The sequence below is a fragment of the Nocardioides sp. YR527 genome, from assembly GCF_900101045.1.
Classification (GTDB): domain Bacteria; phylum Actinomycetota; class Actinomycetes; order Propionibacteriales; family Nocardioidaceae; genus Nocardioides.
On record NZ_FNFN01000002.1, the window covers coordinates 629138 to 855956 of the forward strand.

The 226819-nt window shown below is 69.0% G+C and carries 218 protein-coding genes and 3 tRNA genes (2 of these 221 cut by a window edge); 108 read left to right on the forward strand and 113 right to left on the reverse strand.

The window, feature by feature from the left end; genetic code table 11:
- Both BLT25_RS07355 and BLT25_RS07360 read right to left on the reverse strand, forming a co-directional pair.
- Positions 1-1106 carry the 5' portion of a glycosyltransferase gene (locus BLT25_RS07355; RefSeq protein ID WP_091043757.1) on the reverse strand. Its footprint begins 94 nt before the window's first position, so the window shows 1106 of its 1200 coding nt (coding positions 1-1106); the start codon lies at positions 1104-1106; its stop codon lies off the left edge, out of view.
- On the reverse strand, positions 1103-3025 hold the full coding sequence (locus tag BLT25_RS07360) for an ArnT family glycosyltransferase (RefSeq protein WP_256328494.1): 1923 nt from the start codon (positions 3023-3025) through the stop codon (positions 1103-1105). Before BLT25_RS07360 ends, BLT25_RS07355 begins: the two co-directional genes overlap by 4 nt.
- Positions 3026-3760: 735 nt before the next feature.
- On the opposite strand from BLT25_RS07360, the gene BLT25_RS07365 reads away from it, so the two are divergent.
- The 4 genes from BLT25_RS07365 to BLT25_RS07380 all read left to right on the forward strand — a co-directional run bounded on the left by BLT25_RS07365 (position 3761) and on the right by BLT25_RS07380 (position 8817).
- A complete protein-coding gene (locus BLT25_RS07365) occupies positions 3761-5035 on the forward strand; it encodes an HNH endonuclease signature motif containing protein (RefSeq protein WP_091043759.1) in 1275 nt (424 codons plus the stop codon).
- A gap of 497 nt (positions 5036-5532) precedes the next feature.
- A complete protein-coding gene (locus tag BLT25_RS07370; protein WP_091043762.1) occupies positions 5533-6876 on the forward strand; it encodes an FAD-dependent oxidoreductase in 1344 nt (447 codons plus the stop codon).
- Between the two features lie 120 nt (positions 6877-6996).
- Positions 6997-7743 (forward strand): Clp protease N-terminal domain-containing protein, encoded by a 747-nt coding sequence (locus BLT25_RS07375; protein WP_091043764.1) that lies wholly within the window; start codon positions 6997-6999, stop codon positions 7741-7743.
- A gap of 75 nt (positions 7744-7818) precedes the next feature.
- Entirely contained in the window at positions 7819-8817 is a 999-nt protein-coding gene (locus BLT25_RS07380) for a hypothetical protein (protein WP_091043767.1), read from the forward strand.
- Positions 8818-8874: 57 nt separating this feature from the next.
- On the opposite strand, the gene BLT25_RS07385 is transcribed toward BLT25_RS07380, so the two are convergent.
- From BLT25_RS07385 to BLT25_RS07405, 5 genes are all read right to left on the reverse strand, one after another.
- Positions 8875-9768, reverse strand: coding sequence for a dioxygenase family protein (locus tag BLT25_RS07385; RefSeq protein WP_091043769.1), 894 nt, complete (start codon positions 9766-9768; stop codon positions 8875-8877).
- Positions 9768-10811: a maleylacetate reductase gene (locus BLT25_RS07390; RefSeq protein ID WP_256328495.1), complete on the reverse strand. Its 1044-nt coding sequence runs from the start codon at positions 10809-10811 to the stop codon at positions 9768-9770. Before BLT25_RS07390 ends, BLT25_RS07385 begins: the two co-directional genes overlap by 1 nt.
- A gap of 36 nt (positions 10812-10847) precedes the next feature.
- The gene (locus BLT25_RS07395) at positions 10848-12638 is read right to left on the reverse strand and encodes an FAD-dependent oxidoreductase (protein WP_091043773.1); all 1791 of its coding nucleotides are present in this window, start codon (positions 12636-12638) and stop codon (positions 10848-10850) included.
- A 119-nt stretch (positions 12639-12757) separates the two neighbouring features.
- Positions 12758-16252, reverse strand: coding sequence for an ATP-binding protein (locus BLT25_RS07400; protein ID WP_091043775.1), 3495 nt, complete (start codon positions 16250-16252; stop codon positions 12758-12760).
- A gap of 100 nt (positions 16253-16352) precedes the next feature.
- Positions 16353-17204: an alpha/beta fold hydrolase gene (locus tag BLT25_RS07405; RefSeq protein ID WP_176883678.1), complete on the reverse strand. Its 852-nt coding sequence runs from the start codon at positions 17202-17204 to the stop codon at positions 16353-16355.
- Positions 17205-17325: 121 nt separating this feature from the next.
- On the opposite strand from BLT25_RS07405, the gene BLT25_RS07410 reads away from it, so the two are divergent.
- Together BLT25_RS07410 and BLT25_RS07415 are read left to right on the forward strand one after the other, a co-directional pair.
- Complete coding sequence (locus BLT25_RS07410) at positions 17326-17784, forward strand: nuclear transport factor 2 family protein (RefSeq protein WP_091043777.1); 459 nt, start codon at positions 17326-17328, stop codon at positions 17782-17784.
- A gap of 26 nt (positions 17785-17810) precedes the next feature.
- Positions 17811-19040: an epoxide hydrolase family protein gene (locus BLT25_RS07415; protein WP_091043780.1), complete on the forward strand. Its 1230-nt coding sequence runs from the start codon at positions 17811-17813 to the stop codon at positions 19038-19040.
- 56 nt (positions 19041-19096) lie between these two features.
- Here the strand turns inward: BLT25_RS07415 and BLT25_RS07420 are convergent, their stop codons facing one another.
- Genes BLT25_RS07420 through BLT25_RS07425 form a run of 3 tightly spaced genes read right to left on the reverse strand, consistent with a single transcriptional unit; the run spans position 19097 to position 20695 of the window.
- On the reverse strand, positions 19097-20128 hold the full coding sequence (locus tag BLT25_RS07420; protein WP_091043781.1) for an alpha/beta fold hydrolase: 1032 nt from the start codon (positions 20126-20128) through the stop codon (positions 19097-19099).
- Positions 20121-20273, reverse strand: coding sequence for a hypothetical protein (locus BLT25_RS29775; RefSeq protein ID WP_176883679.1), 153 nt, complete (start codon positions 20271-20273; stop codon positions 20121-20123). The genes BLT25_RS07420 and BLT25_RS29775 overlap by 8 nt, the downstream gene beginning before the upstream one ends.
- Complete coding sequence (locus BLT25_RS07425; RefSeq protein WP_091043784.1) at positions 20270-20695, reverse strand: Ohr family peroxiredoxin; 426 nt, start codon at positions 20693-20695, stop codon at positions 20270-20272. Before BLT25_RS07425 ends, BLT25_RS29775 begins: the two co-directional genes overlap by 4 nt.
- Positions 20696-20878: 183 nt before the next feature.
- On the opposite strand from BLT25_RS07425, the gene BLT25_RS07430 reads away from it, so the two are divergent.
- Together BLT25_RS07430 and BLT25_RS07435 are read left to right on the forward strand one after the other, a co-directional pair.
- Entirely contained in the window at positions 20879-21313 is a 435-nt protein-coding gene (locus BLT25_RS07430) for a VOC family protein (RefSeq protein ID WP_091044356.1), read from the forward strand.
- A gap of 9 nt (positions 21314-21322) precedes the next feature.
- The gene (locus BLT25_RS07435; RefSeq protein ID WP_091043785.1) at positions 21323-24040 is read left to right on the forward strand and encodes an AAA family ATPase; all 2718 of its coding nucleotides are present in this window, start codon (positions 21323-21325) and stop codon (positions 24038-24040) included.
- Here the strand turns inward: BLT25_RS07435 and BLT25_RS07440 are convergent.
- From BLT25_RS07440 to BLT25_RS07470, 7 genes are all read right to left on the reverse strand, one after another.
- Positions 24026-24619, reverse strand: coding sequence for a TetR/AcrR family transcriptional regulator (locus BLT25_RS07440; RefSeq protein ID WP_091043788.1), 594 nt, complete (start codon positions 24617-24619; stop codon positions 24026-24028). The two genes, BLT25_RS07435 and BLT25_RS07440, sit on opposite strands and share 15 nt — an antisense overlap.
- A 40-nt stretch (positions 24620-24659) precedes the next feature.
- Entirely contained in the window at positions 24660-25724 is a 1065-nt protein-coding gene (locus BLT25_RS07445) for a branched-chain amino acid ABC transporter permease (protein ID WP_091043790.1), read from the reverse strand.
- Positions 25721-26587: a branched-chain amino acid ABC transporter permease gene (locus BLT25_RS07450; protein WP_091043793.1), complete on the reverse strand. Its 867-nt coding sequence runs from the start codon at positions 26585-26587 to the stop codon at positions 25721-25723. Before BLT25_RS07450 ends, BLT25_RS07445 begins: the two co-directional genes overlap by 4 nt.
- Positions 26587-27315 carry an ABC transporter ATP-binding protein gene (locus BLT25_RS07455; protein ID WP_176883680.1) on the reverse strand — a complete coding sequence of 243 codons (729 nt, stop codon included), beginning with the start codon at positions 27313-27315 and terminating at the stop codon, positions 26587-26589. The genes BLT25_RS07450 and BLT25_RS07455 overlap by 1 nt, the downstream gene beginning before the upstream one ends.
- A 328-nt stretch (positions 27316-27643) precedes the next feature.
- Positions 27644-28423, reverse strand: a complete 780-nt coding sequence (locus BLT25_RS07460; protein ID WP_176883682.1) for an ABC transporter ATP-binding protein — start codon at positions 28421-28423, stop codon at positions 27644-27646.
- Positions 28420-29712, reverse strand: coding sequence for an ABC transporter substrate-binding protein (locus BLT25_RS07465; protein WP_091043796.1), 1293 nt, complete (start codon positions 29710-29712; stop codon positions 28420-28422). Before BLT25_RS07465 ends, BLT25_RS07460 begins: the two co-directional genes overlap by 4 nt.
- 169 nt (positions 29713-29881) lie before the next feature.
- Positions 29882-30856, reverse strand: coding sequence for a helix-turn-helix domain-containing protein (locus BLT25_RS07470; RefSeq protein WP_091043798.1), 975 nt, complete (start codon positions 30854-30856; stop codon positions 29882-29884).
- Positions 30857-30992: 136 nt separating this feature from the next.
- On the opposite strand from BLT25_RS07470, the gene BLT25_RS07475 reads away from it, so the two are divergent.
- Positions 30993-31523 (forward strand): Dps family protein, encoded by a 531-nt coding sequence (locus tag BLT25_RS07475; protein ID WP_091043801.1) that lies wholly within the window; start codon positions 30993-30995, stop codon positions 31521-31523.
- Between the two features lie 64 nt (positions 31524-31587).
- Here the strand turns inward: BLT25_RS07475 and BLT25_RS07480 are convergent, their stop codons facing one another.
- The 4 genes from BLT25_RS07480 to BLT25_RS30320 form a co-directional block, all read right to left on the reverse strand.
- On the reverse strand, positions 31588-32853 hold the full coding sequence (locus BLT25_RS07480) for an NAD(P)/FAD-dependent oxidoreductase (protein ID WP_091043804.1): 1266 nt from the start codon (positions 32851-32853) through the stop codon (positions 31588-31590).
- Positions 32850-33197: a non-heme iron oxygenase ferredoxin subunit gene (locus BLT25_RS07485; protein ID WP_091043807.1), complete on the reverse strand. Its 348-nt coding sequence runs from the start codon at positions 33195-33197 to the stop codon at positions 32850-32852. Before BLT25_RS07485 ends, BLT25_RS07480 begins: the two co-directional genes overlap by 4 nt.
- A gap of 81 nt (positions 33198-33278) precedes the next feature.
- A complete protein-coding gene (locus tag BLT25_RS07490) occupies positions 33279-34157 on the reverse strand; it encodes an alpha/beta hydrolase family protein (protein ID WP_256328496.1) in 879 nt (292 codons plus the stop codon).
- 194 nt (positions 34158-34351) lie between these two features.
- Positions 34352-35521 carry a glycoside hydrolase family 19 protein gene (locus BLT25_RS30320; protein ID WP_256328497.1) on the reverse strand — a complete coding sequence of 390 codons (1170 nt, stop codon included), beginning with the start codon at positions 35519-35521 and terminating at the stop codon, positions 34352-34354.
- A 163-nt stretch (positions 35522-35684) separates the two neighbouring features.
- Here BLT25_RS30320 and BLT25_RS07500 point away from each other — a divergent pair, with 163 nt between their 5' ends.
- The 3 genes from BLT25_RS07500 (at position 35685) to BLT25_RS07510 (ending at position 38883) form a co-directional block, all read left to right on the forward strand.
- Positions 35685-36845, forward strand: a complete 1161-nt coding sequence (locus BLT25_RS07500; protein WP_091043813.1) for an ROK family transcriptional regulator — start codon at positions 35685-35687, stop codon at positions 36843-36845.
- Between the two features lie 74 nt (positions 36846-36919).
- The gene (locus BLT25_RS07505) at positions 36920-37330 is read left to right on the forward strand and encodes a hypothetical protein (protein ID WP_091043816.1); all 411 of its coding nucleotides are present in this window, start codon (positions 36920-36922) and stop codon (positions 37328-37330) included.
- Positions 37327-38883 (forward strand): multicopper oxidase family protein, encoded by a 1557-nt coding sequence (locus BLT25_RS07510; RefSeq protein ID WP_091043818.1) that lies wholly within the window; start codon positions 37327-37329, stop codon positions 38881-38883. Before BLT25_RS07505 ends, BLT25_RS07510 begins: the two co-directional genes overlap by 4 nt.
- A gap of 16 nt (positions 38884-38899) precedes the next feature.
- Here the strand turns inward: BLT25_RS07510 and BLT25_RS07515 are convergent, their stop codons facing one another.
- Positions 38900-39265 carry a DoxX family protein gene (locus tag BLT25_RS07515; RefSeq protein ID WP_091043821.1) on the reverse strand — a complete coding sequence of 122 codons (366 nt, stop codon included), beginning with the start codon at positions 39263-39265 and terminating at the stop codon, positions 38900-38902.
- Between the two features lie 190 nt (positions 39266-39455).
- On the opposite strand from BLT25_RS07515, the gene BLT25_RS07520 reads away from it, so the two are divergent.
- A complete protein-coding gene (locus BLT25_RS07520) occupies positions 39456-39833 on the forward strand; it encodes a winged helix-turn-helix transcriptional regulator (RefSeq protein ID WP_091043823.1) in 378 nt (125 codons plus the stop codon).
- Here the strand turns inward: BLT25_RS07520 and BLT25_RS07525 are convergent, their stop codons facing one another.
- The 4 genes from BLT25_RS07525 to BLT25_RS07540 all read right to left on the reverse strand — a co-directional run bounded on the left by BLT25_RS07525 (position 39834) and on the right by BLT25_RS07540 (position 45059).
- Positions 39834-41537, reverse strand: coding sequence for a cation:proton antiporter (locus tag BLT25_RS07525; RefSeq protein ID WP_091043826.1), 1704 nt, complete (start codon positions 41535-41537; stop codon positions 39834-39836).
- A gap of 32 nt (positions 41538-41569) precedes the next feature.
- Positions 41570-43840 (reverse strand): heavy metal translocating P-type ATPase, encoded by a 2271-nt coding sequence (locus BLT25_RS07530; protein WP_091043829.1) that lies wholly within the window; start codon positions 43838-43840, stop codon positions 41570-41572.
- A gap of 72 nt (positions 43841-43912) precedes the next feature.
- A complete protein-coding gene (locus BLT25_RS07535; RefSeq protein ID WP_091043831.1) occupies positions 43913-44119 on the reverse strand; it encodes a heavy-metal-associated domain-containing protein in 207 nt (68 codons plus the stop codon).
- Positions 44120-44162: 43 nt separating this feature from the next.
- Positions 44163-45059: a hypothetical protein gene (locus BLT25_RS07540; protein ID WP_091043834.1), complete on the reverse strand. Its 897-nt coding sequence runs from the start codon at positions 45057-45059 to the stop codon at positions 44163-44165.
- Between the two features lie 142 nt (positions 45060-45201).
- Between BLT25_RS07540 and BLT25_RS07545 the strand changes: the two genes are divergently transcribed.
- From BLT25_RS07545 to BLT25_RS07555, 3 genes are all read left to right on the forward strand, one after another.
- Complete coding sequence (locus BLT25_RS07545; protein ID WP_143033666.1) at positions 45202-48291, forward strand: AfsR/SARP family transcriptional regulator; 3090 nt, start codon at positions 45202-45204, stop codon at positions 48289-48291.
- Positions 48292-48349: 58 nt separating this feature from the next.
- Complete coding sequence (locus tag BLT25_RS07550; protein ID WP_091043840.1) at positions 48350-49792, forward strand: MFS transporter; 1443 nt, start codon at positions 48350-48352, stop codon at positions 49790-49792.
- Between the two features lie 62 nt (positions 49793-49854).
- A complete protein-coding gene (locus tag BLT25_RS07555; RefSeq protein ID WP_091043843.1) occupies positions 49855-50076 on the forward strand; it encodes a heavy-metal-associated domain-containing protein in 222 nt (73 codons plus the stop codon).
- Between the two features lie 89 nt (positions 50077-50165).
- On the opposite strand, the gene BLT25_RS30325 is transcribed toward BLT25_RS07555, so the two are convergent.
- The 5 genes from BLT25_RS30325 to BLT25_RS07575 are packed head-to-tail and all read right to left on the reverse strand — an operon-like array spanning position 50166 to position 54450.
- Positions 50166-50288 (reverse strand): hypothetical protein, encoded by a 123-nt coding sequence (locus tag BLT25_RS30325; RefSeq protein ID WP_256328499.1) that lies wholly within the window; start codon positions 50286-50288, stop codon positions 50166-50168.
- Positions 50289-50312: 24 nt separating this feature from the next.
- Positions 50313-50591 (reverse strand): hypothetical protein, encoded by a 279-nt coding sequence (locus BLT25_RS07560; RefSeq protein WP_091043845.1) that lies wholly within the window; start codon positions 50589-50591, stop codon positions 50313-50315.
- 1 nt (position 50592) lies between these two features.
- Positions 50593-52542 (reverse strand): acetate--CoA ligase, encoded by a 1950-nt coding sequence (gene acs / locus BLT25_RS07565; protein ID WP_091043847.1) that lies wholly within the window; start codon positions 52540-52542, stop codon positions 50593-50595.
- Positions 52517-52927 (reverse strand): DUF779 domain-containing protein, encoded by a 411-nt coding sequence (locus BLT25_RS07570; protein WP_091043850.1) that lies wholly within the window; start codon positions 52925-52927, stop codon positions 52517-52519. The genes acs and BLT25_RS07570 overlap by 26 nt, the downstream gene beginning before the upstream one ends.
- Positions 52927-54450, reverse strand: coding sequence for an acetaldehyde dehydrogenase ExaC (locus BLT25_RS07575; protein WP_091043852.1), 1524 nt, complete (start codon positions 54448-54450; stop codon positions 52927-52929). The genes BLT25_RS07570 and BLT25_RS07575 overlap by 1 nt, the downstream gene beginning before the upstream one ends.
- Before the next feature lie 167 nt (positions 54451-54617).
- Between BLT25_RS07575 and BLT25_RS07580 the strand changes: the two genes are divergently transcribed.
- From BLT25_RS07580 to BLT25_RS07595, 4 genes are read left to right on the forward strand one after another with little or no spacing between them, the layout of a single operon-like run.
- Positions 54618-55829 (forward strand): helix-turn-helix domain-containing protein, encoded by a 1212-nt coding sequence (locus BLT25_RS07580; protein WP_091043855.1) that lies wholly within the window; start codon positions 54618-54620, stop codon positions 55827-55829.
- 1 nt (position 55830) lies between these two features.
- Positions 55831-57069: an iron-containing alcohol dehydrogenase gene (locus tag BLT25_RS07585; protein ID WP_091043856.1), complete on the forward strand. Its 1239-nt coding sequence runs from the start codon at positions 55831-55833 to the stop codon at positions 57067-57069.
- Positions 57070-57076: 7 nt separating this feature from the next.
- Positions 57077-58444, forward strand: a complete 1368-nt coding sequence (locus BLT25_RS07590; RefSeq protein WP_091043859.1) for a MadS family sensor histidine kinase — start codon at positions 57077-57079, stop codon at positions 58442-58444.
- Positions 58445-58463: 19 nt separating this feature from the next.
- Positions 58464-59147, forward strand: coding sequence for a MadR family response regulator transcription factor (locus tag BLT25_RS07595; RefSeq protein ID WP_091043862.1), 684 nt, complete (start codon positions 58464-58466; stop codon positions 59145-59147).
- A 17-nt stretch (positions 59148-59164) separates the two neighbouring features.
- On the opposite strand, the gene BLT25_RS07600 is transcribed toward BLT25_RS07595, so the two are convergent.
- The 12 genes from BLT25_RS07600 to BLT25_RS07655 all read right to left on the reverse strand — a co-directional run bounded on the left by BLT25_RS07600 (position 59165) and on the right by BLT25_RS07655 (position 70921).
- Positions 59165-59770: an acetate uptake transporter gene (locus BLT25_RS07600; RefSeq protein ID WP_091043864.1), complete on the reverse strand. Its 606-nt coding sequence runs from the start codon at positions 59768-59770 to the stop codon at positions 59165-59167.
- 241 nt (positions 59771-60011) lie between these two features.
- Positions 60012-60932: a mycofactocin oligosaccharide methyltransferase MftM gene (gene mftM / locus BLT25_RS07605; protein WP_091043866.1), complete on the reverse strand. Its 921-nt coding sequence runs from the start codon at positions 60930-60932 to the stop codon at positions 60012-60014.
- On the reverse strand, positions 60929-62446 hold the full coding sequence (locus BLT25_RS07610; protein WP_091043868.1) for a VWA domain-containing protein: 1518 nt from the start codon (positions 62444-62446) through the stop codon (positions 60929-60931). Before BLT25_RS07610 ends, mftM begins: the two co-directional genes overlap by 4 nt.
- A 19-nt stretch (positions 62447-62465) precedes the next feature.
- Positions 62466-63647, reverse strand: a complete 1182-nt coding sequence (locus BLT25_RS07615; protein WP_091043870.1) for an AAA family ATPase — start codon at positions 63645-63647, stop codon at positions 62466-62468.
- A gap of 86 nt (positions 63648-63733) precedes the next feature.
- Positions 63734-65026, reverse strand: coding sequence for an NDMA-dependent methanol dehydrogenase (mdo, locus tag BLT25_RS07620; RefSeq protein WP_091043873.1), 1293 nt, complete (start codon positions 65024-65026; stop codon positions 63734-63736).
- Positions 65027-65128: 102 nt separating this feature from the next.
- The gene (mftF, locus tag BLT25_RS07625) at positions 65129-66535 is read right to left on the reverse strand and encodes a mycofactocin biosynthesis glycosyltransferase MftF (RefSeq protein WP_091043874.1); all 1407 of its coding nucleotides are present in this window, start codon (positions 66533-66535) and stop codon (positions 65129-65131) included.
- Entirely contained in the window at positions 66532-67227 is a 696-nt protein-coding gene (mftE, locus tag BLT25_RS07630) for a mycofactocin biosynthesis peptidyl-dipeptidase MftE (RefSeq protein ID WP_091043877.1), read from the reverse strand. Before mftE ends, mftF begins: the two co-directional genes overlap by 4 nt.
- Positions 67211-68413 (reverse strand): pre-mycofactocin synthase MftD, encoded by a 1203-nt coding sequence (mftD, locus tag BLT25_RS07635; RefSeq protein WP_091043878.1) that lies wholly within the window; start codon positions 68411-68413, stop codon positions 67211-67213. The genes mftE and mftD overlap by 17 nt, the downstream gene beginning before the upstream one ends.
- The gene (gene mftC / locus BLT25_RS07640) at positions 68410-69642 is read right to left on the reverse strand and encodes a mycofactocin radical SAM maturase (RefSeq protein WP_091043881.1); all 1233 of its coding nucleotides are present in this window, start codon (positions 69640-69642) and stop codon (positions 68410-68412) included. The genes mftD and mftC overlap by 4 nt, the downstream gene beginning before the upstream one ends.
- A complete protein-coding gene (mftB, locus tag BLT25_RS07645) occupies positions 69639-69923 on the reverse strand; it encodes a mycofactocin biosynthesis chaperone MftB (protein ID WP_091043883.1) in 285 nt (94 codons plus the stop codon). The genes mftC and mftB overlap by 4 nt, the downstream gene beginning before the upstream one ends.
- Positions 69923-70015: a mycofactocin precursor MftA gene (gene mftA / locus BLT25_RS07650; protein WP_091043886.1), complete on the reverse strand. Its 93-nt coding sequence runs from the start codon at positions 70013-70015 to the stop codon at positions 69923-69925. Before mftA ends, mftB begins: the two co-directional genes overlap by 1 nt.
- A 102-nt stretch (positions 70016-70117) precedes the next feature.
- Positions 70118-70921: an alpha/beta hydrolase gene (locus BLT25_RS07655; protein WP_091043888.1), complete on the reverse strand. Its 804-nt coding sequence runs from the start codon at positions 70919-70921 to the stop codon at positions 70118-70120.
- Between the two features lie 31 nt (positions 70922-70952).
- On the opposite strand from BLT25_RS07655, the gene BLT25_RS07660 reads away from it, so the two are divergent.
- Positions 70953-71528, forward strand: a complete 576-nt coding sequence (locus tag BLT25_RS07660) for a PadR family transcriptional regulator (protein WP_256328500.1) — start codon at positions 70953-70955, stop codon at positions 71526-71528.
- On the opposite strand, the gene BLT25_RS07665 is transcribed toward BLT25_RS07660, so the two are convergent.
- The 4 genes from BLT25_RS07665 to BLT25_RS07680 form a co-directional block, all read right to left on the reverse strand.
- Positions 71529-72137 (reverse strand): MBL fold metallo-hydrolase, encoded by a 609-nt coding sequence (locus tag BLT25_RS07665; protein WP_091043892.1) that lies wholly within the window; start codon positions 72135-72137, stop codon positions 71529-71531.
- Positions 72137-73237, reverse strand: a complete 1101-nt coding sequence (locus tag BLT25_RS07670) for an S-(hydroxymethyl)mycothiol dehydrogenase (protein ID WP_091043895.1) — start codon at positions 73235-73237, stop codon at positions 72137-72139. Before BLT25_RS07670 ends, BLT25_RS07665 begins: the two co-directional genes overlap by 1 nt.
- 107 nt (positions 73238-73344) lie before the next feature.
- Complete coding sequence (locus BLT25_RS07675) at positions 73345-74367, reverse strand: FAD-binding oxidoreductase (RefSeq protein WP_091043897.1); 1023 nt, start codon at positions 74365-74367, stop codon at positions 73345-73347.
- 3 nt (positions 74368-74370) lie between these two features.
- The gene (locus BLT25_RS07680) at positions 74371-75603 is read right to left on the reverse strand and encodes a cytochrome P450 (protein WP_091043900.1); all 1233 of its coding nucleotides are present in this window, start codon (positions 75601-75603) and stop codon (positions 74371-74373) included.
- 140 nt (positions 75604-75743) lie between these two features.
- Between BLT25_RS07680 and BLT25_RS07685 the strand changes: the two genes are divergently transcribed.
- The gene (locus tag BLT25_RS07685; RefSeq protein WP_091043903.1) at positions 75744-76679 is read left to right on the forward strand and encodes a helix-turn-helix transcriptional regulator; all 936 of its coding nucleotides are present in this window, start codon (positions 75744-75746) and stop codon (positions 76677-76679) included.
- 14 nt (positions 76680-76693) lie between these two features.
- Here BLT25_RS07685 and BLT25_RS07690 read toward each other — a convergent pair whose 3' ends face one another.
- From BLT25_RS07690 to BLT25_RS07730, 9 genes are all read right to left on the reverse strand, one after another.
- Positions 76694-77233 carry a TetR/AcrR family transcriptional regulator gene (locus BLT25_RS07690; RefSeq protein WP_091043905.1) on the reverse strand — a complete coding sequence of 180 codons (540 nt, stop codon included), beginning with the start codon at positions 77231-77233 and terminating at the stop codon, positions 76694-76696.
- Positions 77230-78423 carry a cytochrome P450 gene (locus BLT25_RS07695; RefSeq protein WP_091043907.1) on the reverse strand — a complete coding sequence of 398 codons (1194 nt, stop codon included), beginning with the start codon at positions 78421-78423 and terminating at the stop codon, positions 77230-77232. Before BLT25_RS07695 ends, BLT25_RS07690 begins: the two co-directional genes overlap by 4 nt.
- Before the next feature lie 32 nt (positions 78424-78455).
- Positions 78456-78908 (reverse strand): cupin domain-containing protein, encoded by a 453-nt coding sequence (locus BLT25_RS07700; protein WP_091043909.1) that lies wholly within the window; start codon positions 78906-78908, stop codon positions 78456-78458.
- Positions 78909-78974: 66 nt separating this feature from the next.
- Positions 78975-80162 (reverse strand): helix-turn-helix transcriptional regulator, encoded by a 1188-nt coding sequence (locus BLT25_RS07705; RefSeq protein WP_091043911.1) that lies wholly within the window; start codon positions 80160-80162, stop codon positions 78975-78977.
- A 15-nt stretch (positions 80163-80177) separates the two neighbouring features.
- A complete protein-coding gene (locus BLT25_RS07710) occupies positions 80178-81527 on the reverse strand; it encodes an AAA family ATPase (RefSeq protein WP_091043913.1) in 1350 nt (449 codons plus the stop codon).
- 60 nt (positions 81528-81587) lie between these two features.
- Entirely contained in the window at positions 81588-83759 is a 2172-nt protein-coding gene (locus BLT25_RS07715; protein ID WP_218131260.1) for a hypothetical protein, read from the reverse strand.
- Between the two features lie 200 nt (positions 83760-83959).
- Positions 83960-84331: a DoxX family protein gene (locus BLT25_RS07720; protein WP_091043916.1), complete on the reverse strand. Its 372-nt coding sequence runs from the start codon at positions 84329-84331 to the stop codon at positions 83960-83962.
- 74 nt (positions 84332-84405) lie between these two features.
- Positions 84406-86778, reverse strand: a complete 2373-nt coding sequence (locus BLT25_RS07725) for an arylsulfatase (RefSeq protein ID WP_091043918.1) — start codon at positions 86776-86778, stop codon at positions 84406-84408.
- A 147-nt stretch (positions 86779-86925) separates the two neighbouring features.
- A tRNA-Leu gene (locus tag BLT25_RS07730) sits at positions 86926-87012 on the reverse strand.
- Between the two features lie 245 nt (positions 87013-87257).
- Between BLT25_RS07730 and BLT25_RS07735 the strand changes: the two genes are divergently transcribed.
- From BLT25_RS07735 to pknB, 7 genes are read left to right on the forward strand one after another with little or no spacing between them, the layout of a single operon-like run.
- The gene (locus BLT25_RS07735; RefSeq protein ID WP_091043921.1) at positions 87258-87965 is read left to right on the forward strand and encodes an FhaA domain-containing protein; all 708 of its coding nucleotides are present in this window, start codon (positions 87258-87260) and stop codon (positions 87963-87965) included.
- Complete coding sequence (locus BLT25_RS07740) at positions 87962-88447, forward strand: FHA domain-containing protein FhaB/FipA (protein WP_091043923.1); 486 nt, start codon at positions 87962-87964, stop codon at positions 88445-88447. The genes BLT25_RS07735 and BLT25_RS07740 overlap by 4 nt, the downstream gene beginning before the upstream one ends.
- A complete protein-coding gene (locus tag BLT25_RS07745; RefSeq protein ID WP_091043925.1) occupies positions 88444-89778 on the forward strand; it encodes a PP2C family protein-serine/threonine phosphatase in 1335 nt (444 codons plus the stop codon). Before BLT25_RS07740 ends, BLT25_RS07745 begins: the two co-directional genes overlap by 4 nt.
- Before the next feature lie 23 nt (positions 89779-89801).
- Positions 89802-91205, forward strand: coding sequence for an FtsW/RodA/SpoVE family cell cycle protein (locus tag BLT25_RS07750; protein WP_256328501.1), 1404 nt, complete (start codon positions 89802-89804; stop codon positions 91203-91205).
- The gene (locus BLT25_RS07755; RefSeq protein ID WP_091043930.1) at positions 91202-92668 is read left to right on the forward strand and encodes a peptidoglycan D,D-transpeptidase FtsI family protein; all 1467 of its coding nucleotides are present in this window, start codon (positions 91202-91204) and stop codon (positions 92666-92668) included. Before BLT25_RS07750 ends, BLT25_RS07755 begins: the two co-directional genes overlap by 4 nt.
- The gene (locus BLT25_RS07760) at positions 92665-94209 is read left to right on the forward strand and encodes a serine/threonine-protein kinase (RefSeq protein WP_091043931.1); all 1545 of its coding nucleotides are present in this window, start codon (positions 92665-92667) and stop codon (positions 94207-94209) included. The genes BLT25_RS07755 and BLT25_RS07760 overlap by 4 nt, the downstream gene beginning before the upstream one ends.
- A complete protein-coding gene (pknB, locus tag BLT25_RS07765; RefSeq protein WP_091043934.1) occupies positions 94202-96010 on the forward strand; it encodes a Stk1 family PASTA domain-containing Ser/Thr kinase in 1809 nt (602 codons plus the stop codon). The genes BLT25_RS07760 and pknB overlap by 8 nt, the downstream gene beginning before the upstream one ends.
- A 26-nt stretch (positions 96011-96036) precedes the next feature.
- Here the strand turns inward: pknB and BLT25_RS07770 are convergent, their stop codons facing one another.
- Positions 96037-96825, reverse strand: coding sequence for a DUF881 domain-containing protein (locus BLT25_RS07770; RefSeq protein ID WP_091043937.1), 789 nt, complete (start codon positions 96823-96825; stop codon positions 96037-96039).
- 44 nt (positions 96826-96869) lie between these two features.
- Between BLT25_RS07770 and BLT25_RS07775 the strand changes: the two genes are divergently transcribed.
- Positions 96870-97331 (forward strand): cell division protein CrgA, encoded by a 462-nt coding sequence (locus BLT25_RS07775; RefSeq protein WP_091043938.1) that lies wholly within the window; start codon positions 96870-96872, stop codon positions 97329-97331.
- Positions 97332-97475: 144 nt separating this feature from the next.
- Here the strand turns inward: BLT25_RS07775 and BLT25_RS07780 are convergent, their stop codons facing one another.
- The 6 genes from BLT25_RS07780 to BLT25_RS07805 form a co-directional block, all read right to left on the reverse strand.
- Positions 97476-98282 carry a rhomboid family intramembrane serine protease gene (locus tag BLT25_RS07780; RefSeq protein WP_091043941.1) on the reverse strand — a complete coding sequence of 269 codons (807 nt, stop codon included), beginning with the start codon at positions 98280-98282 and terminating at the stop codon, positions 97476-97478.
- Between the two features lie 105 nt (positions 98283-98387).
- Entirely contained in the window at positions 98388-98897 is a 510-nt protein-coding gene (locus tag BLT25_RS07785) for a peptidylprolyl isomerase (protein ID WP_091044367.1), read from the reverse strand.
- Positions 98898-98967: 70 nt separating this feature from the next.
- Positions 98968-99339 carry a DUF3817 domain-containing protein gene (locus BLT25_RS07790; RefSeq protein ID WP_218131261.1) on the reverse strand — a complete coding sequence of 124 codons (372 nt, stop codon included), beginning with the start codon at positions 99337-99339 and terminating at the stop codon, positions 98968-98970.
- Positions 99336-100202, reverse strand: coding sequence for an SURF1 family protein (locus BLT25_RS07795; RefSeq protein WP_091043943.1), 867 nt, complete (start codon positions 100200-100202; stop codon positions 99336-99338). The genes BLT25_RS07790 and BLT25_RS07795 overlap by 4 nt, the downstream gene beginning before the upstream one ends.
- Positions 100203-100225: 23 nt before the next feature.
- Positions 100226-101128, reverse strand: a complete 903-nt coding sequence (locus BLT25_RS07800) for a hypothetical protein (protein WP_143033668.1) — start codon at positions 101126-101128, stop codon at positions 100226-100228.
- Positions 101129-101223: 95 nt separating this feature from the next.
- Positions 101224-102228, reverse strand: a complete 1005-nt coding sequence (locus BLT25_RS07805; protein ID WP_143033669.1) for a TauD/TfdA family dioxygenase — start codon at positions 102226-102228, stop codon at positions 101224-101226.
- 320 nt (positions 102229-102548) lie between these two features.
- Here BLT25_RS07805 and BLT25_RS07810 point away from each other — a divergent pair, with 320 nt between their 5' ends.
- A complete protein-coding gene (locus tag BLT25_RS07810; RefSeq protein WP_143033670.1) occupies positions 102549-102920 on the forward strand; it encodes a hypothetical protein in 372 nt (123 codons plus the stop codon).
- A gap of 3 nt (positions 102921-102923) precedes the next feature.
- Here BLT25_RS07810 and BLT25_RS07815 read toward each other — a convergent pair whose 3' ends face one another.
- A complete protein-coding gene (locus tag BLT25_RS07815) occupies positions 102924-103325 on the reverse strand; it encodes a MarR family winged helix-turn-helix transcriptional regulator (protein WP_176883684.1) in 402 nt (133 codons plus the stop codon).
- A 189-nt stretch (positions 103326-103514) separates the two neighbouring features.
- Here BLT25_RS07815 and BLT25_RS07820 point away from each other — a divergent pair, with 189 nt between their 5' ends.
- The 4 genes from BLT25_RS07820 to BLT25_RS07835 are packed head-to-tail and all read left to right on the forward strand — an operon-like array spanning position 103515 to position 105417.
- Complete coding sequence (locus tag BLT25_RS07820) at positions 103515-103913, forward strand: DUF1304 family protein (RefSeq protein ID WP_091043955.1); 399 nt, start codon at positions 103515-103517, stop codon at positions 103911-103913.
- A gap of 36 nt (positions 103914-103949) precedes the next feature.
- A complete protein-coding gene (locus BLT25_RS07825; protein WP_091043956.1) occupies positions 103950-104417 on the forward strand; it encodes a hypothetical protein in 468 nt (155 codons plus the stop codon).
- A 49-nt stretch (positions 104418-104466) separates the two neighbouring features.
- Positions 104467-104799 (forward strand): ArsR/SmtB family transcription factor, encoded by a 333-nt coding sequence (locus tag BLT25_RS07830; RefSeq protein WP_091043958.1) that lies wholly within the window; start codon positions 104467-104469, stop codon positions 104797-104799.
- Between the two features lie 3 nt (positions 104800-104802).
- Entirely contained in the window at positions 104803-105417 is a 615-nt protein-coding gene (locus BLT25_RS07835) for an SRPBCC domain-containing protein (RefSeq protein WP_091043960.1), read from the forward strand.
- Here the strand turns inward: BLT25_RS07835 and BLT25_RS07840 are convergent.
- The 3 genes from BLT25_RS07840 to BLT25_RS07850 are packed head-to-tail and all read right to left on the reverse strand — an operon-like array spanning position 105390 to position 108909.
- A complete protein-coding gene (locus BLT25_RS07840) occupies positions 105390-106724 on the reverse strand; it encodes an MFS transporter (protein WP_091043963.1) in 1335 nt (444 codons plus the stop codon). The genes BLT25_RS07835 and BLT25_RS07840 overlap by 28 nt on opposite strands.
- Entirely contained in the window at positions 106721-107560 is an 840-nt protein-coding gene (locus tag BLT25_RS07845) for an SDR family NAD(P)-dependent oxidoreductase (RefSeq protein WP_091043965.1), read from the reverse strand. The genes BLT25_RS07840 and BLT25_RS07845 overlap by 4 nt, the downstream gene beginning before the upstream one ends.
- Positions 107557-108909, reverse strand: a complete 1353-nt coding sequence (locus BLT25_RS07850) for a flavin-containing monooxygenase (RefSeq protein WP_091043967.1) — start codon at positions 108907-108909, stop codon at positions 107557-107559. The genes BLT25_RS07845 and BLT25_RS07850 overlap by 4 nt, the downstream gene beginning before the upstream one ends.
- A 111-nt stretch (positions 108910-109020) precedes the next feature.
- Between BLT25_RS07850 and BLT25_RS07855 the strand changes: the two genes are divergently transcribed.
- Positions 109021-109662: a TetR/AcrR family transcriptional regulator gene (locus BLT25_RS07855; RefSeq protein WP_091043970.1), complete on the forward strand. Its 642-nt coding sequence runs from the start codon at positions 109021-109023 to the stop codon at positions 109660-109662.
- A gap of 19 nt (positions 109663-109681) precedes the next feature.
- On the opposite strand, the gene BLT25_RS07860 is transcribed toward BLT25_RS07855, so the two are convergent.
- A complete protein-coding gene (locus tag BLT25_RS07860; RefSeq protein WP_256328502.1) occupies positions 109682-110455 on the reverse strand; it encodes a protein phosphatase 2C domain-containing protein in 774 nt (257 codons plus the stop codon).
- Positions 110456-111281: 826 nt separating this feature from the next.
- Between BLT25_RS07860 and BLT25_RS07865 the strand changes: the two genes are divergently transcribed.
- The 3 genes from BLT25_RS07865 (at position 111282) to BLT25_RS29455 (ending at position 113266) form a co-directional block, all read left to right on the forward strand.
- Entirely contained in the window at positions 111282-111491 is a 210-nt protein-coding gene (locus BLT25_RS07865; protein ID WP_143033671.1) for a hypothetical protein, read from the forward strand.
- Between the two features lie 336 nt (positions 111492-111827).
- Entirely contained in the window at positions 111828-112619 is a 792-nt protein-coding gene (locus BLT25_RS29450) for a hypothetical protein (protein WP_143033672.1), read from the forward strand.
- Positions 112620-112792: 173 nt separating this feature from the next.
- Positions 112793-113266, forward strand: coding sequence for a hypothetical protein (locus BLT25_RS29455; protein WP_143033673.1), 474 nt, complete (start codon positions 112793-112795; stop codon positions 113264-113266).
- A gap of 487 nt (positions 113267-113753) precedes the next feature.
- On the opposite strand, the gene BLT25_RS29785 is transcribed toward BLT25_RS29455, so the two are convergent.
- From BLT25_RS29785 to BLT25_RS07875, 3 genes are all read right to left on the reverse strand, one after another.
- Positions 113754-113924 carry a hypothetical protein gene (locus tag BLT25_RS29785; protein WP_176883686.1) on the reverse strand — a complete coding sequence of 57 codons (171 nt, stop codon included), beginning with the start codon at positions 113922-113924 and terminating at the stop codon, positions 113754-113756.
- A 102-nt stretch (positions 113925-114026) separates the two neighbouring features.
- Positions 114027-114686 (reverse strand): YdcF family protein, encoded by a 660-nt coding sequence (locus tag BLT25_RS07870; protein WP_091043975.1) that lies wholly within the window; start codon positions 114684-114686, stop codon positions 114027-114029.
- 5 nt (positions 114687-114691) lie between these two features.
- Positions 114692-115459, reverse strand: coding sequence for a GntR family transcriptional regulator (locus tag BLT25_RS07875; RefSeq protein ID WP_091043978.1), 768 nt, complete (start codon positions 115457-115459; stop codon positions 114692-114694).
- A gap of 162 nt (positions 115460-115621) precedes the next feature.
- Here BLT25_RS07875 and BLT25_RS07880 point away from each other — a divergent pair, with 162 nt between their 5' ends.
- From BLT25_RS07880 to xerC, 14 genes are all read left to right on the forward strand, one after another.
- Complete coding sequence (locus BLT25_RS07880; protein WP_091043981.1) at positions 115622-116065, forward strand: plasmid replication, integration and excision activator; 444 nt, start codon at positions 115622-115624, stop codon at positions 116063-116065.
- Positions 116065-116427: a hypothetical protein gene (locus BLT25_RS07885; protein ID WP_091043983.1), complete on the forward strand. Its 363-nt coding sequence runs from the start codon at positions 116065-116067 to the stop codon at positions 116425-116427. The genes BLT25_RS07880 and BLT25_RS07885 overlap by 1 nt, the downstream gene beginning before the upstream one ends.
- Positions 116424-116600, forward strand: a complete 177-nt coding sequence (locus tag BLT25_RS29790; protein ID WP_176883688.1) for a hypothetical protein — start codon at positions 116424-116426, stop codon at positions 116598-116600. The genes BLT25_RS07885 and BLT25_RS29790 overlap by 4 nt, the downstream gene beginning before the upstream one ends.
- 133 nt (positions 116601-116733) lie before the next feature.
- The gene (locus tag BLT25_RS07890) at positions 116734-117015 is read left to right on the forward strand and encodes a hypothetical protein (protein ID WP_091043985.1); all 282 of its coding nucleotides are present in this window, start codon (positions 116734-116736) and stop codon (positions 117013-117015) included.
- Positions 117015-117308 carry a hypothetical protein gene (locus BLT25_RS07895; RefSeq protein ID WP_091043987.1) on the forward strand — a complete coding sequence of 98 codons (294 nt, stop codon included), beginning with the start codon at positions 117015-117017 and terminating at the stop codon, positions 117306-117308. The genes BLT25_RS07890 and BLT25_RS07895 overlap by 1 nt, the downstream gene beginning before the upstream one ends.
- Positions 117308-117604: a hypothetical protein gene (locus tag BLT25_RS07900; protein ID WP_143033675.1), complete on the forward strand. Its 297-nt coding sequence runs from the start codon at positions 117308-117310 to the stop codon at positions 117602-117604. Before BLT25_RS07895 ends, BLT25_RS07900 begins: the two co-directional genes overlap by 1 nt.
- The gene (locus BLT25_RS07905) at positions 117604-117903 is read left to right on the forward strand and encodes a hypothetical protein (protein WP_091043993.1); all 300 of its coding nucleotides are present in this window, start codon (positions 117604-117606) and stop codon (positions 117901-117903) included. Before BLT25_RS07900 ends, BLT25_RS07905 begins: the two co-directional genes overlap by 1 nt.
- A complete protein-coding gene (locus BLT25_RS07910) occupies positions 117903-118184 on the forward strand; it encodes a hypothetical protein (RefSeq protein WP_143033676.1) in 282 nt (93 codons plus the stop codon). The genes BLT25_RS07905 and BLT25_RS07910 overlap by 1 nt, the downstream gene beginning before the upstream one ends.
- On the forward strand, positions 118184-119920 hold the full coding sequence (locus tag BLT25_RS07915) for an FtsK/SpoIIIE domain-containing protein (RefSeq protein WP_091043998.1): 1737 nt from the start codon (positions 118184-118186) through the stop codon (positions 119918-119920). The genes BLT25_RS07910 and BLT25_RS07915 overlap by 1 nt, the downstream gene beginning before the upstream one ends.
- Complete coding sequence (locus BLT25_RS07920) at positions 119917-120186, forward strand: WhiB family transcriptional regulator (protein WP_091044001.1); 270 nt, start codon at positions 119917-119919, stop codon at positions 120184-120186. The genes BLT25_RS07915 and BLT25_RS07920 overlap by 4 nt, the downstream gene beginning before the upstream one ends.
- Positions 120183-120395, forward strand: a complete 213-nt coding sequence (locus BLT25_RS07925) for a hypothetical protein (RefSeq protein ID WP_091044004.1) — start codon at positions 120183-120185, stop codon at positions 120393-120395. The genes BLT25_RS07920 and BLT25_RS07925 overlap by 4 nt, the downstream gene beginning before the upstream one ends.
- A gap of 62 nt (positions 120396-120457) precedes the next feature.
- The gene (locus tag BLT25_RS07930; protein ID WP_143033677.1) at positions 120458-121990 is read left to right on the forward strand and encodes a replication initiator; all 1533 of its coding nucleotides are present in this window, start codon (positions 120458-120460) and stop codon (positions 121988-121990) included.
- On the forward strand, positions 121990-122187 hold the full coding sequence (locus BLT25_RS07935) for a helix-turn-helix domain-containing protein (protein ID WP_091044009.1): 198 nt from the start codon (positions 121990-121992) through the stop codon (positions 122185-122187). Before BLT25_RS07930 ends, BLT25_RS07935 begins: the two co-directional genes overlap by 1 nt.
- Positions 122184-123398 carry a site-specific integrase gene (gene xerC, locus BLT25_RS07940; protein WP_091044010.1) on the forward strand — a complete coding sequence of 405 codons (1215 nt, stop codon included), beginning with the start codon at positions 122184-122186 and terminating at the stop codon, positions 123396-123398. Before BLT25_RS07935 ends, xerC begins: the two co-directional genes overlap by 4 nt.
- A gap of 80 nt (positions 123399-123478) precedes the next feature.
- Here xerC and BLT25_RS07945 read toward each other — a convergent pair.
- The 3 genes from BLT25_RS07945 to BLT25_RS07950 all read right to left on the reverse strand — a co-directional run bounded on the left by BLT25_RS07945 (position 123479) and on the right by BLT25_RS07950 (position 124716).
- Positions 123479-123551 (reverse strand) — tRNA-Ala (locus BLT25_RS07945).
- 17 nt (positions 123552-123568) lie between these two features.
- Complete coding sequence (locus tag BLT25_RS30135; RefSeq protein ID WP_218131262.1) at positions 123569-123688, reverse strand: DLW-39 family protein; 120 nt, start codon at positions 123686-123688, stop codon at positions 123569-123571.
- Positions 123689-123768: 80 nt separating this feature from the next.
- Positions 123769-124716 (reverse strand): hypothetical protein, encoded by a 948-nt coding sequence (locus BLT25_RS07950; protein ID WP_091044013.1) that lies wholly within the window; start codon positions 124714-124716, stop codon positions 123769-123771.
- A gap of 72 nt (positions 124717-124788) precedes the next feature.
- On the opposite strand from BLT25_RS07950, the gene BLT25_RS07955 reads away from it, so the two are divergent.
- From BLT25_RS07955 to BLT25_RS07965, 3 genes are all read left to right on the forward strand, one after another.
- A complete protein-coding gene (locus BLT25_RS07955) occupies positions 124789-125748 on the forward strand; it encodes an MBL fold metallo-hydrolase (RefSeq protein ID WP_091044015.1) in 960 nt (319 codons plus the stop codon).
- 120 nt (positions 125749-125868) lie between these two features.
- Complete coding sequence (locus tag BLT25_RS07960; protein WP_091044374.1) at positions 125869-126801, forward strand: ABC transporter ATP-binding protein; 933 nt, start codon at positions 125869-125871, stop codon at positions 126799-126801.
- Positions 126798-128423: an ABC transporter permease gene (locus BLT25_RS07965; RefSeq protein WP_091044017.1), complete on the forward strand. Its 1626-nt coding sequence runs from the start codon at positions 126798-126800 to the stop codon at positions 128421-128423. The genes BLT25_RS07960 and BLT25_RS07965 overlap by 4 nt, the downstream gene beginning before the upstream one ends.
- 62 nt (positions 128424-128485) lie before the next feature.
- Here the strand turns inward: BLT25_RS07965 and BLT25_RS07970 are convergent.
- Positions 128486-128559: transfer RNA gene (locus tag BLT25_RS07970), tRNA-Ile, on the reverse strand.
- A gap of 153 nt (positions 128560-128712) precedes the next feature.
- On the opposite strand from BLT25_RS07970, the gene BLT25_RS07975 reads away from it, so the two are divergent.
- Positions 128713-129696 (forward strand): type IV toxin-antitoxin system AbiEi family antitoxin domain-containing protein, encoded by a 984-nt coding sequence (locus tag BLT25_RS07975; RefSeq protein WP_218131264.1) that lies wholly within the window; start codon positions 128713-128715, stop codon positions 129694-129696.
- A 63-nt stretch (positions 129697-129759) separates the two neighbouring features.
- Here the strand turns inward: BLT25_RS07975 and BLT25_RS07980 are convergent, their stop codons facing one another.
- The 5 genes from BLT25_RS07980 to recF form a co-directional block, all read right to left on the reverse strand.
- Positions 129760-130317, reverse strand: coding sequence for a DUF3566 domain-containing protein (locus BLT25_RS07980; RefSeq protein WP_091044020.1), 558 nt, complete (start codon positions 130315-130317; stop codon positions 129760-129762).
- Positions 130317-133016 (reverse strand): DNA gyrase subunit A, encoded by a 2700-nt coding sequence (gene gyrA, locus BLT25_RS07985; protein WP_091044021.1) that lies wholly within the window; start codon positions 133014-133016, stop codon positions 130317-130319. Before gyrA ends, BLT25_RS07980 begins: the two co-directional genes overlap by 1 nt.
- Before the next feature lie 43 nt (positions 133017-133059).
- Entirely contained in the window at positions 133060-135123 is a 2064-nt protein-coding gene (gyrB, locus tag BLT25_RS07990) for a DNA topoisomerase (ATP-hydrolyzing) subunit B (RefSeq protein WP_091044024.1), read from the reverse strand.
- 344 nt (positions 135124-135467) lie between these two features.
- Positions 135468-136043 carry a DciA family protein gene (locus BLT25_RS07995; protein WP_091044025.1) on the reverse strand — a complete coding sequence of 192 codons (576 nt, stop codon included), beginning with the start codon at positions 136041-136043 and terminating at the stop codon, positions 135468-135470.
- Complete coding sequence (gene recF, locus BLT25_RS08000; protein ID WP_091044028.1) at positions 136036-137193, reverse strand: DNA replication/repair protein RecF; 1158 nt, start codon at positions 137191-137193, stop codon at positions 136036-136038. The genes BLT25_RS07995 and recF overlap by 8 nt, the downstream gene beginning before the upstream one ends.
- A 29-nt stretch (positions 137194-137222) precedes the next feature.
- On the opposite strand from recF, the gene BLT25_RS08005 reads away from it, so the two are divergent.
- Positions 137223-137645, forward strand: coding sequence for an NINE protein (locus BLT25_RS08005; protein WP_091044030.1), 423 nt, complete (start codon positions 137223-137225; stop codon positions 137643-137645).
- 22 nt (positions 137646-137667) lie between these two features.
- On the forward strand, positions 137668-138066 hold the full coding sequence (locus BLT25_RS08010; protein ID WP_218131265.1) for a DUF2752 domain-containing protein: 399 nt from the start codon (positions 137668-137670) through the stop codon (positions 138064-138066).
- A gap of 39 nt (positions 138067-138105) precedes the next feature.
- Here the strand turns inward: BLT25_RS08010 and gnd are convergent, their stop codons facing one another.
- From gnd to dnaA, 3 genes are all read right to left on the reverse strand, one after another.
- Complete coding sequence (gnd, locus tag BLT25_RS08015) at positions 138106-139014, reverse strand: phosphogluconate dehydrogenase (NAD(+)-dependent, decarboxylating) (protein WP_371113325.1); 909 nt, start codon at positions 139012-139014, stop codon at positions 138106-138108.
- Between the two features lie 87 nt (positions 139015-139101).
- On the reverse strand, positions 139102-140241 hold the full coding sequence (gene dnaN / locus BLT25_RS08020; RefSeq protein WP_091044038.1) for a DNA polymerase III subunit beta: 1140 nt from the start codon (positions 140239-140241) through the stop codon (positions 139102-139104).
- Positions 140242-140849: 608 nt separating this feature from the next.
- A complete protein-coding gene (dnaA, locus tag BLT25_RS08025) occupies positions 140850-142595 on the reverse strand; it encodes a chromosomal replication initiator protein DnaA (RefSeq protein WP_091044041.1) in 1746 nt (581 codons plus the stop codon).
- A 545-nt stretch (positions 142596-143140) separates the two neighbouring features.
- On the opposite strand from dnaA, the gene rpmH reads away from it, so the two are divergent.
- The 5 genes from rpmH to BLT25_RS08050 are packed head-to-tail and all read left to right on the forward strand — an operon-like array spanning position 143141 to position 145492.
- Entirely contained in the window at positions 143141-143278 is a 138-nt protein-coding gene (gene rpmH, locus BLT25_RS08030) for a 50S ribosomal protein L34 (protein WP_091044043.1), read from the forward strand.
- Between the two features lie 25 nt (positions 143279-143303).
- Positions 143304-143657, forward strand: a complete 354-nt coding sequence (rnpA, locus tag BLT25_RS08035; protein ID WP_091044045.1) for a ribonuclease P protein component — start codon at positions 143304-143306, stop codon at positions 143655-143657.
- Positions 143654-143980 carry a membrane protein insertion efficiency factor YidD gene (yidD, locus tag BLT25_RS08040; RefSeq protein WP_091044048.1) on the forward strand — a complete coding sequence of 109 codons (327 nt, stop codon included), beginning with the start codon at positions 143654-143656 and terminating at the stop codon, positions 143978-143980. Before rnpA ends, yidD begins: the two co-directional genes overlap by 4 nt.
- A 4-nt stretch (positions 143981-143984) precedes the next feature.
- Positions 143985-144974, forward strand: coding sequence for a membrane protein insertase YidC (gene yidC, locus BLT25_RS08045; RefSeq protein ID WP_091044050.1), 990 nt, complete (start codon positions 143985-143987; stop codon positions 144972-144974).
- 11 nt (positions 144975-144985) lie between these two features.
- Positions 144986-145492 (forward strand): Jag family protein, encoded by a 507-nt coding sequence (locus BLT25_RS08050; RefSeq protein ID WP_091044052.1) that lies wholly within the window; start codon positions 144986-144988, stop codon positions 145490-145492.
- 87 nt (positions 145493-145579) lie between these two features.
- Here BLT25_RS08050 and BLT25_RS08055 read toward each other — a convergent pair whose 3' ends face one another.
- Together BLT25_RS08055 and BLT25_RS08065 are read right to left on the reverse strand one after the other, a co-directional pair.
- Positions 145580-146335: a L,D-transpeptidase family protein gene (locus BLT25_RS08055; RefSeq protein ID WP_256328503.1), complete on the reverse strand. Its 756-nt coding sequence runs from the start codon at positions 146333-146335 to the stop codon at positions 145580-145582.
- A gap of 646 nt (positions 146336-146981) precedes the next feature.
- Complete coding sequence (locus BLT25_RS08065; RefSeq protein WP_091044056.1) at positions 146982-147272, reverse strand: GIY-YIG nuclease family protein; 291 nt, start codon at positions 147270-147272, stop codon at positions 146982-146984.
- Positions 147273-147610: 338 nt separating this feature from the next.
- On the opposite strand from BLT25_RS08065, the gene rsmG reads away from it, so the two are divergent.
- The 3 genes from rsmG to BLT25_RS08080 all read left to right on the forward strand — a co-directional run bounded on the left by rsmG (position 147611) and on the right by BLT25_RS08080 (position 150740).
- The gene (rsmG, locus tag BLT25_RS08070) at positions 147611-148351 is read left to right on the forward strand and encodes a 16S rRNA (guanine(527)-N(7))-methyltransferase RsmG (protein ID WP_256328504.1); all 741 of its coding nucleotides are present in this window, start codon (positions 147611-147613) and stop codon (positions 148349-148351) included.
- An 88-nt stretch (positions 148352-148439) separates the two neighbouring features.
- Positions 148440-149432, forward strand: a complete 993-nt coding sequence (locus tag BLT25_RS08075) for a ParA family protein (RefSeq protein WP_091044060.1) — start codon at positions 148440-148442, stop codon at positions 149430-149432.
- Between the two features lie 267 nt (positions 149433-149699).
- Positions 149700-150740, forward strand: a complete 1041-nt coding sequence (locus BLT25_RS08080; RefSeq protein WP_091044062.1) for a ParB/RepB/Spo0J family partition protein — start codon at positions 149700-149702, stop codon at positions 150738-150740.
- Between the two features lie 250 nt (positions 150741-150990).
- On the opposite strand, the gene BLT25_RS08085 is transcribed toward BLT25_RS08080, so the two are convergent.
- On the reverse strand, positions 150991-152307 hold the full coding sequence (locus BLT25_RS08085; RefSeq protein ID WP_091044065.1) for an aminotransferase-like domain-containing protein: 1317 nt from the start codon (positions 152305-152307) through the stop codon (positions 150991-150993).
- A gap of 67 nt (positions 152308-152374) precedes the next feature.
- Here BLT25_RS08085 and BLT25_RS08090 point away from each other — a divergent pair, with 67 nt between their 5' ends.
- Positions 152375-153031: a GNAT family N-acetyltransferase gene (locus tag BLT25_RS08090; protein ID WP_091044066.1), complete on the forward strand. Its 657-nt coding sequence runs from the start codon at positions 152375-152377 to the stop codon at positions 153029-153031.
- 255 nt (positions 153032-153286) lie between these two features.
- Here the strand turns inward: BLT25_RS08090 and trxA are convergent, their stop codons facing one another.
- From trxA to BLT25_RS29795, 5 genes are all read right to left on the reverse strand, one after another.
- On the reverse strand, positions 153287-153616 hold the full coding sequence (gene trxA, locus BLT25_RS08095) for a thioredoxin (RefSeq protein ID WP_091044069.1): 330 nt from the start codon (positions 153614-153616) through the stop codon (positions 153287-153289).
- A gap of 122 nt (positions 153617-153738) precedes the next feature.
- On the reverse strand, positions 153739-154713 hold the full coding sequence (gene trxB / locus BLT25_RS08100; protein ID WP_091044070.1) for a thioredoxin-disulfide reductase: 975 nt from the start codon (positions 154711-154713) through the stop codon (positions 153739-153741).
- A 94-nt stretch (positions 154714-154807) separates the two neighbouring features.
- Positions 154808-156550, reverse strand: a complete 1743-nt coding sequence (locus BLT25_RS08105; protein ID WP_091044073.1) for a protein kinase family protein — start codon at positions 156548-156550, stop codon at positions 154808-154810.
- A 55-nt stretch (positions 156551-156605) separates the two neighbouring features.
- Positions 156606-158243, reverse strand: a complete 1638-nt coding sequence (gene murJ, locus BLT25_RS08110) for a murein biosynthesis integral membrane protein MurJ (RefSeq protein ID WP_091044075.1) — start codon at positions 158241-158243, stop codon at positions 156606-156608.
- An 89-nt stretch (positions 158244-158332) separates the two neighbouring features.
- Positions 158333-160525, reverse strand: a complete 2193-nt coding sequence (locus BLT25_RS29795; protein ID WP_176883690.1) for a DUF6049 family protein — start codon at positions 160523-160525, stop codon at positions 158333-158335.
- Between the two features lie 74 nt (positions 160526-160599).
- Between BLT25_RS29795 and BLT25_RS08120 the strand changes: the two genes are divergently transcribed.
- The 3 genes from BLT25_RS08120 to BLT25_RS08130 all read left to right on the forward strand — a co-directional run bounded on the left by BLT25_RS08120 (position 160600) and on the right by BLT25_RS08130 (position 165318).
- Complete coding sequence (locus BLT25_RS08120; protein ID WP_256328513.1) at positions 160600-162024, forward strand: CCA tRNA nucleotidyltransferase; 1425 nt, start codon at positions 160600-160602, stop codon at positions 162022-162024.
- Positions 162025-162262: 238 nt separating this feature from the next.
- Positions 162263-164791: a hypothetical protein gene (locus tag BLT25_RS08125; protein ID WP_371113328.1), complete on the forward strand. Its 2529-nt coding sequence runs from the start codon at positions 162263-162265 to the stop codon at positions 164789-164791.
- Positions 164792-164862: 71 nt separating this feature from the next.
- A complete protein-coding gene (locus tag BLT25_RS08130; RefSeq protein WP_091044083.1) occupies positions 164863-165318 on the forward strand; it encodes an SRPBCC family protein in 456 nt (151 codons plus the stop codon).
- Between the two features lie 102 nt (positions 165319-165420).
- Here BLT25_RS08130 and BLT25_RS08135 read toward each other — a convergent pair whose 3' ends face one another.
- Positions 165421-166707, reverse strand: a complete 1287-nt coding sequence (locus tag BLT25_RS08135) for a helix-turn-helix domain-containing protein (RefSeq protein ID WP_091044086.1) — start codon at positions 166705-166707, stop codon at positions 165421-165423.
- A gap of 150 nt (positions 166708-166857) precedes the next feature.
- Between BLT25_RS08135 and BLT25_RS08140 the strand changes: the two genes are divergently transcribed.
- Genes BLT25_RS08140 through BLT25_RS08150 form a run of 3 tightly spaced genes read left to right on the forward strand, consistent with a single transcriptional unit; the run spans position 166858 to position 169876 of the window.
- Positions 166858-167952 (forward strand): efflux RND transporter periplasmic adaptor subunit, encoded by a 1095-nt coding sequence (locus BLT25_RS08140; protein WP_091044088.1) that lies wholly within the window; start codon positions 166858-166860, stop codon positions 167950-167952.
- The gene (locus BLT25_RS08145; RefSeq protein ID WP_176883694.1) at positions 167949-168656 is read left to right on the forward strand and encodes an ABC transporter ATP-binding protein; all 708 of its coding nucleotides are present in this window, start codon (positions 167949-167951) and stop codon (positions 168654-168656) included. Before BLT25_RS08140 ends, BLT25_RS08145 begins: the two co-directional genes overlap by 4 nt.
- Positions 168653-169876: an ABC transporter permease gene (locus BLT25_RS08150; RefSeq protein WP_091044090.1), complete on the forward strand. Its 1224-nt coding sequence runs from the start codon at positions 168653-168655 to the stop codon at positions 169874-169876. The genes BLT25_RS08145 and BLT25_RS08150 overlap by 4 nt, the downstream gene beginning before the upstream one ends.
- A gap of 63 nt (positions 169877-169939) precedes the next feature.
- On the opposite strand, the gene BLT25_RS08155 is transcribed toward BLT25_RS08150, so the two are convergent.
- Both BLT25_RS08155 and BLT25_RS08160 read right to left on the reverse strand, forming a co-directional pair.
- Positions 169940-171022, reverse strand: coding sequence for an inositol-3-phosphate synthase (locus BLT25_RS08155; RefSeq protein ID WP_091044093.1), 1083 nt, complete (start codon positions 171020-171022; stop codon positions 169940-169942).
- A gap of 45 nt (positions 171023-171067) precedes the next feature.
- A complete protein-coding gene (locus BLT25_RS08160) occupies positions 171068-171721 on the reverse strand; it encodes a PadR family transcriptional regulator (RefSeq protein WP_091044095.1) in 654 nt (217 codons plus the stop codon).
- Between the two features lie 548 nt (positions 171722-172269).
- Here BLT25_RS08160 and BLT25_RS08165 point away from each other — a divergent pair.
- Together BLT25_RS08165 and BLT25_RS08170 are read left to right on the forward strand one after the other, a co-directional pair.
- The gene (locus BLT25_RS08165; protein ID WP_091044098.1) at positions 172270-174810 is read left to right on the forward strand and encodes a transglycosylase domain-containing protein; all 2541 of its coding nucleotides are present in this window, start codon (positions 172270-172272) and stop codon (positions 174808-174810) included.
- Between the two features lie 12 nt (positions 174811-174822).
- A complete protein-coding gene (locus BLT25_RS08170) occupies positions 174823-176259 on the forward strand; it encodes a glycosyltransferase family 87 protein (protein ID WP_091044100.1) in 1437 nt (478 codons plus the stop codon).
- Here BLT25_RS08170 and BLT25_RS08175 read toward each other — a convergent pair.
- Both BLT25_RS08175 and BLT25_RS08180 read right to left on the reverse strand, forming a co-directional pair.
- Positions 176217-177269 carry an alanine racemase gene (locus BLT25_RS08175; RefSeq protein ID WP_091044102.1) on the reverse strand — a complete coding sequence of 351 codons (1053 nt, stop codon included), beginning with the start codon at positions 177267-177269 and terminating at the stop codon, positions 176217-176219. The two genes, BLT25_RS08170 and BLT25_RS08175, sit on opposite strands and share 43 nt — an antisense overlap.
- Before the next feature lie 7 nt (positions 177270-177276).
- The gene (locus tag BLT25_RS08180; protein ID WP_143033680.1) at positions 177277-178440 is read right to left on the reverse strand and encodes a lipid II:glycine glycyltransferase FemX; all 1164 of its coding nucleotides are present in this window, start codon (positions 178438-178440) and stop codon (positions 177277-177279) included.
- A 290-nt stretch (positions 178441-178730) separates the two neighbouring features.
- Between BLT25_RS08180 and BLT25_RS08185 the strand changes: the two genes are divergently transcribed.
- The 4 genes from BLT25_RS08185 to BLT25_RS08200 all read left to right on the forward strand — a co-directional run bounded on the left by BLT25_RS08185 (position 178731) and on the right by BLT25_RS08200 (position 183855).
- On the forward strand, positions 178731-179330 hold the full coding sequence (locus BLT25_RS08185; RefSeq protein ID WP_091044385.1) for an RNA polymerase sigma factor: 600 nt from the start codon (positions 178731-178733) through the stop codon (positions 179328-179330).
- Positions 179330-179842, forward strand: a complete 513-nt coding sequence (locus tag BLT25_RS08190; protein WP_091044104.1) for a hypothetical protein — start codon at positions 179330-179332, stop codon at positions 179840-179842. Before BLT25_RS08185 ends, BLT25_RS08190 begins: the two co-directional genes overlap by 1 nt.
- Positions 179843-179912: 70 nt before the next feature.
- Positions 179913-181409: a S8/S53 family peptidase gene (locus BLT25_RS08195; protein ID WP_176883696.1), complete on the forward strand. Its 1497-nt coding sequence runs from the start codon at positions 179913-179915 to the stop codon at positions 181407-181409.
- Positions 181410-181962: 553 nt separating this feature from the next.
- Positions 181963-183855 carry a CHAT domain-containing protein gene (locus BLT25_RS08200; RefSeq protein ID WP_143033681.1) on the forward strand — a complete coding sequence of 631 codons (1893 nt, stop codon included), beginning with the start codon at positions 181963-181965 and terminating at the stop codon, positions 183853-183855.
- Positions 183856-184070: 215 nt separating this feature from the next.
- Here BLT25_RS08200 and BLT25_RS08205 read toward each other — a convergent pair whose 3' ends face one another.
- The 3 genes from BLT25_RS08205 to BLT25_RS08215 all read right to left on the reverse strand — a co-directional run bounded on the left by BLT25_RS08205 (position 184071) and on the right by BLT25_RS08215 (position 188097).
- Positions 184071-184691 carry a DUF5317 family protein gene (locus BLT25_RS08205; RefSeq protein ID WP_143033682.1) on the reverse strand — a complete coding sequence of 207 codons (621 nt, stop codon included), beginning with the start codon at positions 184689-184691 and terminating at the stop codon, positions 184071-184073.
- Between the two features lie 368 nt (positions 184692-185059).
- Positions 185060-187099 (reverse strand): acyltransferase family protein, encoded by a 2040-nt coding sequence (locus BLT25_RS08210; RefSeq protein WP_091044113.1) that lies wholly within the window; start codon positions 187097-187099, stop codon positions 185060-185062.
- A gap of 203 nt (positions 187100-187302) precedes the next feature.
- Positions 187303-188097 carry a deoxyribonuclease IV gene (locus tag BLT25_RS08215; protein ID WP_091044116.1) on the reverse strand — a complete coding sequence of 265 codons (795 nt, stop codon included), beginning with the start codon at positions 188095-188097 and terminating at the stop codon, positions 187303-187305.
- A 72-nt stretch (positions 188098-188169) separates the two neighbouring features.
- On the opposite strand from BLT25_RS08215, the gene BLT25_RS08220 reads away from it, so the two are divergent.
- From BLT25_RS08220 to rplI, 7 genes are all read left to right on the forward strand, one after another.
- Positions 188170-188490: a metal-sensitive transcriptional regulator gene (locus BLT25_RS08220; RefSeq protein WP_045550265.1), complete on the forward strand. Its 321-nt coding sequence runs from the start codon at positions 188170-188172 to the stop codon at positions 188488-188490.
- Positions 188491-188523: 33 nt separating this feature from the next.
- Complete coding sequence (locus BLT25_RS08225) at positions 188524-188727, forward strand: heavy-metal-associated domain-containing protein (RefSeq protein WP_091044118.1); 204 nt, start codon at positions 188524-188526, stop codon at positions 188725-188727.
- Between the two features lie 5 nt (positions 188728-188732).
- Positions 188733-191957 (forward strand): heavy metal translocating P-type ATPase, encoded by a 3225-nt coding sequence (locus BLT25_RS08230; RefSeq protein WP_091044121.1) that lies wholly within the window; start codon positions 188733-188735, stop codon positions 191955-191957.
- 104 nt (positions 191958-192061) lie between these two features.
- Positions 192062-192349: a 30S ribosomal protein S6 gene (gene rpsF / locus BLT25_RS08235; RefSeq protein WP_091044123.1), complete on the forward strand. Its 288-nt coding sequence runs from the start codon at positions 192062-192064 to the stop codon at positions 192347-192349.
- A gap of 107 nt (positions 192350-192456) precedes the next feature.
- A complete protein-coding gene (locus BLT25_RS08240) occupies positions 192457-193053 on the forward strand; it encodes a single-stranded DNA-binding protein (protein WP_091044125.1) in 597 nt (198 codons plus the stop codon).
- 71 nt (positions 193054-193124) lie between these two features.
- Positions 193125-193361, forward strand: coding sequence for a 30S ribosomal protein S18 (rpsR, locus tag BLT25_RS08245; RefSeq protein WP_008355445.1), 237 nt, complete (start codon positions 193125-193127; stop codon positions 193359-193361).
- 11 nt (positions 193362-193372) lie between these two features.
- Entirely contained in the window at positions 193373-193825 is a 453-nt protein-coding gene (gene rplI, locus BLT25_RS08250) for a 50S ribosomal protein L9 (protein WP_091044128.1), read from the forward strand.
- Between the two features lie 126 nt (positions 193826-193951).
- Here the strand turns inward: rplI and BLT25_RS08255 are convergent, their stop codons facing one another.
- Positions 193952-194527 carry a DinB family protein gene (locus tag BLT25_RS08255; protein ID WP_091044131.1) on the reverse strand — a complete coding sequence of 192 codons (576 nt, stop codon included), beginning with the start codon at positions 194525-194527 and terminating at the stop codon, positions 193952-193954.
- 148 nt (positions 194528-194675) lie between these two features.
- On the opposite strand from BLT25_RS08255, the gene BLT25_RS08260 reads away from it, so the two are divergent.
- Entirely contained in the window at positions 194676-195002 is a 327-nt protein-coding gene (locus tag BLT25_RS08260) for a helix-turn-helix domain-containing protein (RefSeq protein WP_091044134.1), read from the forward strand.
- 114 nt (positions 195003-195116) lie between these two features.
- The gene (locus tag BLT25_RS08265) at positions 195117-195788 is read left to right on the forward strand and encodes a hypothetical protein (protein WP_143033683.1); all 672 of its coding nucleotides are present in this window, start codon (positions 195117-195119) and stop codon (positions 195786-195788) included.
- A 40-nt stretch (positions 195789-195828) separates the two neighbouring features.
- Here BLT25_RS08265 and BLT25_RS08270 read toward each other — a convergent pair whose 3' ends face one another.
- Positions 195829-197184 carry an MATE family efflux transporter gene (locus tag BLT25_RS08270; RefSeq protein WP_091044139.1) on the reverse strand — a complete coding sequence of 452 codons (1356 nt, stop codon included), beginning with the start codon at positions 197182-197184 and terminating at the stop codon, positions 195829-195831.
- Positions 197185-197795: 611 nt separating this feature from the next.
- Between BLT25_RS08270 and dnaB the strand changes: the two genes are divergently transcribed.
- Both dnaB and BLT25_RS08280 read left to right on the forward strand, forming a co-directional pair.
- Positions 197796-200219 carry a replicative DNA helicase gene (gene dnaB / locus BLT25_RS08275; RefSeq protein WP_218131284.1) on the forward strand — a complete coding sequence of 808 codons (2424 nt, stop codon included), beginning with the start codon at positions 197796-197798 and terminating at the stop codon, positions 200217-200219.
- Positions 200220-200297: 78 nt separating this feature from the next.
- Positions 200298-201044, forward strand: coding sequence for a GNAT family N-acetyltransferase (locus tag BLT25_RS08280; RefSeq protein ID WP_091044143.1), 747 nt, complete (start codon positions 200298-200300; stop codon positions 201042-201044).
- Positions 201045-201084: 40 nt separating this feature from the next.
- On the opposite strand, the gene BLT25_RS08285 is transcribed toward BLT25_RS08280, so the two are convergent.
- On the reverse strand, positions 201085-204114 hold the full coding sequence (locus tag BLT25_RS08285) for a 3-keto-alpha-glucoside-1,2-lyase-like domain-containing protein (RefSeq protein ID WP_091044145.1): 3030 nt from the start codon (positions 204112-204114) through the stop codon (positions 201085-201087).
- Between the two features lie 154 nt (positions 204115-204268).
- Positions 204269-204871 carry a TetR/AcrR family transcriptional regulator gene (locus BLT25_RS08290; protein WP_091044147.1) on the reverse strand — a complete coding sequence of 201 codons (603 nt, stop codon included), beginning with the start codon at positions 204869-204871 and terminating at the stop codon, positions 204269-204271.
- 81 nt (positions 204872-204952) lie between these two features.
- Here BLT25_RS08290 and BLT25_RS08295 point away from each other — a divergent pair, with 81 nt between their 5' ends.
- Positions 204953-205432: a DnaJ family domain-containing protein gene (locus BLT25_RS08295; RefSeq protein ID WP_256328505.1), complete on the forward strand. Its 480-nt coding sequence runs from the start codon at positions 204953-204955 to the stop codon at positions 205430-205432.
- A gap of 14 nt (positions 205433-205446) precedes the next feature.
- On the forward strand, positions 205447-205794 hold the full coding sequence (locus tag BLT25_RS08300) for a hypothetical protein (protein ID WP_091044152.1): 348 nt from the start codon (positions 205447-205449) through the stop codon (positions 205792-205794).
- Here the strand turns inward: BLT25_RS08300 and BLT25_RS08305 are convergent.
- Together BLT25_RS08305 and BLT25_RS08310 are read right to left on the reverse strand one after the other, a co-directional pair.
- Positions 205791-206231: an iron chaperone gene (locus BLT25_RS08305; RefSeq protein WP_091044155.1), complete on the reverse strand. Its 441-nt coding sequence runs from the start codon at positions 206229-206231 to the stop codon at positions 205791-205793. The genes BLT25_RS08300 and BLT25_RS08305 overlap by 4 nt on opposite strands.
- Positions 206232-206305: 74 nt before the next feature.
- Positions 206306-206983, reverse strand: a complete 678-nt coding sequence (locus BLT25_RS08310; RefSeq protein WP_091044157.1) for a TetR/AcrR family transcriptional regulator — start codon at positions 206981-206983, stop codon at positions 206306-206308.
- A 104-nt stretch (positions 206984-207087) separates the two neighbouring features.
- Between BLT25_RS08310 and BLT25_RS08315 the strand changes: the two genes are divergently transcribed.
- The 4 genes from BLT25_RS08315 to BLT25_RS08330 are packed head-to-tail and all read left to right on the forward strand — an operon-like array spanning position 207088 to position 211561.
- Positions 207088-208245, forward strand: coding sequence for an acyl-CoA dehydrogenase family protein (locus tag BLT25_RS08315; protein WP_176883699.1), 1158 nt, complete (start codon positions 207088-207090; stop codon positions 208243-208245).
- Between the two features lie 13 nt (positions 208246-208258).
- Positions 208259-209233 (forward strand): AurF N-oxygenase family protein, encoded by a 975-nt coding sequence (locus tag BLT25_RS08320; protein WP_091044160.1) that lies wholly within the window; start codon positions 208259-208261, stop codon positions 209231-209233.
- Positions 209220-210044: an alpha/beta fold hydrolase gene (locus tag BLT25_RS08325; protein WP_143033684.1), complete on the forward strand. Its 825-nt coding sequence runs from the start codon at positions 209220-209222 to the stop codon at positions 210042-210044. The genes BLT25_RS08320 and BLT25_RS08325 overlap by 14 nt, the downstream gene beginning before the upstream one ends.
- Positions 210041-211561 (forward strand): flavin-containing monooxygenase, encoded by a 1521-nt coding sequence (locus BLT25_RS08330; protein WP_091044166.1) that lies wholly within the window; start codon positions 210041-210043, stop codon positions 211559-211561. Before BLT25_RS08325 ends, BLT25_RS08330 begins: the two co-directional genes overlap by 4 nt.
- Here the strand turns inward: BLT25_RS08330 and BLT25_RS08335 are convergent.
- Positions 211558-212439, reverse strand: a complete 882-nt coding sequence (locus BLT25_RS08335) for an ATP-grasp domain-containing protein (protein ID WP_091044167.1) — start codon at positions 212437-212439, stop codon at positions 211558-211560. The two genes, BLT25_RS08330 and BLT25_RS08335, sit on opposite strands and share 4 nt — an antisense overlap.
- A 32-nt stretch (positions 212440-212471) precedes the next feature.
- Positions 212472-213110, reverse strand: a complete 639-nt coding sequence (locus BLT25_RS08340; protein ID WP_091044169.1) for a class I SAM-dependent methyltransferase — start codon at positions 213108-213110, stop codon at positions 212472-212474.
- 151 nt (positions 213111-213261) lie between these two features.
- Here BLT25_RS08340 and BLT25_RS08345 point away from each other — a divergent pair, with 151 nt between their 5' ends.
- Positions 213262-213969 carry a CPBP family intramembrane glutamic endopeptidase gene (locus BLT25_RS08345; protein WP_091044171.1) on the forward strand — a complete coding sequence of 236 codons (708 nt, stop codon included), beginning with the start codon at positions 213262-213264 and terminating at the stop codon, positions 213967-213969.
- 7 nt (positions 213970-213976) lie between these two features.
- Here the strand turns inward: BLT25_RS08345 and BLT25_RS08350 are convergent, their stop codons facing one another.
- Together BLT25_RS08350 and BLT25_RS08355 are read right to left on the reverse strand one after the other, a co-directional pair.
- Positions 213977-214888: an NAD(P)H-binding protein gene (locus BLT25_RS08350; protein ID WP_091044174.1), complete on the reverse strand. Its 912-nt coding sequence runs from the start codon at positions 214886-214888 to the stop codon at positions 213977-213979.
- A 66-nt stretch (positions 214889-214954) separates the two neighbouring features.
- Positions 214955-215341: a pyridoxamine 5'-phosphate oxidase gene (locus BLT25_RS08355; RefSeq protein ID WP_091044176.1), complete on the reverse strand. Its 387-nt coding sequence runs from the start codon at positions 215339-215341 to the stop codon at positions 214955-214957.
- A 58-nt stretch (positions 215342-215399) separates the two neighbouring features.
- On the opposite strand from BLT25_RS08355, the gene BLT25_RS08360 reads away from it, so the two are divergent.
- Together BLT25_RS08360 and BLT25_RS08365 are read left to right on the forward strand one after the other, a co-directional pair.
- The gene (locus tag BLT25_RS08360) at positions 215400-216320 is read left to right on the forward strand and encodes a patatin-like phospholipase family protein (RefSeq protein ID WP_256328506.1); all 921 of its coding nucleotides are present in this window, start codon (positions 215400-215402) and stop codon (positions 216318-216320) included.
- Between the two features lie 28 nt (positions 216321-216348).
- Positions 216349-217125 (forward strand): pentapeptide repeat-containing protein, encoded by a 777-nt coding sequence (locus tag BLT25_RS08365; RefSeq protein ID WP_091044179.1) that lies wholly within the window; start codon positions 216349-216351, stop codon positions 217123-217125.
- A gap of 13 nt (positions 217126-217138) precedes the next feature.
- On the opposite strand, the gene BLT25_RS08370 is transcribed toward BLT25_RS08365, so the two are convergent.
- Positions 217139-218185: an NAD(P)-dependent alcohol dehydrogenase gene (locus tag BLT25_RS08370; RefSeq protein WP_091044180.1), complete on the reverse strand. Its 1047-nt coding sequence runs from the start codon at positions 218183-218185 to the stop codon at positions 217139-217141.
- 34 nt (positions 218186-218219) lie between these two features.
- The gene (locus BLT25_RS08375) at positions 218220-218678 is read right to left on the reverse strand and encodes a MerR family transcriptional regulator (protein ID WP_091044183.1); all 459 of its coding nucleotides are present in this window, start codon (positions 218676-218678) and stop codon (positions 218220-218222) included.
- 104 nt (positions 218679-218782) lie between these two features.
- Between BLT25_RS08375 and BLT25_RS08380 the strand changes: the two genes are divergently transcribed.
- Positions 218783-219172, forward strand: a complete 390-nt coding sequence (locus BLT25_RS08380; RefSeq protein ID WP_091044185.1) for a DUF1801 domain-containing protein — start codon at positions 218783-218785, stop codon at positions 219170-219172.
- A gap of 7 nt (positions 219173-219179) precedes the next feature.
- On the opposite strand, the gene BLT25_RS08385 is transcribed toward BLT25_RS08380, so the two are convergent.
- Complete coding sequence (locus BLT25_RS08385) at positions 219180-219839, reverse strand: LysE family translocator (protein WP_176883701.1); 660 nt, start codon at positions 219837-219839, stop codon at positions 219180-219182.
- A gap of 105 nt (positions 219840-219944) precedes the next feature.
- On the opposite strand from BLT25_RS08385, the gene BLT25_RS08390 reads away from it, so the two are divergent.
- From BLT25_RS08390 to BLT25_RS08405, 4 genes are all read left to right on the forward strand, one after another.
- Positions 219945-220361 carry an Lrp/AsnC family transcriptional regulator gene (locus BLT25_RS08390; protein WP_371113326.1) on the forward strand — a complete coding sequence of 139 codons (417 nt, stop codon included), beginning with the start codon at positions 219945-219947 and terminating at the stop codon, positions 220359-220361.
- Positions 220362-220442: 81 nt separating this feature from the next.
- Positions 220443-221240 (forward strand): ABC transporter ATP-binding protein, encoded by a 798-nt coding sequence (locus BLT25_RS08395; RefSeq protein ID WP_091044193.1) that lies wholly within the window; start codon positions 220443-220445, stop codon positions 221238-221240.
- On the forward strand, positions 221237-222001 hold the full coding sequence (locus BLT25_RS08400; RefSeq protein ID WP_091044196.1) for an ABC transporter permease: 765 nt from the start codon (positions 221237-221239) through the stop codon (positions 221999-222001). The genes BLT25_RS08395 and BLT25_RS08400 overlap by 4 nt, the downstream gene beginning before the upstream one ends.
- Before the next feature lie 53 nt (positions 222002-222054).
- Positions 222055-222828 (forward strand): MerR family transcriptional regulator, encoded by a 774-nt coding sequence (locus BLT25_RS08405; RefSeq protein ID WP_091044200.1) that lies wholly within the window; start codon positions 222055-222057, stop codon positions 222826-222828.
- On the opposite strand, the gene BLT25_RS08410 is transcribed toward BLT25_RS08405, so the two are convergent.
- Positions 222818-223837: an AraC family transcriptional regulator gene (locus BLT25_RS08410; protein ID WP_091044202.1), complete on the reverse strand. Its 1020-nt coding sequence runs from the start codon at positions 223835-223837 to the stop codon at positions 222818-222820. The genes BLT25_RS08405 and BLT25_RS08410 overlap by 11 nt on opposite strands.
- Before the next feature lie 113 nt (positions 223838-223950).
- On the opposite strand from BLT25_RS08410, the gene BLT25_RS08415 reads away from it, so the two are divergent.
- From BLT25_RS08415 to BLT25_RS08425, 3 genes are all read left to right on the forward strand, one after another.
- Positions 223951-224925 (forward strand): quinone oxidoreductase family protein, encoded by a 975-nt coding sequence (locus BLT25_RS08415; protein ID WP_091044205.1) that lies wholly within the window; start codon positions 223951-223953, stop codon positions 224923-224925.
- Between the two features lie 119 nt (positions 224926-225044).
- Complete coding sequence (locus tag BLT25_RS08420) at positions 225045-225947, forward strand: TauD/TfdA dioxygenase family protein (protein WP_091044207.1); 903 nt, start codon at positions 225045-225047, stop codon at positions 225945-225947.
- Positions 225948-225993: 46 nt separating this feature from the next.
- Positions 225994-226819 carry the 5' portion of a beta-keto acid cleavage family enzyme gene (locus tag BLT25_RS08425; protein WP_091044210.1) on the forward strand. Its footprint extends 227 nt past the window's final position, so the window shows 826 of its 1053 coding nt (coding positions 1-826); the start codon lies at positions 225994-225996; its stop codon lies beyond the right edge, outside the window.

Consider the following 226819-nt stretch of genomic DNA (forward strand, 5'->3'; position numbering starts at 1 on the left):
CGGGCCGGGGTGGGCGCGGCGAGGTGGAGGAGCGCGAGCGATCCCGAGGTCAGCGCGAGCCCGACCCCGAAGGCGGCCAGCCCGGCCACGTGATGCTTGACCGCGCCCTGCCGCACGGTGATCCCGAAGGTCAGCCGGCGGTTGGCCGCGGTGTTGGCGACCGCGGTCACCAGGAGCGCGACCAGATTCGCCGCCTGCGCGCCGACGGTGGTGCGGAGCAGGACGTAGAGGAGCAGGTACACCAGCGTGCTCAACACCCCGATCGCGCCGAACCGGATCACCTGAGCCGCCAGGCTCGGGCTCCGGACGGGCCCGGGAGGGCGTACGCCGCTGAGGTCGATCCGGCCGCTGACCAGCCCGAACAGCAGTCTCCTGATGCCGGCCAGGTCCTCCTTGACGGTCTTGACGATGTCCACGCGCGAGTCCGGGTCGTCGACCCAGTCCACCGGCACCTCGTGCACGCGCAGCCCGGCCTCGGAGGCCAGGACGAGCAGCTCGGTGTCGAAGAACCAGCTGTCGTCCTCGACCAGCGGGAGCAGCTTCTCGGCCACGTCACGGCGGATCGCCTTGAAGCCGCACTGCGCGTCGGTGAACTCCGCGGAGAGGACCCCGCGCAGCAGCAGGTTGTAGCCCTTGGACAGGAAGTCCCGCTTCGGGCCCCGCTCGATCCGGCTGCCGCGGGCCAGGCGCGACCCGATCGCGACATCGGAGTGGCCCGACAGCAGCGGGGCGAGCAGTGGTGGCAGGGCACGCAGATCGGTGGAGAGATCGACGTCCATGTAGCCGACCACCTCCGCCCGTGACGTGGACCAGGCCGCTTTGAGCGCTCTTCCCCGGCCCTTCTCGTCGAGATGGATCGCACGGACCCGGGTGATCTCGGTCGCGAGCCGCTCCGCGATCTCCCAGGTGCCGTCGATACTGGCGTTGTCGGCGATCGTGATCGTCGTGGAGTAGGGCAAGGTGCGCAGGTAGCCGTCGAGGTGGCGTACGGACTCCTCCAGGCCCTTCTCCTCGTTGTGGACCGGGATCACCAGGTCGATCGCCGTCAGCAGCCGCTTCTCGTCGACCACCCACATCCCGCTGGAGAGTGCCGTCCCCGCGGTCATTCCGCCTCCTCGGTCAGGTCGTAGACCGTGGAGCTGCCGATCGTGGTCTGGGTGAAGTTCTCCGTCACCCAGGCGCTGATCTCGGAGGCGCTGGAGGTCTCGTCGCTGCTGTCTCCTGCGCCTCTCATGCCGCCCATCCCGCCGCCGGCGATGAAGTAGTGGATCTCGCCGTTGGCGACGTACTCCTGGAACTGCTCGAGCGTGATGCTGTTCGAGGTGCCGTTGAAGCCGCCGATCGCCATCACGGCCTCGCCGGTCTCGAGCTGGAGGCCGGCCGCGGTCTGGGAGCCGATCGTCGCGGCCACCCAGGTGTAGTTGCCGGCGTTGGTGCTCACCGCCTCGGCGAGCTCCTCGTCGACCTCGCCGCCGCCCATCATTCCGCCGCGGCCACCGCCGGGACCCCCACCGTTGCCGCCACCGTTGCCGCCGGGCATCTGCGGGGTCTGGCCAGTGGTGCCGCCTGTGGTTCCGCCGGGCATCTGGCCGGTCGGCGGGGTGCCGTTCTGGGCCTGACCGCCGGGACCACCGCCGGCACCACCGGGACGACCACCGCCCATTCCGCCCATGCCGCCGCCCTCGTACGGCCCGGCCGTCACGATCGAGCCGGTGTGAGCGGTCCCGATCGTCTGGATCGCGTACGCAGCGGGCCCGACACCCAGAGTGACGGCTGCCGCCGCGAGGACCGCCCCTGCGGCTCGGCGGGTGAGCCTGTCCGCGAAGACGAAGGCGGCGGCAACGCCGAGGCCGATGATCAGGACGGGCCAGCGCAGCGCCTCGTACGGCTGCTCGCCCGACTGCCCGAGCAGCACCCAGCCCCACACGGCGCTGCCGGCCATCGCGACCGCCAGGGTGATCCGGGCGAAGAGGCCGTCGCGGTCACGCCACATGATCACGGCACCGACGACCGCGGTGATCGCGATCCACGGGGCCAACGCGACCACGTAGTAGTCGTGGTAGATGCCCTCCATGAAGGAGAAGACCAGGCCGGTGACGAGCATCGTGGCCCCGCTGAGCATCAGGGCGGCACGGGTCAGGTCCGTACGCGGCGCCCCGCGCAGCGCGATCAGGCCGGTGACGAGGAAGAGCAGCGCAGTGGGGAGCAGCCAGGAGACCATCCCGCCGGAGACACCCTGGAAGAGGCGCAGGATCCCGGCGGCGCTGGAGAACCCAGCGTTGCCGAGGCCACCGTAGTCGCCGCCGTTGAGCCGGCCGACGCCGTTGTAGCCGAGGGTCAGCTCGAGGAGCGAGTTGCCGGTCGAGCCGTCGATGTAGGGGCGCCAGGACTCCGGGATGAACTCGACGATCGCGATGTACCAACCGGCACTCACGACCATCGCGACGAAGCAGGCGATGCCGTGGGTCATCCTCCTGCCGAACGAGCCCTTGCCCGCGATCAGGTAGACGACCGCGATCGCCGGGATGATCAGGAACGCCTGCAGCATCTTGGTCAGGAACCCGAAACCGAGCAACGCACCGGCCAGCACCATCCACCGCGCCTTGCCGGTCTCGATCGCCTTGAGCGTCGAGAACCCGGCACCCACCAGCAGCAGGAGCAGCAGTGCGTCCGGGTTGTTGAACCGGAACATCAGCGCCGCCGCCGGGGTCAGCGCCGTGAACGCTCCCGCCGCAATCGCCGCCTGCCACGGCGCGACCTTCTTCACCATCGCGTGGACGAGGCCGACCGTGGCCACGCCCATCAGTGCCTGCGGGACCAGGATGCTCCACGAGGACAGACCGAAGAGGCGTACGGACAGGCCCATCACCCACAGCGACGCCGGCGGCTTGTCGACCGTGATCGAGCTGCTCGCATCGAGCGCCCCGAAGAACCACGCCTTCCAGCTCTCACCGCCGGCCTGTGCGGCGGCAGAGTAATACTGATTGGCATATCCGGACTCGGACAGCGTCCACAGGTACGCCACGGCTGTGAGAGTCAGCAGAATAATCAGGGACGCGCGTTCCGGGCGCCATCGTGGTTTCGCCGCCGGCGGTGTCGGCTCTGGCGCCGATCTCGCCGTGGGAGGGTCGAAGAGTTGGGTCATGCTGACCACGGTCGAGCGCGGGTCTGTGGGAGCCTTTCGTTGAGGCTGTGAGCGTCCTATGTGGTTCGCTTCACATCTCGCTGCCTCTCGCTGCCCCTCGCTGGTCGAGCCCTCGCTGGTCGAGCCGCCCGCCCCGCTGGTCGAGCCGCGAGCGCCAGCGAGCGTGTCGAGACCAACACGGTCGGGTTCCGGGTCTGGTCGTGGTGTTTCGACCTTGTTGAGTTCGTTCTGGCGGTCGTCGGGGACTGTTTCTTCGGGGGACCGTGGGCCGCCGACCCTTTCTGGAGGGTGTTCTCGATCTGGTCCGGCGTCAAGGACGCCCTGCGGGCGCCGGCTTCGCCGGCCGCTTCGCGGTCCTGGACTCCGGACCAGATCGAGAAAAGACTTGGCTGGCTATCGGGGCGGCGGCCCGGGTGTGGCGCAGCGGAATCCTGCTGGAACAGTGGGGCTTGTAGGGGTGGGGGGTGGCCCTTCGGGCCACTTACCATCCACAGAAGCGAGGCCGTTCGCTCACCGCGAAAATAGCCTCTGACCTGCACCTATAGGTGGCTAGGTATCCCCTCGCGGGCGTAGAATCAGACCCATCACGACACGCCTCTGAGGGGAGGGATCACGATGAGTCTGGACCGCGACGTCGACCACTGGGGCAGCCACCCCGGCGATGCGATCGACACTGCTCTCGCCGCCATCGAGTCCTCCCTCCACGACCTGCTCGCCAGCGACCCCGCCTATTGGCGGACCTCGACCAAGAAGGACCTGCTGGCCCGCCTGGAGACGATCCAGACCCAGCAGGCCGCGTTGAAGCTCCGGGTGCTCGCGTCATCTGGTGATATCGCCGAAGAGACCGGCGACAAGGACGCCTCCGCCTGGATGCGCGCCGAGCTCTTGGTCGACAAGGCCGTGGCCCGGTCGCAGATCAAACTCGCCACCAAGATCGCCACGTACGAGCTCGTCGCCGACAGTCTCGCGGCCGGTGTCGTCTCCCCGGACAAGGCCCGCGTGATCACGACGGCCCTGGACAAGATCGAGGCCGACCCGGTCGCCAGCGCCGAAGACTTGGTCTTGGCCGAGAAGCTGCTGGTCGACTACGCCACCCGGCTGACCGCCAGCGAGCTGGCGATCGTGGGCCGGAAGATCCTGGCCGAGATCGACCCGGCCCGGTTCGAAGACGCTGAAGCCCAAGCCCTCCTCGCCGAGGAAGAACGCGCCCAGCAGAAGACCGCGCTGCGGGTGTGGGACAACCACGACGGGACCGTCGGGTTCGACGGGGTGCTGCCGGTCTCGGTCGGGATGCGGCTCAAGCGGCTGGTCGAGGCCTACGCCCAACCCCGCAAACAACAGCTCGTCGAGAAGGGCGCGCCGCTGCCGCCCTGGGAGCGGTTGATGGGCCAAGGGTTCGCCCGCCTGTTGGAGACCCTCGACCCCGCAGCGCTGCCCCGCCACGGCGGCGACGCCACCACCCTCAACGTGGTGATCTCCCTGGAGGAGCTCCGCAAGGACCTCGGCACCGCGACCCTGGGCTACGACGAGACCAACGGGACCACCATCACCGCCGCGGAGGCCCGGCGGATGGCGTGTAACGCGACCATCATTCCCTGGGTGCTCGGCAGCGAGGGTGAGGTCCTTGACGCCGGCCGGGCCAGCAGGTTCTTCCAGCCGATCCAGCGCAAGGCACTCCGGCTGCAGGCCAAGTGCTGCCAAGCCGAAGGGTGTGACATGCCACCCGAATGGTGCGACGCCCACCACCTCGACCCCTGGGCCGCCGGCGGCACGACCAACCTCAAAGACGCGGCTCTGCTCTGCCTCCATCATCACCGCCTGGCCCACACCCCGGCCTACACCCATGAACGCCTACCGGACGGCACCATCCGATTCACCCGCCGCCCCTAACCAGCCGGGTCAGAAATCGCTCCGCCGGGTGTCGGCCGAGCTGGCACCCCAACCGTCGACCGGCCTCCGCGTCCCCGGGGAACGCTTCGGGTCAGTGGCGAGTTCGTGACCCGGCCAGCATTGAACCGACCCCAGCAATGCGCCAGTGACCTTGTGAACCATTCACAAGGTCACGCCCACTGCCGTAGGCACACAAGGCGCCGGGCTGCTCGCGCACGACCAGCCCACGACCCAAGCCCATGCCCACCCGAATCCGCTGCGCCACACTCTCGCCGAAACGAAGAAACGGCCACGTCCGCGCGGCCCGAAGAACAAGATCCGACGCGCCGTACGTGTCCGAGATCACGTTCCCAGACATACCCAAGACAAGAACACATTCTAGGATTGAGCGTGAAACCCACGCATGGCCGCGTAACCACCTGGTGGAACGGATTCGGAGGGTTACACGACCCCCTTTAGGCTTGCCTTAGTACATCCACGGAAGGTTGAACTCCCTTATGCGTGACATCCGCGTTGCGATCGTCGGTGCCGGCCCGGCCGGCATCTACGCTGCCGACATCCTCACGAAGGAGCACCCTGGTGCGCGCGTCGACGTCATCGAGCGCCTGCCTGCTCCCTACGGCCTGGTTCGCTACGGCGTGGCTCCTGACCACCCGCGAATCAAGGAGATCATCAAGGCTCTGAAGCGCGTCCTGAACCAGGACAGCATCCGCTTCATCGGCAACGTCGACTTCGGCACCGACCTCAAGCTCGACGACCTGCACCGGTTCTACGACGCCGTCATCTTCGCCACCGGCGCGATGGCCGACCGTGAGCTCGACATTCCGGGGATCGACCTGCCCCAGTCCTACGGCGCGGCCGACTTCGTCAGCTGGTACGCCGGACACCCCGACGTCTCGCGGGAGTGGCCCCTCGACGCCGAGGAGGTCGCCGTCCTCGGCGCCGGAAACGTCGCGCTCGACGTCGCCCGCATGCTGGCCAAGCCCGCCGACGAGCAGCTGGTCACCGAGGTGTCCGACAACGTCTACCAGGGCCTGAAGAAGAACCCGGCCAAGACGATCCACGTCTACGCCCGCCGCGGCCCGGCGCACATCAAGTTCAGCCCGATGGAGCTGCGCGAGCTCTCGCACTCCCCCTCGGTCGACGTCGTCGTCGAGGAGGAGGGCTTCGAGATCGACGAGGCCGGCGAGAAGGCGATCCAGAGCCACAAGGCGACCAAGCTCGTGGCCGACATCCTCCTGAAGTACATGGAGGCGCCCGCCGGCGACAAGCCCCACAAGATCGTCATCCACATGATGCAGAACCCCGTCGAGATCCTCGGCGAGGACGGCCAGGTGGTCGCACTGCGCAGCGAGAAGACCGAATACAACGGCGACGGCACCGTCACCGGCACCGGCGAGTTCACCGACACCCCGGTCCAGGCCGTCTACCGCGCCGTCGGCTACCTCTCCGAGGCCCTCCCCGATGTGCCCTTCGACGGCGAGAACGGCGTCATCCCCAACGCCGGCGGCCGGGTGCTCGACCTCAACGGCGAGCACATCAACGGCACGTACGTCACCGGGTGGGTCAAGCGCGGACCGGTCGGCCTCATCGGTCACACCAAGTCCGACGCCAAGGAGACCATCGACAACCTCCTCCACGACCTCGACAAGCTCAAGCCCGCCGAGCACGGCTCGCCCGCGGCGGTCCTCGAGCACCTGTCCGGCAAGGGCGTCGAGTTCACCACCATCGAGGGCTGGGAGAGGCTCGACAACCACGAGCGCTCGCTCGGCGAGGCCCAGGGCCGCGAGCGGATCAAGGTCGTCCCCCGCGACGAGATGATCCAGATCTCCAACGCCTGACGCACCACGTACGCAGGGCCGGTCATCCACACGGATGACCGGCCCTGCGTCTATTACTGCCCGGGCGCGAGGCGTCAACCAATGGTTGACGCCTCGCGCTCGTCAACCTAGAGTTGACGCATGACGACTCCCCGCGATGCAGACCCTGCCCTCAAGGCCGTGCGCCTCGACACCCTGATCGACTCGATCAAGAAGGCTCGGCACGAGCCCCTGGACCAGCTGGCCGACGCGATGGTGGTCGGCGAGCACCTGGGCGAGGTGGCCGACCATCTGATCGGGCACTTCGTGGACCAGGCCCGCCGCTCCGGGGCGTCCTGGACCGAGATCGGCACCCGGATGGGGGTGACGAAGCAGGCCGCCCAGAAGAAGTACGTCCCCAAGGCCGGTGACCAGTCGCTCGACCCGCAAGCCGGGTTCGCGAAGTTCACCCCGCGTGCGCGGACGGTGGTCGTCGCCGCCCAGGGGGAGGCACGGAAGGCCGCGAACGCGGAGACCGGCGTACCTCACCTGGTGCTCGGCCTCCTCGCCGAGCCGGAGGGCGTCGCGGGCCACGCGATCAGGGCCCAGGACGTGACCCTCGACGCCGTGCGCGCGGCGGCGACGGCCGCCACCCCGGCCCCTTACGGCGAGGTCGGCGAGATGATCCCGTTCACGGCCGACGCCAAGAAGGTGCTGGAGCTGACCTTCCGCGAGGCCCTGCGGCTCGAGCACTCCTACGTCGGCACGGAGCACATCCTGCTCGCCCTCCTCGAGCACGAGGACGGCGCCGGGATCCTCCATGAGGCCGGGATCGAGAAGGCGAGCACCGAGCAGAGCATCACCTCCATCCTCGACTCGCTCAAGGTCGACTTCGACCCGGGTACCTGATCTGAGGGACCCCCGGCCCGAGCGAGCCGTGCGTGCCGGGGGTTTCGATACCTTCCGAGGACCTGGAGGTACCCCATGCCACGCTGTATCGGCCGACTCGTCCTCGGCCTCGTCCTGGCCGTCGCCGTCCTCAACGTGCCTGCCGCGGTGACGGCACCGGCGGCGGAGGCGGCCTGTCGGCCGACGCTCAAGTCGCTGACCCTCGCCAGGAGCACCGTGACCGGAGGCTCCTCGACCACCGCCACGATCCGGCTCAGCTGCCGGACTCCCAGGCGCGCCAAGGTGCAGCTGTGGGCCAGCACCGGCATCCGGGTCCCGGCGTACGTCTATGTCGCCGGTGGCCGGAGCACGCGCGCAGTCACCGTCCGGACCTCACCCACGACGGTGCGCAGCAGCGGCCGGGTCAAAGCGGTCTACAAGCAGGTCGTACGCCGCGCGACACTCGTCCGCACAGCCACCCCGTGCTACCCGACGCCGGTGCCGACGACCGTGGCCCTGCCCGCCTACGTCCATGCCGGGCAGAAGGCCACCGGGACCGTCACGCTCGACTGCGTCGCCAAGACGTCCCTGGCGGTGAGTCTCACCTCGAGCTCGTCCTGGGTCACGGTCCCGGGCACGCTCACGATCCAGGCCGGGCGGCGTACGGCGTCCTTCACCGCGGTCACGAAGGGGCCCGCCACCGGCACCTTGCCCGCGTTCAACGTGACGATCAAGGCGACCCGGAACCGGAAGAGCGCCACCCGGGTGATGCAGGTCAGGCCGGAGATCCGATCGTTCCGGGCCGGGGACCGGTTCACGGTGAACGAGCCGATCCTGACGCCCGACGAGACCGAGGGGAACGAGGGCTGGTTCAGCGGCACCCTTCGGATCACCCTGGACCATCCGGCACCACCGGGCGGGCTCGACGTGAAGGGCGCGGTCGTTCCCGAGGGCAAGACCTGGACCGACGTACCGATCCATCTCGACTCGTATCCGCCCGACTCCCGGGTGACCGACCACCTCACGATCACGGACTCCGCCGGCAACGTCCTGCTCCACGAGGACTTCACCTACATCGTCCATCGGGCCCCGTGAGGGGGTCCCTGACGTGCCCGGGCAACACCCCTGTGGCCGAAGCACGCCAGGGACGTATCAGGCCCCCATGGGCGCGAGGACGATGTCGAACCGCACCTTCGACCAGGTGCCGTCGACGACCCGTCCGTCCGGCGTCGGCGTCCCGGCGGGCTGCTGCTCGAACCGCTTGATCAGCGACTCCTTGACCCCGAAGACGGTGTCCTTCCAGCCGATCGGGTCGCCCTCGGGGAAGATGTGGGTGACCAGCGTGCGGCAGCCCTCGTGGGTGACCATGAAGTGCAGGTGCGAGGCGCGCAGCGGCGAGCGCCCGACCGCGGCCAGCATCTTGCCGACGGGGCCGTCGTCGGGGATCGGGTACGGCGTGGGCGTCAGCCCCCAGAACCGGTAGCCACCCTCGGCGTCGGTGAACAGGTGCGCCCGGGCCGCCCTCGCGCCCGCGTCGCGCTGGACGTCGTAGAGCCCGTCCTCGTCGGCCTCCCAGACCTCGATCCTCGCCCCGACCAGCGGCTTTCCGTCGGTGCCGGTGACCGTCCCGGTGACCCAGCACGGCTCCCCCGGGGCCCCGAAGGCCATGTCCCCACCCAGCTCGATCCCTGGGGAGTCCTCCACGAAGAAGGGCCCGAAGACCGTGGCCTCGGTCGCGTCGGCGTACGCCTGGTTGTTGATGTTGATCGTCTGCATCGAGGCGCCGAGGGTGTCGGAGAGGAGGATGAACTCCTGGCGTACGTCGTCGGTGATGTGGCCGGCCGCGGTCAGGAACTCGATGGCGGCGCCCCACTCCTCCTCGGTGAGGCGTACGTCGCGGATGAAGGCGTGCAGGTGTCGGGTCAGCGAGACCATGACCTCCTTCAGGCGCGGGTCCTCGCAGGCGTCGAAGGACGCGACCACGGTGTCGACCAGGGTCTGCTCGACCGCCTGCTGCTCCGGCGATACGCCGACTACGTCGCTCATCAGCTCTCCTCTCCCACCCACGCCGCGGTCAGCAGCGCGGTCAGGTTCTCCTCGGTGACCGGGGTCGGGTTGTTGTCGGGGATGGCGGCCATGATCGGGGCGACCGCCCTGGCGATGCCGTCCTCGGGCATGCCGTAGTCCTTGAGCGCCTTCGGCACCGAGAGCGCCGTGCGCAGCGCGTCGAGCCCGGCCACGGCGCTCGGCGCCCCGAAGGCAGCCGCGATCCGTGCCTCCGCCTCGGGGGCGGCCGGCGCGTTGAAGGCGAGCACGTGCGGGAGCACGACCGCATGGGTCTGGGCGTGCGGCAGGTTGAACATGCCGCCGAGCACGTGGCAGATCTTGTGGTGCATCCCCGAGCCGGCGGACGTGAACGAGACCGCCGCCAGGTAGGCGCCGTAGAGAGTCTGCTCGATCCCCTCGATGTTCGCGGAGTCAGCGGCGACCAGCGGCAGTCCGGTGGCGAGCCCTCGGATGCCCTCGGCGGCGTTGACCCGGTCGATGGGGTCCACCCGCGGACCCCACATCGCGTCGATGCAGTGAGCGAGCGCGTTCAGGCCGCTGGCGACGGTCATCTCGCCGGGCAGCGTGGTCAGCAGCGAGGCGTCGTAGACGACCGACCTCGGCAGCACGCGTGCGTCGATCCCGGTCGTCTTGGTCTCCCCCGAGGTCAGGCCCCAGACGTTGGTCGCCTCGGACCCGGCGTACGTCGTCGGGACCGCCACGATCGGCAGCCCCGTGGTGAGCGCGACGGCCTTGGCCAGGCCGGTGGTCGAGCCGCCGCCGACGCACACCAGCGCGTCGACCGCGGCCTCGGCAGCCCGGTCCCGAGCCCGCTCGGCGACCTCGACCGGGACGTGCATCACGACCTCGTCGTGGCGCAGCGCGACCGGGACGAGATCGGTCACCCGGGTGGCGAGCTCGGCCTCGCGCGCACCGGCGACGACCATCACTCGCCGAGCCCCGAGAGCCTCGATCTCGGCTGCCACCGCAGCGGCCGCCTCGCCGGTGGCGAAGCGGACCCGCTGCGGCAGCGATTCATGCATGAACTTCATGAGATTCCCCCCGCTCAGCCGGAACGATCAGGCCTTGCCCAGCAGCGTCGCGACCGCCTCGCCCAGCACGGCGCCGGGGTCGTCGGGAAGCGACATGGAGCGCCAGGCGACGTGCTTGTCGGGACGGACCAGGATCGCGCCCGACTCCTCGACCTCGCGAAGCTTGGCCCAGTCGAAGTAGAGGTCGGTCACCTCGCGGCCGGGGCCGATGACGACGGTCTGGAGCGGGATCCCGAACTTCGTCCGGGCCGCGTCCGCCGCCTCCGACCACGCCTCGCCGGCGACGCCGGTGATCAGCGTCCACTGCGTGTAGGGGGCGAGGTCGAGCATCGCGTGCTTCTCGACGTTGTCGCCGACCCAGGCGTGCGGCAGGTGGGCGCCCGGCGAGGTCGACATCCGGTGGTAGAGGTCCTCGTCGTCGGTCGGCGCAGGCCGGGTGCCGTCGGAGACGATCGCGTCGGACTCGTAGAACTGGCCGAGCTCGACGCCGTGGGCGTTGAACTCGTAGTTCTTGCGCTCCATCGCGGTGACCAGGGCGGCCCGCTTGGCGGCACCCTCGGGGGTGTTCGCCTTGCGCTCCTCGATGGCGGCCGCCATCTCCTCGCCCTCGAGACCGACGACACCGAGCGCCTCGAAGAGCTCACCGAACTCGCGCGCGGACTGGTTGGCGCGGGTGACGATGCGCTTGGCGACCGGGGCGCGCTCGGTGGAGTAGGACTCCAGCAGCGACGGCTCGGCGTAGCCCTGGACCACGGCGGCGAGCTTCCAGGCCAGGTTGTAGGAGTCCTGGATGGACGTGTTCGAGCCGAGACCGTTCGACGGCGGGTGCCGGTGGATGGCGTCGCCGGCGCAGAAGACGCGCCCCTTCTGGGCGTGGGTCGCGTACATCTCGTTCACGCCCCACAGCGAGTAGCCGGTCACGTCCGGCTCCAGGTCGGGCATCCCGAGCAGGTCGCGGATGACCTTGACCGCGTACTCCTCGGTCAGCTCCGGCGGCGGCTGGTTGATGTCGTAGCCCCACACGATCAGCCACTCGTCCCACGGGCGGACCATGCGGACCAGGCCGGTGCCGATGCCGCCGACGTTCGAGCCCGGCTGGATGACCCAGTAGAGGACGGAGGGGCGGTGGTCGACGAGCTCGGAGAGGTCGGCCTTGAAGGTGATGTTCATCGACCCGGCGATGTCCATCGCGCCTTCGAGCGGCAGGTCGATGTCGGCGCCGACCTGGGTGCGGGCGCCGTCGGCGCCGATGAGGAACTTCGACCGGATCTTGTACTCGTGGCCGGTCAGCCGGTCGCGGGCGATCGTGGTGACGCCCTCGTCGTCCTGGGTGTGGCTGAGGTACTCGGTGGAGAACCGCGTCTGGGTGCCGCGCTCGGTCGCGTTGCGGACCAGGATCGGCTCGAGGTACGTCTGCGGGATGTCGACGGTCAGGCACGGCGAGGCGAGCTGGTAGTCGGCCTCACGGTCGGGGCGGGTGCCCCAGGTGCGGATCCGGCCGATCTCCTCGCCGGCGATGCTCGTGCAGAAGACGGTGTCACCGACGAGCTCGTGCGGCGTCGCGTCGGCCAGCACCTGCTCCTCGATGCCCAGGTCGCGGAAGATCTCCATCGCGCGCTGGTTGGTGATGTGTGCGCGCGGGGTGTTCGCGGTCCAGCGGTACTTCGTGATCATGATGTTGTCGACACCGAGCTCGCTCAGGAAGAGCGCGGCGGACGCGCCGGCCGGGCCGGATCCGACGACGAGGACGTCGGTGGTCACGACATCCTCGGTCTCGGGGACCTCGGTCTCTTTCTGGCCGTCGTCGAAGACTGGCATGTTCTCACCTTTCTGAGACCGCGGCGGGGTGTGGGATCGCAGTCTCGAAGGCGAGTCTTACCGGCCCGATCGGGCCACTTCAAAGGTGGGGTCGCGGGTTGGCGGAAATGCGTACGCGACTAGCGCATCGCCGGCTTATCCACGTCGCGCGCGGTCAGGGCCACCACCGCTCGCTCGATGGGCTCGGCGCCCATCTCCCGGGCCAGTTGAAGGGCATGCTCAACCATGGTGTCCGTCTGGCTGGACTGCCCCGTCCTCACTGTCGCCTCGGCGCAGCGCCACGAAGCGACGGCCTCTTCCCAACCCCAATGGGCGCTGATGCAACGGTCGAGGGCGGCGTGCCAGAGATCGACCTCGTCGTCGCTTCGACGACAACGAGCCGATTCTGCCTCGAACAGCGTCCGCAGCTCGGGTTGGGCTGCGAACGGATCCCAGGGAAGCAACTCTGCTTCCTCGATCAGCCTGTCGAGCAGGCGTTGCCCGCGACCTGTCGACCCGGTTCCCGAGGAGTCGACCGACGCCAGATCCGCAGCGGCCCACGCACCCAACCGCAGCAGGTCGGCGGCCGTGTCTGGATCGCTGTGGTCGAGTTGGAGATGGTCGAGGACCATCTGTCCTGCCTGCTCGGGTCTGTCATGGCTAATCAAGTGCTCCGCTCGGGCTCTTGCGCCCAGCAGGCCGACCATGGATAGGAAGTCCGGGATCAGTTCCTCGGCGCGGTGCAGGTGCTGGTCCGCTTCGTCGAGTCTCCCCAGCCGGCAAGCGAGGACACAGGCCGTCAGCCTGGCGGCCACACCGGTGCTCTTGGCGAGCCGAGCGGCCAGAATCTCCCGGAGCGAGTCGCGTGCTCCGGCCAGATCCCCTTCGCACAGGGCGGCGTCTGCAGCGATGATGGCGATCCAGGCTCCAGGGACCGGTGATCCGCGGGCGGCGACATCGCCGTAGGCCGACTGTGCCACGCGTCGAGTTTCCCCCGGCCATTGTGTGAAGGTCGTCAGCGCCCACCCGGTCTGGCCGAGCAAGCCGGGGTCGCCGATGGACAGCGCCAGTTCGTGCGCCCGCTCGGCGTCGCCCCGCTGTGACTCGTGGTACGTCGCGCGGCCGCTGCCGAACACTGCAAACGTCTGGGCTTGGAGGGCGACGGCTTGCGCAAGGTCCGTACCGCACCGGATGGCGGCCGCGAGCGCCTGCTCGGCGTGTTCAGCGGCCGCTGGCAGTCCTCGCCAAGATTCGGTCCCGGACAGGAGGCTCAGAGCCCGCACGTATTCCACGCTGTCAGGGAATGCCGACGCCAGGTCGACCGCCTCGCGGACTTCGACCATGGGCCGTTCCGAGCTGTGTCCGGAATGGAACTCCGCGTCGCACCACAGGCACAGGATCTTCGAAGCCAGGAGGGGGTGCGTGGTTCGATCAACGAGCACGCGGGCGCGGGCGAGCCAGTCATACTCCGCATCGAAGTCGCCCGTCAATGCGGCCACCTCCGCCGCACGGGTGAGCAGGAGGACGTCATCGCCGACAGCCCGCCGGGTCGGTTCACCGGCCCTCGGCAGGAGCTCGATGACGCGCCTCAGGTGGGTCAGCTGCTCGGGGAAGACGCGCAATTGCTCCGCCAGCCCGGCCGCCGCCAGCGAGCAACGGACCGCCTCATCGACGGCACCCGCCCGTTCGTGGTGCAGAGCGAGGTCTCCCCAGCGGCGCATCTCCCCGGCCCGCGAGCCACTGGGCGTGGTCAAGGTGCCGGCGATCGCCGCATGCAACGGAGCGGCCTGCCCGGGGAGGAAGGTGTCGTAGAGGACTTCGGCCACCAGCGGATGACGGAACCAGTAGCGGTCATCGCGGTCGACTGTGACCACTCCAGCGGCGGTCGCTTGCACCAGGCACCGGGACAGGTCCTGGCTGTCGAGTGCGATCAGGCCGGCCATGACGGCGTACTCGTCGAACGTCAGCGGTCGGCCGGCGACCGAGAGCAGTCGTGCGACCTCTTGGGCGTCCTGGCCGAGCCGGCGCCACGCGGCCAGCAGTGCATCCGCCAGGACGTCGGGGAGGGCCTCCGCAACGGCTTCACTTCCCACGTCGAGGTCCTGCGCCAGCAGCTCGGTGAAGTACGCATTGCCCAAGGACCGGCTGTAGACCGCCTCCAGCAGTTTCAGGCTCGGCGTGGCGCCGAGCAGCACCTTCAACTGCTGCTCCGTCTCCTCGACCGTCAGGCGGCGGAGCCGCAGTTCCCGGACTCCGGAGAATCTGCGAATGTCGGCCAGCCACCCGTGCAGTCGATGGCTCGGATCGAGCTCCTCGTCGCGGACCGTCGCCATGACTACGAGGTCCTGGGCATCGAAGCCTGCGATCAGGTACCCCAACAGATCCAGCGACGAGACGTCTGCCCACTGCAGGTCGTCGATCACGAGCAGAACGGGGCCGTGGGCCGCCAGCCGTACCAGGCCACGCGCCATCTCCGGAAGGAGGCGTTGGGACTCCTCGCCTGCCGCCCAAACGAGCGAGGGGAGGACCGAGTCCAGCCGTGGCGCCGCGGCCAGGAGGTCAGCTCGGGCTGTCGTCGATGCATTCGCCAACCAGGCTTCCAGGGCCATCGCGAACGGGGCGTACGGCGACGAGGCAGCGCCGAAGCGCGTACACCGGCCCCACAACACGTCGTACCCGAGATCCCGCGCCGTGTCGGCTGCCTCCATGATCAGCCGAGTCTTCCCGACGCCGGCCTCGCCATGGACGATCACGGCGCCCGGGGAGCCGTCGACCCCTCGTCTCAGCAGCTCCCCCAGTACCTGCATCTCCTCCGCTCTTCCGGCCAGCCGACGGTCCGGGGGCGCCCCGGGACTGTGCGGGGCGGTCCGCGGCGCCCGTGGCCGGGGGGTCACGGTGACGGCAGCAGCCTTGAGGTCCGTGTCGTGGTTGAGGATGGCGGCTTCGAGCCTCAGCACCTCCTCGCCCGGGTCCAGCCCGAGCTGGTCGGACAGGAGGGCACGCAGGCGACGCAGCGCCTGCAGGGCCTCCGCCTGCCGATCGCTGCGATACAGGGCGAGGGCCAGCTGCGCCCATCGGTGCTCGCGCATCGGCGCAGCGTCAACCATCGATCGTGCGCGAGGGACGATCTCGCGATGGCGGCCGGCGCGAAGCTCACCTTCGATCAGCAGCTCCTCGGCGTCTTGTCGCAGCTCTTCGAGGCGCGCTGCCTCCTGCCGGCCCCGATCCCAGTCCTCGAGCTCGGGGTAGGCAGACCCCCGCCACAGACCCAACGCTGACCCGAGCAGGTCGCGCGCCGCAGCCCAGTCATCCTCGACGAGCGCCCGAGCCTGCTTCAGCAGCTCCTCGAACCGCTGGGAGTCCAGGGTCCCGGCCGGCACCGTCAGTCGATACCCGTTGGGCACGGTCCCGATCGCGTCCGCTCCCAGCAGGCTGCGCAGGCGCGACACGCAGCCCTGGATGTTCTTGGCAAATGAAGCCGGCGGTCGATCCCCCCAGAGAATGTCGGCAAGGCGGTCGACGCTGAAGGCCTCACCCGGTGCCGTGGTCAGGGCGGCCAAGACCAACCGGTCACGGCCACCGACCCGACGCTGGTCGCCGTGCACGCTCAGTGGACCGAGCACCGCGATCTCCACGTCACAACTGTCGACCGCGTCAGAGCGAGCGTCAAGCCGGCTCGGTCGGCACCTTGAGGAGTGGTCTGACCGAGAGCGGCGGCTACGAGCGGGGCGACAACTAGCGCGAGAGCCAGTCGAGAACCGCCTTGATGGTCGAGTCCGGCTTCCGGGCCCACTTGAAGTGGTCGATGCCGGGTTCGTCCAGGTGCACGCGGGCGACCTCGAGCCCCGGCATCCGGCGGTGGATCTCGTCGACCGTCTCGCTGGGTGCCAGCCAGTCGCCCTCGATGGACACGATCAGCGCGGGCTTCTCCAGGGCGCGCATCAGCGGCGTGACGTCGCGGGACGGGCTGCCGAGGCGGAGGCGCCCGGTGCGGGCGTACCGGGCCCACTCCCTCATCAGGGTGCGGGCCTCGCGGCCGGCGAACTTGAGCTGCTTGCCGGGGAAGTGGCCGACGACGCGACCGACCAGGCCCATCGCCTGGCTGGCGACCAGGAATCCCGGGCCGTAGTTGCGCCAGTAGGGCGTCTGCGAGGCGACATAGATCAGGCCGGCGACCCGGTCGGGGTGCAGTGCCGCGTAGGCGCTGGCGGCCTGGCCGCCGAGGCTGTGCCCGAGGACGTACGTCGCCCCGGCCGAGGCCGGGATCAGCTCGCCGATGCGGTCGACGGCGGCGGCGATGTCGTCGACGAGGTCGGCGTAGCCGAAGTCGTAGGACCAGCCAGCGACGCGCCCGCCGAGCTCCTCATGGCCACGCTGCTCCATCCGGCCGACGTTCATCCCCGCCTCCGCGAAGGCCACGATCAGCTTGTCGTAGTAGCCCGCCGGCATGCCCATCGCGGGCACGACCAGCAGCGTCGGCGCCTCGGGGTCCGCCGCACGGACCACGGTCAGCGTGAAGCTGGTGCCCTCGGGGCGCTCGATGCCGTACGCCTCAGGGGTGGTCGTGGGGGACGAAGTCTCAGTCACCCGGGCAATGTTACCCGCCAGTAAGGCGAGGGGTTCACTTCGTCGAGATTCTGGACTTGTGGGTCCAAATTTCGCGGAGCATCCTGTTTGGACCAAGTAGTCCACACAGGAAAGGAATCTCATGGAGACCCTCGAGCGACTCGGCATCACCGAGGACGTACGCCGCCTGATGGCCCGCTACGTCCGCTACGCCGACCACCAGCGCTGGCAGGACCTGGCGAACCTGTTCACCGAGGACGGCACCTTCACCCCGCACAAGCCGGACGGATCGGTCTGGCTGCACATGAACGGTCGCGAGGAGATCGTCGCGACCGTCGGCGCCAGCGGCGGCCCCGGCGTCACCCTGATCCACCACCTGTTCTCCGACGAGATCGACGTCGACTCCGCGACGAGCGCGCACGGCGTCTTCGCGATGGAGGACATCGTCACCCGGCCCGAGGACGCCGATGTGTCCGAGGCCATCCCGTTCCGCCGCATGCACGGGTTCGGCCACTACCACGCCCGGTTCGTCAGGACCGACGGCTCCTGGCGGATCGCCGAGCTGACCCAGACCCGCGTCCGGCTCGACTTCTTCAACTGACCTTCACCCAGAAAGCAGGAAACATCATGACCAAGCCCACCGAGCTCAGCCCCTTCAAGATCGACATCGCCCAGGACGCCCTGGACGACCTCCGGGACCGCCTGAGGCGGACCCGCTTCTTCGACGACCTCGACAACGAGGAGGGCTACTACGGGATCAGCACCGCGTACCTCGAGCCGCTCGTCGAGTACTGGGCCGACGGCTTCGACTGGCGCGCCCAGGAGGAGCGGCTCAACACCTACGACCGCTACCAGGTCGAGATCGACGGCACTCCCGTGCACTTCGTCCACGCACGCGGCAAGGGACCGAACCCGGTCCCGCTGATCATCCACCACGGCTGGCCGTGGCCCGGCGAGTTCAGCTACCAGCTCATCGAGCCGTTGACCGACCCGGCCGCCCACGGCGGCGACCCGGCGCTGTCGTTCGACGTGATCATCCCGGACCTCCCCGGCTTCGGCTTCTCCACGCCCGTCGGCCGCGGCGATCTGAACTACTGGAAGATCGCCGACATCATGCACGAGCTGATGACCGGGGTGCTCGGCTACGAGAAGTACGCGGTGGCCGGCTCCGACTACGGCGCCCTCGTCACGAGCGCGCTGGGCCACAAGTACGCCGAGAGCATCATCGGCCTGCACTACGGCCATGATCTCGTCCCCGGGATGTTCGAGAACGAGCGGTTCTGGGACCTGACCGACGGTGCCAAGGTCCCCGAGGATGCCTCGGAGGAGTGGCGGACCGGGTGGACGTACTTCGTCGACACGTACGCCTCGCACGTCGCCGCGCACATGCTGGACGGCTCGACGCTGACGCACGGCCTCAACGACTCCCCGATCGGGATGCTGGCCTGGCTGCTGAAGCGCTGGAAGGCCTGGAGCGACAAGCGGGGCGACTTCGAGGAGGCGTTCCCGCGGGACTTCATCCTCACCCAGGCGACCATCTTCTGGGTGACGCAGTCGATCGGCACCTCGATCCGGATGTACCGCAACGCGGAGCGCTACCGGTTCGTGCCCTCCCACGACCGTCAGCCGGTCGTGGAGCCGCCGGCCGGGTTCACGTTCCTGCTCGGCGACGCGTACCCGCCGGCCATCGACACCGTCGAGGACCGGATCGCCGCCTTCGAGAACGGTCCGACGCGCGGGATGTTCAACGTGGTCAACGTCAACGCCCACCTGAAGGGTGGCCACTTCGTCCACTACGAGAACCCGGAGGCCTTCGCCGCCGACCTGCAGGAGACCTTCCGCCGGATCCTCGGCTGACCTGACAACGCGAGCCGCCCCGATCCGTGAGGATCGGGGCGGCCTCGTCGCGCGACTCAGAGGGAGTCGGCGTCCATCACGGCGCGGGCGAACTCCATCGGCGCCTCCTGCGGCACGTTGTGGCCGATGCCGACCAGCGTGCGGTGGTCGTAGGGGCCGGTGAAGTGGTCGCGGTAGCCGGCACCGTCGCCGGCGGGCGTGAACGGGTCCTTCTCGCCGTCGAGGGTGATGGTCGGGACCGAGATCGACGGCCCGGCCGCGAGCCTGCGCTCGAGGGCGTCGTAGCGTCGGTCGCCGTCGGCCAGGCCCAGCCGCCAGCGGTAGTTGTGGAGCACGATGTCGGCGTAGTCCGGGTTGCCGAACGCCTGGGCCGAGCGCTGGAAGGTCGCCTCGTCGAAGGCCCAGGTGGGCGAGTTGAAGCGCCAGACGAGGCGGCCGAGGTCGACGCGGTAGGTCTCGTTCGCGAGGCCCTGGGCACCGCGTTCAGTAGCGAAGTAGTACTGGTACCACCACGCCCACTCCGCGGCCGGCGGAAGCGGCTTCTTCTGGGTCTCGCGGTTGGTGATGAGGTAGCCCGTCACGGAGACGAGCGCCTTGACCCGCTCCGGCCACAGCGCGGCGATGATGTCGGCCGTGCGCGACCCCCAGTCGTAGCCGGCGAGCACCGCCTGCTCGATCCCGAGGGCGTCCATCAGGTCGAGGATGTCGAGGGCGACCCGGGACTGCTGGGCGTTGCGGAACGTCCGGGTCGAGAGGAAGGTCGTGCTGCCGTGCCCACGCAGGTGCGGCACGATCGCGCGGTAGCCCTGGGCGGCCAGAATCGACGCCACGTCGGCGAAGCTGTGGATGTCGTACGGCCAGCCGTGCAGCAGGACGACCGGCTGTCCGTCGCGCGGGCCCAGGTCGACGTACCCGACGCTGAGCTCGCCGGCCTCGATCTGCAGAACGTCCTCGAACGACGTGCTCTCCGGGGTGCGCGGACGTCTCCGGGGCGCTTGGCCTGCGGCCGGGCCTCCTCCGGCCGCGATCAGCGCCGTCGTGCCGGCGGCCAGACCGACCGCCTTGGTGAAGCTCCGTCGGTCAAGCATGGAAGTCCCTCTCTGCGTGGATGGTGATCGGATACGGGAGCCACGGGCCGGCCCAGCCGAGCGCGGTGGTCGCGGCGAGCAGCAGGACGTCGGCCGCCCGGGCCAGTGCGTCGACCGACCCGGGCTGGGTGTCGCTCGAGGTCACTTGGCTCGCGCGATGATCTCGACCGGGACGTTGCCGGTGATGGCCTTCGAGTACGGGCAGGTCTGGTGGGCCCTCTCGGCAAGGCGCTGGATGGTCTCCTCGTCGACCCCGCCGGCCACCACCTCGAGCTTCGCGGTGAGGAAGAAGCCCTTCGTCTCGTCGTGGTTGAGGGTGACGTCGGCGGTGATCTCGATGCCGTCCAGGCGGATCTTCTCGGCTCCCGCCGCGAGCCGGAGAGCGCCCATGAAGCAGCCCGACCAGCCGGCCGCGAAGAGCTGCTCGGGGTTGGTGCCGCCGCCGGCGCCGCCCAGCTCGGTGGGGGTCGCGAGGACCTGGTCGATGGCCCCGTCGTTCGACGCGATGTGGCCGCCGTTGCGTCCCTCGCCGGTGGTGGTGACGGTGCCGGTGTAGCTGAGTGCCATGGTGATGTTCTCCTGTGGTGAGGTGTCTTTCTCGACGCCCTGACTCTCTCGGGAGACCCACTGGCCGGACACCAGGGAAGGACACTGGCGAACCCACGGGTCACCCACCGGTGTCCCGGGCCCACGCATCACCAGTGGCTCGACCGCGGGCGAGTCGTCCGTCCGATGGGCCACAGTGCCGACATGGACTACAGACTCGAGCTGCTCGTGCTTCCGGTCTCCGACGTCGACCGGGCCAAGGCCTTCTACCACCGGATCGGCTTCCGGGAGGAGGCCGACTACATCGACGACGGCTTCCGCGTCGTACAGCTGACCCCGCCAGGCTCCCCGACCTCCATCATCATCGGGCGCGGGATCACGGGTGCCGAGCCGGGCTCGGTGCAGAACCTCCACCTCGTCGTCACCGACATCGAGCGGGCCCGGCGCGATCTGCTCGACCGCGGTGTCGAGGTCAGCGAGATCTTCCACGACGCCGGCGGGGTGTTCCCCCACGCCGGGACCGCCCACCGGCTGGCCGGGCTGAGCCCCGGCCGGAGGTCGTACGCCTCGTTCGCCTCGTTCGCCGATCCGGACGGCAACGGCTTCCTGCTCCAGGAGGTGAGCGAGCGCGCGTCATAATGGCAGACGATGAGCACGGAGAATTCCGCCCTGCGTGGGCGGCGTACGGAGCGGGACGCCCTTGACCGGATCGTGCGGGACATCGGCGGCGGGCAGAGCCGGGTGCTCGTGGTCCGCGGCGAGGCCGGTGCCGGCAAGACCGCACTGCTCGACTACCTGAGCGATCGCGCCACGACGGGCCGGGTCATCCGGGCCGCGGGCGTCGAGCTCGAGTCGGAGATCGCGTACGCCGGTCTGCAGCAGCTCTGCGCGCCGCTCATGCCGCACATCGACCGGTTGGCCGAGCCGCAGCGCGCCGCGCTCGCGACGGCGTTCGGCCTCAGCGCCGGCGAACCGCCCGAGGCGCTGATCGTCGGGCTGGCCGTGCTCGGCCTGATGGCGGAGTCCGCCTCCGAGAACCCACTCGTCTGCGTCGTCGACGACGCCCAGTGGCTGGACCGGATGTCGGAGGTGATCCTGACCTTCGTCGCCCGACGCCTCGACTCTGAGTCGGTGGCGCTCGTCTTCGGTGCGCGCACGCCCGGTGACGAGCAGCTGCTCAGTGGTCTGCCCGAGCTGCGGGTCACCGGTCTGGCGGACGCCGACGCGCGCATCCTGCTCGAGTCGGCGCTGCACGGCCCGGTGGACGCCCGGGTTCAGGACCGGATCATCGCCGAGACGCGGGGCAACCCGCTCGCCCTGCTCGAGCTGCCCCGCGGACTGACCCGAGCCGAGCTCGACTTCGGGTTCGGTGGGCAGAGCTCCACCCCGCTCACCAGCCGGATGGAGGACGGCTTCGCCCGGCGCATCGCCGCGCTGCCGGCCGCCACTCGGACGCTGGTGCTCGCGGCCGCGGTCGAGCCGGTGGGCGACCTCCCCCTGCTGCTGCGGACGCTCGAACGTCTCGAGATCGGCATCGACGCCGCCGCCCCGGCGGAGGACGCCGGCCTGCTGGAGATCGGGACGACGGTGCGCTTCCGGCATCCGCTGGTCCGCTCCGCGAGCCGACGCGAAGCCGACGCCTCCGCGCTCCGCTCGGTCCATGCCGCGCTGGCGGCGGCGACCGACCCCGAGGTCGACCCGGACCGTCGCGCCTGGCACCGCGCGCATGCGGCGCTGGGACCGGACCAGGAGGTGGCCGACGAGCTGGAGCGATCCGCCGACCGGGCCCTCGCCCGCGGCGGGCGGGCGGCTGCCGCGGCCTTCCTCGAGCGGGCGGCCGAGCTCACCCCGGACGCGTCCACGCGGGCAGGTCGGATGCTCGCCGCGGCCGAGGCGCTCTTCGCGTGCGGTGCGCTCACCGACGTACCCGGTGTGCTCTCGGCGGCCGAGCTCGGCCCGCTCGACCTGGTCCAGCGGGCCCGGGTGGAGCGGCTTCGGGCCAAGGTCACCTTCGCGGTCGACGCCGGCGTCGGCGCGGTGCCGGCGCTGCTCGAGGCCGCCCACCGGCTCGAGACCCTCGACCCGAGCGCCGCGCGCGAGACGTACCTCGCAGCGATCGCGGCGGGCGTGAACGCCGGCCGGTACGGCGCCGACGAGCTGCGCCGGGCGGCGGAGGCCGCCCGCGGCGTACCTGCCGGTGAGGAGCCGGCCGGACTGCTGCTCACCGCGCTCACGACCTGGGTCCTCGACGGCCATGCCGCCTCGGTGCCGCTGGTCACCCGAGCCCTGGCCGCGGTCGGACCCGAGAACGACGTCGACCTGGCCTGGTTGTGCGCGATCCTCGTGCACGAGGTGTGGGACGACGCCGACTACCAGGCCCGGACCGAGCGGACCCTCGCGTACGCCCGTGAGACCGGCATCCGCTCGCTGCTGCCCTACGCGCTGTCCTCCCGTGCGATGGCGCTGATCCACGCCGGTCGCTTCGCCGACGCCGCGGACCTGGTCGCCGAGGCCGAGGCCATCGGTGGGGCCACCGGCTCCTCGCCGCGATCGGCCACCGCCGTCATCCTGGCCGCGTCCCGCGGTCAGGAGGCGTCGGCGCTGGACCAGATCGACGCCCTCGGTCGTGAGGCCGAGGAGGGCAGTCTCGGCTGGCTGCTGGCCGTCACCGGATTCAGCCGGGCGACGCTGCTCAACGGCCTCGGCCGCTACGCCGAGGCGCTCGAAGCGGCCGACCGAGCCGCCGAGCACGGTGACGTCGCGGTCCTGCAGTGGACGCTTCAGGAGCTGGTCGAAGCCGCGTCTCGTACGGGCGATCTCGCCCGGGCCACCAAGGCACGCGACCGGCTCGCCGAGCGGACCCGCTCCGTCGACGCCCCGTGGGCACGCGGCGTCCAGGCCCTGGTCGACGCGTTGGTCGCTCCCGGTGCGGAGGCGGAGGCCCTCTACCTCGAGGCGATCGAGCAGCTCGACGGGTCGTGGATGACCTGGATCCTCGCCCGGGCGCGGCTGCTCTTCGGGGAGTGGCTGCGCCGGGAGAACCGTCCCGCCGATGCGCGGCAGGTGCTGCGTACGGCCTACGACGCCTTCGCCGCGATGGGCGCGGAGGCCTTCGCCGACCGGGCGGAACGGGAGCTCGCCGCGGCCGGCGAGAGCCTTCCCCGACGGACCGGAGCCGTCCAGGAGGGCCTCACCCCGCAGGAGTCCCAGATCGCTCGCGCGGCGGCCGCGGGGCGCACCAACCCGGAGATCGCGGCCGTGCTGTTCCTCAGCCCGCGCACCGTGGAGTGGCACCTGCGCAAGATCTACACGAAGCTCGGGATCGCCTCCCGGCGCGAGCTGGCTGGAGCCTTAGGCGGGCGATGACTCACGCAGGTGGGTGATGAGGAGCGCCAGGATCGCCTCGAGGTGGTCGGTCCTGCCCGTCACCTGCAGCACCGAGACACCGCCCTGGATGCCGGCGATGATCGCGGCCGACGTACGTCGCGCGTCGAGCTCGGCGCTCACGGAGCCGTTCGCCTGCATCGTCTCGATGCCGACACGCACATGGTCCTGCCACTGGCGGATCAACGTGGTCGAGACCTCGGCGGCCCCGGGGACGCTGCCCACCTGGTTCATCAGCGCCGCCAGCGGGCAGTTGGGACCCTGCGCCTTGTAGCGCGCGAGGACAGCCCTGCGCCAGCGGTCCCAGGCAGCCCACGAGTCGAGCTCGCCGAGGTACGGCTGCTGGTCGTCGATCACCCGGGCGGCCTCCAGACGGGCGACCTCGAGGAACAGCTCCTCCTTGCCACCCGGGAAGTAGTGGAAGATCTGGCTCTTGCTCGTCCGGGTGGCCGCGCGGATGTCGTCCAACGTCGCATTTCCGGGGTCGGTGCTGCGGAGGTAGGTCGACGCACCCTCGAGAAGCCGCTGGCGCGTGGCCATGCCCTTGGTCGTGAACGCCATCCGCCGAGCCTACCTCGAAACCGGACCGATCAGTCCAAAATCACTCGAAATCCACAGACTTGGCCACTTGTGGAGAACCCTGTGGATAAACCTGGTGACCGACCGGGAAGACCTCGTAGCGCCCCCGCGCCGCCAGCCCCCACAGCCCTTTCGGTGCGAGCAGCACCACGGCGATCGCGACCGCGCCGAGCGCGATGAGATACCAGGTGCCGTACGAGTCGAGCAGCTGCTGCAGCGCGAAGAAGATCACCGCTCCCAGGATCGGGCCCTCGATCGTTCCTAGCCCGCCGATGACCACGATGAAGATCATGAAGGCGGTGTACTGGACCGAGAACATCGAGTCGGGTGAGACCCGCAGGCCGTTGACCGCGATCAGGGCACCGGCCAGGCCGGCGCCGCCGGAGGCGGCGACGTAGACGAGGCGCTGCGAGCGCCGCACCGCGACGCCGAGGGAGGCCGCGGCCACCGAGTCGTCACGGATCGCGGTGAGGCCGAGGCCGACGCGCGAGCGCATCAGGGCGTACGTCGCGAGCACGACGAGCACGGCCAGCGCGAGCGCCAGGTAGTAGACGGTCGCGATCCGGGTCACCCGGTCGACGCCCTGGAAGGCGGTGAGCGAGAGGCCGGAGCCGCCACCGAAGCCCGGGAGCTCCTGGGTGACCAGCTTGAAGACCTCGGCCACCACCCAGGTGCCGATCGCGAAATAGCCTCCGACCAGCCGGAACAGCAGGAACGACGTCGGGATCGCAAGCAGTGCACAGACCACACCGGCGGCCACCACAGCCACCGGGATCGGCAGCCCGACGACGTCGGCGAGCTTGATCACTCCATAGCCGCCGGCGCCGATGTAGGCCTGCTGTCCGATCGAGACCAGGCCGCCGTAGCCGGCCATCAGGTTCCAGGTCGTGCCGAGGATGATCAGCGCGAAGAGGGTGACCAGGTTGGTCACGTCGCCCGGGCTGAACACGAACCACGGCGCCGCGGCCAGGAACACCACGATCGCGGCGAGGACCCCGCCGCCGGCGAGCGAGGGCCAGCCGCCGCGTACGACCTTCAGGTCTCGTGTGGCGAGGTCTTGTCTGGCGAGGGATGTCGTGGAGCTCATGCGACGACCGCCTTCGGGAGCAGGCCCTGGGGCCGGAACAGGAGTACGACCAGGAAGACCAGGTGGCCGGCGAGGACGCCGTAGGCCGGGTCGATCTGGGCGCCGACGGTCTGCGCGACGCCGAGCACGAGGCCGCCGAGGAGCGTGCCCCACAGCGAGCCGAGCCCACCGATGATGACCGCCTCGAAGGCGAAGATCAGGACCAGATCCCCGTACGTCGGACTGAACTGCGTCGACATGCCGAGGAAGACTCCGGCCAGGGCGACGGTGCCGATGGCGATCGCGGTGGCCAGGGCGTACATGTGCCTCTCGTCGATCCCCATCAGCGTGGCCGCCTCGGGGTCGTCCTTGGTCGCGCGCATGGCGCGGCCGATGCGGGTGTGGGAGAGGTAGAGCTGCAGGCCGACGATGACGGCGACCGCCACCACGAGCGTGATCAGCGAGAAGACGCCGATACGTAGGTCGCCCAGCTCCACCGACGAGGTCGACAGGTCGCCGATCGAGATCTTGCGGGAGTCGGCGGTGAAGATCTCCTGGAGCAGGTTGGCGCCGATGACCGCCAGGCCGAACGAGACCAGCAGCGGCGACAGCTCGCCGTGGCGCAGCGCCTTGTTGAACAGGCCGCGCTGGATCGCGTAGCCGACCGCGGCGAGCACGGGGATCACGATGGCGATGGTGAGGAACGACGGCATCCCGGTCAGCTGGACGAGCCAGAACGCCAGATAGGCGGAGGCGACCGCGAGGACGCCGTGGGCGAGGTTGACGATCCGCATCACGCCGAAGATGAGGCTCAGACCGCAGGCGAGGAGTGCGTACTGCCCGCCGAGCAGGAGTCCTTGGAGGACCGCGTTGATCCAGTCCATCAGCCGGCCTCCCTTCCTTCCGAGGCATCGACCCCGAAGTACGCCGCCTGGACCTGCTCCCGGGTGACCTCGGCCGCGGCGCCCTCGAGGACGGTCCGGCCCTCGAGGAGGCACTGCACCCGGTCGGCGACCGTGAGTGCCTGGGTGAGGTCCTGCTCGACCACGAGCACCGTCGTCCCCTTCTCCGCGATGGTGGGAAGCGCTCGGTAGATGTCGGCGATCACGACCGGGGCGAGGCCGAGCGAGACCTCGTCGAGCAGGAGCAGCTTCGGGTTGGACATCAGCGCCCGGCCGATGGCGGTCGCCTGCTGCTCGCCGCCGGAGAGGTGGGCTCCGCGGCGCGTCCTCAGCTCCTCGAGCAGCGGGAACGCGTCGTAGACGGTCCGGAGGTTCCAGGGGCCGGGCCGGCGTCCGTGCGCGCCGACCTTGAGGTTCTCCTCGACGGTGAGCGAGGCGAAGATCCGGCGTCCTTCCGGCGTGAGCGCGATGCCCTCGCGTACCCGTCGGTGGGCGGGGGTGTGGGAGACGTTGTGGCCGTCGAAGCGGATCTGGCCGGCGCTCGGCCGGAGCAGGCCGGCGATGGTCTTCAGCAGCGTGGACTTGCCGGCGCCGTTGGCGCCGATCACCGCCAGTGTCTCGCCTTCGGCGACGGTGAGGGTGATGCCGTGCAGGGCACGGAAGTCGCCGTAGGCGACGTCGATCGCGTCGACCTCGAGCAGGGTGGTCATCGGCCTTCCTCGGATGCTGACCGAGGTAACTCGGTGAACGGGTGCTTGCTTCGTGGAACTCCGCACGGGGAGTGCGCGCCGACCGAGGTACCTCGGTGAGCATTCACCAAGGCGCCCCGGGATGTTGACCGAGGTAACTCGGTGAACGCGTGCTTGCTTCGTGGAACTCCGCACGGGGAGTGCGCGCCGACCGAGGTACCTCGGTGAGCATTCACCAGGGCGCCCCGGGATGCTGACCGAGGTAACTCGGTGAACGCGTGCTTGCTTCGTGGAACTCCGCACGGGGAGTAACCGCCGACCGGGGTACCTCGGTGAGCACTCGCCGGGCTCACTGGTCCTCCAGGTCGGGGGAGCCGAGATAGACGGCGGCGACGGCGTCGCTCGCCATCACCTCGCGTGGGTCGCCGGTGGCGACGACGTCGCCCTGCGCCAGGCACATCAACCGGTCCACGACCTGCAACAACGCGTGCACGATGTGCTCGATCCAGACGACTCCGGTGCCGTTGTCGCGGATCGCCGAGATGGTCTCGATCAGGGCGGGCAGCTCGTGCTCGGTGAGACCGCCGGCGATCTCGTCGAGGAGCAGCAGCCGCGGCTGGGTGGCCAGCGCGCGGGCGAGCTCGAGCCGCTTGCGGTCGAGCAGCCGCAGCGAGCCGGCGGGGGTGTTGGCCAGGCGGGTCAGGTCGGCCGTCTCCAGCGCCTCCCATGCCTGCGCGGCTGCCTCGCGACGACGCTTGCCCGCACCGAAGGTGGACCCGACCAGCACGTTCTCGAAGACGGTGAGCCCCTCGAAGGGGCGGGGGATCTGGAACGTACGCCCGATCCCGAGGGCCGTGCGGCGGGCCGCCGGCATCCGGGTGACGTCGGTGCCGTCGAAGCGGATGGTGCCCGCGTCGACCGGGAGCGTGCCGGTCACCAGGTTGAGCAGCGTGGACTTGCCGGCGCCGTTGGGGCCGACGATGCCTAGCGCCTCGCCCGCGGCCACGTGGAAGGAGACCGAGCGGGCGGTGACGACCTGGCCGAACGCCTTGGCCAGGCCTTCGGCCTCCAGCAGCGCGCCGGCGGGCGCGCTGCTGGAGGCGTCGAGCGTTGGTTGAACAGAGGTCACTTGAGCGCCTCGGGCTCGCCCCCGAGAGGTACGTCGGGAGCCAGCGAGTTCTGCACGACGACCAGCTCGAACGGGTGCTCCCCGCCCTCGACCTGGCGCCACTGACCGCCCGCGAGCGAGGTCTTGGCGACGTACGGCGGGACGTTCGCGTCCTTGCCCCAGGCGACGTCACCGACGACCGTGGAGACCTCGAGGCCGGAGAGGGCCTTGGTGATCGCGTCGGCGTCGGTCGAGCCGGCCTCGGTCACGGCCGCGGTCGCGACCTCGAAGAGCGCGTGCGCGAAGCCGAGCGGCTGGGTCCACTGCTTGCCGGTCTTCTCCTCGTACGCATCCGCCAGCTCCTGCGCGGACTGGCCGGTCAGCGAGGACTTGTAGGGCGCGGTCGGGGTCCACCACACCTCGGTGGAGAGGTTGTGGGCGATCGGGCCCAGCGCCTCGACGGAGGACGGGAACAGGAGCGCCTTGCCGATGGTCGCGACCTTCGGGTTGTAGCCCTGCTGCTTGGCCTGCTGCCAGAACGTGGTGAAGTCCGGCGGGATCGGGACGCCGACCAGGACGTCGTGACCCTTGAAGGCGCTGATCTGGGCGGAGAAGTCCTTGGTGCCGTTGGGGTAGTTGCCCGGGTTGTCGATCTTGACCCCGGACGCCTCGGTCAGCGCCGGGAAGTTGGCGCCCCAGGCCTCGCCGTCGGGATCCTTCGGGAACAGGCCGCCGGCCTTCTTGTTGTTGGGGACCTTGCCCCAGATGTCGGCGTAGACCGTCGCGACGTCCTCCAGGCCCCAGAAGAAGTGGTAGCTGTACTTCAGGTCGGCCGGCTTGTCGCCGCTGCGGATCGCGAAGGGCTGCCACGGGGCGACCGTGGTGATGCACGGGATCGAGTTGGCCTCGCACTGCTCCGAGACCGGGTTGACGATGTCGGGCGTCGAGGAGGCGACGATGATGTCGGCGCCGTCCTTGTTGATCAGGTCGCCGGCCACCGTCCCGGCCTTCGTGGTGTCGCTCTGCGCGTCGCGCACCACGATCTCGACGTCCAGCTCCTTGTCGCCCGCCTTGACCGGGTGGTCCTTGAAGTAGGCCTCCATCTCGTCGACGACGAAGCTGTTCGCCTCGCCGAAGGGCGCCGAGGAGCCCGTCTCGGTCGAGACGAACCCGATGGTGAGCGTGTCCTCGCCGCCACCGCTTTCGTCGTCGATGCCGCCCGACCCGCAGGCCGTCAAGGTCAGCGCCATCGCTGCGACACCGGCGGCGGCCATGCTCAGGCCGCGTCCGGTGGTGAGTCCGTTGCGCACGTACGTCTCCTTAGAGAGTGTGGGGTGTTCGAGAGTGTCGTCCGCCACCGCCCCTACAGGTGGGAAGCAGGGTCTGGTTGGCGGAAAATCGCATGGAAGACCTATCGGACTTTGGTGGACTTGTCACCCTTTCGCGCCGAGAAGTGAGTTGTGACGTACGAAACTCGGGTCAGGCGCGGGCGGCGCGGCGTACGTCTCCGGCGGCGACGCCGAAGCGCTTGCGGAAGGCCTGGGAGAAGTACGAGGCCGAGGTGAAGCCGCACTTCTCGGCGACGTCGACGGTGCGGATCGCCGGGTCCGAGCCGGTGGCGAGCATCGTGTAGGCGAGCTCGAGGCGGCGGCCGAGGATGTGACGGGGGACGCTGGTGCCGGCGTCGGCGAAGAGCCGGGAGAGGTGGCGTTCGGAGATGCCGGCGCCCGCGGCGACGTTGGTGGCGGAGAGGCCGGGGTCGGCGAGATGGTCCTCGATGAACGCCTTCGCCGCGGCCCGGTGGGCAGTGGCCAGGGAGACCTTCCCGGCAGTGGCGATCACCGAGATCAGGTCGAGAACGGCACCCTCGTCGGCGGGCACGGGATCGTGGGGCCGCAGGGCGCGGCCGACCATCTGCACGAGGGCTCGGCCGTGCGGGTCCTGGTCGCGGCCGGCGTCGAGGACGAGCGGCTCCGGCATCGACGTGATTCCGGTACGAGCCGCGAAGGCGTCCACCGGGACCTTGACCGCGAGCTCCTCGAGGCCGTGCCCGAAGCCCCGCAGGAAGGGCGCGTCGACGTCGCACACGATCAGCTGTCCGGGCCGGATGACCTTGCGACGGCCGGCGTACTCCAGGATCGCCTCGCCGCGGAGGCTGGCGTAGACGGCGATCGACCGTGCCGGGATCTCCTTGACGAGGCTGGCCGGACGCTCGACGACGTGGCGGGTGGCCCGGACCCGCGCCAGATGGATCTCGTCGAGCTGCAGGTTGACCTCCTGCGCGTCGAACCCGTGGCCGTCGATGGGCCGGCAGGAGAGCGCGATCAGGGCGCTGGCGTTGTGGCGTTCCCAGGCCTCGACCTGCGCGTCCGTGTTCAGCCGGCTGGTCTCGAAGACCTCCGGGCGGCGAACCCGCGCGACGAGGGGGGCTGGATCGTCTCCGGCTGGCGGCACGGCCCGACTCTACGGTGTGCCGCGAGCCACGGCGATGACTTAGGGAAGACTAACCTTTCTGGAATGGTTCAAGAAAAGGTGGCACAGTGGGTGTCACCAAGAAGGACCCACATCTATCCAGGGGGATACACCGAACATGGCCACGCAGACCGCCACGAGCAGCGCCACCCACACCTCGCACCCGGCGTTCGTCCCGAGCCCGGCGTTCGCGACGCAGATGCAGCGCCTGCTCGTCGATCTGACCGAGCTCAGCCTGCAGGGCAAGCAGTTGCACTGGAACGTCGTCGGCAAGAACTTCCGCGACATGCACCTCGTCCTCGACGAGGTCGTCGACGCGGCGCGCGACTTCACCGACGAGGTCGCCGAGCGCATGCGTGCGCTCTACATCCTCCCCGACGGCCGCACCGGCACCGTCGCCGAGGACACCACCCTCGCGCCGCTCCCGGCGACCGAGGTCGACACCGCGACGGCCGCCGACCTCGCCGCCGCCGCGCTCTACGCCACCTCGAAGACCGCTCGCGACATCCACGACGACATCGACTCCGAGGACCCGACCACCGCCGACCTGCTGCACGCGATCATCACCCGCGTCGAGCAGCTCGCCTGGTTCATCGACTCAGAGAACCGCGTCGCCAACCAGTCCAAGCCGGCGCAGATCACCGTCTGAGATCTTTCCCCTAAGACGGCGTCCCGCGAGTTGCTCGCGGGGCGCCGTCCTTCGTTTGTGTGCGCTACCGGCGCAGCAGCGTTCGGAGGCTCTGGGTCGGATCCGCAAGATCAGATGCACGTACGTCGGCAGCACGGTCGATCAGCCGGCGCGCTGCTTTCGCGGCGTTGGCGTCATCGACCGCGACCGCGCCGAGGAGGCGCTCACCGCGGAGCGTGAAGACGGCGAACGGCGGCTCGCCGACCACGCCGCGTACGACTGTCTGATGCTCGGCGTCCGGCGACCGCATCTCGCCGACCCCCTCGACGTGGAGGCCGTAGCGGTCCGACCACCACCAGGGAGCGGTGGCGGGCGGAGGCGGGGACCCGAGGATCGTCGCGGCCGCCCGGGCACCGTCCAGCTGTGCAGCCTCCCAGTGCTCGGCACGGTGGTGGTCGCGGAGCCGGGAGCAGTCGCCGACCGCAAGCACCGACGGGTGGCTGGTCGTCTGGTCGGCGTCGACGAGGATCCCGCGCGAGGTCTCGAGGCCGGCGGCCTCGGCGAGGCCGGCCTCGGGTACCAGCCCGACGGCGAGGAGCACGGCGTCGAACTCCCGCGAGTCCGGCTCACCCTTCAGCTGCGCCGCGATGCCGGTCGGGGACTCCAGCAACGTCTCGACCGTGGTCGTCAGCGCCTCCACACCGTGGTCGGCGTGAAGACCGTGCAGCCAGGTCGCCACCTCGATTCCGACCGCCGCCGCGAGCGGCGGCGCGAGCGGGTCGACCAGCACGACCTCGACCCCCAGCCCACGCGCGGTCGAGGCCACCTCGGCCCCGATCAGCCCGCCGCCCACGATCAGCAGCCGGGCCCCGGGCACGAGCGACGTACGCAACCGATCGGCGTCCGAGACCTCCCGGAGCACATGGATCGGCGATACGACGGGACGTTCTCGTCGTTTACCGGTCGGTAGTGCGGCAGGAACGTCCCGTCGTACCTGAGCGATCGCGGGCAGGACCGCACGACCACCCGTGGCGAGGACGATCCGGTCGGCGGTCAGCACCTGCCCGTCGGCCAGCTCGACCTCACCGGCGTCCGGGCGCATCGCGACCGCGACGGTGTCCCCGACCAGCGAGACCCGCTGGTCGGCGTACCACTCCGCAGGCTGGAGCGCGATCGACTCGAGATCACGAGCGCCGGCGAGGTAGTCCTTGGAGAGCGGCGGGCGGTCGTAGGGGACCGCGTCGGCGGAGAGGAGCGTCAGCTCGCCGACGAACCCGTTCTTCCGCAGCTCCGCGACGGTCGACACACCGGCGATCCCGCCACCGACGACGAGGACCGACGAGACCGTCACGGACGCTCGTTCGGGAACAGGTAGACCTCCCCGTCACGCACCTCGACCCGGTGCGGGACGGTGTCCCGGGTGGCCGGGAGCCCGTCGACCTTGCCGGTCTTGAGGTTGAACCGCGAGGAGTGCAGGGGGCACTCGACGTCGCCGTCCTCGACCCAGCCCTCGGCCAGCGAGGCGGTCTCGTGGGTGCAGGTGTCGTTGAGGGCCCAGCAGGTGCCGTCGTCGTCGCGCAGGATGGCGATGTCGTCCTCGGTGCCGGTGATGTCGGAGGAGATCGCGATCCCCTCACCCTCCGGGATGTCGTCGACGGACGCGACGCGGATTCCTGTGCTGTTTCCGGTGTCCATGCCCCCATCTTCCAATGCCGGGCACAAGGAACCGGCCACCTCCCCCGAGGTGGCCGGTTCCGTACGCCCGAAGCGGGTGGATCAGTCCGGGCAGGTGTTGCGGTAGTCGGACAGGTTGATCGAGGACGGTGCCGGGCAGAGGAACTGCGAGTAGCGGGTGTCGTCGTCGACGTACCTCTTCAGCCAGGTGACGAACAGGCGCCCTTGCCAGTCGTCATCGGTGTTGGCGATGAGGTGGTCGCCGTTGTTGATCTCGCCGTACGCCTTCTCCCGCGCCCCGGTGGCCGAGGTGTAGAACGGGATCGAGTGGGAGGAGACCGGGGCGATCGTGTCCAGCTCCGCGCCGATGATCATCGTCGGGACCTGGATGCCGGGCCAGGTCTTGTCGGTGTGCCAGGGCTGCAGCGCGACCGCGGCCTTGACCGAGGAGTCCTGGTTGGCCGCGGCGAGGGTGCCGCCACCGCCCATCGAGTGGCCCGAGACCGCGATCCGGGTCTCGTCCAGCCGCGAGGCGACGGCCGAGGAGGCGTCCTCCTTCAGGTAGTCGACCGCGGCCAGGATCTGCGAGCCGCGGCTGTCGGGCTGGTCGTAGATGGTGTCGGTGTCGATCGCGAAGACCACGAACCCGTGCGAGGCGACCCGGCGGGCGATCGAGGAGTAGGCCGAGGACGTCGCGGTGAAGCCGGGGGCGAGCACCACGCCGCCGTACGTCCCTTCGCTGGTCGAGGTGGGGTAGTAGATCGTCCCGCCGCCGAAGCCGGTCACCAGCGAGGAGACCGAGGCGGTGGAGAGGGAGAACGTGCCGTTGTCCAGGACGCCGGCCGACGTCGGGTCCGGGCCGCGCTCATAGGGGCTCTCCGCATCGGCCGGCGCGACCAGGCCGAAGAGGGGGAGAGTGACGGCCGCGGCGACCGCGGCGATCCTGACGGAGAGTGACCTGAGGAGGTGTGATTCGAGCACCGAGCATGCTCCTTCGTCCATCCGGCCCCGGGCTGTCCGGGGTTCCGGTTGCTACTCGACGGTAGGGGCGCGCCCGGGCGACGGGCACCGGCACAGGAACAGAACCTGTTTGGGCGGTTGTCACAAAACAGAAACAAGCGGCGTACGCAGGCGGGGCTGCGTACGCCGCTGGTTTCTGTGCGGGGTGACGGGGCTCAGCAGTACAGATTCCCGCCCGGGTCGACCCCGAGCAGCGAGGTCACCTCGGTGTAGTTGTCGACGCGGCTCTGCACCTGGGCCGGGTTGCCGCCGTTGCACTCGATGGACCCGTTGATCGACCGGATGGTCTCGCCGAAGCCGGCACCGTTGACCATCGCCGCGTGCGCGGTCATGGTGCCCGGGCCGTTCTGGGTGTTCCAGTACCAGAGCCCGGTCTTCCAGGCGACCGCCGGATCGGTGGCGACCAGGTTGGGGTTGTTGAGCAGATCGATCCCGAGCGCGTCCCCGGCGGCCTTGTAGTTGAAGTTCCAGCTCAGCTGGACCGGACCGCGGCCGTAGTACTGGTCGTTGCCCGCGGGGCAGCCGTAGGACTGGTTGGGGTCGCAGTAGTGCGGGTAGTTGGCCTCGTTCTGCTCGACGACGTAGAGCAGGTCACCGGTCTCGTGGGCGACGTTGGCGATGAACGCCGCGGCCTCCCGCTTCTGGGTCGCCTCGTCCCCGGCATTGGTGAACTCCGGGTAGGCGCTGAGCGCCTCGACGAGCCCTGCGTACGTGTAGAAGGGGTTGCGGTTGGGGAAGAGCTGGTTGAACTGCGCCTCGCTGACCGGGAACTCGCCGGCCACCGGGGCCGGCGACTCCGGGTCGGTGGCGGTGCCACCGATGTTCACGTCGATGCAGGCGTAGAAGGCGTTCGTCGTGTCGGCGACGTTCCACACCGCGAGCACCTTCTGCCGGCCGGTGAACGACCCGAAGTCGACCTGGTGCTCGACGGTGGCCGGCGGCTGCGCGCCGCCGTCGTCGAACTCGGCGATCTTGGTGCCGCCGATGAAGTACTGCCAGGTGCTGGTGCTGTGTCGGGCGCTCAGTGACCAGGTGAACGTCTGGGTCCGGCCGACCGGCGTGGCCTGCCAGTTCTTCGAGTCGTCGTCGAGCTCGGCGAACCGTGAGTTCCCGCCGGAGCAGCTGGTCAGGCCCTTCGGGCCCTCGACGCTCTGCGGTTCGTACTTGATGTCCCCGCACTCGACGGTGCCGGCAGCACACTGGGCCTGCCTGCTCGGGGGGTTCGAGATGTAGCCGTGCGCACTTGCGGGGCTCGTCGGCAACATGGCCAGGACGGGCGCCAGCAAGATCCCGCCGAGAACGGCGATCTTTGTCTTAGTACGCATTCCAAGCTCCTTGAGGGGGTTGAGATGGATGGCGATCGAGCCCTCACTGTAAGGTGCCTTTACAGTTACCGTCTAGACCTACGTGGACAAACACCGGCATAAGCCCTTCAGTTGTTAAGTTGCATTCCGTACGCCAGCCCGACCCTCGAAAGGAGCGCCGCCGATGTCGAGACCACCCCGGACACACCTGATCCGCGACACCAACGACCGCGCGGCGCTCGACCTGATGCTCTCGAGCGGGCCGGTGACGAAGACCCGGCTCGGCGAGCTCGTCGGCCTCTCCAAGGTGACCGCGGGACAGCTGCTGATCCGGCTGGGCGAGCGTGGCCTGGTCGAGGTCGTCGGCACCCAGCAGGGCGGTCGCGGCCCCAACGCCGCGCTCTACGGCGTGGTCCCGTCGGCGGGCTATGTCGCAGCCCTCCACATCGGCCCCGACCAGATCACCGCGTCGGTCGCCGACATCACCGGCACCGAGCTGGCCACCGGTGCGCTCGACCCCCACGAGGCCTCCGACCCGGTCGAGGCGGTGCGGGCTACGGTCGCCGACGCCACCCGCAGCGCCGGCATCACCATGCCGCAGCTCAGCTGCCTCTCGATCGGTACGCCCGGCATGATCGACCCGCGCACCGGTGACATCCGCTTCGCCAACGACCTGCCGGACTGGCGCGCGGGAGTCCTCGCCGACCTCCGCCACAGCTTCCAGCGGCCGATACTGATCGAGAACGACGTCAACCTGGCCGGGCTCGCCGAGCAGTCCGCCGGAGCCTCCCACGGCGTCAAGGACTCGGTGCTCGCCTGGATCGACCGCGGCCTGGGGCTCGCGGTGATCGTCGACGGCCGCCTCCACCGCGGCGCCGGCGGCGGTGCCGGCGAGATCGGCTACCTGGCAGTTCCGGGTGCCTCCACGCCCCACGGCACCGACAGCCCGCAGCACGCGGCCTTCCAGTCACTGGTCAGCGTCGAGGCGATGGACACCCTCGCCCGCGCTTTCGGCCTGAAGGGCAGCGGCGTGGAGTGCGTACGAGCGGCCGCCGGAGGCGACCCCGACGCCGAGCCGTTCCTGGAGGAGCTGGCCAGGCGGCTCGCTCTCGGCCTGGCGGGCATCTGCGTGGTGCTCGACCCCGAGCTGTGCGTGCTGGCCGGCGAGGTCGGGTGCGCCGGTGGGCCGGTCCTGGCCGCACGCGTGCAGAAGGCGATCGCCGCCCTCGGCCCCAACGTCCCCACCGTCGTCCCCACCGAGATCTCCGGCGACGCCGTGCTCCGCGGAGCCCTGCAGATCGGCCTCGACACCGCCCGCGACGAGGTCTTCACCCACCAGGGCTGACCCCGACGAGGATCCGCCGGCGGTCAGGGGAACGCCCGATGTCATAGGTATCTCGGCTACATATCGTCGTGGTTGTGACCACACAGATACGCGAGCGCCGACCACGCATCAGCCTCTTCTGCTTCCGAGCCGTCGCGGCCGTGACCGCGCTCTTCGCGATCGGGCAGCCGATCTTCATCGGCTCCTACTTCGCCGGCACCTTCGAGGCGCTGGGCCTCCACTCCGCGGGCGCGGCCGCACTGCAGGGCCTCGGGCTGCTGCTGCCGGTCGCCGCGGGCGCCGTCGTCGCGATGCGCGGACGCTGGTGGTTCCTCATCTGGTCGGTCGCGCTCTTCTTCCTCATCCACGTCCAGGCGATCCTCGGCTACACCCGGGTCCTCCAGCTGCACGTCCCGGTCGGCGTCCTCACCGTCGGCATCGCGGTGGCCGTGGCCATCGCCTCCCTGCGCCGCGGCGCCGGCACCCCGCGGGAGGCCGGGCGATGAGGATCGGGCGACGCACCCTCCTGGGCGCGGGCCTCGCGGCTCCGGTCGCCGGATCGCTGGCCGCGTGCGGCGAGGCCCCCGAGCAGACCGGACGCATCCTGCGCAGCGCGGCACGGCTGCCGAAGGCGTACGAGACGCCGTTGCCGCTGCCGCCGGTCAAGCGGCCCTCGGGCGGGATGATCGAGATCGCCCAGCGGACCGCCTCGGTGGAGATCCTGCCCGGGCTGCGGACCGAGATGATGACGTACGACGGGGTCTTTCCCGGGCCGACGCTGGAGACCCGCCGTGGCGAGGCGGTGACCGTACGCCACACCAACTCCCTCACCCTGCCCACCGCGACGCATCTCCATGGCGGGCACACCCCGGCAAAGAGCGACGGCTGGCCGACGGACCTGCTGCTGCCTCCTGGCTTCGAGTCGGACCACTCCCACCACGCCGGTCACGGGGGCGGCCACGAGGCCATGGCCGATCCGAAGGCGCAGGTCACGACCGGAAGGCGGGACTACCGCTATCCGCTCGAGCAGCCGGCGACGACGCTGTGGTACCACGACCACCGGATGGACTTCACCGCCCCGCAGGTGTGGCGTGGGCTGGCCGGGTTCCACATCATCCGCGACGACGAGGAGGACGCGCTCTCGCTGCCACGCGGTGAGCGGGAGCTGCCGCTGATGATCGCCGACCGGGCCTTCGACGAGGACGGCGCGCTGCGCTATCCCGCGCTCGACCCGGAGCTACTGGGTGAGCCAGGGGTCGAGGACCGCTACATGGCCGGCGTGCTCGGCGACGTCATTCTCGTCAACGGCGCCCCGTGGCCGGAGGCGGAGGTCGACGCGGCGCAGTATCGGCTGCGGCTGCTCAACGCCTCCAACGCGCGCCGCTACTCACTGAGTCTGCGGGCCTCGGACGGGCGGCCCATGAACCTCACCCAGATCGGCTCCGACGGCGGGCTGCTCGCCGCCCCCGTCGAGCACGAAGAGATCACGATGGCTTCGGGCGAGCGGTTCGACGTCGTCGTCGACTTCCGATCGCTCGCGCCGGGGACGACGGTCGAGATGCGCAACCGTCTCGGCACCGGCCGCACCGCTCAGGTGATGCGGTTCCGGATCGGCCGGCGCGCGACCGACGACGTCCGGATCCCGACGATGCTCGCCGACCTACCCGAGCCCGAGAAGCCCGACGGTGCGGTCGTCCGCCGGTGGCACTTCCGCCAGGCGAGCGTGCACGGCCGCCGGGGCTGGGGGATCAACGGCAAGCCGTTCGACCCCGCGGTGCCGCAGGCCCGGGTGCCGCTGGAGTCCACCGAGATCTGGGAGTTCTTCACCGACGCACACCACCCCGTCCACGTCCACCTCTCGCCCTTCCAGGTCCTGCGGCGCGGCAACCGCGGCCCGGGTCCGATGCACCTCGGCTGGAAGGACACCGTCGACGTACGTCCCTACGAGGCCGTCCGGGTCCGAGTGAAGTTCGAGAAGTACGCCGGCAGGTTCCTCATCCATTGCCACAACCTGGAGCACGAGGACATGGCGATGATGGCCGGCTTCGAGACCGTCTGACCCGGTCAAACCCGGGCTAGCGGCCGACAGCCAGGACCAGCGCGGCCAGGGCGACCAGGACCAGCACACCGTTGAGCCACAGGTCCTTTCGCTCTCCGCGGGAGAGATGGAAGATCGTGGCGAGCACCTGCACCACGGCCAGCCCTGCCGCCGCCCAGATCGCCATGCCGGGGGCGATGCCGGTCAACGGCGGGAGGACGAGCCCGAGCGCGCCGGCGACCTCCACCACCCCGATCGCCCGTACTCCCGACATCGGGATCGCGGTGCCGGCCCACGCCATCATCGGAGCCAGCTGCTCCTGGCTCCGGAGAATCTTGATCCCGCCCGAGTAGAGGTAGAACACCGCGAGCAATCCCGCGACGACCCAGTATGCGACGACCATGCGAACTCCCTGGTTACTATGAGTAACTGACCGATCGAGAGCCCAGCATGGACGGGTTTCGAGAGGCGTACAAAAGGCACATCGATGTGCCTGAGACGACCAGAGCGAGGTCGAGCGGCGAGCTTGCTCGTCCGCTCGCGCCGAGCGAGGGAGTAGCCGCGCGAGGCACGGAGACGGCAGGAGCGGGCGTATGGCGGACTACGAGAAGGCCTGTCTGATCAGGGGCGATGGGGGGAGCGCGATCCGCGGCATCCTCGACCGCATCGGCGACAAGTGGAGTCTGTTGGTGATCGCCACGCTCGACGGCGGTCGGCTGCGGTTCGGCGATCTGAAGCAGCGCGTCCCGGGCATCTCTCAGCGCATGCTCACGCTCACCCTGCGCCATCTGGAACGCGACGGGCTGGTGACCCGCACGAGCTACCCGGAGGTGCCACCGCGGGTCGAGTACGAGCTGACCGGCATGGGCAGGACGCTCGTCGGCCCCGCCGTCTCCTTGGCCGAGTGGGCGATCCGGCACAACCCGCTCATCGACGAGAAGCGACGCGCCTACGACGCACGTCAGGGATGACTACACCTCGAGGCGCTTCTCCATGTCGTCGAGGATCGACTCGACCCTCCGGTAGGTGTGGGAGCTGTAGGCCCCGATGCTGCGCTCGGTCGCGAGCGCCTCGCGCATCGCATCGAGGTAGCGCATCTGCAGGATCATCGTCTGCTCCATCACCGCCGGACGGAGTCTCGGCGCCTCCTGCACGCCCGCGAGCACCCGCGGGAGGATGCGGTCCTTGAGCTTGGTCACCAGCTTCGGGTCGATCGGCTCGCCGTCGATGGTCTGCGACTCCAGCGGCCCGAGGGTGTCGACGGCCGACTCACCGACCTGACGCAACAGGGCGCGGAACGCGTCGTGCCTGTCCTTGGCGCTCTCCGGGGAGAAGCGCAACCGGCGGATCACGGTCGGGAGGGTGAGGCCGAAGAACACGAGGGTGATGAGTGCGACCAGGAACGCGGCGAGCACGACGGTCGCCCGGTGCGAGGTGCCGGCCGGGATGGTCTGGGCCGCCGCGACCGTGACGACGCCGCGCATCCCGGCCCAGCCGATCGTCAGGTAGCCGCGCCGGGTGATCGGCTCCCGCTCCTCGAAGTCGATGTCCGCCCGGCCGCGCGCCAACCGGTGCCTCGCCGCGGTGACCCGGGCGTCCTCGCGGTCGTCCGCGGGGGTCAGCGAGTCGAGCTTCTCCTCGAACTGGTCCAGGCGGCTGCGTACCTCGTCCTGGCTCTCGTCCCGGTCCCGGAGCGCGGGGCCGGCGAGACCGGCGAACCGGAGCACGACCAGCAGGCCCACGATGATCAGGACGAGCGCGGCCATCTCTCCGGGCGTGGTCTCGCCCTGGGCGGCATCGACGAAGTCCGGCAGCTGGTAGCCCATCGCCAGGAAGACGCCGCTCTCCAGGATGAAGCTGAAGGTCGTCCAGGTGGTGGCCTGGGTCTCGCGGTCGCGAGCGCTGAACCGGCGGCTGCCGAGACCGCCCGTCACCAGCCCGGCGATGACGACCGCGAGCACACCGGACGCGTTCAGTTCCTCGGCCGGGAAGTAGGCGAGGAACGGCACCGCCAACGAGATCGTCGTGTTGAGCACCGGATCGTCCAGGCGCTGGCGGAGCAGCACGGTGATCCAGCCGACCACACCGCCGATCACGACCGCGCCCAGCACCGCCCAGCCGAACTCGAGCGTCGTACGCCACAGCGAGAAGGAGCCGGCCACCGCGATCCCCGCGACGGCCGTCCGGAGGACGACGAGGGCGGAGGCGTCGTTGACCAGGCTCTCGCCCTCCAGCACCGTCATCACCCGCGGCGGCAGCCCGGCCCGGCGCCCGATCGCCGTTGCCGCCACCGCGTCGGTGGGACTGACGACCGCGCCGAGCGCCACCGCGAGCGGGAAGGAGATCTCCGGGAACAACCAGTGGACGACCGCCCCGATCACCAGCGCCGAGACGATCACCATCACGACCGAGAGCCAGCTGATCAGCCGGAGGTTCCGCCGGAAGTCGATCACCGGCAGGTTGACCGCGGCGGAGTAGAGCAACGGCGGCAGTACGCCGGCCAGGATCAGCTCCGGGTCGAGCTCGATCTCCGGCACCCCGGGCAGATAGCTCGCCCCGATCCCGAGCCCCACGAGGAGCAGCGGCGCCGCCACCCCCGTACGCCGCGCGAACACCGACGCCGCGATCATGATCGCCAGCGCCGCCCCGACGATGAGCATCACCCGATGGTCCATGCTCAGGAGCCTAAGCGGGGCGGCGCCGGGGATCAGCGGAAGCGGCGCAGCCGGAGGCTGTTGCTCACCACGAACACCGACGAGAAGGCCATCGCGGCACCGGCCAGCATCGGGTTGAGCAGTCCGGCCACCGCCAGCGGGATGGCCGCGACGTTGTAGGCGAACGCCCAGAACAGGTTGCCCTTGATCGTGGCCAGGGTGCGCCGCGAGAGCCGGATCGCGTCGGCGGCGACCCGCAGGTCACCGCGGACCAGGGTCAGGTCGCTGGCCTGGATGGCGACGTCGGTGCCGGTGCCCATCGAGAGGCCGAGGTCGGCCTGGGCCAGCGCCGGGGCGTCGTTGACGCCGTCTCCGACCATCGCGACCACGCGACCCTCGTCCTGCAGCCGGCGGACCACCGCGACCTTGTCCTCGGGGAGCACCTCGGCGATGACGGTGTCCGCGGAGACCGGGATCCCGACCTCGGCGGCAACGCTCCGGGCCACGGTCTCGTTGTCGCCGGTGAGCAGGACCGGGGTCAGACCCAGGCGCTGGAACTCCGCGATCGCGGCGGCCGAGGTCGGCTTGATCACGTCGTTGACGACCAGGACGCCGCGCGCCTGACCGTCCCAGCCGACGGCGACGGCGGTGCGGCCCTCGCTCTCGGCCGCCGCCATCGCGGACGCGAGGTCCTCGGGCAGGTACTGGCTCCACTCCTCGAGCAGGCGGACCCGGCCGACGAGGACGGCGTGGCCCTCGACGATGCCCTGCACACCCAGGCCCGGCACGTTGGCGAAGTCCTCGGCCGCGGGCAGCGTGCCGACGCGGGCCTCGGCCCCGGAGGCGATCGCTCGGGCGATCGGGTGCTCGGAGGCGTACTCCAGGGCACCGGCCAGCCGGGCGATCTCGTCGACGTCCTCGCCGGGAGCCGCGATCACGTCGGTCAGGGTCATGGTGCCGCTCGTGACGGTGCCGGTCTTGTCGAGCACGATCGTGTCGATCCGACGAGTGCTCTCGAGCACCTCCGGTCCCTTGATCAGGATGCCGAGCTGGGCGCCACGTCCGGTGCCGACCATCAGGGCGGTGGGCGTGGCCAGGCCGAGCGCGCACGGGCAGGCGATGATCAGCACCGCGACGGCCGCGGTGAACGCGGTGGCAGCACCCGCACCCGCGCCCAGCCAGAACCCGAGGGTGATGGCCGAGAGGACGAGCACGATGGGTACGAAGATCCCTGAGATCCGGTCGGCGAGCCGTTGCGCCGCGGCCTTGCCGGTCTGCGCCTCCTCGACCAGGCGCGCCATCTGGGCGAGCTGGGTGTCGGCGCCGACCCGGGTCGCCCGGACGACGATGCGCCCGCCGGCGTTCACGGTGGCGCCGGTGACGCCGTCACCGGGTGCGACCTCGACCGGCACGGACTCGCCGGTCAGCATCGCCGCGTCGATGGCGGAGGACCCGTCCTCGACGATGCCGTCGGTGGCGACCTTCTCCCCGGGACGTACGACGAACAGGTCGCCGACGGCGAGCTGGTCGGTCGGGATCCGGGTCTCGGACCCGTCGCGGAGGACGGCGACCTCCTTGGCGCCGAGCTCGAGGAGCGCGGTGAGGGCGGCGCCGGCGCGGCGCTTCGAGCGGGCCTCGAAGTAGCGCCCGGCGAGGATGAACGTCGTGACGCCGGCCGCCGCCTCCAGATAGATGTTGCCGAGGCCGTCGGTGCGCTCGATGGCGAAGCTGAACGCGTGGGTCATGCCGGGCTCGCCGGCGGTGCCGAGGAAGAGGGCGTACAGGGACCAGCCGAAGGCTGCCAGGGTGCCGATGGAGACCAGCGTGTCCATGGTCGCGGCGCCGTGGCGGGCGTTGGTCCACGCCGCCCGGTGGAACGGCGCCGCACCCCAGACGACGACCGGGGCGGCGAGCGTGAGCGAGAGCCACTGCCAGCTCTCGAACTGCAGAGCCGGCACCATCGCCAGGAGCACCACCGGGACGGTGAGCAGCGCCGAGATCAGCAGCCGTCGCCTGAGGAGGGTGACCGGGTCCGTGGGGTCCGCGTCGGGGGCGGAACCGCTCGACGGAGCCGTCTCGCGGCGAGGCTCCTTCGCGCCGTACCCGGCGCTTTCGACGGTCGCGATCAGCACACCCGCGTCGATGTCGGTCGTATCCGCGGCGACGGAGATCTTCGCCTTCTCGGTCGCGTAATTGACGGTGGCGGCGACACCGTCGAGCTTGTTGAGCTTGCGCTCGATGCGGTTCGCGCACGACGCGCAGGTCATGCCGTTGATCTCGAGCTCGAAGTCGGTCGTGGGGGCAGAGGTTCCGGAGACGGTCATCACTGGTGTCCTTCGGGTGGGTGGATCGAACTGCGCGTCGGCTCCCCGCGCAGGGGAGCCGACGCGGATGGCTCAGCCGGCCAGCTGGTAGCCGGCCTCCTCGACCGCGCGCTGAACCAGCGCGGGGTCGAGCTCGTTCTCGGAGGTGACGGTCACCTGGCCCGTGGCCAGGTCGACGTCGACGGAGGAGACGCCCGCGATCTGGGTGACCTCCTCCTTGACGGAGCCGACGCAGTGGCCGCAGGTCATCCCGGAAACGGTGTAGGTGGTGCTGCACATGGTGCTTTCCTCTCTCTGTGGTGGACCCTGCTCAGGCAGGGAGTCAGTGGGCCTCGGCGGTGAAGGCAGCGGTCCGGACCTCGCCTGCGTGCTGGAAGTCGAGGAACAGCCGGTACGTCCCGGCCGAGGGCACCTCGGCGGAGAAGGTGATCTCCGGGCCGGGCTCGGTGCGCCCGTCGCCGGGGGCTCCTTCGGGGTGGACGTGGAGGTAGGCCAGGTCGCCGTCGCGGAGCGCGACCAGGTGGCCGTACGCCTCGAGGTAGGGCTCCAGGTCGGTGACCGGTTCGCCGTCCTTCGTCACGGTCAGGGTGAGGCGCGAGGTCTTCCCGGCGACCAGGTGACCGTCCAGGTCCACCTGGTAGGGGCTGACCGTGCTGGTGGTGGCGGCCGGAGGCAGCGGCCGCGGCTCGTGGGGGCCGCCGACGAAGAGGTCCTGTCCCAGGGTCAGGCCCTCGTCCTCGGCTGCCGGCCGGAAGTCGGCGAAGACGCGGTAGGTCCCGGCCTCGGCCAGGTCGGCGTCGACCGACCAGGTGCCATCGGCGGCCATCACCGGGTGCACGTGCTGGAAGGTGGCCAGGTCGCGGCGTACGACGATCAGGTGGAGCTTCTTGCCGTGGGCGGTCTCGAACCGGGTCACCGGCTCGTCCTCGGCGCCGAGGATCCGGAACCGCAGCGTGGCGTCGGCCGTGCGCTGGTAGCGGTCCTCGACGAGGTCGAGCGTGTAGCCGGCCTCGCTGACGTTGAGCCCGGTGACCGCGGGCGCCTTCGTCGCGCCGTGCCCGGCGTGACCGGCGCGGCCACCGCCCGCCGCCTCGTGCTTCTGATGGCCGGCACGCTCCGGCTCGCCGAGCGGGCCGACGGTGGCGCCCACGGCGGAACCCAGGCCGCCGAGGGCAACGACGGCTCCGGCGAACGCACCGACCTTGGCAATGGCGTTCATGTGATCTCTCCTGGCTCGAATCGGACTCTCGTTGACGTGCCAGAGGCTGCTCCCGCGATCTGTCCGCGTACTGTCCCGGCGTTGTCGCGGTCAGGACAGATATCCGGTCGGCGCCCGAGCCGGGCCTGACTACGATTTCGTTGTGCTGCCGACCCCGACCTCGCGTGACATCCGATTCGGGCTGCTCGGCGCCTTCGAGGCGACCGTCGACGGTGACACCGTCAAGGTCCCCGGGTCGGCGGAGCAGGCCCTGCTCGCGGTGCTGCTCCTGGCGCGCGGCCGGATCGTTCCCGCCTCGGCGCTGATCGACCGGCTGTGGGCCGACTCGTCGCTGCCGGCCGACCCGCTGAACGCGCTCCAGCTCCGCGTCTCCAAGCTCCGGCGTGCGTTCAAGGCCGTCGGGCTCGACATCGTGCAGCGCGACGGCGGCGGCTATCGGGCGGCGGTCGACCCCGGCAGCATCGATGCCGAGGCCTTCGAGCGACGGATCCGCGAGGTCCGCGCATCGGTCGCCGGGTCCGGGAGCCCCACCGAGGAGGATCTGGCCACCTACGACGCGGCGCTCGGGCTCTGGCGCGGCGAGGCGCTCGCCGACTTCGCCACCGAGCCGTGGGCGGTGCCCGAGTCGGTGCGGCTGGAGGACCTCCGCAGGACGGCGTACGCCGAACGTGCTCAGATCGCGCTGTCCCTGGGCCGGCACGCGGAGGTCGTCACCGATCTCGAGCCGTTGCTGCGTACCGACCCCACCCATGAGGCCATGGCCGGTCTGCTGATGGTCGCGCTCTACCGTGCCGGCCGGCAGGCCGACGCCCTCGAGGTCTTCACCCGCACCCGGAAGACGCTGGACGCCGACCTCGGCCTCGAGCCGTCGGCATCGCTGCGGTCGCTCCACGAGCGAGTGCTCCGGCAGGACCCGTCGCTCGGCTCGTCCGGCGAGGTCACCCTGTCCACCCCGGCGACCGCTCCCCACCGTGCCAGGTCAGGCGCACAGCTCTCCAACCTCCCGGCCGACCTCACCCCGCTCGTCGGGCGGGACGAGCTGCTCGCCGCCTTGAGAGACCGGGTCGGCGCCTCCAGGCTCACCACCCTCGTCGGCCCGGGCGGCTCCGGGAAGACCGCGCTCGGCCTGCGCGCGGCCCACGAGCTCGCCGACCGCTTCCCGGACGGTACGTTCCTCGTCCGCCTCGCCGCGATCCGGAGCCGCGAGCACATCGTGCCGGCCGTCGCCGCGGCGGTGGCGATGCCGCAGGACGGGTCGGCCATCGACCTCCAGACGCGGCTGGTCGACTTCCTCGCCGACAAGCACCTGCTGCTGGTCATCGACAACTGCGAGCACCTCATCGACCCCGTCGCGACTCTGGTCGAGCAACTGCTGGCTCACTGTCCGCACCTCACCGTCATCGCCACCAGCCGAGAACCCCTCGCCCTGCCGAGCGAGGTGCAGACCCTCGTCGGGCCGCTCCCCACACCGCTCGAGGACGACGACGCCGAGACGATCGCGTCGACGGCCTCCGTGCAGCTCCTGGTCCGCCGGATCGCGACGGTCCTGCCCGGGATCGAGACCGACCCGGAGGCGTACGTCGCGCTCGGCCGTATCGCCCGCGCGCTCGACGGCATGCCGCTGGCGCTGGAGCTGGCCGCGGCTCGTGCGGCCTCGCTGTCCCCCAGCGACCTCGCCGACCGGCTCGACCAGCGGTTCACCCTGCTCACCTCGGGACCACGCACCGCGGAGGAGCGTCAGCGCACGCTTCGCGCGACCGTCGACTGGAGCTACGACCTGCTCGACGACCTCGAGAAGCGCGTCTTCGAGGGCCTCGCCGTGTTCCACGGCGGCTGGACCCTGACCGCCGCCGAGCAGGTCCTCGCCGACGACGAGACCGACCCCAGCCAGGTGATCCACGCCGTGGGCCGGCTGGTCGAGCAGTCCCTGATCGTCGCTGAACGCGGGCCGGTCACCCGCTACCGCATGCTCGAGACGCTGCGTGAGTACGCCGCCGACCGGCTGGCGCAGTCCGGCCGGAACGACGCCCTGGCCGCCCGGCACGCGCACTACTTCAGCCAGGTCGCCGAGCGGTCGGCGCAGGCGATGCGAGGGCAGGGGGACGCCCGAGCGAGGCTCCTCCTCGTCGACGAGCAGGCCAACGTACGCTCGGCCATCGCCTGGCTGGAGGGTCCGGCCGGCGACATCGACGCCGCGCTACGCCTGGCCGGTCACCTGGGGCTCTTCTGGCATCAGGGCCGCCACCTCGAGGGCCGCCGGATCCTGCGTCGGCTCCTCGAGCAGGACCGCGGCTCGGCCGCGGCTCGGGCGGCTGCCCTCCAGGCGGTGGCGTTGGTCGAGCGTCCCCGGGCCTGCGTCGTCCACCCCCATCCACGCTGCGCCGAGGCGGCCCGCGAGAGCCTCGCGATCTTCCTCGAGGACGGTGACGCCGACGGGGCCGCGGTATCGCGGGTGCTGCTCGCCGTCGAAGGGGTCAACGGAGCGGACCCGGAGGCCGCCGCGCTCCTGGACGACGCCGAGACGTGGTTCCGCGAGCGAGGGGACCGGTGGGGGCTCGCCGTCGCCGGCTTCGTCCGGCTCGAGACCGCGCTGAAGGCCAGGGACGAGCCGGCCGCGATACGCCTCGGACGCGCGACTGCTGCCGAGTTCGGTCACCTCGACGACCCGTGGGGTCAGAGCGCCGTCCTCTACCACCTCGGCTACGGCCTGCGGCACTTCGGACGCCTGCGGGAGTCGGCCCGTACGCTCGAGCAGGCCATCGACGTCGCGGCGTCCGCCGGCATCCACAACACCGTGCAGTGGGCCCTCGCCGACCTCGGGATCACCCACCTCGAGCTCGGGGACGAGGAGTCAGCGCGGGACGCCTTCCGTCGCGCCGAGCTCGCGTCCCGTCACGTCGGCGACCGCGCCGGGTCGGTCCTGGCGGCGTACGGACGTGGCCGGCTCGCCGAGCGTCAGGAGGACTGGTCGAGCGCCATCGACCTGTTGATGACGGCGATCCAGGGCTTCGAGACGCTGCAGACGCCCGCGATGACGGCGAAGGCGACGCTCGCGCTGGCCCGGTGCCACGAGCGGATGTCCGAGACGGAAGCGGCAGCGGAGCGTTATGAAGAGGCTCGGACCCTCGGCCTCGCCGCCGGTGAGGTCGCCCTCGCGGACCAGGCGGACGAGGCGCTGGCCCGGCTCGACGACGGCAGGACGGACGGCGGCCGGACAGCCCAGGGACAGTGACGCCGGACAGGTTCTCCTCACGCGGTCGGAAGGCCGCCCTGACGAAGAGAGAGAAACCATGTCTTCCACAGCATCCCCGGCGGCGGGTGCCAACAGCCGCCGCTGGCTCGCCCTCGGCCTCATCGCCGCCACCCAGTTCATGGTCATCATGGACACCTCCATCATCGGAGTCGCACTCCCCGAGATACAGCGGGATCTCGGGTTCGCCCCGCAGGACCTCAGCTGGGTGTTCAACGCCTACGTGGTCGCCTTCGGCGGCCTCCTCCTGCTGGGCGGCCGGCTCTCCGACCTGCTCGGCGCCCGACGGATCTTCGCCATCGGGTGGCTGGTCCTCGGAGTCGGCTCGCTCGTCGCCGGCCTCGCTGACGGCGTCGCCGTCGAGATCGCCGGCCGCGCCGTCCAGGGCGCCGGATCCGCGCTCATCGCACCGTCGGCGCTGACACTCCTGTTCATGACCTTCGGGGCGAACCCGAAGGAGCTGACCAAGGCACTCGCGCTCTACGGCGCCGCCGCCCCTGCCGGCGGAACGGCCGGGGTGTTCCTCGGTGGCGTGCTCACCGAGTACCTCTCCTGGCCCTGGGTCTTCTTCATCAACATCCCGATCGCCCTCGTCGTCCTTGTCCTGACGCCGGGCACGATGCCGGCAGGGACCGCGCAGCGCGGTCGCATCGACCTCCTCGGCGCGCTCACCGTCACCTCGGGCCTCGCCGCGGTGGTCTTCGCCGTCGTACGCGTCCCCGAGGAGGGCTGGGGATCGCCGAGCACGCTCATCGCGGGTGCCGTCGGCATCGCCCTGCTCATCGCGTTCGTCGCCCTGCAGGCCGGCTCTTCGGCGCCGCTCATGCGCCTGGGCATCTTCAAGGCACCGAACCTGGCCGCCGCGAACATCGCCCAGCTGCTGCTCGGCGCGGCCTGGATCCCGATGTTCTTCTTCATCAACCTCTACCTCCAGCAGGTGCTCGGGCTCGGCGCCTTCGAGTCCGGAGCAGCCCTGCTGCCCATGACCGTGACGATCATGATCGGCATGGTCGCGGTCGCACCCCGCCTCACCGCGGCGTTCGGCCCGAAGGCCATGACCGTGGGCGGCCTCGTCGTCCTCGGGATCGGTCTGGTCTGGCTCTCCCGGATCGACGCCGACGGCAGCTTCGCCGTCGACGTGCTCCCGGCGACGCTGGTCACCGCGGCAGGCATGGCGCTGGCGTTCATCCCGTCGCTGAGCACGGCACTCGGCGCGGCCGCGCCCGAAGAGGGCGGTCTCGCCGCCGGGATCGTCAACACCAGCTACCAGGTCGGCTCCGCGCTCGGGCTGGCGGCGATGACTGTCGTCGCCTCCGCGTACGGCTCCGACCAGGTCGGCGACCTGGCCGCCATGACCGACGGCTTCTCGGCCGGCTTCCTCGGCGCGGCCGGCATCGCCCTCGCCGGTGCCGTCGTCACCGGGATCGGCTGGAAGTCGGCGCGCGCCGCGACCGCCCCTGAGTCGGTTCCCGCCGGCCGCTAGCAGTCCGACCCTCCTCGTGGCCCCGGAAGCTTCCGGGGCCACGAAGGCACAAGGAGACCGCCATGCAGACCGTTCAGCTCTACGTCGAGGGCATGCGTTGCCCTCGCTGCGTCCGTGAGGCCACCGCCCGGCTCCGGGACCTCCCCGGGGTCACCACCCTCACCGCCGACCGCGGCAGCGGCGAGGTCACCGTCACCGGAGACGTCTCCGCCACCGATCTGCTCGACGCACTGGCCGGCAGCAGCTTCACGGCCGAGGTGCGTTCCGTGACGCCCGTGCGTTGAGGCCGTCGTCACTCGCCTCATCTCACCGACCCGTCCACCGTCCGGTGGACTGCCGGCTAGACCCGAACGATACGTACCTTCGTCGCCCGTCAGCGCAGAAGCTGCGCCAGCGCCCGCAGCCAGCGCGGACCCGGCAGCACGCCCTCCCGGGTGTGCAGACCGAGCTCGTGGAACGCCTCGGGGCATCGGCAGGTGCGGATCGCAGTCTTCACGGATCGTCCTCTTCTCGGTTGGGGTCACTTGGTGCTCAGGGAGCCCGACACGGTGCGGGTGGGGCGGGCCGCGACGGAGCAGTCGGCGCACCAACGGCGGATGTCCTCGGACCGCAGCTGCCAGAACGCGTGCCACCCCTGGGCGGGCGCACCGCAGATGGTCGTGGACGCGCCGATCCGCTTGAGGTGCGCCTCGCCCCACGGGGCAGGAGCCGCTGTCCGCGCGGGTTGGCGGTGGCGGGCGACGATGACCCAGCTCTGGCCGATCGTCCTGGGATCGACGCCGGTGGCGGGCACGGCCATCTCACCCCTCCGCCGCTGCGATCAGGGCCATGACGTTCGGGTCGCTGAGCGTGGTGGTGTCGCCGACGTCCCTGCCCTCGGCGACATCGCGCAGGAGACGGCGCATGATCTTCCCGGACCGCGTCTTGGGCAGTTCCGGGACGATCGTGATCTGCCGCGGCTTGGCGATGGCCCCGATCTCCTTGGCCACATGGCCGCGGAGCTCCTGGATCAGCGCCTCGCCGGTGTTGCCGTCGCCGGCGCGCAGGATCACGTACGCGAAGACCGCCTGGCCGGTGGTCTCGTCGGCGGCCCCGACGACGGCTGCTTCGGCGATCCTCGGGTGGGAGACCAGGGCGGACTCGATCTCGCTCGTGGAGAGGCGGTGACCGGACACGTTCATCACGTCGTCGACGCGGCCGAGGATCCAGATGTCGCCGTCCTCGTCCTTCTTGGCCCCGTCGCCGGCGAAGTAGTAGCCGAGGTCCGCGAAGCGGGTCCAGTACGTCTCGACGAACCGGTCGTCGTCCTGCCACAACGTGCGCAGCATGGCGGGCCAGGGCTTGGTGAGGACCAGGTAGCCGCGCGACCCGTTCGGCACCGAGCGACCCTCCTCGTCGACCACGTCGGCGCCGATGCCGGGCAGCGGCCGCATCGCCGAGCCGGGCTTGCCGGCGGTGACCCCGGGGAGGGGACTGATCATCATCTGACCGGTCTCGGTCTGCCACCAGGTGTCGACGACGGGGCAGCGGTCGCCGCCGACGACGTTGCGGTACCAGAGGTACGCCTCGGGGTTGATCGGCTCGCCGACCGACCCGAGGAGCCGCAGCGAGCTGAGGTCGTAGCCGTCCGGGATCTCGCGACCCCACTTCATGAACGTCCGGATCGCCGTCGGTGCGGTGTAGAGGAGGGTCACGCCGTACTGCTCGACGATCTCCCACCAACGGCCCCGGTGCGGGCTGTCGGGTGTGCCCTCGTAGAGCACCTGGGTGGCACCGTTGGCGAGCGGGCCGTAGACGATGTAGCTGTGTCCGGTGACCCAGCCGATGTCGGCGGTGCACCAGTAGACGTCCGTGTCCGGCTCGAGGTCGAACACGGCATGGTGGGTGTAGGCCGCACCGGTCAGGTAGCCCCCGGTGGTGTGCAGGATGCCCTTGGGCTTCCCGGTCGTGCCCGAGGAGTACATGACGTACAGCGGGTGCTCGGCGTCGAACGCCTCGGGCGTGTGCTCGGGGGAAGCGCTGTCGACGACGTCGTGCCACCACAGGTCGGTGGCGTCGTCGAAGGGGACGTACTCCCCGGTGCGACGCACGACGAGGACGTGCTCGACCGGACTCTGGCCGCCCAACCGCGCGAGGGCGGCGTCGACGGCCGGCTTCAGCGGCGAGGGGGTCCCGCGCCGGTAGCCGCCGTCGGAGGTGATGACCAGCTTGGCCCGGCAGTCCTCGATCCTCGAGGCGAGCGCCTCGGCCGAGAACCCACCGAAGACCACGGTGTGGGTGGCACCGATGCGGGCACAGGCCAGCATCGCGACGATGGCCTCGGGGATCATCGGCAGGTAGATCGCGACCAGATCGCCACTGCCGACCCCGAGGTCGGTCAGGGCGTTGGCGGCCCGGGACACCTCGTCCTTGAGATCGGCGTAGGTGAGGTCTCGGGTGTCACCGGGCTCGCCGACGAAGTGGAAGGCCACCTTGTCGCCGCGACCGGCCTCGACGTGCCGGTCGACGCAGTTGTACGCCGCGTTGAGCTTCCCGTCCGCGAACCACCGCGCGTGGGGTGCGTCGGACCAGTCCAGCACCTCGGTGAACGGCTCGGCCCAGGTCAGCCGCTCGGCCTGCTCGGCCCAGAAGCCCTCGACGTCGGACTCGGCCCGGGCGTACGCCGCTTCGGTGACGTTGGCGGCCGCGGCCAGGTCGGCGGGCGGCTCGAAGCGGATCGGATGGTCAGTGCTGAGCAGTTTCTCGGTCAAGGCTCTGCGCCTCCTCGTCGGTGAACAGTCGCGATCGGATCAGGAACCGCACGCCCTCGGGCGCCTCCAGGGAGAAGCCGGCGCCGCGTCCGGGGACGACGTCGATGGTGATGTGGGTGTGCGACCAGTACTCGAACTGCGCACGCGACATCCAGACGGGCACCTGGTGGTCCAGCCCGATGTCCAGGTCGCCCAGGTGGATGTCGGCCTCGCCGAGCAGGAAGTCACCGTTCGGGTAGCACATCGGGGCCGAGCCGTCGCAGCATCCACCGGACTGGTGGAACATGACCGGCCCGTGGATACCGACGAGGCGGCGGAGCAGAGCCGCCGCCTCGTCGGTCACGGCGACCCGCGCCGGAAGGGAGGAGGCGTGGGTCGCGCTCATCAGAAGAACCCGAGTGCGTCGGGGCTGTAGCTGACGAGCAGGTTCTTGGTCTGCTGGTAGTGGTCCAGCATCATCTTGTGGGTCTCGCGACCGATGCCGGACTGCTTGTAGCCGCCGAAGGCCGCGTGGGCCGGGTAGGCGTGGTAGCAGTTCGTCCAGACCCGGCCGGCCTTGATCTCCTTGCCGGCCCGGAAGGCCTGCGACCCGTCGCGCGACCAGACGCCGGCGCCGAGGCCGTACAGGGTGTCGTTGGCGACCTTGAGGGCGTCGGCCTCGTCGTCGAAGCCGGTCAGCGACACGACCGGACCGAAGATCTCCTCCTGGAAGATCCGCATCGAGTTGTCGCCCTCGAAGACGGTCGGCTGCACGTAGTAGCCCTCGGCGAGGTCGCCCTCGAGGATGGTCCGCTCGCCACCGGTGAGGACCTTGGCGCCCTCGTCCTTGCCGATCTCGATGTAGGACAGGATCTTCTCGAGCTGGTCGTTGCTGGCCTGGGCGCCGATCATCGTGGTGTCGTCGAGCGGGTTGCCCTGCTTGATCTTCTCGACCCGGGCGATGGCGTCGCCGACGAAGTCGGAGTAGATCGAGCGCTGGACGAGCGCACGCGACGGGCAGGTGCAGACCTCGCCCTGGTTGAGGGCGAACATCGTGAAGCCCTCGAGCGCCTTGTCGTAGAAGGCGTCCTTCTCCGCGGCGACGGAGTCGAAGAAGATGTTCGGGCTCTTGCCGCCGAGCTCGAGGGTCACCGGAATGATGTTCTGGCTGGCGTACTGCATGATCAGGCGGCCGGTGGTGGTCTCGCCGGTGAAGGCGACCTTGGCGACGCGCGGCGAGGAGGCCAGCGGCTTGCCGGCCTCGACACCGAAGCCGTTGACGACGTTGAGTACGCCGGCGGGCAGCAGGTCACCGACCAGCTCGACGAGCTTGAGGATCGACCAGGGCGTCTGCTCGGCCGGCTTCAGGACCACGCAGTTGCCCGCGGCGAGCGCCGGGGCGAGCTTCCAGACGGCCATCAGGATCGGGAAGTTCCACGGGATGATCTGGCCGACCACGCCCAGCGGCTCGTGGAAGTGGTACGCCACGGTGTTCTCGTCGATCTCACCGATGGTGCCCTCCTGGGCACGCAGCACGCCGGCGAAGTAGCGGAAGTGGTCGATCGCGAGCGGGATGTCGGCGGCGAGCGTCTCGCGTACCGGCTTGCCGTTCTCCCAGGTCTCGGCGACGGCGATCGCGGTGAGGTTCTCCTCCATCACGTCGGCGATCTTGAGCAGGATGTTGGACCGCTCCGTCGTCGAGGTCTTCCCCCACGACGGAGCGGCAGCATGTGCGGCGTCCAGGGCGGCCTCGATGTCCTCGGCCGTGCCCCGGGCGATCTCGGTGAACGGCTTGCCGTTCACGGGCGAGATGTTCTCGAAGTAGGCACCCTTGACCGGGTCGACCCAGGCGCCACCGATGTAGTGGCCGTAGCGGCCTTGGACGGTGACCAGCGAGTCGGGCTGGCCGGGAGCTGTGTATACGGTCATCGGGATTTCTCCTCAGGCAGTTCAGGCGTTGGGGCGTGATCGTGGTCACAGACGCTAGGAACGCCGAGGTTGCAGCAACGTTGCGGTCACCGAACGTGGACGAGGATCGACGGATGCAACGTGAATGCAACCTTCAAATGTGACCCTCATCACTTGAGGAGGTCCGGATGAACGATACGAAGCAGAGCCCCTCCATGCGTGCAGCCGTGGCGGACTCGTGGCACCGATCCGCCGCCGCCGGGGTGACCGCGGACGACACGTCCGCGCCGATCACCCTGCCCGAGGACCAGCTCCGGGACATCCGCGCGGCCCATCCGCTGGCTCGCGTGTTCCCGCTCCTCGACGACGTACTCGGGCAGGCGGCGCGCGACTGCGACGCGATCATGGCCGTCTCGGACGAGGCCGGTCAGCTGCTCTGGGTGTGCGGTGCTCCGGCGGCGCTCCGGCGCGCGGAGCGGATCGGCTTCGTCGCCGGGAGCAACTGGGACGAGCGCCTGGCCGGTACGAACGCGCCCGGGCTCGCGCTCCGGCTCGACCGGCCGACCAGTGTCGTCGCCGCCGAGCACTTCCGGCGCTCGGTGCAGCAGTGGAGCTGCGCCGCGACCCCGATCCACGACCCGGGCGACTCGCGTCTGCTCGGCGTCCTCGACATCACCGGAGGAGACTCCATCGTCGTACCCCAGACGATGGCGATGGTCCGCGCCGCCGCGAGGCTCGCGGAGTCCGAGCTCGCCCGCGAGCAGCTGTTGCCGAGGCAGCCCGAGACCCGCCCGGGCTGGGCACGCATCGCCGTGGAGACCCTCGGCCGGCAGGACCTGCTGCTGTCGATCGACGACGGCCGCGGCCACCGCGCACAGCTGCGGCTCTCCCCACGCCACAGCGAGATCTTCCTGCTCCTCGCCAGCGCCCCGCGCGGCCTCTCGGGCGACGAGCTCGCGGTCCTCCTGTACGAGGACGACGGCGGCTCCTCGACGCTCCGCGCCGAGCTGAACCGGCTGCGCAACCTGCTCGGGGAGGAGTTCCTCGCCTCCCGGCCCTACCGGCTGACGACCGAGGTGACCGGCGACTGGCTGGGCGTGGAGGCGCGGCTCGCGGTGGGCGACGTCGCGGGCGCGCTCCGCTGCTATCGCGGGCCGATCCTGCCGCGCTCGGTCGCGCCGGGCGTGGTCCGGCTCCGCGAGACGCTGGCCCAGCAGCTGCGCGCGGCGGTGCTGCAGTCGGGCCAGCCCGACCTGGTCTCGACCTGGACGCGGTCGGCGTGGGGTGCCGACGACTACGAGATGTGGCTCCGGCTCCAGGCCCTGCTGCCGTCCGGCTCCCCGTTGCTGGCCCTCGCCGACGGCCAGATCGCCCGGCTGGACCGCGAGATCGGTCTCTGAGATGACCGCTGGAGCGGCGCCGACGACAGCGGTGATGGCACGCACCCGGGAGCCTCGGCATGAGCAGGTCCCGCCGACCGCTGCCCCGCTGGACCAGGTGGTGAAGTTCCAGGCTCCCGAGGTGGTCTTCGGGCACAACTCGCTCGAAGAGGCGGGCTACTCCGCCGCCCGGCTCGGGGCCCGGCGACCGTTCGTCGTCACCGACCCCGGCATCGTCGAGGCCGGCTGGGTCGACGAGCTGCTCCGGCTGCTGCGGGCCGAGGGCCTCACCCCCGTGCTGTGGACCGACGTCACGCCGAACCCCAAGGACCACGAGGTACGCCGTGCCTACGAGCGGTACGTCGAGGCCGAGGCCGACGTCATCGTGGCCGTCGGTGGCGGCTCCTGCATGGATGCGGCGAAGGGCGTCGCGGTGCTCTCCGGCAACGGCGGCGACATCCTCGACTACGCCGGGATCGACCAGATCGCGCGCCCGATCCCGCCGATGCTGATGATCCCCAGCACCTCGGGGACCGGAGCCGACGTCTCCCAGTTCTGCATCGTCACCGACACCGAGCGCCGGGTGAAGATCACGATCATGGGTCGCGCCCTGGTGCCCGATGTCTCGATCACCGACCCCCGGCTGCTGACCACGATGCCGGAGGCGCTCAACGCCGCGACCGGCCTGGACGCACTCACCCACGGCATCGAGTCGTACGTCTCGCTGGCTCACAACCCATTGGCCGACGGGCACGCGATGAGCTCGGTCGCGCTCGTCTGCCGGCACCTGCGCTCGACCGTCACCGACCCGACCGCGATGGAGCACCGCGCGATGATGGCGCAGGCCAGCCTGCAGGCGGGCCTGGCCTTCACCAACGCGATCCTCGGCGCGACCCACGCGATGAGCCATCAGGTCGGCGGGCTGCTCGACGCCCCGCACGGCGTGGTCAACGGCATCCTGCTCCCGCACGTGATCCGCTACAACGCGCGCTCGGTACCCGAACGGTTCGTCGGCCTCGCCCGAGCCGCGGGCCTGCCGGTCGACGGCGTCCCCGGTGACGTCGCGGCCGAGATGCTGGCCGACCACGTCAGGCGCCTGGCCGACGACGTCGGCGTACCCCGGCGGCTGCGGGACCTCGGGGTGACCGACACCGATCTCGACACCCTGTCGGTGACGACGCTCGACGACGCCTGCCTGACGACGAACCCCCGGCCGGCGAGCCGCGCCGAGATCCACGCGCTCTTCCGGGAAGCGCTGTGACAAGCCGATGAGCGCCCCCGATCTGGCGGCACTGACCGGCGTACGTTCCGGCAAGCGTTCCTACTACCGCGCCTTCCTGCGCTCCGACGAGCGGATGCAGCAGGCCGTACGCGCCATGGACTCGATCTCGCGTGCGCTGGTGCGCACGGTCGAGGGGCCGCGAGCGCTCCTGGAGGAGGTCGCGCGCGCCGCCGCGGTGCACCTCGCCGCGGAGTGGACGATCCTGGCGCTCGCCGACGGCCATCTGCCCGGTGCCAGGCCGAGGTTCATCGTCGTCGGCCACGACGGGCGAGTGGTCGGCGACGAGGAGGAGCTCCCCGGAGTCGTACGCCGCGAGCTCGGCGCGATCCGGGCCGGACATGCGACCGGGGCGCCCGGGCCTGCTCGCTGGGTGCGGGTGCCGATGACGCTGGAGAGCGTCATGATCGGCAGCCTGGTCGGTCTCCACGGGCTCGCCGACGACCCGGAGCCCGGGGACCTGTCGGTGCTGCGGATCCTGGCCAACGAGGCCGCGGTGGCACTGCACACCTCCGAGCAGTACCAGGCCGGTCTCGCCCAGCACCGCCGCGCCCAGCGGCTCTACGACGAGGTCGGCGCCCGGGAGCGGGACCTCGAGCAGCGGACCCGCGAGCTGCGCCAGGCCGAGGAGCGGCTGCTGGTGGCACACCAGCGCGAGCTGGTCGACCACGAGCGCCACCGCATCGCGCGGGAGCTCCACGACAGCGTCACCCAGTACGTGCTCTCGGCGGGGATGTCGGTCGAGGTCGCCCGGGGTGAGACCGAGGACCTGGGGCCGGCCGGGGAGCGGATCGGCGAGCTCCTCAACACCGCGAAGAAGCTCACCCAGGACGCCGTCGAGCAGCTCCGCCGGGCGATCTACGCCCTTCACCAGCCGCACCGCGACACGGTGTCCTCGCTTCCCGAGCTGCTGCACGAGGTGGCCGAGCACCACCGTCCCCATCTGGACGTGTCGGTGCGGGTGGAGGGCGAGGTGTGCCCGATGCCCGCGGAGGCCAAGCACGACATCGCCCGCGCGGTCGGCGAGGCACTCTTCAACGTCGCGATCCATGCCGAGGCCTCCCAGGCGGTGCTCAGGCTCCGCTACCGCAAGCACGAGCTCTACGTCGGGGTCGCCGACGACGGCCGTGGCGATCCGGGCCTGCTCGCCCGGAAGCTGCGGCTCGAGCGCGGCGCCTCGATCGACGGCAGGCACCGTGGTCTGGCGAACATCGAGACCCGGATCGGCGAGCTCGGCGGCACCGTCGCGTTCCGGCGCTCGCATCTCGGCGGTGTGCGGGTCGAGCTCCGGGTGCCGCTGCCGGTCGTGGACCGCGGCCGAGGAACGATCTGCGGGCTCATCGAGGACCCGCAGTAGCCGCTTCGAGGAGGAACCGATGAACACGCTCAGCCCGCCGCAGGCGGTCCCCGACCGGGCCACAGCCGGCATCGACGTACTGCTGGTCGATGATCACGCGATCGTCCGTCAGGGTCTGCGCTCGATCCTCGAGCGCGAGCCCGGCCTCCGGGTCGTCGCGGAGGCGGCGACGGCGGCGGAGGCGCTGGCGCGGGTCAACAGCGCTCGCCCCGACATCGTGCTGCTCGACCTGAAGCTCTCCTCGTCCTCGGACGCCGAGGGCCTCGAGCTCTGCGCCGCGCTGACCCAGCGGCACCCGGAGGCGCTGATCCTCGTGCTGACGACGTTCCTCGACGAGCAGCTGGTGATGCAGGCCATCCGTGCCGGCGCCCGCGGCTATGTCGTCAAGGACGTCGACACCACCGGGCTGGTCCGCGCGATCCGCGACGTCGCGAGCGGCGGGAGCGCCTTCGACGCGCGCTCCGCGGCGGCGATGATCCGTGGCGTCAACATGCCGGTCACCAGCGACGACTCCGAGCTCACCGCCCGCGAGCTCGAAGTGCTCGAGCTGCTCGCGCACGGGCTCTCGAACCGTGCGATCGGCCACCGGCTCTACATCTCCGACACCACCGCCAAGTTCCACGTGGGCAACATCCTGCGGAAGCTGGGCGTCAGCCGCCGGGCCGAGGCGGTGTACGAGGCGTCCAAGCTCGGTCTCCTCTGACCCGGCGGCCGACGACATCACGGCACCGGCAGGACCGTGCGGTCCCAGGTCGTGTTCACGATGATCGCGGCGGAGGCGTAGAGCGCCACCAGGGCGTCGAGGATCAGCAGATAGCCGGCGGTCCGGCCGAGGGCGGCGCTGCCGAGGAACGACCCGAACGCGGCGAGGTAGAAGACCCCGGCCAGGAGCACGAAGATCACGATCGTGGTGGTGTTGGTGCGGAGCGCCGCCAGCAGCATGTACGTCGTGAACACCGCCCACGCCAGCAGGAACATCCCCGTGATCGCGGCCCCGCCCGCGGTAACCATCGGGCCGTAGAACTGCACGAGCAGGGCGTAGGAGAGCCAGAACCCGCTGTACGCGGTGAAGACCAGGGCAGGGAACGTCTCACCTCGCCGGAAGTGGACCAGCCCGGCCACGAGCTCGGTCGCGAAGCCCAGCGCCAGCGCTAGGGGCAGGACCGCCGGCAGCGCGGCCGCGTCCACGATCCCCGACATCACGGTGGCCAGGACGAGCGCCGAGATCCCGAAGCTGGCCAGACCGAGCGGGAACGGGTCGCCCCACGTCACCGGCGCGACGGCTCGAGTGGTCGGTACCTCTGCATCGATGGATGTGTTCGTCATCAGTTCCTCCAAGGATTCAACCGTCGTCCGGCTGGGCCACGGTTCTCACAAAGTAGTGACGCACGACACACCCACGGACCCGCCGAGTGGGCGGTCGCGCACCTGCCCTCGGGTAGGCCTCCGGTGCCGTCACGTGCGGCCGACGGACAGGTCGGATCGGGCTCTGACCAGGCCTGACGCGGCGGCAGGAGAGCGACGGCACCGCCGCGTCACCGACGGACAGGTCGACGGGGAGGAACGGTCAGCGGTCGGTGTCGATGACGAGCCAGCCGCCGTGGTGCTCGACGACCCGGTGCGGATGTCCCGAGGCCGCGCCCCAGGCGGCGAGATCGTCCAGCGAGACCGTCCGGACGTGTCCCCAGGTCTCGTCGGGCTCGTCCTCGAGCGGTACGGCGATCACCACCCGGCGTCGCGCCACCCGGATCGCCTCGGCGACCGCCCGGTCACCGAGGCCCGGCTCGATGTGCTCGAGGAGGTGGATCAGCAGGACGTTGTCGGCGGCCCCGTCCGACCACGGCAGCCGGGTGGCGTCGGCGGCCCGCGTGTTCAGCGGCACCTCCAGCCGGGCCGCCGCGGCGCTGAGCAGCGTGACGGTGCCGGCGGAGAGGTCCGAGGCGGTCACCTCCCGTCCCGCGGAGGCCAGCCGCAGCGAGAGGAACCCGAAGCAGCAGCCGACCTCGAGGACCGAGCCGGGCGCCAGCTGCTGCTCGACGAAGCGGTAGACGGGGGCGTACTCGGCGACGGTTCCGTGAGCGGGGGCGGCAGGGCCGGGTCGGTGCAGCGCCTGCTCCACGCGGCGCAAGGTGTTGCGGTAGAAGGCCGCCCAGGCCTGCTCCGGGTCCGGAGCGCTGCTGACCACGACCCCGGTGAAGAGCCGCTCGAAGAGGTCCGGGCCACGCAGCCACCCGGGCTGGAACAGCTCCTCGGCCAACAGCCCCGAGAGGTCGTCGTCGATCTGGTCCGTACGCAGGCAGTGGATCAGATGGACCTGGTGGCCCTCGCGGTGGACGTCGAAGTGGCGGGTGCGGATCGTCCCGAGATGACGCCGCGGGCGCGGGCCGTGCCAGGCCCGGACGCTGACGAGCTCGTCGCGGTAGACCCCGGCCTCGGGGCCGGGTCGGAGCGCGTCGATCACGTCCAGGTCGCCGGGCGGCGTGGTCATCGGCCGACCGACATCGTCTGGGTGACGTTGTCCAGCCCGCGCAGGTTCCGGACGACCTGGACCTTGTCGCACCACTCCGCGTACTCCGGCAGGTCACAGCCGCCGAGCGCCCACGAGTAGCGCGGCTCGGGGGTGAGCCAGATCGTCGACCGGGCGCGCCGGGTGAGCTCCTCGAAGGCGGCGAAGCCGGGGTCCTTGCCGTTGCCGCGACCGTCGCCGAGGATCACCAGCGTGGTCCGCCGGTTCACGGCCGAGCCGAACTGCTCGAGGAACTGCTCGAAGCTGGCGCCGTAGTTCGAGTCCGCGTCCACATCGAGCACCCCGCCGGCCGGCAGGCCCGCCAGCACCAGGGACAGCGCGTCCTCGATCCGGTGCTCGGCGAAGAGGTCGGTGATCTCGACGAGGTCCTTCACGAACGCGAACGACCGCACGGACGTGGCGACCGACTGCAGGCTGTGCAGCAGGTGCAGCGTGAAGCGGGCGGTGGAGCGTACGGACAGGGAGACGTCGCAGAGGACGAGCAGCCGGGGCCGGTCGTGCGCCTTGGCGACGGTGACCGGCCGGAACGGCACCCCGTCGTACTTCATGTTGGTGCGCATCGTCCGCCGGCCGTCGACGATGCCCCGGGCGGCGACCGTACGCCGCGGGCGTGGCGCTCCGTGGAGCTTCCGGAGCAGCCTCCGCAGCGACTCCTCCAGCGCGGCCCGGTCGTGCTCGGCCACGGTCTCGGCCTGCGCCGCCTGGATCTCCCGCGACTCGATCTCGCGCTCCATGCTCATCAGCCGCTCGAGGTGGTCCCGGATCCGCTCGGGCAGCGAAGCCAGCCAGGGGGCCAGTGCCTTGCGCAGCTCGGCGAGGTCATCGTCGTCGCTGCCGCCGTCGGGCTCGCGCTCCTCGAGCCAGCTCAGCAGGGCGATCTGCTCCTGCACGGAGAGCTCGGTGTCGAGCTGCATCCCGCCGTCCCGGATCAGCTCGCCCGGGTTTCCCGGGTTGTGCATCCGACTGGTGGAGAGCTGGACCCGCGCGGCCTCGCCGGGGCTCGACTTCGGGTCGTTGGAGAGGACGATCTCGTCGGTCAGCGCGGCGATGTCGATCTTGTTCGCCTCCTGGTGGAGGTTGTAGCGCTGCGCCATGTCCTCGGGCTTGAAGTACTCCTTGATGTCATCCGGCTTGCCGTGGCTGTGCCCGTCCTCGGGCACCTCGCCCGGCTCCTCGGAGAGCGTGAAGTCGGTGAGCTCGCCGTCGTCGGAGAGGTCGTCGTGGCTGTGCCCGTGCTCGTCCGCGTCCTCGACGACCGGGCGCAGCCCGAAGAACCGGTCGAAGACGAGATCGAAGGTGGCCAGGTCGCGACGGTCCTTGACCAGGCTCGCGGTCAGCGCGGCGTGGAGCAGGTGGCGCTGCTCCAGCACCCCGGGCTGGGCGACCGCGTGCATCGCGTCGATCACCTCGGCGGTGCTCACCCGTACGCCGTAGAGCCGGAGCAGCCGGATGAAGCGGTGGAGTGCGGTCTCCATGTCGGGCCCCGATCCCGGCTCAGACCGGACGCTTGCGGGCCGACGGGAACGCCCGGCTGCCCTGGCTGGTGGACACCGCGGGCGCGGTACGCGGCCCGGTGCCGCCGGCACCGCCGTAGTAGCCCGCGTTGTGCCGGCCCGGCTGGTCCTTCGCCTTCCGCTCGGCGCGGCCGTCGACGTCGTCGCGATCCTCGGCAACCGGCGCGTGGGAGTGACCATGGCCGTGCCCGTGACCATGGCCGTGCAGGTGGTCGGGCACCTCGGCGTTCGGGTCGACCAAGCGCGGCAGCGCCTCCATGACCCGCTTCAGGTCGCGCTCGTACTTCACGACCACGTTGAGCGTCGTGGAGAGCACGTCGGCGGTGAGCTCCTCGACTCCGAGTACCGCGAGCGTACGAGCCCAGTCGACGGTCTCGGAGATGCTGGGTGCCTTGCGCAGCTCGAGCTCGCGGATGCCCCGGACGATGTCGACCAGCCGGGCCGCGAGCGAGTCGGCGAGCCCGGTCTCCTTGGACCGGATGATCTCCAGCTCACGGGCCGCGTCGGGGTAGTCGAGGAAGAGGTGCAGGCAGCGGCGCTTGAGCGCGGCGGAGAGATCACGGGTGTTGTTCGAGGTCAGGACGACGTACGGCATCGTCCTGGCGGTCACGGTGCCGATCTCGGGGATGGAGATCTGGAACTCCGCGAGCAGCTCGAGCAGCACCGCCTCCAGGGCCTCGTCGGCCCGGTCGACCTCGTCGATGAGGAGCACCACGGGGGTGTCGGAGTCGATCGCCTCGAGCAGCGGCCGCGCGGCCAGGAACCGCTGCGAGAAGAACACCGAGTCCTGCTTGGCGATCCGCTCGACGGCCTCGTTGAGGTCGGCGGCGTCCTCGACGACCTGGCCGATCTTCTCGCGCAGGATCTGGGTGTAGAGGAGCTGCTTGCCGTAGTCCCACTCGTAGAGCGCCTTGGTCTCGTCCTGGCCCTCGTAGCACTGCAGCCGGATCAGGCGCCGTCCGGTCGCGGCGGCGAGGCTCTCGGCCAGCTGGGTCTTGCCGACGCCGGCCGGGCCCTCGAGCAGGACCGGCTTCTCCAGCCGGGTCTGCAGGAAGACCGTGGTGGCCAGCCGGTCGTCGGCGAGGTAGCCGCACGTCGCCAGCTGGGCGCGGGCGTCCTCGACGTCGGTGAAGCCCTGGATCGGTTCGGTGGTGGTCGACACGTGCACTCCTCGAGGTGGTGGGTGGGGCAGGAGGTGGCGGGTCCGGTCGTCCGGACCCGCCACGCTGGATCGATCGGCCGGACCGATCAGCCGAGCAGGTCGTCCAGGTCGCCGTTGAGGCAGTGGTCGACCACCGGACGTACGGTCTCGAACGTGCACTCCTTGGCGTTGCCCGGCGTGCAGGCGTCGCCCAGGACGTGGTTGGTGATCCGGTCGACGTCCGCGTCGTCGCCGACGATCTCCTTGGCGTTCTCGTAGTAGGCGGTCGGGCCCTGGCCGAGCCGGTTCTTCGAGTACGTGTCCTGCTTGACGTCGACGAACCGCTCGGTGATCCCGACGTCGCGCAGCAGCCGGATGGCCGCGGCCAGCGCCGCGTCGGCGGCCTGCACGTCGGTCATGCCGTGGGTGTCGACGCCCATCGCGCGGGCGATGTCGGCGAACCGCTTGTAGTGCGTGGGCATGTTGAACGCCCACACCCGAGGCAGCGCGATCGCGTTGTTGAGGCCGTGGTGGGTGTCGTAGAACGCGCTGATGGCGTGGCTGATCGAGTGGATGATGCCGAGGCCGCCGGAGTTGAACGCCTGAGCGGCGATGTACTGGGCGTACATCATCCCCTCGCGGCCACCGAGGTCCTGGCCGTTCCAGACCGCCTGGCGCAGGTTCTCCGAGGTCAGCTTGATCGCGTGCAGCGCGTTGCCGAGCGAGGGCTGGAAGTTGATCCGGGAGACGTACGGCTCGCTGGCGTGGGCCAGCACGTCGAAGCCGCACTGCGCGGTGTAGTCGACCGGGCAGTCGAAGTAGAGCACCGGGTCGTCGATCGCCAGGCTGGCGACCGAGGCATCGTCGAAGGCGACGTACTTGTGCGGGTTGTCCGGGTCGGTGGTGGTGTCGGTGATGACGTACGCCCAGGACGTCTCGGACCCGGTGCCGGCCGTCGTCGAAACGGCGATGTGCGGCGGGTTCTTCGGGTTCTCGGACATGTTGAAGCCCTCGAACTCGTTGACGTTACGGCCGTCGTGGGCGACCGAGATGCGCGCGCCCTTGCAGGCGTCGTGCGACGAGCCGCCACCGATGGAGACGAACGAGTCGCACTCGTTCTCCTGGTAGAGCTTCACCGAGTCCATGACGTTGTAGTCCTTGGGGTTGGACTCGACCTTGTCGTACACGACGACCTCGAGGCCGTGGTACTTCATCGACTCGACGATCTTGGTGACGATGTCCGTGCCGCGCAGGCCGGACGTCATCACCAAGGTCTTGCGGAAGCCCATCTTCAGAGCCTCGGGCCCGATCATCTCGTGAGCGCCGGGGCCCATGAGGGCTCGGGGGAACGGGTGGAACTCCTTGATGGGGAACGGCTTGAGTAGTTCGTCGACCTGCATGGCAACCTCCGTTGGCGTGTGTGACGCTCAGCACATTAGGTACGCCGGGAGCGCCCCGAACAGGCGAGGAACGGGAAACAGCCCGGCCCGGGAGGGGCCGACCTACCCGTTGGGAGAGGTGCCTCCCTGGCCGGTCCTCCGGCCGGGTCGACGCGGCAGCAGACAGGTGATCGAACGCGCTCTGACCGCACCCGCCCACAGCCCCGCGCCGTACGCCATGTCGTCGAGGCGCCGGGCCAGCGGCCGGTATCGCGTGCCGGGGTTGTCGACCTGGGCGACGACCACGTCGACGAGCAACGAGGCCGCCAAGGCGCGCCGGACGAGGGCGCTGTGCGGGGCGAGGAGCACGGTCAGCGGCCACCAGTGCCGCAGCAGCAGCGCGGCCTCCTGCCGGACCGTCCAGCCGAGCCCCTGGGCGCAGAGCTGGACCGCGAGCCGATCCCGTTCGGGGGTCTCCGGCAGCCGCCGTCGCAGCGAGAGCGTGCCGTAGGCGATCCCGGCCGTGGCGATCGGGAGCGACCAGCGGCGGTGCACCATCAGTGCGGCCGCGGTGGCCGCCATGCTCACGGTCATCACGGCCGGCGCGCCCTTGCGGCCGTGTCGGACGGCGAGGTCGGCGCCGCCGGTCCCGTAGAGGTACTTGCGGCCCAGCCAGCCGCGGATCGTGGTGCGGGTGTCGTGCCAGGCGACCTGGTCCGGGTCGTAGCGGACGACCTCGCCGGCCTCGACCAGGCGCCAGACCAGGTCGACGTCCTCGCCCACGCGCATGGCCTCCTCGAAACCCGTGCCGAGCCGGTCGGCGCGCCCGACCAGGCAGGCGCTGGGCAGCCAGCCCACCGCTGCTCCGGGGCGTACGACGCAGGCACGGGTGCCGAGCGCCAGGGAGGAGTCGTCCTCGTCGAAACGCTCGAACCACCGCGGCTTCCGGCTGCGGGCGCGGCTGCGGACCAGCGGCGCCACCAGCGCGACGCGACCGTCGGCGAAGTGGCGGGAGAGCGCCAGGAGCGTGCTCGCCTCGACCGTGACGTCGGAGTCGACGAAGGCGACGTACGGGGTGCGGACGGCCCGCAGGCCGGCGTTGCGGGCGCCGGCGGGGCCGAGATTCTCCGGCAGCCGGATGATGCGCGCCCCGTGGCTGCGGGCCACCTTCTCGACCGCGTCGGGATCGTGGGAGTCGTCATCGACGACGACGCAGTGGAGACCGGCCAGAGGCGCGAGAGCCCGGTCGAGCTGGTCGGGCCGGTCGCGGACCGGGATGACGACGGTGAGGCCGGCCGGGTCGACGGCTGCGCCGCTGAGCACGGGATCGGCGAGGTTGCCGTCGACGAGCCTGGCCGCGAGCGCCTCGGTGGCCGCGTCGACCACGGTGATCTCGCCGTCGTCGAGACGGGCCAGCGCGGCGTCGGTGAGCCGGACGGCACGCAGCGGCGAGCCACCGACCAGCAGGCGCCGGTCGATGCGGCGTACGTCCGCACGGATCCGGACCCGGAAGCCGATCGGGAGTCTCACCCCACTGCCACGCCGCCGGGAGCCAGCACGTCCATCGTGGTCTGCTCGATCATCAGGGTGAGTGCCTCGGCTCCCTGCGCCGCCGTGGCTCCGGTGGGATCACCGAGCACGCCGTTCGCGGAGACCGCCTCGATCCCGCCCGCGCGCATGAGCGGGAGGATCTCCGCGAGCGGCCGGGTGTCGCCGGGCTCGGCCAGATCCATGCGTACGGCCTCGGGCCGTAGGTGCAGCATCAGGGACGTCTCGGTGCGGCCCGCATGCAGGTCGAACTCCTCGGTGCGGCACGGCAGCCAGCACGCGGTCTGCCGCTCGAAGGTGAGCTGGTTGACCGCGCTGGTCAGGGCCGCCGCGTTGCCGCCGTGGCCGTTGACGAGCACGACCCGTTCGGCCCAGGTGCGGGCCGAACGGACCAGCTCGACGACGAGCAGGTGGAGCGCGTCGCTGCCGATCGACACGGTGCCGGCGAAGGACTGGTGCTCGCCGCTCGAGCCGATCGCGACCGGCGGCGCCGTCCAGCTCCGGACACCATGCTCCGCGAGTCGTTCGGCCACCCCGTGCGTGACCGCGGTCGCGATGGTCGTGTCGGTGTCGAAGGGCAGATGCGGTCCGTGCTGCTCCAGCGAGCCGACGGGGACCAGCAGGACCGTGCCCTCGCCGACCTGGGGCCAGGTCGCGTCACTCAGTGCGTACATGGAAGCCGTCCGGGACGATCAGGTGCTCGGGCCGCAGCTCGCTGACCGAGCCGACCGCGAGGCCCCGCAGCGCCGAGTCGATCCCGCCGCTCAGCACGTCGAGGACGTTCTCGACCCCGGCCTGTCCGTTGGCGGCCAGACCCCACAGGTAGGCCCGGCCGATCAGCACCGCCTTCGCACCGAGCGCGAGCGCCTTGACGACGTCGGAGCCGCGGCGTACGCCTCCGTCCATCACCACGTCGACCTGGTCGCCGACGCGGTCGGCGATCGGTGCGAGCATCCGGATCGCGGCCGGGGTGCCGTCGAGGTTGTTCCCGCCGTGGTTGGACACCGAGATGCCCGCGACCCCGGCATCGACCGCGCGGAGCGCGTCGTCGACCCGGCAGACACCCTTCAGCACGAACGGGGTGCCGCTGATCTGGTGCCACTGCTCGCGCATCCAGGCGACGTCGTCCCAGCTCGGCGGCGGGGTGGTCATCCACTCGTAGTAGGCACCGAAGAACGTGGGCGCGCTCCCGCCCGGCGGGGCGAGGTTCGGGGCGGTGAGATCGGGGAAGGAACCGGTCCGCCCGAACTGCCACGCCCACCGCGGCCGGGCGGCGACCTGCGGGGCCAGCCGCATCATCGTCCGCAGGTCGACCTTCTCCGGGATCTCGGGACTGCCCCAGTCGCGGCCGATCGAAAAGGACCAGTCGAGCGTGGCGATCAGTCCCTGGGCGCCGGCGGCGTGCGCCCGCTGCATGCGCTGGACGATCGTGTCGCGGTCTCCGGTCCAGTACATCTGGAAGAAGGTGGTCGCGCCGGTCGCGGTGACGTCCTCCACCGACCGCGAGGCGAAGTTGGAGAGCCCGATGATCGTGCCCCGGGCCGCGGCGGCCCGGGCGACGGCGACCTCACCGTCGGGATGTACGGCCTGGACCCCCGTCGGGCTGATCAGGACCGGCAGCGGGACGGAGTGGCCGAAGACGGTCGTACCCAGGTCGCGCTTGGCGTGCTGGCCGACGACGTGGGGCGCCCAGCCGAGCTCGGCGAAGGCGGCCTGGTTGTCGGTCATGCTCTGGCCGCGCTCGGAGCCGGCGACCAGCGCGCCGTAGACCGGCTTGGGCAGCCGGCGCCGGGCTCGAACTTGGGCCACCGCGACCGACTCGAACCACGGGTTCTTCTTCCAGGGGTTCTCGAGCTTCACGACAAGTCACCTCCGGCAAGCGGGTCCTCGTTGCAGGCGGAGACGGGGCGCCGCCTGGTCGCTCCGAGGTTGAGCAGCACCGGTGCGTTGCGGCTGGCCTGACTGCGCGAGTGGTCCTGGCTCGCCGTCGGCACCGATCGGTCGCCGGCGAGCGCCGTCTCGCCGTAGCCCTGGACGCACTCCGGGTCCGGCCCGTCCAGCGGCAGCCCGGTGAAGAACTTGGCGGCCATGCAGCCTCCACGGCACGCATCGAAGTGCTGGCACTTCGTGCAGGCTCCGCCGGTCTGCGGCGAGCGCAGCTCGGTGAACAGCGGCGAGGACTGCCAGACCTCCCGGAATCCGCCCTCGCCGAGCAGGTTGCCGGCCAGGAACTGGTCGTGGATCGCGAACGGACAGGCGTAGACGTCGCCGATCGGGTCGATCAGGCACACCACCCGCCCGGCGCCGCACAGGTTGAGCCCGGGGAGCGACTCGCCGTAGGCGGCCAGGTGGAAGAACGAGTCCCCGGTGAGCACGTCCTCGCCATGAGCCATCAGCCAGTCGTAGAGCTCGCGCTGCTGCTCGGGGAGCGGGTGCAGCTCGTCCCAGACGTCGGCGCCGCGACCCGAAGGACGTAGCCGAGTGAGGCGCAGGGTGGCGCCGTACTCGTCCGCGATGGCCTTGAAGTCGTCGAGCTGGCCGATGTTCTCGCGGGTGCAGACGACGGAGATCTTGGCGTCGGAGAAGCCGGCGTCGCGGAGGTTCCTCAGGGCCTTGAGCGCGGTGTCGTACGAACCCGCTCCGCGGACCCGGTCGTTGACCTCGGCCGTCGCGCCGTCCAGGGAGATCTGGACGTCGACGTAGTCGGTCGAGGCCAGGAAGGCGGCGCGCTCGGGGGTGATCCGGAAGCCGTTGGTGGAGAACTTCACGCCGACCTGGTGGTCGACGGCGTACTCCACCAGCTCCCAGAAGTCGGGACGGATCGTCGGCTCTCCGCCACCGATGTTGACGTAGAAGATCTGCATGCGCTGCAGCTCGTCGATGACCGCCTTGCACTGCTCGGTGCTGAGCTCGCGCGGGTCGCGCCGGCCCGAGCTCGACAGGCAATGGGCGCACTCGAGGTTGCAGGCGTACGTCAGCTCCCAGGTCAGGCAGATCGGGGCGTCGAGTCCGAACTCGAACTGCTCGACGAGACTGCCACCGGCGGGACGGCCCGTGGGAGTGGTGGGGCGTTCTGGTGCGAGGGTCACGCTGCCTCCTCATGGCGGGGGCGGATCATGTCGGTCTCGGCGAGGGCGCGTAGCGCCGCTGCGTACGCGTCGTGCTGCTCCGGCGGGATGCCGGCGGCGTCGAGCGCGCTGCCGAGACGAGGGTGCTGCTCGAGGAGCCGGACCACCTCGACCAGCTCCGGCCGCTTGAGGAAGGTCAGCTTCCGGTTGCCGAAGTGGTAGGCGAGAGCCCCGAACGGCTCAGGACGCAGCGCCACCGACGGCGAGAGTGTCCACGGCTCCTCGAGCATGCGATCGGGCATCAGTAGACGCCGCACATTCCGTCGATCGAGACCTCCTCGATGAGGTCCTCGGTGGCGATGTCGGTCGGGTTCGACTCGTTCTGGGGTTCCATCTGCTGCTCCTCTCACGGGGTGACCGTTCGCACGTTAATCACGGCGTGAGCGCAGCAACCTCCCCGATCGGAGAGTCTTGCGGGCAGGATCAGGGAGGAGAGTCAGCTCGTGGCGTACGTGACGATCTGCTGACCGAGCGGCGAGAGCCGGCCCTCCTCGACCACCAGCTCCCAGCCGTGCCCCGCCTCGGCGGGCACGAACTCCGAGGACGTGGTCTGCGCCAGCTCCCGGGCGGCGTCCGCCTCCTCGCCACCGTCGGTGTCCTCCGCGATGGCGATCAGACCCGGCGTGCTGATCGCGTCGGCGACCGAGGCGAGGTCGACACCGGCCCAGTTCGACGGCCCCGACAGGTCGACCCAGCCGTCGACGTCCACACCGGCGGCGACGGCCCGCACCGTCTGGCTGCCTCCCATCGAGGCACCGACGAGCACGACCGGAGCGTCCGGCCACTGCTTCTCGACCTCGGCCAGCGCCGCCCGCACCTGCGGGACGGGATCGTCGGGATCCTCGATCCCGCACTCGGCCTTGCCATAGCCGCACTGGTCGTACGAGAGGCCCGCGACGCCCTGGAGAGCCGCCAGGATCGCGAAGTCGCCCCAGCCGCAGCGGTCGCCGTCGGTCTGATGGAGCATCACCAGCACCGCCTCCGGATCCCGGCCCTGCGGAGGGGAGAAACGGATCGCCGGCAGCTCGAGCGCCGGCCCCGAGACCTGCGTCGGCTCCACGGCAGCATCGGTCTCCGGCAGGAAGCAGCCGCCGAGCTCGCCATCGATGTACGGCCCGTCGGTGGGCAGCAGCGGGCCCGACTCCTTCGCCTTCGCCGGGCCGGCGTCGTCGGCGCCGCAGCCTGCCAGCAACAGGCCGAGGATCGCCGCCCCGGCCGCTACGCCCTTCATGCTCCGCATATGTCAATATTGACATATGAACGACTCCGGGGTGACCACTTCCAACCTCGGCTTCGCGATCCTCGGCCTGCTGGCACGACGGGCGAGCACCGGCTACGAGGTCGCGCAGCGGATGCGGCAGCCGATCGGCTACTTCTGGACCGCCCGCCACTCCCAGATCTACCCGGAGCTGAACCGCCTCGACGCCGCCGGACTGGTCGAGCACGAGGTCATCGAGGGCGCCGGTCCCCGGCCGACGAAGCGCTACCGGATCACCGAGCCCGGTCGGGACGCGCTCGCGGCATGGGTCGTCGGCGACCTCGAGCCCCAGCCGGTCCGTGACCTGGAGATTCTCCGACTGTGGTCCATCTGGACCGTCGAGCCCGACGCCGCCGACGACCTGGTCAGCCGGCTCGAAGCGACCCACCAGGGCGTACTCGACCGCTACCTCGAGGAGCTGGCCGAGATCTCCGACCGCCCCGGCGTCCGCGATCCGTCGAACCCGCTGTTCGCCACGTGGATCACGCTCGAAGGAGGCATCCGGTCACGGCGTACGGCACTGGAGTGGTGCGCCTGGATGCGCACCGAGTTCGCGGCCGCCGAGCGACCCGGGCAGCCCGGGACCTGATCAGCCCAGCCCGGAGATCTCGGCGGCGATCGTGGTGTCGTCGCCGTGCCCGGTGTGGACGATCGTCTCGCCGGGAAGCGTGAACAGCTTGGCCCGGATCGACGACTCGATGGTGGGCCGGTCGCTGAAGGAGCGTCCGGTCGCCCCGGGACCGCCCTGGAACAGGGTGTCGCCGGTGAAGACGCACCCCAGCGACGGCACCGACAGACAGACCGCACCCGGCGCGTGACCGGGCGTGTGCAGCACGGTCACCTCGGTGTCGCCGACGCCGATGACCTGGCCGTCGGAGAGGTCGGCGTCCCACAGCTCGTCGGGGTGGGTGAGCTCCCACAGCGGCCGGTCGTCGGGATGGAGCAGGATCGGAGCCCGGACGGCCTCCCGCAACGCCGGCGCCACGCGTACGTGGTCATCGTGGGCGTGGGTGCAGACGATCGCCTTCACCCGGCGACCGTCCACCACGGCCAAGATGTCCTCCACCGAGTGCGGTGCGTCGATGACCAGGCACTCCTGGTCGTCGCCGATCACCCAGACGTTGTTGTCCACCTGGTGCGTCTCGCCGTCGAGGCTGAAGGTGCCGCTGGTGACGCCGTGGTCCACACGTACGGCCATCAGAGCACCACCACCGAGCGCAGCACTTCGCCACGGTGCATCTTCTCGAAGGCGGCCTCGATGTCGCCGATCCCGATCTCCTCGCTGACGAAGGCGTCCAGGTCGAGACGGCCCTGACGATAGAGGTCGACCAGCATCGGGAAGTCGCGGCTGGGGAGACAGTCGCCGTACCAGCTGGACTTGAGCGAGCCACCGCGTCCGAAGACGTCGATGAGCGGGATCTCGGGCACCGCCATGTCGGGCGTGGGCACGCCGACGAGCACGACCGTGCCCGCCAGGTCGCGGGCGTAGAAGGCCTGCTTCCAGGTCTCCGGGCGACCGACCGCCTCGATGACGATGTCGGCACCTTCGGCTCCTTCGTACGTCCCCGAGCAGATCCGCCGGATCTTCTCGACCGGATCGGTCTGCGAGGAGTCCACGGTGTGCGTCGCACCCATGGCCGCGGCGCGCTCGAGCTTCTTGGCGTCGATGTCGACGGCGATGACCGGGCTCGACCCGGCCAGCACCGCGCCGGCGATCGCTGCCACGCCGACGCCACCGCACCCGATGACGGCCACCGACCTGCCGCGGGTCGCGCCGCCGGTGTTGATGGCGGCACCGATACCGGCCATCACGCCACAGCCGAGCAGGCCGACGGCCGCGGGCCGGGCCTCCGGGTCGACCTTCGTGCACTGACCCGCCGCGACCAGCGTCTTCTCCGCGAAGGCGCCGATGCCCAGCGCGGGCGAGAGCTCCGTGCCGTCCTCGAGCGTCATCTTCTGGGTGGCGTTGAACGTGGCGAAGCAGTACTGCGGCTCACCGCGGTTGCAGGCCCGGCAGCTGCCGCAGACCGCGCGCCAGTTGAGCACCACGAAGTCGCCCGGCGCCACGTCGGTCACGTCGGGACCCACCGCCTCGACCACCCCCGCGGCCTCGTGACCCAGCAGGAACGGGAACTCGTCGTTGATCCCGCCCTCCCGGTAGTGCAGGTCGGTGTGGCACACCCCGCACGACTGGATCTTCACCACCGCCTCACCCGGTCCTGGTTCGGGAACGTTGATCGTCACGACCTCGGTGGGCGCACCCTTGGCACGGGCGATGACGGCCTTGACCTGCTGCATCTCTCTCCTCTCGGGGCACCGGAGGCTTCCGGTCGCTCCCCCGTTCATCCTGGGGGTTCGTGATATATCTGAGCAAGGGCCGATCTCGGCGTCCGGGCTTCCCCGGGTCAGGCGCCCGGCCCGCGCCTGTCGGCCGGCTCGAACTTCTCCCGGTGGATGAGCCGCGGCGCCATCCGGCGCCGCTTGAACGCCTTGACCCCGGCCTCGACCAGCGCCGGCGAGCCACACAGCCACCCGGACCAGCCCCGGGCGCTGGCGATGTCCTCCACGAATACGTCGGGCGCGTAGCCGCTACGGTGGCCCGGTGCAGACTCCCGGGAGAGCACGGTGACGACACTGAAGCCCGGGTACGTCCCGGCCAGCTCCGTGAGCCGGTCGGTGTCGTAGAGGTCCGCCTCGGTTCGTACGCCGTGGTAGAGCACCATCACCCGGTCCGGGTGGCGTTCGAGCGCAGTGCGGGCGATGCCGAGCAGGGGCGCCAGCCCGGTGCCACCGCCGATGAGCACCATCGGCTCGCCCGCGTCCTGGTCCATGTCCGGGACGTGGAAGTCGCCCAGCGGGCCGCGCACCTCGACCCGGTCGCCGACCGACACCGGCCCGAAGAGCCAGTCGCTGGCCACGCCGCCGGGGACGCGGCGTACGTGGAGCTCGAGGACCTTGTCCTCCTGGGCCGTGTTGGCGAGCGAGTACTGGCGCCGCTTTGAGGTGCCGGGGACCAGCACCTCGACGTACTGTCCCGCCGAGAACGCGAGCGGCTCCTCGAGTCCGAACCGGACGCGCCGGGTGTCGTGGGCCACGTCCTCGACGTCGACGACGGTGGCGGTGAGGTCACGGAGCAGGTGGGTGGCGCGACCCGTCTCCGTGCCACGCAGCGCGACCTCGGTGTCCTCGAGCGGCCGGGCCTGGCACGCCAGCGCCAGACCGCTCGCGCGCTCGTCCGCGGTCAGCGTCTCGAGCGGCGAGTCGCGGTGGTCGACGTCGCCGCACAGGACCTGCAGCTTGCAGGTGCCGCAGGTGCCCTGGTTGCACGAGTTGGGCATCCACACGCCGGCGCGGAGGAACGCCTCCAGGATCGACTGGTCCTCGGCACACTCGACGCGGCGGCCGGAGACACTGATCGCGGCGGGCATCGCTCAGACCTCCCAGGTGCCGTGCAGGCTGGTGGGGCCGCGGAATCCCCAGCCCCAGAACTCGACGCCCTCGCCGGTGTCGCGCTCCAGGTTGGGGATCGCCTCGAAGAGCTCCTCGAGCCCGATCCGCATCACCTGGTTGGCGTAGTAGATGCCGGCGCACGCGTGGTTCCCGGCTCCGAATGCGAGGTGCGGCAGCGGCGGCCGGTGCAGGTCGTACGCCGTGGGCGCATCGTATGTGCCGGAGTCGTGGTTCGCGGAGCCGTAGGAGAGGATCACCGGCGTCCCGGCGGGCAGGTCGACACCGGCGACGGTGACCGGCTTGGTGCTGATCCGCGCGGTCGCCGACCAGATCGGCGAGGTCCAGCGCATGCCCTCGGAGATCGCCCGCGGCAGGAGCGAGGGGTCGTCGACGACCTCCTCCATCTGCTCGGGACGGCTGAAGAGTCCGACCAGCGTCGAGGCCATCCCGTGGCCGGGCTCCTGCATCGCACCGAGCAGGTAGACGTAGATGGTGGGGTAGATGTACGCGCGGTCGCGGGTCTTCCCCGGCGGCATGCCATCGTGGAGCCAGTGGGAGATCGCGGTGTTCTCGGGGTGCTCGATCCACCGGTCGATCAGCGGGTCGACGACGGCCTGGATCTCGGCCCTGGCCTCGTCACCGGGGGTGAACCCGTCGGGATTGGTGAACTCCCCGTTCTCATCGACCGCGGCGTTGGTGAACGAGACGCTCAGCTTGTGGAACCACTCGCGGAGCTTGTCGGAGGAGACCGACTGCAGTCCCAGCAGATCGCCGAGCGAGCGTACGGAGACGGGTTCGCAGTACTCCGCGACCAGCTCGGCGCGGCCGCGGTCCTCGAACTGCTCGACGTAGTTCCGGGCGATCGGACGGACCAGGTCGTCCACCCAGCTGTCGACCTCGACCGGCTGGAGCTGGGGCTCGACCATGCCGCGCAGGTCGGCATGGATGTCGCCGTTGACGCCGATGATCGCCGGGTGCCCGAACGTACGTCCGCCTGCCGGGGTGATCACCGCCTCGAAGTCGGGGCTGGTGGCGACCTCGCGGCAGATCTCCGCGGTGGAGGCGACATAGGAGCCGAGCACCGGGACGAAGGCGAGCGGCGCCTCGCTGCGCAGGCGCTCATAGGTCGGGTAGGGGTTCCGCTCGAGCTCGGTCATCGTCACCTCGTCGAGCCAGGAGAGGTCCTGCTTGCCGGGTTGCTGCGTGGTCGTCATGGGTGCTCCTCGGGGAGTGGGAGGTTCCGAACAGGAGTCGAAAGTAGGTCGGTCCTCGCACCCCGGCGACACGGATTGCGCGGGTTCGGCACCCTGAACGCGACCAATTTGTGACGCTCGTCTCAGGTACGCTCTGCGGCATGTCCGGTCGTACGCGAGCCGCTCCCAGGGACTGGGGGCAGGCCTCGCGCGTCGTGGCCCAGGCATACTTCCCTCACCAGCTCCGGCCGGTCGGCGGCGCTCACGAGCCGCGGCTCACGCTGCGTACGCTGGACCTCGGGCCGGTCCTGATCGGCCACGTCGGCTGGGGCGCGGACGTCGCGATCGAGTGCGACTACCCGAGCGCGTACGAGGTGAACATGCCGATCACCGGCCACCTGGAGAGCCGCGGCCGGTTCGGCGAGCTCACCTCGGTGGTCGGCCAGGGCACCGTCTTCCGGGCCGACACCCCGTCCCTGATCAGCCACTGGGACGCGACCTGCACCGTGCTCGGCGTGAAGTTCGACAGCGACTGGCTGGAGGTCGAGACCGAGCGGATCCTGGGCACCGACCGCGTCAACACCCGCGCACTCCTCCCGGAGCAGCTGTCGCTGGAGTCCGGCCGCGGTCGCGCCTGGCATCACCTGATCACCAGCCTGGCCGCCAACCTGCGCGACCCGGACCTCTTCGCCGACAGTGAGCTCGTACGCCGCCAGCTCGCCGGCGCGGTCGCCGCGGGCCTGATGGAGATGTGCTGCCCCGACGGCGGCGTCACCGCGGCCGCCCAGCCGCGGACGATCCGACGCGTGGTCGAGGCCCTCCACGACGACCCCGCCCGGGCCTGGACCGCCGCCGACATGGCCGCCCTCGCCGGCACCAGCGTCCGCCGGCTGCAGGAGGGATTCCAGCAGTGGCTGGGTAGCGCGCCCTCCCAGTATCTCCTCGACATCAGGCTCCAGCGCGCCCACGCCGACCTCACCACCGACCCCGGCCTCAGCGTCGGCGACGTCGCCGCGCGCTGGGGCTTCTCCTCCGCGAGCCGCTTCGCCGCCGCCCATCGCCGCAGGTACGGCACCGCGCCGTCGGCCGCCCGCTGACGGGTCCAGCTGGTCTAGCTGCTCGGCGGCATCACGAGGAACCGCTCCAGCTGGCGACGCTCTGCTTCTACGTCGTCGCCGGGGCTGATGAGGAACGACAGGATGATGCGCAGGACCCAGTCGGCGAGGTCGGGGTCGGCTGCGCCGGAGGCGAGATAGCTCTCCGCGGATCCGCGGATGATCGGGGAGTCGTGGAGCACCTCGCGCAACAGAGTGCTGTCACCGGCGTACCAGGCGGCGAGGTGGGGGCGCTCGCGCACGGCAGCGAGGCAGGAGATCACGGCCTCGACCACGCGACGGCGGGGATCAGACACATCGGTCGTCGCCTCGGCGACCTGCTTGGTGATGAGCCGCGCCTCGCGATGGGCGAAGGCGTGGATCAGCGCCTGCCGGTTCTCGAAGTAGCGATACAGGGTCGCCCGCGAGCAGCCGGCCGCGCGCGCCACCTCGTCCATGCCCGGCTTGTCGACGCCGCGCTCCACGAAGAGCTCGCCCGCGGCGTCGAGGATCCGTTCGGCGGCGAGCTCGGTCCGCTCCGCCTCCAGCCAGCTCATCCGCCGACCTCGACGTCGAGACGGACGGGCCTGCGTACGTAGCTCCCCGGCGCCCATCGCAGGGAGTCGTGGTCGACGGTGAAGGACGGCATCCGGGTGAGTATCTCGGTGAGCGTCACCCGGCCCATCATCCGGGCGGCCGCAGCACCGAGGCAGTGATGCGCCCCGTGGGCGAAGGTCAGGATCTGACGCGGCCGGCGGGTGACGTCGAGCTCCTCGGCGTCGGCGCCGAAGGCGCGCGGATCCCGGTTCGCGGCGGCGTAGCAGAGCAGTACCTTCTTGCCCGCAGGAACGGGGACGTCGTGGATCGTGACGTCGCGGGTGGTGGTCCGGGCGAGCCCCTGCACGGGCGAGGTGAGCCGCAGCAGCTCCTCGACGGCGGCCGGGACGTCCTGCAGCGCGAGCTCGCGCTGGTCGGGGCGGTCGGCCAGCAGCGGCAGTCCGCCACCCAGCAGCCCGGTCGTCGTGTCGTTGCCGCCCGCGACCATGGTGAAGGCGAACGCGAGCACCCGCAGCAGCCCGGCGTCGTCGTCGGCCTCCCCGGCGGCGACGAGATGGGAGACGGTGTCGTCACCGGGCTCGCGCCGGCGTCGCTCGATCAGCTCGGCGAAGTAGCCCATGAGCTCGGCGGCGGCACCGGCGCCGATGCTCTCGTCCTGCGCCGCGTTGGCCGTCACGATCGCGTCGGTCCACACGTCGAAGCGACCCCAGTCCGCCTCGGGGACCCCGAGATAGTGGGCCACGACCATGCTCGGCAGCGGCTTGAACAGCTCCTCGACGATGTCGCCACCACCGGCCGCCCGGAGCCGCTCGACCCGCTCGACGACGAACCGGGTGACCCGAGGAGTCACGTCCTCGACCTGCTTCGGCGTGAACCCGCGGTTCACCAGCTTCCGAAACGCCGTGTGGGCGGGCGGATCGGTCATGACCATCGGCGGGTTGTCGGCCAGCCCGATCCGCTCGAGCTCGTCATGAGCCGTCGTCAGCCCGCCGGTCGAGCTGAACGTGTCGTGGTCGCGCACCGCCGTGTAGACGTCGTCGTGCCTGGTCAGGACCCAGTAGTCGCCTCGAGCGACGTGGTGGACCGGCTCGTGCTCGCGCAGCGCGGCGTACATCGGCCACGGGTCGGCCCAGGAGGGCCCGGTCGGAGGGACGTACGCGGCGATCCCATGAGACACATCGCTTGTCATGTCTTACAGACTCAACACGCTCGCATCATTTGTCAATGGCTGGGTCCGGCCACCATGACGCCATGACGCTCGGTGACCGACAGGATCGCGGCCATCGATTCGGCCGCCGGGAGGTCAGCGGCGACGGAGGCGGCGAAGTCGGCGAAGAACCGGCCGGCGCCGTCGCCGGTGGTGATCGCGAGGGCGCGGGCGGAGTCGCCGACGACCTCGAAGGTGCCGGGGGTCCCCGCCGGGAAGACGACCAGCCCGCCGGGCTCGACGTCATAGGCGGTGCCGTCGACATACGCCGTGACGCGGCCCTCGAGCAGGTACAGCACGCCGCTCCACGGCGAGACGTGCGGCGGCGTCATCGGGGCGGCCGGTGCGATCACCTCGAAGATCTCGAACGCCCCATGGGCATCCTTGACCGCGGCCTTCGCGATGTGGTCGCCGTCGATCATCGGGCTGTGCTGGCCCTCCTCGGGCCGTACGTAGGTGGTGCTCATGACTCCTCCTTCGGTCGGATGAGTCTCAGCATCAGCCGCCTGAACGGGCACGGAGCGAGTAGTGCGCTACTCGACTCCGAGGAGATCCGCCAGCGCGGCCCGCTCGGAGACGCCGAGCTTGTGGCCGGCTCGGTAGAGATGCCCCTCGACGGTGCGCACCGACAGCGTCAGCCGCGCCGCGATGTCCTTGTTCGACAGCCCTCGGGCGGCCAGCGCGGCTATCTCGCGCTCGCGGGCCGTCAGCGGCAGCGGCCGGCCCGCGACCACCAGCGCAGGGGTGCGAGCACCCGACCTCTCCGCCAGCTTCTCCGCGGCAGCCGCCGCGGTCATCGCCGACCCCTGCCGGCCCGCGCGGCGTTGCACGTCGGCGGCCTGAGCGGCCGCGTCGCCCGCGGCGACGAGATCACCGAGCCGGGCCCAGGCATGCGCCACCTGGAGCAGCGCATCACCGTCCTCGTCGGCCCGGGCTCGGGCGTGAGCCAGGGCGGCGCCGGAGCGAGGGCACAGCCCGGCGAGCGCGGCGAGCCGACGGGCCGGTGCCACGGTCGTGTCACCGAGCTGGACCGCGGCCTGCCAGGCGAGGACCTCATACGCCGGCGAACCCGCCTCGCGAGCGAGATCCGCCGCGGCGACCGCATGACCGATTGCCTCCGTCGACCACCCCTCGGCGGCGGCACCCCACGCCAGCGCGAGGTGGTCGTCCGGCAGATAGAGCCGGTACGCCGGATGGTGCCCGGCAGCGACACCGGCCAGCAGCGACGCGGCGTCCTCCGGCCGACCCGCCTGCGCCAGGGCGGTCGCCAGCAACGTACGGCACCGGAACCCGAACTCGTGCCCCGAACCCTCCAGCCCGGACCAGGCCTCGCGCAGCGAGCGCACCGCATCGAGCAGGCGGCCCTGGGCCAGGGCTGCGTGACCTGCGACGACGAGTCCCATGAGCCTGGCCGGCCCGGGGAGGTCGGCCGATGCGGCCCGCATCCGCCGGGCCAGGTCCGCGCCCCGGTCCGGTGTGCCGGCGAGGCGGTGCCCGAGCACCTGGAAGTCGGCGAGCCCGAAGCCGGGGATGACGGTCGGCACCCGGTCGGCGGTCAGCCCGCCCGCGACGGCGGCCTCGTCGAGGAGCTCGCGGTCTCCGGTGACGGCGGCGACCGCGGACGCGGCGGTGGCGACGAGGATGCCGGCCAGGTCGTCGGGAAGCTCGCTCTGCAGCAGCTGCGGCGCACGGGCGAGCACGGCCGCGACCTCGCCGTCCACCAGACCCAGGACGAGCTACATCGCGGCGACGTGGGCCGGGGCGGCGCCGGTGGCCTCGGCCGCGGCCAGCGCCTGATGGGCCTGGTCGGGCCGGGCCATCGTGAAGAGCAGGTTGCCGGTGCGGTGCAGCTGCACCATCGCGAGCAGCCCTGGGTCGGACGTGGTGGCGACGATGTCCTCGTGGATCGCCTCGGCCTCCTCGCCGCGACTGAGCCAGGAGAGCGCCGCTCCGTGCACGACCCTGGCGGCGAGGTCGCCGGTGGCAGCGGCCGCGCGCGCCAGCCGCTCGGCCAGCGGCAGGTCGTACATCCGGGTCGCGGCCTCCGCCGCCCGCAGGAACAGTGCCGGCTCCGGCGGCAGGTCGGAGTCGAGGGTCAGGACGGCCCGGGGGATCGGGTCGGGCTCGGGGTCGAGCGTCTGCGCCACCCGCCCGCGGAGGCGGCGGGCCCGCAGCGTGCCCATCGCGGCGCGGCGTACCTCGCCGTAGAGGGGGTGCGCCAGCCGGGCGACCAGGCCGTCGGTACGCACCAGCCCACGGCTCTCCGCCTCCTCGACGTCCGCAGCAGAGGTCAGTGCGGACAGGGTCGGGACCGCCATCGGCTCGGCCAGGGCGACCATGTCCACGACGTCCCGCACCCCTGCCGCGAGGTCGCCGATCTCGCGCTCCAGCAGTCCGGCGAGCTCGGGTGAGATCGCCGGCTCGCTGGTCCACCTCCAGATCCCGGACGCCGCGGTGAACCGCCCCGCCGACACCTCACCGGCCAGCAGGTGCCGTAGGAACAGCGGGCTGCCCTCGGTCATCGTCCACAGCCGGTGCGCGGAGGCGGTGTCCACCGGCCCGCCGAGCACCCGGGCGATCAGCTGCGTACTCTCCTCGGCGTCCAGCGGCGCCAGCTCCAGGCGAGGGAGATGGTCGTCCTTCCACAGCGACGTCACGATGTCGGGTGCGGGTTCCCCGGTACGCAGCGTGATCAGCACCGGCGCCATCCGCCGGGCCACCACCCGATGGACCACGATCGCGGAGTGCTCGTCGAGCAGATGAGCATCGTCGACGGCCAGCACGAGCGGCAGCTGCCGGGTGATCTGGTCCAGGGCCCGACCGATCGTCTCGGCCGCCTCGCCGGACGGGACGTCGAGCAGACCGGCGAACGCACCGAGCGGGAACGGCCGCGCGGCCGCGCTCCCCTGGGCGTACACGACGGCTCGCCCGTGACCGGCGGAGGCCGCCAACGCCTCACGGGCGAGCCGGGTCTTCCCCACCCCCGCCGGACCCGCAACGATGACGCCCGCCGCACCGGGCCTGATCGCCGCCGCAACCCTCCGCAGCTCCTCGTCCCGGCCGGTCAGCGGCCACGGCCGCTCCATGAGGTCAGGCTAGTGGCGAGGGATCCGGCCACACATCACTCAAAAGGTGGCTGTGCGCCCTCACAGAGCGGGCGAGAGGTCCTCCCAGACGACCTTCCAGCCATCCGTCGGGAACCCCGGAGCAGAGCCGCGTGGTCCCGGGGTGCCGGTCGCGCCACGTACGCCTTCGGGCGAGTCCGCCCACCCGGCGCACATCATCGCCACCGCGTAGAGCAGCCCGCCGGCCGACGGGAAGTACGGCGAGGGCACGCCGCTCTTGCCGCTCGCCGGCAGCCCGGTGTCGGTGAAACCGAGGCGCTCATGGAGCAGGTTGTCGACCGCGCTGACCGGGTCGCCGAGACGGGCCGCGTTCATGGCGAGCAACGGGAAGTCCCAGCTGTAGAGGTCGGTGACCGGCCAGGTCTCGTACACCCGTCGGGTGGTCGCCCGCATGGTCTCCAGGTCGACACCGTCGCCCGGCAGCATCCCGAACGGCGCGATCGGGTCGGGGTGGTTGGTGTTGCGTTCGGTCCACATGTTCGGCACGCCCTCGTAGAGCACATAGGTGCCGTCCTCGACCGGCAGCGGCGCGAGGTTGTCCAGGATCTCGTCCAGCGCCTCGTCCCGCGCCCGGCCGAGCCGCTGGCGCCATTGCTGGGCGATGCGCAGCCCGAACTTCCAGTAGGAGAGCTCGAAGGTCGGGTTCAGCGTCGACTCCGGCTTGTTCCGTTCGTTGCAGCACATGATCGGCGGCCCGATGACGTACCGGCCGGTCTCCTCCTCACGGTTCGCGAACGACGCCATGAACTCGGCCGTCTCGCGGACCACCGTCTCCCACTTGTGCAAGGTGCTCCGCTGCGGATGCGCCTGGTAGTCCATCTCGGCGAGGAACAACGGGTGGGGCTGCTGCCAGATCAGCAGGCAGGTCGGCGTGCCCGGCGACTCTCGGCCGATCGCATCACCGAAGGCGGTGGTCATCTTGGGCCAGCGCGCGCCGCGGAAACCCTGCGACACGGCAAGCTCGCGTGCGTGCGGAAGGAACCGTTCATAGATGTCCGTGCTCCGGTCCAGGAGCGACCAGCGGTTCCACAGGCCGTAGTGGAAGGCGTGCCACCAGTACATCTCCATGTGGAACTTGCCGTACCAGCCGTTGTTGACCAGCCCGGACTCCTGGGCCGGATCGTTGCCGGCGTCGTTGACCGCGAGGTGGTACTGGCTGAGCACGATGCGTCGCTCGAGCTCACGCCAGCGCGGGTCCGTGCTCTGCGAGAGATCGACGGCGCCGCCGGTCCGCCAGAACCGGGGCCACCACTCCTCGCTCGCGTCGACGACGTCGCGGGCCGACGGCACCTTGTCCACCTCTGGGGCGAACAACGCGGTCAGCTCCAGACGGTTCCCCCTGCCGACGATCTGGTAGCGGTGCCGTGCCGGGTCCAGGCGGGTGATCTCGGCCCCGCCCGGCAGGTCGAGACCGACCTGGTACTCGGTGTCGTCCATCGTGTGGGTGATCCGGGCGGTTCGGCCGCGGCGTGTCACGGTGGTGGTGTGCCTCTCGGGGCGGTCCCAGAACCCGACGAACGGCGCCGAGAACTTCTGGGTGCCGGTGGTCATCGCATACGGGAAGTCGATGAACGCCGTCAGGCGACCGGCCCTGACCAGGTCCGAGTCGATGCGTACGCCGATCGCGTCCTGCCCCGGGTGGCAGGCGGTCTCGACCTTCACCTGGTGGCCCTCGAGCCGGAACCTGCTGCGCAGCAGGCCGGTCCATGGGTCGAGCATCTGCTCGACGTCGGTCAGGTCGGCCTCGACCGCCTCGGTGCCGTCGGCCTTGAGCATCCGCAGCCCGATCCGCCCGAGGTTCGCCCGGTGCGGGTTCTCCCGGAGCCAGTTGAAGATCTCCGGCTCGCCCTCGTCATGGGTCCAGTACGCGACATCGCGGCCGTAGGTGTCCCAGACCCGGCCCTCGAGGTCGGAGATCTGCTTGCCGGCGGGCAGCGCGTCCTCGTGCCAGCCCCAGTCGGCGAGGGTGTTGAAGGCGAGGAAGGTCTGCAGGCCGGTCACGTCGGCACCGAAGGCGAACCGGCCGTTGCCGACCTGGATCGGAAGCTCGAGGTCGCTCTCGTGACGGACCACACGGTGCCGGGAGACCAACGCCTCGCGGTCGATCCCCCGGCCGCGTGATGGCGCCGCCGCCGCAGCCGACTCGGCTGCCAGGACACGGCTCATGAGGGTCGCCGACGCGACGGCGGCCATGCCTTTGAGGACACCACGACGGGCAAGCTGGTGCTGATGGATCACGGTCTGTTCTCCCACCTTGATCGGAGCTCCGAACACATCGATATGAAACGATTCAGTGTGTGGACCGTAAAGGTGTGACGTCAGTCACGTCAAGGTTCTGGCCGGGTCCGGCCAGAGATCACGGACCTGCCGACCAAGCTCGACAACGTGGTCGGCTAGAACGGCTCGACCGCGAAGCGCCCCCAGGCAACGAAGACCATCGCCGCGAGGAAGACCAGGTCGCCGAGCAGCTCCTTGTACTCGTCGCGCCGCACCCGCTCGGTGATCGCGCCGGCCATGTAGAGCGCCATGCAGGACGCCGCGACCGGCACCAGGACCGGCGCGATGTCGAGCAGCCCCGGGAGGATCAGGCCGAGTCCGCCCAGCGTCTCCACGGCGCCCATGAACCTCACCTTCGCGGGCGTGAAGTCCTCCGGCCAGTGCGTCTTGGCCGTGTACTTCTCGTACGGCATCGTCAGCTTGAGGATGCCACCGGTGACGTAGGCGATGCCGAATACGCCGGCGACGATCCAGAGGGCGATGTTCATGATGTCTCCAGGTGTCCAGTTGATTCCCGATGTTCACCCCCTCAGACGGGACACGTGGTGCATCTGTGACATCGCTACTGACGTGCCATGGCGATCCTGAACCGCTCGTCCGGGTCGATGTAGTGGTCGTGGACGTCGTCCCCGAGGTCGATCTGGACCCACGCGATCTTGCCGCTGAACCGGCTGGTCCGGCTGGTGTAGTCCGAGGAGACCGTCGTACCGGACTCGTAGCCGATGTCGGTGGTCTCGTCGGCCGAGAAGACCATCGGCTGCGTCACCTCCACCCGGCCCGTCCCGACCGGCTTGCCGTCGTCGTAGAGCGTGACGTCGCCGCCCTTGGCGAGCCCACCCCCGTCGTACGCGAACTCCACCCGGACCTGGCGGGTCCCCGCCGAGAGCAGGGACTCGGAGGCGACGGAGAACTGCTGGATGCCGAGCACGTTGTAGACGAACTTGAGCCGTCCGTCGCGGGCGAAGAACGTCCAGCCGCCGAACCGGCCGCCCTGGGCGATGATCACGCCCTCGGCACCGGTGTCGGGGATCGTCACCTCGGCGGTGACGGAGAACGACTTGTTCTTGATGCTGACCACGCTGTTCTCCGAGAGCCGGCCCATGCCGGGGAAGAAGAGCTGGGTGTTGCCGTGGACGAGCGTCGGCCTGCCGGCCATCGTGGGCTCGAGGCGCTCGCCGGTGCGGTCATCCATCGGCAGCACGCCGTACTTCACGGCCTCCATCAACCAGAGCCGCTGCAGCGCGGCGAGCTTCTCGGGGTGCTCCGCCGAGAGATCCTTCGCCTGGCTGAAGTCCGTGCTGCCGTCGTAGAGCTCCCACACGTCGTCGTCGAACGCCGGCAGGTCGCCGCCGACCATCACCCACGGGGTGCGGTGCTTGGTGACCGCGCTCCAGCCCTTGTGGTAGACGCCGCGGTTGGCGAACATCTCGAAGTACTGCAGATCGTGGCGCTCCGGCTCGTTCGCGCCGCGGAACGTGTAGAGCATGCTCGTCCCCTCCATCGGGGACTGCTGGACGCCGTTGACCATGGCCGGCTCGGGCAGCCCTGCCGCTTCGAGGATGGTCGGCGCCAGGTCGATCACGTGGGTGAACTGGGAACGCAACGAGCCCGGGTCGTCGATCCCGTCCGGCCAGTGCACGATGGTGCCGTTACGGGTGCCTCCCCAGTGCGACGCGACCTGCTTGGTCCACTGCAGCGGCGAGTTCATCGCCCACGCCCAGCCGACCGCGTAGTGGTTGTAGGAGCTGGGTGAGCCGAACTCGTCCATCTTCGCCCGCATGAACTCGGGCGTCTCCAGCGCGGCCATGCCGTTGAAGTTGGCCATCTCGTTGAAGGCTCCGTTGACGGTGCCCTCGGCCGAGGCGCCGTTGTCGCCGACGATGTAGTAGACGATGGTGTTGTCGAGTACGCCGAGGTCGGCGATCGTGTCGATCACGCGGCCGACGTGGTGGTCGGTGTGCTCGAGGAAGCCGGCGTAGACCTCCATCTGACGGGCGAGGACGGGCTTGAGCTCGTCAGGCATGTCGTCCCATGCGGGGATCTCGTCGTGGCGGGCGGTCAGCTCGGCGTCGGCGGGGATGACCCCGAGCTCCTTCTGCCGCTCGAAGGTGCGCTCCCGCTGGACGTCCCAACCGTCGTCGAACCTCCCGGCGTACTTGTCGATCCACTCCTGGGGGACGTGGTGGGGAGCATGGGTCGCGCCGGGCGCGAAGTAGGCGAAGAACGGCCGGTCGGGCATCAGCGCCTTCTGCTGGCGGATCCAGGCACACGCGTGGTCGGCCAGGTCCTCGGTGAGGTGATAGCCCTCCTCGGGCGTCGCCGGAGGCTCGACCGCGGTGGTGCCTTCGTAGAGCGCGGGATCCCACTGGTTGTTCTCGCCGCCGATGAAGCCGTAGAACGTCTCGAACCCTCCGCCCGCCGAAGGCCAGGCGTCGAAGGGGCCGAGCGGCGAGGTCTGCCAGACCGGGACCTCGTGGCACTTCCCGAACTGTGCCGTCGAGTACCCGTTGAGCTTGAGCGTCATCGCGAGCGGGGCCTTGGTGTTGGGCCGCACCGAGCTGTTGCCGGGTGCCGAGGTGGCCGTCTCGGTGATGCTGCCCATGCCGACGGAGTGGTGGTTGCGGCCGGTGAGCAGCGCCTGCCGCGTCGGGGCGCACAGCGCCGTGGTGTGGAACCGGTTGTAGCGCAGGCCGTTGGCAGCCAGCCGCTCGGCGACCGGGGTGGCGCACGGCCCTCCGAACGCGCTCGATGCTCCGAAGCCGACGTCGTCGAGAAGTACGACGAGCACGTTGGGCGCCCCGTCCGGCGGGAGCAGCGGCTCGATCGGCGGGTAGGCGGTGTCGGGATCCTTGGCGTCGTACGTCGTGTGCGCCGAGCCTGGTCGGTCCGGGATCGGCAACATGGTCCGGGCGTGACGGTCGGGACGGTTCGGCATAGCAGTGGCTCCAGTCGTCGGCAGGTATGCACCGAGCGTCGCAACCGACTGCGCCCGACACGTCACCCTTGGCGGATGATCGACCGCGTTCTTCAGGAATCACTCCGAAATGCACGAAGCCCCAGGTCATCCCTGGGGCTTCGGTGGTGGTGCGCGAGGGGGGAGTTGAACCCCCACGTCCTTTCGGACACACGGACCTGAACCGTGCGCGTCTGCCTATTCCGCCACTCGCGCGTGCAGCAGAGGAAACGTTAGCCGACGCGCACCCATCGACCCAAAACGACGGCACCCCGCCCACCTTGACGCTGGTGGTCACCCGATCGTGGGAGGATCGAAACCACGCAGAATGCGGGAAGTGGCAGATCCCCTAGGGTGCACCGATACGATCGGGCCGAATCGCGGGGACCACTGTGCCCGTACGCGACTGACCACCCACCCCGACCGGCCCACCCCCGGCACCCTGAGAGGAGCGCAACCACGTGAGCGGCCTGCAGAAGTTCGAGCAGAAGTTGGAGCAGCTCATCTCAGGCGCTTTCGCGAAGGCGTTCCGGTCCGAGGTGAAGTCGGTGGAGATCGTCGCCGCGCTCCAGCGCGAGATCGACAACAACGCCCAGGTGCTCAGCCGCCAGCGGCGCCTGGTCCCCAACGACTTCTTCGTGGAGCTGTCCGCCAGCGACCTGAGCAAGCTGGAGTCCTACGGACCCCACCTCAAGGAAGAGCTGAAGCGCCAGCTGATGGATCACGCCGAGGCGCAGGGGTTCGTCTTCCCCGGCCGCGTGAGCATCGAGTTCGGTGAGGCGAACGACCTGACGATCGGCCGGTTCCGGGTGCGGAGCCGCGCCCAGGCCGCCGTCTCGGGCGGAGACATGAGCGACACCCAGGTGAGCCGCGCGCAGGCCTACCTGGAGATCAACGGCACCCGGCACCCGCTCCACGGCAACCTCGTCGTGGGTCGAGGCACCGACGCCGACCTGCGCATCAACGACCCGGGCATCAGCCGCCGCCACATCGAGTTCCGCTCGAAGCAGGCCGGCGACCGTGTGCGCGTCGAGGTCTATGACCTCGGCTCGACCAACGGCATGCTGGTCAACGGGCAGAAGATGGCGAGTGCCACCTTGGACGACGGCTCTCAGGTGCGCATCGGCACCACCGTCATCACCGCGCATATCGTGGAGGAGCGCCGTTGAGCGAGCTGACCCTGTTTCTCATCCGGGTCGCCTATCTGGCGATCCTGTGGATCTTCGTGCTGGCCGCGTTGTCGGTGATCCGCTCCGACATGTTCGGCGCGCGGGTCACCAACGCCTCTGCCGGCGGCCAGCCCGCTGCCCCGCCGGCTCGCGGCAAGGCTGCTGCGGCAGCGAGAGCACCGCGGCGCGGCGTACCCACGCATGTGGCCGTCACCACCGGCTCCAACGCCGGGGTGACCGTGCCGCTCTCGCAGGCCCCCATCGTCATCGGCCGCGGCAGCGATGCCGCGATCATCCTCGATGACGACTACGCCTCCACCCGCCACGCCCGGATCGCCGTCTCCGGCGACCAGTGGTTCGTGGAGGACCTCGGATCGACCAATGGCACCTACATCGGGTCCGTCCGGATCAATCAGCCGACCGCCATCTCTCTCGGGACCCAGGTGCGGATCGGTAAGACAATCCTGGAGCTGCGCAAGTGACCGCTGCGACCGACCCCACCCCCGACCCCGCTGCTCATCCCGGCGCGGCCGACGGACGACCCTTCCGCCTCGAGTACGCGGCGGTCTCCGACGTCGGCCGGGTGCGCAAGGACAACCAGGACAGCGGGTACGCCGGCCCCTGGCTGCTGACCGTCTGCGACGGTGTCGGCGGCGCTGCCCGCGGCGACATCGCCTCCAGCACGGCCGTCCAGCAGCTGCGCAAGCTCGACGAGGAGCCTGCCTTCGGGCTGGTCGACGACGACCTGATCGGCCTGGTCTCCCACGCGCTGCACATGGCCCATGACGAGATCGGCCACCTGGTCGACCACGACCCGACGCTCAACGGCACCAGCACGACCTCGACCGTCGGCCTCTTCGACGGCGCCAAGCTGACCGTGGGCCACGTGGGCGACAGCCGTGCCTACCTGCTCCGCAACGGCGCGATCCACCAGGTCACCCACGACCACACCTTCGTGCAGACGCTGCTCGACGAGGGGAGGATCACGGAGGAGGAGGCCAAGACCCACCCCCACCGAAACCTGATCCTCAAGGCCCTCGACGGCACCCGTGAGCTCGAGCCCGACCTGTTCATCGTCGACCTCGCCGCCGGCGACCGGCTGATGTTCTGCAGCGACGGTGTCTGCGGCTACGTCGACGACCCGCGGATCGCCGACATCCTGGCCACCGGCACGCCTGAGTACGCAGCCGTCGAGCTGGTCCGGGTCTCCCTCGACTCCGGCAGCACCGACAACGTGACCTGCGTGGTCGCCGACGTGGTGCCCAGCGACACGATCCCGTCCCCGGGCCTCGAGGCCCAGATGGTGGGTGCCGCGGCCGAGCTCAAGCGGAAGACCACCAAGACCGGCCAGATGACCGCGCTGTTCCGCGGTCACCGGATGGGCGACACCGGCGAGCTGGAGCCGATCGACGAGGAGATCCCCGACGGTGCGATCGCCTCCGACCCGGAGGAGATGCGCTACGCGCTCCAGGCGCCGGCCAAGTATCTGAAGCTGCGCTGGGCGTTCGGGCTGCTGACCCTTCTCGGTGTCGTCTGGATCGCTGCCGCGACCGCGTTCGTGTGGTCGCAGAACCAGTGGTACATCGGCGAGCAGGGGGGCAACGTCACGATCTTCCGTGGCGTACCCACCACGATGATCGGCCTCGACCTCTCCGAGCCCTACCAGACCTCTGACCTGAAGGTCGCCGACCTGGCCGAGACCTACCAGAACCAGCTCGAGGACGGCATCCACAGCAAGGACCTGGCCGGCGCCCAGGAGAAGGTGCAGTCCCTCGCCGACCAGAGCGCCGCGGACGCGGGAAGCGGGTCATGAGCGGGTTCACTCCGGCTAGCTCCATGCCCGTTTTCGTCCACCGGTCGCGTCGGGGAGCGGAGCTGGTCCTGCTGATCCTGGCCCTCGCGGTCGGGATCGGCGCGTACGCCGCAGTCGGTCTGGGGGTGAAGGAGGAGATCCCGGTCGACATCGTCGGCTACGGCACCTGGCTGGTCGCGCTCCTGGTGGCGGCCCACATCGGCGTACGTCTGCTGGCTCCGTACGCCGACCCCGTGCTGCTTCCGCTGGTGGCGATGCTCAACGGTTTCGGTTTGGCCGTCATCCACCGGCTCGACCTGTCGCGCCCGGCGGCTGAGAAAGCGGACTTCGCCGGCCAGCAGCTGACCTGGATGACGATCGGCGTGGCGCTGTTCCTCATCACGCTCTTCGTCGTGCCCGACCACCGGATGCTGCAGCGGTTCACCTACACCGCCGGCCTCGGCGCGGTCGTCATGCTGATCCTGCCGATGCTCCCGATCATCGGCAAGGAGATCAACGGCGCGCGGATCTGGATCAACCTCGGGCCGGTCAGCTTCCAGCCCGGCGAGGTCGCCAAGGTGCTGCTGGTGATCTGCTTCGCCGGCTATCTGGCGGTCCATCGCGACGCCCTCGCGCTGGCGGGGCGCCGGTTCGCCGGCATCGACCTGCCGCGCGGCCGCGACCTCGGCCCGCTGCTGATGATGTGGGCGATCAGCCTCGCAATCCTGGTGCTGCAGCGCGACCTCGGCTCCAGCCTGCTCTTCTACGGCCTCTTCGTGGTGACGCTCTACGTCGCGACCGAGCGCAAGGGCTGGATCGTCGTCGGCGGCGTACTCTTCGCCGGCGGGGTCTTCGCCGCGATCAGCCTCTTCAGCCATGTCCGGGTCCGGGTGCTGACCTGGCTCAACCCGTTCGACTACTACCCCGAGCCGCTCAACGGCACCTCCTCCGAGCAGCTCGTCCAGGGCCTGTTCGGGATGGCCTGGGGCGGCATGATCGGCCGCGGGTTCGGTTCCGGCCAGCCGTGGCGGATCCCCTACGCCAACTCCGACTTCATCGTCCCGGCGATCGGCGAGGAGCTCGGCCTGACCGCGCTCCTGGCGCTGCTGCTGTGCTACGGCCTGATCGTCGAGCGGGGCCTGCGCACCGCGATCGTCGCCCGCGACGACTTCGGCAAGCTGCTCGCCGTCGGCCTGGCCACCTCGGTCGCCCTGCAGACCTTCGTGGTCGTCGGTGGCGTGACCGGGCTCATCCCGCTGACTGGTCTGACCACGCCGTTCCTCTCGTATGGTGGATCTTCGCTGGTCGCCAACTGGGTGATCGTGGCCCTGCTGTTGCGCGTCTCGGACCAGTCCCGCAGACCGCTACCGACGGCACCGTCCGATGAGGACCTTGCCGCTGAGGAGACCCAGATCGTCAAGCTCGACAAAGGGGCGTTGAACAAGTGAACCGCCCCATCCGCACGCTCAGCGTCGGCTGCCTGATCCTGTTCGTGGCGCTGATGCTGAACCTGACGTACGTCCAGTTCTTCAAGGCGAACTGGTACAACGACCGAGCCGACAACCGGCGGGTCACCGAAGAGGCCTACTCGCAGCAGCGCGGCGACATCCTGGTCGGCAAGAAGGCGATCGCCACCAGCAAGCCGAGCGACGACACCTACAAGTGGCAGCGCACCTACCCCGGCGGCAAGAAGTACGCCCCGATCACGGGTTTCATGTCCTTCTCCTTCGGCCAGACCGGGATCGAGCGCTCCCAGGACTCGGTGCTGTCGGGCAAGGACAACAAGCTCTTCACCAACCGTCTGGTCGACCTGGTCACCAACTCCGAACCGGCCGGCGGCAACGTCGAGCTGACCATCGACCCGAAGGTCCAGGACGCTGCGTACGAGGGCCTGACCGCTCTCGGTGAGGACGTCCAGGCGGCGGCGGTGGCGATCGAGCCGAACACCGGCAAGATCCTGGCGATGGCCTCCACGCCGACCTACAACCCGGACAAGCTGGCGACCCACGACTTCGGTGCTGCGACGAAGTCCTACAACCAGCTCTCGAAGGACGAGAACGAGCCGCTGCTCAACCGCTCCATCCAGACCGCGCTGCCGCCGGGATCGACCTTCAAGCTGGTCACCGCCGCGGCCGCGATCGAGAACCTCGGCATGGACGGTGACAGCATGGTCTACGGCGGCGCGTCGCTCGACCTCCCCGGCACCACGACCGACCTGCCCAACCTCAACGGCACCAGCTGCGGCGGCGAGCAGATCACCCTCACCCACGCTCTCGAGGTCTCCTGCAACACCGCCTTCGGTTCTCTCGGTATGGAGCTCTCCGACGAGGAGATGCAGGAGCAGGCCGAGGGGTTCGGCTTCGGCCAGGACTACCTCGACGACATCGGCCCGCTGGCCAAGAGCCAGTACCCGCCCAACGACGGCAAGGCCGAGCAGGCCCGCGCCGCGATCGGTCAGCAGAGCGTGATCGCGACCCCGCTGCAGATGGCGATGGTCTCGGCAGGGATCGCGAACGGGGGCGAGGTCATGAAGCCCTACCTCGTCGACCGGGTCACCTCCTCATCCCTCGACGTCATCGACCAGGGCAACCCGACCACGATCGACAACCAGCCCGCGGTCTCGCAGGACACCGCCGAGATCCTGACCCAGATGATGGTCAGCACCGTCGACAACGGCACCGCCGAGGCGGCGGCCATCGACGGCGTGAGCGTCGCCGGCAAGACCGGCACCGCACAGACCACTAAGGACAAGCCGCCGTACGCCTGGTTCACCTCGTTCGCCCCGGCGGAGAACCCGTCCATCGCGGTCGCCGTGATGGTCCAGAAGAGCGGCACCGAACGCAGCGAGATCGCCGGCGGACGGCTGGGCGGCCCAATCGCGAAGGCCATGATGGAGGCAGCGATCTCATGAGTCGTTACGTATTCCACGAGCTCATCGGCACCGGCGGGATGGGCGAGGTGTGGCGGGCGACCGACACGACCCTCAACCGCGAGGTCGCGATCAAGCTCCTCAAGCCCGAGCACGCCGAGGACCCGATCGGCCGGTCCCGGTTCGAGTCCGAGGCGAAGCATGCCGCGGCGCTCCACCACCCCAACGTGGTGGCCGTCTACGACGTCGGCGAGATGCCGACCGCCTCCGGCCTGATGCGGCCGTTCCTGGTGATGGAACTGGTCGACCACAAGCCGCTCTCGGAGCTCATCCGTGATGGGCGGCCCCTGGCCCCGGAGGTCGTCCGCGACCTGCTCGGTCAAGCCGGCGACGCGCTGGCCGCTGCCCACCGGGCCGGCATCGTGCACCGTGACGTGAAGCCCGCCAACCTCCTGATCACCCCGCAGCGCAAGGTGAAGGTCACCGACTTCGGCATCGCCCGGGCGCAGGCTTCGACCGGCATCACCGGCACCGGCCAGGTGATGGGCACGCCGCAGTACCTCAGCCCCGAGCAGGCCCGTGGCGAGAAGGCTACGCCGGCCTCCGACGTCTACTCCCTCGGTGTGGTCGCCTTCGAGTGCCTGGCCGGCTATCGGCCGTTCCAGAAGGAGACCCCGGTCGCGACCGCGATCGCCCACCTGCACGACCCGGTCCCGCCGCTGCCCGACCACGTCCCTGCCGATCTGGCCGCGATCGTGATGAGGAGCCTCCAGAAGGACCCGACCCTCCGCTACGCCGACGCGGCCGCGTTCACAAGCGCGATGATCGGTCACGGTGCCGCCGACCCGGACGCCGATGCCACCGTCGTCGCCGCCGCGGTGCCTGGGGACGCGACCGCCACGTCAGTCATGGACCCGGTGCCGTCGCCCACTCAGAACTACGTCGGCATGCAGGGCGCCGCGGGCGGGCCCGAGGGTCCGCCGCCGCCTCGCTACCAGGACCCCTACGACCGTTACGACGAGGACGACGAGCAGAAGCCCTGGTACAAGAAGCCGTTCAACATCGTCGTCATCGTGATGCTCGTGGCCGTGATCATCGCGGTCATCTGGATCATCTCGACCCTCGCCGCGGATCCGAAGAACCCTCCGGCCGACGACACGTCCACCACTCCGTCGGCCTCCTCCACTCCCACCCCGTCGGAGGAGCCCGAGGAGGAGCCGAAGGCCGTCGAGATCAACGAGGACGACTACATCGGCCGCAACGTCGATGAGGTGCGCTCCGAGCTGGGCGACCTCGGGCTGACCGTCAAGGTGGCTGTCCAGGACAACGACGGCAGCTACGAGCCCGACACGGTCGCCGGCCTCGACCCGACCCGCAACCTCTACGAGGGCGACCCGATCACCATCCGCTACTACGGCGAGCGCCCCGTGGTCGAGCAGCCTCCCGCCGAGGAGGAGCCCGACGAGGAAGAGACCGACGAGGAGGAGCCGACCGACGGAGAGTCCTCCGACTGGGGCATCCCTGATCTTCCGGGCGACGAGAACACCGGCGGCGGCAACGGCAACGGGGGCGGCAATGGCTGAGGGAGCTCTCCTGGCCGGTCGCTACGAGGTCGGCGAGCTGCTCGGCCGCGGCGGCATGGCGGAGGTCCGCAAGGGCACCGACCACCGGCTCGGCCGCGTCGTCGCGATCAAGCGGCTGCGGGTCGATCTCGCCAGCGACGCGACCTTCCAGGCGCGGTTCCGGCGCGAGGCGCAGTCCTCGGCCAAGCTCAACCACCCCTCGATCGTCTCGGTCTACGACACCGGTGAGGAGAAGTCCGACGACGGCGTCGCCCAGCCCTACATCGTGATGGAGTACGTCGCCGGCCGCACGCTGCGCGACGTACTCCGTGAGGGTCGCAAGATCCTGCCCGAGCGGGCGCTGGAGATCAGCTCCGACGTACTCAACGCGCTCGACTACAGCCACCGCAACGGGATCATTCACCGCGACATCAAGCCGGGCAACGTCATGCTGACGCCGGCCGGTGACGTGAAGGTGATGGACTTCGGCATCGCCCGGGCGCTCAACGACGCCCAGTCCACGATGACCCAGACCGCGGCCGTGGTCGGGACCGCGCAATACCTGAGCCCCGAGCAGGCCCGCGGCGAGCAGGTCGACGCCCGGTCCGACGTCTACTCGGCCGGTTGCCTCCTCTACGAGCTGCTCACCGGTCGTCCGCCGTTCGTCGGCGACTCGCCGGTGTCGGTGGCCTATCAGCACGTCCGCGAGCAGGCCCAGCCTCCCTCGGCCCACGACCCGACGCTGACGCGTGAGCTCGACGCGATCGTGATGAAGTCGCTGGCTAAGCGGGTCGAGGATCGCTACCAGTCCGCGCAGGCGATGCGCACCGACATCGAGCGCTACCTCGCCGGGCGTCCGGTCCAGGCGACCGTACCGCCGAGCATGGACCAGACTCAGGTCGCCCAGAACCGCGCGGTCGGCCCCTATGACGGCGACCCCACCAACGGTGGCTACTACCCGCCCCAGGACGACCGCGCCGAGGGCCCGCGCCCGTGGGTGCTCATCCTGCTCGGTCTGGTCATCATCGGCCTCATCGGGTTGGGTGCCTACTTCCTGCCTGCGGCCCTCGGACCGCAGAGCACACCGGCACCCGACGTGACCGGCCTGACCCAGGAGAAGGCGATGGCCGAGCTGAGCACGGCCAAGCTGAAGGGTGAGATCAAGCAGGAGTCGAGCGACACCGTCGCGGTCGGCGTCGTGATCTCCCAGGACCCGTCCGCCGGCCAGGACGTCGAGGAGGGCAGCACCGTCACCCTGACGGTCTCCACCGGGCCACCCAACCGGGAGATGCCCAACGTGATCGGCTCTCCGCAGAAGACGGCCAAGGAGCTCCTCGAGGGCGATCCCTACAACTTCACGGTCAAGGTCGAGACGGAGGAGTCCGACGAGGCCAAGGGCACCGTGATCGAGTCCGACCCGGTCGACGGAGAGAGCGTCACCACCGGCAAGTCGACCGTGGTCACGCTCACCGTCTCCAAGGGCCCGAAGAACGTCCCCAACGTCGTCGGGAAGACGGCCGAGCAGGCCGAGGAGATCCTCCGCAACGCCGGCTTCACGCCGGTCCGCAAGGACGAGCCCAACACCGACAAGCCCAAGGGCACCGTCGTCGAGCAGACACCGGCCAAGGGCACCCCGCTCGCGCAGGACGGCGAGGTGATCATCTTCGTCTCGACGAAGGAAGAGGCCCTGCCGAGCTGTCAGACACTGGTGCCCGGGACGGACCCGGCCAACCCGTCGGCGTCGGCCACCCAGACCGCCGACCCGGGCGACCCGCCGACGTGTGACCCGGCGCTGCCGCCGAGCGCCCCGGCGGCGCCGTAGCCCGAACGCTCGCCGAAGCCCCTGTCTCACTTCTCCTGAGGCAGGGGCTTCGCGTATTTCACGTCGAGCAGGCCGTCGTAGGCCGGAGCGGTCAGGTAGGTCAGCGGCTTGAGGAACCAGCCGATCTGGACGTTGGGGTCGCGGGCGTCGGCCTGGTAGTTCTGCACGTGGTTGTCGCGGTCGATCGCGGCCTGGAGCCGGTCGGGGTCACCGACCGCCTCGATGACGTACGGCTGGGGGTAAGGGACACCGTCGAGCTGCACCGTGCTGCCGGAGCACTTGATGCCGGTGGTGGTGATGATCCGCTTGCCGGCGATCGTGATCGCCTCGGCGCCACCGGCCCAGAGCGCGTTGACGACGGCCTGGATGTCCTGCTGGTGCACGACGAGCGAGTTGGGGTCGTCTCCCGTGTAGCTCTCCTGAACCTCCGAGGGCGCGTCGCCCAGGACGATCTGCATACCGGCGCCGCTGTGGTCGGACGTGCCGGCCGGATCGGCGAGCCGCGCGGACTGGTTCTGGAGCTTCTTGACGTCCTTGTCGGTGACGCCGCTGGTGAGATGGTCCACCTGGCTCTGCAGGTCGGCCAGCTGGGCCTCGAGGCGGTTGTAGCGGACCCTCTCCCCGTCGACCAGCGTCGCCAGGTCTTCGTAGCGTCCCGGACGCAGGTCGGTGCCGTCGGCGTTCACGAAGCTCACCGCCAGCAGGCCGCCACAGAGCAGCACCACGACGGGCGTACCGACCCGCCACGAGGTCAGGCGGGACCAGCGCTTTGGTTTAGAGGTGGGGTTAGCCTGGGTTCCGGAGCTCACGACCATTAGGGTATGCGCAGCAATCACATTTTGTCTGAGGAGCATCACCCGTGGCCAAGCTCAAGCTCTCGAAGAAGAGTGATCTCGACCTTCCCAAGGAGCCGATCTTCACTCCCCGCTTCGCGGTCGCCCTGGTGCTGATCGCCCTCGGCATCGGCTGGATCGTCTACTACTACGTCGGCGTCCGCCCCAACGAGGTCGGTGGCGACTTCACCGGGCCGAAGCCGGTGCAGAAGCTCGAGGGGTGGAACTACCTGATCGGCTTCGTCCTGCTCTTCCTGGGCCTCGCCGTCGCCGCCCACCCGAAGACCCCGCTGGGCCGCGGTCGCGGCGTCGTCGTCGGCATGCTCGGCTGCTTCGTCATCGGCCTGATCTGGATCTGCGTCTTCTACGTCTTCGCCAACGACCACCTGGACAAGATCTGGGTCTTCAACGACCTGGGCCAGAAGAACCTCCTGGTCGGCATCGGCTTCATGGCGGTGGGATTCACCTTCGCCACGAAGTGGGAGTGACCCTCTCGTTAGAACACGAAAGCGGCGCAAACCTTTGGTTTGCGCCGCTTTGCGTTACACGGGTGTAGTTCTCCACAGGGCCATCCACACCTGTGGATTTGTCCACGCCGTGAAAACGCCCCGAAAACACCTACCTCGAAGGCGTCAGAACAACGCGATCCGTACGCCGATCAGGGCAAGCAGCACCAACGCGAAGCCACCCAGAGCAGCCCATTGCAACGGCGCCTTCCGGTCGGCACGGAAGGTGGTGAAGATCCAGGCGACGACGAGACCTCCGATGAAGCCACCGACGTGGCCCTGCCAGGAGATGCCGTTGCCGAAGAAGGTGATGCCCGCGTTGATCAGGAGCACCGGCAGCAGCGGGGAGAGCGACTGGCCGGCCCTGACGAAGAGCACCACCAGGACACCCAGGAGACCGAAGATGGCGCCGGAGGCGCCGACGGTCGAACCTGCCGGTGTCGACGCCCAGACCACCAGAGCGGAGCCCGCCAGGCCGGAGATCAGGTAGAAGACCAGGAACCGCAGCCGGCCCACGATCGGCTCGAGGAACGAGCCGAGCATGTAGAGCGACAGCATGTTCACGGCCAGGTGGATGATCGAGACGTGGGTGAACGTCGAGGTCAGCAGTTGCCAGAGCGCGCCGTCGTCGACTCCTGGCATCCAGGTGTAGCCGCTCGCCCGGCAGACGTCGTTCGGCACCGCGAACCCGCCGTCAGGGGTGAGGCAGTAGCCCTGCAGCCGGATCGCGAGGAAGTCGGCGATCCTCGACCCGCCTCCACCGGTCAGGACGATGCTCAGCCAGACCAGGACGTTGACGCCGATGAGCGACAAGGTCACCGGGAGGGCCCTGAAGCTCACCCGTGCGCCGGTGAAGCGCTTCGGCTGGCGTACGGACTTGTGGCCTTCCTTCACGCACTCCGGGCACTGGAAGCCCACGGAGGCGCTGGCCATGCAGTCAGGGCAGATGGGACGCCCACAGCGCTGACAGCTGATGTGGGTCTCACGGTCGGGGTGGCGGTAGCAGACCGGCACCCCGACCGGTGTCGAGTCGGACAACTAGACGATCTCGACGGTCTCGATGACGACCGGCTCGACCGGGCGGTCCATCGCCCCGGTCTTGGTGTTGGAGATCGAGTCGACGGCCTTCTTCGACTCCTCGTCGGCGACCTCACCGAAGATGGTGTGCTTGAAGTTCAGCCACGGCGCCTGGCCGGTGGTGATGAAGAACTGCGAGCCGTTGGTGCCGGGGCCGGCGTTGGCCATCGCGAGCAGGTAGGGCTTGTCGAAGGTGAGCTCGGGGTGCGGCTCGTCCTTGAAGGTGTAGCCCGGGCCGCCCGTACCGGTGCCCAGCGGGCAACCGCCCTGGATCATGAACCCGTCGATGACACGGTGGAAACCGAGACCGTCGTAGTAGGGAACACCGGAGCGGCCGGCGTCGTCCGTGTACTCCTTGGTCCCCGTGGCGAGGCCGACGAAGTTGGCGACCGTCTCCGGAGCATGGTTGGGGAACAAGGTGATCGTGATGTCACCGTGATTGGTGTGGAGGATGGCCTTCTGGTCAGCCATGACCTGCCCTTCCGACATTGGGATTGGTACGGGATGTAACTCCCCGATCCTCCCACACGGACGGTCGAGATCAGGCGGCTGAGGCCTCCATCGCGACCCGCGTCAGCTTCGTGGCTCGGTGCTCGGCCCAGAAGCTGAGCACGGGGATGGTGCCGCACAGGGCCGTGACGATGGTGAAGGGCATCGGCCAGGCCGCCTTGCGTGAGAGCAGGAACGCGGTCAGCAGGAAGATCATGTAGAGCCAGCCGTGCGCGACACCGAGGTACTGCGAGATGTCAGCGCCCAGCTGCCAGCCGGCGCCGCTGTCCTTGGCCAGCCACGCCGCATCGCTGACCAGATACCCGTAGTGGAGCGGCAGGCCGATGAGGCACAGCACGACGAGCAGCACACCCACGATGGTGGCCATGATCCGATAGGCGGTCAGATTGCCGGAAAGACTCACGCCTTGGAGGGTACGTGGCTTTCCTGAGGCGCGTTCTCAGGGGTCGGCATCGTGTCCTCGCCGTCCTCGTCGTCGTCGCTCTCATCGCTGTCGTCGGGTCCGCGCAGGGTGTCCCGCACATAGCGCCACCACACGTAGATCGCGAAGACGCCGAACAGCCACCACTCGATCGCGTAGAGCAGGTTGCGCAGCCCGGTCGTGGCCTCCGGCTCGGGCAGCTGCGGGGCCGGCACGTCGGCGACGTCCGTGGCGCCGTCGTTGACCGGCATCGCGCTGGCCGGCCAGTCGTCCTCGACCGGCGAGCGCACCATGTAGGCGCTGTAGAGGTCGTAGCTGGTGCGCGAGATCAGGTCGGAGACGTCCAGCTGCGGGAAGATGTTGTCGGACTTGCGGTCGTCGGCGACGTCGGTCCAGTCGCTGGGCTGCAGCCAGCCGGTGACGGTGACGTGACCGCGCGGCGCGGGCGGCGCGGTGCCGACCTCAGGGGTCCAGCCACGCACGACGTAGACGGCCGACTCCGTCTCCTCGACGAGCACCGGCGTGACGGCCCAGAAGCCGACCTGAGAGCCTCGCTCCATCCCGTCGATGAAGATGGTCTCCTCGGGCATCCAGATCCCGGAGACGGTCACGGGGCGGCCGATCTGCTCCCATGGGAAGGCGTCGTTGGGACCCATCAGGTCGGTGAACGCCTTCGGCTCGGCATGCACCAGCTCCGCGACCTGGTCCTGCTTGTCCTGCTGGCTCGACTGGTACTGCCACACCCCGAGCAGCACCGCGCCGGTCACGAAGATCACCACCAGCGCGTGCGCACCCCACAACCGAGGGGAGAAGATACTTCGCGGGGGACTGGTCTGGGCGGCCATAGCAGCTCCCAGAGTACGGGTCGCTAGTCGCAGACCGCGAATGGGACGGGTTGGCTGGTGACCAGGGTGGCGGCGGTCACCGGGCTCTTCACCCGGAACCCGATCCGCCCCGTGGCCGGATCCGCGACACCGTTGGTGAAGACCTTCTTGTACGCCGCGACCTGATCGCCCAGCTTCAGCCGGTAGAACAGGTCGTCACGGTCCTCACCGAGACGCAGCGTGGCCAGCCCGCCGCCGAACTCGACCGAGTAGGCCGCGACCGGCGCCAGCCTGGTCTTCTCCTTCGGCCCACCCTCGGCGCAGCCCTTGACGACGTACGTCGAGGTGGCGGGGCCTCCGGCGACCGCGACCAGCTCCTCCTGCGCGGCCCAGGTCTCCACGTCCGGGGTCGCGGTGTTCTTGGTGATCAGGTGGGTCTTCGGGTCGAACTTCGCGCCCTTCAGCAGGCCGACGCCCGCCTTGATCGCCGGTCCGGGCTTGACCCGGTCGGCGACCTTGATGACGTACCCGTCCTTGCCGCCGCCGGTGAACCTGGCCTCCCAGATCACATCGGCCGCGCCCCACTTGTAGGTGTCGCGCAGGCGCTGGTCGACCCCACGCAGCAGACCACCGCTGACCTGGGCGGCCTCCTTGTCGGCCCGGTTCCACAGCTCACTCTGGTCCGCAGGGCTCGACCGGCTGGTGATGTCGTCGAGCCCGAAGAGCGACTTCACCTCGTCGTAGTCGGTCACCGCCAGCGTCTTGGCGCCGGCGGGGACGAACGTCATGGCTGCCTCGACGGGGTCCATGGTCGCGGCGTACACGGGGTAGGTGTCCTCCGACGCAGCCGCCTCCGGTCTCTTCGGCTCGCTGTCGTCCCCGCAGCCGGCCAGTGCAAGGGCCAGCCCAACAGCCAGCACGCACATGCCCCATCGCCTCACGTTCACCCCAACGAGTATTCCCGATCCCTGTCACGGTGTGCGTCACGAAATAGATGGAGGCCGCAGGCGGAACGCGCCTGCGGCCTCCTTGATCCCGAGCGTCAGCGACCAGCGCCTGTCAGCTCAAGGGATGCGGGGAGCGGCTCGAGTACCGGGTCGATGATCCGCGAGGAGGCCTCGGACCGAGCGACACGGCTGCGACGCAGGTCCTTGACGGTCGTGAGGCGGCGGAGCCAACGGTCGGTGCCGTCGTAGCGAGCCGTGAAGGGCTTGCGGCCGTGCAGCGCACGGTGGTTGTCGACGATGAGGATCTCGCCCGGGGCCAGCGCGACGTCCTCGACGTTCGCGGAGAGCTCCATGATCAGCAGCTGGAGCGCCCGGTCGGCCTCGACGTCGCCCGGCAGCGCCGCCATGTAGGGCGGGTCGAGACGGACGTCGGGGGCCTGGGGTGAGCCGGAGAGCACCGCGGTCGGCGCGGCGAGCAGCTCGGCCTCGTCGACGCCGGCCTCGCGGAGGTTGCGCAGGTGCTCGTCGTCGGGGTGGATGACATAGCGCGGCTCGAACAGCGGCGCGTACTCGGGGCCGGTCACGTCGATCGAGCTGATGCCGACCGCGGTGGTCGGGATCATGTCCTGGTTGCGCAGCGAGATCAGTCCGAGGTGGTCGCAGCGAAGGTTGCTGAACGCGTCCTCGATGTGCAGGTCGAGCACGACGTCGCTGCTGTGCCCGGTCTGCAGGTTCTCCTGCTTCTGGATCGGCAGGATGTTGTTGACCAGCTGGCCACCCTGCAGCGAGGACCAGGAGACGGCGTCACCGAGCTGAGCCATGATCAGCGCGAGCCAGAAGTCGGCCATGTGTGGCGCTTGGGCGTCGGGGTGGTTCCAGTGCGGCGGGGTCGGGCCGGCGGTCACCGGAAGCCCACTGATCACCAGGGCGTCGGTCGCATCGCCGTAGCGGAACGCGCGGATCGCCTTGGCGACGCTGTCGGGAAGCTCACCGCCGAGGAACGGCGCGGTCTCGAGGAACTCCGAGGAGACCGGGCTCGCGAACCGGGCGAGCAACGACTCCGACAGCTCAGCTGCGGCCTGGGACTCTGCTGGGGTCATCTCGACCCGGGTGACTACGGACTCTGCGCCCACAACATTGACCTCTCGGACTTTGCGGTGGAGGGGTTCGTCAGAAGCGTTTTCTGGCGCCCGCACCAAAGGGTTTCCTAAGTTCGAGACCACTTTGTTCCGCCGTACGGAATTCAAACGAGTGATAGGTCCAAATATCGAGACGATAGGTATTAGTCCCCTTGCGCAATCGCCGTGAACCTGTTTAGGGAATGTATCCCCCCTGCGGTTTGCCAGTTACCGGGATTTGGCCGTATGGCGCAGGTTCTGGAGGCCGTACGCGGCCCGTCGCGGCCCCTATCCTGAGCCCCATGACAGCCACGACTCCGCCAGGACCACCGCCGAGGACGACAGCAGGATTCGGCGGCTCGACGGCCGACCAGGTGCTGACCATCGTCCTGATCGTGCTCGGTCTCGGCGCGAGTGTGATGGCCAGCTTCTTCGGCGCGTTCTCCATCATGGCCAGCGACGGGTGCTTCGAGACCTGCAACTACACGATGATGAACATCGGCGTCGCGGTGATGGTCTTCACCCCGTGGATCTGCTGGCTCGTCTTCGGCATCTGGGGGATCGTCCGCCTGGCCCGCAAGAAACTCGCCGTCCTCGTCGTGGTCGCCGGCGGCGTACTCTCGGTCGTTCTCTACATCGTCGGGATCGTCCTGCTGACGGCCACGATCGGCTGAGCATCACCGGTACGGATCGACGAGCTCACGCAACGAGGTGAGCGCCTCCCGCAGGGCCGATGCCAGGCGCGGCCCGAGGTGATCGTTCCACTCCTGCTCGACGCCCATCACGACCTCTCGAGCGCGGTCGGCGGCGTCCTGCCCAGCCGTGGTGAACCTGATCAGGCGCGCCCGACCGTCGGCCGGGTCCGGGACCCGCTCGACGAGCCCTTCCCGCTCCAGCGCCGCGACCAGCACGCTGGCGGTCTGCTTGGTGACCTGGGCCTGCTCGGCCAGATCGACCAGGCGCGAGCCGTCCTCGGCGATCCGCTGGGCGAGCCGGGCCTGCGCGACCGTGATGTCGTAGCCGGCGTCCCGCATCGCGGAGATGACCCGTTCGTCCATCGCCCGGTAGGCGATGAGCATGAGCGTTGCGACATCGATCGGACCCCTTGACACTGTGCGGCACCCTGCTCAAATATAGTCAGTAAGACTGACTATCATACCGCTCTCCGGTGCTCAGACGACCGTCTGTTCACGGGGTTCCGCCGGACGCGTGTTGCTTCCACGATCTCCACAGCCTCACTCGTCGAGGCCCGTCCCGAGCAGGTCCTCATGAACGCAGTCGCGCAGCTCAGTGCCGGCATCTCCGCCCTGATCCTCATCGCCGTCTTCCCCGCAGAGGCCTTCTTCATCCACCGCCCCGAGGTCCAGCGGTTCCTCGGGATCGAGCCGCACGGCATCCGCAACGTCCATCTGTGGTCGTTCTGCATCGGCGCCCGCAACGCCCTCGCCGGCGTCGGCACGCTCGTCGGCCTCTGGATGGTGAACTTCGGCGACGAGTCCACCGGAGTCACCGTCGTGGTCCTCACCTGCATCTACATGCTGCTCGCCTCGTTGTTCATGGGGATCGCCGACGCCCTCGGATACTGGCTCCCCCGAGGCGGCAGCATCAAGGGGACCGTCGCCTCCACCGTCCTGCCCGCGGTCGCGCTGATCGCGATCGCGGTCTGATAGCGCGGAGCAGCCGGGACCACTACGCTCCGAAGCATGGGCGCCGCGATCGTCTCGGGTCTCTTCGCAGTGGTGCTCGCCTGCCTCGCGTGGGGTCTGCAGAACGGCAGCAGGCGGGCGCGGGTGCTCGGCCGGATCGAGCGCTACACCCGGATCCTCAAGGACATTCCGTACGGACACCCGGCGCGAGTCCACCTGGAGGCCGCCCTGGCCGCCGAGGCCGAGAAGCTGAGCGCCCTGACCGGCGCGAGGATCCCGTCGTACGCTCCTGCACCGCTGCCCGACCCCGGCCCCGCCACCATGGACGACATCTTCGGGACGGGCGAGCACCGACCGATCACACCGGGCACGCCGCCGCCGGTTCAGCCGACCGCGCCGCCCTCCCGGCCGCAGGTTCGCCGTTCGACGCCACCCCAGGCGTACGCCTCGGTGGCACTGGGCCTGCTGGCCGGCGGGTTTGCCGTCGTCGCGCTCTGGATTCTCATCGATCAGCTGCTGCGGTAGGCGATCATATTCCTTGACAGGCATATTCCTGTTGAGGCATCTTAAAGGAGTGCCCACCCGAGACGTCTTCAGCGTGATCGCCGACCCGACCCGTCGGCAGATCCTCGACCTGCTCTGCCAGCGCGAGATGGGGGTGGGCGAGCTGGTGGAGACCCTCGGGCTCGCCCAGCCGAACGTGTCCAAGCACCTGCGGATACTGGGCGAGGCGGACCTGGTGCACGTACGCGTCGACGGACCGCGCCGTCACTACCGGCTGCGGCCCGAGCGGCTCCGGGAGCTGGAGGAGTGGCTGGCGCCGTATCGCCGGATGTGGGCCGACCGCCTGGACGCGCTCGAGCGCCACCTGGACCAGCTCGACGACCACGACCACGAAGAGGACTGAGAGATGACCGAGACGACCGAACCCCTGGGCGAGGTGCTCCGCGACGGCGAGAAGGCGGGCCTTCGCTACGTACGCGAGCTCCGCCACTCACCCGAGAAGGTGTGGCGGGCACTGACCGAGACGGACGGCCTGCGGCACTGGTTCCCGACGGACATCGTCGGTGAGCGTGTTGCCGGAGCGCGGCTGAGTCTCCCGTTCTGGCCCGAGGGCCTGGAGCTGGCGAGCACCACCGACGCGATCGAGGAGATGGGCGTCGACCCGGACGACTACGTCTCAGCGGGGGAGCTGCGGGTCTGGGACCCGCCCCGGACCTTCGAGTTCACCTGGGGGATGGACGGCCGTGAGGAGCTGACCGACCTGCTCCGCTTCGAGCTCGAGCCGACCGACGACGGCACCCGCCTCACCTTCATGACCTGGTTCGGCAGTCCCACCGGGAACACCGATTCCGCCGTCGGCTGGCATGTCTGCCTGGACCACCTCGCCGGCGTGCTCGACGCGCCAGAGCCTCCGGCCGAGGAGGACGCCGCCCTCGTCGTCCAGCGGGTCATGGCCAGGTCCGAGGAGCTGCGGCCCGCGTACGCCGCCCTGCTTCAGGACGCGGTCGAGTCGAGCTCGTAACGGCGCTGCAGCAGGATCGCCGCGCTCATCAGGACGGCGGGCACGATCGTGAACCCGACGACCACGGCCACCAGCGCCGAGTGCGGTTGGACGATCTGCTCGCCGGCGGTGCCGGACACGAAGCCACCGAGGCCGAGGACCCCGGCGTACAGGTAGGGCCCGAGCGCGGTGCCGAGCGCCTCGGTCGCCGTCCAGGCACCGGTGTAGGCGCCCGCCCGGGAGACCCCGGCGGAGCGGGCGGCGTCCACGGCGTCGGGGACCATCGAGAACGCGAACAACTGCAGGCCGGCGAAGGCGACACCGAGCGCGACGACCGCGGGAGCGGTCACTGCGATCCCGACCGCCGCGCCGGCCAGAAGGACCAGCGAGCCCACCACGAAGATCGACTGGCACAGCAGCAGCCCGCGCTGCTTGCCGATCCGGCGCGACAGCGCCCGCCAGCCCGGCCCCGCGACCAGCGCCGGGCCGAGGAACAAGCCCATCAACAGCGCCGTCAGCTTCTTGTCGTCGAAGATGTGGTCGGTCACGAAGGGCAGCGCGGCCAGGAACAGATGGGTCGTCGTACCCGTCAGCAGGTAGGACAGCGCGAGGAAGCGGAAGTTGCGGTCGCGCCACGCGACCCGGAGGTCGTCGAGCACCGAATGGGCCGCTCCCGTCTCCGGGGCGCGCACACCGGTCTCGGCCGTGAGCCGCCTGACCCCTCGGATGGCGACGAACGCCGTGATCACGATGACGACGCCGAGGACGACGGCCATCCGGGCGTACGCCGCGCGGCTGCCGGACGCGGTCAGGGCCGGGGCGATCACCCCAGCGCCGAGCAGCCCGACGGTCAGGAAGGCCATCCGGTAGACGAAGACGCGGGTGCGCTCGTGATAGTCGATGTCGAGGTCGGACGCCGTCGTCAGGTAGGGCACCTGGAAGCTCGCGAAGAGCAGGTTGCCGACTACCAGCCAGCAGCAGACCCAGGCCGCGGCCGACCAGCCGTCGAGGCTGCCGGGAACGGCGAAGAGCGCGGCCATCGCGACGCCCAGCAGGGCGCCACGGGTCATCATCGATCGTCGGTGTCCCAGACGTACGGCCTCGCGATCCGAGCGGGAGCCGAGCAGCGGGTGGACGATCACGTCGATCACCTTCGGCGCGAGGATCGTCAGGCCTGCCAGGAACGGCGCGACGCCCAGCACGTCGGTGAGGAAGTAGAGGAGCAGCAGGCCCGGGACGGTGACCCATACGCCCATCCCGACCGAGCCGACGCCGTACGCCGACAGAGTCCGGGCTGACGCGCGGCCAACCGCCGGCAGCGTGGTCATGCCATCTCCCGGTGGCGGCGCACGACGCCGACGGCGAGGTCGGCACCGTCGAAGGCGCCGGCCCGCGCACGCTCGGCCAGGGTGCGCCGCACGATGCGGTCCGACACGGCCGGCAGGTGGCGGGCGACGAAGAACTCGAGCGCTCCTCGGCGCGTGGTGGTGACGTCGCGGCGTACGCGGTTCGACGTGGCCGCGCGGACGATCGCGTCCACGACACCCTCCAGCGGCTCGTAGCTGCTCATCCCCTCCAGCGAGAGTCCGGCGGACGCGGTCGAGTCGTGGATCGGGCTGCGCACCGCCGACGGATAGACGCAGGTGACCCCGACATGGGTGCCGAGCTCGTGGCGCAGCGCGTCGGCGTAGGCGACCATCGCCCGCTTGGAGGCTCCGTACGCAGCGGCCAGCGGCAGCTGGAGAACCGCCATCCGCGAGGCGACCATCACCACCCGGCCACGGTCGGCGACGAGCGCGTCGACGCAGGCCGCCGTGACCCGCCAGGTGCCGAGGAGGTTGATGTCGAGCTGGCGGCGTACCTCCTCGCCGGGAGGCAGCTCCGCAGGCGCCGGGCCGCCGATGCCCGCGTTGTTGACGAGGATGTCGAGCCCTCCGCCCAGCCGAGCGACGGCGTCCGCGACTGCGGTCGTGACGCTCGCGTCGTCGGTGACGTCGCACGCGACGACCGGGTAGGGCTCGTTGCCGGTCGGACGGATGTCGAGCCCGACGACCTGTGCCCCTTGCGCCACCAAGCGAGCGCCCAGCGCGCGGCCGATGGTGCCGGAGGCTCCGGTGATGAGGACCCGCTTGCCACGTACGTCCTGCTGGTTCTGCCTGCTCATGCGCGGGACTCCTCGCTGGTGACGGACGGGTTTCGGGCCGGACCGGCGCGGCCGACGCCGGCGGCGATCTCCCGAGGGACCGCGGCGACGTACTGGTCGAAGTCGATGCGCATCATCGGCCGCTTCGCGCCCCACCGCGCCAGCGCCGCGGCGTACGCCTTGGTCACCGCGGCCCGTTGCGCGGCGGGGGCGGGAAGCCCGTAGCGACCGCTGAAACAGGCCGCGACGAGCTTGGCCTGGGCCTCGACGACCGGGAGCGCGGCCCCGGTCGACTGCATCAGGCCGGTGAACGCGAGCGTCGGGTCCTCGAGGTGGAAGACGCGCATGAACAACGGCATCGACTCGGGGTCCTCACCCGTCCATTCCGTGCCGAGGAACGGCAGGCTGACCCGGTATCCGGTGGCCCAGACGATGACGTCGACCTCATCGGTGCTCCCGTCGGTGAACCTGACGGTGGCGCCGTCGAAGCGCTCGATCCCCGGCCGCGCGACCACCTCGCCGTGGGTCAGCCGGTGCAGGATCGTGTCGCTGATCGTCGGATGGTTCTGGAACAGTCCGCCCGCCGGCGCCGGCAACCCGTACGCCTCCGGCCGCCCGACCGCGACCCGCAGCATCGTCTCCGCGATCCGCTGCCGGAGACGCCAGGGGAGTCGCGCGAGGGCAGCCCCGGTGGCATCGGCCGGGCGGCCGAAGAGGTACTTCGGCACGATGTGGGTCCCGTGCCGCGCCGAGAGCAGCACCGGCCCGTCGCTGACGTGGGACGCGTCGACCGCGATGTCCATCGCCGAGTTGCCCATCCCGACGACCAGCACACGCTGACCTGCGAAGACGTCCGGCGAGCGGTAGTCGTGGGCGTGCATCTGGTGCCCGTCGAAGTCACCGGGGTAGGCAGGCGAGGGCCAGCGAGGGTCCCAGTTGTGGCCGTTCGCGACCACGACCGCGCCGAACTGTTCGGTGCTCGCAGCGCCGTCGGGACCGGTCGCGGTGACCTCCCACCCGTCGCCGGTGCGGCGTACGTCGGTGACGGTGGTGCTGAAGCGGATCCGCTCGGTCACCCCGTGCTCGTCGGCGTAGGCCGTCAGGTAGCCGGCGATCATGTCCGCGGAGGGATAGTCGGGCCAGTCGACGGACATCGGGAAGTCGACGAACTCGGTCCGGCCCTTGCTGGTGTTGAGATGGAGGCTGTCGTAGGCGGGCGACAGGCCGCTCGCGTTGTCCCGTGCCCACAGCCCGCCCGGACGGTCGCCACGTTCGAGCACGGTGACCGACAGACCCTCGTCGAGCAACGCCTTCGCCGCGGTGAGACCGGCCGCGCCGGCGCCGATCACCGCTACGTCGGTGATGTCCATGAGCCCTCCTGGGTATCTGATCGGCCGTCAGTCAATCGCATGATGGAGAGCAGGACAAGGCTCTTCCGAGGATTTCTCCAACAAGTGATGGAGACGGTTATCCTCGGGTCCATGAGCCAGCGCGCCGACGACACCCACAGTCGAGAGCGGATCCTGGTCGCCGCGACGGACCTCTTCGCGGAGCGCGGCTACGACGCCACCAGCACGCGCGCGATCGCGGACGCCGTCGGGCTCAACATCGCCACCGTCGCCTACCACGTCGGCAGCAAGCCACAGCTCTACCGCGAGGTCATGCGCCGCGCCCACGAGGCCCAGCGCGCGGTCGTCCTCGACGCGCTGAAGCATCTGGAGTCCACGGACCCGACTCCCGCCGGGACCCTGGCCGGGCTGATCGACTTCGTCGATGCGTACCTCGCCTTCTGCCTCGAGCACCGCGAGGTGCCGGCGCTGTGGATGCGGCGCTGGCTCTCGGAGGGCAAGGACCTCATCGAGTTCGAGAGCGACCTCGCCGGACCCCTGATCGCCGAGGTCGCGGGCGCGGTGCGGACCGCCCTGTCACGTGCCGGGATCGGCGCCGACGTCGACGTCGAGATGCTCGTCTTCACCATCGTGTGGACCGCGCACTCCTTCGCCCAGGCCGGCATCATCGATGCCGCCGGCGACCGGGTCCCCACCGACGATGCCCCGACCCTGGACCGGTTCCGCGACCACCTGCACACCGTGATCGACAGGATGATCCCGACGCCAGGCTGACCGGATGGCGGACCTGAGGTCACACGCTGCCGGTGAGGCGGCAGAGCACGGCAGTCGCGTCGTCGTGCCGTTTCCCGTGAAACCCGGTGGTGGCGACCTCGTCGACCTCTCGCGTACGCCGCACCAGCTCCTCCGGGCCTCGATCGAGGAGGTCGAGCAGCTGCTCCCAGGTCCAGCCGTGGCGCTCTACGAGCGTCGCAGCCCCGTCGGTCAGCACGGCAGCCTCGCGGACTGGCGTCGAACCGAGGTCGATGCTGCCCGTGACGGCATGGCGAGCGGCTTCCGGCACGGTGCTGGCCACCCAGAACCCTTCGTGGGTGTTGCGAGCCGCACCGAACGCGGCCACCGAGTAGTCGTCGAGGTGGTCGAGCCGGTCATCGGTGATCTGACGGATGCTGCCATCGTCCATCCGGAACACGACGAACGAGTCCGCAAGGGTCAGGTAGTCCGCGCTTCCGCTCCGCACACGGAGAAGGGCAACCGTCGAGGACGGGCTGTTGGGATCGTCGAGATCGCAGGTGTCCGCGTGAGCCTCGCAGACCTGCTCGATCGCGCGCTCGAGGATGGTCGCCAGACCTGCGTCACCCGGCGCGGTGATCCCTTCGGCCAGCCGGAGACCCAGGTGGCGCACCAGCCACGGCACGTCATGGATGCATCCGGTCTCGAGCCCGGCGACAGGCGTCGCCCCGTCGAGCACGATGACGAAGTCCTGCCCGACGAGCACGAAGTCCTCGTTGACCTCGTGGGTCGGTGAGACCTCGGTGTAGACCTCGCTGCTGATGCGGATGCTCACTCAGCAGCCTCGATTCTGGTGGAGCGTAGGGGACTCGAACCCCTAACCCCCTGCTTGCAAACGACAATGCCATCGAACATTCATTCGATCCTTACGCGGCCGATCGTCCGTATTCGTCCATGCTTGACGGCACTGGATGTGGGACGTTGTCAGGCAGTTTGTCAGGCACGAGCGTTCGTCCGTATCGCGGGGGCGAAGCGCAACCCCGTCCGGCACCTGGCCCCATTGGCGGGGGCCTGGGGGCTTGCCCCCACGCTGCCCAACACCACCGATCATAGAAGCGTCGCGGGGAGTGTCCCCACCGGCAGCCGCCCCCACCTCCCCCTCGTCATCAGCCCTCTTACTGGATCCGTGATCACCTCGACGTCGACCCGTAGCCGTCCTGCCGCCGAGCCTGGCATGATCGAGCTGTGGGTGACCTTGCGCGCCGAGACCATGACCCGAGACTGGTGTGCCCGGTCTGCGGCTATCACCCATTGCGCAGACCGCCGTACAAGAACTACTTGGGCATCGTTCCCGAAGGTGCCAAGCCGCCCTACTTCGATACGCTCGGCCAGCCGTCCAACGAGGTCTGCGCGGGCTGCCAGTACGAGTATGGGTTCGACGACGAGCCCGGTGGCGCTGCGGTTACTTCTTCCTTCGAGGAGTATCGGGAGTGGTGGCTGGCACGGGGTGGAGAGGTCATCGAGTCGCCACCGTCTCGATGACATTGGATCCCCGAGCACCTGGATCTCGCGCGCATCGACGGCAGGGCTCGGAGCTGTGCCTCGTGAGAACTTTTCGTGCTTTCGGTTTAGAACAGGCCGGGTCGGGGTAAGAGGCAGGCATGAGGAAGCCTGTGGTCGAGTTCCCGCCGGAGCTGCTGGACGATCCGTCGCTGCCTTTGCCGGAGCGGGTGGATCGGATGACGGCTCGGAGCGATCTGGAGTGGGCGGCGTGGCAGGAGGCGTACGGGAACGTGGTCGAGCTGCCGTTCGGGATGCCGGTGTTGCCGGTCGAGATGGATGAGCCGGGTTGGTCGACGCCTGGAGAGTGAGCGCTTGGTCTACGGACTGGGCGCTCTTCTCGTTTTGGCCCGGTGCCGTCGGGACGGGGGTGCGCGGGAGGGACCGGCCGCCAGGCCGCATGCCCGGGAGCGCGGGGGTCCCTGGCCCGCCGGCGGCGGGCCCTGCGCGCGGAGCGCGCCTTGAGTCAGTAGAGAAAGTTCTCACGGTCACACGCCGAGAGTCACGACGCTCGTCGACCACTTTGCAGGCCGGGCTAGGGCAAAGTTGGGCACCTGGTCCTTCTGGATACACGCCCTGGCAAAGCGCAGGCACGAATCACTCACATTCTCATAATTCGATGCGACCTTGTCGGCTATGGTGTGGCCATGAGCGACGTGGCGACCGGCGCACGGTTTGTAGAGCCGCCGGTGCGAACTGTGATCCTCACGATCTTCTTCCGGCCGGTTGATGCCCTTCAGGTCCTGCACCTCTCACGGCTTCGCGAACTGTGGCGGGACCGCTACCCAGCGACCGCGGGCTTACCTCCGCTGCGGCCGCACCGCAGGGCTGGCGCACCAGACGGAGAAGACGATGATGCGATCTGGCCGTTTCCGTACCTAATTTTTAGCACGGCTGACGAACGAGATGCGATCGGACTCCAGAACGACCGTTTCGTTCGGTCATGGGTGTTCGAGGAGGGCGCACGCTATCCAGGATTCGACTCGCTTTACGAAGACCTCGTTGGGAGATTCCAAGAGTTCAGAGCGGTCGTTGACGAGGAGATAGACGAGGAGGTCGTGGTCACGCATTCTGAGTGCTTTTACGCGAATGAGCTTGCGCCGAACTCGATCCCAGAAACTTTGGTTGGCGTTGCTTCGCAGTGGCAGGGCAGTGCAGGTGGCGCCACGTTGCCAGATTCTCACTACAGCGGCCTCCGGATGCACATCGATGACACGGGAGTTGAGAATTGCACTCTCGAGTTGATGCTCGACATCGAACGGGACAGCACAGCACTGAATCTGAGTTCGCGATTTGCCCCTCCACTAACGGATGACGGCAAGATCGAAGGGGTTCCCGATAACGATGGCGGAATCTCATTCGCCCACGAAGCTGTAATTCAATCTTTCCTTCGCTTTACTAGTGACGCAATGCAGAAGTCATGGGGGCGCGAGGCATGACAGTAAAAGAGCAGGTGGCACGCCATCAGCATCACGGACACAGCGCGTGGCTCAAAGAGCCCACACTCCCGTCGGGCACGATCCGAAAGTCACGGAAGAGTGGCGCTAAGGTCGCTTCAAAGACGACGAAGCAAGCGGCTCCGAAGAGACCAAAGCCACCAGTAGATATCTTCGTGAGCGCCCACCCGGTGGGCGTCGGCGACGCACTCTTAAACCGCCTGTTTTTCGGAAAGACCAACAGTCACTGGCGGCCCGCGAATGCGGGCTACGAGTACGCCAGATGGCAACTTGAGCAACTCGTGGACGGTGATTACGCCCCGGACGCGGTCACTCCGAACTCGATGGCTCTAGCGCGAATGGCTCATTACCTTCGCTCCCTGCTAGTTCCCGGGACGCTGTATCCGACTCTTTCGGTCGACGAAGATGGAGACGTTACAGCAGAGTGGCGCGTCGTCGATTACGGCTTGGAGTTCGTCACGACCGAAGAGGACGCATATTGGGTCCTTCGCAAGGGCGGCGATCGTCAGATTACGTCAGAGGATATTTCGGGGCTGCGAAGCGTGCTTTCAGCCTTGACGATTCGCGCAGATGAAGTCAATCCTGCGTGGCGCTCCCTCTTTCCGAAGGCGGACGTTCAGAACCGGTGAGCCAGCAAGACTTTTGGGACGACGAACGCATTCTGGACAGCGAGACTCTTCTACGCAGAGTCCCCATGCGTCCAAGTTTCGTGACCATACCGAACGCGGGCACGAATCGAATCGAACCGACGAAGGCGGCCTTTAACCTAAGCAAGGGCGAAGACGGGCTTTCTGTGAATCTCGAATCCTTGCTCCCAGATGGAGAAGTCGGCCGGGAGAACATCTACGACTGGACCGACAATTATGGTCTTGAGTTTCCCGCAGGAACCGTACGATTAAACGGCGATGCGGGCGTTGTTTCAGATCCGGTCACGGAGGCTCCAGGCGGAGCCTCACACGCTCTAGTCAAGAGACGCACGGCCGACAAGCAGCGTTGGAACGATGTCCGCTATCGCATTATCGCGGTGGCTCGCTGGATGCCTGAGGGCCCACCGCCCCAAGGCTAACGACCCAAACGGGAGAGTCGAGATATGCGTCGAAATAGAGCCGGGAAACCCTAGCGATACCTGTCGTTCCAGACATTGATGTCGCTCTTCGCTGGCCGCATCTCCTTGACGCTTAACCAGTCCCACCGGATCTCCGGCCGGGCGTACGTGGTGTCGACCCAGATCACCCAAGCGCGCCACCTGCCCTTGTGCAGCTCCCACTTCAGGACGAGGCCGGGCATGGGTGGCGGGTAGTTCCGGCGTTGGCGGTGCACCCAGACGTGTAGCCAGTGCCTGGGACTGGGCCAGGCGTCGTTCTTGGGAGGGTTGGCCGACACACCTCATCATATCGAACGCACGTTCGATTCCAGCAGTCGGCTTGTGTATCCAGCCGCCACGAGCCGTTCATACGCCGCATATGTGTCGTCGTCTATCTGCTGAGGAGCAGCGAAGCCACGGTCGGCGTAGACCCACAGACGTTGCGTGTCTCCGACGAGCATGTCGAGCACGCGACGAGTGCTCCCGATGCTGGCGATGTAGTCGGGCAGCTCCTGCACACGTGCGGAGCAGGTCACCTCGAGCTCCGGCCAGATCTTGCGGGTTGTCGCGTACGCCCGACGCTGTTGGTAGGGCCGGCTGATCAGGGTGGCAGTGCGCGGTGTGATGCCCTCGTTCTCGAGGAGGTCACGCGTGAACGTGATGTTCTCGCCCGTGTTGGTTGCTCGAGGCTCGATCCGCAGCGCGGAGGCGGGAACCCCTAGTTCCTCGGCCAGCTCCGCGAACTCGACCGCCTCACCCCGGGGGAAGTCGTTGACGGTCGTAGGGGCATTCGCACCAGTGAACACGATCAGCGGGAACCACCCTTGGCGGTAGAGGTCCGCGGCGTGTTCGGCCACGCCGATGTCATGGCTGCCCAAGCCGATGGCGACGTCGGTATTGCGTGGCTCGTGGCGCATCTGGTGGAACTCCCACAGTGTCTGGGCGTCCTCCATGAGCGTAGGCATGCGAGTCAGTCTGGCATGTCGAACGTGTAGCTCCAGGAGAACCTCGAAGCTGCGTAAGCCCCGTCGGCGTACTCCACGGCATACCCGTCCTTGGTGCGGGTGATCCTCTCGAGCCGCATGACGGGTTCGCCGGCGGGGAGCTCCATCACCTCTATCTCCTCGGGCGTGGGCATCCGCGCGTAGAAGGTCTCTGTGACCGAGTGGGGCTCCAGGCCTTGGAGCGTGAGCACGGCGAATCCGCCTCCTTGCCCGGCCGGTCCGGGCGTTGGGTCCGTGATTGGGGTTCCCTCGACGTCCTCGACTCGGTAGTAGCTCGTAAGCCACGTCGTTGGCTTGCCGTCCTGGCGGACGATCCTCGAGCGCGCGTAGACAGATCCCTCCGCGTCCACGTCCAGCACCTCGGCCGCACGTGCCGGCGGCTTGACGAGGTCAACCGTCTGGGTCTGGTCGCTGCGCTCGTACGGCTGCCCGCTTGCTTCACGGTCGGCAATGAACGCCGGGCTGCTGCCGTACTTCCACTTGCTCTTCGCGTACCGCTCCGCGCCCAGGCGCCGCATCGGTGGACGCTCCCGCACGACGGTGCCCCGCCGACGTACCGGGGTAACCAGTCCTTCGGCCTCAAGGAGACCAACGGCGTTGCGGACGGTCTTGATGTTGACCCCGTACTGCTCGGCAATGTCGGTCTGCTTGGGCAGTGTCGAGCCCGCTGGGAACTCGCCTCGTTCGATCCCTGCTCGCAGTTCGGCCGCTAGTTCGCGGTAGCCGAGGGCCATCGTTCGCTCTCTCTTCTGCTCGGTGATGCCTTCACTTAAGGGTAGCGCTAAACGCAGCCTGACCTGCAGATTCAGAATAGAGCTGGTTTTATTATGATAGGGGTGCTACCTTCGTCAATAGAACCCCCTCTAATAGGGAGGGGATCACGAAGGAGCAAAGCAATGGCGATGCCGCGACGACTGAACATGAAGTTCGACGGACCGTTCCCCAACGGGGCCTACCTGGTGGGTGAGGTCGGCCCGGTGCTGGACTTCAACGCGGGCAAGCGGCCGGATGGGTCAATGCCGCAGAAGATCGATGAGGAGTCCGGGCTGCCGGTCTGGACCGTTCCCGTGCTGGATGCGGACCCGGAGGCCCGGAAGAACGAGAAGACGGTCAACGTCAAGATCCTGGCCAAGCACCAGCCGGTGCCCCCGGCCAACGAGACCGGTCTGCCGTTCGTGCCGGTCGAGTTCGTCGGCCTGATCGCGGTGCCGTGGATCGACACCAACGGTCCGCGTCCGCGTCTGCAGTGGTCTCTGACCGCGTCCGAGATGATCGCGCCGCAGACGGCTGCCCCGGCGAAGACCAGCACCACCGGCACCAACTCGAAGGCGGCTGCCTGATGCGGGCCCATGAGCTGACCTGGGCACTGGGTCTACTGGAGTCGGTCTCGGACGTGGAGGTCCTCTCCATCCGGGTCGACACCTTCCACCTGACCGGGCCGTGGGTCGAGTGCATCGAGATCGACGTACACGCCGAGTCCTGGAGTGCTGCCGGGGTCCTGGTCGAGGAGCTGCGGCTTCAGGAAGACCACGACGCCTCGCGTCTGCACACCTACGACAGCGGCACCTACGGCGAGGTCGTCAAGCGGTTCCGGACCTGGCGCGGCTGGTCAGCAGATGCCTCCCAGACCGCTCCGGTCAGCATCAAGGTGACGGCTGCCGAGGTCGTCCCCTCGGAGATCCCCGAGCCGGTGGCGGCGTGAGCCTCTACCTGGTGTGGATCGGTGACGGGTCCGACCCGGCGCACCTGGCCGGACTCAACGCCGACTTCACCCTGTGCGGCCAGCCCAACGCGGGCAGCCGCTGGTCGTGGGACTACCCCGACCTCTCCACCCCGGTGTGCCCGGTCTGTCGCGGGAAGGCAGCAGGCCTGTGACCACGGCATCGAGCAAACCCCACATTCGCCCGCTGGCCGTCGCGTTTGGGAAGGCGTGGCGGCTGGCGGGTCCCAACCAAGCAACCAACCAGAGCAACCAGAGCAGTAACCAGAGCACGGAAGGGCAAGTCTGATGGTGACCAACCGACGTAAGGACCTGGACGCCTGGGCCGAGATCCTCGGGGTCGACAACGACGCCGACGCGATGACGGCGCTGTCCAACTACTACGGCCGTCTGCTGACGGTCGCCGGAGAGCTGAACTGGTTCCAGAAGCGCTTCGAGACCACCGGCGTGGTCGGTGGGGACGACATCCTCGTGGCCCTCAACGACGCCGCCACCGACACCCTCAACGCGGCCGATGGACTCCGGCTCCTGCGCCGCTCCTTCGAGCGTCACGAAAGGGGTGTGGCGTGATGAGCAAGTTCCACAACACCACCACCGAACTCGACGCCTGGGCCTCGGCCCTGGGTGCCCGCAACGACAGCGAAGCCATCGCCGTCATCAACCGGCTCGAGCTCCGCATCAACGCCGCCATGCACGACCTGCAGATCTGCCTGGGTCAGATGCCGGAGGGCGTTCGCCGGGCCAAGCTGACCGACCAGACCCGCTCCTGGCTGGCCACCAGCATCCAGAACGCAGGCGAGTCCCTGACCTTCCTCGCCCAGATCAGGCGGGCATTCGCACGTCACGAGCGGGGTGAGTCGTGATGGTAGAGATCCGTCGAGACCTCGACTCCGTCGCGACCGCCCTGGGGGTCACCAACGACGCCGATGCGTGCGCGCTGATGCGGCGTCTCGAAGTTCAGGCCTCCGAGCTGGAGGGGGCTCTGCTGCGGCTGCACAACGCGGTGCCCCAACACGGCCGCCCCGTCACCGCGATGGACGAGTTCGCGATCACGATCCACGAGGCGTCCAAGACGGTCCACCAAGCCTGGACTCAGCTCATGGACCTGCGTCTCTCCTTCCAGGCCCACGAGCGGGGCCAGGAGAGGGGTGAGTCCTGATGTGGGGCATCTACGGCGGCGGCTCCGGTCTCCGCACCGATCTAGACGCCTGGGCCGATGCCCTTGGCGTACGCGATGACGACGCTGCTCTCTCGGCTCTGCGGCGGGTCTCGACCGACCTCAACGAGGTCACCATGCGCCTCGACCTGGTCCACGCCTCCATCGGCGGCGGCTCCTCGGTCTACAGCCTGGTCATCGCGGAGAACGTGCGGGCCTCGAAGACCTCGGCCTCGCAGGCGCTGACCGAGATCGCTCTTGTGGAGATGGCGTTCAAGCGTCACGCGCGGGGGGTGTCGTGATGAGCACCGGACGTACTGCATGGATGGATGAGTGGGCCGATCACCTCGACGTCGACAACGACGCCGACGCGGTCACGACCATTCGTCGTCTCGCTGCTCGTGCTCAGGAGCTGGAGAAGGAGCTGCGGGAGCTGGGTCGCTCGGTTCCTGACCATGACGAGATCTGGGGCACCGACCTGGCCGCAGAGGCAGCCGAGGCGTCCTGGGGAACCCGGATCATCGCCGACGGGCTGCACCAGGTCGAGGCCGCGTTCCTGCGTCACGAGCGAGGTGAGCAGTGATGGGTGACTGGATCGCGGGCAAGCTCCGCGCCGCAACGCTCAAGCTCCTCATGGCCCTCGTCTGGGTCCTGTGGTCCCTGATTCGCCGGCCGGGCCTGGTCCTCCCGCTGGCGGTCCTCGGCTGCGCGATCGCTGCCCTGGTCGAGACCGCTGGTCGTATCGGCTGGCTCCCGGTCCTCGGCCTCACCCTGGGCACCCTCGCCCTGACCGGTGGCGGGCTGGCTGCCTGGTGGCGCTTCGCCCCGGCCTCCTTCGCCCGCTTCGCCGGTCCAGCCGGTCGACGTGCTGGACGCCTCGCCCGAAACTGGGCCTCCCGCTGGTTCTGGTACGGCCTGATGTGGACGTTCTGGATGCGCCGCTGTGGCCTGACGACCACCGACCGGCACAGTGGCCGGGTCCTGGCCCCGCGGCTGCTCAAAGTCCGCTCCACTCCGGCGGTGGATCGGCTCTTGGTGCGGATGCCGGCGGGCATGGGTCCCAGCGTCTTGGTGGGTGCCGACGAGGCCATCGCCAACGCCATGAAGGCCTCCGAGGCCCGGGTGCGTTCTCACAAGCCGGGGATGTGTTGGCTGGAGCTGGAGAAGCGCAACCCGCTGACCAAGGTCATTCCCGCCATCGCGATCCCGACCGATGAGACCGCTTTGGACGTAGCTCGCCTGGAGGCGCTGCACATCGGCTACACCGACCTCCTGGAGCCGTGGCTGTTCAAGGTGATCGGCACCCACACCCTCCTCGCGGGTGAGACCGGCGCGGGCAAGGGCTCAGTGGTCTGGTCGCTACTACGCGCGCTGGCCCCGTTTATCAAGGCGGGACTCGTCCAGGTGTGGGCCATCGACCCCAAGGGCGGGATGGAGCTGGAGTTCGGCAAGGACATGTTCAAGCGCTACGAGCGCGACAACTACGAGGCCATGGCCAAGCTCTTCGAAGACGCCGTCGGCGTCATGGATGACCGCACCATCGACCTACGCGGCATCGCTCGCTCCTTCACCGTCACCCGGGAAACCCCGTTCGTGCTCGTCCTTGTTGACGAGCTGGCCGACGTGACCGAGCTGAACGAAGACCGCCAGATCCAGAACCGGATCGAGTCCGCGATGGGTCGGCTGCTGACCAAGGGCCGCGCGCCCGGTTACAGCGTGTTCGCCTGCACCCAGATCGTCACCAAGGACGTCGTCCGGTGGCGTGACCAGTTCCCGACCCGCATCGCTCAGCGACTCAAGACGGCCGGTCAGGTCGACATGGCCCTAGGCGAGGACGCCCACAACGCCGGTGCCTACTGCGAGGCCATCCCCGAGGACCTCCAAGGGATCGGCTACCAGCAGCTCGCTGGCCACAAAGACCCGGTCCGAGTCCGAGCTGCCTACGTCACCGATGAGGAGATCCAAGACATGAACAGGCATTACCCAGCCGGAGGCATCGACCTGGTCCCCACCGGTCGACGCGACCACCACACCGACGACACCACGACACTCGACACTCGCACCGCCGAGCCCGTTGGCCTCAGCAACCGCATCGGCCTGGCCGACTCTGACATGGTCCCCGCCGTTGCCTCGACCAAGAACACCCGTCCGGGCGACAACCGGCCCCCTCGTGGCCCCTCGACCCCTGGCGGTGCTCCTCGTACACGGAAGCCGCGCAAACCCCGCACCCGCCACGGTGACGCGTCCACCGAGGTCGCTGGAGAGGTCGTTGCCGGCGAGGTCGTCAGCTCGACCTCCGATGCGGAGGTGCACTCATGAGCGGCCTGGACTGGATGGCAGACGCTGCCTGCACCACTCGCGAGGCTCAGGCTCTGCCCTGGACGACCGACACCATCGAAGTCCCCGAGGTCATCGTCGACCTGATGCGGGCTACATGCGACGGCTGTGCCGTCCGTTCCGCCTGCAACTCGTACGTCCTCGCAGAGCGGGTTTCTGGAGGCATGTGGGCCGGATCAGACCGCGCTCCTCAGCCCGTCGACCTGCTGGACCTGATCGACTCGATCCCCATGGCAGGTGCGGCATGACGTTCCCGGTCGAGTGCCCGGAGTACCTCTCCTGCGGGCACCACTGGACCAAGTGCGCCCCTGGCTGCCCTGGCTGGGCCGGGAACGAACTCGACCTCCCGTGGTGGTCCGACCTCGAAGCCAAGCTCCTGGCCAAGGGCCTCATCTCCACCCCCGCCAGCCGTGCCGCCGCTCGGGCCGCTGCCACGTCTTTGGACGGTGCCGCGTGACCCTGCTGGCCGATGCTCCGGGCATCCACAGTGACGCATCCCCCTCGGCTCAGGACGGCGCGATGTCGTTTCCTGGGTACGGGGAGGATGCGCCGCTGGATCTGTCCGGCCTGACCGACGCCGGCCTCCAGGCCGTGACCTCCAGGCTCCTCGACGGCACCTTTGATGCCTTCGCCGAGACCGCAGCGGCGGTGAAGAACTGCGCCCGCCCGGTCCGCCTCACCGGACGTTCACACACCTTCGAGCTGGGGACCCGCCGAGGACACCTCGCCGCTGTCGGAGAGCACCTCGATTCCTTCCACTCCGAGCACGCACCCCTTGGCGTGCTCTACCGGCCCTGTGGCAACCGCCGCGCTGACGTGTGCCCGTCCTGCTCGCGAACCTACGCCCGCGACACGTTCGCGATGATCGACGCCGGCCTCTCCGGTGGCAAGACCGTCTCCGCCACCGTGGCCGAGAACCCGCTGCTGTTCGCGACCTTGACCGCGCCTTCGTTCGGGTCCCACATCCACCGCCATGACAAGGCCGGCAAGCCCTGTCGCCCCGATAACCGGGACAAAGGCGCTCGCTGCCCCCACGGACGCCCGTACGCGTGCCCGAAGGTTCATGCCGCTGACGAGGCCGTGGTGGGTGCACCGTTCTGCGAGGACTGCCAGGACTGGACCACCGCGGTGGTGTGGCAGTGGTGGGCTCCCGAGCTCTGGCGACGTACGACCATCGAGCTCAAGCGTGCCCTGGCCAAGCACCTCGACGTGCCGGAGTCCCGGCTGAAGGAACGTGCCTCGGTGCAGTTCGTCAAGGTCGCCGAATACCAGACCCGAGGCATGGTCCATTTCCACGCCCTGCTCCGCCTCGACGGCACCGACGGCCCGGGTTCCCCGGCGCCCTTGGACGGGATCAAACTGGCCGAGCTGCTGCAGAAGGCTGTCCGCAAGGTCCGCTTCGATGCGCCCCCGATCGACTATGACGGCGTGACCCGGCGGCTGTCCTGGGGCCGTCAGCTCGACATCCGTATCATCCGCGACGGCGACCGCACCGACGACCCCGACGCCGTACTGACGCCCGGCCAGGTGGCCGGCTATCTGGCCAAGTACGCCAGCAAGGATGTCTCCTCGGTCCGCCTCGAGGACACCACCCGGCCCCACCTGGCCCGGATGACCTCGACCTGTCACGACCTGGCCGAGACCGCCAGCGAGTTCTACAACGGCCTGTGCGAGCCCAACCCGTACCACCTGATCCGCAAGTGGTCCCACATGCTCGGCTTCCGCGGCCACTTCTCCACCAAGTCCCGGCGCTACTCGATCACCCTGGGTCGACTCCGTCGGGCTCGTGTCCGCTACCAGCAGATGGTGGCCGACGCCCGCCGCAATGGAGAGTCCCTCGAAGAGATCTCCACCGCCGAGCTAGAGGCGCGGCTCTTGGGTGAGGAGGACGAAACCACTCTCGTCATCGGTGAGTGGGCCTACCAAGGCACCGGATGGACCAACCCCGGAGATGAAGCGCTCGCTCTCGCTGCTGCTGCTCGGGCTCGTGAGTACGACCAGTGGAAGTCCCAGACCAAGAACACCAACCAACCGATGAGAGGAACGAAGTGATGAGCGAGACGGTGATTGTCCCGGTGCTCTATCGGGTCGAGGAAGCCGCAGAAGCGATGCGTATCAGCCGGTCCGTGGTCTATGAGCTGATCCGCTCGGATCGTCTCCGGACCGTCAAGGTCGGCCGTAGTCGCCGGGTACCGGTCGATGCGCTTGCTGAGTGTGTCGCCTTGCTCGCCGAGGAGGCTGCGGCATGAGTAACGCCGGCGGCCAGCAGAAGGCTCGTCGGGCCCGTGGTGATGGCGGTGTCCGTTGGGACGAGAAGCGGCAGCGCTACATCGCTGAGAAGACGGTTGGCTTCGACGGACGCGGTAAGCGCATCGTCAAGACCGGCACCGGAACCAGCGAATCGGCGGCCCTGCGCAAACTGCGGGAGCGCATCCGGGAGTACGAGGCTGGACTGATGCCTGCTGCTCATCGGGTGACGGTGGCTCAGGTGTGTGAGGACTGGCTGAAGTTTGAGCGCTCGGATGTGGGGGAGAAGACGAAGGAGGGTGACAGCGACAAGTACCGGGTGCATATCAAGCCGCACCTGGGTGGCCGTCGTCTCAAAGATCTCCGGCCTGATGAGGTGGACCGCTGGTTGCTCAAGTTGTCGTCAGACTTGTCGACGTCGACGATAAAGCAGGTTCGTTCCGTGCTTCGACGCTCGATCAATCGGGCCGTTAAGCGTGGTCTTGCTGAGCGCAACGTGGTCGAACTGTGTCCGGCTCCGAAGGGTCGGACTGGTCGGCCGTCGAAGTCTTTGACCTTGCAGCAGGCTTCCGACATCTTGGAGAAGACGCGCAAGCATCACATGCATCCCTACATCGCGGTGTCGCTGCTCGTCGGCGTACGTCCCGAGGAGGTTCGGGCGCTGCGGTGGGATCGTGTGCACCTTGACGAAGACACTCCGTACATCGAGGTGTGGCGCTCGGTGCGGGCCGGCGGAGACACGAAGACGAAGAAGTCCAAGCGGACCCTCGCAGTCTCGGGATACGTCGCGGCCATGTTGGAGCGGCAACGCCAGGCGCAAGCCAAGATTCGGGCTCGCGTTGGTGACCAATGGCAGAACAACGACCTGGTGTTTCCATCTCTCGTGGGAACCGAGCAGGACGCCCACAACGTACGCCGGATGTTTCGCGACGCTCTCCGCCTCGTGCCCGGGATCGATCCCGACGAGTGGGTTCCGTACGAGCTGCGGCACTCCTTCGTCTCGATCCTGTCCGAGCGGGGGATGCCGGTCGAAGAGATCTCGCGACTCATGGGACACAAGGGCACGGCTGTGACTGAGCTGGTCTACCGCCACGAACTCCGGCCGGTGATCGAGTCCGGGGCCAGTGTCATGGACAGCGTCTTTCCGCTCTCCGTCGAGGACGCTGACGAAGACAACGCAGATGAGGAGGGCGACGACAATGACGCGGCGTAGTCAGGCAGTTCGTCAGGATCTGGCCCTGTGGCCGCTGACCCCGGGTCACTCGCTTTCGCGTTTTGCCTGGTCAGACTGGGTGGAGCGTAGGGGACTCGAACCCCTAACCCCCTGCTTGCAAAGCAGGTGCGCTACCAATTGCGCCAACGCCCCGGACGGGTGTCCGTCGGTCAGTTCACCTTGTCGGTCGCCGCGGCCCAGTGACCCTTCTCGGGGTTGGACTGGTCGAGCTTCTTCTTGGCGAGGATGATGCCAGCCGCGGCCAGCAGTACGAGGACGATCTTCTTCATGTCATCTCCTGCGAGTCGTGGTGAGCATTGCTGCCCGTTAGACCTGGAAAGCGTACCGGCCCGCCCTGAAGCGTACGAAATCAACCGGCCTCGGGGTCGGGCGCCAGGCCCAGGGAGGCGATGGGGGTGCAGGTCATGTGGGTGCTCGCCCACATCCGGCCGGTCACCAGCCCGAACCCGTACGCCGAGGGCCGGCTGTAGGGGGAGGCGCCGGACTCGTAGGTGGCGATGAGCTCGCCCGAGACCTCGACGATCGCCTCGGCCATGTTGGGGAACTTGAACTTGCGCCGGACCGCGCCGACACCGCCGTCGGACCTCCGCTCGCAGACGAAGATGGTGCTCGGGCGGTGGCGGCCGAACGAGGAGGAGAAGACGTACTCGTCGCGGCGTACGACGACGCCTTGGACCTTGGGCGGAGTGGTCGTCGAGAGGACCGGCTCGGAGAAGTCCCACTCGCCGTTCGCACCCTTCGCGTAGGCGAACAGCGTCTGGTTGCCGAAGCCCCCCACGTAGAGGCGGTCTCCACGGATCCGGCAGTAGGAGCCGGCCGCCACCTTCGCAGGCGCCTCGATCGGCTCGACCTCGGCGCCCTTCGCCGCCCCACGGATGGCCGAGAGCGAATAGCGGTAGAGCCGACCGGTGCCGCCGCCGGCACCCTTCGAGACCCAGACGTCGTCGCCGTCGGTCGCGACCCCGCCGGCGTGACCGGGGCCGGCCTTGCCCTGGTGGCCCACGAGCAGCACCTCGGCGGCGGACTTGCCGCTCTTCAGGTCGACCAGCACCAGCGCCGAACCCTTGTCGTGGGAGTAGTAGCTCTGGGCCAGCAGGTTGGTGCCCGGGTCGTAGCCCAGCCCCTGCGGCGTCCAGTCGTCGGTGCCCCCGGTGGCGAGGGTGTTGGGGATGAGCGGGCCGACGCGACCACCCAGCCGCTGCCCCCACCTGTCGGTGCGCTTCATCCCGCCCTTGACCCACCGGCGCGTACGTCCTGGGATCGAATCGAGGTCGAACGGAAGGTCGATCTTCGTCATGACGGTGATGTTCGCACGCGGTTCCTACCCTGGTCGGATGGCCCGCCGTCCTGCGGTCGGTACGTTCCCTGTGTGACCAGCGATCCCACTGCGACTCCTGCCACCCCGACGCCCCGCGAGATGGCTGGTGCCCTGGGCGGATTCGCCCGCGGCCTGCTGCGGCCGCGGCGACCCGACGAGCGGCTTCTCGCGTCCATCACCGATGCCGGCCTGCCCCAGGGCGACCGAACGGTGACGGTCAGCACGATGCCCCAAGTCCCGCGCAGCCTGCCCGCGGGCGGCCTCATCGAGGGCGCCGGCCTCCGCCGGTCCGTACGCAACGCGATGACCTGCTTCGTCATCACACATCCCGAGGCGACATTCGTCGTCGATCCGTCCTACTGCCGCGACGCCCCCTCGCGGGCCTTGGCCGAGCTCCCGGCCATGCTGCGACGCCTGGTCACGCCGCCGGCCGACACCATTCCCACCGTCGACTCGCTGCGAACCGCGCTGGTCGAGCCGGACTTCGCCCTCCCGACCCACGCACACTGGGACCACGTCTGCGGCCTCCTGGACCTCCCCGGTCTCCCGGTACACCTCCGCACCACCGAGCGCGACTGGATCCTCGGCCCCGGTCGCCCACCCGTCGGGGGAGTACGTCCGGCCCTCACCGATGGCCGGCCCGTGGAGACGTACGACCTCGACGGGCCGCCCGTCGCCACCTTCACCGCCTCCCACGACCTGTTCGGCGACAGCTCCGTCCTGCTCGTGGAGCTCGCCGGCCATACGCCGGGCAGCATCGGCGTCCTCGCCCGGACCGCGTCCGGCTGGGTCCTGATCGCCGGCGACGCCGCCTGGCACTACGACCAGATCGACCTGATCAGACAGAAGCCGGCCTTCCCCGGAGACCTCGTCGACGAGGACCGAGACGCCGCCTTCGCCACCCTCCACCGCCTGCACCTGGCTCGCCATCTGATGCGGGTCGTGCCGACCCACGACCACGACGCGTCCGGCCGACTCGGGGTGGCGGATGGTGGTCATCCGCCCCGGTGAGGAGAGACCTAGGCCACGACAACCAGCGGCGTTCGTCCCTGCCGATTCCTGCCCGGGTGCGATGTGCTCGAGATCGAGGATGTGAACCTCCGGGACGCGGCTGAGGAGGAAGTGGTTTCGGTGAGCGCGATTGCGGTATCCGGACTGGTGAAGGACTTCGGGTCCGGGACGAGGGCCCTGGACGGCCTCGATCTGAGGGTCGAGACAGGTGAGGTGCACGGCTTCCTGGGGCCGAACGGATCGGGAAAGACCACCACGATCCGCGTCCTACTCGGAGTGTTGCGCGCCGACGCCGGGAAGGTCGCCGTGCTCGACGGCGACCCCTGGCGCGATGCGGTGGCGTTGCACCGACGGCTGGCATACGTGCCGGGCGAGGTGAACCTGTGGCCGAACCTCACCGGCGGTGAGGTGATCGACCTGTTGGCTGACCTGCGGGGCGGGCTCGACCCAGTCCGTCGGGAGGACCTGCTCGAGCGCTTCAAGCTCGACCCCACCAAGAAGATCCGGGCCTATTCGAAGGGCAACCGGCAGAAGGTCGCCCTGGTCGCCGCCTTCGCCTCTGACGTGGAGCTCTACCTGCTCGACGAGCCGACGTCGGGGTTGGACCCGCTGATGGAGGCGGTCTTCCAGGAGGTCGTACAGGACCTGCGCGCTGCCGGGCGAAGCATCCTGCTGTCCAGCCACATCCTGTCCGAGGTGGAGGCGTTGTGCGATCGCGTGACCATCATCCGCGCCGGTCGGGCCGCCGAGTCCGGCACGTTCGAGGAGCTGCGCCACCTCACCCGTACGTCGGTGGTCGTCGACACCGTCAGGCCGATCGAGGCGGTGACCCGCTGGACCGGCGTCCATGACGCGCATGTCCACGACGGGCACGCGGAGTTCAGCGTCGACGCGGGCGAGCTGAACCCCGTGCTCCAGCGCTTGGTCGGCCTGCAGGTGCGGTCGATGACCACCTCACCTCCCACCCTGGAGGAGCTCTTCTTGCGGCACTACGGCGAGGACGGATCGACTCCCGATCGCACCGGCAGCTCCGGGGTGGTGGGGAGTCGATGACGGGCTTCACCGGGACGTTACGGCTGGTACGGCTCGCGCTCCGGCGCGACCGGATCGTGCTTCTTGCCTGGATCCTCGGGATGGCGGGGTTCCTGGCAGCGACGACTGCGCTGTTCGACGACAACTACACGACACATCCGGAGCTGCTGGGACCCGATACCCAGATCGTGGTGGAGAACCCGGGCATGCGGGTGCTCGGCCTGGTGACCGGCGCCAGCGTCGGTGCGTACACCCTGCACCGCGACGCCCTGACCCTGGCTGTGCTCGCCGCCATGATGAGCGTCCTCGCGGTGGTCCGGCACACCCGCCAGGCCGAGGAGCTCGGCCGGCAGGAGATGCTTGCCGCGGGCGTCGTCGGCCGATACGCGTCACTGACCGCAGCCGTGATCGTCGCTCTCGCCGCCGACACCGGCCTGGCCGTGATGCTCGGGCTTGCCATGGCCGTCACGGGCCAGGCCTTGGCCGGTTCGCTCGTGGGAGGCGCATCGATCGCTCTCGTGGGGGTGGCCTTCACCGGTGTCGCCGCGGTGACATCTCAGTTGGCGTCCACCGCCCGCGGCGCGATCGGCTTCGCCGGTGCCACTCTCGGCGTCTCGTTCATGTTCGTGGCTCTGGGCAACATGCTCGGGACCGTGGACTCCGCCGCTCTCCGCGTCAGCAGCGCCTGGCCGGCGTGGCTCTCCCCGATCGGCTGGGGCCAGCAGATGAGGCCGTTCGCCGACAATCTCTGGTGGCCGGTGGCTCTGGGCGGGATCGTCACGGCCATGCTCTTCGGGCTGGCGCTCGTGCTCATCGACCGGCGTGACGTGGGCCGGGGGATTTGGCCCGAACGGCGCGGCGCGGCGCATGCGAGTCCCGCACTGCTGAGCCCCACTGGCCTGGTCTGGCGGCTGCAGCGTGGTGTCCTTCTGGGCTGGGCGATCGGCATGGTCGGATTCGGGCTGATCTTCGGGGCGCTGAGCGACCGGATCCAGGGGCTCGAGGGAGCGGCGACGGAGTGGTACGAGACGTTCGGCGGTGATGCTGACCTGCTCGGCGCCTACTGGGCGTCGATGATGCAGATCGCCGGGATGGCCGTGGCGATCTATGTCGTCTCACTGTTGCTGCGTCTACGCCACGACGAGGCGCAGGGCACCCTGGAACCCCTCCTCGGCACCGCCGTCTCCAGGCTGCGCTGGCTCGGTGCGTACGCGGCGAACGCGCTGGTCGGGGCCACGTCCCTGATGCTCCTCTATGCCGCGGCGATGAGCCTTGCCGGCGGGCAGGCGCTGGGTGGGACCGCATCGCTGCTGGGCGACCTGGTCGGCGCCGCGCTCGTTCAGCTTCCCGCCATCGGCGTGCTCGGTGCAGCAGTCGTCACCGTCGTCATGGTGCTGCCGCGGTGGTCCGTCGGCCTGTCCTGGCTGCTGGTGGTGTTCTGCGTCTTCGTCGGACCGATGTTCGGCCCCTCCTTGGGGCTTCCCTCCTGGCTGTCGGACCTCTCGCCGTTCAGCCGTGTGCCGAACGCGCCGGCCGTCGCGATCAGCTACGGCCCGGTCCTGGGCCTGGTCGTGACCAGCGTGGTGCTGGGCTTGGCCGGAGCCCTTGCCCTGCGCCGACGAGACCTGTCGCTCCCGGCATGACGGGCCGACGGGCGGCCTGAAAAAGCAGAAACGCCCCGAACCGGAGTCCAGGGCGAGTGCTGTGCGCTTAGGAGGACTTGAACCTCCGACCCCCACATTATCAGTGTGGTGCTCTAACCGTCTGAGCTATAAGCGCAGGTGCCAGCCGGGGGTGGAAGCCCCACCAGCAGGCGAGAAGAAACATTACCCGCCTGCCGCCCGCGGAACCAAAACGGTGACACCCTGCCCAGCCTGGGGAGGTTTGTCCGAACCTGGCTCCGAGAGCCTTCCCCAGGGCTAGGGTGCCAACATGTCCGACTCGGAGGACCTGCAGGCGATCTTCGCGCGTGAGGATGCGGCGCGGATGCTGGACGCTCAGCGGCGGATGCAGGACGGAGTCGCGAGCCGTGCCCAGCTCACCGCGGGCGGCCTGAGCAGGGTCGACATCGAGCGGGCCGTACGTCGCAACGAGCTCCGCCGGGTGCATCCGCGCGTCTACATCGACCACACCGGGCCGCTCACCTGGGAGCAGCGGGCGTGGGCCGCGGTGCTCTACGCCGACCCGGCCGTGCTGTGTCGAGAGAGCCTCGAGGCGCCCAGGGGCCGTGACGACGGCCGACCGATCCACGTCGCCATCGACCACTCCCGCAAGGTGATGCCTCAGCCAGGCATCGTCATCCACAGGATGCGCGGCCTCAAACTCAAGGCGTACGGCGGCACACCACCACGCCTCAGGGTCGAGGACAACGCGCTGGCCATGGCGAACGAAGCCAAGTCCGAGATCGACGCGATCGCGCGGGTCGCCGAAGCGGCCAGTAGACCGTACGTCACCGCGAAGACGCTTCGGGCCGCCCTGGAGCGCGCACATTCCCTACGCCGCCGCAAGCTCATCCAAGCGCTGGTGGACGATCTCGAGGACGGCACACATTCAGTGCTCGAGCACGGCTACCTCACCAAGGTCGAGCGGGCGCACGGGCTGCCTGAGGGGCGACGGCAGGCGCCCCGGCGCGGCTCGACCGGCACCCAGTTCCGTGACGTGGAGTACGAGGCGTACGCCCTCGTGGTCGAGCTCGACGGAGCGCTCGGTCACGACACCTGGCGCGACCAGGCCCGCGATGCCGGACGCTCGTTGGACGATCTCGCGGAACTCGGGGCGGTCACCGCGCGACTGCGGTTCCACCAGGTGTTCGATACGCCGTGTCAGACAGCAGACCGCGTGGGACGCATCCTCATCAGGAACGGCTGGAGCGGGCCGGTGCAGACGTGCAGCGACAACTGCCACCTGAACAAATGAACCTGGGGAGGGTTGTCCGAACCATGTTCGGACAACCCTCCCCAGGTTGGAAGCAGGTGCGGCTCAGTTCTCGGTGAGCTCGACCTCGACGCCGCCCAGGAGCGCGGCTGCCATGTTGTAGAGGAACGCAGCGAGGGTGGCGACGGCGGTCATCAGGACGATGTTGACCACCGAGACGACCATGGTGAAGCCCATGACGCGGGCGAGGCCGAGGTAGTCCTGGACGTTCCAGCCGGCGCTGGAGTCACCGACGACGTCCTGGACCGCCTGGTTGATCGAGTCCCACACACCGGCGGCACCGAGCACCGACCAGATCACGAAGACGGCGACGATCACCACGACGCTGAGCGCGATCGAGAGCAGGAAGGCCATCTTCATGACCGACCACGGGTCGATACGGCTCAGGCTCAACCGGGCCCGGCGAGCCGAGCCGCTGACCGCGTCCCGCTCCGCGCCGGCAGGGCCGGAGGTGCGGGCGGTGGAGGCCACCGCGGAGCTGGTACGCCTGGCCGCGTTGGCGACCGTGTCAGTGATCCGCTGGGTCACCGGCTGTGCTGCGGTCTCGTTCCGCTCGGTCATCGCGACTCCCCCAGTCGTGCGGTCGGCGGTGCGGTCCGTCATCAGGATTCATCTTCCGTCGTGGTCTCGGTCGACGCTCCGTGCTCGTCGTCTCCACCGATTGTTACATCATCCGCAACCTCTGTCCCGGTGACGAGGTCATCGTCGACCTCACGGGCCTCGACGGAACGGGCCACGACGGCGACCGAGTCACCCTTCTTGGGCGAGACGAACTTGACGCCCTGGGTGGAGCGACCGGTTGCCCGGAAGTCGGCGTTGATCGGGCTGCGTACGACCTGTCCGGTCGCGGTGATCGAGAGGATCTCGTCGCCGTCGACCACGATGAACGCACCGACCAGGCCGCCGCGGTCGGCGTTGGCCAGGGCCATCGTCTTGATGCCCAGACCGCCGCGGGACTGCAGCCGGTACTCGGAGATCTTCGTACGCTTCGCGAAACCACCGTCGGTGATGGTGAAGACGAACTGCTCCTTGACCTCGTCCGGCGACTCGGCGCCGGAGACGGGAGCCGCGACGTCCGCGGTGTCCTCGTTGGCCTCGGAGAGCCCGGCCGCGATCTCGGCGGCGACGTGCTCGGCCCGGATGACCGACATCGACAGCAGCGAGTCGCTCTCCCGGAACTTCATGCCGGTGACACCCGACGTCGCCCGGCCCATCGGCCGCAGCTGGTTGTCGTCGGCGCGGAACCGGATCGCCTGGCCCTTACGGGAGACCAGCAGGATGTCGTCCTCGGAGTTGACCAGCTCGGCACCGATCAGCTCGTCGTCGTCCTCGCGGAAGTTGATCGCGATGACGCCGGCCTGACGGGGCGAGTTGTAGTCCCCGAGCCGCGTCTTCTTGATCAGACCGGAGCGGGTGGCCAGCACGAGGTAGGGCGCCTGCTCGTAGTCGCGGATCGCGAGCACCTGGGCGATCGACTCGTCCGGCTGGAACGAGAGCAGCCCGGCGACGTGACCGCCCTTGGCGTCACGCGCCGCCTCGGGCAGGTTGTAGGCCTTGATCCGGTAGACGCGGCCGGCGGTGGTGAAGAAGAGCAGCCAGTGGTGGTTGGTGGTCGAGATGAAGTGCTCCACCACGTCGTCGCCGCGCAGGGTGGCGCCGCGTACGCCCTTTCCACCGCGCTTCTGGGTGCGGTACTCACCCGCGAGGGTGCGCTTGGCGTAGCCGCCGCGGGTGATCGAGACGACCAGCTCCTCATCGGGGATGAGGTCCTCCATGGAGAGGTCGCCGTCGGCCGCGATGATCTGGGTGCGGCGGTCGTCGCCGTACTTCGCGACGATCTCGTCGAGCTCGTCCATGACGATCTGACGCTGGCGGGTCACGTTGGCGAGGATGTCCTCGAGGTCGGCGATGATCAGCTCGAGCTCGGCGAGACGGTCGACGATCTTCTGCCGCTCCAGCGCCGCGAGGCGACGCAGCTGCATGTCGAGGATCGCGTTGGCCTGGACCTCGTCGATGTCGAGCAGCCGGATCAGGCCCTGGCGGGCGTCGTCGACCTCGGGAGAGGAGCGGATCAGCGCGATGACCGCGTCGAGCTGGTCGAGCGCCTTGACCAGGCCGCGCCAGATGTGGGCGTCCTCCTCGGCCTTGCGCAGCCGGAATGCCGTACGCCTCCGGATGACGTCGATCTGGTGCTCGACCCAGTTGGAGATGAACTGGTCGATCGAGAGCGTGCGCGGCACACCGTCGACGAGCGCCAGCATGTTGGCGGAGAAGTTGGTCTGCAGCTCGGTGTGCTTGAGCAGGTTGTTGAGTACGACGCGGGCGACCGCATCGCGCTTGAGCACGACCACGAGCTGCTGCCCGGTGCGGGAGGAGGTGTTGTCCTTGACGTCCGCGATGCCCTGGACCTTGCCGGTGTCGGCGAGGTCGGCGATCTTCTGGGCGAGGTTGTCCGGGTTCACCATGTAGGGGAGCTCGGTGATGACCAGGTTGGTGCGGCCCTTGCTGTCCTCGTCGACCTCGATCACCGCACGCTGGGTGATCGAGCCGCGGCCGGTGCGGTAGGCCTGCTCGATGCCCTCGCGGCCGACGATCAGCGCGCCGTTGGGGAAGTCGGGGCCCTTGACCCGCTCGAGCAGCGCGTCCTGGAGCTCCTCGCGCGTCGCGTCGGGGTGCTCGAGCGCCCACTTGGCGCCGGAGGCGACCTCCCGCAGGTTGTGCGGCGGGATGTTGGTCGCCATGCCGACCGCGATGCCGGCCGAGCCGTTGACCAGAAGGTTCGGGAACCGGGCCGGAAGGATGGCCGGCTCCTGGGAGCGGCCGTCGTAGTTGGGGCCGAAGTCGACGGTGTCCTCGGTGATGTCGCGGACCATCTCGAGCGCCAGCGGCGCCATCCGGCACTCGGTGTAACGCATGGCCGCGGCCGGGTCGTTGCCGGGCGAACCGAAGTTGCCCTGGCCGTGGATCAGCGGGTTGCGCATCACCCACGGCTGCGCCAGCCGGACCAGGGTGTCGTAGATCGCGGTGTCACCGTGGGGGTGGTAGTTACCCATCACCTCACCGACGACACGGGCGCACTTGGAGAACCCGCGGTCGGGACGGTAGCCACCGTCGTACATCGCGTAGAGGACGCGCCTGTGGACGGGCTTGAGCCCGTCACGTACGTCAGGCAACGCGCGGCCGACGATGACGGCCATCGCGTAGTCGATGTAGCTGGACTGCATCGATGCCTGCAGCTCGACGGTCTGGATCCGGCCACCTTCAGGAGTCAGCCCGGAATCTTCCGGAGGAGTCTCGGTCACGATTTCACTTTCTGCGTGCGTCTATCGATATCTAGGGCGAGGCTCAGATGTCGAGGAATCGGACGTCCTTGGCGTTGCGCTGGATGAAGGAGCGTCGCTCGGCGACGTCCTCACCCATGAGGATGGAGAAGATCTCGTCGGCGTGGGCGGCGTCCTCGAGGGTGACCTGCAGCAGCAGTCGCTGCGAGGGGTCCATCGTGGTCTCCCACAGCTCGTCGGCGTTCATCTCGCCCAGACCCTTGTAGCGCTGGACCGGGTTCTCCTTGGGCAGCTTCTTGCCCTGCTCGATGCCGTCACGCATGAGGGCGTCACGCTCGGCGTCGGAGTAGACGAACTCGTGCTCGGCCGGCTTGTTCCAGCGAAGGCGGTAGAGCGGCGGCTGGGCGAGGTAGACGTAGCCCTGCTCGATCAGCGGCTTCATGAACCGGAACAGCAGCGTCAGCAGCAGCGTGTTGATGTGGTGGCCGTCGACGTCGGCGTCGGCCATCATCACGATCTTGTGGTAGCGCAGCCGGTTGATGTCGAAGTCGTCGTGCACGCCGGTGCCCAGCGCGGAGATGATCGACTGGACCTCCTGGTTGGCCAGCACCTTGTCGATCCGGGCCTTCTCGACGTTGAGGATCTTGCCTCGGATCGGGAGGATCGCCTGGATCCGCGGGTCGCGGCCGGACTTGGCCGAGCCACCCGCGGAGTCACCCTCGACGATGAAGATCTCGCACTCTTCGGGGTTGGTCGACTGGCAGTCGGCGAGCTTGCCTGGCAGGCCGCCGCCACCGCCGATGCCCTTGCGGTTGCGGGCCAGGTCACGGGCCTTGCGGGCCGCGATCCGGGCCGAGGCGGCGGCCATCGACTTGCGGATGACCTCCTTGCCCTCGGCAGGGTTCTGCTCCAGCCAGGCGCCGAGCTGGTCGTTGACGGCGCCCTGCACGAAGCCCTTGACCTCGGTGTTGCCGAGCTTGTCCTTGGTCTGGCCCTCGAACTGCGGCTCGCTGATCTTCACCGAGATGATCGCGGTGAGACCCTCACGGATGTCGTCACCGGTGAGCCGGTCCTCCTTCTTCTTGATCAGACCCCACTCCTCGCCCCAGCGGTTGACCAGGGTGGTGAGCGCGGCGCGGAAGCCCTCTTCGTGGGTGCCGCCGCCGGGGGTGTTGACCGTGTTGGCGAAGGTGTGGACCGACTCGTTGTAGGAGGACGCCTGCCACTGCATGGCGATCTCGACGCTCATCGGGTTGGGCGCCTTGTCGTCGGTCTCGGTCTCGAAGGCGATGATGCTGGAGACCGGGTTCTTGCGCTTGTTGAGGTGGTCGACGTAGTCGGCCAGCCCGCGCTCGTAGTAGAAGGACTGCTCCAGCACCCGATCGCCGTTGCCGGTGCTGTGCAGCTCGTCGGCGCTGTCGGTGTCGGACTCGATCGTCCCGTCCTCGACGGCCTCGGCGAGGGCGGAGGCCTCCGGCCGCTCGTCGCGCAGCTCGATCCGCAGCCCCTTGTTGAGGAACGCGGTCTCACGGAAGTGGCTCGAGATGGTCTCGAGGTTGTAGTCGGTCGACTCGAAGATGTCGCTCGAGGCGTTCCAGGAGATCGTGGTGCCGGTGCGCTCGCCCTCCTCGAGCTCGCGCACCTCACGGAGGTCGTAGTCGGGTACGCCGCTGGTGAACTCCTGCTCCCACAGGCGGCCGCGGTTCTTGATCTCCATGTGGAGGTTGGTCGAGAGCGCGTTCACCACCGAGGAGCCGACGCCGTGCAGACCGCCGGAGACCTTGTAGCCGCCGCCACCGAACTTGCCGCCGGCGTGCAGCACGGTCAGCGCCAGGGTCGCGGCGGGGACCTCCTGGCCGGCCGCGGTGTCGGTCGGGATGCCTCGGCCGTTGTCGGAGACGCTCACCCAGCCGTCCTCACGCAGCGTCACCTTGATGGTGTCGCAGTAGCCGGCGAGCGCCTCGTCGACCGCGTTGTCCACGATCTCCCAGATCAGGTGGTGCAGGCCGCGGGATCCCGTCGAGCCGATGTACATACCCGGTCGTTTGCGGACCGCTTCGAGTCCTTCGAGGACCTGGATGGCAGACGCGTCGTACTCGACTCCGTCTGTGGTCTTGTCGTCCGGCATAGGAGTCGTCTGGTCGGCAGCGGTCACCGGTGCGATCCACCTGTCATTTCGGTCCGGAATCGGACATGGTGTCGGTCGGGCATGCAACGGGCCGACCAGCGCCGGGAAGGTGAAACCTTGGACGATCGACCCAATCCCCATATTACCCCGTAGAAGCCCGGATTCCACGCACGCCGGCGTTCCTGAGGGGGAACTGTGATCGAAATGAGCGTCTGTGCGTCTCTTGACGGTGTCTCTGCGCCCTCAGCAGGGGGCTCGGTGAGTCCCTATACGTCCTCGGGGCGCTTGGAGCGGCAGATCGCGGCTCACGCACGGCGCCTCGAACACATGTTCACGGCCCGCCCTCAACCGTAGGTGTCGCGCGGCCCGCGGCCGTCGCGTACGCCTCGGGGGCCCTTCTTCCAGGAGGGCAGATGCGGGCCGAGCACGTCGATGACGAGGACGGTTCCGTGACCCAGCTCCTCGTTGAGACGCTTCACCAACGTGGGCGCCAGCAGCTTGAGCTGGGTGGCCCACGCGGTGGAGTCGGTGCGAACGGAGAGCTTGCCGTCGGCGTACGACTCCGGGGTGGTGTGGTCGGCGATCTCCTCGCCGACGATGTCGGGCCAGCGGGCCATCACCCCGTGCACTCGCAGCGAGGTGTCCCACCCGTGGTCGTTGACCATCCGGCTCACCACCGAGTCGATGAGCTGGGGGTCGCGGTCGTCGGGCCGGGCGCCGGAGACGGTGCCGCGGCGGGTGGCGTTGTCGGGCGTACGTCGCTTCTTGCGCATCCCTGCCTTGGGTGCGGGCATCTTCGCGGTGGCTCGAGTCAGCGAGCGGGCCAGATCCAGGCCGTCAGCACGCTTTTCCGGTTCCTCCTCACCGCCTTCGGCGGTGGTCTCGACAGGCTCGACCACCTGGGGGTCTTCGTCACTCATCACGGGTCACCTCGCCTGCCTTGACGTGGTAGCGGGCACCGGCGAGCGCAGCGGGTACGTCCTCGGGGACCGCCGCGGTGACCAGGACCTGCTCGGCGTCGGCGACCAGCTCGGCCAGCTGGACCCGGCGCTGGCTGTCGAGCTCGGCGAAGACGTCGTCGAGGATCAGGATGGGGTCGTCGCCGTCCGCCCGCAGCAGGTCGTACGCCGCCAACCGCAGCGCCAGCGCGAACGACCACGACTCGCCGTGGCTGGCATAGCCCTTGACCGGGAGGCGCTCGGTGCCGGCGCTGATGTGGAGGAGAAGGTCGTCGCGGTGCGGGCCGACCAGGCTGATGCCGCGGTCGAGCTCGTCCTTCTGACGTCGGGCGAGCTCATCGAGGATGGCTTGGCGGAGGGTTTCGACGCTGGGGGTGGTCTCGACAGGCTCGACCACCGGCTCGACCACCGGTTTGTAGGTGATCTCGGCGTCGTCGCGGCTGGCACCTCGGGCGACCGTCTCGTAGGCCTTCCCGACATAGGGGCGCAGCGCCTCGACCAGGGAGAGCCGCTGGGCGAGGATCTCGGCGCCGATGGTGGCGAGGTGGTCGTCCCAGACGGACAGCGTGGCGAGCGCACCCTCGCGGGCCGAGCCGCGCGCGAGCCCGGCGGTCTTCAGCAGCGAGTTCCGCTGCTTGAGGACACGGTCGTAGTCGCTGCGTACGCCTGCCAGACGGGGTGCGCGCAGGATCATCAGGTCGTCGAGGAAGCGCCGGCGGTCGGAGGGGTCCCCCTTGACGAGGGTCAGATCCTCGGGGGAGAAGACGACGGTGCGGACCAGGCCGACCAGGTCGCGGGTGCGGGGGAGCGGGCTCTTGTTGATCCGGGCCTTGTTGGCCCGGCCGGCGTTGATCTCGACCTCGAGCGTCGCGGTGCGACCGTCCCGCACGACGGCGGCCCGCACGACCGCCTGCTCGGCGCCGGCCCTGACCAGCGGCGCATCGGTGGCGACCCGGTGGGACTGCAGGCGGGAGAGGTAGTCGATCGCCTCGACCAGGTTGGTCTTGCCCTGGCCGTTTCGGCCGACGAAGGCGGTGACGCCCGCGTCGAGGGGGACCTCGACGCTCGGATAGGAGCGGAAGTCGTGGAGAGAGAGGTGTGAGACGTACATCGTGTTTCCTCTCTCGTTAAGGTGCCTGCATGACCCAGTCTCCCAACCCTTACGGCCCGCCTCCAGGGCAACCCGCCTATAACGAGCCGGCCGGGCCGTTCTATCTGTCGGTGATGGGTCAGGTCCACGGGCCCTACCCGGTCCAACAGCTCGCCCAGATGGCTGCTGCCGGGCAGATCAAGTCGGACACTCCGGCCAGCCTCGGCACGGACCAGCAGTGGTTTCCCGTGAAACAGATCCCGGGCGTCTTCTCGAGCCGGGAGTGGCTGATCACCCTGCTGTTCTCGATCTTCCTGGGTGGGTTCGGTGTCGACCGGTTCTACGTCGGTCAGATCGGGCTCGGTGTCCTCAAGCTGGTCACCTGCGGAGGCTTCGGAATCTGGTCGATCATTGACATCGTGCTTGTCGCCATTAGAAAGTTCCCGGATGTCGACGGCAAACCGCTCGCCTGACGTGCACCAACGCCTCGCGGCGGTGAGCTCCACGGAGGTCACCGCCGCCATCGGCGTCGGCGGCATCGTGATCGCGTCGCTCCTGCCGGCCGGCGGCATCGAGGACGGCCCGGTGCTCTGCCCGTTCCGTGCCATCACCGGGCTTCCCTGCCCGGGTTGCGGTCTGACGCGGTCGTGGGTCTACCTCATGCACGGCGACATCGGCTCCTCGCTGGCGAGCAACTGGTTCGGACCCGTGCTCATCCTGGCGATCGTCGTTCTGGCGGTGGTCGCCGTGCGCGCCCGGATCTCCCGGCAACGCCCCACCGACCTCGACAAGCTCGTACGGAGCCCGATCATCCTGGGCTTCTTCGGACTCTTCCTCGCCTACGGCGCCGTCCGCCTGATCCTCACCCTCACCGGAGTGATCGACCCGATCTAGGTGGTCGAGCCTGTCGAGACCACCCGCGTCAGCGGGTCCTCAGGCCTCCGACTCCGAGATCACCGCGTGCCCACCGAACCCGTTGCGCATCGCGGCGATCGCCTTCATGGCGTGGTCGTCCTCCTGGCGCGAGACGAACCGCGCGAACAGCGAGGCCGAGATCGCCGGCATCGGGACGGCGTTCTCGATCGCAGCCTCGACCGTCCAGCGCCCTTCGCCCGAGTCGTCGGCGTAACCCTTGATCTTGTCGAGGTGCTCGTCGGCGCGCAGCTGGTCGACGAGAAGATCGAGAAGCCAGGAACGTACGACGGTGCCCGTGCGCCACGAGGCGAAGATCTCGGGGACGTTGTCGACGATGTCGACCTTGTCGAGGAGCTCCCAGCCCTCGGCGTAGGCCTGCATCATCGCGTACTCGATGCCGTTGTGGACCATCTTGGAGAAGTGGCCGGCGCCGGGGGTGGAGCCGCAGTGGACAAGACCGTCCTCGGTGCCGGTCGGCTTGAGCGCCTCGAAGGCGGGCATCACCTTGGCGGCGTCCTCGTCGGAACCGCCGTACATCAGGGCGTAGCCGTTCTGGAGACCCCAGACGCCACCGGAGACACCGCAGTCGACGAAGCCGATGCCGTTCTCGGCCAGGCTCGCAGCGTTCTTGGCGTCATCGGTGTACTTCGAGTTGCCGCCGTCGACCACCAGGTCGCCCTCGCCGAGGAGCTCCTTGAGCTCGGCGATCGTGGAACGCGTCGGGTCACCGGCCGGCACCATCACCCAGACCACCTTGGGGCTGGGCAGCGCCTCGACCAGCTCCGCCAAGCTCGCCACGTCGGCGAGATCGGGGTTGCGGTCGTATCCGACGACGGTGTGGCCGGCCTCCCGAAGCCGGGTGCGCATGTTGCCACCCATCTTGCCGAGGCCGACGAGTCCGATGTGCATTGCAAGGTTCCTATCCACGGTGATCGAGCGAGCTCTCGGTGGTCGAGCTGCTTTGGCGCGTGTGTCGAGCTTGTCGAGACAAGACCACCCTACGAGCGACAGATGTCAGGAGAGCAGACGCCGCGGCATCAGCAGGTAGCGGAAGCCCGGCTCCTCGCCACCCTCGGCCGGCTTGCCGCTGATCACCACGGGCTTCGGAGCCTGGGTGAAGGCGAGCTCGACGACCTGCTCGTCGATGGCCTGCAGCCCGTCGAGGAGGAACTGCGGGTTGAACCCGGTGGTCAGCCCCTCGCCCTCCATGGTCGCCTCGATCGACTCGGACGCCTGGGCCTCGTCGCCGGAGCCTGCGTCGAGGGTGAGTACGCCGTCCTCGAAGACCATCTGGACCGCGGTGTTGCGCTCGGCGACTAGGGCGACGCGCTTGACCGACTCGACCAGGGAGGCCTTGTCGACCAGAGCGGTGGTGAGGTGCTCGGCCGGGAACAGGCTGCGCACCTTGGGGAACTCGCCGTCGAGCAGGCGCGTCGTGGTGCGGCGTACGCCACCCGCGGCCGCCCCCTCGAAGCCGATGATGCCCTCGCCGGTGCCGGTGGTGGACAGCGCGAGGGTGACCTCGCTGCCGCTGGTCAGCGACTTGGCGGTGTCGCCGAGCACCTTCGCCGGCACCAGCGCGGCCAGGCTCTCGTCGGGAGTCGCCGGGTTCCACTCGAGCTCGCGGTGGGAGAGCCGGAAGCGGTCGGTGGCGAGCAGCGAGATCGTGGAGCCCTCGATCTCGAGCCGCACGCCGGTCAGCACCGGGAGCATGTCGTCGCGACCGGCGGCGGTCACGGCCTGGGCGACGGCGTGGGCGAACAGCTCCGACTTCACCGTGCCTGCCGCGGTCGGCATCTCCGGCAGCGTCGGGTAGTCCTCCACAGGCATGGTCTGGAGGCTGAACCGCGCGCTCCCGCAGGTGAGCGAGACGCGGGCGCCGTCGGTGACCATCTCGACCGGCTTGGCCGGGAGGCTGCGGCAGATGTCGGCGAGCAGCTTGCCGGAGACCAGCGCCTTGCCCTCGTCTGCGACCTCGGCCGAGAGCGTCGCCCGCGCGGAGGTCTCGTAGTCGAATGTCGAGAGCACCAGGCCCTCTTGACCCGCCTCGATCAGGAGACCTGAGAGCACCGGGGTGCTGGGGCGGACCGGAAGGCTGCGGGCAGCCCAGGCGACGGCATCCGCGAACACGTCGCGGTCGACGCGGAACTTCACGATGACCTGTCCTTCTTCTAGCTCGACATCGGGGCGTTTGAGGACATGCGGTCCGGGCTGTGCTTGAACCCTGGGGGAAGACGCCACCGGTTCCGGAACGCCCCCGCGTTGACATGACCTGGAGTACGCATCCTGCCACGGACCGCCGACAACCGGTAAGCGCTCAGTGGTGTCGGGTCTGCACAGGCGTACCTGTGCACTCGGTCGGCCGAGCGGGTTGTCCCCAGGGAAGGGCGTTCGTGGAATTTCACCGAGGATCCATAGATGTAAATAGTTTCGTACGTCGTAAGAGCATCTGTGGGAAATGTGGATGAGCAGCGTCTTCCCTGGTCATGCCCGGAAATGTGATTCCACAGGGGATGTGGACGCCATGCTGAAATGACGCACGTCACTGTGGGCTGTGGAGAGTTGTCGGCCCGTTTGAGTGTTTTGTGCACAGGCCATCCCCTTTTCCATCCCATTTGAACGGCCGGTTCTCCACAGGTTCCACCCAGCCTGTGGGCTGTGGACAACCTGGGAAATCTCGTCCTGTGGGTTTTCGAAATCCCAAAACGCGAAACGGCCGCCGGCCCGGAAGGGGCGGCGGCCGCGTACGACTGCTGGACTGGCTAGGCCTGGCGCGCCTGCATCTTGACCCGGTTGGTGAGCTCGGAGACCTGGTTGAAGACGGCCCGGCGCTCGGCGAGCAGCTGGTTGATCTTGCGTTCGGCGTACATCACGGTGGTGTGGTCGCGGCCGCCGAAGTGCTTGCCGATCTTGGGCAGGGAGTCCTCGGTGAGCTCGCGACACAGATACATGGCGATCTGGCGGGCCATGACGAGGTGACGCCCACGGGAGGGTCCGGTGAGCTCGTCGATCGACAGCCCGAAGTAGGCAGCGGTCTGGGCGATGATCAGGCCGGCGGTGATCTCGGGCTCGCCGCCCTCGGGGATCAGGTCCTTGAGCACGATCTCGGCCAGGGTCAGGTCGACGTCCTGCCGGTTGAGGTTGGCGAACGCGGTGACCCGGATCAGCGCGCCCTCGAGCTCGCGGATGTTGGTCTGGATCTTGCTCGCGATGAACTCGAGCACGTCCGGCGGCGCGGTGAGCCGCTCCATCGCGGCCTTCTTACGGAGGATCGCGATGCGGGTCTCGATGTCGGGCGGCTGGACGTCGGTGATCAGACCCCACTCGAACCGGTTGCGCAGCCGGTCCTCGAGCGCCTCGAGCCGCTTGGGTGGGCGGTCGGAGGTGAGCACGATCTGCTTGTTGGCGTTGTGGAGCGTGTTGAAGGTGTGGAAGAACTCCTCCTGAGTCTGGGTCTTCCCCTCCAAGAACTGGATGTCGTCGATCAGCAGGACGTCGACATCGCGGTAGCGCCGCTTGAACCGGTCCTGCCGGTCGTCGCGGATCGCGTTGATGAACTCGTTGGTGAACTCCTCCGAGCTGACGTAGCGCACCTTCGCCCCGGAGTAGAGACTCCGTACGTAGTGACCGATCGCGTGCAGCAGGTGGGTCTTGCCCAGACCCGACTCTCCGTAGACGAGCAGCGGGTTGTAGGCCTTGCCCGGTGCCTCGCTGACCGCGACCGCGGCTGCGTGCGGGAATCGGTTGGAGGACCCGATGACGAAGGTCTCGAAGGTGTACTTCGGGTTCAGCCGGGTCTCGAGCACGTTGTGGCTCGGCTCGCTCGGCCGGGTCGGCGGACCTGGGACGAGCGGCCGCGGCGGAACCGGCTCCTCGATGGGAGCCACCTGAGGCGCCGGGGGATTTGTCGACATGTCGCCATATCCAGGACGTACGTCGTCAGGCGCCGCGGGAGCGGCCGGCTGCTGCGGGGGCGGCGACGCGATGGGAGCCTGCGGCGCCGAGTACGCGGCGGGCGCACCCGGCTCGTCGTGGGGCGCGGTCGCCGGCGGGACGCCAGGGATCAGGCCGGGCGAGTTCGGCGGGTAGACCGACTGATGCGGGAAGGCTGACTGGTTCGGGTAAGCCGACTGGTTCGGGAACGCCGACTGCTGCAGGGCAGCGGCGGCGGCAGCGTCCGCAGCGGCGATCTCGCGCTCGGAGATCATGATCGCCTGGGTGTCGGGATCCGGCGTGACGTCGAGATCGGGGTTCACGGTCACCGCGATGCGGATCTCGCGATGGAAGATCTCGCCGAGGGATCTCTCCAGGGAGCCGCGCAGGCGGCCCTCGATCTGGTTGCGGGTGAAGTCGTTGGGGACCTCGACGATCGCGGTCGACCCGTGCAGGGTGAGCGGCTCACTGTCCCGGAGCCACGCCCGCTGGTTCGGCGGGAGCTCGGCGACCACCTTCGTCCATGCGGACTGGAGATCTGGCTGTGGTTCTGGCGCGAGGCCGGAGGACTCCACAGGTTCCTGCCTTCCCTGATGGCTCGGGTGGGTGGTCTTGTATTGATGCAGCCTGGATTGATGCAGCGGTCCGGTCTACATCCTCCACAGACTTTTCCACAAGCTGTGGAGCATCCCCGAATGTAGGCATCGGAGACCAACCGAGACACGTCGCCGTCCTCGAGAATCCGACCGTTTCGGCAGGTCAGGCGGGAAAACTAGTTCCCTGCGTGGCATCCCCCCGAATGCGGCCGATGCTCCTGACGATGTGCAGGGAAACCTCGGTAGAGAACGAAACTACCGGCTGGCGAGGGTCATGGGCAACCCGTCCTCCACAGGTGCAGGACTAATGACAGGGGTGTGATAGTGCGCGAGTTTGACCGTGGTTTCGCCGTCCACGTACCGTTGCTAGGTCGCCCGGTCTACGGGTGCCGCATGTCCACGCCTCTCCTCATCGGGCGCGGACGGGCGGTGCTTGTTGAATCGGCCCGCCTGGAACCACCGAGGGCGACCCCATCAGACCAGCCGGCAGAACAAACCGGCCCCACACAATAAGGAAGCACCCCGTGAGCAAGCGTACTTACCAGCCGAACAACCGCCGCCGTCACAAGACGCACGGTTTCCGCCTGCGCATGCGCACCCGCGCCGGCCGCGCGATCCTCGCTGCGCGCCGCGGCAAGGGTCGCAAGAGCCTGACCGTCTGAGGCCGCGGCCTCAGCCACCACGCGCGTGTTGCCACGTCGCCACCGACTGGTCGATTCGTCGGGCTTCAAAGAAGCAGTACGACGGGGCAAGCGCGCGGGCTCGAAGAGCCTGGTGGTCCACCTGCTCGTCCCCGGCACCGGCCCAGATGCCGACCGGGAGGGCGACCCGCAGGTGGGCTTCGTGGTGAGCAAGGCCGTCGGTCCGGCCGTCGCCCGGAATCGCGTGAAGCGCAGACTGCGTCACCAGGCCCGGGAGTCCCTGAGCGGACTCCCGGGCTCTGCTGTGCTTGTGGTCCGTGCACTGCCTGCTGCCGCCGACGCCGACTACGACGCCCTGGGCGTCGATCTGCGGCGCTGCCTGGAGCGAGTGCTGTCATGAGCTTCGTGCGCGGTGGTCTCGACAAGCTCGACCACCTGCTGACGTACGCCCTGGTCGGACTGCTTCACGTGTGGCGGACTCTGATCAGTCCGCTCTACGGCGACGTGTGCCGCTACTACCCGTCGTGCTCGGCGTACGGGCTCGAGGCCGTCAAGACGCACGGCCCCTGGCGCGGGAGCTGGCTGACGGCGCGCCGTCTGGCCCGCTGCGTCCCCTGGGCTAAGACCCGGGGCTTCGATCCCGTACCGCCCCCGAAGAAATCTCGAAGAGACCCTGAAGACCTGGTCCGTGTAAGTGCGGACTCCCCAAACCGAGGAGCCTGATTCCGTGGGAGCCATAGGCGATCTGTTCGGATGGATCGCAACACCGCTGTATTACGCCATCTCGGGCATCCTGCTCGTATGGCAGAAGGCGTTCTCGTACGTCATCCCGTCTGAAGGTTGGCAGTGGGCCCTGGCCATCGTCGGCCTGACCGTGACCATCCGTGCGCTGCTGATCCCGCTGTTCGTGAAGCAGATCAACTCCAGCCGCAACATGCAGCTGCTGCAGCCGAAGGTCAAGGAGCTGCAGAAGAAGTACGGTCACGACCGCGAGAAGCTCGCCAACGAGACCATGAAGCTCTACAAGGACTCGGGCACCAACCCGTTCGCGTCCTGCCTGCCGCTGCTGCTGCAGATGCCGATCTTCTTCGTGCTGTTCCGCATGCTCGAGCACGCCTCGGACGGTATCGGCAAGGGATTCCTGAGCGACGAGGCCGCGCACGAGTTCGCGACGTCGACCTGGCTCGGCTCGCTGCTCTCGGACCAGTTCACGACGGCCGACCACATGAGCACGTACTTCCTCACCGGGTTCCTGGTCGTGGCGATGATCGCGACCACCTTCCTCACCCAGCGTCAGCTGATGTCGAAGAACATGCCGGCCGATGCCATGACCGGACAGTACGCCCAGCAGCAGAAGCTGCTCCTCTACGTTCTGCCCGTCGTGTTCGCCGTCGGTGGTATCGCCTTCCCGGTCGGAACGATCCTCTACTGGACCTCCTCCAACCTGTGGACCATGGGCCAGCAGTTCTACGTGATCCGCAACAACCCCGCACCGGGGACGCCGGCGTTCGACGCCAAGCAGGAGCGTGACCGGGAGAAGCGCCGCAAGAAGGGTCTGCCCGACGCGGAGATCGACATCGCCGAGGCCAACGAGGCAGCGGCCGAGAAGCGTCCCGCGCAGCGCACCCAGCCCAAGAGCCAGACCAGGAGCCAGCGGAAGAAGGCCGGCACGAGCGCCGGTCGCTCCACGACCCAGAAGGACGGGGGAACCAAGTGACGACTCAGGATGTGAGCGAGACCGTGACCGAGGCTGTGGAGGAGGTCAGCGAAGACACGCGCCTCAAGCAGCTCGAGCAGGAAGGCGACATCGCGGCGGACTACCTCGAGGAGCTTCTCGACATCGCCGATCTCGACGGGGACCTCGACATGGACGTCGAGGGCGACCGTGCCGCCGTCTCGATCGTCGGTGGCGACCTCCAGCAGCTCGTCGGCCGCCACGGTGAGGTCCTGGACGCGCTCCAGGAGCTGACCCGGCTCGCTGTCTACCGCGAGACCGGCGAACGGTCCCGCCTGATGCTCGACGTCGGCGGCTACCGTGCCGACCGTCGCTCGACGCTCATGGCGCTCGCCGAGGAGACCGTCGCGAAGGTCAAGGAGTCCGGTGCTCCGGTCTCGCTCAAGCCGATGTCGCCCTTCGAGCGGAAGGTCGTCCACGACGCCGTCGCCGCCGCCGGGCTCACCTCCGAGTCCTCCGGTGTCGAGCCGCGGCGTTACGTGGTCGTCCTGCCTGAGTGACGCTGAGACAAAGAGATCGCCCCTCGTGCCGTGTGGCACGAGGGGCGATCTCTTTGTGCGGGTGTTTCACGTGGAACGGGCAGCGCCTCAGGACCAGTAGACGACGACCCGGTCACCGATGCGGACCTGGTCGAAGACCCAGGCGATCGACGACTTGTTGCGTACGTTCGCGCAGCCGTGGGAGCAGCCGTTGTAGCCGCGGGCGGCGAAGTCCGAGGAGTAGTGCACCGCCTGGCCGCCGTTGAAGAACATCGCGTACGGCATCGGGGTGTGGTAGATCGACGAGACGTGGTTGCGGCTCTTCTTGAAGATCTTGAACGCACCCTCGCGGGTCTTCGTGTCGGAGCAGCCGAAGCGGGCGTCCATCGCTCGGATGATCTTGCCGTTGCGTACGTAGCGCATCCGGCGGTCGGTCTTGTCGACACAGAGGACGCGGCCGGTCAGGCAGCGGCGGTCGAGGTTGTAGAGCTTCGCGTCGGTCGGGGTGCTGGTCAGTGAGCGGAGCCGGTCGAGGGTGCGCTGGTTGACCTTGCCGGTGACGGTCAGGCGCTGGTTGCGCTGGAAGACCTTGACGGCGCCGGCGGTCTTCGAGCCGTAGGTGCCGGTGACGCGTCCCTTGAAGATCTGCCGCTCCTTGAGGCGAGCCTGGATCTTGCGCACCCCGAGGCCCGAGGAGCCCTGCTGGTAGAGAGTCTTGTACGCCGTGTGCAGCCCGATCTGCCCGACGGAGGCCGACGCGGTGCTGGCCTGGGCGCTGCTCGGCGCCGCGATCGAGCCCAGGGAGAATCCCAGGGCGAGGATGGTGGTGAGGAAGATCGCCACCGGGGTTCTACGGACGTTCACATCAGCTCCGTGGTCATGGATGGGGGCCCGGTCGCACGGGCCGCTGGAGTCGCACCCGGAGTGCGACGTTCTACGACTAAGACGTTCGAGCAGCGTGCGCGGTTGCATCAGATTCGCGAGGCTGCTCGCGGACTTTAGCGCACCCGGCGCCCCCGCGGTGCCTTTGGCAACCCTTCCGCGGATTCGTTGGGCCGGCGTTCTCCCAGGCGTCTCTCGGGAGGTGGGTTTCACGTGAAACGGGGCGATCATCGAGCCTGTCGAGATGACGTCGTGCGTACGTACATGTGGGTGGTCTCGACAAGCTCGACCACCGGTCATCGAGCTTGTCGAGATGACGTCGCGGGGGTTTGGTCATCGAGCTTGTCGAGATGACGTCGTGGGGGTTTGGTCATCGAGCTTGTCGAGATGACGTCGTTGGTACATGCATGTGGTGGTCTCGACAGGCTCGACCACCGGGACCTCGTACGTAACGTGGGTGTGGGTGGTCTCGACAGGCTCGACCACCGGGACCCCGTACGTAACGTGGGTGTGGGTGGTCTCGACAGGCTCGACCACCGGGACCTCGTGGGTAGGTGGGTGCTGTGGTCTCGACTGGCTCGACCACCGGTCATCGAGCTTGTCGAGATGACCCTCGTCGCTGAGTGGGTCAGGGGTGTGGGGTCGTCGAGGTGTTGGCGAGGCGCGGGAGCTCGCCGAGGTTTCCTCTGATGAGCGCGAGGCGCTTGGCCCGACTCCAGTTCTGGATCTGCTTCTCCCGCATGAACGCATGCTCGACGTTGTCGTACTGCTCGTACCAGACCAACTGCACCGGGAGGCGATGGCGGGTGTACTCCGAGCCGAGGCCGACCCGGTGCTCGGTCATGCGGCGTTCGAGGTCTGTCGTGCTGCCGACGTAGAGGGTTCGGTCGGCACAGAGAAGCATGTATGTGTAAGCCATGTCCTCATCATGAGTGCGACCACCGACAGTCCTGAGGGTCGAGCGTTCCTGGAGGTCGAGCTTGTCGAGACCCCTGGTTCGGTGGGGGTGGTGGTCTCGACAAGCTCGACCACCGGTCATCGAGCCTGTCGAGATGGCGGGATGTAGATGTCGTGGTCCCGACAAGCTCGACCACCGGAACCGGGTCATCGAGCTTGTCGAGATGACGTCGTGCAGACGAGCGGTGCTGTGGTCTCGACGGGCTCGACCACCGGGACTGGGTCATCGAGCTTGTCGAGATGACCTCGTGCGTACGTAGGGAGTTCTTGGTTGTGCGTTTCACGTGAAACAGTTCGTGTGTGAGCGAGGAACGTGGGGACTTGGGTGGCCTGGGCGAGGTGGACCCTCGGGCGGAGAAGCTCTTTCCGGCTGATCGGCTGGGGCTCGCGGAGAGGTACGCCGCCTGGCTGGCCGACGCGGGGGTCGTGCGCGGTTTGATCGGACCGCGGGAAGTTCCGCGGCTGTGGGATCGGCACATCCTCAACTGCGCTGTGCTGGAGGAGGTCATCCCCGAGGGAGTCGCGGTGGCGGACATCGGGTCCGGCGCTGGACTGCCGGGCTTGGTCCTCGCGATCGCCCGCCCCGATCTGCACATCACACTGATCGAGCCGCTGTTGCGGCGTACGACCTTTCTCGAGGAGGTCGCCGAGGATCTCGGTCTCGAGAACGTGACGGTGCTGCGGGGGAGGGCGGATGCCTTCCACGGTGAGCTCGGGTTCGACGTGGTGACCTCGCGAGCCGTGGCCGGCCTGGGCAAGCTGCTCGACTGGTCGATGCCGTTGGTCGTACCGACGGGTGCGCTCGTTGCGATGAAGGGGTCGAGCATCGAGGCGGAGATCGACGAGGCCGACGCGGCGCTGAAGAAGTGGGGATGCGCGCCGCCGACGGTCTCAGAGCTCGGTGTAGGCGTTTTGGAGACAACAACTGTCGCGGTTCGGGTGGTTTGGTCGGATCCCGCACGGGTAGATTGGCCGCCGGTCCCGAAGGGCGGCCAGAAGGGGCCCAAGGGCGGGTCCCGTAAGAAGAAGCGCCGCCGCTGAAGGTGGTCGAGCTTGTCGAGACCACGAGATTTCGGGCGTGAGACGTCATCTCGACAAGCTCGATGACCGAACGATGAGGATGAGGAACATGCCGTACGACGACGAGAGCGCGCAGAACGCCGTTTCACGTGAAACCGACGAACCGGTGTCGATCAGGCTCCGTACGGCCGGGGACATCGCGTCCTTCGAGAACGACTTCGACACGGAGGCGACGCCGCTGGCCGCTGCCGCCGAGCACACGCTCCTGGCGCGGGGTGCGGCGAGCAACCGGCCGCCACTGCCACGCCCGGCGAGCACGCGCGTGATCGTGTCCGCCAACCAGAAGGGTGGCGTCGGCAAGACCACCTCGACGGTCAACATCGCCGCGGCCCTGGCCCAGCTCGGTCAGAAGGTTCTGGTCATCGACCTCGACCCGCAGGGCAACGCCTGCACCGCGTTCGACGTCGACCACTTCCAGGGCACCCCGGGGACGTACGAGGTCCTGGTCGAAGGGGCCACGCTCGAGAACGTCGTCGTGCCGGTCCCGAAGCTCGAGGGCCTCGAGCTCGTGCCGGCGACCATCGACCTGGCCGGCGCCGAGGTCGAGCTCGTCGAGGAGAACGGACGTGAGCAGCGCCTGAAAGAGGCGCTGGCCAGGTCCCCCCGCGTGGGTGACGCGGAGGACCGTTGGGACTACGTCCTCATCGACTGCCCGCCGTCGCTGGGCCTGCTCACGGTCAACGCGCTCGTCGCGAGCACCGAGGTGATGATCCCGATCCAGGCGGAGTACTACGCGCTGGAGGGTCTGGGGCAGCTCCTCAAGACCGTCGAGATGGTCCGCGCTGCGCTGAACCCGACGCTCAGGGTCTCCTCGATGCTGATCACGATGTACGACGCCCGCACCCGCCTCGCTTCGCAAGTCGCCGAGGAGGTGCGCGAGCACTTCGGCGACACGGTCATGCGCACCTTCATCCCGCGCGCCGTGCGCGTGTCCGAGGCGCCGTCGTTCGGACAGACGGTGATGACGTACGACCCGGGCTCACCGGGTGCGCTGAGCTATCTCGAGGCCGCCAAGGAGCTCGCCAAACAAGCCGAGCACTGAGGTGGTCGAGCCTGTCGAGATCACCGTCAGAGGAACCCGGTGGTCGAGCTTGTCGAGACCACCATCAACGCAGAACTGACATGAAACCCGGTGGTCGAGCCTGTCGAGACCACCAGCAGGACAGCACGGAACTGAAGTGAAGAATCCGGTGGTCGAGCCTGTCGAGACCACCAGCAGGACAGCACAGAGCTGACATGAGAATCCCGGTGGTCGAGCCTGTCGAGACCACCATCAGCAGCATGGAACTGACATGGGGGACATCCAGATATGAGTAAGCAGCCGCCGAAGCGTGGCCTCGGACGAGGTCTGGGGTCGCTGATCCCGACCGCTCCTGCCGCCGCCGGAAACGACTCGGCGGACAGCGCTCCTGTCCAGCCGGACGTCCGTCATTCGGACCTTTCCGCTGGGGCGACTTCTGGCTCATCCGTGGACCCCGGGTCCACCGACTCGGCGGAAGGCCGCCAGATCGAGAATTCGAATCTGGCACCCGTCGACGGCGCATATTTCGCCGAGCTGCCGGTCAAGCAGATCCACCCCAACCATGTCCAGCCTCGTCAGGTCTTCGACGAGGAGGCGATGGCCGAACTGGTCCATTCGATCGAGGAAATCGGCCTTCTGCAGCCCATCGTCGTCCGGAAGGTGGCGACCGACTCCTACGAACTGGTCATGGGTGAGCGCCGGTGGCGCGCCACCCAGAAGGCCGGCCTCGATGTCATCCCGGCGATCGTCCGCGAGACCGACGACACCGACATGCTCCGAGACGCGCTCCTGGAGAACCTTCACCGTTCGCAGCTGAACCCTCTCGAAGAGGCGGCGGCCTATCAGCAGCTGCTCAGCGACTTCGAGTGCACCCACGACGAGCTCGCGCAGCGGATCGGTCGCTCACGGCCGCAGATCTCCAACACGATCCGGCTCCTGAAGCTGTCCCCGTCGGTCCAGCGCCGGGTCGCCGCCGGCGTTCTCTCAGCCGGTCACGCCCGGGCGCTGCTCGCGGTCGACGGCGAGGCGCAGCAGGACAAGCTGGCTCAGAAGGTGGTCGCGGAGGGCATCTCCGTGCGCGGCCTCGAGGAGATCGTCGCCCTGGGGGACCCTGACGGCGACGCCTTCGCCACGCCGCGTGTGAGGCGAGCCAAGCCGACTGCTCCTGGGCTCAAGGAGATCTCCGACAAGCTCTCGGACCGCTTCGACACCCGGGTCAAGGTCGATCTGGGCCGCTCCAAGGGAAAGATCACGGTCGAGTTCGCCACTCTCGAGGACCTGCGCCGGATCGTCGAGCTGATGTCAGCCGCACCAGACGAATCTATTTAGACATCAAGCGCTAAAGCGTTTTGTCGACAAATAGATTTGCTCGTTGAGTGGACCCGGTCATCGAGCCTGTCGAGATGACCTCTTTCCGGGGGGCTTGGTGGTCTCGACAGGCTCGACCACCGGGGTTGCCCGGTCAACGAGCTTGTCGAGATGACCCTCATACCGGGGCCGGTGGTCTCGACAGGCTCGACCACCGGGGTCTCCCGGTCATCGAGCTTGTCGAGATGACCCCTCGGACGAGGGTCGAGACCTACTGCGTGTTCGTCGAGGGGTGCTCAGCGCCGCGGATGGGGAGGCCAGGGATGGGCCCGGTCGCACCGAACGTCTCCAGGAGCTCCATCTCGGCCTCGATGACACCTGCCAGGCGGCGTACGCCTTCTCGGATCCGCTCCGGGGTCGGATAGCAGTAGGAGATCCGCATCGAGGAGGCGCCGAAGCCGTCGGCGAAGAAGCCGGTGCCGGGGACGAACGCGACTCGCGAGGTGACCGCGCGAGGCAGCATCGCCTTGCTGTCGATGCCGGAGGGGAGCGTCAACCAGACGAAGAAGCCGCCGTCGGGCTTGGTCCACGTGCAAGCCGCGGGCATGTAGTCCTCGAGTGCGTCGAGCATGGCGTCGCGGCGCTCGCGGTACATCTCCCGCATCTGCTTGATCTGGCCCTGCCAGTCGTGGTTGGCGAGGTAGGCGGAGACGGCCATCTGGTTGAACGGCGGCGGACAGAGCGTCGCGGACTCCTGGGCGAGGACCAGCTTCTCGCGGATCGCGGAGGGGGCCAGCGCCCAGCCGACGCGAAGGCCGGGGGAGAACGTCTTGGAGAAGGAACCGAGGTAGATGACACCCGGGTCCTGGGCGCGCATCGCCGGGCGAGGCTCGTCGTCGAAGCCGAGGAGACCGTAGGGGTTGTCCTCGAGGACCAGAATGTCGTGGCGCCGGCAGATCTCGAGGATCTCGGTGCGGCGCTCGGGTGTCATGGTGACGCCGGTCGGGTTCTGGAAGTTCGGGATCGTGTAGAGGAACTTCACCTTGCGGCCGGAGGCCTTGGTGGAGACGATCGCCTGCTCGAGCGCGCTCGGGATGAGGCCCTCGGAGTCGACCTCGGCGTGCACGATGTCGCACTGGTAGCCCTTGAAGACGCCCAGAGCACCGACGTACGAGGGCGCTTCGCAGATCACCACGTCGCCGGGGTCGCAGAAGACGCGGGTGACCAGGTCGACGGCCTGCTGGGAGCCGACGGTGACGACGACGTCGTCGGGGTGGGCCTCGATGCCCTCCAGCCGCATGACCTCGCAGATCTGCTCGCGCAGGACGGGATCGCCCTGGCCGCCGCCGTACTGCAGTGCGGTCGGGCCCTGGGTCAGGATCAGGTCCTTGATCGAGTCGCCGACCACGTCCAGCGGGAGGCTCGAGATGTTGGGCATGCCGCCTGCCAGCGAGACGACCTCCGGGCGCGCTGCGACTGCGAACAGAGCTCGCACCTCCGAGACCGTCATGCCTGCGGTGCGTGCGGCATAGCGGTCGGCGTAGGGGTCGAGTCGGGATGATGTTGCGCGCTGGGGAAGATCAGTCATGGTGTCACCATCATGAAGGATCGCATACGCTGGTGACAGACCCTTAACCGAGTATCAAGGGTGAGACATGGCACGCCGTATCCTGCCGCTGACGCTGGACCTCTTCGCCGAGGTCCCGGCGCCGTGTCGCGCCTGTCTGTTCTGGGAGCGCGATCCCGTCGGCCATCGACGCGTCTCCTCCGCACAGACGGTCGGGGTCAAGGAGGCGTGGATCTCCGAGGTGCTCCGCGAATGGGGGTCGTGCGGGCGGGTTGCCGTGGTGGACGGTACGCCGGTGGGGTTCGTGCTCTACGCGCCGCCGGTCTTCGTGCCACGGGTGGCCTCGTTCCCCTCCGGTCCGGTCTCCGCCGACGCGGTCCTGATGACCACGGTGTGGATCGACCCGCGCCATGTCGGTGGCGGGATCGGCCGGATGCTGGTGCAGGGGATGGCGCGCGACCTGGTCCAGCGGGGATCGGTCCGCGCGATCGAGGCCTTCGGCGACGTCGGGCCGCTGAGCGGGATCCATGGCCGGCGCTGCGCCGCGCCGGCGGACTTCCTGGGACGGGTAGGATTCAAGACGTACCGCGAGCACCCGACCGTGCCACGGATGCGGATGGATCTGAAGCAGACGGTCACCTGGATCGACGACTTCGAGTCCGCCTGGGAGCGGCTGCGGGAGGTCGTACGCCCCCGCAACCATCCGTCACCTGCATCGTCCGAGCTGCATCGCGACGCGGATTGAATGTTTCATGTGAAACGGGCGGTGGTCGAGCCTGTCGAGACCACCCGTTCCGCCCGGTGGTCGAGCTTGTCGAGACCACCCGTTCCGCCCGGTGGTCGAGCTTGTCGAGACCACCCGTTCCGCCCGGTGGTCGAGCTTGTCGAGACCACCAAGTCTCGCCACAACTGCCATCTCGCCCGACGTAACTGACGTCTCGGCGAAATGGGCGATGGCGCGCCACTGTGACAGTGGCGCGCCATCGTGTGACAACCGGTGTCAGCCGATGAACTCCTGCAGCTCCTTGAGGAGAGCGGCCTTCGGCTTGGCGCCGACGATCGACTTCACGACCTCGCCGCCCTGGTAGACGTTGATGGTCGGGATGCCAGTCACGCGGTAGGTGGAGGGGGTGACCGGGTTCTCGTCGACGTTCATCTTGGTGAAGGTGACCTTGTCACCGTGCTCGCCGGCGAGCTCCTCGAGGATCGGGGAGACCTGGCGGCACGGGCCGCACCACTCGGCCCAGAAGTCGACCAGTACGGGCTTGTCGGACTTCAGGACGGTCGAGTCGAACTCGGCGTCGGTCACGGCGGTCATGTTGTCAGCCACGATGGGTTCCTTCTCGGTAGGGACGGTTAGAGGAAGTCTGTGGTCAGAACGCTGGGCCTGTGTCGCACATTCCCGGCGCCCGGTGGTCGAGCTTGTCGAGACCACCACCGTAGAGGCCTTGATCAGGCCGAGACCGCAGCCGCCTCGGCGTGGGCCTGGTGGGCGAGGAACTTCTCCGCGTCGAGCGCGGCCTGGCAGCCGGTGCCGGCGGCGGTGATCGCCTGGCGGTAGACGTGGTCGACCAGGTCACCGGCGGCGAAGACGCCCTCGATGTTGGTCGCGGTGGTGCCCTCCTTGGTCAGGACGTAGCCCTCGTCGTCGAGGTCGACCTGGCCGGTGAGCAGCTCGGAGCGCGGGATGTGGCCGATGGCGATGAACAGGCCGGAGCACTCGAGGTCGCGCAGCTCGCCGGTCTTGGTGTCCTTGACGGTGATGCTCTCCACGGAGAGCTCGCCGTTGATGGACTCGACCACGGAGTTCCAGGCGATCTCGAGCTTCGGGTCGGCGAAGGCGCGCTCCTGCATGATCTTGGAGGCGCGCAGCTCGTCGCGGCGTACGAGCAGGGTGACCGAGGAGCCGAAGCGGGTCAGGAAGAGGGCCTCCTCCAGGGCGGAGTCACCGCCGCCGACGACCACGATCGGCTTCTGCCGGAAGAAGAAGCCGTCGCAGGTGGCACACCAGGAGACGCCCTTGCCGGAGAGCTCGTCCTCGCGGGGCAGGCCGAGCTTCTTGTAGCCCGATCCGGTCGCGAGGATGACGGACTTCGCGTAGTGGGTGTCGGTCGCGGTCTTGATGACCTTGACCGGCCCGGTGAGGTCCATCTCGATGACGTCGTCGGGCTCGAGCTCGGCACCGAAGCGCTCGGCCTGGGCACGCATGTTGTCCATCAGCTCCGGACCCATGATGCCGTCACGGAAGCCGGGGAAGTTCTCCACGTCGGTGGTGTTCATCAGAGCGCCGCCGGCTGTCACCGAGCCCTCGAAGACGAGCGGCTGCAGTCCGGCGCGGGCGCTGTAGACAGCTGCGGTGTAGCCCGACGGGCCGGAGCCCACGACGATCACGTTGCGGGGGTCGGTCGGGGACGACGGGGTCGGCATCAATGGCTCCTCAGGTGTGGCTGGCGAACTGCACAACAGATCGTAGGCCACGTACATTCCAGGGCCCTGAACGCCGAGAGATCCCGGCTCGGGCTCAGGAGACGGAGGTGCCGAGGACCTGGACTTCCTTGACCTCGGCGCGGTAGCCGCCGTCGACCTGGGGAAGACCAGTCATCCACACGAGTACGTAGCTGCCCTCGGGAGCGCCATCGACCTTGATCTCGCCCTCGGTGCCGACGCTGCCATTCGCGGCGGGGGCGCCGCTCGGGTCGTCGCTCCACGGGGAGTCGCCGACGAAGATCTCGATGTCGGTGGGCTCACCGATCATGTTGAACTTCAGGGAGTCGATGGCGTACTCGCCCTTGAGGTTGAGCACCAGGCCGATGCCGGGCTTGAGGGAGCGGGGGCTGTCGCCGATCTGGTCGTTGTAGCGGGACGTACGCCACGCCAGACCCTTCGTGTCACCGTCGACCACGAGGTCGACGAGGTCCGGCGTCTCGGTGGGCGGGTCGCCGTGGGGGTCGAGGTCCTTGGCGGTGATGCCCTTGATGACGGTCGGCTCGGCGGCGGCGGTGTTGTCGCCGCCGTTGTTGCCGGTGCCGGGGTTCTCTGCGGTCGTGTTGGGGTCGTCGTTGATGATGTTCCAGGCGATCGAGCCGGCGATGAGGACGAGCACCACGAGGGCGACGCCCATGGCGATGCGGAGCCAGCTGGTGCCGGGCTTCTGGTTGTAGTCCGGCTCCTCGGCGATCGGTACGTTGGCGCCGGTCCACGGACCCTGCCAGCCGTTGTAGGAGGCATCCGGGGCCACCGGTCGCCGGGCGGCGGCCGGAGGAGCCTGCTGCGGGCGCTGCGGCGGCACGTAGCCCGGGGTCTCGTCGGCGAACAGCGGCTTCGAAGGGGTCGGGTCCTGCATCGGCGGCGGGGAGGACGGGCGCTGGCGCTGAGGGCGTACGACGTCGGGAGCCACGCCGATGGCGTTCGACGCGGCCCGTGCCTCGGCCGCCTCGGCCGGGACCGGCGGAGCCATCGCCTGGGTCTCCTCGTCGATGGCCGACGGCCGGTTGAGCGGGGCGGTCGGCTCCCCGGAGAAGCCGGCGAGCGCGGAGTGCAGCTCGGCCGCGGTCAGTGGCGGCATGTCCGCGCCGCTGCCCAGCACCCGGTCGCACAGGTCGTCGAGGGGACGCGGCACACCGGCGCGTACCTGCCGGGGGCGGAGCACGCGGCCGTGGTCGCGCGGCGCCGGAGGCATCGAGGACAGGGTCTCGCCCGCCCACTTGCCGGTCAGGGCGGCATAGAGGACGCCGACGGCGTCGACCCGGTCGCGTCGCTGGGAGTCACGCGTGTCGGGGTCGATCCCGTGCAGCGCGGCGTCGACACCGAAGCCGATGACACGCACCGCGCCCAGGTCGTCGAGCAGCACGGCCTCGGGGTTGAGTCGACCGTGGGCGTGGCCCTGGTCGTGGGCCAGGACCAGCAGGTCGGCGACCTCGGAGGCGATCCAGGTGGCCTGCTGCGGCGGCAGCGGGCCGCCGGCGGCAAGCGCGTTCTCCAGCGACGAGCCCTCGCCCCACTCGTTGACGACGTACGCCACCTGGTCGGTCTGGGCGGCGTCGAGGACGCGCAGCATCCGGGGGTCACCGACGGCGGCGGAGTTGCGGGCCGCGGCCATCAGGCGCGGTGCGCGCTCGTCACGGGCGTCGAGGACGTGCACGGCAACCGGGCGGCCCAGCACCGCGTCCTGGGCGCGCCAGAAGCGTCCCTCGCGGGACTCGCTCAGCAGATCCGTCAGCTGGTATCTGCCGGCGAGGACGTCGCCTGATTGCGTGAACTCCATATCGGACCCATTCTTTCAGACCTTGCCAGACAGTGAGCGGGCTGTCCGATGGTGGTCAACGGCGCAGCCGTCGGGCGACCTGTTGCACCATCGTGGTCAGCTCCTTGACCTGGGCAGCCTGCGCCCCGAGGAGCAGCATGCCGAGATACAGCGCCCCGACGATAGCGGCCCCGATCAAGGCCAGCACCATCGTCGGCTCGTCGTTGATCATGCCCAGCGCCGTGCGGAGCAGCCATGCGGCGGCCGCTGCCACGACGGTCACCATGACCAGGCGGGCGAGGAACCCGAGCAGCCCGCGACCGTCGAGGTCGCCGAGCGTGCGCTTGAGCACGACGTACGAGACGACGGAGCCGATCAGGTAGGACAGCGTGTAGGCGCCGGCGAGCGCGGGCGCGGTGTATTCCGAGGGAACGGCCCTGGTCAGCAGCAGCGCGGCGACGATGTTGGTGGTGGCGACCGAGCACTGGATGAAGAAGACGGTGCGGTTCTGCTCCAGCGAGTAGAAGCCGCGCAGCAGCAGGTAGTGGATCGTGAAGAAGACCAGCCCGGCCGCGAAGACCGACAGCGTTGGGGCGTAGTCCTTGAAGGCGTCGGCGCCGGCGCCGTAGCTGAACAGGATGTGGGCGATGTCCTCCGACAGCACCGGGAGCAGGGCGGCGATCGGGATCACGATGGCGAGCGCGTTGCGCAGCTGCCGCGAGAGCGTACGTCCCAGCTCGGGCAGCTCCCCGGCGGCGCCGTGGCGCGAGAGGAGCGGCAGGATCGCCGTCGCCAGCGAGACCGTGATGATCGAGTGCGGCACCTGGGTGACCAGGAAGCTGTTGGAGTAGACCGTGTAGCCGGTGCCGCCCGCGGCCGAACCGGTCGAGGCGAGCCGCGTCACGATCGTGTACGCCACCTGGTTGACGACCACGAAGAGCACGGTCCACATGCCCAGCTTCGCGGTCTGCGAGAGCCCGGCGCCGCGGAAGTCGAAACGGGGGCGGTAGCGCACACCGGCCTTGTGCAGCACCGGCAGGAGCAGCAGGAACTGGAGGACGATGCCGAGGGTCGAGCCCAGGCCCAGGAGAACCTCCTGGCCGGTGGTGAAGCCACCGACGGAGGAGGGCCCGAAGACGACCAGGTAGGTCACCAGGGTCGTGATCGCGATGATGTTGTTGGCGATCGGGGCCCACATCATCGGGCCGAAGCTGCCGCGGGCGTTGAGAACCTGCCCGACCAGCACGAACATCCCGTAGAAGAAGACCTGCGGCAGGCACCAGCGGGCGAAGTCGATGGCCGACTCGAGCTGGGCCTTGTGATCGTCGGTGTACCAGTCCGCGCCGAGATAGAGGCGCATCAGCAGCGGCGCCCCGATCACCAGGATGATCGTGACGACACCGAGGAAGAGCCCGGCGAGCGTGATGATCCGGTCGGTGTAGGCAGCCCCGCCGTCTGCGTCGTTCTTCTGCGCCTTGACCAGCTGCGGCACGAGCACCGCGTTGAAGACACCACCGGCCAACAGGATGTAGAGCATGTTGGGCACGGTGTTGGCGATGTTGAAGACGTCGGCGTGCAGCCCGGAACCGAGGGCGGCGACGAGGAGTGCCGAGCGGATGAATCCGCTGGCTCGGGAGAAGAGCGTCCCCGCGGCCATCACCGCGCTGTTGGCCAGGACCGAGCCTCCGCCGGACTTCTGCTCGGGCGTTGTCACAGGGCTACCGCTCGCTTCGGTCGTTTCGGTCGCTTCGGCTCCTCGCTCGTCGAGAGCGCCTGAGCTCGTTCCTCGCTCGCGCTCTCCACTCACTCGTCGCCTCCTGACGTACGTACCTTCTTGGCCTTCATGATGCGCCGGGTGAGACGCACGGCGATCGCCGCGAAGAGTAGCGCGCAGCCGGTGCCGACGAACCACCAGATCACTCCGCTCACCTGCGAGGGGCGGATCGGGACGGAGGCGTGGGCGCCCAGCGGGTTGCCCTTGGTGTCGGTGACGACGATCAGAGCGGTGTGGGTGCCGGTGTCGAGCATGCTCGCGGCGAGGTTGAAGCTGGCCTTGGAGTTGGCGTCGAGCTGGACCGGCTCGGAGGTCGCGACCCGCAGCGACTCGTCGGTGATCGCGTCCAGCCGCACCGTGACGGGCTCGTCGAGCTCGTTGCTCAGGGTGACCTGGAACTCGCCGCCCTTCATGCTGGAGAGGATCACCTTCGGCGGTACGGCCACGGTGACCGAGCTGAGCTCGGAGCTGACCTCGCTCAGCGCGTCGGCGGCCGGGTCGGTGTTGCTCTTGCGGGCGGAGTAGGAGATCGAGGTCAGAGCCTCGCTGACGATGTCGGAGGCGACCTCGTCGTTGTGGGTCAGGATCCGCTGCAGCATCTCGCCGGCGCCGATGAGCTCGTTGGCCGTGTCGATCCGGTCGGTGGAGATCTCTGCCTTCATCTCGCGGCGGGGGTAGCGGAGCTTGTCGGTCGTGATCGACGTCGGTTTCTGCCCGGTGAGGGCCTCGTCCAGGGTCGAGGACGCGATCCAGGCGGCCTTGTTCCACGGCGTGACGAACGAGGTCGGGCTCTGCGGAGGGTGCCAGCCGTCGGGGAGCACCGCGATGAGCGGCTTGCCGGAGCCGCGGAGCAGGGCGGCCTCGGCGACGACGCGCTGGCGGACCGAGATCGCGTCGATCGGATCGTTGGGCCCGGGCCCGCCGGCGGCGGCGCCGGAGGAGGTCACGATCATCTGGTGACCGTCGAGGTCGGCGATGACCGGTGCGGTGCCGCGGAACATCCTGTCGCTGACCAGGTTGACCGCACCCGGCTCGAGCAGGTTGACCGCAGCGCGATCGAGGTAGCCGGTCGGCGGCGCGACGGCCGAGGTCGCCTTGATGCCGAGCTCGGCGAGCGCCTGGGCGGTGTGCTCACGCGCCGTGGCCAGCAGGTCGGGGTCGGTCGTGGCAAGCGCGGACAGATCCGGGTCGGCGTAGGGGAGGGCGATCAGGTTGTGACCGGCGAGCGCGTCCTCGAGGCGACCCAGCCAGACCGTCGCGGCCTTCTGCGCGGCCTCGGCCTCCTCGTCGATCGGCTCCTCGGCGTCGGCGTCGGCGCTGGTCGAGGGGCTCGGCAGCAGCGCGGAGGCCGAGGGCGACGCACTCTGGCTCCCGCTCTCCTCCGGCTCCTCCTCACCCTCGTCTGTCGGCGCCAGGTTGCGGGCGGGGTTGCCCTCGGCGAGGTTGCGTACGGCATCGATCAGCGCCGGGTCGATGGCCCAGGTCAGGTCGGGCATCTCGGCGCCGGTCTCGAGCATCCGGAAGAGCCGTCCGCCGGCGCCCAGGTCGCGGGTCCAGCCCGGAAGGTAGTTCACGCTGCCGTCGCCGTTATAGACCACGCTGCGCCGCAGCGGCATCACCAGGGACACCTTCTCGGCCTTGGCCTTCTTGTTCGGCTCCTTGACCAGCGGAAGGAACGTGCGTGCCCGACCGTCGGCGGTGTTCGGCGTGGTGGAGCCGAGCGCGTGGACCCCGAACCAGTAGACCCCGGGCTCGGTGACGTCCAGCTGCCTGCGCGGCACCGAGAGCGACCACGAGTAGGTCTCGCCGGGCGCGAGGTCGGGGATCGCCGCGTACGTCCCCTCGGCCACGATCCGCTCGCCGACCAGGGCGTCCGCGGGCATCTCGGCGGCCTCGGCCAGCTCCTCGGAGGTGGTCATCGGCGTGTCGCCGACGAACGGGTAGACCTTGACGCCGTGCCACTCCTCCTCGGTGGTGTTGGTGACCTTGCCGCGCAGGGTGATCCGGCCCTTGGTGCGCCCGTCGAGGCTGACCGTGTCGAGATCGTCGATGCTCATCGCCAGCGGGTCGGGCTCCGCGGTCTCCTCCGCGGCCCGGGCAGGAGCGGCCAGCGTGGTCGCGGAGAGCATCAGCAGCAGGGGTGCCAGCAGCACCAGGACGAGTGCGGCGGTGACTCGCCCACGTGGCCGTGGCGGCCTCGCCTGATGCTGGCGGACTGGCATGACTTCGAGAATATCTTTCAGGGGGTGCGGTCCTCGTAGACTGCGGCGTTGTGTCCGACAGCCAGCTTCCCCCGATCAGCGTCGCCGATGTTCAGCGATCGGTGACTGCTGAACTGGACCGTATCGCACCTGTCATCGACTCCCTAGGTGAGGCCTTCGCTCGCTCGGGCTTCGAGCTGGCGCTGGTCGGCGGCCCCGTCCGCGACGCGATGCTCGGCCGGCCGCACAACGACCTCGACTTCACCACCTCGGCACGCCCCGAGGAGACCGAGAAGATCCTGCGTACGTGGGGCGAGGCGCTGTGGGACATGGGCCGCGACTTCGGCACCATCGGCACTCGCAAGGGCCCGTGGCAGGTCGAGGTCACCACCTACCGCTCCGAGGCCTATTCGGCCGACTCCCGCAAGCCGGCGGTGGCCTACGGCACCTCCCTGGCCGACGATCTCGTACGCCGCGACTTCACCGTCAACGCGATGGCGGTGCGGCTCCCCGGCCGTGAGGTCGTCGACCTCTACGGCGGTGTGGTCGATCTGGCGACCCGGGTGCTGCGGACCCCTGGGACCCCCGAGGACTCCTTCTCCGACGACCCGCTGCGGATGATGCGCGCGGCGCGCTTCGCCGCCCAGCTCGGCTTCGAGGTCGCGCCGGAGGTCGTCGCCGCGATGACGGACATGGCCTCGCGGATCGAGATCATCTCGGCCGAGCGGGTGCGCGACGAGCTGGTGAAGCTGATCTGCGCGCCCCACCCGCGGCGTGGGCTCTCGCTGCTGGTCGAGACCGGGCTTGCCGACCTGGTGCTGCCCGAGCTGACCGCGCTGCGGATGGAGCGCGACGAGCACAACCGGCACAAGGACGTCTACGAGCACACTCTGACCGTGCTCGAGCAGTCGATCGACCAGGAGGCGCGTCTCGGTGGCGGGCCCGACTTCGTGTCCCGGTTCGCGGCGCTGATGCACGACGTCGGCAAGCCCCGCACCCGGAAGTTCCACGACGACGGCACCGTCTCGTTCCACCACCACGACGTCGTCGGTGCCAAGATGACCCGCAAGCGGATGAAGGCGCTGCGCTTCTCCAACGACGAGATCGAGGCCGTCTCCTCGCTCGTCGAGCTGCACCTGCGCTTCCACGGCTACGGCGACGGGGAGTGGACCGACTCCGCGGTGCGTCGCTATGTGAGGGACGCCGGCGACCAGCTCGACCGGCTCCACATCCTCACCCGCGCCGATTGCACCACCCGCAACCGCCGCAAGGCCGACCGCCTCGCCCGCACCTACGACGCGCTCGAAGCCCGCATCGAGCGGATCTCCGAGGAGGAGGAGCTCGCCGCCCTCCGTCCCGCGCTCGACGGCAACCAGATCATGTCGCTGCTCGACATCCCTGCGGGGCGTGAGGTCGGGGCTGCGTACAAGTTCCTGATGGACCTGCGCCTCGACGAGGGCATCCTCACCGAGGACGAGGCCGCCAAGCGGCTGCTGGACTGGTGGGCCGAGCGCGGCTGATCCGTTCGGGCTATACCCCCGGGGGACTGGGGTGGGCTAGTTTGTGCCGGCGCGATCTGGTCTCGTGGGTCTCACAGAGGTGCGCAACACCCATCTCGACTCTTCGAAGGCAGTTCTCGTGTCTCGTTCCCGCCTCGTCGCGTACGCCTCCATCGTCCCGGCCGTGATCGCGCTGCTCATCCCCTCGGCAGCGGCCGAGGAGCCTGCGCCCACCACCTGCGGTGCCTTGGCCGTCACCGTGGACATCGGTGCGGGCGGTGCGCCGACCGAGGGAGATGACGTCATCGTCGGTACAACGGGGGTGGACGTAATTCACGCCTTGGGCGGTCACGACGTGATCTGCGGACTTGGCGGTGGCAGCGGCGTGGGCACGTCCCTCGACCAGGTCTACGGCGAGGCTGGTGACGACCTGATCATCGGTGGCGCCGGCTCCGACTACATGCGCGGCGGCGACGGCAACGACGTGTTCCGGGGCAGCGGTGGCAACGACTACTACTTCCCGGGGATGGGTGACGACGACATCATCGTCGCGGAGGGCACTTTGACCGGGCGTCTCCTCTACTCCGACGTGTCGGTCGGCGTGAACGTCGACACCAGCCTCTGCGGCCCGCAGGTCGAGACTCCCGCGACGCATCAGGACACCGGCGCCGGGATCGACAGCGTGCCGTGCGATCTCTACCAGGTGAGCGGGAGCCCTCAGGACGACAGGTTGGCCGGGCGTGATGGACGCCGCGAGTATCTCGTTGGCGGTGGTGGTGACGACGTGCTCTACGGCAGCGACATGGCGGAGGGAGAAATCGACAACGACTCGTTCTTGGGCGGTGCGGGCACCGACACTCTGGACTTCAGCCGCGTCGAGCGCCCGGTATCGCTGACTGCTAAGCCGCTTCCGGGGGTGGCCTACTACGACGCGCGCGTCGGGACGGTGGGTGTCGGCGACATCGAGAACCTCGTCGGATCCTCAGCGGCCGACATTCTGTCCGCCGGACCTGAGCCTGCGGTTCTCGACGGCGGCCCCGGACTCGATCGGCTCACCGGTGGCCCTGCCGCGGACACTTTCGTAGACCCGACAGCCAAGATCATCTCTGGCGCAACGTCCGCAGTCACCATCGATGGCACCGCCGGAACCTTCAGCAGCGGGGACACGTTCCCCGTCGCTCCAGGCGTGTCGGTCTGGGGGTCAGGGGCAGATGACGTGATCCGTCCAGGACGTCTGTGCAACATCTACGGTGGCGGAAATGACATGTTCATCATCGATGACACGGTGGCCCCAGAATGTGCGGCGGGCGAGCGAGGAAGCTACACGTACGGAGTCCTGACACTCGACGCATTGAACGAGTCTGCAACGTACGCTCTGGGTGATCCGACCGTCACGACTGCGTCTCGGAGTATCCCGATGCCGGTCATCGCCGGGATGAAGTTGGTCGGCACCCGCTTCGACGATGTACTCGGTGGCGACGACGGCGACAACGTGATCGACGGCGGTCCTGGCAATGACCGCATCGACGGCGGCGCGGGCCTTGACACGGCCACGTACGCGGCGGCCGGGGCCGGTGTCACGGCGTCGACGACGAAGGTGATCGGAGGCGGTGGAACCGACACACTCGCCGACATCGAGAACCTGACCGGCAGCAGCTACCCCGACACCCTCACCGGTGATGCGACAGACAACGTCCTGAACGGTGGTGACGGCAACGATGTGGTCTCGGGCGGTGTTGGTGCAAACGTGGTCAGCGGAGGCGCCGGCAACGACACCGTCGTCAGCGGACCTGATGACGAGCACCTGGCCTGCAGCACCGGGACCGACACCGTCTCGTACGCCGGCGCAGTGTCGGCGATCCGGTTCACCGCCACAGATCCGCACACGGCGTACAACGTCACCGGCGGTGGCGGTAACGACCGAGTCTTCGACTGCGAGAACGTGACCGGATCGAACTACGGCGACACCATCATCGGGACGGGTGTCGACAACGTGCTCACCGGCGGTGGCGGAAACGACACCCTCAATGGCGGAGCGGGTAGTGACACGGTGTCTGGCGGGGACGGCAACGACACGCTCTATGGCAGCGCCGGAAACGACCGGGTGCTCGGTGGCGCAGGCAACGACAGCCTCCGTGGCAATGCTGACAACGACACGGTTGACGGTGGCGGTGGCACCGACACGGTCTCGTACGACTATGCCGCCGGCCGTGTCACTGCTTCGATGACCCGAGCCACGGGCTCCGGCGTCGGCACTGACACGCTGGCGGGCGTCGAGAACGTCACCGGCAGCGGGTACGCAGACACGCTCACCGGCAACGGCGTTGCCAATGTGATCACTGGTGGCGGTGGCAACGACACCCTGGTCGGGGCCGGCGGGAACGACAGGCTGCTCGGCGGCAGTGGTGCCGACGCCCTGCGCGGCGACTCAGGCAACGACACGGTCGATGGCGGGTCGGGGACGGACAGGGCGAGCTTCACAACAGCGACGGGACGGGTCACTTCGACCACGACATCGGCGTCAGGCGGGGCCGGCTCGGACAGGATGTTCGGGATCGAGAACCTCACCGGAGGTGCGTACGCCGACCGGCTCACCGGCAACGGCATCGCGAACGTCATTCAGGGTGGTGGCGGCGCCGACTACCTGTATGGAGTCGGCGGTGCCGACAGGCTCTACGGCGACAGCAGCAACGACCGCCTGTACGGCGGCACCGGCAGCGACTACGGCGACGGCGGGACTGGGCACGACGTGGCGTACTCGATCGAACGTCGACGCAGTATCCCCTGATGGTTCAGCACTCCTGTTGACATCTGGTCACCTACTGTCCATCGAGCCATACTGACGGTACGGTTCCGGGCATGACGACGATCACAGATCTCGAGGCGACGACCACCATCAACGCGACGCCGGCTCAGGTGTGGGCCGCGATCACAGACCTTCCGCGGATGTCCTCGTGGAGTCCGCAGGTGGTGAAGACTGTCGTGTTCGGGCAGGTCAAGGAGGGGACCCGCTTCCTCAACATCAACCACCAGGGCTGGAAGCACTGGCCGACCAACGCCAAGGTCGTACGTTTCTCCCCGCACTCCGACTTCGCCTTCCGGATCACCGAGAACACCACCGTGTGGTCCTACCAGCTCGAGGAGAGCTCCGAGGGGACCGTGGTCACCCACCGTCGCGAGACCCCGACCGGCATCTCCGCGCTCTCGCGCTCGCTGACGAAGGTCGCGTTCGGCGGTCAGGAGAACTTCACCGAGGAGCTGCGTACGGGCATGGCAACCACGCTCGCCAAGCTCAAGGCCGATCTCGAGGGCTGACCCTCCCGCGCCGAGGCGTCGCTCCGGTCGGCCGAAGCGTCAGGCCGGTCGGCCGAGTTGGCAGCGCGTTGACGTCTCGGCCGACGTACGTGACGTCTCGGGTCAGGCCCTTGCCCTGGTCCAGCGGTAGACGCTGCTGGTGGAGACGCCGAGCTGCGCGGCCACGTCGGGGATACGGGCGCCGGCGTCGACAAGGAGCCGGGAGGCCTCGGCCTTGTCGTCGGGGAGATTCGCCATCAGCTCGGCGATCTCGTCGGGAAGGATGTCGGGGTAGTCCATGGCCGGCTCGGGGTCGGGGATGTTCTCCGGGAACGGGATCCGGTCCAGGAGCGCGCCGTCGGAGTCGGACGGTTTGGTCGCCGTGCGTACGTTGCTGAACTGCGGGGCCATCCCGGCGCCCGGGGCCGCGTCTGCGGCCGTGCGCGCGGCGTCGGACACGCGGCTCGAGACGCGGCGTCGAGTATCGGGGGTGGCGAGGGCCGAGGCCATCTCGCGCGTCCGGGTCTCGCGCGCCGGGGTCACCTCGCGGGGTACGTCGGTGACCGAGTCGGAGACGGCGTCGGTGGTCCTGTCGAAGTGGATGCCGGTCGGCGCCTCGATGGCACGGTCGGCGCCAGGAGCGGACGTGACGTGCGGAACCTGCTCCACGACCGGCACGCTGAGCGCCTCGTGCACGTCGGGCAGCGTGATCGGCAGCCGGTCGGCCTGGCGGGTGCCCTCGGCGACCGCGGCGAAGGCGTCGACCCACTGGGTGATCTGGTCGCGCATCGCGCCCGGCGCGACCGAGCGCAGGGCGACCGCCTCGGCGCGCCAGTAGCGCTTCTGGGCGCGCTCCAGCTTCCGGCGGGACGAGGCCGTACGCTTCCGCACCGCCGTGTCGCGAGCCCGGCGCCACTCGACGCGGGTGGCGAGGAGGGCATGCATCCGGGCACCCATCCGCAGGTCGGACCAGGAGCGTTCCATGGCGAGGTGGCGGTCACCGACGAGCGCCAGGTGCCACATCAGGGCGGCCAGCAGCGGCACGATGAACCGGAACGCGGCGGCGGTGGCGGCGTGGCCGAGGTGGATCTCGTGCCAGCCGGCGAAGAACCCGGACGCGGCCGACAGCAGCCAGGTCAGGGTCAGCAGCGTCTGAGCCGGCCGGTCCTGCTGGGCAGCCTCGCGGGCCATCAACGCCACGGTGACCAGCGAGAGCTCGAAGACGCCGGCGAAGGCGTAGGCGTTGATCGCGCCCATGGCGAGCACGTCCCGCCCGAAGCCGACCATGGCGACGTACGCGGCGGCCGTCGAGATCAGCGCGACCGAGACGGCGCCGAAGAGGATGAGGCCGCGTCCGTTTCCTGTCGGGCCCTTGCCTGTCGAGGGGGTCGTGCCGTTGTCGGGACGCATCGTGGGGTCTCCCGTACCTGAGGCGATCGATCGTTTCGGCCCCGGAGTCTAGGGGATGGAACACGTGTTCGAGACGTACGTGGATGGAGTGTTGACAACCCGACGGAAATTCGGCCGCCGCGCCCCCGAGGCCGGGGCTACAGTCCGGGCATGTCGAAGACGGCGGTGCGCCGCGTACTTTTCAAGTCGTTCTGGGCGGTGATCGGCCTGGCCATCGCAGTGAGCCTCTTCAAGCTGGCCTTCACCGGCTCGACGCAGGATGCCGACGGGGCGCCACTGACACCGACCGGGAAGATCCCGCCGGAGGAGGTCGTCGCCGAGAAGGGCACCATCTCCAACTCGCTCACGGTGGACGGGACGATCGTGATCGACAAGCCGGTCTCGGCCACCAGCTCGGTCACCGGAGTGCTGGCGCACAGGTTCGCCGAGACGGGCGCCCGGGTGAAGAAGGGCGACAAGCTCTTCCAGGTGCGCGCCGAGGAGGAGTCGGTCGAGGAGCCCGTCGAGGAGCCCGGGAAGGTCGACGACGCGACCGGCGACGGTGATCGCGACGACGTACCGGTCGAGCCGTCGCCGCCCAAGCCGGTCTATCACTGGTACACCGTCGTCGCGCCCGCAACCGGCATCGTCGGCAACTACGCCGCCGAGCTGATGGGCGAGGTGACCGAGGACGGAGTGGTCGTCTCGATCCGTCCCACGACCTTCCACGCGGTCGGGGCGATCTCGCCGCTGGACCGCTACCGGCTGGCGAGCAACCCGGACCGGGCGACGGTGACCATCGAGGGCGGCCCGAAGCCGTTCACCTGCACCGACCTGAGCATCGGCGACGCGGCGACGGAGACGATCACCGGCGACGCACCCGAGGGCGAGATGATGGAAGGGGAGCAGGGCGCCGAGGGCGACTCCGGGGCGGGCGCCCGGATCAGCTGCCTGGTGCCCGGGAAGGTGACCGTCTTCGACGGTCTGACGATGACCATGGCCATCGACGCCGGGAAGAGCGACGGGGACGTCGTCACCATCCCGGTCACCGCGGTCACCGGACTGGTCGGCGACGGCAGCGTCTGGGTCGTCGGCGCGGACGGCACCCCGACCGAGCAGCCGGTCAGGCTCGGCGTGACAGACGGCAAGCTCGTCGAGGTCACCAGCGGGCTGAAGGCCGGCGACTCGGTCCTGCGCTACGTCCCTGGCTCGAAGGAGTCGGCCGACGACGGCATGTCCGAGGAACTGCCCGCGGGGGAGCTGTGAGCGCGGAGGAGCTCCTCAGGCTCACCGGGGTGGCCCGCACGGTCGAGCTCCCCGACGGCGAGGACCTGCACATCCTGACCGGCGTCGACCTGGACGTACGGCGCGGCGACCATGTCGGCATCGTCGGCCGTTCCGGCACCGGCAAGTCGACGCTGCTGAACCTGCTCGGCCTGCTGGACCGGCCCACGGGAGGCACCCTGGAGTGGGCCGGTCGCAACGTCACCGACATCAGCAACCGGCAGGCGGCCCGGATCCGCGGGCGCGATGTCGGCTTCGTCTTCCAGCAGTTCAACCTGCTGCCGGGGCGTACGGCCCTGGAGAACGTGATGGCTCCGCTCCTGTACGCCTCGGGCAGGGAGTTCTGGCAGCGGCGCCGGATCGCGGCAACGATGCTCGACAAGGTGGGGCTCGGCGACCGGCTCGACGCGATGCCGCAGTTCCTCTCCGGCGGCGAGCAGCAGCGCATCGCCATCGCCCGCGCGCTCGTCCGGACGCCGTCGGTCGTCCTGGCCGACGAGCCGACGGGAGCGCTTGACGTCGAGACCGGCGCGATGGTGATGAAGCTGCTCGACCAGGCGACCTACGACTCCGGCGCGGCGCTGATCACGATCACCCACGACCAGAACGTCGCCGCCCTGGCCCGCCGCCGGTTCCGGCTCGCCGAGGGGCGGCTGCACCCGCTGACCGAGGAGGCGGTCGCATGAGGACGGCGCTGGCACGCCTCGCCACCGGTCTGGCCGCCTCGACCGTCGAGGCCTGGCAGGAGCTGCGCATCCACAAGCTCCGGGTGCTGCTGTCGCTGGTCGGGGTGGCGGTCGCGGTCGCCTCCATCACCGCGACGGTCGCTGCCGGCCAGATCGCGAAGCAGATGTTCACCGAGTCCTACGAGGTCGACGGGCGACCGGCGCACATCTCGATCTTCGCCTACGACGAGAGCAGCGGCATGCCGCTCTCCGTCGAGCGGGTCCGGCCCGCGTTCCAGACGGTCGCGGAGCGGTTCGACGTGACGTACGCATCGGCGAGGATCTCCGCGTACGACATCAAGGCGAGCACCGCGGGCAGCAGCAAGCGGGTCGAGCTGATGGGGGTCGACCCCGGGTACGCAGCCATCCATCGGGTCGTGGTGCCGCAGGGCCGTTGGCTCGAGGAATCGGATGGGGAGCGCCTCTCGCCGGCGCTCGTGATCGACGAGACCTTCGCGAAGAAGCTCGGTCTGCAGGGGACGCCGCTGCCGACCTCGGTCGAGCTCGACGGCCAGGGGATGTCGGTGACCGCCACGATCGTCGGCGTGACCAGCCTGCGGGGCTACGGCACCCCGCGCGCGTTCATGCTGGCCGACTCGCTGGAGCACTGGCAGGCCGGAGCCCCCACGGACGCCAGCTACGAGATGTGGGTGCCGATCGACGGCGCCGACGAGCTCGCCAACGAGATCGGGATGGCGATGCGCGCCGAGCTCCCGGGTCTCCAGGTCGACGCCCAGCGCGACGACTACATGGCGTGGGGCGGCGAAGACCCGATCGGCCCGATCAAGTGGGTGATCATCGGGATCGCCGGGATCATCCTGCTGCTCGGCGCCCTGAGTCTGCTCAACATCGCGCTGGTCACCATCCAGCAGCGGATCCGGGAGATCGGGATCCGGCGCAGCTTCGGCGCGACCACGGGGCGGGTGTTCTTCTCGGTGCTGATGGAGAGCGTCGTGGCCACCGTCGTCGCGGGCGTGATCGGCGTGCTCCTGGCCGTGGCCGCTGTCAAGAACCCGCTGGTGGAGAAGTACGTCCTCCAGGGCATCGACGACGTCCCGCCCTTCCCGCTCTCGGCGGCGTTCCTCGGCCTCGCCGTCGCGCTTGCGGTCGGCGCGATCGCGGGCATCCTCCCGGCGATGATCGCCGCACGGGTCAAGATCATCGACGCGATCCGCTTCTGACTCCGCGGTCGAAATGCGACTGCCCCGGGTGCCAGGCACCCGGGGCAGCTCAACGGCAGCGGGTCACTCGCCGCGGATGAACGCCTCCAGCTGAACGCGACCCTCGGTGTCCTCGATCTGAACCGGCGGGCTCTTCATCAGGTAGGCCGAGGCCGGGATGATCGGGCCGCCGATGCCGCGGTCCTTGGCGATCTTGGCGGCACGGACGGCGTCGATGATGATGCCGGCGGAGTTCGGGGAGTCCCAGACCTCGAGCTTGTACTCCAGGTTGAGCGGGACGTCACCGAACGCGCGACCCTCGAGCCGGACGTACGCCCACTTGCGGTCGTCGAGCCACTGCACGTAGTCCGACGGGCCGATGTGCACGTTGCGGTCGTCGATCTTGTCGGCCAGCTCGCCCTTGAGGTTGGAGGTGACCGCCTGGGTCTTGGAGACCTTCTTGGACTCCAGGCGCTCGCGCTCGAGCATGTTCTTGAAGTCCATGTTGCCGCCGACGTTGAGCTGGTACGTACGGTCCAGCGCGACGCCGCGGTCCTCGAACAGCTTGGCCATGACGCGGTGGGTGATGGTGGCACCGACCTGCGACTTGATGTCGTCACCGACGATCGGGACGCCGGCGTCCTCGAACTTCTTGGCCCACTCGGGGTCGGAGGCGATGAAGACCGGCAGCGCGTTGACGAAGGCGACGCCCGCGTCGATCGCGCACTGGGCGTAGAACTTGTCCGCCTCCTCCGACCCGACGGGAAGGTAGGAGACGAGGACGTCGACCTCCTTCTCGCGCAGGATCGAGACGACGTCGACGGGGTCGAGGCCGGACTCGGAGATCGTCTGGCGGTAGTACTTGCCCAGACCGTCGAGCGTGGGGCCACGCTGGACCTCGACGCCCTTGAACGGGACGTCGGCGATCTTGATGGTGTTGTTCTCGGAGGCGTTGATCGCCTCGGAGAGGTCCTTGCCGACCTTCTTGTCGTCGACGTCGAAGGCGGCGACGAACTCGACGTCGGAGATGTGGTAGTCCCCGAACGTGACGTGCATGAGGCCCGGGACGGTGGCCGTCGGGTCGGCGTCCCGGTAGTACTCCACACCCTGGACCAGGGAGCTGGCACAGTTGCCGACTCCCGCGATTGCTACACGAACCGAACCCATCGGGGCTCCTTCCAATACTCCTGGGCCGACTCACCGGCCCGGAGATCATTTCTCGTTCTCTTGGCTGCTCTGCGCTGTGCGCGAGACGTCCGCTTCGTCGCGTACGCCATCGTCATCCCCCAGATCCCCCCGACCCGCTGCCTGCTCATCGATCGCAGGCTTGGGGTTGCGCTCGGCGTCGATCAGCGAGGAGAGCCATCGGACCTCCCGCTCGACCGACTCGACACCGTGACGCTGAAGCTCGCGGGCGTAGGAGTCGACCTCTTTCTGGGTCATGGCAAGCTCGCGTTGCACCCGGTCGAGCCGCTCCTGGAGCCGGCTGCGACGTCCTTCGAGGACGCGGAGCCTGATCTCCATGTCGGTGCGACCGAAGAACGCGAACCTGATGTCGAAGGTGTCGTCCTCCCAGGCCATCGGACCGACCTCGGACATGAGCTGGGTGAACTCACGTTCGCCGGCCGGTGTCAGCTGGTAGACGATCCGCGGACGCCGGGTCACCGGCGTGACGGTCTGCGCCGCCTCCTCGATGAGGTGCTTGCGCAGCATCTTCTTCAGAGCCGGGTAGAGAGAGCCGTACGACAGCACTCGCCCCCAGCCCAGCATCAGGTTGAGCCGCTTGCGCAGCTCGTAGCCATGCATAGGCGACTCGTGCAGCAGCCCAAGGACTGCCAACTCGATCGTCTCTGCGCGACGTGCCATGCGACCTATCGTACCGATATATCCGCGATGGCAAATAGAGACCTAAGTCTTGTCTGAATACGCCGGACGAGACCACTTCGATGCAACCGTCACCGAACTGTTGACGTCGGGTGACTCGACGCGCGCTGGGCGTGGATGCGGGAGCGCTAGCGTCGATTGCGTACGCTGATGGCTGCCGTTCACCTACCCGAGGACCCACCCGGGGAAGGCCAGGCAAGCGTCGCGCGTCAGGTTGATGGGATTCCCTCGGGGGGATTCAGCGACGTCGGGGGATTGTCAGTGTCAGCCCGTCCGGTCACGTGCCGGGCAGTCACAGGAGCAGTGCTACACCCGTGAGCGACCCATCCGGCGGCTTTTCTCAGAGGCCCAGCCCCCGCAGTGCCAGTCCCCGTAGATCCGATCTCGGCGGGCAGCAAGGACGACCCCAGGGCGGACCGCGCCCACCTCAGGGTGGTCCAGGCGGTCGACCGCCGGCTCCGCGCCGCCCGCAGGGCGCTCCCCAGGGCGCGCCCTCAGGTGGTCGCCCCCAGCCCCGCGGCCAGCGGCCGATGCCTCCGGGCGGACCCCGACCCGGTCAGCGGCAGCCCTACCCGCCGGGACCCCGTCGTCCCGGTGAGCCCCCGGTCGACCGTCTCGGTCAGCGGCCCGCACGTCCCGAGCGCGGCGGCGGCGGTCGCGGGCCGCGTGACCCCAACTCCGTAGCCGGCGCGCCGAACGGCCGCTTCGATGACGAGGGGCTGGACAAGAAGGCTCTGGCCCGCAAGGTCGGCAAGATCGCGGCGATCGTCGCCCTGGTGATGGCGCTGATCGGCAGCGGCGCGGTGATCATCTCCTACAACATGATCTCCGTCCCCAGCGCCAACGCGGCGTTCGAGGCCGAGTCGAGCTTCGTCTACTACGCCGGTGGCAAGAAGGAGGTCGGCCGCTTCCAGGCGGGCGACCAGAACCGTGACGCGCTGAGCGTGGACGAGATGCCCGCGCTCGTGAAGGACGCCGCGGTGGCGGCCGAGGACCGCAGCTTCTACGAGAACAACGGCATCGACCTCAAGGGCATCGCGCGCACGCTCTTCACCAACGCCACCACCGGCAGCGCGGGCGGTGCGTCGACGATCACCCAGCAGTACGTCAAGAACCTCTACCTGACCCAGGAGCGCACCTACTCGCGCAAGGTCAAGGAAGCGGTGATCTCGCTCAAGATCAGCCGCCAGAAGTCCAAGGACGAGATCCTCACCGGCTACCTCAACACCGTCTACTTCGGCCGTGGCGCCTACGGCGTCCAGGCCGCCGCGAAGACCTACTTCCGCAAGTCGGCCAAGGACCTCAACATCAAGGAAGCCGCGGCGCTGACCGCGATCCTCAACAACCCCAACGGCTTCGACCCGGAGAAGGAAGGCAAGGACTCCGGCGGCACCGAGCTGCTCGGCCGTTACCAGTACGTCCTCAAGGGCATGGGCGAGCTCCAGGCCTCGGGCAAGGCGCTCAGCAAGTACGACGACGCCACCCTCGAGAAGTCCAAGGAGGCGCTGCCCAAGTTCCCCAAGCCGCTGGCCGACAGCCGCCTCGGCGGCCAGAAGGGTCACGCGCTGACCCTGGTGAAGAACGAGCTGAAGTCCCTCAAGGACGAGAACGGCAACCCCCTCTTCACCGAGGAGGAGATCGACAGCAAGGGGCTGAAGGTCACCACAACGCTCAGCGCGAAGGCGATGAAGACCGCGGAGGACGCCGTCAGGGACGTGCGCCCCAGCGACAAGAAGGCGGTCAGCGCAAAGCACCCCGAGAACGAGCTGCACGTCGGTGCCGCCACGGTCGATGTGAAGACCGGTGCCCTCAAGGGCTTCTACGGCGGCCAGGACTACCTCGACTCCCAGATCAACTGGGCGGCCTCGGGCGGTATGGCCGGTTCGACGATGAAGCCGTTCACGATGGCGGCTGCGCTTGAGGCGGGCTACTCGCTCAAGGACACCTGGACCGGCGAGGGCGGTTGGGAGATCCCGGGCACTGACCGAGTGGTCCGCAACTCGGGCCAGACCGCGGCGGACCCCACCGGTCACGGCTACGGCGACCACATCACCGGCATCAAGGCCATGGAGGAGTCGGTCAACACGTCGTTCGTCCAGATGTCGACCTCCTTGCCCAACGGCAGCGCAGATGTCTATGACATGGCGGTCAAGTCGGGCCTGCCGCCGCAGGCAGACGAGGCTGAGGACGCACCGGCGGACTACCGCTCGATGCCTGCCTTCTCCACGGACTTCTACGCCAAGGACTATCTGATCACCCTGGGCAAGGGCCGGATGAGTCCGATCAACATGGCCAACGCCTACGCGACCATCGCCAACGGCGGCATGCGAAACACGGTGCACGTCGTCTCGAAGGTGGTCGACGCCGACGGCGACGTTGCCTACGAGTGGAACCAGCGCGACGGCGAGGAACGGGCGATGTCCGAGGACGCCGCCGATGACACCTCCTACGCGCTTCAACAGGTCGTGAAGAACGGCACCGGCCAGACCGTCAGCAGCATCAGCCAGCCGGCTGCAGGCAAGACAGGCACCGCGACCAACGACGACGGCGACGTGTCTTCGGCGTGGTTCGCGGGATATACCCCGCAGCTCGCGACGGCAGTGATGTACGTCCGTGGCAAGGGCGCCGGCAAGCTCGACGGCTGGCTCGACTCCTACTTCGGAGCCGGCTACCCAGCCGAGACCTGGGCCACGATGATGGGCGCATTGACCGATGATCTCGACATCGAGGAGTTCCCGGAGCCGGCCTGGATGGATGGCGAGGCGCCGATGGAAGGCCACGAACCCTCGCTGACCGCCACCCCGACCCCCACCCCGACCGAGTCGGCGGACTGCTCCAAGAAGGACGAGCGCAAGGGTCTCTGCATCCCGATCGAGGAGCCGGAGGAGAGCCAGAGTCCCACGGATGGCGCCACCGACGGTGACCCGGACCCGTCGGCGACCCCCGACGAGCCCGAGGCGACCGATCCGACGGTGACCGAGACCGCGTGCGACTGGTTCGGCGATTGCGAGTCGTCCTCGCCACCGGCGGATGGCAATAATGGGGGCGGCAATGGCGCTACCACCGAATAGGGCACTTACTTCGTGACTGATGGTCCAGTGACCGCCCCCACGGCGGAGGATCCGGTTGTCCGGACCGCCTCCACCGCGGTGGGCGGTCCTCTCGGGGGACTCGCACACGGCCGACGGCGCTGGTTCAGCGCGGTCGGCCTGCTGCTGCTGCTGACCTCGCTGACGTTCGCGATCGGGATGGTCTCCAAGCAGACCTGCTACAACGCCACCTGGACCAACGGCGACACCCGATACACCCACTTCTGCTACTCCGACCTGCCCTATCTCTACGTCGACCGTGGACTGGCCGAGCAGGAATGGCCCTACTCCTCCGATCCTGAGGTCCGGGCGCGCTATCAGCAGGTGATGGAGTATCCGGTCGGCATCTCCTACTACGCCTGGGCGACGTCCCACGTCACCGACTGGCTGACCGACACTCCCGACGAGGACGAGCGCCATCTCGTCGAGACCTCCAGCTTCTGGGGTCAGCCAGGCATGCACCACGAGATCCGGACCTTCATCGTCGTCAACGTCATCGGCTTCGCGGTCGCGGCGCTGCTCTCGGCCTGGTTCCTGGCGCGTACGCACCGCCGACGGCCCTGGGACGCGGCCGCGTTCGCGCTAGCCCCGGTGCTGGCGGCGACCGGGATCATCAACTGGGACATGCTGGCCGTGGTCTTCGTGGCCGGGGCGCTGTGGGCGTGGTCGCGAGATCGGCCGCTGCTGACCGGCATCCTCATCGGACTCGGCTGCGCGACCAAGCTCTACCCGCTCTTCCTGCTCGGCGGGCTGGTGGTGATCTGCATCCGGCGCCGCCGCTACTACGACCTGGCGGTCGCCGCCCTGGCAACGGTCCTCGCCTGGGTGCTCGCCAACCTGCCCGCGATGGCCACCGGCCTGGAGGAGTGGAAGGTCTTCTGGAGCTTCAACTCCGAGCGCGGCCCCGACCTCGGCTCGCTGTGGCTCGTCGTCCAGCAGGCCAGCGACGCGACGATCTCGGCGCAGACGGTCAACCTCGTCTCCTGGGCCTTCTTCATCGCCTGGTGCAGCGGCGTACTCATCATCGGGCTGACGGCTCGCGAGACGCCACGGCTGGCGCAGCTCGGCTTCCTGATCGTCGCCGGGTTCCTGCTGGTCAACAAGGTCTATTCACCGCAGTACGTCCTGTGGCTGCTGCCGCTGGCCGTCCTCGCCGTGCCACGCTGGCGTGACCAGCTCATCTGGCAGGCCGGTGAGCTCTTCTACTTCGTCGCGGTCTGGTGGTATCTCGCCGACATCCTGGCCGGCAGCGGTGGGGACCAGCCGGTCTACTGGTTCGCGATCCTCGCCCGGGTCGCCGCCGAGATCTATCTGATCGTGGTCGTGGTCCGGGAGATCTACGAGCCGTGGCGCGATCCGGTCCGGTGGACCGAGGCTCGCGCGGAGGCTCAGGAATCCAGGACGATCTCGTCGAACGAGGTCGCGGTGTAGCGCACCCGCACCTCGAGCTCCTCGCCGACCTCGGGCACGCGCGCGCCCGAGGGGAGCATGAGCATCGACTCCTGCATGTGTGGCGGCTCGGCGAACCAGAGCGCCTTGCCGTCGAGCGTGTAGGGCGAGCGCGACTGTCCCATGGCGTCGAGTCCGCCGCGGGCGACCGCGAGGGCGCGGGAGCGCAGGTGGGTGTCGCCCAGCGGCGCCTCGAGCCCGATCCCGTGGGCGGTGCCGCCGGAGGCGACCACCAGATGACCGGCGCGCATCGCGGTGCGGCCGCGGTAGCCGTAGGAATATCCCCGCTCGAGCGGGTGTACGTCCTCGACGGTCGCGGTCACGGTGAGCGCGCCGCGGTCACCGAGCCACAGCGCGGTGCCGACGCGGGGCCGGAAGGTGATGTCGCCGTAGGCCGCGCGCAGCTGGGCCAGCTCGTTGGCGCTCAGGTGGGAGACCCACACCGTCTTCGCCTCGGCGCCGACGACGGCGTCCATCTGGGCGCGTACCTCGGCGAGCGAGCCGCCGTCGAGGCCGAAGTGCATGGTGATGCCCTCGAAACGGGCGTGCTCGCGGGCGACCGCGGCGGTCGGCCACAGGTCGCTCGGCGTCATCCCGTGGCGCCGCATCGAGGTGACCAGCTCGAGGATCACCCGCGCGCCGGGCTGGCGCTCCAGCAGCAGCGGCAGGTCCTCGGGGCGGCTGATGGTGTGGATGATCCGGTCGGCGATCTCCGGGTTGATCTCGGGCGAGTAGGGCCGCCACGGGGTCAGGACGTAGATCGAGCCACTGAACCGGGTCGCCACCTCCCACACCTCGTTGTAGGTGCCCACCGCGAGCGTGTCGACGCCCGTGCCGAGACTGTTGAGCCACTCGGTCTGGTGGGCGAGCTTGCGCAGGGTCAGGCCGTAGCCGTTGCCCTTCGCCACCGGGACCAGGCCAGGAGTCGCCTCGGCGAAGGTCTGGACGTGCTTGCGCCAGCGATCGGCGTCAACGGTCAGTTTCAGCGGCATACGGTGATCAGCGCCTCTTCATGTAGACATCGAAGGCCGTGTAGATCGGCTTGTTCAGCGGCAGGTCCCACTCCCCGGCGTACTCCACCGCTTGGCCACCGGTGCCGACCTTGAACTGGATCAGCCCCACGTGGGAGTCGTCGGTGGAGAGTGTCGGGGTGATGCCGCGCAGGTCGTAGGTGGTCGCGCCGGCGGCCATGGCGTCCTGGATCATCGCCCACTGGAGGGCGTTGGAGCCACGTACGTCTCGCTTCTCGGTCGAGGAGGCGCCGTAGGAGTACCAGGCGTGCTTGCCGACGCGGACCATGATGGTCGCGGCGACGAGGTCGCCCTCGTGTCGGGCCAGGAAGAGCTTGATGCGCTCCGGATCCTCGTTCGACATCGCCCAGAACATGGTGCTGAAGTAGCTCCGCTGCCGCGGCGTGAAGTGGTCGCGCGCGGCGGTGTGGACGTAGAGATCGTGGAATGCGCTCAGGTCGCCCTCGAAGTCGCCGTCGGCAGGGTTGGTGGGGGAGGTGACGGTCACCTCGACGCCCATCTTGGCCGACTTCTTGATGTTGCGGCGCCAGAGCTGGTTCATCCCCTTGAGGACCTCGTCCTCGGTCTTCGGGGTGCCGTCCTCGTGCGCCAGCGGGATGACGAAGTTGTACTGCGGCTGCCCCGCGCCGAAGCCGTCCTCGGGAGACTGGAGCCGCCAGCCCGCCGCCCGCAGCTGCGAGACGACGCGTGCGCCGGTCGCATCGCGGTGGGTCGGAGTCAGCTGGTTGAGCCGCTGGACGGTGTCGTCGGCGATGCCGTCCTTGACCTGGTTGGCGTTCCAGGTCGCTGTGGTGACCGGCGGTCCGATGCGGATGCCGAAGGCGCCGTTCTTCTTCAGGTACGCCGCCAGCGGCTCCAGCCACGGAGCCAGGTCGCCCGACCAGTCGATGCTCGGGCCCTCCGGCAGGTAGGCGAGGGTGAACCGCTCCAGCTTCGGGACCGGCCGGTGCAGCACGAGCGCGGCCCCGACGATGGAACCGCCCTGGAGGCTGTCGAACCATCCGACCGACTCCGAGCGCCACTCGGTCTTGACCTGGGCCCACGACGGGGTCTGGAGGAAGCTCACGCTGGGTTGCTTCTCGATGAAGGCGAGATGCTCCGCAGCGGTGATGGGGCGCACGGTGAGACTCACCCGCAGAAGGCTACCCGCTCCGGCGGTGGGGCCGAATCCCGGTGGTCGCGCTTGCCGGGAGCACTGTCGGCGAGCCTCTCAGCGCCCCAATGTGGGGACAATCGCCCCGCTCCCTAGTGAGTCCGTGGCGCTGAGCCGCTATTGTCGGCGACCAGATGTATCACGGCTTGGGGCCTGACCTCCTTGTTGCCGTGACAGCAACTATGACCACCACGATGGCGCGCCCGCGCGTCATCTGGCCCCGCAGCGGCTCCGCGCCGATCCGGAGGCCGCCGGTCGAGGAGGGGACTGTGACACGGGTGCGACGCGGGGTCGGGCATGCCGACGCACCCGCGACCGTATGGTCCCGGGCCACAGCCGACTTCGACCGTTGGCTCAGCGGCGACTCCGCCGCCCTCGACGAGCTGGTAGCGACGATGACGCCCGTCTTGTGGCAGGTCGCGCGCTCCTACCGGCTCACCCAGGAGCAGGCCGAGGACGTCGTCCAGAACACCTGGCTCAGCTTCGTACGCAAGCACTCCTCGATCCTCGACACCGCAGCCGTCGGTGCCTGGCTCACCCTGACCACGCGTCGTGAGGCCTGGCGGGTCGCGAAGCGATCCGGGCGTGACGTACCCGTGGAGGACGAGGCCCTCGAGTCCCGTGTCCCGACGCAGCGCTCCGCGGAGTCGCTGGTCGTCGAGGGTGACCGCAACGCGCTCATCTGGGCAGCTGTGGAGTCGCTCCCGGAGAGGTGTCGGCGGCTGCTGCGCGTGGTCGCCTTCTCCGACCGGCCCGACTACGCCAGCCTGGCCGAAGAGCTCGAGATGCCCATCGGCAGCATCGGCCCCACCCGCGGCCGCTGTCTCGGGAAGCTGCGGGATGCACTTGAGAACGAGGGGGTGTCGTGATGGGTCGCTCGGAGGAGCCCACACGCGAGGAGCTGCTCGGCCTGGTTCGGCAGGCCTATGTGTCCGGTGATCCGGTGCCCGGCGGCCTGATCTCCCGGATGCAGGCGGCCGCCGCCGGCGCCGCCGAGGAGTCCGGACTCGGGCTCGACCTGGAGCTGATGCTCCTGGTGGAGTCGTCTTCTGATGTGGAGGCCGCCGGGGTCCGCTCCGCCGCTCCCGCCTCCGCCCGCTCCGCCTATACGTTGCGCTTCGCGCAGTCCGGAGTCGATGTCTTGGTGCGTGTCGCCTCCGACACCGACACCACCGCCCGCCTCGACGGCTGGGTCGTCCCCGGCTCGCCCATGACCGTCCGCGCCATCCGCGCCGACGAAGTCCGTACGCCGATCGTCGCCGTGACGTTGGGCGCCTCGGGGCGCTTCGAGCTCACCTCGCTGCCCGCCGGTCTCATCCGGCTCCGCTTCGAGCCCGCCGACGGCTCTGCTGCCTTTCTCACCCCCACGTTCGAGATCTGACCCAGGAGTAACAGTGCATTCCAAGCGTGAGCCACGGTTGTCAGTGGCATACGGATCGACCGAGGCACGTGTGCTCGACCCGACCAACGCGGTCGCAGTCGACGGCGTTTCGGCGCGTTCCACCATCTACTCCTCGGCTGTTCTGCTTGTGTCCAAGTCGGTTGACTTCGAGGACACCTTGGATCGGATCGAGAAGGTCGCCAAGGGACTCGGTTGGCGTGCCGTCGCCGAGGAGGAGCCGCCGCACTCAATCGGGCTGCGGTTCGGCGTGCGTCGCGTGCGGCTTGGGGTGCGGCCAGGCAAGGCGGCTCAGGCGCCTGATGCATGGACCGTTCTGCAGTATCTGCGGGCCTCGAGCCGTGATGGTGCGTGCGGGATCAGTTTGGAGCATGTCCTCGTTCCGGATCCCCATAACGAGCCGACTCCCCATAACGAACCGACTCCCCATAACGAACCGACTCCGCACAACGAGCCCACTCCGCACAACGAACCCACTCCCCACAACGAACCAACGCCGAACTACGGTTACGACCCGCTTGCCACCGGTGGGCGCCAGCCGGTGGCTTTCGTTGGGAGGCCGCCCCGGCGTTTGAGTGAAGAGGAACTGGCTGGACGGGAGCGTCCCGTCGTGGCCGTGCTGGACACCGGCTGTGGTCCGCACCCGTGGCTCGACTTCGTGCAACGCGATGTACGTCTCGGCGAACATCCCATCGGCTGGCCCGCCGGGGTCCCCAACTCGGAGATCGATGGAGACCAGGTCGGACCGCTCAACGGGGTGATCGACCCGCTAGCGGGGCACGGAACCTTCATCGCGGGGCTGATTCACCAGGCGTGCCCTGACGCCGAGATCCTCTCATGGCGAATCGTTCCGCCGAACGGCCCCATTGCAGAGACCGACTGGATTACCGCCCTGGCCCAGATCGCAGAACTCGTGCGTCTGTATCGTGCTGGCGACCCGCATGGCCAGCGCATCGACGTTCTGAATCTGTCGATGGGCTACTACCACGAGACGCCGGAAGACGAGTTGTTTGACTGCACTCTCTACGAGATTCTGGCCGACCTGTCTGCCAATGGCACCCTGGTGGTCTGTTCGGCGGGCAACGACGGCACCGCGCGACCGTTCTTCCCGGCTGCCTTTGCGCCTTGGAGCGACGGCAACGGGCCGATCGACCTCAAGCCCGACGTACTTCCGGTTGTCTCCGTGGGTGCACTCAACCCGAACGGCAGCACAGACGCGGTCTTCAGTAACTCGGGCGCGTGGGTTCGAGCATACGAACGTGGAGCTGGCGTCGTGAGCACATTCCCACCGACCTTCCAAGGTGGCTATCAGGCATCCATCGCGACTGAGTTCATGGGGAGGTCGCGGGCGTCGATCGACCCGGATGACTTCACAGGTGGATTCGGAACCTGGAGCGGGACGTCGTTCGCGGCACCATTGCTTGCTGGCCAGATCGCGCAGGCTCTCTTTGAGAGTGGCCGCGCTGGCGAAGTCGAGCAGGACGTCAAGCGTGCCTGGTCGGCGCTCGAGAGCCTGACGTCTCTAAGGCAAGGCACCGAAGCCCGCTGACATGGAGACCGAGGACTCGGCTGAACTTCACCAGCTTGGCGTCGTAGCACTTAGCTCGGGAAAGAACGCTGAGGCCAAGCGTCTGCTAGAGCGCGCGCGTCGGGCAGCGGTGGATACGGGTCTGTTGGCGAGAATCGAGTCCACGCTGGCGTATCTCGAGGCTGACACGTCTGACTTGGAGCGTGCCCTAGAACTCAATGACGGGGCCCTTTTGTTCGCGGGGCTCAGCAGCGAGACGCGCGGGGTCCTACTTCAGCAACGCGCGACACTCCTTCGTCGTGCTGGTCGCGCTAACGATGCCCTGGCGGCGTTTGATGAGTCGATCCAAGCACTCGAGGAGAACTCGAGGAGCACTTCCGACCTTGCAAAGGCGTACCTGAACCGAGGGACTGTCTACCTCGACCGTCACGACGTGGTGGCTGCAGCTGAGGACTTCGAAACTGCGGCTCGCCACTTTCGCGACGCTGGCGTGGATGTCTCGGCAGCGAAGGCTGATCACAACCGTGCGTACGCGCTCTTCCTTTCCGGCGACCTGGTTGGCTCACTGGCACTGATGGAGTCGTCGTATGACATCCAGGCTGCCGCCGGTCCTCTGGTGAAGGCGGTATGCGATGCCGATCGGGCCGAGGTGTTGATGGCGGCGGGGTTGACGCGGCAGGGTGGCGAGATGCTGCGGCAGGCAGCCGAGGCGTACGGATCCAAGGGCCAGCGGCAGCGGCAGGGGGAGGCTGAGCTGGTGCTGGCGTCGCACATGGTGGCGACGGATCCCGTCGAGGCGGAGAGGGTGGCACGCTCAGCGCTGGGCTGGTTCGAGGAGGCGAGAGCGACAGGGCTGGCCCTGCGTGCGCGGGCGGTGGCGTTCGAGGCGGCGGTGACCGCAGGGCAAGATCCGAGGGAGGACGGCGAGGCGTTGGCCGGGCCGCTCGAGGAGCAGGGCCTGAACTGGCCGGCTCTTCGGGTCCGCATGCAGGCTCGGTTGGCGCGCATCCATTCGGCCGAGAACGCCGGCCTGCCGACGAGACCAGCGAGTGGCAGGGTGATCGGTCCGGTCCCGCCGGAGGCGCCCATCGACGTACGCCTCCTGGAGCGAGAGCTCCGTGCCGAGCTGGCCGTTGCCGCCGGTCGTGCGGTGACAGGACTTCGCGAGCTGCGGGCCGGACTCGATGACTTCCACCTGTGGCAGAGCTCGTTCGGCAGCCTCGACCTGCAGACCAACGTCGCCGGGCACGGTCGCACCCTGGCGAGGCGCGGCCTGGAGTTGGCCGTCGAGTCGGGCGATACCGATGTGCTCTTCGAGTGGTCGGAGCGCTCGCGGATGCTGGCCTCCCGGGTACAGCCGGTGCGGCCGCCGTCCGACCCTCAGCTCGCCGCAGACTTGGCCGAGCTGCGTGGTGAGGTGTCGCCCGAGCGCGAGACCGAGCTGCGTGAGCAGATTCGTCAACGAGCCTGGCGGGTCAAGGGATCTGGTCAGGTCTCCGATCCGGTCGGCCTTCCTGACCTGCACGAACGCATCGGCGACCATGTTCTCGTCGCCTACGTCGTTGCCGCCGGTCGCCTCGTCGCAGTCGTGGCGACCGCCGACTCCGCCACCCGGATCGACCTCGGCGACCAGGCTGCGCTCGGGTCGCTTCTGGGCGGCCTGCTGCCGGATCTCGACGTCGCCGCGACCGACCTCCCGGGCCCGCTCGGTATTGCCGTACGTGGTGACCTGACCGTGCGACTCCAGCAGCTCTCCGGGCTGCTCGTCACCCCTGTTCTCGAGAAGATCGGTGACCGCCCGGTCGTCCTGACCCCGTCAGCCGTGCTGGCGGCGGTTCCATGGACCCTGCTGCCCGGCCTGACCGGCCGACCGGTCACGGTCGCCCAGAGCGCCACCGCCTGGCTGAGCCGCGCCCACACCCCGCTGCGCACCCAGAAGGCTGGCTTCGTCGCCGGACCGCGCGTCATGCGCGCCGCCGACGAGGTCGCCAAGAGCGCCACTGCCTGGTCCGGCGCCCACACGCTCACCGGCACCGACGCCACCGCGGCGGCGGTGTCCGCGCTGGCGGCCGAGGTCGACGTACTCCACCTGGCCGCCCACGGCCACCACTCCGCCGACAACCCGCTCTTCTCCGGCCTCGAGCTCGCCGACGGGACCTGGTACGGATACGACATCGACGGCCTCGCCGCCGTCCCGGACGTCGTCCTCCTCTCCGCCTGCGAGGTCGGGCGGTCGACGATCCGCTGGGGCGAGGAGCTGATCGGGCTCGTCGGCGCCTGGCTGCACGCCGGCGCCCGCGCCGTGATCGCCTCTCCGGCCGTGGTGGCGGACGAGGCTGCGTACGAGGTCTTCAGTCGCCTCCACGGTGCCCTCGCGAAGGGCCTTGCTCCTGCCGAGGCCCTCGCCGAGTCCCTCCCCGCCGCGACCACCGACGCCCCGCCGGCCCCGTTCGTCTGCTTCTCATAAGGGCGGCGGAGCCTATGTGCCGGGTGGGCAAGGACTACAGGGTCCCTGCCCACCCTTTGACCTAGCTCAGTGTGGATCGTTGAGCGGCGCTGCGAGCGCATAGACGGCAAGTGCGGTTGGCACGATAGTCGCGCCCGCGAGGCAAATGCGTGCCTTCAGATCGTTGATAGACATCGGTTCCTCCTCTCGTGGGGTAGAGAACGAATCGGTGCTGATCACACCGACGGTCGGGCGGCGCCGTCAGGATCGGCGACTGATTCCAAGGTGCTCTCGGTGTTCATGCTCGAACACGCGATCACCAAGAGGACCAGGCCGGCGAAAAGGAACACATCGCCGATGCTGATCACTTTCATCAGGATGGGGATCGGGAGAAGGTCCGCGAGTGGGGTCCAGAGGGGAGCCACGTCGCCCAGTTGGACGTACCCCGAGGCCTCGGCGGCCAGTTGAGCGTTCGAGTATCCAGCAAGATGCGCGCTGGAAAGGCTGTATGGCATCGCTCCGAGTACGGCGATAGGAATGGCATTCGACGCCGCGCCGACCGGGATCAACAACAGCGCCCAGGAGCCCGTCGTGGTAGATGACAAAGAACGGTTCAGCCAGGAGAAGCTCACTGCGACGCCGACGACCAGGACTGCGTAGAGGCGCCGCTCCGTCGTCTCCGGAAACTCCTCGGGCCACCACCCGTTGTTCTGCACGAACTGGAGTGCGGCCGCAAGCGCGATCAACCAGGTTCCTCGCAACCTCGTCAGTGATGTCGCGACCTTCGGGCGGGCGACGATGATGAGGCCGATCAGGGCGGGCAACACCATCAGGGTGAGCATTCCTGGGCCCGGCATGCCCAGCAACGTAGCAGCGCAAGAAGGCCGTCGGGGGCGCGTTTCCCAACTTTCATCGCCATGAACGCCAGCGACGAGAAAAGTCCGAAGCCGGTGTATCAGGCGGTCTCCCGCGTACTCCTTGGGGCTGTCCGGACCGAGATTCGGGGGAATTCGGTTCGGACGCTGGCGCCGCCGCCTTGGGGGAGGCTGGCGGTTTCGGGGCCGCAGCGTGGGTTGGGCACTAGGGGGATGCCCAACCCGCGTCCGGCTTGAACGTGGGCCGGGCGGGGCGGTGAGGGGATGACTGCCCCGCCCGGCAACTTTCGATTCTTCCGCTCTGCCGGTGCCACGGCAATGCTTCGGCCGCCGCAGAACTGAAATGTGTTCTAGGCGGAACGGTCCAGTCGGCCGAGCCGCTTGCCGAGCGCCGGGGTGACCCGATCGACCCAGGTCGCGGTGATGTGGGAGTCGTCGTAGTAGGTGACGACGTCACCGACGACGAGCGGGCATTGCTCGGAGCAGACCAGGTCGACGATGTCGACGTACGCGGCCTCGGTGCCGTCGAGCGCCTCCTGCGTCACCTCGTTGGAGTCGACCTCGGTGCCCTCGGCGTTCACGACGCAGTCCTCGAGGAGGTTGCGGGCGTCGGAGAGGCACTCGCCCGGGTCGTCGTCGACGGAGGGAACGTCGGCGAAGACGCGTACGTCCGGGGTGATCTTCTCGAAGGCACTGACGCCGTGGCGTACGCCCTCGCGCCACTGCTCCTCGGTCGAGACGCCGTCGCGCTCCTCCATGTCGAGCATGCCGCGGGCGCCGACCACGATCGTGTCGGGGTTGAGCTCGGTGATCTGTTCGTTGGTCCACTTCCGGAAGTCCTCGCACTCCGCGACGGTCATCTTCGAGGACTTCTGCTTCACCCCGTACGCGGCGCAACCGAGCTTCACGAACGGGACCAGCTTCACGTGCTGGCGCTCGGCGAGGGTGTCGAGGGCAGGCAGCCACATCCCGATGTGGGAGTCGCCGACGACGGCGACGGTGCGGTCGGCCTTGCCGTCGCCGTAGACACAGTCGCCGTCGAGCTTCGTCTCGCCGTAGCCCGCGTAGCAGTAGCCGCCGCGCTCGGCCCACGAGTCGGAGGCGTCGAACTTGGCCTCCGGCGGCAGCGGGGCACCCTCTTCGGCGGCCTTGACGGTCGTCTTGAGGACGCCGGTGACCGGCTTGTCGTCGGTGTCGAGGACGTCGGGGTTCTCCTGGAACCACTCCTCCGCGTTGGCCTTGGCGACGTCGACCTGATAGCCGGCGTACGCCTGCGAGCTCGTGCCTGCGACCAGGGCGAGGGCAGCGGCGGCGGGCCAGAGGGCGAGCGCGCGGCGGCCCTTGGTGAGGTGCGGGATCTTGTGGCGCTGGAACGGCATCTCGATCCAGTGGTAGCTCGCCGCGGAGGCGGCCAGGATGAGCGCCAGCATGATCAGCAGCTGGCGTACGCCACCGCCGGGGATCGCCTCGGGGGCAAGGATCAGGATCGGCCAGTGCCACAGATAGAGGCTGAACGAGATGTCACCCAGGTAGCGCAGCGGCTGCTTCGAGAGCAGCCAACCGGTCGGGGTGGCGGGGCCGGCGACCAGGAGCGCGACGGTACCGAGCACCGGCACCAGGGCGTGCCAGCCCGGGAAGTGGGTCGCCTCGCTGAAGCTCGCCGTGGCGTAGACGAGGGTGCCGACGCCGGCGATGCCCAGGGCTGTCGCGTACGGCCTCTTGATGCTCGCCAACCGGCCCGCGACGCAGGCGAGGAGGGCGCCGGCGGCGAGCTCGAAGGCGCGGGCCGGGGTGGAGAAGTAGGCAGTGGTCGGGTCGACGCTGGTGAGGTGCAGCGACCAGGCGAGGCTGACCACCGCCACGAGCGCGGCGAGCGCGGTGATCGCGCGACGGCGGTGGTGCTTCGGGATCCAGAGCGCGACGGCGAGCACCAGCAACGGCCAGACGACGTAGAACTGCTCCTCGACCGAGAGTGACCAGTAGTGCTGGAACGGCGAGGGCGCGGCGGTGTTGAAATAGTCGACCGCTTCCTTGGCGAAGTGCACGTTGGCCAGGAAGACCGCTGCCCAGCCCGCGTCACCGGCGATCTGGTCGGTGCGGGTCTGGGGCAGGACGATCGCGCTGTAGGTGAGCACGACCAGCATCGTCGCGGTGGCCGCCGGCAGGATCCGACGGGCGCGGCGGGCGTAGAACTGGCTGATGCTGACGGTGCCGCTGCGGTCGGTCTCACGCAGCAGCAACGTGGTGATCAGGAACCCGGAGAGGACGAAGAAGACGTCGACTCCGACGAACCCGCCCTCGAACCCGGAGAGCCCCGCGTGGCCGGCGATCACCAGCCCGACAGCGACTGCACGGAGACCTTGAACATCGGCGCGCCAGTTCGAACTCATTCGGAGGACGATATGTCAATGGCCCTGTTGGGTCATAGTCGAAGTCCCACTGGGCGAGCCGATTCCTCAGCCGAATCTTCACCTCTGGTGAGCGAGAGCGCAGTTCTTGCGAACGAATCTTCGGTTGTGGCGGATCAATGCGCGATTTCGTCCGCCACAACTCAAGACTCGGGTGTCAGAAGTGAAGATTCGGTGAGAATCGGTCAGAGTCGGTCTCGGAGCCAGGCAAAGTCGCTCGTGTGCTCCTTCGCGCCACCGGGGGTTTCGCAGATCACCGGGGCGCCGGCGTCGCGGACGACTTGGGTCAGGAGATCGGGGTCGATGCGGCCGGCGCCGAAGTTGGCGTGGCGGTCGGCGCCGGAGTCGAACTCGTCGCGCGAGTCGTTGCAGTGGACCAGGTCGATCCGGCCGGTGATCTTGCGGACGTCCTCGACGACCGTCTCAAGCGGGTTGCCGCCGGCGTGGGCGTGGCAGGTGTCGAGACAGAAGCCGACGTTTTCTGCGCCTTCGGCTGTGGAGATGGCCTCCCAGACGCCCGCGATCCGGTCGAGGTAGCGCGCCATCGCGTTGTCGCCGCCTGCGGTGTTCTCGATCAGGAGAGGGATCTTGATGTCGGTCGCCTCGATCGCCTTGCGCCAGTTGTCGAAGCCCTTCGCGGGGTCGTCGTCCTTGTTGACGTGACCGCCGTGGACGATCAGGCCCTTGGCGCCGACCTCGGCCGCGGTGTCCATGTGCTGTTGGAGGAGCTTGCGGCTCGGGATCCGGATCCGGTTGTTCGTCGTGGCGACGTTGATGATGTAGGGCGCGTGGACGTAGAGATCGACGCCCTGCTCCTCCGCGCGGGCCTTGAGCGCTGCCGCGCCGTCGGCGTACGTCACCACCGGGCCCTTGTAGGACTGGGGATCGCCCAGGAAGAACTGCACCAGGCTCGCGCCGCGCGCGGCCGCCTCGGCGACGGGGTCGGTCTGGTCTACGTGGGCACCGATCGCAACAGCCATGGGCCCAGTCTAGGACGCGGCACCGACATCCTTTGGCTTGACTTCATACCTTACGGGGGTATGGTAGAAACCATGGACGAGCACACCGGGCACGAAGGCCACGCGGACCACGGATACCTCCACAACAAGAACAAGGAGGCCTATCTCAAGCGCCTCAAGCGCATCGAAGGTCAGGTGCGCGGGCTGCAGCGGATGGTCGAGGACGAGGCCTACTGCATCGACATCCTCACCCAGGTCTCCGCCTCGACCAAGGCGCTCCAGGCGGTCGCTCTCGGGCTCCTGGACGAGCACCTCGGTCACTGCGTCGCCGGCGCGGTCCAGAACGGTGGCGCCGAGGCCGACGAGAAGCTCGCCGAGGCCTCTGCCGCCATCGCTCGCCTCGTCCGGTCCTGATTGTCAACAATCCAACAATCCAGAGAGATTCTCATGAGCACCCAGAACTTCACTGTCGTCGGTATGACCTGCGGACACTGCGCCTCCTCCGTCACCGAAGAGGTCACCGAGATCGCCGGCGTGAGCAACGTCGACGTCGACCTGGCCTCCGGCAACGTCACCGTCACCGCCTCCGAGCCGATCTCGGACGACGCCATCCGTGCGGCCGTCGAAGAGGCCGGCTACTCGCTGGCCTGATCACGATGACCCCCACCGCCGCGAACCCGACCGAGCAACAGCTCGAGATCGAGGGCATGACCTGCGCGAGCTGCGTGCGCCGCGTCACCAAGGCCATCAGCCGTGTCGAGGGTGTCGAGGACGCAAACGTCAACCTCGCCACCGAGACCGCCCTCGTGCACTTCGACCCCGCCCGCACCGACCTCGCCGAGATCAGCGCCGCCATCGAGAAGGCGGGCTATCAGGCTGTCTTGAGATCGTCGACTGTCGACAATCCACAAGAGCCTGACGCAGAGGACGATCGGGACGTACGTCGCGAGACCGAGCTCGTCCAGCTCAAGCGGCGGTGGGTCACGGCCCTGGCGGTGGGGCTCGGCCTGATGGCCTTGATGTACGTCCCGCTTCCCGTCGACGCCATGGAGCCGGTGATGTCGATCGTGCTCGTGGTCGCCGCGGTCACCCAGTGGTGGGCGGGCCGCGACATCTACGTCGCGGCGGTCCGAGGCATGCGCCACGGATCGGTCGACATGAACACCCTGGTCACGCTCGGCACCGGCATCGCTTTCGCCTACAGCGCCTTCGTGACCCTGTGGATGGGCCAGGCCGAGGCGTGGGGCCTGCCGCTCCACCTCTACTTCGAGACCGCCCTGGTCATCGTCGCGCTCGTGCTGATGGGCCGCTGGCTCGAGGCACGGGCCAAGTCGCGTACCGCCGATGCGGTCAAGGCCCTCGTCGGCCTGATGCCGGAGACGGCCACCGTCGTCCGCAACGGTCGCGACGTCACTGTCCCGGTTGCGAACCTGCAGGTCGGCGACCGGATCCGGGTACGCGCCGGGGAGAAGATCCCGGTCGACGGCCGCATCGTCGCCGGAGCGTCCTACGTCGACGAGTCCATGCTCACCGGTGAGAGCGACCCGGTCCGGAAGGCCGAGGGCGACATCGTCATCGGCGCCACGATCAACCAGACCGGCTCGTTCGAGATCGAGGCGACCGCTGTCGGCTCCGAGACCACGCTGGCGCAGATCATCGCCATGGTCGAGTCGGCCCAGGGCTCCGGCACCAAGCTGCAGCGTCTGGCCGACCGGGTCTCCGAGGTGTTCGTGCCGGCCGTCCTCGTCGTGGCCGCGCTGACGTTCGTCGGCTGGCTGGTCCTCGGCCCCGACGCCGAGCGCCTGACCAGCGCCGTCACCGCCGCGATCGCGGTCCTCATCATCGCCTGCCCCTGCGCCCTCGGCCTGGCCACGCCGGCCGCCGTCATGGTCGGCGCCGGCCGTGCCGCCGAGCTCGGCGTACTCGTCGGCTCGGGCGAGACCCTGGAGCGCGCCCGCTCCGTCACCGCCATCGTCTTCGACAAGACCGGCACGATCACCCACGGCAAGCCGGAGGTCTCCGAGATCAGTCCGGCGCCGGGCTGGACTCGCGACGAGCTGGTCCGGATCGCCGCCGCCGCGGAGACCGGCAGCGACCACCCCCTCGCCTCCGCCCTCAAGACCAGAGCCGAAGCGTCAGCCCGGTCGGCCGAGACGTCACCGAGTGCCACCTCGGCCGACGTACGTGACGCTTCGGCCGACGCGTCTGACGTCTCGGCGTTTGAGGCTCACCCGGGGCGCGGAATCAGCGCGATCGTCGACGGGCGCCGGGTCGTCGTCGGCAACTCGGCGATGCTGGCCGATGAGGGCATCGATGTCGCCGACAACGGGGCGGTCCTGGTCGCCGTCGACGGGGCGTACGCCGGGTCGATCCGCGTCGAGGACCAGGTCCGTGACGAGGCCAAGGAGACGGTGCGTCTGCTCGAGGACTCGGGCGTCGAGGTGCACATCCTCAGCGGCGACGCGGCCGCGACGGTGGCGAAGGTGGCCGACGAGGTCGGCGTACGCCACGCGGCCGGCGGCCTGCTGCCCGAGCAGAAGCTCGCCCGGATCCAGCAGCTCCAGGACGAGGGCAAGGTCGTCGCGATGGTCGGCGATGGGATCAACGACGCCCCGGCACTGGCTCAGGCCGACGTCGGGATCGCGATCGGCACCGGCACCGACGTCGCCCTGGCGGCCTCCGACATCACCCTGGTCGGCGGTGACCTCCGCGGCGTGGTGACCGCGCTGGCGCTCTCCCGGCGCACCGTAGCGACGATCAAGCAGGGCCTGTTCTGGGCGTTCGCCTACAACGTGCTGCTCATCCCGGTCGCCGCGCTGGCTCTCCTCGACCCGGTCCTCGCCGGCGCGGCCATGGCGATGAGCTCGGTCAGCGTGGTCACCAACGCCCTGCGTCTGCGTGGCTTCCGCCGACCCGAGACCCCTGAGGCGTACGCCGGTCGGGGGTTCGTCACGCGCGTCCGCGACGGTGGATATCTCCTGGTCACGGCCGTGATCGCGATCTCGATCGGGGCCGGCCTGACCTACCTGTCGCGCACCGAGCCTGCGCAGCGCGGGATGAACGGGATCCTGGAGTGGGCGCAGGGGATGAGCCCGATGCGGCCGTCGATGACGGAGATGCACGAGGTCGACATCGCCCCCGTCGCCTCCGCCGAGTCGGGCATCGACGTCGCGATCACGCGGCGCGACGGTGGGCTCCGGTTCCTCGTCACGGACGCCGCGACCGGCGACCCGGTGACCGACCTCGGTCGCACCCACCAGGCCTGGATGCACGTCATCGTGACCAGCCAGGACCTCTCCTGGTTCCGCCACCTCCACGCCGAGCCGACCGGCCGACCGGGCGAGCTCGAGACCGACGTGACCTTCCCCGCCGGAGGCACCTACCGCGTCGACACCGAGTTCCGGCGCCGGGCCGACATGGCCGACGTGCTCGACCGGCAGCAGCTCACCGTCGAAGGTACGCAGCCCCCTGCCGTCCCGCTCGAGGCGAGCCCGAGATCGTCGACTGTCGACAATCTCACCGTCACCCTCGAGGGCACGCCGGTCGCCGACCAGCAGAGCGACCTGCACTTCCGGTTCGAGGACAGCCGGTTCGAGGACAGCACCGGGAAGGTTGTCGACGATCTACAGCCCTACCTCGGGGCGGCCGGCCACGTCGTGGTCATGAGCGCGGACGGCGAGACGTTCGTGCACGGCCACGCCGAGGGCGACGAGCTGGCGGTCCCCGGCGCCTCGTTCGGGCCCGAGCTCGGGCTGCACCTGGACGTACCGAAGGCCGGCCTCTACCGCCTCTGGGCCCAGTTCCGGCTCGGCGACGGCGAGGTGATCACGGTGCCGTTCACGGTCGAGGCCGTGGATTCGGCCACGGGTTCCGCTGGTTGATACGCTGACGCGTCCCTCTCCACAGATTGGAGATGGGACATCGCATCAGCCCTCCTGCCATGGAGAGACCATGGCCGCCGAGTCCGTAGGAGGTGGAGAACGCTATGCGCGCCTATGAAGTAATGGTGATCCTCGAGCCCAGCCTCGATGAGCGCACCGTCGCCCCGACCCTTGACAAGTTCCTGAAGGTCGTCACCACTGATGGTGGCACCGTCGAGAACGTTGACGTCTGGGGACGCCGTCGTCTGGCCTACGAGGTCAACAAGAACGCCGAGGGCATCTACGCCGTCGTCAACCTGACCGCCGAGCCGAAGACCGTTCTGGAGCTCGACCGCCAGCTTGGCCTCAACGAGCAGATCCTGCGTACGAAGGTCATCCGCCCGTCCAAGTGACGCGGATGTCATCGTCGGAAATGTCGGCGGTGCGTCCTATGTTTGGTCGCACGAGGAACAACTCCTGAACCGACACCGACACCCAGATCAGACTCAAGGGAGATCTCATGGCAGGCGACACCGTCATCACCGTGATCGGCAACCTCACCGACGACCCGGAGCTTCGCTTCACGCCGTCCGGTGCAGCCGTTGCCAACTTCACGATTGCTTCGACGCCCAGCACCTTCAACCGCCAGACCAACGGGTGGGAGGACGGGGAGACCCTCTTCCTGCGCTGCTCGATCTGGCGCCAGGCTGCTGAGAACGTCGCCGAGTCCCTGCAGCGCGGCATGCGTGTCGTCGCTCAGGGTCGCCTGAAGTCGAGGTCCTACGAGACGCGTGAGGGTGAGAAGCGCACTGTCTTCGAGCTCGAGTGCGACGAGATCGGTCCCTCGCTCCGCTACGCGACCGCCAAGGTCACCAAGGCCAGCCGCCAGTCCGGCGGCCAGGGTGGTGGCGGCGGTTACAACCAGGGCAACCAGGGCGGTGGCTACAACCAGGGTGGCGGCTACGGCGGCCCCCAGGGTGGTGGCCAGCAGGCCCCGGCCGGCAACGACCCTTGGGCCTCGCCGGCTCCGCAGCAGCCCGCCAACGCGGGCGGCGGCGCGCCGGCCAACGACCCGTGGGCGACCCCGGGCGTGGGCAACGACGAGCCTCCCTTCTGATCAACAGATCCACATTCCGAATCCCTCAACCATTCCGGCGCATGCCGGGCTTCTAGAAAGGAAGCACCACAATGGCCAAGGCAGTGATTCGCAAGCCTAAGAAGAAGGTTTGCCAGTTCTGCAAGGAGAAGGCGACCGGCGTCGACTACAAGGACGCCACCCTGCTCCGTAAGTTCATCTCCGACCGCGGCAAGATCCGCGCCCGTCGCGTGACCGGCAACTGCGTCCAGCACCAGCGCGACGTGGCCATCGCCGTCAAGAACGCGCGCGAGGTCGCTCTGCTGCCCTACACCTCCACCGGTCGCTGAGGAGGATCGACATGGCTACCAAGATCATCCTTCAGCAGGAGGTCACCGGGCTGGGTTCCGCCGGTGACGTCGTCGAGGTCAAGGACGGCTACGCCCGCAACTACCTGATCCCGCGTGGCGACGCCATCCGCTGGACCCGCGGCGCCGAGTCGCAGGTCGAGTCGATCAAGGCTGCGCGCTCGGCTCGCTCCGTGCGCGACGAGGCTCACGCCGCCGAGATCAAGGGCAAGCTCGAGGCCAGCACGGTCAACGTGAAGGTCCGCGCCGGCAAGGACGGCCGCCTCTACGGCGCCATCACCGCCGCCGACATCGCCGCCGCGGTCTCCGAGACCACCGGCGAGTCGATCGACAAGCGCACCATCGCGCTGGGCAACCCGATCAAGGCCCTCGGTTCCCACGAGGTCTCCGTCAAGCTCCACGACGAGGTGTCCGCCAAGCTGGCCCTCAACGTGGTCCCCGCTTGATCTAGGGATTCACCCAGGCCCGCCTCCTCCGGGAGGCGGGCCTGTTCGTTTTCCGGCCGAGACGTCACTTACGTCGGTCGAACCGGCACCTGGATGCCATCTCGGCCGGCGGGGGTGACGCTTCGGCTAGAACTTGTTAGCGATCTCGGTCAGCTTCGCGACGTACGCCGGCCAGTCGTACTCCGAGGGGATGTTGTCGCCGGGTCTGCGCCAGCCGACGGCGCCGTCCGCCTCTTCGCGGAGGATGTCGGCCTGTCCACCGTGACCGGCGAGGTCGGCGAAGAGGTGCACCAACATCTGGTGGAGGGTGACTTCCTCGTCGCCCCAGTGGGGTACGTGGCCGACGGCATCCAACGCCAGCGCCTCGATCGTCTCGTCGCCGTGGGCGATGACCCGACGGTAGAGGTCGATGATCCCCTCGATCGACTCGTCCTCGGTGGCGTACCAGTCCGCCTGCGGATCGACCTCGAAGACCTCGTCCGAGACCAGCTCCTCGGGATGCGGGAACGGACGGCCGAACGTCGCGCCGAGATAGACGGCCTCGACGCCGGTGACGTGCTTGATGATGCCGAGGAGGTTGGTGCCGGTCGGCGTACGCGGCAACCTGGCCTCACGCTCCGGCAGGTCCTCGACCTTGGAGATCAGCGCTTCGCGACGCGCATCGATATAGGTCTTCAGGGTGCTCTTCGGGTCCGCGGGCATGCTCCGACCTTGGCCCCAAGCCGGGTTCGGCGCAACCGAGTAACTGGGACCGGTTGTCCCGAAACCTCATCGAGACCCGAGGCCGATCTATAACCTGTTCTCTTGCGGATCATCGGGGATCCGCTGGCGGCCACTCGGGAGGTCCCCCATGTTGACCCATGACAACGGAGCCGTGCTGGGGAAGCTCGAAGAGGTCAAGCCGCACTCCAGGTGGATTCTCGGCGAGACCCTCGAGGTCATGTTGCACAACGGCGTCGATCGCCCTGCCGACGTGGCGGCGCGGATGCAGGTGCCGGCGTCGACCGCGGCCTACCGGGTCCGCCTTCTCCGAGAGCTCCTCGGACCGGACCTGCACGATCCGGCCCTGAGGCTGGCGATGATGCGGGCGCTGCGATCAGCGCTGCCCCGGTGGCGGGTGGAGGCGGCGTACGCCAAGCGGCGCCGAGCGCAACGCAACCCGGACACATGTTGTTGATATGAACGAAATAGTGCGGCTCCCTGGTCTGGACCAGCCCGCACCCGCCGACCCGCTCCTAGCGTGAACGTCGGCCGAGACCCTCGGCCGACCCCACCACCAGAGGAGCGTGTCATGACAAACATGTCCAAGCTGGCCAGATTCACCGTCGTACCCGTCGCGGCGGTCGCCGCGATCGGCCTCGCCTCACCGGCAGCCTTCGCCGCCTCGAGCTACAACCTCAGCGCCGGGTCCGCGGCCGCCGGATCGAGCGTCGCCTTCGGAGCACAGGGGAGCGGCATTACGTTCACCGACGTCACCGCGGGCGCCTCGGTCACCTGCAGCGGCAGCTCGATCTCCGGCACCGCGACCCCGGGCACCGCGATCAGCGGTACCGGGATCGCGGCCCTCGACGGCTCCAGCGTCTCCTTCTCCGACTGCACCGGCCCGGTGGGGATCGAGTTCACCGTCACCGGATCCGGCACCTGGTCGCTCGACGCCACCGGTGACACCGACGCGAACGGCTCCACCGCCGGCAACATCAGCGGGGTCTCGGCCAGGGTCAGCGGATCCGGTTGCTCCTTCGACGCGGCCGGCTCGGTGGCCGGCGCCTACGCCAACGGCGACTCGTCCGGCACGCTCACCCTCAGCGGTAGCGAGCCCACCTTGACGCTGTCCAACGTGTCCGGCTTCCTGTGTGGTGTCGCCGGGATCTCGAACGGTGACCAGGTCTCCTTCGCGGCGACCTACGCGGTCAGCGCGACCGACGCCGCCAACAACCCGATCCAGGTCACCAGCAACCCCTGATGTCCGGACCGATCTGAGGACTGGCTGGTCGCCGGCGGGCTCAGGCGCCGGTGACCAGCCAGCGGTCGCTCCGCGCACGGAGCGTCAGCACCACGAATCGGGCGCCCATGAAGCCGACGGCGAAGGTGATCCACACCCACACCAGCCCACCGCCGAGGGCGACGGCCAGGGCGACGAGCGGGACGTACGCGACGAGGGTCCAGACTCCGCCCCAGGCGAGATAGCGCCCGTCGCCGGCGCCGATGAGCACCCCGTCGAGCACGAAGACGACGCCCGCGATCGGCTGCGCGATCGCCGCCACGAGCACCACCGGCACCAACAGATCCCGGACCGCCTGGTCCTCGGTGAAGAGGGCGCCGAGGAACGGTGCGAGAGCAGCCAGGAGTACGCCGGCCACGACCCCGATGACGACGCCCCACCACACCATCCGGGCCGTGATGGCTCGGGTCTCCCGGGTGTCGCCGGCCCCCAGCGACCGCCCGGTCAGCGCCTGCGCGGCGATCGCGATCGCATCGAGCACGAACGCCAGGAACGTCCACAGCGTGAAGGCGATCTGGTGGGTCGCCAGCGCCACGGCCTGATCGCCGACGGCGAGATGGGTGACGGCGTACGTCGTGACGAGCAGTGCCATGCGCAGCGTCAGCGTGCGGACCACGAGGGCCACGCCGGCCCGCGCGGAGGCACGGATCCCGGGCGCATCCGGGCGCAGCGGCACGCCCTGGCCTCGGGCGGCCCGCACCACGACGTACGTCAGCATCCCGGCCGCCAGCACCTGCGCGATCACCGACCCGATCGCCGAACCGGCGATGCCGAGCCCGGCGCCGTAGACGAGGGCGAGGTTGAGCACGATGTTGAGCACGTTGGCGACGACCGCCGCGACCAGTGGAGTCTTGGTGTCCTGCAACCCACGGAGCACACCGGTGGCCGCGAGCATCATCAGCAGCGGCGTCACCCCGAGGACGGCGATCCGGAGGTAGGTCGTCGCGGGGCCGACGACCTCGTCGCCCGCGCCGACCGCCCGGCTGAGCGGCTCGGCCAGGACCATCACCGGGACAGTGACGACGACCCCGATGATGACCGCGAGCCAGATCCCGTCGATGCCCTGCCGGAGCGCACCGGCGGTGTCGCCGGCGCCGATGCGGCGGGCGACCGATGCTGTGGTGCCGTACGCGAGGAAGACGCAGAGACCGACGATCGTCTGGAGCACGACGCCCGCGACGCCGAGGCCGGCGAGCTCGCGGGTGCCGAGGTGGCCGACGATCGCGGAGTCCGCGAGCAGGAAGAGCGGCTCGGCGACGAGGGCCAGGAAGGCGGGGATCGCGAGCCGCCAGATCTCCTTGTCGAGGCCTCGGCGGTCGGTCTTCGAGTAGTTCTTCGCATCCGCCCGGCTCGTCACGTTCTCAAGGTTAAACACCGCCGGCGCGGGGCGTTGTTCAGGGCAGGTGGAAAACCTGTGGAAAACGTCGTTGCGGCGCTATGTCGACAAAACGCCCAACGGGGTACGACGATCTCGGCGTTGAATCCCGGTAGGCTGCCAACTTTCTTTCGTCCACAACCTATGGACAACAAAGTCGCAGGTCAGAGTGGCTTTACCGATCGGGCGACCCTAGTTATGCACAGGCAGTTCCCCAGGCTGTTCACAATGACCCGGGTGTCGTCCACCGCTATCCCCCGGTTATCCCCAGGGCCTGTGGATAACCTGCTGTCGCCGATGTGGTCTGCGACGTAGGGTCGCGGAGACTTGAGGTGTCGTCCAGGGTGGGCCCAGGACTGTGGGAGCAGAACTGTCGGTGCCCACCCGTAGCGTGGGACCGAATCGACCGAGATCACGCCGCGACGATCCGCAGACCACGGAGGGGCAAGGGAATGAGCGTCACTGAGACCGGCTCGATGGACGGTCCGGGCGACTTCCCGGAGCCGCCGTTCGAAGAGTGGGGCGACGGGCCCGCGGCGTACGAACCGGGCAACGCCCCGCGCGCGGTCAACGACCGCACGCCACCGCAGGACATGGCTGCCGAGCAGGCGGTCCTCGGCTCGATGCTGATCTCGAAGGACGCCATCGCCGACGTCTCCGAGACGCTGCGCGGCACCGACTTCTACCGCCCGACCCACGAGTCGATCTACGACTCGATCCTCGATCTCTACAGCCGCGGCGAGCCCGCCGACATGGTCACCGTCGCCGACGACCTGCGCCGCAAGGGCGAGCTGGAGCGCATCGGCGGCGCCCCCTACCTGCACACGCTCGCCTCCAACGTCCCGATCGCCGCCAACGCCGGTTACTACGGTGAGATCGTCCGCGACAAGTCGGTCTTGCGCCGCCTGGTCGAGGCCGGCACCAAGATCGTGCAGATCGGCTACGCGGGCGAGGGCGAGGTCGACAACATCGTCGACGAGGCCCAGGCCGAGGTCTTCAAGCTCACCGACAAGCGCTCCGGCGAGGACTACTCCCCGCTCGCCGACATCATGGACGGCGTCCTCGACGAGATCGAGGCGATCTCCAACCGTGAGGCCGGCCTCTACGGTGTCCCCACCGGCTTCGCTGACTTCGACGAACTCACCAACGGCTTCCACGGCGGTCAGATGATCATCGTCGCGGCGCGACCCGCGATGGGGAAGGCCCTCGCCCTCGATACGCCGCTCCCGACCCCCCAGGGTTGGACCACGATGGGCGAGGTCGCGGTCGGAGACCTTCTGTACGCAGCCGACGGCCGCCCGACCCGAGTCGTCGCCGCCACCGAGGTCATGGAAGAGCGGCCTTGCTACGAGGTCACCTTCTCCGACGGTTCGACCATCGTCGCCGACGCGGATCACCAGTGGCTCACAGAGACTCGAGCGGCGCGCAAGTCGAAATGGGCCGCAGACAATCACTACAACCGAGCTCGCAACCAGCGAATCTTTGCCGACGTCGTCACGACGGCGCAGATCGAGAAGACACTGACCGTTGGCGCCGACGAGCGGGCGAACCACGCGGTCCTCAACGCGTCGTCCCTCTCCGCGGACGACGCCGAGTTGCTGATTCCGCCGTACGTCCTGGGTGCCTGGCTCGGCGATGGACATAGCGCTGGAACACGTATTACGTGCGAGACAGACGAGATTCCGATGCTCATCGAAGGCTACGGCCTGCACGTCGAGCACCGCGGGGACATGCTCTACAGCATCAAGCTTGCCGACAACCCGGACGATCACGGTGGAAGGTGCGTGTCGTGTGAACGTGCGGCCACAACTCATCGTTCGAGGTGCGTTGCGTGCCACGACGATCACGGCACGTTCACGGCCGTCCTCCGAAAGATCGATGTGCTCGACAACAAGCACATCCCCACCGACTACCTCCGGGCGTCCGACTCACAGCGACGCGAGCTCCTTGCAGGGCTCATGGACACTGACGGGACTGTCGTCAAGGGCGTCGGGGCCTGCCAGTTCGCGGTGACCAACAAGCGCTTGGCAGATGACGTCTACGAGCTGATCGTCAGCCTCGGTTACAAGTGCGGGCGCACGACCAAGCAGGTCAAGGGCCGTACCGAGGAGTCATCGACTTGCTACATCTTGAACTTCTCGACCGTCGATGATGTCTTCCGTCTGACCCGCAAGCAGCTCCTCCACAAAGAGGAACGGCCAGAGAGCACCGCACGAATCGGTCGGCGCTACATCAAGGCTGTGCGAAGGGTCAATAGCGTCCCCGTACGCTGCGTGCAGGTCGACAATGAGGAGCACCTCTACCTCGCGGGCCGCTCGATGATCCCGACCCACAACTCCACGCTCGCGCTCGACTTCTGTCGCGCGGCCTCGATCCACAACAACCTGACCAGCGTCTTCTTCAGCCTGGAGATGAGCCGCTCCGAGATCACCATGCGCCTCCTCTCGGCGGAGGCCAAGGTGCCGCTCAACCACATCCGCAACGGCAACATGTCCGACGACGACTGGAACAAGCTGGCCCGCAAGATGGGAGAGGTCTCCAGCGCGCCGATGTTCATCGACGACAGTCCCAACATGACGATGATGGAGATCCGATCCAAGGCCCGCCGCCTCAAGCAGCGCCACGACCTCAAGCTCATCGTCATCGACTACCTCCAGCTGATGAGCTCCGGCAAGAAGGTCGAGTCCCGCCAGCTCGAGGTCTCCGAGTTCTCCCGCCAGATCAAGCTGCTGGCCAAGGAGCTCGAGGTCCCGATCATCGCGTTGTCCCAGCTCAACCGTGGTTCCGAGCAGCGCGCCGACAAGCGCCCAGCGGTCTCCGACCTACGTGAGTCGGGCTCGCTCGAGCAGGACGCCGACATGGTCGTCCTCCTCCACCGCGACGACGTCTACGAGAAGGAGTCGACCCGCCCCGGCGAGGCCGACGTGATCATCGCCAAGCACCGCAACGGCCCCACCCGCGACCTCGTCGTCGCCTTCCAAGGCCACTACAGCCGCTTCGTCGACATGGCTCACTGAGGCCCAGCAAACTGACCCGACCGGCACCGGTCAGGAAAACCCGTCGCTGGTGTCCACCGCATCGGCAACGATGGCCGCATGGTGCTCACCATCTCTGTCCTCGCCGACCGACCTGATCTCGCCGAGGCGATGTGGGACATGCCCAGCTCATGGCCGGAGTTCATGCGTCAGGATCCGATCGGGGGGCTCTACTACGGCAACGTCGAGAGCCGCTTCAGCTCGTTCGTGCTGGTCGCCCAGGACGAGAGCGGCCAGGTCGTCGCCTGCGGGTATTCGATCCCCTTCGTCCGCGGCAACCGCGAGGAGCTGCCCGACAACGGGTGGGACTTCGTCATCCGCGAGGGCCTGCTGGCGAATATCCGAGGCCAGGAACCCGATGCGATCTCCGCGGTCGAGATCGCAGTTCACCCCGACCACCAGGGAAGGGGAATCTCGGCACAGATGCTCGGCGCGATGCGCGACAACGCCGCCCGGCACGGCTTTCCTGAGCTCGTCGCGCCCGTACGTCCCAGCGCCAAGACCGACGCCAACGAGCCGATGTCCACGTATGCGACCCGGGTTCGCGAGGACGGTCTCCCCGTCGACCCGTGGCTACGGGTGCACGTACGAGCCGGCGGGTACATCGAGCGGGTGGCTCCTCGGTCGATGGTCATTCCCGGCACCCTGACGGAGTGGCGGGGATGGACGGGGCTGCCGTTCGACAAGACGGGCCCGGTGCTGGTGGAACGCGCGCTCGCTCCGGTGCACTGCGACCTCGACCACGATGTCGCTACCTATGTCGAGCCGAACGTGTGGGTCGTACACCGCACCGGCGCCCCGTCGTGAGTCGACGGAACGCCGGTGCGGCACGCTGCCCGATCTAGCGTCAGTCGGTGAGCTCCTTCACCCGTACGTTGCGGTAGTAGACGGTCTCGCCACCGCCGTGGTTCTGCATGCCGATGAAGCCGGCCAAGTCACGCGCGGGGTCGGTGCTGGTGAAGTCGTTCACCTGCGTCCCGTTGAGGAAGACCTGAACGCGAGAGCCCGAGACGCGGATGTCGTACGAGTTCCACGACCCGACCGGCTTGAGTGCAGCTGCGACGGCCGACGGGTCGGCGCCTTGGAAGGTGTAGATGGCGCCGGTGGTGCGGTCGGGAGCGTCGGTGGCGTCGATCTGGACCTCGTAGCCCTGATTGACCGCGACCCAGGGGTCGTTGCCGGGGTTGGGGAAGCCGATGAAGACGCCGCCGTTGTTGTCGTTGATCAGCTTCCAGTCGAGCTTGAGGCTGTAGGACGTGAACTCCTGCTCGGAGTACCACAGCAGGCCCAGGCCGTTGGTCGTACGCAGCGAGCAGTCGTCCTGCCGACCGAACGAGCCGGGTCCGGCCATCCGCCAGGAGGCCAAGGAGGCCAGGGTTCCGTCGAAGAGCGGCTGGTAGCCCCGGTCGGGTCGCTGCGGCGTACAGATGTCCTCGCCGCCGCCGACCTTGAGGGAGTCGAAGTTGACGTTCCCGTCATCGCCCTCGTCGTAGCGGAGCGAGATCCGGTTGACCCCGGCCTTCAGCTGCATCGACCGGGTCGCGGTGCCCCAGGTCTGCCAGTCGCCGGTGGACTCCAGTGCCCACGGCTCGACCTTCGTGCCGTTGACGTAGACGGAGACCTCCTTGGTGCCGGGTGCCGGGTTCGGGCCGTTGGCGTAGCGCAGCCGGACCGGGTACGTCCCGGCGCGAGCGACCTTCGCGTCGAAGGTGACCGAGGCGCCGACGCTGCCGAAGCCGTCCACGAACCCGGAGCCGGAGTAGCCGTTGTGCTCGACGTCGACATCGGCGCTACCACCCAGGGTCGCCTGCTCGGCCTCGAGATAGTTGCGATCGGCGGGCGACTGGTAGCCAGGAATCGAGTTGAGCGTGTACCAGGCCTCGGTGTTCCACAGCTCCTCGCCACCGCGAGCAGTGAACGGCCGCGGCGAGCGCAGGTGCACGACCCGGCCCTCCTCCAGCCCGTCGACGGTGAGGGTCACCGACGTCCGATCACGAGACACCGTGGCACCGGAGACGAACAGCGGTCGCTCGTCGACCTTCGGGCCGCCGTACGTCGGGCGCGGCACGTAGCGCCAGTGCGTCATCCGGAAGGCGGCGTTCGGGTCGGCGGCGATCTTGTCGACGGTCTCCTGGGACAGCGGCTGGGTGTACCGGATCTTGAAGCCGTTCCTGGTCGCGCGCATCTCGCGCATGTCGAACGCCGCACCGTTGTCGGGGCTCATCCGCTGCAGGCCGTAGCGGAGCTTGCCCGGCTCGCTCCAGTTGCCGGCCTCGCCGACGCCGCCGACGTAGATCGATCCGTCGGGACCGAGCAGCGTGCGGTTCACGCCCGCCTCGAGACCGGCGGAATAGCGGAAGACCGCGCCCTGGTACTCACCCTCGACCTTCTCCAGGAAGCCGCGCTGCAGGCCGCCGTAGGTGACATCGCCGAAGATCATCTGACCGGCGTACGCGCCCTTCTGCAGCATCACCGGGCTGCTCGGTGAGTTGCCGATCTCGCCCTGCGGCACCCACAGGGTCGGGTCCGTGACCGGCTGGTCGTCGAACGGGCCGGACGGGTTGGTGTAGTGGTTGAAGAACCGGCCCGCCTTGACGTGCACGAGCTTGGAGCTGGGCAGCCAGCCGCCCTGGTTGTCCATCACGAACAGGTCGCCACCGGGTCCGCGCACCATCCCGTTCGGCGTACGCAGCCCGCCGGCGAGGTAGGTGACCTTGCCCGTCTTGCGCGAGATCTTCAGCGTCGTCCCGCGATCGGCAGCCGGCTGCGGGTCGGTGGTCGCCCCGCCGAAGTTGATCGCGACGGAGAGGTTCACATAGAAGCTCTCCTTGTCGTGGAGGAGGCCGAAGGCGAACTCGTGGAAGTTCCCGCCGAAGGGCCACTCCGCGACCTTCCGGTGCCGGTCGTAGAAGCCGTCCCCGTCGGGGTCGGTCAGCTCGGTGAGCTGGTCGCGCTCGGAGACGAAGATCGACTTGCCGATGATCGCCACGCCCATCGGGTTGAACAGGTCGGTCGCGACCTTCTCCACCGTCACGTCCTCGGGGCCGGTGGCGGTCCCGGGGTTGCTGAGCAGGAAGATCTCGCCGGGCTCGGGGTCCTCCACCCAGCCCGACGGGCTCACCGACCCGGTGGTCACCACCGCGAGCCGGCCGTCCGTGGCCCAGTCCAACGCGGCCACCATCGGCTCGAAGCCGTCCGGCCGGAGGTCGGTCAGGTCGTACGCCGGGTGGACGCTGTCCAGCTGCATGCCGTCACCGGCAGTGTCGCTCTGGCCCTCGCAGTACTTCGTGCCCGGCGAGGTCACCCGCACCACCCCTGCCTCGGTGCTCAGGACCTCGGTCGGAACCAGGGTGAAGTCAGCCGCGCCCGGAGGCCGCCACTGCAGGCGCAGCACCTCCCCGCCACCGTCCTCGAAGTGCTCCACGCGCAGGTCGTGATATCCCTCGCTCAGGGTGACGGCGCCGTCCTTGGCGGTCTCCCCGTGCAGCCCGTCGTGGTCGATGACCTCCGAGCCGTCGATGAGCAACCGGGAGCCGTCGTCGCTGATCAGCCGGAAGTCGTACGTCCCGGCAGCATCGATGCGGAGGTTGGCCAGGGCTTCGGAGATGAACCGGTCGCCGAGGCCGAAGTCGGCCGGTGAGTCGTAGTCGATGAGCGAGGTGAGCCTGTCGACGTTGGGCGTCTGGCCCGCCTTCAGCGTGCACAGCTCCGCGATCGGACGACCCATGTCGTAGGTGCGCAGCGTGACACCGGGCTCCTGCGGTGGCAGGTCCGCCGCCTCCGCGGCGGTGGCGGGGGATCCGCCGAGGAGTGCGGCTGTGACCGATAGGCCGACGAGTGAGCCGAGCACGGCTCTGGACGGGGGGATACGAGACATGCGGGCCTCCGTGGGGTGTGGCGAGCGTCACACATGAAGGTAGGGGGCTCGATCAGACTTCGTCAAGAAGGTTTTGAACTTTCGCAAGTTAGTTGAAAATGTCGCTCGACGGTCACATTGCCGGCGGTGAGAACGCCGCTGACGGGGAGTCGCCTCACGACGTAGGCGCGAAGAGCTGATCGAGGTGCTGATCGACGGCCGCCAGTGCGGCTCGAGGCGTGATCACGCCGAGCTCGAGGAGCGGTGCGAAGCCGGTCAGCGCCAGGATCAGGTCCGTCTCGATGTTCGGGTCGCGGTCGGCCGGGATCTGCCCGTGGATCAGTGCTTGCCGGATGAGGCGCTCGACCATGGCCCGCCCCTCGTCGAGGCCGACGCGAGCCTGCTCGCGCAGCTCTGGATCGTGAAGAGCTTCCAGGACGTACGCGGTGTTCATGCGGCTGGTGGCGCGCGCATCGGGGTGCAGCGGGAGCATCTCGGCGAGAATCACCCGCAGTACGTCGCGGGGGTGTGGAGGCTGGTCGAGCCCGGTCAGGCCGCGGGTGACTCGGGCCGAGGTCTGTTCGGCGGCGAACTCCATCGCGAAGGTCAGCATCGCGGTGCGGGACGAGAAGTAGTGCTGGAGCTGCCCGAGAGAGACATCCGCTTCGCGGGCGACCTCGCGCATCGTCGCTCGCGGCCAGCCCTGTTGCTCGACCACCCGCCAGAGGGCGTGCGCGATCGCTTCTCGTCGCTCGCGGTGGTCGACCACCTTCGGCATCGCGGCCCCTTTCGGTTTTCAATACGCGTGACATAATACAGGTGACTTTTATCCGCTGCCGACGGAGGGATGGTGGAAAGCGTGCACGACCCGTACGCCTTCGCGATCGACGATGCGGTCGCTGTCGCGTTGCTCGCCGACTTCCAGGTGCGCAAGGCGATCGCCCGTGGCGACTTCGACGACCTGCCCGGCAGTGGTGAGCCGATCGATCTACCGGACCACCACGACCCGGAGTGGTGGGTCAGGAGCCTCATCGAGCGTGAGCACATCGCACTGCTCCCGCCGTCCATCCAGCTCCGCAAGGACGACGCCGAGCTGGACGCGCGCCTGGATCAGCTGGCGGACGAGAAGGCCGTACGTCGCGAGATCGACGACTTCAACGCACTCGTGATTCGCGCCCGCTACGAACCGCCGGCAGGACCGCCGCTGATCACGATGCCTCGCGACCCTGACGCCACGGTGGCCGGATGGGCCGACCGTCGGGCGGCGCGAGGCAGGAAGCCGCGCGAAGCGGCCGGCACAGACGTTCGGCGAAGCCGCCGGCTCTTCCGTCGCCGCTGAGCTACGCTCCCACAATGGCCGACCTCGATGCCGTCGAAGACCGGATCTGGGCGCTTCTCGAGCGTTACCGCAACGAGCTCGAGGACGCGACGATCTACGGGATGCCGTCGTTGCGCTGGCCGGGTGCCGGCGCCCATGACTACTTCGCCGCGGTCAAGCGAAGCGCGCAGAAGGTGAGCCTCTACGCGATCGCCGTCGACACCTGGCCGGAAGCGCTGGAGGGCTCATCGGAGGCGTTCCGCAAGCGGCGTACGGGCAAGGCGACCTTCTCCTTTCCCACGCTGGACGAGGAGATGGCCGCCGAGCTCGCAGGGTTCCTGGAACGGCTCTATCAGCCCTACCGCGAGCATCACGCCGGCTAGCGGACCGCTCGCTTCACCAGGTCGGTGAGCTTCTCCTCGACGGCCGAGGTCATCGTCGTGACGGCGAATACGGTCGGCCAGATGTCGCCGTCGTCGAGGTTCGCCCACTCCTGGAAGCCGACCTCGGCGTAGCGCATCTTGAACTTCCCGGCGCACTTGTAGAACACCACGACCTTGCCGTCGGCGTTGGCGTAGGCGGGCATGCCGTACCAGGTCTTCGGGGCGAGATCGGTCGCGTGCGTGGTGACGATCCGGTGGAGCGTCTCGCCGATCGCGCGGTCGTTGTCGTCCATCGCCTCGATCTTCTCGAGGCAGTCGGCGAGATCGGCCTCGGCCTTCTTGCTGCCGCTGCCACGCTTGGCGGCCGTCCTGCGCTCGGCAGCGGCCTCCTTCATGGCCGCCTTCTCTTCCTCGGTGAACGTGCTGCTCTTCGCCATGGTCTTTCCTTCCTCGGTCGGTCTGTTGATACGAGCCTAAGGAGGTGGGGCTCCGTGCGCTTCTTCGTTCCTGATCAGTCGAGCGGTCTGAACACCATGTCGTCGCGGACCTCGAGTCCGAGGTCGTCGAGCATGTCGATGAGCACGACGACGACCTGCCGGGTGAGCCGGTCGACGAGCTGGTCCCGGGTCTCGTCGTGGTGGTCGAGCCACCAGATGATGCTCGCGTCGACCATGCCCATGAGGCCGGCCAGGATGCCGTCGGAGGGGGTGCCGCTCACCTCGGAGGCGCGGAGGTAGGAGCCCATGGCGTCGATGAGCTCGTCGAGGAAGCGGTTGCGTCCCATCCGGGCCCGGTGCAGCGCCCTGGTCTGCTGCTGCGCGGCGACGAACCGGTAGAGGTTGGGATGCTCGTCGGCCCAGACGACGCAGGGCTCGATGACACCGCCGATCACCTCACGCGGGGTCCCTGCACGGGCCAGATGAGGGCGTACGCGTCGGATCAGCTCGGTCGATGCGAACCGGACGACCTCGGCGTCGAGCTGCTCCTTGCTGGCGAAGTGCCGGTAGACGTTCGGGCGGGGGAGGCCGGCGCGCTCGGCGACCTGCGCCATGCCGATGCCCGGCCCGCGCTCCTCGATCGCCTCCACGGCCGCCTCGACCACCTGGGCTCGCCGCGCGTCGTTGTCGAGCGCCTCCTTCGCCGAGCGGCGCCGGACGGTGGAATCGACCCACTTGACCACGTCAACCACATCGTCACCCTAGCGAGACAGCACCGGCTACACCTTGTATCCAGGAGATAAGTGGGACACCATGTCTCTGGAAACACCCTGTACCCAACCCCGAAAGGCCACGCATGTCCCGCCGCTCGCCCTGGATGGACCAGGACCTCGACGACCTTCGCGACCTTGCCCGGACCTTCTTCGAGAAGGAGGTCAAGCCCAACATCGACACCTACATCGCCGACAAGCACGTCGACCGTGACCTGTGGCGCAAGGCCGGCGAGCTGGGTCTGCTGTGCCTCTCCGTCCCCGAGGCGTACGGCGGCGGTGGCGGCACCTTCGCCCACGAGGCCGTGCTGATCGAGGAGCAGGCCCGGGTCGGCGACACCGCCTTCGGTGCCTCGCTGCACAGCGGGATCGTGGCCCACTACCTGCTGGCGTACGGCACGGAGGCGCAGAAGAACGAGTGGCTGCCGAAGCTGGCCTCCGGCGAGGTGGTCTCCGCGATCGCGATGACCGAGCCCGGCACCGGCTCCGACCTGCAGGGCATCCGCACCAAGGCGGTCAAGGACGGCGACGACTACGTCGTCAACGGCGCCAAGACGTTCATCACCAACGGGCTCCTGGCCGACATGGTGCTGGTCGCGGTCAAGACGAACCCCGAGGAGGCCGCGGCGGGGATCTCCCTGATCATCGTCCCGACCGACACCGAAGGCTTCCGGCGCGGTCGGGTCCTCGACAAGATCGGGATGAAGGGGCAGGACACCTGTGAGCTCTTCTTCGACGACGTACGCATCCCGGCCTCGAACCTGCTCGGCGACAAGGAGGGCGACGGGTTCGTCCAGCTGATGATGCAGCTGCCGCAGGAGCGGCTGATCGTGGCCGTCGGCAGCGTCGCGGCGATGGAGTTCTGCTTCCAGGAGACGCTCCTGTACGTCAACGAGCGCACCGCCTTCGGACGGCCGGTCTTCGGCTTCCAGAACACCAAGTTCGAGATGGCCGAGATTGCGACCGAGGCCCGGGTGGCGCGCTCCTTCATCGACGAGTGCGTCGAGCTGCACGTCAAGGGCGAGCTCGACATCCCGACCGCCGCGATGGCCAAGTACTGGAGCTCCGAGCGTGCCGGCATCGTCGTCGACAAGTGCGTCCAGCTCTTCGGCGGCTACGGCTTCATGGAGGAGTACCCCATCGCGCGGGCCTTCACCGACCTCCGCGTCCAGCGCATCTACGCCGGCACCAGCGAGATCATGAAGGAGATCATCAGCCGATCCCTTCCGGTCCCCACCCGATGAGAAGGAGATCGATATGAACACGACGAAGCAGTCCTACTACGACACGCTGCGGACGCTCTCCGAGGCCTCGGTGGACCAGCACTTCCAGGCGTTCAAGGACATCAAGTGGGACGATCCCGAGTTGCACCTCGACCCGAACGACGAGCGCTTCGTCCTCACCGACGCCGACGAGATCGGCCGTCACGAGTGGTACAAGTCGCTCTCGAAGGAGCGACAGATCCAGATCGGGGTCTACCGCTACGCGCAGATCGCGAAGGTCGGGCGCCAGTTCGAGCAGGTGCTCATCGCGGGCGTGATGCACCACCTGATCCTGGCGAAGGACGGCAACCCCGAGTTCCGCTACGCGATGCACGAGGTCACTGAGGAGACCCACCACATCCAGATGTTCCAGGAGTCGGTCAACCGGTTCGTGGAGAACTCCGGGGTCGACGGCGTCGCCGGGGCACCGGGGTGGTTCGCCTGGCTGGCTCCGCTGGTGACGTCGGCCGGGACCTGGTTCCCGGAGATCTTCTTCGTCGGCATCCTCGGCGGCGAGGAGCCGATCGACCATCTGCAGAAGAGCATCATGCGTGCCGGCGGCAGCCACCCGCTGATCTACCGCGTCATGCAGATCCACATCGCCGAGGAGGCCCGCCACATCGGGTTCGCGCACCAATACCTCGAGCACCACTGGCAGCAGATGAACCCCATCAAGCGGCGCGCGCTGACCTACCTGTTCCCGGTGGTCATGCGCCTCCTGTGCGACGTGATCATGGTGCCGAGCAAGCAGGCGCGCGAGGACATGGGCATCCCGAAGGAAGTCGCCAAGGAGATCTGGTGGAACTCCCAGGACTCCGAGAAGCTCCTGCGCGACCTCTTCTCGGACGTACGCCTCCTGGCCGACAACCTGGGGATCCGCAAGGGACCGGCCAAGCTGGTCTGGCGCGCCCTCGGCATCGACGGGCGGGCCGCGCGCTACCGCGCACAGCCGTCGAGTGCGGCGGTCTGAGGTGCTGGCGTACGAGAGCACCGGCTCGGGCGAGCCGCTGCTGATGATCCACGGCATCGGTCACCGCCGCCAGGCCTGGCACCCGGTCGTCGACCGGCTCGCCGAGCACCACGAGGTGTTCCTCGTGGACCTGCCCGGCCACGGCGAGTCTCCGGCCCACGTGGCCGACGGCCGCTCACCCCGGCAGGCGCTGATCGACCCGCTCGAGGAGTTTCTGGCCGCGGCCGGCCTGGAGCGTCCGCACGTCGTGGGCAACAGCCTCGGTGGCGTGGTCGCCCTGGAGCTGAGCAAGCACGGGCTCGCTCGCAGCGTCACCGCGATCTCGCCGGCCGGCTTCTGGCGCAACGACCTCGAGTTCGCCTACGTGCGCGCGCTGTTCGCCTCGGTCATCGCGACCTCGGGGGTCCTGCGGCCGGTCGCGCCGTGGCTTCTTCGTCACCCGTGGGGCCGGACGCTCGGGCTCAGCTGGCTGACCGCCCGGCCGGCGGCGATCCCGGCGGACGTCGCGTACGAGGACCTGTGCAACATGCTCGACTCCAAGCAGGCGCTGCGCGACATCATCCGCGGCGGCTACCTGTTCGACGGTGCCGTGCCGGCCGATGTGCCGATCACGGTCGCGTGGGGGACCAAGGACCGGGTCCTGCGTCCCTACCAGGCCGACCAGGCACGACTGCGTCTGCCCGGAGCGCGCCACGTCGAACTGCCCGGCTGCGGGCACGTGCCGATGGCCGACGATCCCGACCTGATCGCCGACACCATCCTCGCGACGACCCTGGACCTGACGACCACGGACCTCCGGAGGACCGCATGACCACCCAGCGCCACGTCGACGTCCTCATCGTCGGAGCCGGTCTCTCCGGCGTCGGCGTCGCCAGCCAGCTGACCCGCGAACGGACCGGGCGGACGTACGCCATCCTCGAGCGCCGCACCGCGATGGGCGGCACCTGGGACCTGTTCCGCTACCCCGGGATCCGCTCGGACTCCGACATGTTCACCTTCGGCTACGGGTTCCGGCCGTGGAACGGGACCAAGGTGCTGGCCGACGGCCCGAGCATCAAGCGCTACATCGAGGAGACCGCGGACGAGTACGGCGTCACCCGGCACACCCACTTCGGCCGCAAGGTCGTCTCCGCATCCTGGTCCAGCGAGCGTGGCCTGTGGACCACTACGGCCCTCGACGAGACCACCGGCGAGACGGAGGAGTGGACGAGCCACTTCCTCGTCGGCGCGACCGGCTACTACGACTACGACCAGGGGCACCGTCCGACGTTCCCCGGCGAGGAGCGGTTCCAGGGTGAGTTGATCCACCCGCAGCACTGGCCCGAGGACCTCGACCACACGGGCAAGCGCGTGGTCGTCATCGGCAGCGGGGCCACCGCGATCACCCTGGTCCCCAACATGGCCGAGAAGGCCGAGCACGTCACGATGCTGCAGCGCTCCCCGACGTACGTCGTGCCGGTCCCGGCCGAGGACCCGGTCTCCGCCGCCTTCAACCTGTTGAAGGTGCCGACCCGGGCGGTCTACGGCACCGGCCGCGTACGCAACATCCTGCTGCAGCAGGGCATGTACCGCTTCTGCCGCACCGCCCCCAAGGCCGCCCGGAAGGCGATCCTGGCGGCGATCCGCGCCCAGGTCGGGAGCGCGGTCGACATGAAGCACTTCCAGCCGAGCTACAACCCCTGGGACGAGCGGCTGTGCGTGGTGCCGAACGGCGATCTCTTCTCCGTCCTGCGACGCGGCGAGGCCTCCATCGTCACCGACACGATCGGCACCTTCACCGAGACCGGCATCCGGCTGGCGTCCGGCGAGGAGCTCGCGGCCGACATCGTCATCACCGCGACCGGTCTCCGGATCCAGCTGCTGGGCGGTATGCGGATCGAGGTCGACGGCCAGCCGGTCGACACCCGCGACCGGATGCTCTACAAGGGCAACCTGGTCGAGGGCGTGCCCAACGCCATGATCGTGATGGGCTACACGAACGCGTCCTGGACCCTGAAGGCCGACCTGGCCGCCGCCTATCTGTGCCGTCTGCTCAAGCACATGGCCCGCCACGGCCACGGCCAGGTCGTGGCGGAGGCGGCCGGCGACGAGCGCGAGGAGGTCTCGGTGATGGGTGCCTCGATGCGGTCGGGCTACATCCAGCGCGGTGACGCCGTGATGCCCCGCCAGGGCAAGCGGGCGCCGTGGCAGGTCCGGCAGGACTACCTGTACGACACCCGCGAGCTCCGGCTCCGCTCCGTCGACGACCTGAACCTGCGGTTCACGCCGAGGACCGCACCGGTCGCCGAGCAGGTCGCCGAGGAGGTCGCGGAGCGGGTGCCTGCCTAGCGCCCGTCCCGCGGAGACGTGAGGACGGCGGCGAGCCTGTCGGCCGCGGCCGGGTCGGCCTGGGGCAGGAAGAGCGAGGGCTCGACCAGCTCGACCTCGAGCACGCAGTAGCGGCCGTCGTTGTCCCGGACCAGGTCGATCCGGGCGTACGTCGGTGTCCCGAACCGGCTGGTGACCAGGTCCACGGCGGCCTGCGCGACCTCGATCTGATCCTGGGCGGCGGTGTGTGCCGCGTTGGTCTCCACGGCGAAGAGGTCGTCGACGGCGCCGGCCCGCGGCAGGTCGACCCGCTTGCTGGCGGCGTGGCTGAAGCGGCCGTCGAAGAAGACCATCGGCCACTCGCCGTCGACGGGCACCGACTTCAGGAACGGCTGGACCAGCACGACCTGGCCGTCGGCGTGGAGGCGGGCGACGTGAGCCGCCGCGGCCGCATGGTCCTCGGTTCCGTACGAAGCCGCATCCCTGCTCCCGGCCCCGACCGAGGGCTTGACCACGAAGTCGCCGTCGGGAAACTCTGCCGTCGAGCCGGGCTCGACGAAGACGGTCGGCGTGATCGGCACCCCGGCCGCCTCGAGCTCGGCGAGATACCTCTTGTCCAGGCTCCAGCGCACGAGCTGCGGTGGGTTGACCAGCTCGGTGACCTGGGTGACCTCGTCGAGCCAGGTCAGGAACTCGGCCAGCCGCTGCGGGTAGTCCCAGGTCGACCTGAGCACGACCCGGTCGTACGCAGCCCAGTCGACGCTCCGATCGTCCCAGTCGACCACGTCGACGGCGGCCCTCGCCCGTCCCAGCGCGGCCAGGGCGAGCGGCTCGTCATCGTCGCGTCCACGTGCTTCTCGCGCCGTCACCCATGCCAACCGGCCGATCTCGTTCACCATGCTGCGCACTATGAACGCTGTTTCGTGAGCGATCAAACCGGCGCCCGCGCGAAGACGATCGCGCCCGGCACCTCGTCGTCGGGCCGCATCAGGAGCTCCGCCTCGATGCTGAACCCGGCCCTGCGCAGCCACCCCGAGATCTGCTCCGGCCGACGGCGATGGCTGTCGACGTTGATCGGCCGCCCGGTGTAGCCGGTCGTCGACCGCCGGGTCTCGTCGCCGACGTGGAACCCGACCAGCACCGACCCGCCCGGCCGCAGCACCCGTCGGAACTCCTCGAACACCCCGGGCACCGCCGCGTCGGGGATGTGGATGACCGACCAGAAGGCGAGTACGCCGCCGAGCGATCGGTCCGCCAGCGGAAGGTCGGTCATCGACCCGACCTCGAAGGCGAGATCCGGATGATCCCGCCGGGCGATCGCGATCATCTCCGGAGAGAGGTCGATCCCGAACGCCTCGATCCCGAGGTCGTGGAGGTGCCGGGTGACGTACCCGGGGCCGCAGCCGACGTCGGCCACCGGCTCGCCGTCCTCCCGCACCGCCTCGGCGAACACCGCCAGACCGGCACGCAGGTACGGACGATCGTCCAGCAGGCCGCGTACCTGCTCGGCGTAGCCGGCGGCATCGGTGTCGTACGACTCGCGGGTCTGGTTCAGCCAGTTGTCGGGCATCGGAAATCGACTCTAGGGCACCGCGAAGCGCGCGATATTGAGGCGAGCCGCGTGGAGGACCGTCGTCCAGCCGTCGCGATCCTCTGATCAGTGTCGATCGCCCGCTAGGTTGGACGGTGAACGCAGCCGTCACCGGAGCGAGGGGAGTGCCGTGCGCCGCTGGGTGCGCAGGTCCTTGTGGGACGTCGTCCCGCGCGATCACCGGCAGGGTGACGCCGCGCTACGTCGCCGCCAGCTGGTCACGGTCGGCTTCGTCGTGCTCGGCGCGGTCGTGCTCGGGGTCTCGCTGCGGATCGAGCCGGGCAGTGTCTGGTTCTATCCGGCGGCCTTCGCCCTGGCCGGAGTCTGGGTCATCGGCGCCTTCGCGTCCGGGCCGCTCCATCTCGGCCGGATCGACGCCTGGCGCCGGCGGGGGCAGCGAGAGCGCCGGTTCGTACGCCCCGTGCTGCCGCCGATCCTGCTCGGGCTCGGTCTGGCCGGGATCTTCGTGATCGGCGGTCTCGTCGTGCGCGAGATCCCGTGGCTGGACCGGCAGGTGCGCTCGGTGCTCGACTTCGCCGACCAGGGCTCGCTGCCGATCCTGGTCGTGGTGACGGCCGTCAACGGGGTGGCGGAGGAGCTGTTCTTCCGCGGCGCCGTCTACGCCGCCCTCCCTCGCCACCCGGTCGCCTGGACGTCGGTGGCCTACGTGATCGCGACGCTCGCGACCGGCAACGTGATGCTGGCCTTCGCGGCGATCCTGCTCGGGATCGTGGTCGGGCTCGAGCGGCGTGCGTCCGGTGGCGTACTCGCGCCGATCCTCACCCACTGTGTGTGGTCGCTGTCGATGCTGCTGGCGCTGCCGCTGCTCTTCGGCTGAGAAACCCTCAGAGCCCCTTGCCCTCGGCCAGCCGCTCGGCCAGGGCACGCCGCACGGCCTCGCGATAGGGCAACGGCTCGCCGGGCACGACCTCGAGGATGCGCCGGTCCTGCACGACCACCTCGGTGCTCATCGAGTCGATCAGGTTGCGCCCCGTGGTCAGGTCGATGTCGGTCACCAGCGCCAGCCAGTACGAGGACAGCCGCGGCGTCAGCACCGGCACCGGGACGACGGGGATCGACCGGCCGGTGGCCACCTGGGAGGCGACGGTCAGCATGTCGACGTACGTCATCGCCTCGGGACCGCCGATCTCGAAGACCTCGCGGATCGCGTCCTCGTTGTCGATGACACCCGCGAGATAGCGGATCACGTCGTCGACGGCGATGGGCTGGGTCCGGGTGGCGGTCCACCTCGGCACCACCATCGCGGGGAGGTTCTTGACCAGCTGCCGGGTCAGCTCCCAGGAGACGCCGCCGTGGCCGACGACGATCGCGGCGCGCAGCACCGTGACCGGGACGCCGGCCTCGCCGAGCAGGGTCTCGACCTCGCGGCGAGAGCGCAGGTGGGGAGAGAGGTCCCCGTCATCGTCGCCGAGGCCGCCGAGATAGACGATCTGGCGCAGCCCGGCCCGAGCTGCGGCGGCCCCGAAGGCCCGCGCGGCCCGGGCGTCGCGCTCCTCGAAGTCCTCGTGGTCGAGCGAGTGCACCAGATAGACCGCCACGTCGACCCCGTCGACCGCGGCCGACAGGGTGCTCGGATCGTCGACGTCGGCACCCACCGCTTCGCCGGGGCCGTCGTAGGCGTCCGGGCGTCGGGTCATCGCCCGCACCGTGGTGCCGCGGCGGGTCAGCTCGGCGACCAATCGCCGACCGATGAAGCCGGTCGCGCCGGTGACGAGCACGGTGGGCGAGGTCTCCATGGGTCGAGCCTACGGATGCCGCCGTGCCCGACGGCGCCATGACACGGTCGCTTCCTCCGGATCCGCTCAGGCCGGGTTCGACGGGCCGACCGGCCGGCAGTCCTGCCCGCAGCCCTCCTCGGGTACGGGACCGGACGCGTGCGACGCCGGCCGATGCAGCACGGCGCCGGTGGGTGTCACGAGGACATCGGATCCCTCGACGCGGCCGGTGCCGTCGACGATCAGCGCATGCTCGCGCGGCGTGAGCGGGGCGTACGTCAAGGTGAGCACCGGGTTCGCGGCGAGGTTCGCACGGGTGCCGCCGCCCGGATCCGAGATCCGCAGCGTCGAGCCGTCGACGACCGGGTCCACGACCACGACCTTGATCCGCTCGCCCGCGGTGGTCAGCAGGAAACCGCTGCCGAAGCGTTCGAGCGTGGCGGCGAGATCGGACAGCGCGACCGGGATGCTCATATCCGGCACAGTAGTCCGACGTGCAGAGCGCCCACGGCGTATCGGGGATCATGAGGGCATGGCGATGAATGGCAAGCGGGTCGCACTCGCCCTGGGGGCAGGCGGTGCACGGGGCTACGCCCACCTGGGCGTCATCCAGGAGCTGCGGGAGCGGGGACACGAGATCGTGACGGTCGCGGGCACCTCGATGGGGGCGCTGGTCGGCGGTCTGATCGCCGCCGGCAAGGACGAGGAGTTCGCCGACTGGGCGACGGCGCTGCGGCAGATCGACGTGCTGCGGCTGCTCGACCCGAAGTGGCGGGCGGGTGGTGCGTTCAACGCCGACGGCGTCGTCGCGGAGCTGGAGAACCTGCTGGGCGAGCAGCTCATCGAGGATCTTCCGGTCCCGTTCACCGCGGTCGCGACCGACCTGGAGTCGCACCGTGAGGTGTGGTTCCAGCGCGGCCCGCTGGTCAAGGCGATCCGGGCCTCGATCGGCATCCCGGGCGTTTTCCTGCCGGTGATGTGGAACGGCCGGGTGCTCGTCGACGGCGGCCTGCTCAACCCGCTGCCGATGGGCCCGACCGCCGCCACCCCGGCCGACCTGACCATCGCGGTCTCGCTGCAGGGCCGGCGCACCCAGCGCGGGACGCAATCGCCCGTGGTCGAGAACTCCGCCGACGTCACCGCTGACGAGTCCGGTACGACGGTCTTCCGGCGCCTCCGCGGCAAGCTGGGCGTCGGCGGCGAGACGACCACGACCCCGAGGGCGGAGCCGAGCCGCGCTCAGCCCGACCTGCGCGTCGCCGACGTCATGACGCTGTCGTGGGATGCAATGCAGGAGATGATCGCGCGCTACCGGCTGGCGGGGCTGCCGCCCGACGTCCTGATCACCGTGCCGGTCGACGCCGCCCGCACGCTCGACTTCCATCGCGCCACCGAGATGATCGAGCTCGGCCGGCAGCTGACGGCCAAGGCGCTCGACGACGCCGGATGCTGACGCGGCCCAGCGGCGTACCCTGCCTCCGATGAGCACCTACCGGTCCGACTGCTCCCGCTGCGCGGGCCTGTGCTGCGTGGCACTGCCCTTCACCCGCTCGGCGGACTTTCCGGAGGACAAGGCCGGCGGCGATCCCTGCCGCCACCTCGGACCCGACTTCGGCTGCGGGATCCACGACCGGCTGCGGGACCGCGGGTATGCGGGCTGCACCGTGTTCGAGTGCTTCGGCGCAGGTCAGCAGGTCACCCAGGTGACCTTCGGCGGTGCCGACTGGCGCACCGAGCCGACGTCGCGGCAGCAGATGTTCGACGTCTTCGCCGTGATGCGGCACCTGCACGAGATGCTGGCACTGCTCGAGGAGGCCGCCGAGCGGAGCCCGTCGCCCGACCTCGCCGAGCTGACCGTGCAGGTCTCCGCCGCGGCGGCCGGCGCCGCCGACGACGTGCTCGCCACCGACGTGGGCGCACTCCGCTCGGTGGTTGGGAACGCGCTTCGCCGGGTGAGCGCAGAGGTACGCCGCCCCGCCGGCCAGTCGCTGGCCGGAGCCGACCTGGTCGGCCGCGACCTGCGCCGGCGGGACCTGCGTCGTGCCGACCTCAGAAGCGCGCTCCTCATGGCCGCCGACCTACGGGGCGTCGACCTCGCCGATACCGACCTGCTCGGTGCGGATCTGCGGGACGCGGCGGTCGCGGGCGCTGACCTCTCCCGGGTTCTCTTCCTCAGTCAGGCGCAGGTCAACGCCCTGCGAGGAGACGGGAGCACCCGCCTGCCCGCAGGGCACGACCGGCCCGCCCACTGGGGCTAGAACCGCAGCGGACTCAGGCCAGCGTGGCGGTGTCGATCACGAAGCGGTAGCGCACGTCGGAGGCCAGGACCCGGGCGTACGCCTCGTTGATCTGGTCCGCCGAGATCACCTCGATCTCGGAGCCGATGCCGTGCTCGGCGCAGAAGTCGAGCATCTCCTGGGTCAGCGCGATGCCGCCGATCATCGAGCCGGCGAAGTTGCGCCGGTTGGTGATCAGCGAGAACACGTTGACGCTCAGCGGCTCCGCGGGCGCGCCGACGTTGACCATCGTGCCGTCCACGGCGAGCAGGCCGAGGTAGGCGTCGAGGTCGATCTTTGCGCTGACGGTGTTCACGATCAGGTCGAACGAGCTCGCCAGCTGCTCGAAGGTCGCCGGGTCGGAGGTGGCGTAGTAGTGGTCCGCGCCGAGCCGCAGCCCGTCCTCCTGCTTCTTCAGCGACTGCGAGAGCACGGTGACCTCGGCACCCATCGCGTGGGCGATCTGGACGCCCATGTGGCCGAGGCCGCCGAGGCCGACGATCGCGACCTTCTTGCCGGGCCCGGCGCCCCACTTCTTCAGGGGCGCGTACGTGGTGATGCCGGCGCACAGCAGCGGCGTGGCGGCCGCCGGGTCCATGCCCTCGGGCACCTTGAGCGCGAAGTGGGCGTCGACGACGACGTGGGTCGAGTAGCCGCCCTGGGTGAACGAGCCGTCGCGGTCCTTCGCGGCGTACGTCCCAACCCCGCCGCCGGGGGTCGAGCAGTGCTGCTCGTCACCGTTGCGGCAGTTGGCGCACTCGCCGCACGAGTTCACGAAGCAGCCGACGCCGACGCGGTCGCCGACCTTGTGGTCGGTGACGGAGGCACCGACCTCGGTGACGCGGCCGACGATCTCGTGGCCCGGGACGACCGGGAACGGCTGCGGGCCCCAGTCGCCGTTGACGGTGTGGATGTCGGAGTGGCAGATGCCGGCGTACTCGATCGCGATGAGGACGTCGTTCTCACCGACCGCACGGCGCTCGATGGTGATCGGGGCCAGCGGCTCGCCGGCGGAGGGTGCTGCGTACGCGTTGACGCGCATGGATGGTTCTCCTGAGTCTGAGATAGGTGGTGGATCAGTGGTTCTCGCGGCTGCGGATCCGGTCGGCGATGGCATGCGCCTGCTCGCCGATCTCCTCGGCGCGGGCCTCGTCGCCCGCGGAGACGGCTCGCCAATAGTCGGTCTTGAGACCGACGTAGGCCCGCCGCAGCTCGAGATGCTCGGCCTCCCGGGCGAGGTGCTCGGCATGGCCGATGAGGAGGTCGATCTGCTCCTTGGCGCCGTCGCGACCGAGGCGGCCGTTGGTGACGTACGTCCTCATGTCATCGATCGAGAGGCCGATCGCGGCCAGGCAGGCGACGCCGGTCAACTGGTCCAGGTCGGTCTCGTCATAGACCCGGTGGCCGCTGCTGGCACCGCGGCTGACCGGCGAGATCAGCCCGATCGTCTCGTAGTAGCGCAGCGTGCTGGCCGGTAGTCCGGTCAGCGTCGCCACCTCTCGGATCGTGTAGGTCCGAGTCGTTGATGCAGTCACACCAAAAACGCTAAGAACTTCAAGTACTTGAAGTCAAAGGGATGATTTATCGACATGTGTATTTGGCTTGCCGGGCGGCTGCGGCCCGGGCGTACATTGCGATCATGGCCATCCGCACCCATGCCGGAGTCGACAGCTACCTCGACGGTCTGCCCGAGTGGCAGCGCGACATCTGCCGCGAGCTGCGCGAGATCATCCACGATGCCGACCCGGAGATCGAGGAGACGATCAAGCGGACGGTCCAGCCCTACTTCGTGCTGCAGGGCAACGTCTGCGCGCTCCTCGCCACCAAGGACCACATCAACCTGTTCCTCTACGACCCGACCGTCCCGGACCCGGCCGGGATCATCAACCAGGGGCACGGCAACGCCACCGGGCGTGCCATCCAGATCTACCGCGACGACCCGATCGACCGCCCCGCGCTGACCGAGCTGCTGCGCGCCATCGTGGCCAACAACCGCGCCGGTGGCTGGCGCCGCCTGCAGAAGGGCTGAGCCGGAGTCAGGCCGACCCGGTGAGCACGAGCGCGCCGAGGCCCATCATGGCGGTCCCCGCCAGCCCTTCGGTACGCCGCGCGAACGCCGGTGACTGCAGGCGGGGCGCGAGCCGGGTGATGACGGTGATCAGCCCGGCGTACCAGACCAGGCAGAGCACCCAGAACGTCGCCGCGAGCGCGATGTGCTGGGCGAAGGGCGCCAGCGGCGAGAGGTCGAACTGCGGGAACAGCGAGAGGTAGAAGGCCGCGACCTTCGGGTTGAGGAGGTTGCTCAGCAGCCCCTGGCGGAAGCACGTCGAGCGCGCGATGCCGCCGGATCCGGGGCGCACGATCGCGGCCGCGGCGACCGATACACCCGGGGTCCGGTGCTCCCGGCGGGCGCGCAGGTAGGCGCGCAGCGCCTGGACGCCGAGGTAGACGAGGTAGATGCCGCCGGCGACCCGGACGATCTGGAACAGCGCGGGGGAGGCGGTCAGCAGGGCGGTGATGCCGAGAGCCGCCGCGGTGCCGAGGACGGCGAGGCCGGTCATGATGCCCGCCGCGGTCCACAGCGCCCCGGCACGGCCGCCCCGGGCGGCGTTGCGCAGGGTCAGCATCATGTCCGGACCAGGGACGACGATGACGACGAGCGAGGTGGCCGCGAAGGCGACCAGTTGTTCCAGCATGGACGCCATTCTATCGCTCGTTTCGAGCACTTTGATTGCCGATAATGTCCCTTCTGGTGGAGGATGAGCAATGTGACAAGCATTGATGCCACTGATCGAGCAATCTTGCGTGAACTGACCATCGACGGCCGGTTGAGCAACGTCGAGCTCGCCTCCCGTGTGGGGCTGACGCCCGCGCCGTGCCTGCGCCGGGTCAGGCGCCTGGAGGAGTCCGGGGTGATCGCCGGTTACCGCGCCCGGCTGGACCCGGTGGCGTCGGGTCGGGACTTCTGTGTCTATCTGCTGGTGCAGATCACGATGACCAGCAAGGAGGTCGTCGACCAGTTCGAGGAGATGGTCGCGTCCTACGACGAGGTCACCGAGATGCGCCGGGTCTACGGCGAGATCGACTACGTCATCCGCGTCGACGTCGCCGACAGCAACGCCTTCGAACGCTTCCAGACCGAGAAGATGTACCCGCTCCCGGGCGTCCACCGGATGGTCTCCCACCCCACGATGAAGGCCGTCAAGAGCAACGACTGACCCGCCTGATCGGGGCCGTCGAAAAAAGGTCGGAACTTTCGCTTGACCTTGACCCAAGGTCAACCCTCGACGCTTATCGACATGAACCCGACACCAGCAATCCAGATCGCCGGACTGACCAAGTCCTACGGCGACGTGCACGTCCTCCAAGGCGTCGACATGAGCGTCGAGAAGGGGAGCATCTTCGCCCTCCTCGGCTCCAACGGCGCCGGCAAGACCACGACCGTGAAGATCCTGACGACGCTCCTCAAGGCGGACGGCGGCCAGGCGACGGTCAACGGCTTCGACGTCGAGACCCAGGCCCAGGACGTACGCACGTCCATCAGCCTCACCGGCCAGTTCGCCGCCGTCGACGAGATCCTGACCGGCCGCGAGAACCTCATCCTGATCGCCAAGCTGCTCCGTCAGAAGAACCCGGGCGCGGTCGCCGATGAGCTCCTCGCCCGGTTCTCGCTCACCGAGGCCGGTGGCCGCAAGGTCGCGACGTACTCCGGTGGTATGCGCCGCCGGATCGACATCGCGATGAGCCTCATCGGCAACCCGCCGGTGATCTTCCTCGACGAGCCGACCACCGGTCTCGACCCGGAGGCCCGGATCGAGGTCTGGCAGACCGTCAAGGAGCTCGCCGACCGCGGCACGACGGTCCTGCTCACCACCCAGTACCTCGAAGAGGCCGAGCAGCTCGCCGACCGGATCGCGATCCTCCACGAGGGCCGCATCATCGCCAACGGGACCCTCGCCGAGCTCAAGGCGATGTTCCCGCCGGCCAAGCAGGAGTACGTCGAGAAGCAGCCGTCCCTCGAGGAGATCTTCCTCGCCATCACCAGCAAGTCCAACGGCGAGTCCGCCAGCACGAACAACGTGAAGGAGTCACGATGACCACCCGATTCTTCGGCGACACCGCCGTCCTGACCGGCCGTTCCCTGCGACACATCGGCCGCAGCCCCGACACCATCGTCACCACCGCGATCACCCCGGTCGCCATGATGCTCATGTTCGTGTACGTCTTCGGCGGCGCGATCGACACCGGCTCCCACGAGAGCTACGTCAGCTATCAGCTACCCGGCATCCTGTTGATCACCATCGCCTCCGGCATCGCCTACACCGCCTACCGTCTGTTCCAGGACAAGAACGGCGGCATGTTCGACCGGTTCCAGTCGATGCCGATCGCCCGCTCGGCGGTGCTGTGGGGTCACGTGATCACCTCGGTGGTGGCGAACATGATCTCGCTGGTGGTGGTGGTGCTCGTCGCCCTGCTGATGGGCTTCCGCACCGGCGCGAGCGTGCTCGACTGGCTCGCGGTCATCGGCATCCTGGCGCTGTTCACCCTCGCGCTGACCTGGCTCGCGGTGATCCCGGGCCTGACGGCCGGCACGGTCGAGGGCGCCAGCGCCTTCTCCTACCCGCTGATCTTCCTGCCCTTCCTCAGCTCGGCATTCGTCCCGACCGACACCATGCCCGGCCCGGTGCAGGCCTTCGCCGAGCACCAGCCGGTCACCCCGATCGTCGACACCATCCGGGCGATCTTCGCCGGGGAGGACCCGGGCAACGACCTGTGGATCGCGCTGGCCTGGTGCGTCGGCCTCCTGGTCGTCGCGTACGTCCTGGCCACCGCCGCCTACCGTCGCAAGTTCTCCTGAACCACGCGGCAAAACCACGAGACAAAGTACGGCGTTCCCGCCACTATTCGGGGATGCTCACGATCAGCCAGCTGGCGTCGTACGCCGGTGTCACCGTCAGGGCCGTGCGCCACTACCACGCCAAAGGGCTGTTGGTGGAGCCAGAGCGCGACCACTCGGGATACCGACGCTACGACGCCGCTGCTGTGGTCGACCTGATCAAGATCCGCATCCTCGCCGACGCCGGCGTCCCGCTCTCCCGTGTCAAGGAGCTGCTGGACGCCGGCGACGACGATTTCAAGAAGGCGGTCGCCGAGATCGACAAGCGCCTCCGTCTCGAGATCCGCGAGCGGCAGGGGCACCGCGAGCGGATCGCTCGTCTCGTCCACGGGGACGGTCTCGCCCTCCCGCCGGAGGCGGTCGCCTATCTGGAGCGGATGCGGGAGCTCGGCATCCCGGAGCGGATGATCCAGGGCGAGCGCGACGCCTGGATCCTCGTCGCCGCCCAGCAGCCGCAGAGCATGGAACCCTTCATCCGCAGCAAGGTCGGCCAGCTCGACGATCCCTCGATCGTGGAGACGTACAAGGAGCTGGAGGCCATGCTCGACTGGGAGCCCGGTGATCCGCGCCTGGAGACCATCGCCGACCAGATCGTCTCCCAGCTCGAAGCGATCTCCCCCGAGGACTGGGCCGCCTACACCGACGCCGACCAGGCCATGCCTGACGAGCTCGTCGCCCTGCTCGACTCGATGTTCGTCGAGCAGGTCCCCGTCGCCCGCGACCTCATGCGCCTCGTCGAGAAGCGCGGCTACACCGGCTGGACCAAGCTCGAGCGCATCAAGAGCTAGACGACGTACGCCGCAGCTGGTCCGAGCGCCAACGGCTCGGGCTGCAGCCGTACCTGCCGCGGAACCACCGGGTGAAGTTGCTCGGGGCCGAGAAGGACAGGAGCTCGGAGATCTCGGTCAGCGTGTAGCGCCCGCCGGCGAGCATCCGCTCGGCGAGCGCTGAGCGGGTCTCGTCGAGCAGCGAGGAGAAGGTCAGGTCGTACGCCGCGAGCCGTCGATGCACCGTGCGGCGGTCGACTCCGAGACTGCGCGCGACCTGCTCGATCGAGCATCGTCCGGTCGGTAGCAGGACCTCGATCAGCTCGCGCACCCGGTCGGGCACCGTGCCCACGCGCGAGGGTTCGAGCGACTCCAGGAGGTGGTGGGCGTACTGGTGGAGGCCCGGGTCGGCCATCCGGTTCGGGGTGGAGAGGTCCGCGGCGGAGAAGACGAGGCCGTGGAACTCGTGGTCGAAGGTGACCGCCGTGCCGAACATGCGTCGATGGGTCGCGACGTCGGCGGGCGGATGGTGGGCGAAGCAGACCGCGAGCGGGCGCCACCCGGCACCCAGGAATCCGCTCAGCAGACGGTGCAGCACGGCGACGGCCAGCTCGATCGCCTGGCGTGACTCCGCCGGTTCCCCGAGGTCCAGGTCGACCCGGATCGTCGCCGTCCCGCCGGACTCGGTGAGCCGGGTGCGCAGCGACTCGTTGTACATGTGCTCGTAGCGGCTCAGGATGCGCAGGGTGCTGCGTACGTCCGGCTCCTCTCGGACGACCAGGCTGACCGGTCCCAGGTTGGAGAATCGGCGCCGCTCCGCGAGCCGCAGCCCGAAGTCGGCGTGGCCCGACTCCCGCGCCGACTCCTCGAGGAGCGTGGCGACGGCGATCGCGGGCACCCACCGGTCCGGCATCCCGAGCCCTGCCGGGTCGAGGCCGCAGCGCCTGAGCAGATCGCTCGGCTCGAGCCCGAGCGACCTGCTGAGGTCGGCGTACCCGTTGAGTGCCGCGTAGCGGGCGAGTGGCTTCACACGTCCTCCGGGTGTCCCTGAATGACAAGCAACATGTCCCGTCAGGATAAGCGACGACGGACTCTGGTCTCTACTGTTGCGTACGTCACATTGCCAGTCGGAAGAGGTCACACATGGCACACGCCGTACGGATCGACGAGACCGGAGGCCCCGAGGTCATGCGCTGGGTGCCGGTCGAGGTGGGCGCCCCCGGACCGGGCGAGGTCCGGGTCCGTCACGAAGCAGTCGGGCTCAACTTCGCCGACACCTACTTCCGCACCGGGCTCTACCCGGCCCCGCTCCCGAACGGGCTCGGCGTCGAGGGCGCCGGGGTGGTCGAGGCCGTGGGACCGGGCGTCGCCGACTTCGAGCCGGGCGACCGGGTGACCTACACCGGCAGCCCGCTGGGTGCGTACAGCACGGAGCGGGTGATGCCGGCCGACTCCTTGATCAGGCTCCCCGACAACATCGACTTCGAGACCGCGGCGGCGATGACGATGCGTGGTCTGACGACGGCCTACCTGCTTCGTCGCATCCATCCGCTCGAGGCCGGGGACACCGTCCTGCTCCACGCCGCGGCCGGCGGGGTGGGTCTGCTCTTCTGCCAGTGGGCCGCGCTGCTCGGGATCCGGGTGATCGGCACCGTCTCGACGCACGAGAAGGCCGAGGTCGCTCGTGCCCACGGCTGCAGCGAGGTCATCGTCTACCGCGAGCAGGACGTGGCCGCCGAGGTACGCCGCCTCACCGACGGCGCGGGCGTGCCGGTGGTCTACGACAGCATCGGTGCGACCACCTTCGAGACGTCCCTGGACTCGCTGGCTCGCCGGGGCCTGCTGGTCTGCTTCGGCACGGCCTCCGGCCCGATCCCCCCGATCGACGCGATGAGCCTCGCCGTCAAGGGATCCCTGTTCGTCACCCGGCCGGCGCTGGCCGACTACATCGCCGACCCGGCGGAGCGCGCCGAGCTGGCCGGAGAGCTCTTCGACCACGTCGGATCCGGCCGGATCCGCGTCGAGATCAACCAGCGCTACGACCTGGTCGACTGTGTCGAGGCCCACCGCGACCTCGAGGCCGGCCGCACCGTCGGCTCCTCGGTCTTCAAGGTCTGAGGCCACCGGCCGACATCCACCCTCACCGCACGCGACGTGGCCCCGCCACGCCGGCGGTCAGCCCTACCCACAGACAGCCCTACCCACAGACAGCCCTACCCACAGACAGGGGAGAAACCATGACCACCACCTACCCCGACCGCCTCGCGACGGCCGACGAGCACGGCTCGAGGTTCGAGGTCGAGCCGCTGACCTGCAGCATCGGTGCGGAGTTGTCCGGCGTCGATCTCGCCGAGGTCGCCCACGACGACGAGCTCTTCGGCGAGCTCAAGGGGTTGCTGCTGCGCCACAAGGTCGTCTTCTTCCGAGAGCAGGACATCACCCGCGCCGAGCACGTCGCGCTGGCCGAGCGGTTCGGGCGGCTCGAGGACCACCCGGTCGTCGGCTCCGACCCCGAGCATCCCGGCCTGGTCCGCATCTACAAGGACCTCGACAGCCCGCCCGAACGGTTCGAGAACGCCTACCACTGCGATGCCACCTGGCGGACGAATCCGCCGATGGGGGCAGTCCTACGCTGCATCGAGGGACCCGAGGTCGGCGGGGACACGATCTGGGTCGACATGGCGCTCGCCTACGAGCAGCTGCCCGAGGAGGTCAAGGCCAAGATCGCCGGCCTCCGGGCGCGGCACAGCATCGAGGCGACCTTCGGCGCCCGGCTGCCGATCGAGGACCGGCTCGCGCTCAAGGAACGGTTCCCCGACGCCGAGCATCCGGTGGTGCGTACCCATCCGGAGACCGGCGAGAAGATCCTGTTCGTCAACAGCTTCACCACCCACCTGACCAACTTCCACACCGCCGAGAACGTACGCACCGGCATCGACTACGCGCCGGGCGCCGGCGAGCTGCTCCGCTACCTCACCGGCCGGGCAGGCATCCCCGAGTACCAGGTGCGCTGGCGGTGGACCAAGAACAGCTTCGCGATCTGGGACAACCGGTCCACCCAGCACTACGCCGTCCAGGACTACTGGCCCGCCGTCCGGCGGATGGAGCGCGCCGGGATCGTCGGCGACCGCCCCTTCTGACCCCTCCAGCCGCAACCGCAACCACTCACCCGAAAGAGAGAACGACATGCACTTCCACGACGACGCCCTGTTCCCCGAGCTCCAGGACAAGCTGGTCATCACCGCCGCCCCGTACGGCCCCGAGTGGGAGCCGGACGACTTCCGCGAGGACCTGCCGCTGACCATGGAGGAGCACATCCAGCAGGCGGTGGACTGCTTCGAGGCCGGCGCCACCGTCCTCCACATCCACGTCCGCGAGCTCGACGGCAAGGGCTCCAAGCGGCTCTCCAAGTTCAACGAGCTGCTCGCCGGCCTGCGCGAGGCCGTCCCGGAGATGATCCTGCAGGTGGGCGGCTCGATCTCGTTCGCTCCCGAGGGCGAGGGTGCGGACGCCAAGTGGCTCTCCGACGACACCCGGCACATGCTCGCCGAGCTGGACCCGAAGCCCGACCAGGTCACCATCGCGATCAACACCAGCCAGATGAACATCATGGAGCTGATGACCGCCGACGACATCGCCGGCACGTCCATGGAGCGCCCCGAGCTCGCCGAGGCGTACCGCGAGATGACGGTCCCGGCCGGTCCCGCCTGGGTCGAGGAGCACCTGCGACGACTGCAGGCCAACGGCATCCAGCCGCACTTCCAGCTCTCCAGCATCCCCCAGCTGGAGACCGTCGAGCGGCTGATCCGCCGCGGCGTCTACACCGGCCCGCTCAACCTGACCTGGGTCGGCATCGGCGGCGGATTCGACGGCCCGAACCCGTACAACATCATGAACTTCATCCAGCGGGTCCCCGACGGCGCCTGCCTGACCCTGGAGACCCTGATGCGCAGCGTCCTTCCGGTCAACGCGATGGCCATCGCGATGGGCCTGCACACGCGTTGCGGCAACG

Coding starts and splice junctions, on each gene's coding strand:
- BLT25_RS07365 (WP_091043759.1), top strand. CDS start 3,761: ATGAGTCTGGACCGCGACGTCGACCACTGGGGCAGCCACCCCGGCGAT.
- BLT25_RS07370 (WP_091043762.1), top strand. CDS start 5,533: ATGCGTGACATCCGCGTTGCGATCGTCGGTGCCGGCCCGGCCGGCATC.
- BLT25_RS07375 (WP_091043764.1), top strand. CDS start 6,997: ATGACGACTCCCCGCGATGCAGACCCTGCCCTCAAGGCCGTGCGCCTC.
- BLT25_RS07380 (WP_091043767.1), top strand. CDS start 7,819: ATGCCACGCTGTATCGGCCGACTCGTCCTCGGCCTCGTCCTGGCCGTC.
- BLT25_RS07385 (WP_091043769.1), bottom strand. CDS start 9,768: ATGAGCGACGTAGTCGGCGTATCGCCGGAGCAGCAGGCGGTCGAGCAG.
- BLT25_RS07390 (WP_256328495.1), bottom strand. CDS start 10,811: ATGCATGAATCGCTGCCGCAGCGGGTCCGCTTCGCCACCGGCGAGGCG.
- BLT25_RS07395 (WP_091043773.1), bottom strand. CDS start 12,638: ATGCCAGTCTTCGACGACGGCCAGAAAGAGACCGAGGTCCCCGAGACC.
- BLT25_RS07410 (WP_091043777.1), top strand. CDS start 17,326: ATGGAGACCCTCGAGCGACTCGGCATCACCGAGGACGTACGCCGCCTG.
- BLT25_RS07415 (WP_091043780.1), top strand. CDS start 17,811: ATGACCAAGCCCACCGAGCTCAGCCCCTTCAAGATCGACATCGCCCAG.
- BLT25_RS07420 (WP_091043781.1), bottom strand. CDS start 20,128: ATGCTTGACCGACGGAGCTTCACCAAGGCGGTCGGTCTGGCCGCCGGC.
- BLT25_RS07425 (WP_091043784.1), bottom strand. CDS start 20,695: ATGGCACTCAGCTACACCGGCACCGTCACCACCACCGGCGAGGGACGC.
- BLT25_RS07430 (WP_091044356.1), top strand. CDS start 20,879: ATGGACTACAGACTCGAGCTGCTCGTGCTTCCGGTCTCCGACGTCGAC.
- BLT25_RS07435 (WP_091043785.1), top strand. CDS start 21,323: ATGAGCACGGAGAATTCCGCCCTGCGTGGGCGGCGTACGGAGCGGGAC.
- BLT25_RS07440 (WP_091043788.1), bottom strand. CDS start 24,619: ATGGCGTTCACGACCAAGGGCATGGCCACGCGCCAGCGGCTTCTCGAG.
- BLT25_RS07445 (WP_091043790.1), bottom strand. CDS start 25,724: ATGAGCTCCACGACATCCCTCGCCAGACAAGACCTCGCCACACGAGAC.
- BLT25_RS07450 (WP_091043793.1), bottom strand. CDS start 26,587: ATGGACTGGATCAACGCGGTCCTCCAAGGACTCCTGCTCGGCGGGCAG.
- BLT25_RS07455 (WP_176883680.1), bottom strand. CDS start 27,315: ATGACCACCCTGCTCGAGGTCGACGCGATCGACGTCGCCTACGGCGAC.
- BLT25_RS07475 (WP_091043801.1), top strand. CDS start 30,993: ATGGCCACGCAGACCGCCACGAGCAGCGCCACCCACACCTCGCACCCG.
- BLT25_RS07485 (WP_091043807.1), bottom strand. CDS start 33,197: ATGGACACCGGAAACAGCACAGGAATCCGCGTCGCGTCCGTCGACGAC.
- BLT25_RS30320 (WP_256328497.1), bottom strand. CDS start 35,521: ATGCGTACTAAGACAAAGATCGCCGTTCTCGGCGGGATCTTGCTGGCG.
- BLT25_RS07500 (WP_091043813.1), top strand. CDS start 35,685: ATGTCGAGACCACCCCGGACACACCTGATCCGCGACACCAACGACCGC.
- BLT25_RS07510 (WP_091043818.1), top strand. CDS start 37,327: ATGAGGATCGGGCGACGCACCCTCCTGGGCGCGGGCCTCGCGGCTCCG.
- BLT25_RS07515 (WP_091043821.1), bottom strand. CDS start 39,265: ATGGTCGTCGCATACTGGGTCGTCGCGGGATTGCTCGCGGTGTTCTAC.
- BLT25_RS07520 (WP_091043823.1), top strand. CDS start 39,456: ATGGCGGACTACGAGAAGGCCTGTCTGATCAGGGGCGATGGGGGGAGC.
- BLT25_RS07525 (WP_091043826.1), bottom strand. CDS start 41,537: ATGGACCATCGGGTGATGCTCATCGTCGGGGCGGCGCTGGCGATCATG.
- BLT25_RS07530 (WP_091043829.1), bottom strand. CDS start 43,840: ATGACCGTCTCCGGAACCTCTGCCCCCACGACCGACTTCGAGCTCGAG.
- BLT25_RS07535 (WP_091043831.1), bottom strand. CDS start 44,119: ATGTGCAGCACCACCTACACCGTTTCCGGGATGACCTGCGGCCACTGC.
- BLT25_RS07540 (WP_091043834.1), bottom strand. CDS start 45,059: ATGAACGCCATTGCCAAGGTCGGTGCGTTCGCCGGAGCCGTCGTTGCC.
- BLT25_RS07550 (WP_091043840.1), top strand. CDS start 48,350: ATGTCTTCCACAGCATCCCCGGCGGCGGGTGCCAACAGCCGCCGCTGG.
- BLT25_RS07555 (WP_091043843.1), top strand. CDS start 49,855: ATGCAGACCGTTCAGCTCTACGTCGAGGGCATGCGTTGCCCTCGCTGC.
- BLT25_RS07560 (WP_091043845.1), bottom strand. CDS start 50,591: ATGGCCGTGCCCGCCACCGGCGTCGATCCCAGGACGATCGGCCAGAGC.
- BLT25_RS07570 (WP_091043850.1), bottom strand. CDS start 52,927: ATGAGCGCGACCCACGCCTCCTCCCTTCCGGCGCGGGTCGCCGTGACC.
- BLT25_RS07575 (WP_091043852.1), bottom strand. CDS start 54,450: ATGACCGTATACACAGCTCCCGGCCAGCCCGACTCGCTGGTCACCGTC.
- BLT25_RS07580 (WP_091043855.1), top strand. CDS start 54,618: ATGAACGATACGAAGCAGAGCCCCTCCATGCGTGCAGCCGTGGCGGAC.
- BLT25_RS07585 (WP_091043856.1), top strand. CDS start 55,831: ATGACCGCTGGAGCGGCGCCGACGACAGCGGTGATGGCACGCACCCGG.
- BLT25_RS07590 (WP_091043859.1), top strand. CDS start 57,077: ATGAGCGCCCCCGATCTGGCGGCACTGACCGGCGTACGTTCCGGCAAG.
- BLT25_RS07595 (WP_091043862.1), top strand. CDS start 58,464: ATGAACACGCTCAGCCCGCCGCAGGCGGTCCCCGACCGGGCCACAGCC.
- BLT25_RS07600 (WP_091043864.1), bottom strand. CDS start 59,770: ATGACGAACACATCCATCGATGCAGAGGTACCGACCACTCGAGCCGTC.
- mftM (WP_091043866.1), bottom strand. CDS start 60,932: ATGACCACGCCGCCCGGCGACCTGGACGTGATCGACGCGCTCCGACCC.
- BLT25_RS07610 (WP_091043868.1), bottom strand. CDS start 62,446: ATGGAGACCGCACTCCACCGCTTCATCCGGCTGCTCCGGCTCTACGGC.
- mdo (WP_091043873.1), bottom strand. CDS start 65,026: ATGCAGGTCGACGAACTACTCAAGCCGTTCCCCATCAAGGAGTTCCAC.
- mftE (WP_091043877.1), bottom strand. CDS start 67,227: ATGTACGCACTGAGTGACGCGACCTGGCCCCAGGTCGGCGAGGGCACG.
- mftB (WP_091043883.1), bottom strand. CDS start 69,923: ATGCCCGATCGCATGCTCGAGGAGCCGTGGACACTCTCGCCGTCGGTG.
- mftA (WP_091043886.1), bottom strand. CDS start 70,015: ATGGAACCCCAGAACGAGTCGAACCCGACCGACATCGCCACCGAGGAC.
- BLT25_RS07655 (WP_091043888.1), bottom strand. CDS start 70,921: ATGCGGAGCATGAAGGGCGTAGCGGCCGGGGCGGCGATCCTCGGCCTG.
- BLT25_RS07665 (WP_091043892.1), bottom strand. CDS start 72,137: ATGGCCGTACGTGTGGACCACGGCGTCACCAGCGGCACCTTCAGCCTC.
- BLT25_RS07670 (WP_091043895.1), bottom strand. CDS start 73,237: ATGCAGCAGGTCAAGGCCGTCATCGCCCGTGCCAAGGGTGCGCCCACC.
- BLT25_RS07675 (WP_091043897.1), bottom strand. CDS start 74,367: ATGCCCGCCGCGATCAGTGTCTCCGGCCGCCGCGTCGAGTGTGCCGAG.
- BLT25_RS07680 (WP_091043900.1), bottom strand. CDS start 75,603: ATGACGACCACGCAGCAACCCGGCAAGCAGGACCTCTCCTGGCTCGAC.
- BLT25_RS07685 (WP_091043903.1), top strand. CDS start 75,744: ATGTCCGGTCGTACGCGAGCCGCTCCCAGGGACTGGGGGCAGGCCTCG.
- BLT25_RS07690 (WP_091043905.1), bottom strand. CDS start 77,233: ATGAGCTGGCTGGAGGCGGAGCGGACCGAGCTCGCCGCCGAACGGATC.
- BLT25_RS07695 (WP_091043907.1), bottom strand. CDS start 78,423: ATGACAAGCGATGTGTCTCATGGGATCGCCGCGTACGTCCCTCCGACC.
- BLT25_RS07700 (WP_091043909.1), bottom strand. CDS start 78,908: ATGAGCACCACCTACGTACGGCCCGAGGAGGGCCAGCACAGCCCGATG.
- BLT25_RS07710 (WP_091043913.1), bottom strand. CDS start 81,527: ATGGAGCGGCCGTGGCCGCTGACCGGCCGGGACGAGGAGCTGCGGAGG.
- BLT25_RS07715 (WP_218131260.1), bottom strand. CDS start 83,759: ATGGCCGCCGTCGCGTCGGCGACCCTCATGAGCCGTGTCCTGGCAGCC.
- BLT25_RS07720 (WP_091043916.1), bottom strand. CDS start 84,331: ATGAACATCGCCCTCTGGATCGTCGCCGGCGTATTCGGCATCGCCTAC.
- BLT25_RS07725 (WP_091043918.1), bottom strand. CDS start 86,778: ATGCCGAACCGTCCCGACCGTCACGCCCGGACCATGTTGCCGATCCCG.
- BLT25_RS07750 (WP_256328501.1), top strand. CDS start 89,802: ATGCCCGTTTTCGTCCACCGGTCGCGTCGGGGAGCGGAGCTGGTCCTG.
- BLT25_RS07760 (WP_091043931.1), top strand. CDS start 92,665: ATGAGTCGTTACGTATTCCACGAGCTCATCGGCACCGGCGGGATGGGC.
- pknB (WP_091043934.1), top strand. CDS start 94,202: ATGGCTGAGGGAGCTCTCCTGGCCGGTCGCTACGAGGTCGGCGAGCTG.
- BLT25_RS07770 (WP_091043937.1), bottom strand. CDS start 96,825: ATGGTCGTGAGCTCCGGAACCCAGGCTAACCCCACCTCTAAACCAAAG.
- BLT25_RS07780 (WP_091043941.1), bottom strand. CDS start 98,282: ATGGCCAGCGCCTCCGTGGGCTTCCAGTGCCCGGAGTGCGTGAAGGAA.
- BLT25_RS07785 (WP_091044367.1), bottom strand. CDS start 98,897: ATGGCTGACCAGAAGGCCATCCTCCACACCAATCACGGTGACATCACG.
- BLT25_RS07795 (WP_091043943.1), bottom strand. CDS start 100,202: ATGGCCGCCCAGACCAGTCCCCCGCGAAGTATCTTCTCCCCTCGGTTG.
- BLT25_RS07805 (WP_143033669.1), bottom strand. CDS start 102,228: ATGACCCCAGCAGAGTCCCAGGCCGCAGCTGAGCTGTCGGAGTCGTTG.
- BLT25_RS07810 (WP_143033670.1), top strand. CDS start 102,549: ATGACAGCCACGACTCCGCCAGGACCACCGCCGAGGACGACAGCAGGA.
- BLT25_RS07815 (WP_176883684.1), bottom strand. CDS start 103,325: ATGCTCATCGCCTACCGGGCGATGGACGAACGGGTCATCTCCGCGATG.
- BLT25_RS07820 (WP_091043955.1), top strand. CDS start 103,515: ATGAACGCAGTCGCGCAGCTCAGTGCCGGCATCTCCGCCCTGATCCTC.
- BLT25_RS07825 (WP_091043956.1), top strand. CDS start 103,950: ATGGGCGCCGCGATCGTCTCGGGTCTCTTCGCAGTGGTGCTCGCCTGC.
- BLT25_RS07835 (WP_091043960.1), top strand. CDS start 104,803: ATGACCGAGACGACCGAACCCCTGGGCGAGGTGCTCCGCGACGGCGAG.
- BLT25_RS07840 (WP_091043963.1), bottom strand. CDS start 106,724: ATGACCACGCTGCCGGCGGTTGGCCGCGCGTCAGCCCGGACTCTGTCG.
- BLT25_RS07845 (WP_091043965.1), bottom strand. CDS start 107,560: ATGAGCAGGCAGAACCAGCAGGACGTACGTGGCAAGCGGGTCCTCATC.
- BLT25_RS07850 (WP_091043967.1), bottom strand. CDS start 108,909: ATGGACATCACCGACGTAGCGGTGATCGGCGCCGGCGCGGCCGGTCTC.
- BLT25_RS07855 (WP_091043970.1), top strand. CDS start 109,021: ATGAGCCAGCGCGCCGACGACACCCACAGTCGAGAGCGGATCCTGGTC.
- BLT25_RS07865 (WP_143033671.1), top strand. CDS start 111,282: ATGAGGAAGCCTGTGGTCGAGTTCCCGCCGGAGCTGCTGGACGATCCG.
- BLT25_RS29450 (WP_143033672.1), top strand. CDS start 111,828: ATGAGCGACGTGGCGACCGGCGCACGGTTTGTAGAGCCGCCGGTGCGA.
- BLT25_RS29785 (WP_176883686.1), bottom strand. CDS start 113,924: ATGCCCGGCCTCGTCCTGAAGTGGGAGCTGCACAAGGGCAGGTGGCGC.
- BLT25_RS07870 (WP_091043975.1), bottom strand. CDS start 114,686: ATGCCTACGCTCATGGAGGACGCCCAGACACTGTGGGAGTTCCACCAG.
- BLT25_RS07875 (WP_091043978.1), bottom strand. CDS start 115,459: ATGGCCCTCGGCTACCGCGAACTAGCGGCCGAACTGCGAGCAGGGATC.
- BLT25_RS07880 (WP_091043981.1), top strand. CDS start 115,622: ATGGCGATGCCGCGACGACTGAACATGAAGTTCGACGGACCGTTCCCC.
- BLT25_RS07885 (WP_091043983.1), top strand. CDS start 116,065: ATGCGGGCCCATGAGCTGACCTGGGCACTGGGTCTACTGGAGTCGGTC.
- BLT25_RS07890 (WP_091043985.1), top strand. CDS start 116,734: ATGGTGACCAACCGACGTAAGGACCTGGACGCCTGGGCCGAGATCCTC.
- BLT25_RS07895 (WP_091043987.1), top strand. CDS start 117,015: ATGAGCAAGTTCCACAACACCACCACCGAACTCGACGCCTGGGCCTCG.
- BLT25_RS07900 (WP_143033675.1), top strand. CDS start 117,308: ATGGTAGAGATCCGTCGAGACCTCGACTCCGTCGCGACCGCCCTGGGG.
- BLT25_RS07905 (WP_091043993.1), top strand. CDS start 117,604: ATGTGGGGCATCTACGGCGGCGGCTCCGGTCTCCGCACCGATCTAGAC.
- BLT25_RS07910 (WP_143033676.1), top strand. CDS start 117,903: ATGAGCACCGGACGTACTGCATGGATGGATGAGTGGGCCGATCACCTC.
- BLT25_RS07915 (WP_091043998.1), top strand. CDS start 118,184: ATGGGTGACTGGATCGCGGGCAAGCTCCGCGCCGCAACGCTCAAGCTC.
- BLT25_RS07920 (WP_091044001.1), top strand. CDS start 119,917: ATGAGCGGCCTGGACTGGATGGCAGACGCTGCCTGCACCACTCGCGAG.
- BLT25_RS07925 (WP_091044004.1), top strand. CDS start 120,183: ATGACGTTCCCGGTCGAGTGCCCGGAGTACCTCTCCTGCGGGCACCAC.
- BLT25_RS07930 (WP_143033677.1), top strand. CDS start 120,458: ATGTCGTTTCCTGGGTACGGGGAGGATGCGCCGCTGGATCTGTCCGGC.
- BLT25_RS07935 (WP_091044009.1), top strand. CDS start 121,990: ATGAGCGAGACGGTGATTGTCCCGGTGCTCTATCGGGTCGAGGAAGCC.
- xerC (WP_091044010.1), top strand. CDS start 122,184: ATGAGTAACGCCGGCGGCCAGCAGAAGGCTCGTCGGGCCCGTGGTGAT.
- BLT25_RS30135 (WP_218131262.1), bottom strand. CDS start 123,688: ATGAAGAAGATCGTCCTCGTACTGCTGGCCGCGGCTGGCATCATCCTC.
- BLT25_RS07950 (WP_091044013.1), bottom strand. CDS start 124,716: ATGACGAAGATCGACCTTCCGTTCGACCTCGATTCGATCCCAGGACGT.
- BLT25_RS07965 (WP_091044017.1), top strand. CDS start 126,798: ATGACGGGCTTCACCGGGACGTTACGGCTGGTACGGCTCGCGCTCCGG.
- BLT25_RS07975 (WP_218131264.1), top strand. CDS start 128,713: ATGTCCGACTCGGAGGACCTGCAGGCGATCTTCGCGCGTGAGGATGCG.
- BLT25_RS07980 (WP_091044020.1), bottom strand. CDS start 130,317: ATGACGGACCGCACCGCCGACCGCACGACTGGGGGAGTCGCGATGACC.
- gyrB (WP_091044024.1), bottom strand. CDS start 135,123: ATGCCGGACGACAAGACCACAGACGGAGTCGAGTACGACGCGTCTGCC.
- BLT25_RS07995 (WP_091044025.1), bottom strand. CDS start 136,043: ATGAGTGACGAAGACCCCCAGGTGGTCGAGCCTGTCGAGACCACCGCC.
- recF (WP_091044028.1), bottom strand. CDS start 137,193: ATGTACGTCTCACACCTCTCTCTCCACGACTTCCGCTCCTATCCGAGC.
- BLT25_RS08005 (WP_091044030.1), top strand. CDS start 137,223: ATGACCCAGTCTCCCAACCCTTACGGCCCGCCTCCAGGGCAACCCGCC.
- yidD (WP_091044048.1), top strand. CDS start 143,654: ATGAGCTTCGTGCGCGGTGGTCTCGACAAGCTCGACCACCTGCTGACG.
- BLT25_RS08065 (WP_091044056.1), bottom strand. CDS start 147,272: ATGGCTTACACATACATGCTTCTCTGTGCCGACCGAACCCTCTACGTC.
- BLT25_RS08075 (WP_091044060.1), top strand. CDS start 148,440: ATGCCGTACGACGACGAGAGCGCGCAGAACGCCGTTTCACGTGAAACC.
- BLT25_RS08080 (WP_091044062.1), top strand. CDS start 149,700: ATGAGTAAGCAGCCGCCGAAGCGTGGCCTCGGACGAGGTCTGGGGTCG.
- BLT25_RS08085 (WP_091044065.1), bottom strand. CDS start 152,307: ATGACTGATCTTCCCCAGCGCGCAACATCATCCCGACTCGACCCCTAC.
- BLT25_RS08090 (WP_091044066.1), top strand. CDS start 152,375: ATGGCACGCCGTATCCTGCCGCTGACGCTGGACCTCTTCGCCGAGGTC.
- trxB (WP_091044070.1), bottom strand. CDS start 154,713: ATGCCGACCCCGTCGTCCCCGACCGACCCCCGCAACGTGATCGTCGTG.
- BLT25_RS08105 (WP_091044073.1), bottom strand. CDS start 156,550: ATGGAGTTCACGCAATCAGGCGACGTCCTCGCCGGCAGATACCAGCTG.
- BLT25_RS29795 (WP_176883690.1), bottom strand. CDS start 160,525: ATGCCAGTCCGCCAGCATCAGGCGAGGCCGCCACGGCCACGTGGGCGA.
- BLT25_RS08130 (WP_091044083.1), top strand. CDS start 164,863: ATGACGACGATCACAGATCTCGAGGCGACGACCACCATCAACGCGACG.
- BLT25_RS08135 (WP_091044086.1), bottom strand. CDS start 166,707: ATGCGTCCCGACAACGGCACGACCCCCTCGACAGGCAAGGGCCCGACA.
- BLT25_RS08140 (WP_091044088.1), top strand. CDS start 166,858: ATGTCGAAGACGGCGGTGCGCCGCGTACTTTTCAAGTCGTTCTGGGCG.
- BLT25_RS08150 (WP_091044090.1), top strand. CDS start 168,653: ATGAGGACGGCGCTGGCACGCCTCGCCACCGGTCTGGCCGCCTCGACC.
- BLT25_RS08155 (WP_091044093.1), bottom strand. CDS start 171,022: ATGGGTTCGGTTCGTGTAGCAATCGCGGGAGTCGGCAACTGTGCCAGC.
- BLT25_RS08160 (WP_091044095.1), bottom strand. CDS start 171,721: ATGGCACGTCGCGCAGAGACGATCGAGTTGGCAGTCCTTGGGCTGCTG.
- BLT25_RS08165 (WP_091044098.1), top strand. CDS start 172,270: ATGCCTCCGGGCGGACCCCGACCCGGTCAGCGGCAGCCCTACCCGCCG.
- BLT25_RS08175 (WP_091044102.1), bottom strand. CDS start 177,269: ATGCCGCTGAAACTGACCGTTGACGCCGATCGCTGGCGCAAGCACGTC.
- BLT25_RS08190 (WP_091044104.1), top strand. CDS start 179,330: ATGGGTCGCTCGGAGGAGCCCACACGCGAGGAGCTGCTCGGCCTGGTT.
- BLT25_RS08200 (WP_143033681.1), top strand. CDS start 181,963: ATGGAGTCGTCGTATGACATCCAGGCTGCCGCCGGTCCTCTGGTGAAG.
- BLT25_RS08205 (WP_143033682.1), bottom strand. CDS start 184,691: ATGCCGGGCCCAGGAATGCTCACCCTGATGGTGTTGCCCGCCCTGATC.
- BLT25_RS08210 (WP_091044113.1), bottom strand. CDS start 187,099: ATGAGTTCGAACTGGCGCGCCGATGTTCAAGGTCTCCGTGCAGTCGCT.
- BLT25_RS08215 (WP_091044116.1), bottom strand. CDS start 188,097: ATGGCTGTTGCGATCGGTGCCCACGTAGACCAGACCGACCCCGTCGCC.
- BLT25_RS08220 (WP_045550265.1), top strand. CDS start 188,170: ATGGACGAGCACACCGGGCACGAAGGCCACGCGGACCACGGATACCTC.
- BLT25_RS08225 (WP_091044118.1), top strand. CDS start 188,524: ATGAGCACCCAGAACTTCACTGTCGTCGGTATGACCTGCGGACACTGC.
- BLT25_RS08230 (WP_091044121.1), top strand. CDS start 188,733: ATGACCCCCACCGCCGCGAACCCGACCGAGCAACAGCTCGAGATCGAG.
- rpsF (WP_091044123.1), top strand. CDS start 192,062: ATGCGCGCCTATGAAGTAATGGTGATCCTCGAGCCCAGCCTCGATGAG.
- BLT25_RS08240 (WP_091044125.1), top strand. CDS start 192,457: ATGGCAGGCGACACCGTCATCACCGTGATCGGCAACCTCACCGACGAC.
- rpsR (WP_008355445.1), top strand. CDS start 193,125: ATGGCCAAGGCAGTGATTCGCAAGCCTAAGAAGAAGGTTTGCCAGTTC.
- rplI (WP_091044128.1), top strand. CDS start 193,373: ATGGCTACCAAGATCATCCTTCAGCAGGAGGTCACCGGGCTGGGTTCC.
- BLT25_RS08255 (WP_091044131.1), bottom strand. CDS start 194,527: ATGCCCGCGGACCCGAAGAGCACCCTGAAGACCTATATCGATGCGCGT.
- BLT25_RS08260 (WP_091044134.1), top strand. CDS start 194,676: ATGTTGACCCATGACAACGGAGCCGTGCTGGGGAAGCTCGAAGAGGTC.
- BLT25_RS08265 (WP_143033683.1), top strand. CDS start 195,117: ATGACAAACATGTCCAAGCTGGCCAGATTCACCGTCGTACCCGTCGCG.
- dnaB (WP_218131284.1), top strand. CDS start 197,796: ATGGCTGCCGAGCAGGCGGTCCTCGGCTCGATGCTGATCTCGAAGGAC.
- BLT25_RS08280 (WP_091044143.1), top strand. CDS start 200,298: ATGGTGCTCACCATCTCTGTCCTCGCCGACCGACCTGATCTCGCCGAG.
- BLT25_RS08285 (WP_091044145.1), bottom strand. CDS start 204,114: ATGTCTCGTATCCCCCCGTCCAGAGCCGTGCTCGGCTCACTCGTCGGC.
- BLT25_RS08290 (WP_091044147.1), bottom strand. CDS start 204,871: ATGCCGAAGGTGGTCGACCACCGCGAGCGACGAGAAGCGATCGCGCAC.
- BLT25_RS08300 (WP_091044152.1), top strand. CDS start 205,447: ATGGCCGACCTCGATGCCGTCGAAGACCGGATCTGGGCGCTTCTCGAG.
- BLT25_RS08305 (WP_091044155.1), bottom strand. CDS start 206,231: ATGGCGAAGAGCAGCACGTTCACCGAGGAAGAGAAGGCGGCCATGAAG.
- BLT25_RS08315 (WP_176883699.1), top strand. CDS start 207,088: ATGTCCCGCCGCTCGCCCTGGATGGACCAGGACCTCGACGACCTTCGC.
- BLT25_RS08320 (WP_091044160.1), top strand. CDS start 208,259: ATGAACACGACGAAGCAGTCCTACTACGACACGCTGCGGACGCTCTCC.
- BLT25_RS08330 (WP_091044166.1), top strand. CDS start 210,041: ATGACCACCCAGCGCCACGTCGACGTCCTCATCGTCGGAGCCGGTCTC.
- BLT25_RS08335 (WP_091044167.1), bottom strand. CDS start 212,439: ATGGTGAACGAGATCGGCCGGTTGGCATGGGTGACGGCGCGAGAAGCA.
- BLT25_RS08340 (WP_091044169.1), bottom strand. CDS start 213,110: ATGCCCGACAACTGGCTGAACCAGACCCGCGAGTCGTACGACACCGAT.
- BLT25_RS08350 (WP_091044174.1), bottom strand. CDS start 214,888: ATGGAGACCTCGCCCACCGTGCTCGTCACCGGCGCGACCGGCTTCATC.
- BLT25_RS08355 (WP_091044176.1), bottom strand. CDS start 215,341: ATGAGCATCCCGGTCGCGCTGTCCGATCTCGCCGCCACGCTCGAACGC.
- BLT25_RS08360 (WP_256328506.1), top strand. CDS start 215,400: ATGGCGATGAATGGCAAGCGGGTCGCACTCGCCCTGGGGGCAGGCGGT.
- BLT25_RS08365 (WP_091044179.1), top strand. CDS start 216,349: ATGAGCACCTACCGGTCCGACTGCTCCCGCTGCGCGGGCCTGTGCTGC.
- BLT25_RS08370 (WP_091044180.1), bottom strand. CDS start 218,185: ATGCGCGTCAACGCGTACGCAGCACCCTCCGCCGGCGAGCCGCTGGCC.
- BLT25_RS08380 (WP_091044185.1), top strand. CDS start 218,783: ATGGCCATCCGCACCCATGCCGGAGTCGACAGCTACCTCGACGGTCTG.
- BLT25_RS08385 (WP_176883701.1), bottom strand. CDS start 219,839: ATGCTGGAACAACTGGTCGCCTTCGCGGCCACCTCGCTCGTCGTCATC.
- BLT25_RS08395 (WP_091044193.1), top strand. CDS start 220,443: ATGAACCCGACACCAGCAATCCAGATCGCCGGACTGACCAAGTCCTAC.
- BLT25_RS08400 (WP_091044196.1), top strand. CDS start 221,237: ATGACCACCCGATTCTTCGGCGACACCGCCGTCCTGACCGGCCGTTCC.
- BLT25_RS08405 (WP_091044200.1), top strand. CDS start 222,055: ATGCTCACGATCAGCCAGCTGGCGTCGTACGCCGGTGTCACCGTCAGG.
- BLT25_RS08415 (WP_091044205.1), top strand. CDS start 223,951: ATGGCACACGCCGTACGGATCGACGAGACCGGAGGCCCCGAGGTCATG.
- BLT25_RS08420 (WP_091044207.1), top strand. CDS start 225,045: ATGACCACCACCTACCCCGACCGCCTCGCGACGGCCGACGAGCACGGC.